General features: G+C 50.0%; 190 protein-coding genes, 1 tRNA gene and 5 pseudogenes (2 of these 196 running past the window's edge). 72 read left to right on the top strand and 124 right to left on the bottom strand.

Annotated elements, in window-relative coordinates:
- From ACJMNB_RS12905 to metG, 11 genes and pseudogenes are all read left to right on the top strand, one after another.
- On the top strand, positions 1-2,081 hold the 3' portion of the coding sequence (locus ACJMNB_RS12905) for a hypothetical protein (protein ID WP_405343133.1). 994 nt of this gene lie to the left of the window's left edge; 2,081 of the gene's 3,075 nt are visible here — the last part of the coding sequence; the start codon falls outside the window, past its left edge; it ends in the stop codon at positions 2,079-2,081.
- Complete coding sequence (locus ACJMNB_RS12900; RefSeq protein WP_405343131.1) at positions 2,074-2,859, top strand: hypothetical protein; 786 nt, start codon at positions 2,074-2,076, stop codon at positions 2,857-2,859. The genes ACJMNB_RS12905 and ACJMNB_RS12900 overlap by 8 nt, the downstream gene beginning before the upstream one ends.
- Positions 2,852-4,144, top strand: a complete 1,293-nt coding sequence (locus tag ACJMNB_RS12895) for a hypothetical protein (RefSeq protein WP_405343129.1) — start codon at positions 2,852-2,854, stop codon at positions 4,142-4,144. Before ACJMNB_RS12900 ends, ACJMNB_RS12895 begins: the two co-directional genes overlap by 8 nt.
- Positions 4,135-5,196: a contractile injection system tape measure protein gene (locus tag ACJMNB_RS12890; protein WP_405343127.1), complete on the top strand. Its 1,062-nt coding sequence runs from the start codon at positions 4,135-4,137 to the stop codon at positions 5,194-5,196. Before ACJMNB_RS12895 ends, ACJMNB_RS12890 begins: the two co-directional genes overlap by 10 nt.
- A gap of 8 nt (positions 5,197-5,204) precedes the next feature.
- Positions 5,205-6,539: an ATP-binding protein gene (locus tag ACJMNB_RS12885; RefSeq protein WP_405343125.1), complete on the top strand. Its 1,335-nt coding sequence runs from the start codon at positions 5,205-5,207 to the stop codon at positions 6,537-6,539.
- Positions 6,536-8,800, top strand: coding sequence for a hypothetical protein (locus ACJMNB_RS12880; RefSeq protein WP_405343123.1), 2,265 nt, complete (start codon positions 6,536-6,538; stop codon positions 8,798-8,800). Before ACJMNB_RS12885 ends, ACJMNB_RS12880 begins: the two co-directional genes overlap by 4 nt.
- A 10-nt stretch (positions 8,801-8,810) precedes the next feature.
- Positions 8,811-9,032 carry a hypothetical protein gene (locus ACJMNB_RS12875; RefSeq protein WP_405343121.1) on the top strand — a complete coding sequence of 74 codons (222 nt, stop codon included), beginning with the start codon at positions 8,811-8,813 and terminating at the stop codon, positions 9,030-9,032.
- Between the two features lie 37 nt (positions 9,033-9,069).
- A pseudogene (locus ACJMNB_RS12870) lies at positions 9,070-9,525 on the top strand (DUF4157 domain-containing protein); the annotation flags it as partial.
- A gap of 1,608 nt (positions 9,526-11,133) precedes the next feature.
- Positions 11,134-11,433, top strand: a pseudogene (locus tag ACJMNB_RS12865) (DUF4157 domain-containing protein); the annotation flags it as partial.
- A 1,185-nt stretch (positions 11,434-12,618) separates the two neighbouring features.
- Positions 12,619-13,350, top strand: coding sequence for a hypothetical protein (locus tag ACJMNB_RS12860; protein ID WP_405343119.1), 732 nt, complete (start codon positions 12,619-12,621; stop codon positions 13,348-13,350).
- 38 nt (positions 13,351-13,388) lie between these two features.
- Entirely contained in the window at positions 13,389-15,458 is a 2,070-nt protein-coding gene (gene metG / locus ACJMNB_RS12855; RefSeq protein ID WP_405343117.1) for a methionine--tRNA ligase, read from the top strand.
- Between the two features lie 91 nt (positions 15,459-15,549).
- On the opposite strand, the gene ACJMNB_RS12850 is transcribed toward metG, so the two are convergent.
- Positions 15,550-16,089 carry a hypothetical protein gene (locus ACJMNB_RS12850; RefSeq protein WP_405343115.1) on the bottom strand — a complete coding sequence of 180 codons (540 nt, stop codon included), beginning with the start codon at positions 16,087-16,089 and terminating at the stop codon, positions 15,550-15,552.
- A 32-nt stretch (positions 16,090-16,121) separates the two neighbouring features.
- Between ACJMNB_RS12850 and ACJMNB_RS12845 the strand changes: the two genes are divergently transcribed.
- Positions 16,122-16,475, top strand: a complete 354-nt coding sequence (locus tag ACJMNB_RS12845) for a hypothetical protein (protein ID WP_405343113.1) — start codon at positions 16,122-16,124, stop codon at positions 16,473-16,475.
- Between the two features lie 14 nt (positions 16,476-16,489).
- On the opposite strand, the gene ACJMNB_RS12840 is transcribed toward ACJMNB_RS12845, so the two are convergent.
- Together ACJMNB_RS12840 and ACJMNB_RS12835 are read right to left on the bottom strand one after the other, a co-directional pair.
- A complete protein-coding gene (locus ACJMNB_RS12840; protein ID WP_405343111.1) occupies positions 16,490-17,227 on the bottom strand; it encodes a thioredoxin-like domain-containing protein in 738 nt (245 codons plus the stop codon).
- Positions 17,228-17,313: 86 nt separating this feature from the next.
- Positions 17,314-18,501, bottom strand: coding sequence for a dihydroorotate oxidase (locus tag ACJMNB_RS12835; RefSeq protein ID WP_405343109.1), 1,188 nt, complete (start codon positions 18,499-18,501; stop codon positions 17,314-17,316).
- Between the two features lie 96 nt (positions 18,502-18,597).
- Between ACJMNB_RS12835 and ACJMNB_RS12830 the strand changes: the two genes are divergently transcribed.
- Genes ACJMNB_RS12830 through ACJMNB_RS12820 form a run of 3 tightly spaced genes read left to right on the top strand, consistent with a single transcriptional unit; the run spans position 18,598 to position 21,301 of the window.
- Entirely contained in the window at positions 18,598-19,983 is a 1,386-nt protein-coding gene (locus ACJMNB_RS12830) for a M20/M25/M40 family metallo-hydrolase (RefSeq protein WP_405343107.1), read from the top strand.
- Entirely contained in the window at positions 19,983-20,684 is a 702-nt protein-coding gene (locus ACJMNB_RS12825; protein ID WP_405343105.1) for an SIR2 family NAD-dependent protein deacylase, read from the top strand. The genes ACJMNB_RS12830 and ACJMNB_RS12825 overlap by 1 nt, the downstream gene beginning before the upstream one ends.
- A gap of 11 nt (positions 20,685-20,695) precedes the next feature.
- Entirely contained in the window at positions 20,696-21,301 is a 606-nt protein-coding gene (locus tag ACJMNB_RS12820; protein WP_405343103.1) for a hypothetical protein, read from the top strand.
- 21 nt (positions 21,302-21,322) lie between these two features.
- Here the strand turns inward: ACJMNB_RS12820 and ACJMNB_RS12815 are convergent, their stop codons facing one another.
- Genes ACJMNB_RS12815 through ACJMNB_RS12805 form a run of 3 tightly spaced genes read right to left on the bottom strand, consistent with a single transcriptional unit; the run spans position 21,323 to position 26,015 of the window.
- Positions 21,323-22,357, bottom strand: coding sequence for an ABC transporter ATP-binding protein (locus tag ACJMNB_RS12815; protein WP_405343101.1), 1,035 nt, complete (start codon positions 22,355-22,357; stop codon positions 21,323-21,325).
- Positions 22,350-23,429 (bottom strand): ABC transporter permease, encoded by a 1,080-nt coding sequence (locus ACJMNB_RS12810; protein WP_405343099.1) that lies wholly within the window; start codon positions 23,427-23,429, stop codon positions 22,350-22,352. Before ACJMNB_RS12810 ends, ACJMNB_RS12815 begins: the two co-directional genes overlap by 8 nt.
- A 9-nt stretch (positions 23,430-23,438) precedes the next feature.
- The gene (locus tag ACJMNB_RS12805; RefSeq protein WP_405343097.1) at positions 23,439-26,015 is read right to left on the bottom strand and encodes an ATP-binding protein; all 2,577 of its coding nucleotides are present in this window, start codon (positions 26,013-26,015) and stop codon (positions 23,439-23,441) included.
- A gap of 58 nt (positions 26,016-26,073) precedes the next feature.
- Here ACJMNB_RS12805 and hflX point away from each other — a divergent pair, with 58 nt between their 5' ends.
- The 10 genes from hflX to ACJMNB_RS12755 all read left to right on the top strand — a co-directional run bounded on the left by hflX (position 26,074) and on the right by ACJMNB_RS12755 (position 38,140).
- Positions 26,074-27,246 carry a GTPase HflX gene (gene hflX, locus ACJMNB_RS12800; protein WP_405343095.1) on the top strand — a complete coding sequence of 391 codons (1,173 nt, stop codon included), beginning with the start codon at positions 26,074-26,076 and terminating at the stop codon, positions 27,244-27,246.
- Positions 27,247-27,268: 22 nt separating this feature from the next.
- Positions 27,269-28,333: an ABC transporter permease gene (locus tag ACJMNB_RS12795; RefSeq protein WP_405343093.1), complete on the top strand. Its 1,065-nt coding sequence runs from the start codon at positions 27,269-27,271 to the stop codon at positions 28,331-28,333.
- Positions 28,334-28,341: 8 nt separating this feature from the next.
- Positions 28,342-29,127 (top strand): ABC transporter ATP-binding protein, encoded by a 786-nt coding sequence (locus ACJMNB_RS12790; RefSeq protein ID WP_405343091.1) that lies wholly within the window; start codon positions 28,342-28,344, stop codon positions 29,125-29,127.
- Positions 29,128-29,139: 12 nt separating this feature from the next.
- Positions 29,140-30,066, top strand: a complete 927-nt coding sequence (locus ACJMNB_RS12785) for an MlaD family protein (protein WP_405343089.1) — start codon at positions 29,140-29,142, stop codon at positions 30,064-30,066.
- Position 30,067: 1 nt separating this feature from the next.
- Positions 30,068-30,670 (top strand): ABC-type transport auxiliary lipoprotein family protein, encoded by a 603-nt coding sequence (locus ACJMNB_RS12780; protein WP_405343087.1) that lies wholly within the window; start codon positions 30,068-30,070, stop codon positions 30,668-30,670.
- Between the two features lie 122 nt (positions 30,671-30,792).
- Complete coding sequence (locus ACJMNB_RS12775) at positions 30,793-32,304, top strand: hypothetical protein (protein ID WP_405343085.1); 1,512 nt, start codon at positions 30,793-30,795, stop codon at positions 32,302-32,304.
- Between the two features lie 109 nt (positions 32,305-32,413).
- On the top strand, positions 32,414-34,960 hold the full coding sequence (locus ACJMNB_RS12770) for a DNA gyrase/topoisomerase IV subunit A (protein ID WP_405343083.1): 2,547 nt from the start codon (positions 32,414-32,416) through the stop codon (positions 34,958-34,960).
- Positions 34,961-35,215: 255 nt separating this feature from the next.
- Positions 35,216-36,049: a TIGR02147 family protein gene (locus ACJMNB_RS12765; protein ID WP_405343081.1), complete on the top strand. Its 834-nt coding sequence runs from the start codon at positions 35,216-35,218 to the stop codon at positions 36,047-36,049.
- Positions 36,042-36,698 (top strand): hypothetical protein, encoded by a 657-nt coding sequence (locus ACJMNB_RS12760; RefSeq protein WP_405343079.1) that lies wholly within the window; start codon positions 36,042-36,044, stop codon positions 36,696-36,698. The genes ACJMNB_RS12765 and ACJMNB_RS12760 overlap by 8 nt, the downstream gene beginning before the upstream one ends.
- 14 nt (positions 36,699-36,712) lie before the next feature.
- Positions 36,713-38,140 (top strand): hypothetical protein, encoded by a 1,428-nt coding sequence (locus ACJMNB_RS12755; RefSeq protein WP_405343077.1) that lies wholly within the window; start codon positions 36,713-36,715, stop codon positions 38,138-38,140.
- Between the two features lie 56 nt (positions 38,141-38,196).
- On the opposite strand, the gene ACJMNB_RS12750 is transcribed toward ACJMNB_RS12755, so the two are convergent.
- The 6 genes from ACJMNB_RS12750 to ACJMNB_RS12725 form a co-directional block, all read right to left on the bottom strand.
- Entirely contained in the window at positions 38,197-40,125 is a 1,929-nt protein-coding gene (locus tag ACJMNB_RS12750; protein WP_405343075.1) for an NAD(+) synthase, read from the bottom strand.
- 29 nt (positions 40,126-40,154) lie between these two features.
- On the bottom strand, positions 40,155-41,675 hold the full coding sequence (locus ACJMNB_RS12745; protein ID WP_405343073.1) for a sigma 54-interacting transcriptional regulator: 1,521 nt from the start codon (positions 41,673-41,675) through the stop codon (positions 40,155-40,157).
- A 19-nt stretch (positions 41,676-41,694) separates the two neighbouring features.
- Positions 41,695-42,903 (bottom strand): LL-diaminopimelate aminotransferase, encoded by a 1,209-nt coding sequence (locus ACJMNB_RS12740; RefSeq protein ID WP_405343071.1) that lies wholly within the window; start codon positions 42,901-42,903, stop codon positions 41,695-41,697.
- A 60-nt stretch (positions 42,904-42,963) separates the two neighbouring features.
- Complete coding sequence (gene dapF, locus ACJMNB_RS12735; RefSeq protein ID WP_405343069.1) at positions 42,964-43,842, bottom strand: diaminopimelate epimerase; 879 nt, start codon at positions 43,840-43,842, stop codon at positions 42,964-42,966.
- A 176-nt stretch (positions 43,843-44,018) separates the two neighbouring features.
- Positions 44,019-44,336, bottom strand: a complete 318-nt coding sequence (locus tag ACJMNB_RS12730; protein WP_405343067.1) for a type II toxin-antitoxin system RelE/ParE family toxin — start codon at positions 44,334-44,336, stop codon at positions 44,019-44,021.
- The gene (locus ACJMNB_RS12725) at positions 44,336-44,572 is read right to left on the bottom strand and encodes a hypothetical protein (RefSeq protein ID WP_405343065.1); all 237 of its coding nucleotides are present in this window, start codon (positions 44,570-44,572) and stop codon (positions 44,336-44,338) included. Before ACJMNB_RS12725 ends, ACJMNB_RS12730 begins: the two co-directional genes overlap by 1 nt.
- A 261-nt stretch (positions 44,573-44,833) precedes the next feature.
- Between ACJMNB_RS12725 and aspS the strand changes: the two genes are divergently transcribed.
- From aspS to ACJMNB_RS12710, 3 genes are all read left to right on the top strand, one after another.
- A complete protein-coding gene (gene aspS, locus ACJMNB_RS12720; RefSeq protein WP_405343063.1) occupies positions 44,834-46,627 on the top strand; it encodes an aspartate--tRNA ligase in 1,794 nt (597 codons plus the stop codon).
- A 191-nt stretch (positions 46,628-46,818) separates the two neighbouring features.
- Complete coding sequence (gene aqpZ / locus ACJMNB_RS12715) at positions 46,819-47,550, top strand: aquaporin Z (protein WP_405343061.1); 732 nt, start codon at positions 46,819-46,821, stop codon at positions 47,548-47,550.
- 321 nt (positions 47,551-47,871) lie between these two features.
- Positions 47,872-50,160, top strand: a complete 2,289-nt coding sequence (locus ACJMNB_RS12710) for a CotH kinase family protein (protein ID WP_405343059.1) — start codon at positions 47,872-47,874, stop codon at positions 50,158-50,160.
- 24 nt (positions 50,161-50,184) lie between these two features.
- Here the strand turns inward: ACJMNB_RS12710 and ACJMNB_RS12705 are convergent, their stop codons facing one another.
- The 17 genes from ACJMNB_RS12705 to ACJMNB_RS12625 all read right to left on the bottom strand — a co-directional run bounded on the left by ACJMNB_RS12705 (position 50,185) and on the right by ACJMNB_RS12625 (position 71,040).
- Entirely contained in the window at positions 50,185-51,249 is a 1,065-nt protein-coding gene (locus ACJMNB_RS12705) for a nucleotidyltransferase family protein (protein ID WP_405343057.1), read from the bottom strand.
- A gap of 46 nt (positions 51,250-51,295) precedes the next feature.
- A complete protein-coding gene (locus tag ACJMNB_RS12700) occupies positions 51,296-51,472 on the bottom strand; it encodes a hypothetical protein (RefSeq protein ID WP_405343055.1) in 177 nt (58 codons plus the stop codon).
- 9 nt (positions 51,473-51,481) lie between these two features.
- Positions 51,482-52,411, bottom strand: a complete 930-nt coding sequence (locus ACJMNB_RS12695; protein WP_405343053.1) for a hypothetical protein — start codon at positions 52,409-52,411, stop codon at positions 51,482-51,484.
- 129 nt (positions 52,412-52,540) lie between these two features.
- Positions 52,541-54,682, bottom strand: a complete 2,142-nt coding sequence (locus tag ACJMNB_RS12690) for a polysaccharide biosynthesis tyrosine autokinase (protein ID WP_405343051.1) — start codon at positions 54,680-54,682, stop codon at positions 52,541-52,543.
- Between the two features lie 48 nt (positions 54,683-54,730).
- Complete coding sequence (locus tag ACJMNB_RS12685; protein WP_405343049.1) at positions 54,731-56,245, bottom strand: lipopolysaccharide biosynthesis protein; 1,515 nt, start codon at positions 56,243-56,245, stop codon at positions 54,731-54,733.
- A 28-nt stretch (positions 56,246-56,273) separates the two neighbouring features.
- Complete coding sequence (locus ACJMNB_RS12680; protein WP_405343047.1) at positions 56,274-57,176, bottom strand: ATP-grasp fold amidoligase family protein; 903 nt, start codon at positions 57,174-57,176, stop codon at positions 56,274-56,276.
- Positions 57,177-57,180: 4 nt separating this feature from the next.
- Complete coding sequence (locus ACJMNB_RS12675) at positions 57,181-58,200, bottom strand: EpsG family protein (protein ID WP_405343045.1); 1,020 nt, start codon at positions 58,198-58,200, stop codon at positions 57,181-57,183.
- Between the two features lie 59 nt (positions 58,201-58,259).
- A complete protein-coding gene (locus ACJMNB_RS12670; protein WP_405343043.1) occupies positions 58,260-59,297 on the bottom strand; it encodes a glycosyltransferase in 1,038 nt (345 codons plus the stop codon).
- A 15-nt stretch (positions 59,298-59,312) separates the two neighbouring features.
- Positions 59,313-60,356 (bottom strand): glycosyltransferase, encoded by a 1,044-nt coding sequence (locus ACJMNB_RS12665; protein WP_405343041.1) that lies wholly within the window; start codon positions 60,354-60,356, stop codon positions 59,313-59,315.
- Complete coding sequence (locus ACJMNB_RS12660) at positions 60,353-61,459, bottom strand: glycosyltransferase family 4 protein (protein WP_405343039.1); 1,107 nt, start codon at positions 61,457-61,459, stop codon at positions 60,353-60,355. Before ACJMNB_RS12660 ends, ACJMNB_RS12665 begins: the two co-directional genes overlap by 4 nt.
- A gap of 3 nt (positions 61,460-61,462) precedes the next feature.
- Positions 61,463-62,053: a GNAT family N-acetyltransferase gene (locus ACJMNB_RS12655; protein WP_405343037.1), complete on the bottom strand. Its 591-nt coding sequence runs from the start codon at positions 62,051-62,053 to the stop codon at positions 61,463-61,465.
- Positions 62,053-62,739, bottom strand: coding sequence for a sugar transferase (locus ACJMNB_RS12650; RefSeq protein ID WP_405343035.1), 687 nt, complete (start codon positions 62,737-62,739; stop codon positions 62,053-62,055). The genes ACJMNB_RS12655 and ACJMNB_RS12650 overlap by 1 nt, the downstream gene beginning before the upstream one ends.
- Before the next feature lie 9 nt (positions 62,740-62,748).
- Positions 62,749-63,813 carry an ATP-binding protein gene (locus ACJMNB_RS12645; protein ID WP_405343033.1) on the bottom strand — a complete coding sequence of 355 codons (1,065 nt, stop codon included), beginning with the start codon at positions 63,811-63,813 and terminating at the stop codon, positions 62,749-62,751.
- A 160-nt stretch (positions 63,814-63,973) separates the two neighbouring features.
- On the bottom strand, positions 63,974-65,233 hold the full coding sequence (locus ACJMNB_RS12640) for a DegT/DnrJ/EryC1/StrS family aminotransferase (protein WP_405343031.1): 1,260 nt from the start codon (positions 65,231-65,233) through the stop codon (positions 63,974-63,976).
- A gap of 27 nt (positions 65,234-65,260) precedes the next feature.
- Positions 65,261-67,189 (bottom strand): OmpA family protein, encoded by a 1,929-nt coding sequence (locus ACJMNB_RS12635; protein ID WP_405343029.1) that lies wholly within the window; start codon positions 67,187-67,189, stop codon positions 65,261-65,263.
- 45 nt (positions 67,190-67,234) lie between these two features.
- Positions 67,235-69,172: a polysaccharide biosynthesis protein gene (locus tag ACJMNB_RS12630; protein WP_405343027.1), complete on the bottom strand. Its 1,938-nt coding sequence runs from the start codon at positions 69,170-69,172 to the stop codon at positions 67,235-67,237.
- A gap of 227 nt (positions 69,173-69,399) precedes the next feature.
- A complete protein-coding gene (locus ACJMNB_RS12625) occupies positions 69,400-71,040 on the bottom strand; it encodes an FISUMP domain-containing protein (RefSeq protein ID WP_405343025.1) in 1,641 nt (546 codons plus the stop codon).
- Positions 71,041-71,167: 127 nt separating this feature from the next.
- On the opposite strand from ACJMNB_RS12625, the gene ACJMNB_RS12620 reads away from it, so the two are divergent.
- A complete protein-coding gene (locus tag ACJMNB_RS12620) occupies positions 71,168-72,832 on the top strand; it encodes a diphosphate--fructose-6-phosphate 1-phosphotransferase (RefSeq protein WP_405343023.1) in 1,665 nt (554 codons plus the stop codon).
- 299 nt (positions 72,833-73,131) lie between these two features.
- Here ACJMNB_RS12620 and prfB read toward each other — a convergent pair.
- From prfB to ACJMNB_RS12595, 5 genes are all read right to left on the bottom strand, one after another.
- Positions 73,132-74,242 (bottom strand): peptide chain release factor 2 gene (gene prfB / locus ACJMNB_RS12615; protein ID WP_405343021.1). Its coding sequence is split into 2 segments (ribosomal slippage): positions 73,132-74,169 and positions 74,171-74,242, totalling 1,110 coding nucleotides; the frame shifts between segments, so codons are not numbered across the junction.
- A complete protein-coding gene (locus ACJMNB_RS12610) occupies positions 74,242-75,252 on the bottom strand; it encodes a peptidylprolyl isomerase (protein ID WP_405343019.1) in 1,011 nt (336 codons plus the stop codon). The genes prfB and ACJMNB_RS12610 overlap by 1 nt, the downstream gene beginning before the upstream one ends.
- A gap of 61 nt (positions 75,253-75,313) precedes the next feature.
- Positions 75,314-76,546, bottom strand: a complete 1,233-nt coding sequence (locus ACJMNB_RS12605) for a fibrobacter succinogenes major paralogous domain-containing protein (protein WP_405343017.1) — start codon at positions 76,544-76,546, stop codon at positions 75,314-75,316.
- Between the two features lie 67 nt (positions 76,547-76,613).
- On the bottom strand, positions 76,614-77,135 hold the full coding sequence (locus tag ACJMNB_RS12600; protein WP_405343015.1) for a nitroreductase family protein: 522 nt from the start codon (positions 77,133-77,135) through the stop codon (positions 76,614-76,616).
- Positions 77,136-77,192: 57 nt separating this feature from the next.
- Positions 77,193-77,459, bottom strand: a complete 267-nt coding sequence (locus ACJMNB_RS12595) for a hypothetical protein (RefSeq protein WP_405343013.1) — start codon at positions 77,457-77,459, stop codon at positions 77,193-77,195.
- Positions 77,460-77,780: 321 nt separating this feature from the next.
- Here ACJMNB_RS12595 and ACJMNB_RS12590 point away from each other — a divergent pair, with 321 nt between their 5' ends.
- Entirely contained in the window at positions 77,781-81,227 is a 3,447-nt protein-coding gene (locus ACJMNB_RS12590; protein ID WP_405343011.1) for a hypothetical protein, read from the top strand.
- 206 nt (positions 81,228-81,433) lie between these two features.
- On the opposite strand, the gene smc is transcribed toward ACJMNB_RS12590, so the two are convergent.
- Entirely contained in the window at positions 81,434-84,988 is a 3,555-nt protein-coding gene (smc, locus tag ACJMNB_RS12585; RefSeq protein WP_405343009.1) for a chromosome segregation protein SMC, read from the bottom strand.
- A gap of 235 nt (positions 84,989-85,223) precedes the next feature.
- Between smc and ACJMNB_RS12580 the strand changes: the two genes are divergently transcribed.
- Together ACJMNB_RS12580 and ACJMNB_RS12575 are read left to right on the top strand one after the other, a co-directional pair.
- Positions 85,224-87,464: an EAL domain-containing protein gene (locus ACJMNB_RS12580; RefSeq protein ID WP_405343007.1), complete on the top strand. Its 2,241-nt coding sequence runs from the start codon at positions 85,224-85,226 to the stop codon at positions 87,462-87,464.
- Between the two features lie 181 nt (positions 87,465-87,645).
- Complete coding sequence (locus ACJMNB_RS12575) at positions 87,646-89,022, top strand: putative bifunctional diguanylate cyclase/phosphodiesterase (RefSeq protein ID WP_405343005.1); 1,377 nt, start codon at positions 87,646-87,648, stop codon at positions 89,020-89,022.
- 12 nt (positions 89,023-89,034) lie between these two features.
- On the opposite strand, the gene ACJMNB_RS12570 is transcribed toward ACJMNB_RS12575, so the two are convergent.
- The gene (locus ACJMNB_RS12570; RefSeq protein WP_405343003.1) at positions 89,035-89,406 is read right to left on the bottom strand and encodes a hypothetical protein; all 372 of its coding nucleotides are present in this window, start codon (positions 89,404-89,406) and stop codon (positions 89,035-89,037) included.
- Positions 89,406-90,641 (bottom strand): hypothetical protein, encoded by a 1,236-nt coding sequence (locus tag ACJMNB_RS12565; protein ID WP_405343001.1) that lies wholly within the window; start codon positions 90,639-90,641, stop codon positions 89,406-89,408. Before ACJMNB_RS12565 ends, ACJMNB_RS12570 begins: the two co-directional genes overlap by 1 nt.
- A gap of 110 nt (positions 90,642-90,751) precedes the next feature.
- On the opposite strand from ACJMNB_RS12565, the gene ACJMNB_RS12560 reads away from it, so the two are divergent.
- A complete protein-coding gene (locus ACJMNB_RS12560; protein WP_405343000.1) occupies positions 90,752-91,627 on the top strand; it encodes a hypothetical protein in 876 nt (291 codons plus the stop codon).
- A 31-nt stretch (positions 91,628-91,658) separates the two neighbouring features.
- Here ACJMNB_RS12560 and ACJMNB_RS12555 read toward each other — a convergent pair whose 3' ends face one another.
- The gene (locus ACJMNB_RS12555; protein ID WP_405342998.1) at positions 91,659-92,249 is read right to left on the bottom strand and encodes an inorganic diphosphatase; all 591 of its coding nucleotides are present in this window, start codon (positions 92,247-92,249) and stop codon (positions 91,659-91,661) included.
- Between the two features lie 183 nt (positions 92,250-92,432).
- The gene (locus tag ACJMNB_RS12550; protein WP_405342996.1) at positions 92,433-93,641 is read right to left on the bottom strand and encodes a BamA/TamA family outer membrane protein; all 1,209 of its coding nucleotides are present in this window, start codon (positions 93,639-93,641) and stop codon (positions 92,433-92,435) included.
- Between the two features lie 200 nt (positions 93,642-93,841).
- Between ACJMNB_RS12550 and ACJMNB_RS12545 the strand changes: the two genes are divergently transcribed.
- Together ACJMNB_RS12545 and ACJMNB_RS12540 are read left to right on the top strand one after the other, a co-directional pair.
- Positions 93,842-94,306 carry a hypothetical protein gene (locus ACJMNB_RS12545; protein ID WP_405342994.1) on the top strand — a complete coding sequence of 155 codons (465 nt, stop codon included), beginning with the start codon at positions 93,842-93,844 and terminating at the stop codon, positions 94,304-94,306.
- A gap of 28 nt (positions 94,307-94,334) precedes the next feature.
- Complete coding sequence (locus tag ACJMNB_RS12540) at positions 94,335-96,860, top strand: ATP-dependent helicase C-terminal domain-containing protein (RefSeq protein ID WP_405342992.1); 2,526 nt, start codon at positions 94,335-94,337, stop codon at positions 96,858-96,860.
- Here ACJMNB_RS12540 and ACJMNB_RS12535 read toward each other — a convergent pair.
- From ACJMNB_RS12535 to ACJMNB_RS12450, 18 genes are all read right to left on the bottom strand, one after another.
- Positions 96,853-98,403 (bottom strand): choice-of-anchor I family protein, encoded by a 1,551-nt coding sequence (locus ACJMNB_RS12535; protein WP_405342990.1) that lies wholly within the window; start codon positions 98,401-98,403, stop codon positions 96,853-96,855. The two genes, ACJMNB_RS12540 and ACJMNB_RS12535, sit on opposite strands and share 8 nt — an antisense overlap.
- 22 nt (positions 98,404-98,425) lie before the next feature.
- Positions 98,426-98,812 (bottom strand): hypothetical protein, encoded by a 387-nt coding sequence (locus ACJMNB_RS12530; protein WP_405342988.1) that lies wholly within the window; start codon positions 98,810-98,812, stop codon positions 98,426-98,428.
- Positions 98,813-98,887: 75 nt separating this feature from the next.
- Positions 98,888-99,796 carry a hypothetical protein gene (locus ACJMNB_RS12525; RefSeq protein ID WP_405342986.1) on the bottom strand — a complete coding sequence of 303 codons (909 nt, stop codon included), beginning with the start codon at positions 99,794-99,796 and terminating at the stop codon, positions 98,888-98,890.
- Positions 99,797-99,915: 119 nt separating this feature from the next.
- The gene (locus tag ACJMNB_RS12520) at positions 99,916-100,878 is read right to left on the bottom strand and encodes an adenosine kinase (RefSeq protein WP_405342984.1); all 963 of its coding nucleotides are present in this window, start codon (positions 100,876-100,878) and stop codon (positions 99,916-99,918) included.
- A complete protein-coding gene (locus ACJMNB_RS12515; RefSeq protein ID WP_405342982.1) occupies positions 100,878-101,741 on the bottom strand; it encodes a rhomboid family intramembrane serine protease in 864 nt (287 codons plus the stop codon). Before ACJMNB_RS12515 ends, ACJMNB_RS12520 begins: the two co-directional genes overlap by 1 nt.
- 32 nt (positions 101,742-101,773) lie before the next feature.
- Complete coding sequence (gene coaD / locus ACJMNB_RS12510) at positions 101,774-102,265, bottom strand: pantetheine-phosphate adenylyltransferase (protein WP_405342980.1); 492 nt, start codon at positions 102,263-102,265, stop codon at positions 101,774-101,776.
- A 16-nt stretch (positions 102,266-102,281) separates the two neighbouring features.
- The gene (rsmD, locus tag ACJMNB_RS12505; protein WP_405342978.1) at positions 102,282-102,830 is read right to left on the bottom strand and encodes a 16S rRNA (guanine(966)-N(2))-methyltransferase RsmD; all 549 of its coding nucleotides are present in this window, start codon (positions 102,828-102,830) and stop codon (positions 102,282-102,284) included.
- 5 nt (positions 102,831-102,835) lie between these two features.
- On the bottom strand, positions 102,836-103,852 hold the full coding sequence (locus tag ACJMNB_RS12500) for a hypothetical protein (RefSeq protein ID WP_405342976.1): 1,017 nt from the start codon (positions 103,850-103,852) through the stop codon (positions 102,836-102,838).
- Positions 103,849-104,763, bottom strand: coding sequence for a hypothetical protein (locus ACJMNB_RS12495; protein ID WP_405342974.1), 915 nt, complete (start codon positions 104,761-104,763; stop codon positions 103,849-103,851). The genes ACJMNB_RS12500 and ACJMNB_RS12495 overlap by 4 nt, the downstream gene beginning before the upstream one ends.
- Positions 104,764-104,800: 37 nt before the next feature.
- Positions 104,801-105,250 carry a ComEA family DNA-binding protein gene (locus tag ACJMNB_RS12490; RefSeq protein ID WP_405342972.1) on the bottom strand — a complete coding sequence of 150 codons (450 nt, stop codon included), beginning with the start codon at positions 105,248-105,250 and terminating at the stop codon, positions 104,801-104,803.
- A gap of 17 nt (positions 105,251-105,267) precedes the next feature.
- On the bottom strand, positions 105,268-105,978 hold the full coding sequence (locus ACJMNB_RS12485; RefSeq protein ID WP_405342970.1) for a 3-deoxy-manno-octulosonate cytidylyltransferase: 711 nt from the start codon (positions 105,976-105,978) through the stop codon (positions 105,268-105,270).
- Positions 105,979-106,002: 24 nt separating this feature from the next.
- Positions 106,003-106,290 carry an Asp-tRNA(Asn)/Glu-tRNA(Gln) amidotransferase subunit GatC gene (gene gatC, locus ACJMNB_RS12480; protein ID WP_072797429.1) on the bottom strand — a complete coding sequence of 96 codons (288 nt, stop codon included), beginning with the start codon at positions 106,288-106,290 and terminating at the stop codon, positions 106,003-106,005.
- 75 nt (positions 106,291-106,365) lie between these two features.
- On the bottom strand, positions 106,366-108,849 hold the full coding sequence (locus ACJMNB_RS12475; protein WP_405342968.1) for an ATP-dependent helicase: 2,484 nt from the start codon (positions 108,847-108,849) through the stop codon (positions 106,366-106,368).
- Positions 108,850-108,925: 76 nt separating this feature from the next.
- Positions 108,926-109,975, bottom strand: coding sequence for an FISUMP domain-containing protein (locus tag ACJMNB_RS12470; RefSeq protein ID WP_405342966.1), 1,050 nt, complete (start codon positions 109,973-109,975; stop codon positions 108,926-108,928).
- A 47-nt stretch (positions 109,976-110,022) separates the two neighbouring features.
- A complete protein-coding gene (locus ACJMNB_RS12465; protein WP_405342964.1) occupies positions 110,023-111,957 on the bottom strand; it encodes an ATPase, T2SS/T4P/T4SS family in 1,935 nt (644 codons plus the stop codon).
- The gene (thiL, locus tag ACJMNB_RS12460; protein ID WP_405342962.1) at positions 111,954-112,943 is read right to left on the bottom strand and encodes a thiamine-phosphate kinase; all 990 of its coding nucleotides are present in this window, start codon (positions 112,941-112,943) and stop codon (positions 111,954-111,956) included. The genes ACJMNB_RS12465 and thiL overlap by 4 nt, the downstream gene beginning before the upstream one ends.
- A gap of 31 nt (positions 112,944-112,974) precedes the next feature.
- Positions 112,975-113,205 carry a hypothetical protein gene (locus ACJMNB_RS12455; protein WP_405342960.1) on the bottom strand — a complete coding sequence of 77 codons (231 nt, stop codon included), beginning with the start codon at positions 113,203-113,205 and terminating at the stop codon, positions 112,975-112,977.
- A gap of 22 nt (positions 113,206-113,227) precedes the next feature.
- A complete protein-coding gene (locus ACJMNB_RS12450; protein WP_405342958.1) occupies positions 113,228-113,695 on the bottom strand; it encodes a hypothetical protein in 468 nt (155 codons plus the stop codon).
- A gap of 222 nt (positions 113,696-113,917) precedes the next feature.
- Here ACJMNB_RS12450 and ACJMNB_RS12445 point away from each other — a divergent pair, with 222 nt between their 5' ends.
- Both ACJMNB_RS12445 and ACJMNB_RS12440 read left to right on the top strand, forming a co-directional pair.
- Complete coding sequence (locus ACJMNB_RS12445; protein WP_405342956.1) at positions 113,918-114,340, top strand: hypothetical protein; 423 nt, start codon at positions 113,918-113,920, stop codon at positions 114,338-114,340.
- A 42-nt stretch (positions 114,341-114,382) separates the two neighbouring features.
- Positions 114,383-115,360 (top strand): hypothetical protein, encoded by a 978-nt coding sequence (locus ACJMNB_RS12440; protein WP_405342954.1) that lies wholly within the window; start codon positions 114,383-114,385, stop codon positions 115,358-115,360.
- 6 nt (positions 115,361-115,366) lie between these two features.
- Here the strand turns inward: ACJMNB_RS12440 and ACJMNB_RS12435 are convergent, their stop codons facing one another.
- Complete coding sequence (locus tag ACJMNB_RS12435; RefSeq protein ID WP_405342952.1) at positions 115,367-116,377, bottom strand: radical SAM protein; 1,011 nt, start codon at positions 116,375-116,377, stop codon at positions 115,367-115,369.
- Between the two features lie 124 nt (positions 116,378-116,501).
- A complete protein-coding gene (efp, locus tag ACJMNB_RS12430; RefSeq protein ID WP_405342950.1) occupies positions 116,502-117,086 on the bottom strand; it encodes an elongation factor P in 585 nt (194 codons plus the stop codon).
- A 41-nt stretch (positions 117,087-117,127) separates the two neighbouring features.
- Here efp and ACJMNB_RS12425 point away from each other — a divergent pair, with 41 nt between their 5' ends.
- Entirely contained in the window at positions 117,128-118,090 is a 963-nt protein-coding gene (locus tag ACJMNB_RS12425; protein ID WP_405342948.1) for a KamA family radical SAM protein, read from the top strand.
- Here the strand turns inward: ACJMNB_RS12425 and ACJMNB_RS12420 are convergent.
- The 7 genes and pseudogenes from ACJMNB_RS12420 to rpsT all read right to left on the bottom strand — a co-directional run bounded on the left by ACJMNB_RS12420 (position 118,087) and on the right by rpsT (position 125,602).
- Positions 118,087-119,427, bottom strand: a complete 1,341-nt coding sequence (locus ACJMNB_RS12420; RefSeq protein ID WP_405342946.1) for a BamA/TamA family outer membrane protein — start codon at positions 119,425-119,427, stop codon at positions 118,087-118,089. The genes ACJMNB_RS12425 and ACJMNB_RS12420 overlap by 4 nt on opposite strands.
- Positions 119,428-119,519: 92 nt before the next feature.
- Complete coding sequence (locus tag ACJMNB_RS12415; protein ID WP_405342944.1) at positions 119,520-122,414, bottom strand: hypothetical protein; 2,895 nt, start codon at positions 122,412-122,414, stop codon at positions 119,520-119,522.
- Positions 122,415-122,419: 5 nt separating this feature from the next.
- Positions 122,420-122,881, bottom strand: coding sequence for a hypothetical protein (locus ACJMNB_RS12410; RefSeq protein ID WP_405342942.1), 462 nt, complete (start codon positions 122,879-122,881; stop codon positions 122,420-122,422).
- Positions 122,882-122,903: 22 nt separating this feature from the next.
- Positions 122,904-123,323, bottom strand: a complete 420-nt coding sequence (locus ACJMNB_RS12405) for a roadblock/LC7 domain-containing protein (protein WP_405342940.1) — start codon at positions 123,321-123,323, stop codon at positions 122,904-122,906.
- 428 nt (positions 123,324-123,751) lie between these two features.
- Positions 123,752-124,315: pseudogene (locus ACJMNB_RS12400) on the bottom strand (GTP-binding protein); the annotation flags it as partial.
- Positions 124,316-124,417: 102 nt separating this feature from the next.
- Entirely contained in the window at positions 124,418-125,251 is an 834-nt protein-coding gene (locus ACJMNB_RS12395; RefSeq protein ID WP_405342938.1) for a mechanosensitive ion channel family protein, read from the bottom strand.
- A gap of 90 nt (positions 125,252-125,341) precedes the next feature.
- The gene (gene rpsT / locus ACJMNB_RS12390) at positions 125,342-125,602 is read right to left on the bottom strand and encodes a 30S ribosomal protein S20 (RefSeq protein ID WP_072797405.1); all 261 of its coding nucleotides are present in this window, start codon (positions 125,600-125,602) and stop codon (positions 125,342-125,344) included.
- A gap of 102 nt (positions 125,603-125,704) precedes the next feature.
- Here rpsT and ACJMNB_RS12385 point away from each other — a divergent pair, with 102 nt between their 5' ends.
- Entirely contained in the window at positions 125,705-126,814 is a 1,110-nt protein-coding gene (locus tag ACJMNB_RS12385) for a DegT/DnrJ/EryC1/StrS family aminotransferase (protein WP_405342936.1), read from the top strand.
- On the opposite strand, the gene ACJMNB_RS12380 is transcribed toward ACJMNB_RS12385, so the two are convergent.
- The 4 genes from ACJMNB_RS12380 to ACJMNB_RS12365 form a co-directional block, all read right to left on the bottom strand.
- Positions 126,811-128,133 carry a pyridoxal phosphate-dependent aminotransferase gene (locus ACJMNB_RS12380; RefSeq protein WP_405342934.1) on the bottom strand — a complete coding sequence of 441 codons (1,323 nt, stop codon included), beginning with the start codon at positions 128,131-128,133 and terminating at the stop codon, positions 126,811-126,813. The two genes, ACJMNB_RS12385 and ACJMNB_RS12380, sit on opposite strands and share 4 nt — an antisense overlap.
- Positions 128,133-128,486, bottom strand: a complete 354-nt coding sequence (locus tag ACJMNB_RS12375; protein ID WP_405342932.1) for a hypothetical protein — start codon at positions 128,484-128,486, stop codon at positions 128,133-128,135. Before ACJMNB_RS12375 ends, ACJMNB_RS12380 begins: the two co-directional genes overlap by 1 nt.
- A gap of 44 nt (positions 128,487-128,530) precedes the next feature.
- Positions 128,531-130,087: a 2-isopropylmalate synthase LeuA2 gene (gene leuA2, locus ACJMNB_RS12370; protein ID WP_405342930.1), complete on the bottom strand. Its 1,557-nt coding sequence runs from the start codon at positions 130,085-130,087 to the stop codon at positions 128,531-128,533.
- A 648-nt stretch (positions 130,088-130,735) separates the two neighbouring features.
- Complete coding sequence (locus tag ACJMNB_RS12365; RefSeq protein ID WP_405342928.1) at positions 130,736-133,246, bottom strand: T9SS type A sorting domain-containing protein; 2,511 nt, start codon at positions 133,244-133,246, stop codon at positions 130,736-130,738.
- A 311-nt stretch (positions 133,247-133,557) separates the two neighbouring features.
- Between ACJMNB_RS12365 and ACJMNB_RS12360 the strand changes: the two genes are divergently transcribed.
- Positions 133,558-135,138 carry an NfeD family protein gene (locus tag ACJMNB_RS12360; RefSeq protein WP_405342926.1) on the top strand — a complete coding sequence of 527 codons (1,581 nt, stop codon included), beginning with the start codon at positions 133,558-133,560 and terminating at the stop codon, positions 135,136-135,138.
- 5 nt (positions 135,139-135,143) lie between these two features.
- Here ACJMNB_RS12360 and ACJMNB_RS12355 read toward each other — a convergent pair whose 3' ends face one another.
- Positions 135,144-136,445: a M43 family zinc metalloprotease gene (locus tag ACJMNB_RS12355; RefSeq protein ID WP_405342924.1), complete on the bottom strand. Its 1,302-nt coding sequence runs from the start codon at positions 136,443-136,445 to the stop codon at positions 135,144-135,146.
- 128 nt (positions 136,446-136,573) lie between these two features.
- Here ACJMNB_RS12355 and floA point away from each other — a divergent pair, with 128 nt between their 5' ends.
- Together floA and ACJMNB_RS12345 are read left to right on the top strand one after the other, a co-directional pair.
- Positions 136,574-137,545 carry a flotillin-like protein FloA gene (gene floA / locus ACJMNB_RS12350; protein WP_405342922.1) on the top strand — a complete coding sequence of 324 codons (972 nt, stop codon included), beginning with the start codon at positions 136,574-136,576 and terminating at the stop codon, positions 137,543-137,545.
- A 16-nt stretch (positions 137,546-137,561) separates the two neighbouring features.
- Positions 137,562-138,353 carry a hypothetical protein gene (locus tag ACJMNB_RS12345; protein ID WP_405342920.1) on the top strand — a complete coding sequence of 264 codons (792 nt, stop codon included), beginning with the start codon at positions 137,562-137,564 and terminating at the stop codon, positions 138,351-138,353.
- Here ACJMNB_RS12345 and ACJMNB_RS12340 read toward each other — a convergent pair whose 3' ends face one another.
- From ACJMNB_RS12340 to ACJMNB_RS12295, 10 genes are all read right to left on the bottom strand, one after another.
- Entirely contained in the window at positions 138,354-139,151 is a 798-nt protein-coding gene (locus tag ACJMNB_RS12340; protein WP_405342918.1) for a transporter substrate-binding domain-containing protein, read from the bottom strand.
- Positions 139,152-139,229: 78 nt separating this feature from the next.
- Positions 139,230-139,610 (bottom strand): hypothetical protein, encoded by a 381-nt coding sequence (locus ACJMNB_RS12335; RefSeq protein ID WP_405342917.1) that lies wholly within the window; start codon positions 139,608-139,610, stop codon positions 139,230-139,232.
- Between the two features lie 306 nt (positions 139,611-139,916).
- Entirely contained in the window at positions 139,917-140,693 is a 777-nt protein-coding gene (locus ACJMNB_RS12330; protein ID WP_405342915.1) for a succinate dehydrogenase/fumarate reductase iron-sulfur subunit, read from the bottom strand.
- Positions 140,693-142,606, bottom strand: coding sequence for a fumarate reductase/succinate dehydrogenase flavoprotein subunit (locus tag ACJMNB_RS12325; protein WP_405342913.1), 1,914 nt, complete (start codon positions 142,604-142,606; stop codon positions 140,693-140,695). Before ACJMNB_RS12325 ends, ACJMNB_RS12330 begins: the two co-directional genes overlap by 1 nt.
- 11 nt (positions 142,607-142,617) lie before the next feature.
- The gene (locus ACJMNB_RS12320) at positions 142,618-143,469 is read right to left on the bottom strand and encodes a succinate dehydrogenase cytochrome b subunit (protein WP_405342911.1); all 852 of its coding nucleotides are present in this window, start codon (positions 143,467-143,469) and stop codon (positions 142,618-142,620) included.
- A gap of 37 nt (positions 143,470-143,506) precedes the next feature.
- A complete protein-coding gene (ndk, locus tag ACJMNB_RS12315; RefSeq protein WP_405342909.1) occupies positions 143,507-143,959 on the bottom strand; it encodes a nucleoside-diphosphate kinase in 453 nt (150 codons plus the stop codon).
- A gap of 41 nt (positions 143,960-144,000) precedes the next feature.
- Positions 144,001-146,046: a peptidyl-prolyl cis-trans isomerase gene (locus tag ACJMNB_RS12310; protein WP_405342907.1), complete on the bottom strand. Its 2,046-nt coding sequence runs from the start codon at positions 146,044-146,046 to the stop codon at positions 144,001-144,003.
- A 98-nt stretch (positions 146,047-146,144) separates the two neighbouring features.
- Complete coding sequence (gene purL, locus ACJMNB_RS12305) at positions 146,145-150,020, bottom strand: phosphoribosylformylglycinamidine synthase (RefSeq protein WP_405342905.1); 3,876 nt, start codon at positions 150,018-150,020, stop codon at positions 146,145-146,147.
- Between the two features lie 149 nt (positions 150,021-150,169).
- Entirely contained in the window at positions 150,170-150,736 is a 567-nt protein-coding gene (locus tag ACJMNB_RS12300) for a hypothetical protein (RefSeq protein ID WP_405342903.1), read from the bottom strand.
- Between the two features lie 12 nt (positions 150,737-150,748).
- The gene (locus tag ACJMNB_RS12295; protein WP_405342901.1) at positions 150,749-151,306 is read right to left on the bottom strand and encodes a hypothetical protein; all 558 of its coding nucleotides are present in this window, start codon (positions 151,304-151,306) and stop codon (positions 150,749-150,751) included.
- A gap of 123 nt (positions 151,307-151,429) precedes the next feature.
- Between ACJMNB_RS12295 and ACJMNB_RS12290 the strand changes: the two genes are divergently transcribed.
- On the top strand, positions 151,430-151,933 hold the full coding sequence (locus ACJMNB_RS12290) for a hypothetical protein (RefSeq protein ID WP_405342899.1): 504 nt from the start codon (positions 151,430-151,432) through the stop codon (positions 151,931-151,933).
- On the opposite strand, the gene ACJMNB_RS12285 is transcribed toward ACJMNB_RS12290, so the two are convergent.
- The 4 genes from ACJMNB_RS12285 to ACJMNB_RS12270 are packed head-to-tail and all read right to left on the bottom strand — an operon-like array spanning position 151,926 to position 156,037.
- Positions 151,926-152,627: a glycosyltransferase family 2 protein gene (locus ACJMNB_RS12285; RefSeq protein WP_405342897.1), complete on the bottom strand. Its 702-nt coding sequence runs from the start codon at positions 152,625-152,627 to the stop codon at positions 151,926-151,928. The genes ACJMNB_RS12290 and ACJMNB_RS12285 overlap by 8 nt on opposite strands.
- A gap of 6 nt (positions 152,628-152,633) precedes the next feature.
- Positions 152,634-153,602: a glycosyltransferase family 2 protein gene (locus ACJMNB_RS12280; RefSeq protein ID WP_405342895.1), complete on the bottom strand. Its 969-nt coding sequence runs from the start codon at positions 153,600-153,602 to the stop codon at positions 152,634-152,636.
- Entirely contained in the window at positions 153,587-154,855 is a 1,269-nt protein-coding gene (locus ACJMNB_RS12275) for an O-antigen translocase (RefSeq protein ID WP_405342893.1), read from the bottom strand. The genes ACJMNB_RS12280 and ACJMNB_RS12275 overlap by 16 nt, the downstream gene beginning before the upstream one ends.
- 18 nt (positions 154,856-154,873) lie before the next feature.
- Complete coding sequence (locus tag ACJMNB_RS12270; protein WP_405343338.1) at positions 154,874-156,037, bottom strand: DegT/DnrJ/EryC1/StrS family aminotransferase; 1,164 nt, start codon at positions 156,035-156,037, stop codon at positions 154,874-154,876.
- Between the two features lie 84 nt (positions 156,038-156,121).
- Here ACJMNB_RS12270 and ACJMNB_RS12265 point away from each other — a divergent pair, with 84 nt between their 5' ends.
- Positions 156,122-157,084: a GNAT family N-acetyltransferase gene (locus ACJMNB_RS12265; protein WP_405342880.1), complete on the top strand. Its 963-nt coding sequence runs from the start codon at positions 156,122-156,124 to the stop codon at positions 157,082-157,084.
- Between the two features lie 2 nt (positions 157,085-157,086).
- On the opposite strand, the gene ACJMNB_RS12260 is transcribed toward ACJMNB_RS12265, so the two are convergent.
- Positions 157,087-157,512, bottom strand: a complete 426-nt coding sequence (locus tag ACJMNB_RS12260; RefSeq protein ID WP_405342859.1) for a sugar 3,4-ketoisomerase — start codon at positions 157,510-157,512, stop codon at positions 157,087-157,089.
- Between the two features lie 149 nt (positions 157,513-157,661).
- Here ACJMNB_RS12260 and rpsD point away from each other — a divergent pair, with 149 nt between their 5' ends.
- Positions 157,662-158,267: a 30S ribosomal protein S4 gene (gene rpsD / locus ACJMNB_RS12255; protein WP_405342856.1), complete on the top strand. Its 606-nt coding sequence runs from the start codon at positions 157,662-157,664 to the stop codon at positions 158,265-158,267.
- A gap of 108 nt (positions 158,268-158,375) precedes the next feature.
- On the opposite strand, the gene ACJMNB_RS12250 is transcribed toward rpsD, so the two are convergent.
- A complete protein-coding gene (locus ACJMNB_RS12250) occupies positions 158,376-159,311 on the bottom strand; it encodes a T9SS type A sorting domain-containing protein (protein WP_405342854.1) in 936 nt (311 codons plus the stop codon).
- 338 nt (positions 159,312-159,649) lie between these two features.
- On the opposite strand from ACJMNB_RS12250, the gene ACJMNB_RS12245 reads away from it, so the two are divergent.
- From ACJMNB_RS12245 to ACJMNB_RS12235, 3 genes are read left to right on the top strand one after another with little or no spacing between them, the layout of a single operon-like run.
- A complete protein-coding gene (locus tag ACJMNB_RS12245) occupies positions 159,650-161,308 on the top strand; it encodes an EAL domain-containing protein (RefSeq protein WP_405342852.1) in 1,659 nt (552 codons plus the stop codon).
- Positions 161,309-161,334: 26 nt separating this feature from the next.
- Positions 161,335-161,529, top strand: coding sequence for a hypothetical protein (locus ACJMNB_RS12240; protein WP_141225553.1), 195 nt, complete (start codon positions 161,335-161,337; stop codon positions 161,527-161,529).
- Positions 161,529-162,215 carry a MauE/DoxX family redox-associated membrane protein gene (locus tag ACJMNB_RS12235; RefSeq protein ID WP_405342850.1) on the top strand — a complete coding sequence of 229 codons (687 nt, stop codon included), beginning with the start codon at positions 161,529-161,531 and terminating at the stop codon, positions 162,213-162,215. The genes ACJMNB_RS12240 and ACJMNB_RS12235 overlap by 1 nt, the downstream gene beginning before the upstream one ends.
- On the opposite strand, the gene ACJMNB_RS12230 is transcribed toward ACJMNB_RS12235, so the two are convergent.
- On the bottom strand, positions 162,193-163,323 hold the full coding sequence (locus tag ACJMNB_RS12230; RefSeq protein WP_405342848.1) for a glycosyltransferase: 1,131 nt from the start codon (positions 163,321-163,323) through the stop codon (positions 162,193-162,195). The two genes, ACJMNB_RS12235 and ACJMNB_RS12230, sit on opposite strands and share 23 nt — an antisense overlap.
- Before the next feature lie 40 nt (positions 163,324-163,363).
- On the opposite strand from ACJMNB_RS12230, the gene ACJMNB_RS12225 reads away from it, so the two are divergent.
- The 4 genes from ACJMNB_RS12225 to ACJMNB_RS12210 are packed head-to-tail and all read left to right on the top strand — an operon-like array spanning position 163,364 to position 167,727.
- Positions 163,364-164,317: a glycosyltransferase gene (locus ACJMNB_RS12225; RefSeq protein WP_405342846.1), complete on the top strand. Its 954-nt coding sequence runs from the start codon at positions 163,364-163,366 to the stop codon at positions 164,315-164,317.
- Entirely contained in the window at positions 164,314-165,411 is a 1,098-nt protein-coding gene (locus ACJMNB_RS12220) for a glycoside hydrolase family 99-like domain-containing protein (RefSeq protein WP_405342844.1), read from the top strand. Before ACJMNB_RS12225 ends, ACJMNB_RS12220 begins: the two co-directional genes overlap by 4 nt.
- The gene (locus tag ACJMNB_RS12215; protein ID WP_405342842.1) at positions 165,408-166,307 is read left to right on the top strand and encodes a glycosyltransferase family 2 protein; all 900 of its coding nucleotides are present in this window, start codon (positions 165,408-165,410) and stop codon (positions 166,305-166,307) included. The genes ACJMNB_RS12220 and ACJMNB_RS12215 overlap by 4 nt, the downstream gene beginning before the upstream one ends.
- Positions 166,291-167,727 (top strand): hypothetical protein, encoded by a 1,437-nt coding sequence (locus ACJMNB_RS12210; RefSeq protein ID WP_405342840.1) that lies wholly within the window; start codon positions 166,291-166,293, stop codon positions 167,725-167,727. The genes ACJMNB_RS12215 and ACJMNB_RS12210 overlap by 17 nt, the downstream gene beginning before the upstream one ends.
- A gap of 22 nt (positions 167,728-167,749) precedes the next feature.
- Here ACJMNB_RS12210 and ACJMNB_RS12205 read toward each other — a convergent pair whose 3' ends face one another.
- The 16 genes and pseudogenes from ACJMNB_RS12205 to ACJMNB_RS12130 form a co-directional block, all read right to left on the bottom strand.
- Positions 167,750-168,124 (bottom strand): PTS sugar transporter subunit IIA, encoded by a 375-nt coding sequence (locus tag ACJMNB_RS12205; RefSeq protein ID WP_405342838.1) that lies wholly within the window; start codon positions 168,122-168,124, stop codon positions 167,750-167,752.
- A 54-nt stretch (positions 168,125-168,178) separates the two neighbouring features.
- Positions 168,179-169,192: an aminoglycoside phosphotransferase family protein gene (locus ACJMNB_RS12200; RefSeq protein WP_405342836.1), complete on the bottom strand. Its 1,014-nt coding sequence runs from the start codon at positions 169,190-169,192 to the stop codon at positions 168,179-168,181.
- Between the two features lie 18 nt (positions 169,193-169,210).
- Positions 169,211-170,227 carry an ABC transporter permease subunit gene (locus ACJMNB_RS12195; RefSeq protein WP_405342834.1) on the bottom strand — a complete coding sequence of 339 codons (1,017 nt, stop codon included), beginning with the start codon at positions 170,225-170,227 and terminating at the stop codon, positions 169,211-169,213.
- 32 nt (positions 170,228-170,259) lie between these two features.
- On the bottom strand, positions 170,260-171,090 hold the full coding sequence (gene dapB / locus ACJMNB_RS12190) for a dihydrodipicolinate reductase (RefSeq protein WP_405342832.1): 831 nt from the start codon (positions 171,088-171,090) through the stop codon (positions 170,260-170,262).
- A 42-nt stretch (positions 171,091-171,132) separates the two neighbouring features.
- Positions 171,133-173,181, bottom strand: coding sequence for a transglutaminase domain-containing protein (locus tag ACJMNB_RS12185; protein ID WP_405342830.1), 2,049 nt, complete (start codon positions 173,179-173,181; stop codon positions 171,133-171,135).
- Positions 173,178-174,311 carry a DUF58 domain-containing protein gene (locus ACJMNB_RS12180; protein WP_405342828.1) on the bottom strand — a complete coding sequence of 378 codons (1,134 nt, stop codon included), beginning with the start codon at positions 174,309-174,311 and terminating at the stop codon, positions 173,178-173,180. Before ACJMNB_RS12180 ends, ACJMNB_RS12185 begins: the two co-directional genes overlap by 4 nt.
- Positions 174,312-174,385: 74 nt before the next feature.
- Positions 174,386-175,297, bottom strand: coding sequence for an AAA family ATPase (locus tag ACJMNB_RS12175; protein WP_405342826.1), 912 nt, complete (start codon positions 175,295-175,297; stop codon positions 174,386-174,388).
- A 54-nt stretch (positions 175,298-175,351) separates the two neighbouring features.
- Positions 175,352-176,179 (bottom strand): deoxyribonuclease IV, encoded by an 828-nt coding sequence (locus ACJMNB_RS12170; protein ID WP_405342824.1) that lies wholly within the window; start codon positions 176,177-176,179, stop codon positions 175,352-175,354.
- 25 nt (positions 176,180-176,204) lie between these two features.
- Positions 176,205-176,897 carry a glycosyltransferase family 2 protein gene (locus tag ACJMNB_RS12165; protein ID WP_405342822.1) on the bottom strand — a complete coding sequence of 231 codons (693 nt, stop codon included), beginning with the start codon at positions 176,895-176,897 and terminating at the stop codon, positions 176,205-176,207.
- Positions 176,898-176,966: 69 nt separating this feature from the next.
- A complete protein-coding gene (locus tag ACJMNB_RS12160) occupies positions 176,967-178,019 on the bottom strand; it encodes an NAD-dependent epimerase/dehydratase family protein (protein WP_405342820.1) in 1,053 nt (350 codons plus the stop codon).
- Positions 178,019-178,462 (bottom strand): hypothetical protein, encoded by a 444-nt coding sequence (locus ACJMNB_RS12155; protein WP_405342818.1) that lies wholly within the window; start codon positions 178,460-178,462, stop codon positions 178,019-178,021. Before ACJMNB_RS12155 ends, ACJMNB_RS12160 begins: the two co-directional genes overlap by 1 nt.
- A gap of 35 nt (positions 178,463-178,497) precedes the next feature.
- Positions 178,498-180,369: a GDSL-type esterase/lipase family protein gene (locus tag ACJMNB_RS12150; RefSeq protein ID WP_405342816.1), complete on the bottom strand. Its 1,872-nt coding sequence runs from the start codon at positions 180,367-180,369 to the stop codon at positions 178,498-178,500.
- 3 nt (positions 180,370-180,372) lie between these two features.
- Complete coding sequence (locus ACJMNB_RS12145) at positions 180,373-182,199, bottom strand: carbohydrate-binding protein (RefSeq protein WP_405342814.1); 1,827 nt, start codon at positions 182,197-182,199, stop codon at positions 180,373-180,375.
- 66 nt (positions 182,200-182,265) lie between these two features.
- On the bottom strand, positions 182,266-182,592 hold the full coding sequence (locus tag ACJMNB_RS12140) for a T9SS type A sorting domain-containing protein (protein WP_405343336.1): 327 nt from the start codon (positions 182,590-182,592) through the stop codon (positions 182,266-182,268).
- Positions 182,593-182,832: pseudogene (locus ACJMNB_RS12135) on the bottom strand (carbohydrate-binding protein); the annotation flags it as partial.
- Between the two features lie 168 nt (positions 182,833-183,000).
- A pseudogene (locus ACJMNB_RS12130) lies at positions 183,001-184,863 on the bottom strand (rhamnogalacturonan lyase); the annotation flags it as partial.
- A gap of 540 nt (positions 184,864-185,403) precedes the next feature.
- Here ACJMNB_RS12130 and groES point away from each other — a divergent pair.
- The 3 genes from groES (at position 185,404) to ACJMNB_RS12115 (ending at position 187,569) form a co-directional block, all read left to right on the top strand.
- Entirely contained in the window at positions 185,404-185,685 is a 282-nt protein-coding gene (gene groES / locus ACJMNB_RS12125; protein ID WP_405342812.1) for a co-chaperone GroES, read from the top strand.
- A 42-nt stretch (positions 185,686-185,727) separates the two neighbouring features.
- Positions 185,728-187,359, top strand: coding sequence for a chaperonin GroEL (gene groL, locus ACJMNB_RS12120; protein ID WP_405342810.1), 1,632 nt, complete (start codon positions 185,728-185,730; stop codon positions 187,357-187,359).
- A gap of 136 nt (positions 187,360-187,495) precedes the next feature.
- Positions 187,496-187,569: transfer RNA gene (locus ACJMNB_RS12115), tRNA-Arg, on the top strand.
- A gap of 70 nt (positions 187,570-187,639) precedes the next feature.
- Here ACJMNB_RS12115 and ACJMNB_RS12110 read toward each other — a convergent pair.
- The gene (locus tag ACJMNB_RS12110) at positions 187,640-189,961 is read right to left on the bottom strand and encodes an RND family transporter (protein ID WP_405342808.1); all 2,322 of its coding nucleotides are present in this window, start codon (positions 189,959-189,961) and stop codon (positions 187,640-187,642) included.
- A 283-nt stretch (positions 189,962-190,244) separates the two neighbouring features.
- On the opposite strand from ACJMNB_RS12110, the gene ACJMNB_RS12105 reads away from it, so the two are divergent.
- From ACJMNB_RS12105 to ACJMNB_RS12075, 7 genes are all read left to right on the top strand, one after another.
- Positions 190,245-190,466, top strand: a complete 222-nt coding sequence (locus ACJMNB_RS12105) for a DUF1490 domain-containing protein (RefSeq protein ID WP_173379719.1) — start codon at positions 190,245-190,247, stop codon at positions 190,464-190,466.
- A gap of 6 nt (positions 190,467-190,472) precedes the next feature.
- Complete coding sequence (locus tag ACJMNB_RS12100) at positions 190,473-192,563, top strand: heavy metal translocating P-type ATPase (RefSeq protein ID WP_405342806.1); 2,091 nt, start codon at positions 190,473-190,475, stop codon at positions 192,561-192,563.
- 83 nt (positions 192,564-192,646) lie between these two features.
- A complete protein-coding gene (locus ACJMNB_RS12095) occupies positions 192,647-193,060 on the top strand; it encodes a metal-dependent transcriptional regulator (protein ID WP_405342804.1) in 414 nt (137 codons plus the stop codon).
- A gap of 184 nt (positions 193,061-193,244) precedes the next feature.
- Positions 193,245-193,643, top strand: coding sequence for a metal-dependent transcriptional regulator (locus ACJMNB_RS12090; protein WP_405342802.1), 399 nt, complete (start codon positions 193,245-193,247; stop codon positions 193,641-193,643).
- The gene (locus ACJMNB_RS12085) at positions 193,640-193,924 is read left to right on the top strand and encodes a ferrous iron transport protein A (RefSeq protein WP_405342799.1); all 285 of its coding nucleotides are present in this window, start codon (positions 193,640-193,642) and stop codon (positions 193,922-193,924) included. The genes ACJMNB_RS12090 and ACJMNB_RS12085 overlap by 4 nt, the downstream gene beginning before the upstream one ends.
- Positions 193,924-196,806 (top strand): ferrous iron transport protein B, encoded by a 2,883-nt coding sequence (gene feoB, locus ACJMNB_RS12080; RefSeq protein ID WP_405342796.1) that lies wholly within the window; start codon positions 193,924-193,926, stop codon positions 196,804-196,806. The genes ACJMNB_RS12085 and feoB (ACJMNB_RS12080) overlap by 1 nt, the downstream gene beginning before the upstream one ends.
- 233 nt (positions 196,807-197,039) lie before the next feature.
- Positions 197,040-198,197, top strand: coding sequence for a hypothetical protein (locus tag ACJMNB_RS12075; RefSeq protein ID WP_405342794.1), 1,158 nt, complete (start codon positions 197,040-197,042; stop codon positions 198,195-198,197).
- An 80-nt stretch (positions 198,198-198,277) separates the two neighbouring features.
- Here ACJMNB_RS12075 and ACJMNB_RS12070 read toward each other — a convergent pair whose 3' ends face one another.
- The gene (locus tag ACJMNB_RS12070) at positions 198,278-199,066 is read right to left on the bottom strand and encodes a ZIP family metal transporter (RefSeq protein WP_405342792.1); all 789 of its coding nucleotides are present in this window, start codon (positions 199,064-199,066) and stop codon (positions 198,278-198,280) included.
- A 114-nt stretch (positions 199,067-199,180) separates the two neighbouring features.
- Here ACJMNB_RS12070 and ACJMNB_RS12065 point away from each other — a divergent pair, with 114 nt between their 5' ends.
- A complete protein-coding gene (locus ACJMNB_RS12065) occupies positions 199,181-200,356 on the top strand; it encodes an alpha/beta hydrolase (RefSeq protein ID WP_405342790.1) in 1,176 nt (391 codons plus the stop codon).
- 11 nt (positions 200,357-200,367) lie between these two features.
- Positions 200,368-200,961, top strand: coding sequence for a class I SAM-dependent methyltransferase (locus tag ACJMNB_RS12060; RefSeq protein ID WP_405342788.1), 594 nt, complete (start codon positions 200,368-200,370; stop codon positions 200,959-200,961).
- Here ACJMNB_RS12060 and ACJMNB_RS12055 read toward each other — a convergent pair.
- From ACJMNB_RS12055 to ACJMNB_RS12035, 5 genes are read right to left on the bottom strand one after another with little or no spacing between them, the layout of a single operon-like run.
- Positions 200,958-201,707: a hypothetical protein gene (locus ACJMNB_RS12055; protein ID WP_405342786.1), complete on the bottom strand. Its 750-nt coding sequence runs from the start codon at positions 201,705-201,707 to the stop codon at positions 200,958-200,960. The genes ACJMNB_RS12060 and ACJMNB_RS12055 overlap by 4 nt on opposite strands.
- A 20-nt stretch (positions 201,708-201,727) precedes the next feature.
- On the bottom strand, positions 201,728-202,612 hold the full coding sequence (locus ACJMNB_RS12050; RefSeq protein WP_405342784.1) for a DMT family transporter: 885 nt from the start codon (positions 202,610-202,612) through the stop codon (positions 201,728-201,730).
- A 36-nt stretch (positions 202,613-202,648) separates the two neighbouring features.
- A complete protein-coding gene (locus tag ACJMNB_RS12045; protein WP_405342782.1) occupies positions 202,649-203,980 on the bottom strand; it encodes an MATE family efflux transporter in 1,332 nt (443 codons plus the stop codon).
- Positions 203,980-205,728, bottom strand: coding sequence for an ABC transporter ATP-binding protein (locus ACJMNB_RS12040; protein WP_405342780.1), 1,749 nt, complete (start codon positions 205,726-205,728; stop codon positions 203,980-203,982). The genes ACJMNB_RS12045 and ACJMNB_RS12040 overlap by 1 nt, the downstream gene beginning before the upstream one ends.
- Positions 205,729-207,495 (bottom strand): ABC transporter ATP-binding protein, encoded by a 1,767-nt coding sequence (locus tag ACJMNB_RS12035; RefSeq protein ID WP_405342778.1) that lies wholly within the window; start codon positions 207,493-207,495, stop codon positions 205,729-205,731.
- A 167-nt stretch (positions 207,496-207,662) separates the two neighbouring features.
- On the opposite strand from ACJMNB_RS12035, the gene ACJMNB_RS12030 reads away from it, so the two are divergent.
- Both ACJMNB_RS12030 and ACJMNB_RS12025 read left to right on the top strand, forming a co-directional pair.
- Positions 207,663-209,843 carry a TonB-dependent receptor plug domain-containing protein gene (locus ACJMNB_RS12030; RefSeq protein ID WP_405342777.1) on the top strand — a complete coding sequence of 727 codons (2,181 nt, stop codon included), beginning with the start codon at positions 207,663-207,665 and terminating at the stop codon, positions 209,841-209,843.
- A 17-nt stretch (positions 209,844-209,860) separates the two neighbouring features.
- Positions 209,861-211,090, top strand: coding sequence for a hypothetical protein (locus tag ACJMNB_RS12025; protein WP_405342775.1), 1,230 nt, complete (start codon positions 209,861-209,863; stop codon positions 211,088-211,090).
- A 78-nt stretch (positions 211,091-211,168) separates the two neighbouring features.
- On the opposite strand, the gene ACJMNB_RS12020 is transcribed toward ACJMNB_RS12025, so the two are convergent.
- From ACJMNB_RS12020 to ACJMNB_RS11970, 11 genes are read right to left on the bottom strand one after another with little or no spacing between them, the layout of a single operon-like run.
- The gene (locus tag ACJMNB_RS12020) at positions 211,169-212,578 is read right to left on the bottom strand and encodes an ABC transporter ATP-binding protein (protein WP_405342773.1); all 1,410 of its coding nucleotides are present in this window, start codon (positions 212,576-212,578) and stop codon (positions 211,169-211,171) included.
- A 40-nt stretch (positions 212,579-212,618) separates the two neighbouring features.
- On the bottom strand, positions 212,619-213,305 hold the full coding sequence (locus ACJMNB_RS12015) for an energy-coupling factor transporter transmembrane component T (RefSeq protein ID WP_405342771.1): 687 nt from the start codon (positions 213,303-213,305) through the stop codon (positions 212,619-212,621).
- On the bottom strand, positions 213,305-213,916 hold the full coding sequence (locus ACJMNB_RS12010) for an MptD family putative ECF transporter S component (protein ID WP_405342769.1): 612 nt from the start codon (positions 213,914-213,916) through the stop codon (positions 213,305-213,307). Before ACJMNB_RS12010 ends, ACJMNB_RS12015 begins: the two co-directional genes overlap by 1 nt.
- A gap of 12 nt (positions 213,917-213,928) precedes the next feature.
- A complete protein-coding gene (gene feoB / locus ACJMNB_RS12005) occupies positions 213,929-215,959 on the bottom strand; it encodes a ferrous iron transport protein B (protein WP_405342767.1) in 2,031 nt (676 codons plus the stop codon).
- A 1-nt stretch (position 215,960) separates the two neighbouring features.
- Positions 215,961-216,212, bottom strand: coding sequence for a ferrous iron transport protein A (locus tag ACJMNB_RS12000; RefSeq protein WP_405342765.1), 252 nt, complete (start codon positions 216,210-216,212; stop codon positions 215,961-215,963).
- A 4-nt stretch (positions 216,213-216,216) separates the two neighbouring features.
- Complete coding sequence (locus ACJMNB_RS11995; RefSeq protein ID WP_405342763.1) at positions 216,217-218,466, bottom strand: TonB-dependent receptor plug domain-containing protein; 2,250 nt, start codon at positions 218,464-218,466, stop codon at positions 216,217-216,219.
- Positions 218,467-218,472: 6 nt separating this feature from the next.
- Positions 218,473-218,868, bottom strand: coding sequence for an ExbD/TolR family protein (locus tag ACJMNB_RS11990; RefSeq protein ID WP_405342761.1), 396 nt, complete (start codon positions 218,866-218,868; stop codon positions 218,473-218,475).
- Complete coding sequence (locus ACJMNB_RS11985; RefSeq protein WP_405342759.1) at positions 218,869-219,444, bottom strand: MotA/TolQ/ExbB proton channel family protein; 576 nt, start codon at positions 219,442-219,444, stop codon at positions 218,869-218,871.
- Positions 219,445-219,482: 38 nt separating this feature from the next.
- Entirely contained in the window at positions 219,483-220,175 is a 693-nt protein-coding gene (locus tag ACJMNB_RS11980; protein WP_405342757.1) for an energy transducer TonB, read from the bottom strand.
- Positions 220,176-221,387: a DUF1302 family protein gene (locus ACJMNB_RS11975; protein WP_405342755.1), complete on the bottom strand. Its 1,212-nt coding sequence runs from the start codon at positions 221,385-221,387 to the stop codon at positions 220,176-220,178. It lies immediately after the preceding gene.
- The gene (locus ACJMNB_RS11970) at positions 221,387-222,169 is read right to left on the bottom strand and encodes an outer membrane lipoprotein-sorting protein (protein ID WP_405342754.1); all 783 of its coding nucleotides are present in this window, start codon (positions 222,167-222,169) and stop codon (positions 221,387-221,389) included. The genes ACJMNB_RS11975 and ACJMNB_RS11970 overlap by 1 nt, the downstream gene beginning before the upstream one ends.
- Positions 222,170-222,325: 156 nt before the next feature.
- On the opposite strand from ACJMNB_RS11970, the gene ACJMNB_RS11965 reads away from it, so the two are divergent.
- The gene (locus ACJMNB_RS11965) at positions 222,326-223,288 is read left to right on the top strand and encodes a nickel/cobalt transporter (RefSeq protein ID WP_405342752.1); all 963 of its coding nucleotides are present in this window, start codon (positions 222,326-222,328) and stop codon (positions 223,286-223,288) included.
- Positions 223,289-223,351: 63 nt separating this feature from the next.
- Here ACJMNB_RS11965 and ACJMNB_RS11960 read toward each other — a convergent pair whose 3' ends face one another.
- Entirely contained in the window at positions 223,352-224,560 is a 1,209-nt protein-coding gene (locus ACJMNB_RS11960) for a hypothetical protein (RefSeq protein ID WP_405342750.1), read from the bottom strand.
- A 305-nt stretch (positions 224,561-224,865) separates the two neighbouring features.
- Here ACJMNB_RS11960 and ACJMNB_RS11955 point away from each other — a divergent pair, with 305 nt between their 5' ends.
- Genes ACJMNB_RS11955 through ACJMNB_RS11935 form a run of 5 tightly spaced genes read left to right on the top strand, consistent with a single transcriptional unit; the run spans position 224,866 to position 230,251 of the window.
- Positions 224,866-225,702, top strand: a complete 837-nt coding sequence (locus tag ACJMNB_RS11955; RefSeq protein WP_405342748.1) for a helix-turn-helix domain-containing protein — start codon at positions 224,866-224,868, stop codon at positions 225,700-225,702.
- Positions 225,703-225,740: 38 nt separating this feature from the next.
- Positions 225,741-227,492, top strand: coding sequence for an ABC transporter ATP-binding protein (locus ACJMNB_RS11950; protein ID WP_405342746.1), 1,752 nt, complete (start codon positions 225,741-225,743; stop codon positions 227,490-227,492).
- A complete protein-coding gene (locus tag ACJMNB_RS11945) occupies positions 227,485-229,212 on the top strand; it encodes an ABC transporter ATP-binding protein (protein ID WP_405342740.1) in 1,728 nt (575 codons plus the stop codon). The genes ACJMNB_RS11950 and ACJMNB_RS11945 overlap by 8 nt, the downstream gene beginning before the upstream one ends.
- Before the next feature lie 10 nt (positions 229,213-229,222).
- Positions 229,223-229,792, top strand: a complete 570-nt coding sequence (locus ACJMNB_RS11940) for a DUF3793 family protein (protein ID WP_405342738.1) — start codon at positions 229,223-229,225, stop codon at positions 229,790-229,792.
- 30 nt (positions 229,793-229,822) lie between these two features.
- The gene (locus ACJMNB_RS11935; RefSeq protein WP_405342736.1) at positions 229,823-230,251 is read left to right on the top strand and encodes a flavodoxin; all 429 of its coding nucleotides are present in this window, start codon (positions 229,823-229,825) and stop codon (positions 230,249-230,251) included.
- A gap of 100 nt (positions 230,252-230,351) precedes the next feature.
- On the opposite strand, the gene ACJMNB_RS11930 is transcribed toward ACJMNB_RS11935, so the two are convergent.
- Positions 230,352-230,686 carry the 3' portion of an RND family transporter gene (locus ACJMNB_RS11930; protein WP_405342734.1) on the bottom strand. 2,044 nt of this gene lie beyond the right edge of the window, so the window shows 335 of its 2,379 coding nt (coding positions 2,045-2,379); its start codon lies beyond the right edge, outside the window; it ends in the stop codon at positions 230,352-230,354.

The raw sequence follows: 230,686 nt of genomic DNA, 5'->3' as shown, positions 1-230,686 counted from the left end.
AATACAACTTAAACGGTCCTGCGATGCGTATTATCGTCTTGCCACACGCATCCTACAACCCTTGGGAAACCTTAAAGAACCTGAAATTGCGCAAGGTCTTACTTCAGGTACGAGTGACAAACTGCAAGCGTCTCGCCCTCAGCAATGATATCGGCCCACTTTCAATGAACGCTCCAATACAACCATTCGGCCCATTACCGGCCGTAGGCAATTCACTTGTCGTTGGTTGCGAAGAAATTAGAGGCAAAAGACTTTCTTCATTTGAGATTCATGGCAACTGGAGAGGTCTCCCCCGTTCAAGGGATTTTAGCTACTGGTATAAACAATATCCTAACGCACCGTTAACCCGCGACTTTAAAGTTTCCGTATCGGCACTCCTTGGCGGATATTGGTCCCCGTTTAATACACAAACGCCACTTTTACAAGATCTTTTCCAATCAGAATCCGACGCAATCTCAAATAAACTCACCATCTCATGCGACAAGGCTCTTGGTGGAAGGACATTTGAACAGCAATACGACTCTGAGGATTTCGAATACACTCCGAATTCGCGCGACGGTTTTTTCAAGATAAAGCTGGTATCGCCCGAAAACGCCTTTATGCATCAAGAATATTCCAAGGTGCTCTGCGGGAATTTGATGCAGCAAGCTCTCAAAAAGAATCTCGGAAAGGAACTCGAGCTACCAAACCAACCCTATACACCGGAATTAGAAAATCTCTCTGTCAGCTACACCGCTGCGGCAGAAATCAACCTGAGAAGTTCTGACAACAGCGACGGCAAGATTTTATTCTTACGACCTTGGGGTGTAAGCGAAAAATCTCACTTACAACTGGAAGGCGGAGCGTTATTCTTAGGCCTTACGCCCACAGTAAACACCAATAGCGTCAATCTGTACTTCCATCTAAATAGAGATTCCGACAACATTCACGAAGATGGCGAAATCGGTTTCATCTGGGCATACCTCGGAGTAAACGGATGGACCCGCATTCCGTCTGAAAACATCTTATACAACACCACGGCAAATTTCACGACTTCAGGTATCGTATCCATTACGATTCCTAAGGATTTTACAACCGATTCTTCATTGATGCCAAAAGGTCTCTGCTGGATCCGATTAGAGCCTCAAGGAAACTGGAATCATTGCAGCCGCCTATTCTCAGTTTATGCGCAAGCAGTCGAAGTCGTACGCAGCAAGGGGTTTGGACAAAAAAACACCTTCAAGCATTGTAAACCAGGCTGCATCAACGAACTAGCACAAAGCATCAGCGGACTCTCTGCGGTATACCAGCTAGAAGAATCCTTTAGCGGGGAACCCGAAGAAGACCGCGAAGAAATGCAAACGCGCGTGGCCGAGTACCTATACCATCGCAACCGTATTTTAACTGCACGAGATTGCGAACGGATGATTCTCGAAGAATTTCCCGAAGTTCACTTGGTCAAGTGTTTCGCAGGACTTTCTCCCGAAAAGCCAAACCAAGCAAGTGCGGGGCATATTCTTGTCGTCCCCGTATCCCCTTTATACGAAGACGGCCGACACATTTGGGATCCCCGTCTCAGCGGGAAAACACTAGAAGATATCAAACAATTCGTAAAGCAAAAGTCTTCCCCATTCGCAAAAATCACCGTTATGAATCCGCAATTTGAAAGAATTCAGGTGCGCTGCAATGTGGACTTTATAAACGACAACAACGATGGCGAACACCTTCAAGACCTGAACAAGCAAATAAACAATTATCTCTCTCCATGGAATAGCGATAGTTCGTCACGTTTTTTTGGTTGGTCACTCAACAAAGAACACCTGCGGATGTTCATCCAGAATTTACCCTATGTCGAAGAAATCCAAGATTTTTCGGTACTCCGCATCAGTTCAAAAGACCGCTCCGAATACAGTATGGAAGAATCCGATAAAGCAAGCAACAACTACATTCACGGAACAACCCCATGGAGCATCCTTACGCCCATGAAAAGGCACTTCCTCAACGTTATCGAAAAAAATGAAGATTTCCGCGATATCACCGTTGGTTACGGAGATCTCGAAATAGGTTCGACTTTTATTATTCAAAGGAGAAACAATGGCTAAGTTAAACCGTACGCTTCTAAAAAACAGGTTCAAGGCAGGACAAATGCCCTGTGAAGAAGATTTTATCGACCTCATCGATTCCATGGTCAATGTGGAAGAAGAAGGAATCGAAAAGACCCGCGAAACAGGCCTCAAAATTTCACAGATTACAGATTCCGGCAAGTTGATGAGTTTCTATGAAAACTCCACCGAAGGGAGCCCACTCTGGCACAGCGAAATTCGTAAAGATGTAAACGGGAACCGCAGCGGATTGCACCTGAGCACCCCCGGTATCGATGATTCTTCGAGCGTACTTTCGCTTGTGGGGCCCATTCCCGATGGAGAACCCGCCCCCATTGGAGTCGGAATCGGGACACGCGAGCCAGAATGTTCCCTAGATGTTCGAGGCGTAATCGCTTCAGCAGGCCGCATCGGTAAAGAAAACTCCAAATTCAAGGTCCCTACCGACGGAAAGTGGCACGACATCACCGAAGAACTAACTGGATGCCAGGCTTTTGAAATCGTGGCTGGTGCTGGCGGCCAAGAAGACGAAGGACGGTTCGCCCTGACTCATGCGATTGCGGTAAATGTATTTCACGGACGCCCCAGAGTAAAAAAGATACAATCGTATTATGGCGGGCGCGGCTCTAGAATCGATGTTCGCTGGGTTACCGGATCTGAAAAATACCGATTCAAATTACAATTACGCGTACGTTGTGCCTACAAAAACGGTTCGTTTGTACGATTCCGCCTAACAAAACTTTGGTACGATAACTTCATGGAAACCACCCTTGATTAAGACCGTTTCCAAAAATACCGCCGCGCAAGGACTTGATTACGAGACGCTTCGCCTCGAAGGCATCCGTCTTGTTCAAAAGCTATGCGAAAACGTGTGGACAGATTTCAATCCGCATGATCCGGGTGTCACCATCCTGGAGCAGATTGTTTACGCCTTGACCGATTTGGGCTACAAGACAAGCTTTGACATCACAAGCTTTTTGACAGATCGAGAAGGCCATATTGACTACAAACGCCAAGCCCTTTACACGCAAGAAGAGGTCATGCGGCAGTTCCCTGTTACCACCGAAGATTACGAACGATTCTTTGAACGGGAACTCCATTGCGACAGAGTCGATTTCAAGGTTACCGAACCGGGGCTTTACTCGGTGCAGCTTTGGCCACATGAATCATCCACAGAATCCAAAGAATCTCTTATTAACCGATTTACGGCCCTTTGGCACGAATGGCGCTGCCTTGGTGAAAGGGTTTCTCAAATTTCTGTCGAAAAAAATAATGAAGATCTAATTCGTCATATATACGAAACACCCTTCGAAATAGATTGTTCCGATTCACAGAAGTTACCTACGGGAGCACCCTGTGACTTTTTAGACTTCATGCCTATCATCGAACAATTCCCTTCAATTTACCGCTACGGCACAGGAGCAGACGAACTCAAAAAATACCTAGAGCCTGTAGAACATCTATTTAAGCTCTTTTTGCAGGCAATGCAAGATTTCGCCGAAATGTTCTCGGTTTATTCGCTAAAAACCGATTTTCACAACTACAACCGTATTTTGAACCAGATGTTGGCCATATACGGAGTCAAATATCCCGATGCGCTTTTTTTACAAATGCGCGAAAATCGGCGCGATGACAACGAAAACGCAATCGCATTCCGAAGCCTATTGCGTTCCAAGGTAAATTACTTGCGCCACTTGCCCGAGCTCCATATGCACCGTTGCGGAAAATGGTGGAAGCAGCGAATCGAAATGATGCTTGGTCTTGCAGAGAAGAAGCATCTTTCTATGCACATGCACGTGATAGACGGCATATACCTCAAAAACAGTTTCGGCAAAATTTTTGTAGTATGGTCCACTGAGACCCCGTTCACCAACACCCAAGAAAAACGTGACAACATTGAACGATTTATACGCGACGAAATCCCTGCGCACCTCGTTCCGGTCTTTTACTGGGTTCCGCATAAGAGCATGCATACATTCGGTCTATTTACGCATAATCCGATGGCTTTAGAAAAATGGTTCAAGTTCCATGAGAAATTCATTTCGGAGGCTCTATGGCTATAACAGAAATAAACCGAATTGATGAACTCACATTAAATTTGACATGTTCCAACCGCATGCAGGCTACAGCCATTGAAAGCGAGCTTTACAATTTTGCCCGAAACGATTTAATAGAATCACTTGACAAGGTTTTAATGTCTCTAGCCACGGAAGAAGACATTGTTTTAGACAAACTTACCATCGACCTTGGAACCGTCCCCGCACAAGATCCACTCAAGCATATTCTTCAAAAAATACCTAAGGAACTAGAACACATATTGCGCACCCAATTACTCCAAAAGCAATGTGTACCTGTCGGCCAAATTTTACAAGAATCATGCGGGCGCATGCTCTCATTGCAAAAATCGACAATTCTCGAAAAAGAAATCAACGACCAGATTTCTGAATGGTGTCGCAACAATTCCGATTCCAAATTCGACCCTTTACGCGTTGCAGAATCAGTCCTAAAGCAAGTCCAGCTAAATAATCCAAAACTTGACATTCGCCAAATTGCATGCAATGTATTTGAAAAGCTCAAAAAACTTGAAAAGAAAGCTCCGGCCAAACAGGCAATCGTCCAATCCACAGCAAATGACTGCGGAATCGTTATACTCTTCCCTTATCTACAGCCACTTTTCGAAAAAGCCGGTTGTACCAAGGGCGGCAAATTTGAAAACGAGCAGAAAAAAGCCGAAGCCGTATCCTTGTTAAGCTATGCGACATTCGGCCGTTATGCGGCACCGGTCACCGAGCACTCCATCATCCAGCTACTCTGCGGTTTTGAATCCAACAAAGAAATCACTGATTTGCCGATACTTTCAAGCGAACAAAAATCCCTGACCGACAGCCTACTCGAAGGCATCATCCACAACTGGGGAGCACTCGGGCATACCTCTGCCGATGGATTGCGGACAACATTCCTTATTCGCTCAGGAGCATTGAAAAAAGAAGACGAACAACAGCAGCTCACGATAGGGCAGAAGACATTCGATATTCTGCTTGACAAATTACCATGGGGGTACTCCACCGTAAAACTCCCCTGGATGAAATCACCGTTGCATGTAAAATGGCGCTAGAGGTAAATATGGAAGATACTCTGAAAAATGAAATCGACTGGTGCCGTCAAATCATAGATTTACGATTCGAACAGTATTTCTGCGCCGAAGATGACGAGCGCAAAATGCTAGATGTACACCTCTGCACACCGCCAACGCCCGACACAGACACGCCCTATGGAGAAACCATTTTGCGCCTGCAACTCGGTTTTGACGAGCGTCTGGTTCTAACACTTGCGCTACTTCCCCACTTGTGCCCGCAGGCACTCGACTCCTTTTTCTTGAACAACAAGGTTCTTGGAAGGCCATACACGGAATTTGGCGGCTGGCACGGCAAAAGCCATTCGGGATTCTTGCCCACCTGCGAAACAGCGCTATTCTTGCTCGCCGGAGACAACTTGGCGCAAAGACTCCAAGTCATGCGACTTTTCGAAAACGACCAAAAACTTGTATCAAGCCGACTTTTGCAATTGGAATATGGCGAACCCGGAGAACCCAAGAATTCCGCGGCACTACGTCTGTCTTCGGAATACCTAGAATACTTGACAACCGGTGTACAGAATAAGCCCGACTATAGCCTACATTTTCCGGCAAAGCGCATCACATCTCGCCTGGAATGGGAAGACCTCGTTCTAGCCGACACAACAAGGCGCGAAATAAACCAGCTAATCACCTGGATAAACCACTCCGAAGAAATTCTAGACGGATTCGGACTCCGCAAGAACCTCAAAAACGGTTACCGCGTACTCTTTTATGGCCCACCGGGTACAGGCAAGACGTTGACAGCAACGCTTATCGGCAAAAAAATAGGCATGGATGTCTACCGCGTCGACCTTTCGCAGGTGGTATCCAAATATATCGGAGAAACAGAAAAGAACCTGTCCAATATTTTCGACCAGGCCGAAAGCCGCAACTGGATTTTATTCTTTGACGAAGCCGATTCACTCTTTGGAGCAAGAACTCAAGCCAACAATTCAAACGACCGCGCCGCAAACCAAGAAATTTCTTACCTGTTGCAACGAGTTGAAGACTTTCCGGGCATTGTCATATTGGCTAGCAACCTCAAATCAAATATCGACGAAGCTTTTTCACGAAGATTCCAAAGTTCGGTCTATTTTCCGATGCCAGAAGCGGACGAACGCTTGACACTATGGAAAAACATATTCGAAAAGACGCCTATCGAAAACCGCGAAGAAATTTTCGAACACTTTGCCGAAAAATACGAACTGGCAGGCGGAGCATTAACAAATGTTGCCCGATACGCCGCCATTTCAGCCATTATGGACAAACACGATGTTATAAACAAATTAGATTTACAACAAGCTATTTCTAGAGAATTGCTTAAAGAAGGGAAAATTGTATGACAAACGTGTTTCGAAACATCACACGCATTTTAGCATTTTTGCTATTTACGGCCATATGTGCATACACATGCGAACTTTGTACCTACGAAGTCACTCCTGAAAACATTAAAATCTATGAAACCGGTGGTAAGCTCAAAGACACCACGGAAGCGTTCAAGATTCTAGACAAATACATCAACTGGTATTTCAATTCACGCGATGACATGGCACTCCAGCTGTCGCAGGAGCTCCAGGACTATCCGCAATTTCTGAAGGTTGTCAACAACTATGTGCTAGAAACCTGGATGATGCGTGAAAAGATGATCAAGGAAGAAGCCTGGCCCGACCCCATTGTAGACAAGGTTTGGCTCAACAAGGCCGGGATGGATTCACTCAAGAAATACATGGTTTCGGAAATACGAGGAGATCTGTATTCTACAACCATACTTAGATTTTTAAAAGACCTGCAAGGCATCCGTTTTGCAGATTCGCTGCTTGCACGCCGATATGCCTTGAGCCTTCTGGCGGCATCACTTGCCATCTGTTCCGACACCACCAACGCCTTCGATATTTTTGATTCGGTGCTCTGGAATAAAGAAGAAATACAAGACCTTTTAAATCTAGTTGACAAGATTGAATCGCCGCAATTTTCAAAGCCACCAGTCTCATCTACGAAAAAGAAGTCGACAAAGAAATCAACACAGAAAACAGAATTACAATCTGAGCGTTTGTCAAAATTTTTCAAGTGGTACCGTGGTCACACCTGTAGCGATGAACATTGGTACCGCGTATTCACCAGACTCGATACGCTCTACTCGCACATATTCGAAAGCACCGTAAACGATGCCATGAACCAGGACAAAGTCTTCGATGATTCAAAGCCCATCGAATGGAACGGTGCCGGCTGTGGCTGCAGTCGCAAAGACCAACTTAACGGAGAAGTCATCGGCATATACCCCTATTGGTTTGCTGGCGACACAACAAAATGGGTCGACTTTAGCGCCATTACCCGCATATCATTCTATGGAATACACGCCGATACCGATGGTTCCCTCCTCATGCCCTCCGGAATGTCCACCCTGGCTTATCTGGGCAGAAAAGGTTTCTCAAAGTTTGTATCCGAGGCCCACAGGCACTATGTCAAAATGGACTGGATTATTGAAAAATCCAATTGGCAAGGAATCAAAAGCCACGAATTACTCGAAAAATTTTTCACAAAACTTTCAAAGGAAATCGATTCCCTGGTAAGCACTCCGAACAACACGCTATTCCAAAAAATGGTAAACAAGCTCAGCTTTTCGGGCGACGATTACGGGAACCGCGGCGACGGAGTAACGCTCTACTTCAAGAACTACCCCACCGATTCCCTTTCTACCGCCATGTTCAACAGTTTCTTCAAGAGATTGCACGAATTACTACTTTCGCGCAACCCGAATGTAAACTTGAACATGATGGTAAACCGTCTAGATCTTACCGAAGATATTTATTCATTCCGTATCGATTCCGGCGCAGTCAAGGGTCCCGAAGGAATCTACAGCTACGCAAACTTCCGCAGAATCATTACAGAGCCGAAGTCCAAAAACGCAATCAAGCCATCATCCGACCAAATCGTCGATAACTTGAAAAACCTGCTTTTGGTAATCAACGAAGAACCTCTTTCTCGCAGCAAGCGACTCATCCACAGTGACTTGAGCTTACACCTCAAGGGCGAAGACAGGCACATTGTATTGAAAGCACTCGCCCCCGTCATTTGGTTCGACAACCGTCAATGGGAGCAACTAAGCGATGACGCCACCTACTATAACGACTCCTACTACAGTTTGGGCATTGCCCCTTATGCCACCGATATCGGCGCAGCGGAAATTTGCGGCAACACGGGCAACATCGGAGTATGCTTGAACAAGTACTTTAAAAAAGACGACAAGGATATCACCTTTAGTTCCCAAATTCGTACAGAAATCCCGTTTTTCTGCATGTACCGTTGGGCTTTCCGCCTGCTGAACACCTTGGTATACATTTTCGCCCTGGCACTCCTGTTGGGTTACTTCGGTTCGTGCACCATCAGCGCATTCTTCGACAAACATTTGGCGTTGCTCGTCGGTCTGGTCGTTATCCCGCCCGCATTCACAACGACCATACTTGTACTATTCGACCCAGTGACCACATCGCTCGCCGGAACATTCCGATTCCTGCCCATCATCGTGCTAGTTCTTTCTGTAATCACCGCATCGCTTATAAAGGTATATCGCAACGCCGACTTCCCCAAAAGGAAAATCAAATAGGAGAAAAAAAATGAACACCTACACTCAAAAACAAGAAACCGCCCAGCGAGTTGCCAACAGCAACGCAGCAAGCCTCATGGACACCTCGCTGCAAAACGCAAGCCTGCAACGCAAAGCAAACCTTGTAGATAGCGCCATCCAACGCGCCTCCCTCGAAGAAGAGGAAGAACCCGTCCAAGGCAAGTCTATCCAACGAGAAGCCATTCCCGACGAAGAAGAGGAACTCGCATAACCCCTCTTGTCATCCCTAATAAAAAAATGAGAAAAACATGTCCACCACTTACGCACAAAAACAAGCCACAGCCCAAAAGAAGGACGCACCCACCGCAGCATCCATTCTTGACACATCTTCGCAAAGCGAATCCCTCCAGCGTAAAGCGGACATGGCAAACAACGCCGCCCAGCGCGAGGAAGCTCCTCGCCCCAATAACACGGGGATGCCTGATAATCTAAAATCCGGCATCGAAAGCCTTTCTGGTTTTTCGATGGATGATGTTCGCGTACATTACAACAGTAGCAAGCCCGCTACCGTACAAGCTCTGGCATACACACAGGGAACCGATATTCATGTTGCTCCCGGACAAGAAAAGCATCTCCCTCACGAAGCTTGGCATGTTGCCCAACAAATGGCCGGTCGAGTATCTCCCACAACAAATATCAACGGCATGCCGGTGAATGATAATGCCGCGTTAGAGCATGAAGCCGATGTGATGGGAGAGAAGGCGGCGGAAATAATGATAAAAAAAAAGACTATTGTTCCTAAAAGAGTTCCGTTGAAAACAAATAGTGTACAAAGACTTCCTAGAAGGACCGATGTACAACAATGTATAAGTAATAAATTTGACGTCACAATTTCTTATAATCAAGCAGAGATTCCTGCAGGTATGTCTGTTGGCCAAGAATATATTGGATGCCGAGAGATTGTTGAAATTAATTGTACAAAAGCAAAGCAAACTTTGTATAAAGGAAAAAAAGAAGCTGCAAACGACAATAAAATTAACGCTTTGAAAGACATGTCCCACATAGCATCAATATTGGGGGAATTGGTAAATAGTGAAAAGGGAAATATGGGAGATTGGGATGTTTTTTACGCCGATATTATTGTTCCTTACAATACAAGACGCAATAATGAGGTTAAATTAACGACGCGTATGGTTCTTTGTAAATATGGTTTATGTGGAGGTACAGAAGCTCCTGGATACATTACCAAAGTCATTAAATTATCTAAAAAATCAGAATTAACAGCAAACATTTCTCATTTGAAAAAAACAGGAATTGAGAAAAGTGGAAAAAATTTTTTCCCGAAACAACATATAGTAAAACCCCAAAAAACAATTTTTTATCGGACTTATAGAAATTCTACAGAAAAAAAACAAGGTAAATTTAGATATGATGTTCCCGAATCATACGCTAAATTGGTTGCCGAAGGAGCTCGCTTTCAATGTGTAAGAGAAAATATCGACAAAATCAAAGACAGCACTGTATTTTACATTACAATAGAAAATAAACAAAGACAAAAATCATACAAGGGCATTCGTTTTGATAAATTATGGCGAATATGGGGGAAAGTTTTTAAACAAAAATACAATATTCCAAATAAAGAAATTGCAGACAAAATATTTAATCGTAAAGACAACAAAATGAAGTTTACCCAAATTAACGAAAATTGTATTCTTCTAGATCAATCCACTTATATAGAAGAGGGCGGAAAAGGAGGAATGAAGAGGAGGGGAATGAAAATGGAAATGGAAGAAACAGAAAAGAAAAAGAAAAAAATGGAAGAGGTAGATAAGATGGAATACGAAGACGAATACGAAGATGAATACGAAGACGAAGACGAAGATGAATACGAAGACGAAGACGAAGAGGAATACGAAGACGAAGAGGAATACGAAGACGAAGAGGAATACGAAGAGGAATACGAAGACGAAGAGGAATACGAAGACGAAGAGGAATACGAAGACGAAGAAGAATACGAAGACGAAGAGGAATACGAAGACGAAGAGAAAAAGCCTCTTAGAAAATCTCCAAAAAAACCAAAAAAAAACTCCAAATGAGAGCTATTCATGGTCGTAAAAAATCCATATGATAAGAAACAGATTAAAGCATAAACAATGAACTAGAGTACATTCCAAAACTCTTATATGCACTCATTATAAAGTTAAAAGGATATACCCATGAGCACTACCTACGCACAAAAGCAAGCCCCCGCGCAAAAGAAGGAGGCCCCCACAGCCTCATCCGTTCTCGATTCCTCTTCACAAAGCGAAGGGTTACAAAGAAAGGCAGACATGACGAATAATGCAGCCCAGCGTGAAGAAACTCCGCGTCCAAATAACACGGGTATGCCGGACAATCTGAAATCGGGTATCGAAAGTCTATCTGGTTTTTCGATGGATGACGTACGCGTCCATTATAACAGTAACAAGCCCGCTACAGTACAGGCCCTCGCGTACACGCAAGGCACAGATATCCATGTTGCTCCCGGCCAAGAAAAGCACCTCCCGCATGAAGCTTGGCATGTTGCCCAGCAAATGGCCGGCCGAGTTTCACCCACTACGAATATTAACGGCATGCCCGTAAATGATAATGCTGGGCTAGAGCATGAAGCCGATGTCATGGGAGAAAAGGCTGTGCAGAGAAAAGAGTATTTGTTCCATACCCAAAATACTCCAATTTGCGCTTCCGCTCATCTAACAAATCATAATAAAATTGTTGCTCAACGAATGTGGTCTAAAAATGGACAACCAATTAAAGATTTGGCAACATTAAACACACATTTGTTAGCATTAAATCCATCTTTGTCAGGAATAGATTCTAGCATGTTGCATATGGAAATTAACCATTTGATAAAAGAATTTTGTAATCCTTTAGATCCTATTCAATTCATTAAAGAAAAACTTGACGATTTAAAAAACGAACTAATCAATACCTTAATAGAGAAGAATGATTTGTATATAGCAGATGGAATAAAAAGGAAAGATATATTAAAAACATTAAAAGAAACAATTGTCAATAAAAAAGCCGTTTTTTGGGACGTTATTCAACAATATACTCCATTCAAGCATGTTGGTAAAGACTTCCGACTTAATTTGCCAGGAGGTTTTAAAGTATCTGGACAAGGGGGGAAATACTATGGAAATACTGAAGGGTGGCATATACATGAATATACAACTTCCTATGGTGATGATGGACATGTAAAAGGATGGCATCTGGACGAAACTAATAAAAAATTTGTTAAAGACGGAGAAGGACGTGGGCAAATGTTTAGCCATCGTGAACCGGAAAAATTATTAGCCGCTATACAATACATCTGTTCGAATATGGACGATAATGCAAAAATATGCTTTGCTTATTTAAGATATTATTTCTGGATTAGCACTGGAAAGCGTTTTGATATATCAGACAGTATAAGTAGTAAGTTTTTGCCTTGAAAAACATCATCCATCTTAGGCCTATTGGCTTTTGAAGGCTTTAAGGAAAGTCCAAATTAGCGAATTGGATAATTTCTTGAAGTATTTTGAATAGGTGAAGGTTCCTTTCGGATAAAAAATTCAAACAGTTGATGGAGAGTTTGTATGTGTCTAAATATTCAACGGAAGATTTCAAGACCTATTGGAAAGTGTCTGCTACCCATTTTTAGGATAACGATTTTTGTAATCCCTTCAATGAGCCTTTCTCCCCACCCATTCCCCGAAGTTTTCGGGCGTAATGGTCTCGATTTCGGTGCAGACCATTTCAAAACAACTCCACCCTCCCCACCATTTTTTTTACTACTTTATCCATACCCCACACAAAATAAACTATAAGGAGAAAATATGACCGACAACAACAACAGCCAGGATAAAAAGAAATGGTTAGACACCTGCGGGCACTTGATAAGCCTGTTGCTCGCCATTTGCGGCACGGCCACAGCAATATTCGCCTACCACGCCTCGCTCAATGCAAACGATATTTCCAGGCGTTCCTTCGAAAATGCAGAGCTGAGCGCCCAGCCCATCATCTCGGGCTACCTCGACAAAGACTCCAGCCTAATTATAAACATTCAAAAAGAATACCGCGGCATCAACTTCGTGAACGCGACTCCGGTAATCACTCTTATGGAAGGGATTATCAACGACAAATCCCTCGAATCCATGAAAAAGTCCGTCTTCGCATACAAAAGCAAATGGATTGGTTCCTGCCACTCAGACGAAGCGAATAACATAAAGTGCGATAACCGAGAATTCAGATTTTTCATCAGAAAAATGGCTTTGCTTTTGAACAACAACAACGTCAATAGCGACACCACAGAGTATTCATTCAGAAACCTCTATTTCGCATATATCTTCACCATTTCTTACAACGATATTTACAACAAAAGGCAAACCCAGCATTTTATTGTAAGCCTGCACGGTCGCCAGCATCAAATCCCTGATTCGCTCTTTAAAGAAAAATTCACCGATACAGAATACTTGACCTTTGCAGACGCCAACGAAAAAGGCCTCAATAAGATTTTATCTAAATTGAGCCAGGCGGAAGACCAAACAATACCGCGCAAAAAAGATTAAAATTTGCCAACAACCAATATTTTACTAAATTTGGGGGCATGAAAAATTTTTACGTTACTACCCCCATCTATTACGTTAACGACGCCCCGCATATCGGGCACTCCTACACCACTGTTCTGGCGGATATTCTTACCCGTTTCCACAAGATCCTCGGCTACCAGACCTTCTTCTTGACCGGTACCGACGAACACGGCCAGAAGGTGCAGCGTGCCGCCGAAAAGCGCGGCGTGACTCCGCAGGAACACGTGGACGAATACTACCACCGTTTCGAAGACTTGTGGAAGAAGATGGGCATCGGCAACGACTTCTTTATCCGTACCACCATGCCCGAACACAAGGCCTTTGTGCAGGAATGCCTGCAGAAGCTCTGGGACAAGGGCGAAATCTATTCCAAGGAATACGAAGGTTGGTACTCCGTCGGCGAAGAACGTTTCTTCAGCGAAGACGAACTAGACGAAAACAAGTGCGACCCCATTAGCCACCGCCCGGTGGAATGGCTCAAGGAAAAGAACTACTTCTTCAAGATGGGTTCTTACCAGCAGAAGCTCATTGACTTCTTGGAAAGCCACAAGGACTGGATTGTGCCGGACTACCGCTGGAACGAAATCCGCGGATTCTTGCGCCAGCCGCTGAACGACCTCTGCATCAGCCGCCCGAAGGCCCGCCTGAGCTGGGGCATTCCGCTGCCGTTCGACACCGACTACGTGACCTACGTTTGGTTCGATGCTTTGCTCAACTACGTGAGCGCCTCTACCGCTTTCCACAAGACTTATGCCGACGGCACGCCGATTTGGCCCGCCACCTACCACCTGATCGGTAAGGACATCCTTACGACTCACAGCGTGTACTGGCCGACCATGCTCATGGCTCTCGACATTCCGCTGCCGCAGCACATTCTGGCCCATGGTTGGTGGCTCGTAAATGGCGGCGAAAAGATGAGTAAGTCCGCAGGCAACGTCGTGAAGCCCATGGACTACATGGAAAAGTACGGCATCGACGCCTTCCGTTACTTCCTCGCCCGCGAAATGGTCGTCGGTCAGGATGCAAACTTTACGCACGATGCCTTCGTGCGCCGCATCAACAGCGACCTTGCCAACGACCTCGGCAACGTGCTGAACCGCGTGCACCGCCTGGTGCTCAACAACTTTGAAGGCAAGCTCCCTGCCGCCACAGCCATTGGCGATGCAGAAAAGGAAGTCATCGACCTTGCAAACAAGGTGATTGCCGAAATCAAGGAAGGCCTGCCCCAGGCTCGCCTCTCCCAGTCTATCGAAACCATCATGCAGCTCGTGCGTAGCATCAACCGCTACCTCGAAGTCAAGGCTCCGTGGAAGCTCGCCAAGGACGAAACCAAGAAGGACGAACTCGCTACCGTTCTTTATGTTTCTGCCGAAGCCGTGCGTCTCTCCCTCTGCTTGCTGTGGCCGGTAATTCCGGGCAAGTCCGAAGAAGGCCTCGCCATGATTGGTTCCAAGTTCCAGAGCGCCGACGACCTCGCTTGGGGCATCCTCAAGGGTGGCGAAGCATTCGGCGAAGGCAAGCCGCTCTTCCCGCGTATCGAAGAAGAAGTCAAGAAGCAGGAACCGCAGCAGAAGCCCAAGCAGAACAAGCCGCTGATGGCCGCCGACGTGCCCGCCGCCATGGACCTCCGCGTGGCCCAGATTGTCGAAGTCGCAGACCACCCGGATGCAACCAGCCTCTACGTGCTCAAGGTTGACGCCGGCGAAGGCGAACTCCGCACCATCTGCAGCGGACTCAAGAGCAGCTACAAGGCCGAAGAACTGAAGGACCGCAAGATTCTGTTGTTTGCAAACCTGAAGCCCAGCGCCCTCCGCGGCATCATGAGCCAGGGCATGCTCTTTGCAGGCGATCTCGACAACGAAGCCCATACCTGCAGACTTGTCTCTGTGCCTGAAGACGCCAAGCCGGGTGACCGCGCCTTGTTCAAGGGTGTGGCTCCCAGCGAACCGCGCGAACTCAAGGTGAAGGACTTCGAAAAGATTGCCCTCTCCGTGAAGGGTGGTGCCGTGTTCTGCGACACGCTTGCTCTCGAAGTGAACGGCAAGGCCGTGACCTGCGACGTCGCCGACGGCAACGGTGTTCATTAAGAGACCGCTCGGCTCTATCGCATCGTCAAGAATGTGATATCGCCTCGCTCTCGCAACCGCCCCAGTTTAACAACTGGGGCTTTGTTGCTCACTAAGGTAATTCAACCAGTTCAAGGTGGAGATGTTCCATCTCCCCTTTTTCCCAAAGAACCTTGAAGCGATGGCCCAGTTTATCCTGGGCCATTTCTACAATTTTACGGCGTTTGTTCAGGGGAACATCTACAATACGGAAATCCATGGCCGCATTCTGGTAATGCTTTGACTCCCGCATGTGGTAGGGGTAATCGTTACCGCTGGTGATCACGGGCACGTAATCGTCGCCCATCACCACATGGTAGCAATGAATGATTTCAATCCCTGCCGTATCCATGGCCGGGAGCAGGCTTTCCAGATAAACTCCCGGTTTTTGACGAGTGCGCTTGAGCAACAGCTTGTGGACTTCGCCCTGGTTGAAGGGTTTCAGGTTCAAGTGGCGCACGTATTCTTCGGCAGACCAGGTTTCTTCGACCAGCTTGGGTTCGTACTTGGGAATGGGCCGATCGTTCGCTTTTATGAGCAAATAGACGCCGCCCAAGATGGCGATTGCAAAAACCGGTGCCAACAAGTACAAATGTTTAACAAAAAATTGCATTTTTTCGCCATCAAAAATACTATTTTAAAGATATGAAAAAAGCAATTCTTATCTCTGCCTCTCTTATTTCTTCGATGTTCCTTTTCGGCTGCGGCGACAACGCCAACTATACCGGCTGCTGGAAGGGCGAAGCCAATATGATTTTTGAAGTCCTGACCGAAAACAACCAGGATTACACGATCCGCAACGTGAACGGCGACCTGTCCGCCACCATTCAAGAAGGCAAGCTTTGCGGCAAGAATTCTCTGGACATGCCCTACTGCATGAGCGTCAAGGGCGACTCCGCCTACTATGAATTCGGCGGCATCACCACCGGTTACGCACGCATCAGCAAAGAAGAATACGAAGACATCTTCGCATCCCAGAAAAAAGCGGCAGTTGAATAACAACCGCCACCGCTTTAGTCAATTACATCTTTCAGGATCTGCTCGATCATGTATTCAGTCGGAGCACCGCTCCAGACTCGCTTGATGTAGCCATCCTTATCTAACAGCATAAGCGTCGGTACCGCACGAATTCCGTAGCGGCGCCAAAGGTCTTGCGAAGCGTCGCGGTACAACGGGTACGGCGACGCGTGCTGTTTTGCATAGAACGCATTGAGTTCCTGCAGACCTTCGCTGGAAATTCCAATGACTTCAACACCCTTGGAACTGTACTTGTTGTAGATGTTCGCCAGCACGGGGAGCGTCTTGCGGCAAGGACCGCACCAGGTGGCCCAGAAGTCCAGGAGAGTGGCCTTCGGTTTTTCCTTGCGCTTTTCACCATTCTTGTAGAAGTTCTCGCCGAATTTTGCAATCTTGCTGCCTATAGCGGAACCAGTCAGGCTGCTGATGTCATCGGGGCGTTCGGTCAAGGCCACATTCAAGGTCTGCTTCTTGCCATCGCGGGCAATTTCGATTTTCACCTTCTGCCCCGCCTTGTGGCTCGTAACCACAGACTGAATCTGGCTCATGTCCGTGAGCGGGCTCCCCTGCACACCAACAATCTGGTCACCGGCAACCATGCCTGCCGTAAAGCAGCCCGACTCCGGATGGACGCCGATAACGTTCAGGGCCAGGTGATTTTCGAAAGTGGTCTTTTTAAAGGTGACGCCCAACCAAGGGACGGCAAAAGAAGCGCCCGCCGTAAGGAGAAGCACAATAGCAATAAAACGAAAATTTTTAATGTATGACATAAAACAATGGAGATTCCGGCTCGGAGGCCGGAATGACGAATCAATCAGGATTACACGGCTTTGGTTTGCTTGGGGTTGTGGTCATCGTAATCCGAAAGCGTCGTGTACCCCGTTTCAAGGAGCGCCGCTTCCAGTTCCTTACGCATGGCATGTGCAGCCATCCAGCGGAAGGCCACCACCGAGTAGCATTCCACCGCGTCTACACCCAGCTTGATCAGGTCAAAAATCTTGAAACCGTGGTCAATGCCACCGCAAGCAATCACGCTAATCTGGGGGTAATGCTTGCGAATGTAGGTCACGTTCCACATCATGTTTTCATAGAGCGGGCGGCCCGACATGCCACCGCAATCGCCATCGGCACGAAGCGGAGTCAAGTCTTCGAACTTGGTTTCAACCGGGAGTTCGCTCATTTTCTTGGTGGGGTAAGTATTGCCCACCACCACGCCGTTCACGCCCGTACGCACGATCATGTCCATGACGTTCACCAAGTGGCGTTCCGACAAGTCCGGGCTAATCTTGGCATACACCGCCTTGCGAATAGCCTGGGCATTGCGGTACTTCATGATTTCGCCAAAGATGCGTTCCGTCAGCGACAAGTCCATGTCCACGCGGGATTCGCCGGTATTGGGGCAGCTCAAGTTGATTTCAATAAAGTCGCCGGCCTTGTAGGCAATGGCAAAACTTTCCAGCAAGTCCTTCAGCTTTTCTTCGTCGTCGGTGAGGCCCGGAGTCTCAGCCACAGAAACACCCACGCAAAGCCCCACCTTGTGGGCCTTGGTCAGCTGTTCGTCGGCACGGCGGGCAATGACTTCGACGCCTTCGTTGTTCAGACCCATGCTGTTATGAATGGCACGGTCGTTTTCCAGGAACCCGATACGGGGGCGGTGGGTATTGCCTTCGCGGAACTTGCGGGTCGCGGTACCTACGCTAATGCCGCCAAAACCCATGTTGGCATAGTCGCAAATGCGCTTGGCAGTCTTGTTGGCACCGGCGGCCAAAATGATGGGGCAACCCAGGTAAAGGGAATTGCTGTGATCGGGGAAAGTGATAACACGTTTGAGCGTCTTGCTCAGGTCAGGACGGCCACCCAAAAACGGAATGTAGGGGGCAAACCGGGCAACATGCTTAAAGGAATCGTGGCGAAATTCGGGATATTTGTGAAAAATGCGGCGAATCAGCGCTAACATGCGGTCGCCGAAATTCAGGTAATACTCGTGGTTTACACAATTAAAAGACATGGGTATTCCTTTTGCCTAAACTTATACCCTAAAAAATAGAAAATATACCCCACCTGGGACAATTTTACCATTCGTTTTCTATTTTGTTTAACGAATATGGAACAGAAAACAATCGATTTAGTCGTCAAGGCCATCCGCGAAAAGATGCCCGCCTATATCCAGACCCTAAGCGATCTGGTAAAAATTCCGTCTATCAGTTTCGACAATTTCGACCAGAAATACGTGCTGGAATCTGCCGAAAAGGTGAAGGAGCTCTTCTTGCAGGCCGGGCTCACCAACGTGCAGTTTTTGCTGCCCCCCAGCGGACGCCCCTCGGTATACGGCGAAAGCCTGACCAGCCCCGACAAGCCCACGGTACTTTTGTACGCCCACCACGACGTACAGCCACCCATGCGCGAAACCCTCTGGAACACCAAGCCTTTTGAAGCGAGCCTCCAGGGCGACCGACTCTATGGCCGTGGAACCGCCGACGACAAGGCCGGTATTGTAACCCACCTGGCAGCCTTGGAACAGGTGCGAGCCCTCAAGAAGAACGACGGTCCAAACCTCAAGTTCTTGATTGAAGGCGAAGAAGAATCCGGAAGCGCAGGTTTCGAAACCATCTTGAAAAAGAACGCCGAACTCTTGAAGTGCGACGCCGTAATCGTAGCAGACCTGGGCAACTTCGCCAAGGGTACGCCCTCCATCACTACCACGCTGCGCGGCATGAGCGCCGTGAACGTGGAACTGAAGGCCACCAAGGCTCCCCTCCATTCGGGCAGCTGGTCTGGCCCCATCCCTGACCCGGGCCAGGTGCTTTGCCGCATGATCTCTAGCCTTTCTGACGGCAAGGACAACATCCTGATTCCCCATTTCGAAGACACCCTGGTGCCCCCCACCGAAGCGGAACTGGCCTCTTACAAGAGCCTGGGCATGACCGAGAAGATTTTCCGCAATGACGGCGGCATCTTGGACAGCGTCAAGCTGAAAGTTCCCGAAGACGAAATCCTGCTTTCACTGTGGCGCAGACCCTCTATCGTAGTGACCGCCATGGAAGTGGGCAGCCGAGTGAACGCCGGCAACGTTCTGCAGAACTCCGCCTACGCACGCATCGGCATTCGCCTCGCCCCCGGCATGAACGCCGACATAGCCACCCAGCAACTGGTAGAATTCTTGCAGGCGCAAGTACCTTACGGTCTGCAATGCAGCATTGCCACCGAAGACGGAGCCAATCCCTTCGTGACAGACACCACTCACCCCTTCTTCCAGAAGATGAGCGAATCCATGGCGAAGGCATACGGAGCCGAGACCAAGTTTATCGGCTGCGGCGCAAGCATCCCTGGCGCAGAACTGTTCCGCAATACCTTCGGCGACATTCCCATTCTGCTCACGGGCCTCGAAGACCCCGAATGTAACGCCCACGGCGAAAACGAAAGCCTTTACCTGCCCGACTTCGAACACGGCATCGTGGCAGAAACCCTGTTCTTTGGAGAAATCTGCTAATGAGTACTACCAAGTTTCCTAGACTCGTCGTACTGACCGGTGCCGGTATCAGTGCAGAATCGGGGCTTCGCACATTCCGCGGCAATGACGGCATGTGGGAACACGAAAACATCGAGGACGTTTGCACGCCCGAAGGTTACTACCGCGACAAGAAGCGCGTAAAGGACTTCTACAACTTCTTGCGCAAGGGACTGAAGGAACACGAACCCAACGCCGCCCACTTCGCCCTCGCCGAACTGGAAAAGCGCCTAGGCGACGACTTCTTGCTGGTGACCCAGAACGTGGACAACCTCCACGAACGCGCTGGTTCCAAGCGGGTGCTGCACATGCACGGCGACTTGATGCGCCTGACCTGCGAACATAACCCGAAGCATGAATTCATGTTCGACGGCGAAGAAACCCTGGAAACCCGTTGCCCCTTCTGCGGAGCCATGAGCCGCCCGGACATCGTGTTCTTTGGCGAACAGCCGCTGTACATGGAAGAAATCCAGGACGCCCTGAGGCACTGCAAGGAATTCGTCTACATCGGCACCAGCAGCGTGGTGTACCCTGCCGCCGGCTTCAAGAGTTTTGCCAAGAGCTTCGGCGCGAAAGTCACCTGCCTGAATCTGGAAGTGCCTACCAGCGACCCCTACACCGACGTGTTCGTAGAAGGCAAGGCGACAGATATCGTGCCCAAGTGGTGCAAGGAATTTAAATGATAAGGAATACAATGAATAAAATTCTTCTCGCAGCACTCTGTGCAACATTCATTGTTGCATGTTCAGACGACAGTAGTTCGACATCTGCAACGAACAACGAAGTTACCAGTTGCAGCTACACGTTTGAATGCAATGCAAGCACCCATGTCAAGGACAATAAAATCTACATCGAAAACGACAGCATCGTTTTGAGCAATCTGTTTCTGAACTACGCACATTCCGACTCATGGACCATGGCCAACTACATGAAACGCTTAAACGAAACCTATTGGGATTCCTTCATTTTGAAAGACACCCTATTGACAGATTCCCAGGTATCAGAAAACGAACATCATGCAGCATTTGCTTCAACCACAGACGACGAAATCATATTTACAACGTATGGATCTCCAGAAGGAGCCGAACAATTTGTTGCCAATACATATCAAGAATGCAAAACTGACGACATCTGTTCTATGATGTTTCAGAACTCTATAACAGAAAAAGAAGATAGTCTTAAGGCTAATGATATAGAGAACTTCGTGAAACTCAGTAAATATTACTCCAAACTATCTGGAGAATCTACATGCAATCTTGCAAAAACAGAATGCAAGAAAGAACGTTATGTAACAGAGTAATTCAAGGAAAAGCACCAGCTTTTACAAGCAAAAACAATGAGCTTCGTGATTCGATGAATCCGGAGCTTTTTGTTTGGGCGGAACTTGCGCCGACAGGCATTTCTCGCGCATTTCGGCAGAGGCCTTGGCGCATTTTTCGCAGCGGTCCGCAAAGCGGCACCCCTGCACAAAATCCTTGGGGTGCGGCACGGAACCGGGAATAGATTTCATGGTGCGCATGTCGCTGTGATTCTCCGGAATAGCCGCCAGCAAGCCCTGGGTATAAGGATGCATGGGCCTATCGATGACATCCCGGACGCCACCCATTTCTACAATGCGGCCCGCATACATCACCGCCACGCGGTCTGCATATTGGGACACGATTCCCATGTTGTGGGTAATCAAGAGCACAGCCGTTCCCATGCGGCTAGCCATATCCTTCAACACCGCCAGCACCTGGGCCTGCACGGTTACGTCGAGGGCCGTCGTCGGTTCATCGGCGATAATGAGCTTGGGCTTTGAAAGCAGCGCCATCACGATGCACACGCGCTGCAGCATGCCGCCCGAAAGCTCGTGCGGGTAAGATTCCAGAACGCGGTTCACATCCTTAAAGCCAGCAAGGGCAAGCATATCGCGGATGACCGTCATAAAGCCGCCCTTGGAATACTTGCAGAACTTGAATACTTCCATCAACTGTTTCTTGATGGTCACCACCGGATTCAGGGCCTGCATGGGCTCCTGAAAAATGCAGGCGATTTCGGCGCCGCGGACCTTCTGCAAATCGGCCAGAGGCAGCTTCGCCAAATCAACGGGAGCTGCATCGTCGCTTTCCTTGTAAAGCACCGAGCCTTCTACAATCTGGGCACTGGGCTGGGGCAACAGCCTCAAGATGCTCATGGCGGTAACGCTCTTACCGCAGCCCGACTCCCCCACCAGCGCAAAGAATTCGCCGGGATGAATATCGAAGGAAACGCGGTCCGTCACCTGTAGCGGCTTGATACCGTCGCGGGGCTTGCCCTTCTTGTCGAAACCGAAAGCCACCGAGAGGTCGCGCACTTGCAAAACCGGGTTAGACATATCGATCTCCAGATTTGGGGTCCATGGCATCTCGCACGCCCTCGCCGACGAATGTGGTGAGAAGGAGCGTAATAAACAGCGCGGCCACCGTGCTTACAGAAATCCAAGGGGCGTAAAGGTTGTTGAGGCCCTGGCTCATGAGCTCGCCCCAGCTAGGAGTAGGCGGTTGCAGGCCAAAGCCCAAAAAGTCCAACGACGTGAGGCTACCGATTCCGCCAATCAGCGTAAAGGGGAATAGCGTCACCACCGGAGTCATGGCGTTGGGCAAAATCTCCTTGAAGAAAATATGGCGATGTCCCATGCCCAACACCTTGGCGGACTGCACGTAGGTCATGCCGCGCAGCTTCAGGAATTCCGCACGCATGTAGTAGCTCAGCGAAATCCAGTTGAAGGCCGCCATAATCAGAATCAAGAGCCAGAAGCTACGGCCATAAATACTGCCGATTAGAATCACCACGTAAAGCATGGGCAGCGACGACCAGATTTCAATAAAGCGCTGCATGCCCGTATCCCAGAACTTGCCCAGGTAACCCTGGATACCGCCAATCACGATGCCCAGGAAGGTTCCCAGCACCGTCAGCAAAAGGCTAAAGCTAATGCAAATTCTAAAACCGTGAATCAGGCGGGCCAGCACATCGCGGCCGTTGCTGTCTGTACCGAGCCAATGCCTTGCACTGGGCGCAAAAGGAGGCGTACCGTCTTCGCTCAGGTCTGCCTTCAAGGGATCATGCGCAATGAGCGGCATAATCGCCCAGATTTCGGGGCAGCCTCCGGCACGGGTAAAACCTTCGGCAGCATCTTCTTCGCATTCCTGCACCACGGCAAAGAGCTTGGCATAATCCTGTTCCGTCTGGTATTCTCCGCCAAAGTCCTTTTCGCTATAGCGCACAAACGCCGGGAAGTAGGACTTGCCTTCGTAACTTAGGTACAGCGGTTCATCGTTTACCGTCCAGGGGCTGGTAAGCGACAACAGATACGCCACCACAAGCACCACCAACGACCAGAACGCGCGCTTGTTCTTGCGGAAGCGTTTCAGGCGGTTCAAGGTTTCTTGTGTCAGGCGAATTTTCATGGAACAATACTATTTAAGCAGTTTCGAAATCAAATCTAGCAATTCGGTAAAATCAATGGGTTTAGCGATATGCCCATTAACTCCAGCATCAAAGGCAGCCTTCTTTTCTTCTTCGAAGGCGCTTGCCGACAAAGCCACAATAGGAATTCTAGACTTACGGGGGCTATCCAGCTTACGGATCAAGGCCGTCGTTTCAAAGCCGTCGCCTCGCGGCATTTTCAGATCCATCAAAATCAAGTCAAAGGACCCGGCCGGCGACATATCCACTCGACGGTAGCATTCATTGCCGTTTTCCACGCAAATGATATCGGCACCGAGACTCTTCAACATATTCGAAACGATTTCACATGTCTGGGGATCGTCATCGGCCATCAAGATACATTTGCCAGAAAGGTTCTTCTTAAAGGGCTGCACATCGGTCGGAGCCACCGCAAAATCTTCTTCGGCAACTCGATGCGGAGTCACGATAATTACACGAGTTCCTTCACCCACACGGCTAGTGATATTGATAGTACCGTGCATCAGGTCCACTAGTTTCTTTACGATACTGAGTCCAAGACCAGTACCTTCAATGCCGCGGGTAAGGGCAGTCTGTTCGCGTTCAAAGACATCGAACACCCTGGGCAGGAATTCTTCCGAAATGCCCACGCCCGTGTCTTCGACAACCATTTCGATATTGCACTTGTCCGGATTTTCATGAGGCAAATCGCGCAGAGAAATTCGCACAAGTCCACCACCACGAGTATACTTGATGGCGTTGCTCACCACGTTCATCAAGATCTGGTGATACTTCACCTTGTCCACATACACGCAACGGGTCTTGATGTTTCTTGAAATCTGCAACATGACATTCTTCTGTCTTGCAGATTGTTCAAAAGTCGTCACCAAGTCTTCGCTCAGGGCTGCGGTAAGCACCGCCGTTTCTTCAAGTTTTTCATACCCCGATTCAATGGAGGTAATACTCAAAACAGAATTGATTACGTTAAGCAGGAGCATTCCCGCAGACTGAATCCCGTTCAAGTAGTACTTCAGCAAAGAAGCTTCCGCGTCAGCCAGGTTCAGGTTCTGCAAATACTTTTGAGCCAGTTCATCGTAACCCAGAATGGCATTCATGGGAGTACGGACATCGTGACTGATGCTGAACAAGAAGTTGGACTTGGCCTTGTCGGCACGCTGGGCGCGGTCAAGGGCCTTCACAAGGGCTACACGCTGGTCGTTCAATTCCTTACGCTTGTCAAGCTCGGCATTCATGGATTCATCCACCAGCTTGATACCCATGACAATTTCGGGGCGGTCCTTGGAGGGCTTCACGTAGTGAATCTGCATGTAATGAATCGCGCCGCCCTTAGAAATTCGGTAAATGAATTCAAACCGGCTACGCTTCAGGAATTCCCGGTTCAACCGTTCCAAGGTCAGCACCTTATCAAAGAGCGGGCGGTCTTCGAGAAGTACCATGCGGTTCACGTACAAAGACGTAATCTGGTCGTAATGAGGAGCGTTGTCAAAGGCATCTTGCATAAAGCGCGAAGCCATGGGGTCAATGCTGTAGCTTTCGCTTAGGCCTGTCCTGGAATCGATTACAAAGGCACTGCCATAAGAATCCGTCAACGCGTTAATGACATTCAAGTGCTTGCCTACCATTTCGTTTCGCAGGCGACTGTTCGTACGGTAAATGGAATGGATATAAATCACAAAGAAAAGCACCACAAGGAACAGCGCCATCACCGCCTTGATGGCCACATGCCTAGTCACGTTAATTAACACATGGTACGGAACCATTTGCACCACGAACCAGCCCAATCCTTCGACGGACATGACACATGCAATAGAGGTTCCGACATCAGAAGTGACCCTAAAGGCCTTTAGATCATTGAGTATGGCATTTTTCTTAAACACGCTTACAATTTCTGGCGGGAAAAAGTCCTGGGCGCGCTGTTCAAAAGACTCCCCAAAATCGCTATCGATAAAGCTCGAAGCGACAATGTTCAATTCCCTGTCGCACAAAAGTCCGATGGTCTGTTCCCCGTTGACCGTATACTGGAGCATAGGAGTAATATCATTTTTGCCACCCAGGATTCCAGTAATTACGCCAACGACCTTATCACCATAATACAAGGGAGTATACACGTTAATTCGTGCTTCACCATACTTTTTTCCCGTATAGTCAATCCAGATACCGGACTTGCCGGCCATACCCTGTCGGAAAAAGGGACTCTCGGAAACATCTACCGGTTCTTCGTCGTAAGAAAGTTTCAAACCATCTTTACGAATATATTCGATCTTCGAAAAGGGCACGTCGTCCTTCATGGAAAGGAAAACGGCTTCGGCCCGGCGCAACTCGGGACCATCCATCTTTTTCGAAACCGATTGGGACACCAGCTTGATACTGCTTCTCCCGTAATTCACCGTCTTGGCTAAATCGGCCGACAGTCGCTGGGTTTCCTGAGCAACCGCCTCTTCAATCTGTTTAAAATACGATTCCCTTGCCCAAAGGGCATACACCACAACAAGCACCACAACCGCTGCTGCAACCCCGAAGATGGCGGGATTCAAAGGCATCCAACGTTTTAATTTAATCTTTTTCATAACTATTTAAAATGTATAGCGCAATAATAAAAAAAACATTTTCTAATATGTAGCTCGTATGAAAGATTTTGCTATTGAACACAAGCCAAAGAAGGAACGCTGCATTCTTGTGGGTATTTCGACACCCAAGGTGCGTCCCTGGCTTGCCAGCGAACAACTTGCTGAATTAGGAAGGCTTGCAGAAACCGCAGGCGCCGAAGTAGTACAGAGTTTTTTGCAGAGAGTACAGAACTTTAGCCCCGCCACCCTGATTGGCGAAGGAAAGGTAAACGAGGTCAAACGCGCCCTGGAAGAGCTGGATGCCAAAATGGTGGTTTTTGACGACGACCTTTCGGGTTCGCAGGTTCGAAACCTGGAACAGCGGCTCCCGGGAATCAAGGTGCTGGACCGTACGGGCCTTATCCTGGATATTTTTGCAAAGCATGCCGTTACCGCAGAAAGCCGCCTCATGGTCGAAGTGGCCCAGCTGCAGTACATGATGCCCCGCCTTACCGGCGCCTGGACCCACCTTTGCCGCCAGCACAACGGAGGTATCGGCACCAAGGGCCCCGGCGAAACCCAGCTGGAAACGGACCGCCGCATGATCCGCAAACGAATCCAGGAACTAAAAAAGAAGCTGGAAAAGATTGAAGACGCCCGAGAAAGCCAGGCCGAGAACCGAAACGACATCTTCCACATCGGTATCGTGGGCTATACCAACGCCGGCAAGTCCACGCTGACCAACCGCCTGACCGGTGCCGACGTGTACGTAGAAGACAAGCTCTTCGCAACGCTGGACAGCACCACCCGAAAGCTTTACCTGGACGGCGAAAACATCATCCTGTCCGACACCGTAGGCTTTATCCGCAAACTTCCGCACAACCTAATCGAGACCTTCAAGAGCACGCTGGGAGTGGCCGCCCACGCCGACTGCATTTTAGAGGTGGTAGACGGTTCCGCCCCCGACTACCGCGAGCACCTGGAAGTCACCCATAAAACCCTGGAAGGCATCATCAGCCCCGAAACGCCTAGAATCCGCGTTTTCAACAAGGCCGAAATCTGCGACGAGGCCCGCCGTACCGAGCTCCACGATAACTACCCCGAGGCAATCCAGGTAAGCGCCCGTGAAAACATCGGCATGGAACTTTTGCGCAAGACCTTTAAGGAACAACTTACCATCTGGCATGAAAAACGTGACATTCATCAGCAAAAAGTGAAAGAACTTGCCGAAGCTCCCTGGAAAGACCAATAGCTTTTCTAAATTTGACCCCAACATGGAAGGAAGAACAATCACACTCCCCGCCGCCCTTACGGCTACAGGCAGCAGAGAACTGCTGCGGGAATGTCGGCGCGCGCTCAGGAACGGGCCCCTTTGCCTGGACGGTTCTTCCCTCGAACGAATGGACTACAGCGGAGACGCATTTTTCGCTCTTTTGGCCGATTTAAGCGAAAAAACGGGAAACAAGCTCACCCTCGCCCATTTTAACGAAGAAATTAAGGCCCAGCTCAGGGCCCTGAAAAAAGAAAAAATACCGCCCAAGATACAGCACGGCTACAGCAACTTCCTTGAAGCCATCGGCGCAAAGACCATCGTCGTCGCAAAAGAAGTTGCAGAAGTGTTCATCCTTTTGAACATGTGCATTTACTGGATGATTTGCGGCCCCTTCGACAAGGGACGCAGCAAATTTGGCGGTACGGCCAAGCAAGTCTTTATGCTCGGTACCGAAGCTACCGGAATCTGCTTCCTGATGGTGGCCCTCATCTGCTTTACCATGGCCCTCCAGAGTTCCTTTATGCTCAAGGCCGTGGGCGGTGGCACTTACCTGGCCTCGGGCCTGGGCTACCTGATTTTCGCCGAAATCAGCCCCCTTTTGACGACCATTATTCTGGCGGGGCGTTCGGGAAGCTCCATCGCCGCAGAAATTGCGAACATGTCGGTCTGCGAAGAAATCAAGGCCATCAAGACCATGGCGATTTCCCCGGTACAGTACCTGGTGGTTCCCCGCTTTATCGCCATGACCATCTGCACGCCCATCCTCTCCTTCTGCGCCGGTATCGCCGGTTGCCTTGCCGGATTCCTGATTGGCTACTTCTTCTTTGACATTTCCTTTGCGAACTATTTCCAGTCTATCCGCGACGGCATTCCTCCCATTCTTTTCTTGAAGAGCACCGTAAAGTCTATCGCATTCGGTTGGCTGGTAACGCTGATTTCTTGCAACAAGGGCTTAAACGCCGAAGGCGGTGCCGAGGCTGTGGGCCTTGCCACTACCTCTAGCGTCGTGATTTCGATTTCGGCCATCATCGTCGCGGACTGCGCGTTCAGTTTCGCATTCTACTAGGAGCAACAATGGACGACATTACACTCAAAGTAGATCACCTGAAGGCCGGTTACGACGGAAAGACCGTATTGAACGATATTTCGTTCGATGTCAAAAAGGGCGAAATCCGCATGATTCTCGGAAGTTCGGGCTGCGGAAAGTCCACCCTGATGAACAACATCCTGAAGCTTTACAAATCCGAAAGCGGAACCATCACCTTCTTCGGAAAGCAATTCAGCGCCAAGGAGGGGCTGGATTTCGAGACCCGCCTCCGTACGGGAGTGCTCTTCCAGAACGGCGCCCTCCTTTCGGACTTGACCGTCGCCGAAAACGCCATGCTCCCGCTGATCCGCAGCATGCCCTACATGCCCAAGAGCCAGATGGAAGCTATCGTTGCGGACCGACTGGAAAAAGTCCACCTGCTGCACGCCTTCCACAAGTACCCCTCGGAACTTTCGGGCGGCATGAAGCGCCGCGCAGCCTTGGCCCGCGCCATCGCCCTGAAGCCGGAACTGCTGTTCTGCGACGAACCTTCGACAGGCCTTGACCCGGTGACCGCCCGTTCCCTGGACGAGCTATTGCTGGAGCTCCGTGACACGCTCGGAGTCTCGATGGTCATTGTGAGCCACGAACTGGAAAGCATCAAGATTGTCTGCGACCGCTTTATCTACCTTAAAGACGGATACGTGCTGATGGACGGCACGCTGAAGCAGGGCCTGGAGAGCGAAGACCCCAGTTTGAAACACTTCTTCAACAGGCAATGCCCTAAAGAAGAAGTCAACAAAGAATATTACCAATTCGACTTTATTGATTGATCTGGAGAAAATATGGAAACCACACGAGCCGAACGTATCAAGATAGGCGCATTCATGCTCCTTTGCGGGGTAATGATTTGCGTATTCTTGGGCTATGTGCTTTCGCGTTTTTTGAACAAGGAATACGACAACTATTACACGGTATTCAGCGAATCGGTCATCGGCCTTTACAACGATGCACAGGTCAAGCTGAACGGCATTGACGTGGGCAATGTGACCGGGATAGAAATCGATTCCTCGAACCTGAACCAGGTGATTGTTCGTTTTCGCGTTAACAAAGGCACTCCCATCAAGATCGGCACCCGCGCCGGCATGACCCACGGCATTTCGCTCACCGGCGAAAAGCAGATTGTTCTTTCGGGCGGACGCTTTGACGAACCCGACGTGCAAGAGGGCGGATTCGTGCCTGCCGAAAAGACGGCCTTCGACGCCATCGCCAACAAGGCTACGGACATCATCGGTCACGTGGATTCCCTCATGACCAACCTGAACCGCGTCTTCTCCGAAGAAAACGCCAACAGCATCAGCAATTCCCTCAAGAATTTCGAAAACGCTACAAACAACTTAAACAAGCTGACCCAGAACCTGAACAAGCCCATCGACAACATCTCTAACGCCGCCACCTCCATGAAGAACGTGCTGGCAGAAATCGAAGAGGCCAAGATTGCGGCCAAGGCCGGTGAAAACATGGACGTGCTCAAGGAAAAGCTAGAAGCCATCGACACGAAGGCCATGAACGAAAACTTGACCCAGGCCATGGAATCCATCAAGCAACTGACCCAGAGACTTGACCAAGTCATCTACAAGAACCAGGACCAGGTGGGCGAAGCCATTATGGAACTCAACGCCGTACTTGAAAACCTTGAAGAATTCTCGCAGAAGATCAAGAACAACCCGTCGGCGCTCATCCGCTCCGAAAACAAGAGCCGGAGGAAATAATATGTTTAAGAGAACAACGATTTTATTGTTTACTTTAGCACTGTCTTTTGCCCTTACGGCATGCCTTGGCGGCGGCACCACGGAACCGACCCGTTACTATACCATCGCCATCGAAAATATCCAGAACCCTTCGGCAAGCAGCTTCAAGGACAAGCGCCTGCAGGTACGCAAGTTCACCATCGAGCCGGCCTACCAGCGCACCAATATCGTTTACCGTGAATCGGCCTACGACTTCATGTTCTACGATCTGGACCTCTGGGCCAGCCGTCCCGAACACATGCTTGCCCAGGTGGCAGGCGAATACCTGACCAGGGCCGGCATTTTCAAGAGTGTCGAGACCAAGACCAACGGCAAGCCCGACTATGAACTTCTGGGAAACATCATCGCCATCGAAGAAATCGACGAAGGTAGTTCCCAATACGCCCGCCTGGCCATCCAGCTGACCTTCCGCAAAACCGAAAGCGACGAGGCACTTTGGGAAAAGACCTTCGACCAGAAGAAGAGCATGGATAACCGGGAACCTCGAACCACGGCAGAAACCCTATCCAAGCTATTCGGCGAATACATGGAAGAAGCCCTCAACGAGATTTCTTCCCGGAACTAATAACAAATTTTCGGAATATTTATAAAAAGTGCCCCCAAAAGGCACTTTTTTTCGTTTATTTTGTCAAAAAGCGTTTACTTTGTTAAATTATGTAAATAAAACATCCAGAAAAGGAGAAACAAATGAAATCCATGAAGCTATCTGCGATCGTGCTCGGCCTCGCCGCCGCCAGCGCCTTTGCCCAAGCAGCACCGGCCGCAGCCCCTGCAGCTCAGCCTGCCGAACAACCTGCCGCCGTAGCTGAACCGGCCGCAGAACCTGCAACTCCCCCCGCCGCCCAGCCCGCTGCCGAAGCTCCCGCCAAGGCAGAAGAAGCACAGCCGGCCGCCGCTCCGGCCGCCGACGCCGCTGTAGCCCCGAAGGCCGAAGAAGCCAAGGTCGCCGAAGAACCTAAGGCAGAAGAAAAGAAAGAAGAAGTTGCCAAGGTCGAAGAACCCAAGGTAGAAGAAAAGAAGGAAGAAGCCAAGCAGGAACCGACCTCCATTCCTTTGACAGAACGCCTGAACATCACCAAGGCCGACGCCGAACCCGAAGCCAAGAAGGCCAAGGAATTCAAGGTTTCCGGCCAGGCAGAATTCGATACCTACGCCGACTGGAGGAACGACAGTGAACAGGACCTCTATCATCATTTCCAGTCTACCTTTGACCTCGATTTCCAGGTAAACTTTAACGAAAACTGGTCTGCCCAGGTCGAAATCGAAGCCGATGGCGACGGTTCCTCGCCCAGCGTTTATTACAACGGTGCATTCGTACAATACCAGAAGAACGAAAATTTCGCCATCAAATTTGGTGACTTGACCTATGCAGAAGGTGCATTCAACTACTATGGCTATGATGATCCGGCCTACAACGCCGCCGGCATGGCCGAACACGATGTCCGCGGTATCGAGCTCGACCTCTACGGTCTGCAACTCGCCATCGGTTTGACCAGGAACTCTATGGACTTCGCCTGCAGCCGTCAGTATTACTATTCAACCGGAGAACCGGTACAACCTCAGGATGTCTGCAGAAGCTACGACATTCACGGTGCCTACCAGCTTGAATTCGCCGGTCAGACACTGCGTCCGTTCGTTCATTACCAGAACTGGCAGCATGGCGAACAAAACGAATTCCACACCGGTTTGGACGCCGCCCTTGAATTCGGCCCCATCGCCATTCACGCCGTCTATGGTTTGCATAAAGACGACATCTCCAAGAGCAGTCCTGAAATCACTCACGCCTTCTTGGCAGAGCCCTCCTTCAAGGTTGCTAACGTGACAGTCAAGGGCGGATTCTTCTACGCCAAAATTGAAGAAAGCAAAGACGATGCAACGATTCACACCCCCGAAATTCCTGAATACATGTTCGGTTACGGTGAAGGCATCATCAAGTTCTGCGACGCAATCGCCCTTGGCGCAGTTGGCGAATTGCACACGAACTCTCTTGACGTGAATACCGACCTCGGTTCCTTGAACTTCGGTCTGCGTTCTTACTTTACCCCGGTCGACGGTCTCGAAGTAACGGGATTCATCATGGCTATTCTCCCCATGGGCGACGACTGGGAAAAGGACTTCCACAGTTCTTACGTTTCTACGGTTGATTACGGCGAAGACTTGAACCTCAACTTCGGCGTTGAAGCCATCTTCAGCTTCTAATCGGCCATCTTTGCCCCTTTGTGCAGTAGTGTCAATTTTTTGACACTACTTTTTTTTATATTGTATGCCGTTAGTTGAATTTCACGATTTTTAAAGTATTTAACTGAATATGAGCGAAGAAATTAAAGATTCGACCCTTGGACTTTCGAACGTAAGCCATCTTGAAAAACTCTATGACGGATGGTTTTTGGACTACGCCAGCTATGTGATTCTGGACCGCGCCGTTCCTTACTACGAGGACGGACTTAAACCGGTACAGCGCCGCATTTTGCACTCCCTTTTTGAAAACCACGACGGCCGCTACCAGAAGGTGGCCACCATCGTCGGTCGAACCATGGCCTACCACCCCCACGGTGACGCCTCCATTGGCGATGCCCTCGTGGGCCTCGGTCAAAAGAACTTGCTGATTGACACCCAGGGTAACTGGGGCAACCCCTTCACGGGCGACCGCGCTGCCGCCCCCCGTTATATCGAAGGCCGCCTCACCCCGTTCGCTGTGGACGTGGTGTTCAATCCCGAAACTACTGAATGGATCCCGAGTTACGACGGCCGTAGCCAGGAACCGGTGACCCTCCCGGTCAAGTTCCCGCTGCTCCTCGCCCAAGGTGTGGATGGCATTGCCGTGGGTCTTTCCACCTCGATCCTCCCCCACAACTTCCGCGAACTCTGCGAAGCCAGCATCGCCATTCTCAAGGGCAAGAAATTTACGCTGTATCCGGATTTCTTTACCGGCGGCATTATCGACGTGAGCGACTACAACGACGGTCAGCGTGGCGGCAAGGTCCGCGTACGCGCCAAGATCGAAAAGGTCGACAACAAGACCCTCGCCATCCGCGAAATCCCCTACGGCACCACCACCGTTAGCCTTATCGAAAGCATCGTGAAGGCCAACGACAAGGGCAAAATCAAGATTAAGCACGTGGACGACAACACCAGTAAAGAAGTGGAAATCCTCGTGCACCTGCAGCCGGGTACCGATCCGCAGGTCGCTATCGACGCCCTCTACACCTTTACCGATTGCGAAAAGTCCATTTCCCCGTGCACTTGCGTCATCGTGGACAAGCACCCGAAATTCCTGGGCGTCTCCGACATTCTGCGCATGAACACGGAGCACACGGTCAAGCTCCTGGAATGGGAACTGGCCAACGAGCTCAAGCACTTGGAAGACAAGTGGCACATGACCACCCTCGAAAAGATCTTTATCGAGAAGGAAGTCTACGAAGTCATCAAGAAGGCCAAGGACCGCGAACAGATCATCAAGTTCGTGCGCGAAGGCCTTATGCCTTACATCAAGCGCCTGCACCGCAAGGAAATTACGGACGAAGAAATCGCCAAGCTCATTGAAATTCCGATCCGCCGCATCAGCCATTACGACCGCGAAAAGGCCGACCAGCTCCTGAAGGAATTGGAAGAAAGCATTGCCACCTGCAAGTACAACCAGGAACACATTACCGACTACACCATCGAGCACTTCAAGAACATTCTCAAGAAGTACGGCGAAGGCAAGGAACGCCGCACCCAGATTGCGGAATTCGGCAAGGTGGAAGCCGTGCACGTGGCTCTCGCCAACCAGAAGCTTTACGTGAACCGCAAGGAAGGCTTCCTCGGCACCGGCATGAAGAAGGAAGAATACCTCTTCGACGTGTCCGAATACGATGACTTGATCGTGTTCAAGGCCGACGGCAGCTTCAAGGTCGTTAAGGTCAGCGACAAGGACTTTGTGGGCAAGAACATCTTGCTCGTGGAAAAGTTCAAGAAGGACGACGACCGCCATATTTATAACGTGATTCACCAGGACGGCAAGGACGGCGCTTACTACATCAAGCGTTTCAATGTCGGCGGCGTTACCCGCGACAAGGATTACTTCATGGGTAAGGGCAAGCCGGGCAGCAAGATTCTGTACATGTCCAGCAACCTGAACGGCGAAGCCGAAGTCGTGGAAGTCACGCTGAAGCCCCGCCCGCGCACCAAGCTCAACTTCGAAGTGGACTTCAGCTCCATTGACGTGAAGGGCCGCGGCGCCATGGGTAACATTGTGACCAAGTATCCGGTCAAGAGCATCAAGCGCGTCCGCAAGGGCGTGAGCACCTTGGGCGCCCGCGTACTTTACTTTGACGCCCTCGCCGGCATTATCAGCACCCAGAAGAAGGGCGACCGCATCGGCGAATTCGGCGAAAAGGACAAGATCCTGATTGTCAAGGAAAACGGTACGGCTCGCGTGCACGACATGGCAGACCCGATTCTCGTGGGTACCGGCATCAAGTACGTTCACAAGTTCGATCCGGAACAGGTCTTTACGATTCTCTACTTCGAAGGCGGAAACTTCAACTACATGGTCAAGCGCTTCAACTTGGAAGGCTGCCCCATGACGACGGAATTCAGCCTGGTATCTGACCACAAGGATACCCAGATGATTGAATTCTTCGCCACCGAAGACGCCCGCGAACTCATGGAATACCAGGTAGGTCGCGAAGTCCAGAAGGAAGAACTGGACCTCACCGAAGTGGCAGAAGTCAAGGGCTACAAGGCCTTGGGCAGCAAGTTCACCGCCAAGAAGGTGAAACGCGCCACCCGCATTACACCGCCCGACAGCTTCGACGACGGCTCCAGTGACGACGAAGGCTCCGACGAATCCGACCCGGAACTGTTCGACTAATTTTACGTCATTGCGAGGGCCTTTCGGCCCGAAGCAATCCATTCATTATTGTCATCCCCGGCTCCGACCGGGGATCTTTTTTATCCCGTGAAAAAGCGTTCCATGATAGGCTTTTTCGCCATATTATACGCTTTGTATAATTCACGAAATTTTCTTTAATTTTAAAGCAAAATTTCTTTAATTTTATTCAATTTTCTTTATTTTTGTATAATTAAATATTTGACTCACGGTTAAAATTAAGATATATTCTTTAGTATGAAATCGGTACTTGAATACAAAGACTACCACCTCTTTATGCAGGACTATTACGACGAACGCAAGCGTCTCGGAGCGTTCACGTGGAGAGAGTTCTGCAAGAGCGCCGGCTTTTCTTCGCCGAACTTTTTAAAGCTGGTGTGCATGGGTCAGAGCAATTTGAGTCGCCCCAAAATCGCAGACGTGGCCAAGGCCATGGGCCTTGCCGATTTCGAAGCAGACTATTTCCGCGAGCTGGTCACCTTCTGTAACGCTGATAAAGATTCCGTCAAGAAGGCCGCCCTGCTGGAAATGCAAAAGATTGCGTTGGAGCACAAAATCCGCGTAGTCGACGGAGACGCCTTCCAGTATTATGAATCCTGGAAGTACCCGGTCCTCAGGGAACTGGCCCCCATGATGCCCGGCGCCAACCCACGGGACATGGCCGACGAATGCAAAGAATACGTGTCCGCCGAAGAAGTCCGCGACATATTGGCATTCCTGGTGAAGGCCGGGTTCCTCAAAAAAGACGGCGACAAGGTTTATTCCCAGACGGAGCAGACCGTCATCGGTTCCAAGGAAGCCTTGCCCATCGCCATTCGCGCCATGCATAAGGAAATGGCAAACATGGCCGCCCGCGCCGTAGACCGTTACTCCGCCAACGAGCGCCACTTTACCGGAGTCACGCTCAGCGTGTGCCAAGAGGCAAAAGACATCATTGCAAAAGAACTGGACGACTGTTGCAAAAAGGTTCTCGCCATCGCCAATGCGTACAAGAACTCGGATCAAGTTTGCAGAATCAATTTTCAATTTTTCCCGGTCACCGAAAAAATAAAGGAACCGCACCATGCTTAAGAAGTTTTCACTCTTTATCGGTTGTTTTTCGTTGATTGCAATGATTGCCTGTTCCAGCAACGACGTGGCCGGCGGTACCATCGACCCCAATACCCTCGCCATCGCCAGCAGTTCCTCGATTGACGAAAGCAGCAGCTCATCGCATGACACCAACCGCTCCGATGTGGATCCCGATATCAAGGCTGAATCAAGTTCCGACAGCGACATTTATCCAGACACCCCAATCACCAGCTCTTCTTCGAGCATTGAGGAATCCGTCATCGAGTCCAGGAATTTCGACATCGAATACATTGGCTTTAGTAAAGAAGACGGCTCATACCTCCAACCCGTCAATATCCCTAATGCATACAAATGGATTGAAGGAGACTCGGTAAATGTAACACTAGATGTACACATGAACATTCCCTGCGAAACCGACATGCTGGAATCATTTGTAGAGTTCGTTAATTCTAGAGGAATCGTCACCGCTTTAAGTGAAGACACGCTGTACGTGGACATTCCCCAAAGCCAGGAATTCTCTTACGACTGCACCTGCACGGCGATGATATCCTTCACGCTGGACAAGGAATACTCTGACTTTAACTTTGCGATATTCGATCATAAAGACAAAATGTCTGTGAAAGAAAAAATAAAAAAGGTGGATAATTAACAAGGAGAATAAATATGAATCAGTCAAAAGTTCTTAAAACCATCACAGCCGCATCGCTGGCCGCCGCCCTTTCCGTGGCGTTCACCGCTTGCGGCGACGAATCGTCATCCACAAGCCCGGATCCGACGGTTCAGGGAGAAGACAGTTCTTCTTCTGTCGAAGAAAAGTCGTCCTCTAGCAACGGGAAGATTGAAAATTCCTCGTCCAGCGAAGAGACCAACGCATCCTCTTCGTCCGAGGCGCTATCTTCCAGCGAGCAATCGGGCTCCTCTTCATCGACCGGGAAGTCTTACAAGCCTACGGAATTCAAGGCCGAATGTCAAAGCGACAAACTGGAGCTTTACGAGACCGAAACAAACTTGAGCAGACTGCCTTCCGCCACAAGGATTATCGGCGATGACGGTTCCCAGACTATCATCACCGACGAAATCACCACCAACTGCGGAGCCGTCTTCGAGACACCCGATCTTTTTGAATCCGGCGATACACTCTATGTCCATTCGGAAGTCAATTATCCCCACGGAATGGCTAATTGCATCTGCCCGACGCGTATTTCCTTCAAGATTGAGGACTCGCAGCGATTCTCAAAGGCAAAGACGTTGGTATTCAACAACGAAGATACCTTCACACTGGAAACCGCTTCAAGCTCCACATTGACCGCCAGTAGTGTTTCCGGCGTTTGCCTGAACAACGATTTTTACGACCCCGAAGTAGATGGTGCCGTTCCCCCGGTTGCCTACATGAAAGTCGATTCCGATTCTGCCACCTTGATTCTTGAACGAGTGCAGGCGTCCTGCGAATTCATCAATGGATTTACCGGCCCCATCGAACTCCCGATTACCTCGAGCATCGATATCACGGCTGTCGACGACACGCTCTATTTAAAGCCGAAGGTGAAACAGACCACCTCGCCCAAAGCCACGGATTGTGTCTGCCCATCACGACTCACATTCAAGGTCAAGGCAGATCCGTCCATCGCTAACGCCAAAGTGCTTGTCATGGATGACCAATTGAATACGGGCAATAAATTACGCATCATCATGGCCGAAGACTATATAAGGACAAATCCAATCAACCAGCTGGAACAATACGGACTGAGCCGCGGAGCCTGCATGGAAAAGATCGCTACTGAAAAATCTTCCGTTGACGGACTCCCGCAAGCCGACTTGACCGTCTACGAAAACGGCAGGGCTGTCTTGCAGATGAATTTTGTGGAAGATTATTGCGACATCACGGCAAAGGTCTCCCAGAAAGTGGTCAACGACACCTTGTTCCTGGACTACTATGACATCACCAGCGCAAGCAAATGCACATGCACAATCTACAACCACACCTTCGATCTGAAGCTAGAGAACACTGGCGCCCGTTACGTCAAATTCAAGGAGCAAGTCTTCTACCTAGTCCCCATCACCTACACAAAAATTCCTAACTGGGATCTCTAATTACACAAAAAAACTCCAGCCGCAAGCTGGAGTTTTTTTTTCAAAGGTTACGGCTACTAGAGCCAATCGCTGAAGCTTGAATCACTGGGCATGCGCCAATCGGCACGGGGCGACAGCGAAATCGTACCCACCTTCGGGCCGTCAGGAATACAGCTGCGCTTGAACTGCTGCGTAAAGAACCTGCGGACGAATACGGTCAAAGCCTTCTTCAACTCATCGTCGCTGAACTTGCCCGCAAAGGCATACTTCGCAAGGAACAGCAGCTTTTCAGGAGCGGCGCCGTACTTGGCAAAATGGTACAGGTAGAAGTCGTGAATCTCGTAGGCGCCCAAGATGCTTTCGGTCTTCTGGGCAATCTGTCCGTTCGCATCGGCAGGCAACAGTTCCGGCGACACCGGCGTATCCAAGATATCCTTGAGCACGGCCTTCAGTTCTGCGCCAGAATTATCGGCATACCAATCCACGATGTGGCGCACCAGCGTTTTCGGAATATCGCAGTTCACCGCATACATGGACATATGGTCGGCATTATAAGTGCTCCAGCCGAGAGCAATTTCAGAAAGGTCTCCGGTACCGATGACGATTCCGCCTTCGCTGTTGGCAATATCCATGAGAATCTGGGTGCGTTCGCGGGCCTGCACGTTTTCGTAAGTCACGTTGAGAGTCTCGGGATTGTGACCGATATCTGCAAAGTGCTGCATGCAAGCCTTCTGAATGTCAACGGTACGCAGTTCCACGCCCAAGAGTTCCGCCAGCGTCACCGCATTATTCTTGGTGCGCTTGGTAGTGCCAAAGCCCGGCATGGTAAGAGCCAAAATTTCAGTGGCCGGGCGTTTCAGCAGCTTGAAGGTTTCTGCAACCACAAGCAGCGCCAGCGTAGAATCCAGGCCGCCGCTAAGACCGATGACGGCGCGGGCAGAATGCGACGCTTCGAGTCGCTTCGCAAGTCCAGCGCACTGGATGCTGAAAATTTCCGTGCTGGACTTGTCGCGAGTTTCGATATTGCCCGGCACAAAGGGCGTGGGGCAAACAAAGCGGTACTTCAACGAATCGATGGAACGCAGGCCATCGAAACTCGCCGCCCGCGCATAGAAGCTGCGGCTGTCAAAGTCTTGGAAAGAGCCTTCGCTCAGGCGCTGCATATTCAGGCGATCCACGTCCACATCGGCGTAAATAATTTCGGATTCGCGATTGAACTGCTTATTTTCAGCAATCATGCTACCGTTCTCGGCAATCATCAAATGACCGCTGAACACCATGTCGGTAGTAGATTCATGAACGCCCGCAGAAGCGTACACATAAGCCGCCATGCAGCGTGCCGACTGATTAAGCACCAGGTTACGGCGGTAATCGCACTTGCCCACCAAGGCATCGCTTGCCGACAGGTTCAAAATCACGTTCGCACCGGCCAAAGCAAGTTCACCGCTGGGCGGCACCGCCGTCCACAAGTCTTCGCAAAGTTCAACGCCCACACGGATTTCAGAGCCGTTGCCCTTCACCGTAAAGAAGTTCGTCACCGGCACATCGCCAAAGCCTTCCACCGGGCAAACCGGCGCAGCCCCGTTCAACGCACCACGCAACAAATCGCGACCGCTGGAGAAATGGCGCTTCTCGTAGAATTCGCGCTGGTTCGGCAAATGGATCTTGGGCGTCACGGCCACAAGCTTTCCGCGCTGCACAAAGGCGGCGCAGTTATAAAGGCAACCGAACATACGGAGCGGCAAACCCACCGCAATCACCGCATCGCTATCTGCAAAAGCCCCTGCAATCTTCTGGAGCGATTCCACGCTCTTCTTGAGCAACAGCTCCTGATGGAACAAGTCGCTACAGGTATAACCCGTAATGCAAAGTTCCGGGAACACCACAAAGGCTGCCTCGTTCTTGACAGCCTCGGTGGCACAGCGGATAATTTCAGCCGTGTTATTGGCGGTATCGGCGACCTTCAAGGTCGGGGCGACAGATGCGAATCGGTAAAATCCAAACATAACCTAAATATAGATTAGTTCGGGCGCAGTCAATGGTTGGACTTGATTCCAAGCTTGTTCATGCGGTAATTCATCATGCGCGGAGACACACCCAAGTCGCGGCCCGCGGCAGAAAGGTTACCGTTATTGCGCTTGATAGCCTCGGTAATGATTTCTCGCTCGTAATTGTTCATCATTACATCCAGCGGGGCAATCTTTGCACCAGAAACATCCACCGAGCCCACGCTCAGGCTTGTCTGCAGCGAAGGCGGCAAGTTGTAACTGTGAACGCAGTCGTCCGTGGCGGTAAGCACTGCACGTTCGATGCAGTTTTCCAGTTCACGCACGTTACCCGGCCAGTGGTAGCTCATGAGCAAGTTGATGGCGGTCGTCGAAAGGCGTGCCACCTTCTTGTTGTAGCGCAGGTTCATCTTTTCGATGAAGTGCTCTGCCAGCAAGATAATGTCGGACTTGCGCTTTGCCAAATCGGGCATGGTAATCGGGAAAATGTTCAAGCGGTAGAACAAGTCTTCGCGGAACTTACCCTGAGAAATCAACTCTTCCAAATTGCGGCTCGTAGCAGCCAAGAAGCGCACGTCGGAATGCAATTCTTCGTTACTGCCCACGCGGCTAAAGGTGCGTTCCTGCAAGAAGCGCAAAAGCTTCACCTGAGTCTGCATGGTAAGGTCGCCAATTTCATCCAAGAAAAGCGTACCACCGTCAGCAGCCTCTGCACGGCCAACGCGGCGATTCACCGCACCCGTAAAGGCGCCCTTCTCGTGACCGAACAATTCGCTTTCCACCAAGTTTTCCGGGAGGGCGGCGCAGTTCAGCGTAATGAACGGCTTATCCTTTCTTGCAGACAAATTCACAATCGCACGGGCAATCATTTCCTTACCCGTACCGCTACCGCCACGAATCAAGACCGTAGCATCGCTGGGGGCCACCTGGCGCACCTGTTCGTAAATCATCTGCATTTCGCGGCAGTTACCCACCAGGTCGCCGGGATTGTTCGAAAGCATATCGCGAAGCCTGCGGTTTTCTTCGAGCATGGTTTCACGCTCGTTGTGCAACTCGATGCATTCGTTGGCGGCATCACCCGTAATGTTCGCGATAATTTCAAGCAGGGCAACGTCGCGATCCAAATCCGTAGAGCCATCGACCGGGCGGTCAATGGACAAGGTACCGATTACTTCGCCGTCATGAATCAGCGGCACGCAAATAAAGGCCACCTGGGTTTCGTAATGACGGCTACCCGTGCGGTTCAAGAAGCGGGAATCCTTGCGCAGGTCAGGAATCACATGGCTAATGCCGCGTTCAGCCACATGGCCCGTAATGCCTTCGCCCATGCGGTAAGAGCCGCGCTGTTTTTCAGATTCATCAAGACCGCGGGAAGCTTCGATTTTAAGAGTATCACCGAACAGGAGCGCGAAAGTACCGCGCAGCATTCCAAGTTCAGCTTCCAAGATGCCGAGTACGTTTTCCAGCAATTTCTCCACATTGCGTTCGTGAATAATCGCGACGCTAATCTTCTGGATGACAGAAATTTCTGGACCTATTGGAGAGGGCATGGTCATAAGATAGTAATTCCTACAGTTTTTCCTTGATTCTCTGCAGTGCAACTTTAGTGCGTTCGTGGTCACCAAAGGCGGTCAAGCGGAAATATCCTTCGCCGCAGGGGCCAAAGCCGCTACCCGGGGTACCCACCACCTGGCAAGTGGCAAGGAGCCTGTCGAAGAAATCGAAGGATTTTTCACCTTCGGGGAGCTTCCACCAAATATAGGGAGCGTGTTCGCCACCAAAGACCGTGTAACCGGCAGCCGTCAGTTCCTTGCGGATGAGCTTGGCGGTATCCATATAGCCCTTGATGACTTCCGTGGTTTCTTTCCAGCCCTGGGGGGTATAAATGGCTTCGGCAGCTCGCTGGGTCACGTAGTTCACGCCGTTGAACTTGGTGCACTGGCGACGGTTCCACATGGCATGGAGCTTGGAAAGTTCGTGCGGGATCACCGTGTAGGCGCAACGCACGCCCGTAAAGCCGGCCGTCTTACTGAAGCTGCGGAATTCAATGGCGCAAGTGCGGGCACCCGGAATCTCGAAAATAGAGTGCGGGAGCGATTCGTCCTGAATATAGCAGTTGTAGGCACCATCAAACAGAATCAAAGAACCCGTTTCGTTGGCATAATTCACGAATTTCTGCAAAGTTTCGCGACTAAGAACCGTACCCGTGGGGTTGTTCGGACTGCAAAGGTAGATCAGCTGCACCGGATTCTTGGGCAAATCCGGCTGGAAATTGTTTTCGGCGGTAGAAGCCAGGTAAGTGACTTCAGAGAAATGACCATCGGCCTGAAGGGTTCCGGTACGGCCAGCCATCACGTTGGAGTCCAAATAGACCGGATAAACAGGGTCCGGGATGGCAATCTTTACATTTTCTGAAAAGAGTTCCTGGATATTAGCCACATCGCACTTGGAACCATCGCTCACGAAGATGTCGCCCGGGTCCATTTCGATGCCGCGGGCGGTGTATTCCCCACGGACGATTGCTTCGCGCAAAAAGTCGTAGCCCTGTTCGGGGCCGTAGCCGCGGAAGGTGTCCTTCACAGCCATTTCGTCCACAGCCTTGTGCATGGCCTTGATAACTTCGGGAATGAGCGGCGTGGTCACGTCACCGATACCCAGGCGGATAATGTCTGCATCGGCGTGTTCGCCCTGGTATTCCTTGATTTTACGGGCGATGGTAGAGAAAAGGTAAGAGCCAGGAAGGCGGTCGTAGTTGGAATTTATATAGGATTCGTTCATAATTTATTTGTTTTCTTTAAGTTAAACGTCATTGCGAGCCAAAGGCGAAGCAATCTTTTTTTAGTCGATCGTCCCCCTGAAGACTTCCTCCGCAGGGCCGGTCATGAGGACCGGGCCGCCTTCTTCGTGCTTGATATGCAAAACGCCGCCATCCAATACGATGTCGGCTTCGACGCCCACGCGGCCAGTGCGCTGGGCCGCAACGAGGGTTGCGCAGCTGCCGGTACCGCAGGCCATGGTGACTCCGCAACCCCGTTCCCAAACCCGCATGCGGATTTGGGTGGGCGTGGAACCAGTCGCAGGAATTACCTGCGCAAATTCAATGTTGCAACGATCGGGGAACTGAGAATCTACTTCCAAGATGCTTCCCCACTTTTCAAGCTGAATCTTTTCAATGTCATCCACAAAGATTACTGCATGCGGATTTCCCATGGAAACCGTTTCGGCTGTAAAGTCGAAGCTGTCGGCCGTGAGCTTGATGGAGCCCAAGAAGTTTCTCGGAAGGCCCATGTCCACGCACACGCGGCCATCGTCCAAAAGGGCAGGCTTTACCAGGCCACTCTTGGTGTGCAAATTAAACACTTTAGTATTGGCATCTTTTGCAAGACCACGGCTGCGAATGTACTTTGCCACGCAACGAGTGGCGTTACCGCACATGGCGGCCTCGGAGCCATCGGCGTTAAAGATGCGCATTTCGAAATCCACGCCGTTTGCCATTGCCTTTGCAACAGGACCATCGCTGATACCGTCAAGCACCAAGCAACCATCCTTATCCATCGGAGTCACGATGACCACGCCATCGGCACCGATGCCAAAGCGGCGATCGCAAAGCTTAATGACACGTTCTGTAAAAGCAGCGCCATATTCCGGCGTCTGACCCGGTTCATAAAGCACGAAATCGTTGCCCAACCCGGTCCATTTTGAAAAACTTAAAGACATAGTTCGATTCTCTTTATTTTAAACCGTGCCTTTAATGCAAAAAATGTGCCAACTTTACAAAAATTGTTAAAGTTGGTCAAAATCAGCGATTTTGAGAAAATTTAAGCAAATTCAAAAATTTGAATATTTACATTTTATGTAAATCAAAGAAACTCGCTTTACATTTTATGTAAATATTATTTCGACAGAACCTGCGGCAGATTTCTTTTAGAATAAACCACATGGACAATGAAAACACTTCGCGAGTTTTCATCCACGGTATAAAATACTGAAAAATTGCGGACTGAAAAATAACGCACACCCTCAGAATACCAAGGCTCTTCCATATAGCGGTGATATCTACTAGGCATAATAGACAAACCACTCATCGCACGCTGCAAAGAATCAATCACATCGTCCGCCGTCCTGACAGACTGCAATTCTGTAGAAATATAGGAGTATATTCCAGCAAGGTCGGACTTTGCCCGTTCAGTTACTAAGATCTTGTATTCCATTACGCGTGGCTATGCTTAATGTCCGCGAAAGCCTCTTGCAACGAGGTATAACGACCTTCTTTCACATCATCCAGACCCATTCTCATTTTAGTCCGGAATTCCTCTTCAGATTCCGCAAGCGGAGCCATACGTTCCTGCTCATACTGGAAAAGCAAAAACTGGATGTATTTGGATACATCTTCAAGATAGGATTCCGGCAATAGCCGGAGTTCTTTTTCCAGAACATCGTAGGACATAATCAATCTCCTCTTCTAAATATACACAAATGTTCAAAAAAATACAACCCCCGACCAAGGTCCAACATAGAGCACCCAAACGCATCAAAAGTGCTAAACAGGAATCATACTGGCGCACCCCCTCCCCCTTTGGCATAAATATTGACGCCTTCGGCGTCCGTGGCTGCGGCTCGGATATGCAAAAACAAGTTTTTGCGCATCACTCACCTTGCACACTTTTGCTATATTTTGCCCCGAAAAATTATCTTCAAGGATACAACTATGAAACGTACTCATAACTGCGGCCAGCTGCGCAAGGCAGATGTTGGCCAGACCGTAACACTCGCCGGTTGGGTGGATCGTCGCCGCGACCATGGTGGTGTGATTTTTGTGGACCTCCGCGACAAGTATGGCAAGACCCAGATCGTCTTCAACCCGGACTACAATGTCGACGTGATGAAGACCGCCGAACAGCTCCGCAACGAATACGTGATCACCGTTACCGGTAAGGTCTACGCCCGCGAAGAAGGCAACACCAACGAAAAGCTCGCCACGGGTGAAATCGAAGTCAAGATCGAACAGATCGAAATCTTGAACGCCGCCCTCACCTCTCCGCTCGCCATTAACGACCCGAACGAAGAATGCAAGGAAAACGACGACCTGCGCCTGCAGTACCGTTACCTCGACCTTCGCCGTCCGTGGATCCAGAAGAAGCTCCTCCTCAAGAGCCGCTTCCTCAAGGCCGTGTACGACTTCTTCTACTCTAACGGTTTCGAAAACATTGAAACTCCGGTGCTCTGCAAGTCCACTCCGGAAGGCGCTCGCGACTACCTGGTGCCGTCCCGCGTGAACCCGGGCAAGTTCTACGCCCTCCCGCAGTCTCCGCAGCAGTACAAGCAGCTTTTGATGATCGCCGGCATGGACCGCTACTTCCAGATTGCGAAGTGCTTCCGCGACGAAGACCTCCGCGCCGACCGTCAGCCTGAATTTACGCAGATCGACGTCGAAATGTCCTTCGTGGACCAGGACGACGTGATGGCCATGTTCGACAAGTTCGTGACCGAAGTTCTCGGCAAGGTCTGGGACTTCGAACCGCCCAAGAAGATCCGCCGCATGAAGTGGCACGAAGCCATGCTCAAGTATGGTTCCGACAAGCCGGACCTCCGCTTCGACCTCGAAATCCACGATGTGTCTGAAATCGGTGCCAAGTCCGAATTCGGCGTGTTCAAGAACTGCGTTGCCGCCGGTGGCAAGATCCGCGGTATCGCCGCCAAGGGCTGCGTGGACTTCACCCGCAAGCAGATCGACGAACTCACCGCTTACGTTGCCAAGTACGGTTCTAAGGGCCTCGTGTGGATGCGCGTCAAGGAAAACGACGAAGTGGAAACCCAGGTCGGCAAGTTCTTCACCACTGAACAGCTCAACGAACTCCGCGACGCTGTCGGTGCCAAGTGCGGCGACATGATGTTCTTCATCGCCGGTCCGGAAAAGGTTGCTGCAACCGCTATGGGTCAGCTCCGCTTGGAAGTCGCCCGCATCAAGGGTCTCCGCGATCCGAAGAAGCGCGAATTTGTCTGGATTACCGAATTCCCGATGTTCGAATACAGCGACACCGAAGGCCGCTACATGGCCATGCACCACCCGTTCACCAACCCGTTGCCTGAACACCTCGACATGATGCTCGGTGGCAACCTGAAGGATTGCAACGCCGAAGCTTACGACCTCGTGCTTAACGGTGTTGAAATCGGTGGCGGTTCTATCCGTATTCACAACCCGGAAGTCCAGGAAAAGGTGTTCCGCCTGCTCGGCCTCTCCGAAGAACAGGTGAAGGAAAAGTTCGGCTTCTTCGTCGACGCCTTCAAGTACGGCGCTCCTCCGCACGGTGGTTTGGCATTCGGTCTCGACCGCGTTGTGGCTACCATGGAAGGCGAAGAATCCATCCGTGACTTCATCGCATTCCCAAAGAACACCAGCGCTTCTAGCCCGATGGACCAGTGCCCGAGCGAAGTGGATCTGCAGCAGCTGCAGGACATCCACATCTCCGTGCAGATGCCCAAGACTGCCGAGAAAAAGTAGTCCGTAAAGTCGACCGACTAAATCGGACTTCTAGAAAGACCCCGCGAAAGCGGGGTTTTCTTTTTTTTACCCAGAGTGTGTGTTTACTCACGAAAACTTTTTTTCACACCCCAAAACCCTATTTCAAAAAACTCTTTTACTAAATTGAAAACAGACTCTTAACCCCCAACCCTCAATATGGAGAAAATCAAATGAAACTTTCTACTCGCGCCATTGCCGAAGCTATCGGCACGTTCTGGCTTGTGTTTGGCGGCTGCGGTGCAGCTGTTCTCGCCTGCGGCGTCCCGACTACTGGTATCGGCTACGTGGGCGTGTCCCTCGCCTTCGGCCTTACCGTGCTCACCATGGCTTATGCGATTGGCCACATTTCCGGTTGCCACTTGAACCCGGCTGTTACGCTCGGTCAGGTTGCAGGCGGCCGCTTCCCGGCTAAGGAAGCTCCGGCCTACATCGCCGCCCAGGTGATTGGCGGTATCATTGCAGCAGCCCTGCTTTACGCAATAGCATGCCCCGACCTCACCAACGCTGGCATCGGCGCCTTCGCTACCAACGGCTGGTCCGATTCCCTCAAGGACGGCCTGAACGCCTTTGGCGGCAAGACCTCTGGCATGCTCTCCGCATTCCTCATCGAAACCGTGCTCACAGCTATCTTCCTGTTCGTGATCATGGGCGCTACCGATGGCCGCGCTCCGGCAGGCTTTGCTCCAATCGCAATCGGTCTCTGCCTCACGCTCATTCACCTCATCTCTATCCCGGTGACCAACACCTCCGTGAACCCGGCCCGCTCTACTGCCATGGCCGTGTTCGTTGGCGGCGCTGCCATCAAGCAGCTCTGGCTCTTCTGGGTAGCCCCGATTCTCGGTGGCGTGATCGGCGGTGTCGCATACAAGTGCATCGCCGAATGCAAGTGCTGCAAAAAGTAAGAACATTTTCGGGCTAATTCGCCCGTTTTGGCGAGCATATTTCGCCATCTCTCCCCGCCCTCAAAGCGGGGATTTTTGATGCCTACGGCATCCATGGCATCATGGACTCACCTCGCACATTTTTTACACAAAATCCTGCGAAATTTTCAAGAATTAAAGATTTCGGAACTTTTTACCCCACAAAAATCTTAAACAGATGTGATATGCATCAACTCAAAAGAAAAAGCTGTAAATAATACATTAACAATACACTTTTCAAAAAAAATCTTGTTACTTTAAGAATCGGTGTTGAGAGAAATGGCCAAAAGCCAGGGGCTTGTTATGCAAAAAAAATCAGTTCTTTTACCTATTATCGTTGCCGGTACATTATTCATTGGTTGCTCCGACAAATCTGACGATTCGACCTCCGTCGTCGATCCGGGCACCAGCACGCTAGAGCCAGAATCCCCCTATATCGACCCGAATACGGGTGAATACGTAAACCCTGAAACGGGAGAAACCAAACCTACCGTTCCTTACGTGGATCCCGAAACCGGCGAGACAGTCCCGGGCATCGAGGTGACCGATCCCAACACCGGCAAGATCGACACGATTCCGGTAAACATCCCCAACCAGGGCGGTACCACGCCTACATCGTCTTCGGCAAACAACGGCACCGACCCCCAGAACCCCAATTTGAACCCGTCTACCCAGAGTTCTTCTTCGGGAGACATTCTCTACCTGTCTTCCAGTAGCCTGAAGGAATACGAAGACAACCACAAGGCCAAGGAAACCTTCTTGCCGAAGGCCGGTTTCTATTCCAGCCTGACCATTGAACCGCCGACTCCGCAAAAGGGTGGCGAAATCCGTTGCACCTTCGACGGCTCCTTCCCCACTCAGGCCTCCGAACAGCTTACGCAGGCCAAGCAGATTACCGAGAACACCGTTATCCGCTGCTCTGAATTCGTGAACGGCCAGGCGGCCGATACCACCACCCAGACCTACTTTATCGGCGAAAACGTGTCGATGCCCGTGGTGGCCCTTACCGTGAATCACCACGACATGTTCGACTCTACCGACGGTCTGTACGCCACGGGCGACTTGACCAATAATCCTGGCATGGGCAACTGGGGCGGAGTCGGTGGCGATGACACCAACAACCCCAAATGTACAGAACCCTGCAAGCAGGCAAACTTCTGGAGAGACGACGAATTCCCCGTACACGTGGAATACTTCGAAAACGGAAGCTCTACCACCGAAAAGACCTGGGAAATCGACGCAGGCATCTCGATTATCGGTAACTACAGCCGCTACAAGCCCAAGAAGAGCGTCGCCATCAAGATGGACAACGACGACTACGGCGACAAGGTTCTCAAGTATTCTTTCTTCAAGACCCGCCCCGAAGCCAAGAAGATGAAGAGCTTCAACCTGCGCAACAACGGCAACCGTTTCTGGACCGACTACTTTGGCGACCCCATGCTGGTGAGCCTGATGGAAGGCACCGACGTGGATTACCAGCGTAGCCTCCAGGTAGTGGTGTTCTACAACGGCGAATACTTCGGCATTCACGACCTGCGCGAACGCCTGAACAGAAGCTTTGTCGAAACCAACTACGGTATCGATTCCAAGAGCATCAACGTGGTCAAGAACTGCGCCAATGGCGACCAGGGCTGCGTCAACGGATGGGCCCCCAGCGGTACCAACGGGGCCTCCAGCACCGAATTCGGCCAGGTGGTAAATTCCATTACCGGCGGCAACTTCGCCGGCGAGAACAACCAGTCTTACGCCCAGCTCAAGGAAAAGCTGAACGTCAACAGTTTCGCCCAGTACATGGTCGCCGAAATGTACATCCACAACGGCGACTGGCCCAACAACAACATTCGCGCCTGGGGCAGCCCGCAGAACGGATACCCCTTCAAGTTCATGATCTTCGACGTGGACCACGGTTACGGCTTTACCCCGGGCATCATGGGCTTCGACACCGAAAGCCAGAACATGTTCCAGTGGGTACTGGGTAGCGCCACCGAAAATAACAATGGCGGCAACCAGACCACCCCGGGCCAAGGCGGCATCGGCGGCGGCATGGGCTTTGGCATGGGCGGCAATACCACCATCGGCAACATGCTCAAGAAGCTCCTGGAAAACCCCGATTTCAGGCACCTGTTCATCAACCAGGCTTGCATCCTCTTGAACGACTACCTGACCTACGAAAAGGTCCAGCAGGCCATCAAGAAGCAACTGGAAATGCTCCCCAGCTCCGAACAGTCCCGCGACGAACAGCGCTGGCCCCGCAACCAGGCAAAGTACAACTGGTCTCCTTCCGGCGCCGACATCCTGAGATTCGCCCAGAACCGCACCGAAACCTTCAGGCAGGAACTTGCCACCTATTTCAACCTCCAGAGCGAAGCTACCGTGACCATCGCAGCTAGCGGCAGCGGCACCGTCCTGGTCGACGGAATGCGCCTCCCCAGCTCCAACTACCAGGGTAAATTCTTTGCCGACGTAGACATGGTTCTCACGGCCGTTCCCGAAGCCGGAAGAATTTTCGACGGCTGGACCGACGGCAATACCGAAAACCCGAGAAAGGTGCAAGTCACCAACGGAGCAAATTTCTCCGCCAAGTTCAAGTAACCGCCAACAAAAACTTTAAGCAAATTAACGCTTGTACTTGTACAACAAGTACAGGCGTTTTGGTATATAGTACAGGAACACGCCCCAATAGCGGAGCAAGAACCAAGAAACCTCGGGAAAATCGAAAGACAGCATGCGCACCAGGCGCAGCCTGTTCCTCACCCACCACATAAATACGCCGCCGCGCTTGCGCTTGGCATTCTTGCCGAAGTTCCCGTCATCGGACATTTCTGCAAGCAGAACACGCCCGCGCGAAGCATCCGGAGCACAGAGCAGGTATTCGTCTTTTAGCCCGAGACATTCCGAAAGCACCCACATGAGCGCCCCCGCCATGGGCCTAAGCCCCGTCTTGGCCAGCGCCTCGCTGACCTCGGCACGTTCCGACTCCTTGGACGCCTGCAGCAGCACCGCATAGTCCATAATCTGGCGGAAACCCACCCCCTGCCCCAGCAAATGCTTGCGAATATGCGAAAGCTGCATCAGCAGCGAGAATTTATTCGAAGCCACGTTGAACCCCTCGCCCACCGCCACCGGATTCTCAATTTCGTACGAAAGAATCTGTTTTAAGCGTTTGTTCGCAAAGGGGTTCCGACAATCGTAGATGTAGTTAAAGTGTACCTCTACATCGACCCCGAAAACATCCCTGGGGAGAGTCACCTCATGTGCAGAGAACTTCCCCTTCTCTAGCAACCCCATCTGAGAAAGCAACGAGACCACCCTGTCGCGGCCACCTGCCACCCAAATATCGATATCGCCAGTCTGCCGAATAAACTTGTCCGGGTAGATCCGCGAATTGGACTGTCCCTTAAGAATAACGGACTTCGCGTCCTGCTCAGCAAAAAGCGACGTCAACTTTTTTGAAAGTTCGTAATGGGTCTGGTTCAGCCCGCGAATGGCCTCGGCCTGGTAAAACCACTTAAGGTACAGGTCCTTGGGCATCCGGCTTTCTATATCGGGGTACACCCGCTGCAGCCCATAAAAAACAACGCCGAGGAGTGACTGACGGGCAACCTGCTTATACAGCCCGTTCCACTCTTCGGCATTCAATTCGACCAATTCACCCGGCGCATCGCCTAAGGCCGTCCGCAACAGGTCGAAAAATACAGCGGACAAACGGTTATCGCGTACAGCGCTACTACGCGTGGCGGTCCGTCCCTTTATTAAGGTTAAAGCCGAATTCGTCATCGTACTCGTCGGCATCGGAACCATCGTCAAAAGGACCAGAACCTGCAAGCAGGCTCATTTCGCCGCGCATATCCAGGATGGTCATCTTGGGCGCCACGTATTCTTTTTTCCAAAACTCAGTCTTCATTGCCGCCCCCTACTTGATGGTCACTTTCTTGCCGTTATAGAAGTAATTACCCTTAACGGTCGGCTTCTTATTGAGCTTGCGGCCCTTCATGTCGTACCAACCCGTAGAGCTATTGGTGAACTCACCGGTATAGGTATTCAAGGAATGGATTGCCGTAGTTTGGCCATTTTCATCCAAGAAAATCACATCAATTGTTGCAGGCAATTCATCGGGAGTCAAAGCGGCCACCGATTCACCATCGGCATCCTTAGAGAGAGCCTTTTTCTTGGGATTGTACTTCATATAGGCTCGCAAGGGACGGACATAGGCCCCCGCCTTACCCTTAACAAATTGACCTTGATGAATCATCTTTCCGTCAACTTCTTTTTCTTTAGCGGCAAAACCATAAACGTAGCCCAGTTCCGGATCGCCCGTTTCCCAAGCCTTGTAAGTATAGGTTCCCGTAAACTCCCACGGACCAAAGGCATATGCTTTGTTACCACCAGTCGTGGTATTCAAAGTAATCGGGTAACAGTGATCATTAGCTAAAGATATATGATCTTTACTCACACGTAAAAAATAAGGCGTATTCGCTTCAGTATCTTGGACGGGACTTGCATAAATAGCCCATGTTTGAGCATTTACGATATTATCAATCTTAGAAATACTAGCCCATTCACTCATGCAACCATTTTGGATAACAAATGGGAACATAATTGTCGCCGGCTTTCCCCATTCCCCAGAGAAATTGCGACTATAGTAGAAAGAGTCAGCCACCACATCTTCGGTGATTTCGACTGTTTCTTTAGAATCGGCATCGAAAATGGCAGTCCTTTTACCATTCAAGTATTTGATGGTCACGGCACCGTATTTGCCAAGAACCTCACCCTCTTCGGCAGCGAAAGAACAGGCCAAACCAGCGACCAGGCCCAAAACAGCGATTTTCGTGAAAATACTCATATATTCAACCAACCTAATTTTTTTTTACAAATATATATTTTTCCGCACCCCTCGTAAAGTGCGGACGCTCACAAAAACAGGCTTTTACGCCTATTTTTTAATCCAAAGTAGAATATTCCACAAAAAATTTTACTTTCCGTAGCGTCCCTTGCCATAATCCCCGTAGCCATAACGGCCCGGTTCGCGCTCGCAATGGTTCATTACGATTGCACCCGGCTTATCGGAATAACGCTTCACTCGTTCGACGGTTTCCTTGATTTCTTCCATACTGTGGCGACCATAATGTAGCACATACAAGGAGTAATCCACCAGAGGGCAAATCAGTTCCGTATCGGTCACCAAATTCAGCGGCGGAGTATCCACAATCACCAAATCATATTTTTGGCGGGCTTCTTTCAGCAGTTTATCCATGGCATCGCCACGCAACAATTCGCAGGCGGCAAGTTTTGTCTTGCCCGCGTTCATCACAAACAAATTATCTTCGTATTTAGAAACAGCTGCAGTATCCAGCGTCGCCAAGCCAAGCAGCACATCTGCCAAGCCGAACTTACACCCACTGTGAATAACACCGCGGCGCATGTCGGCATCAATCAATAAAATCTTTTTGCCACTAGCGGCCATGGTTGCGGCTAAATTCAAAGAAACAAAGCTCTTGCCCGCACCCGGAATAAGGCCCATGACCAAAATCACCGAATGCTCCGGATTGGGCATCAAGAAAGCCAAGGCAGTCTGTAAAGCGCGGAACGCCTCACAAACACTATCATCACATTCTTGCAATACAAAGGGGCGCCCATGGTGCAGATGCCGGTGTCCACGCAATATTTTATTAGCAGATTGAGGAATCTTTGCAAATACGCTCAAGCCCGTTTCACGCTCAATTTCAGAGGAACTACGCACACCATTTTTGAGCATATGCATTAGAAATACAAATAAAACGCCTAATAAAAAACCTACTGCTGCAGACGTCATTAATATACGAGTTTTATTAGGCTTACTTTGAACCTGCTCTATTTGAGCAAAATCCACAATGCGTACATTCCCCACTTCACCGGCACGGACTACACGCAACTGCTGAATATTGTTCAGCATATTGGTATAGACTTCATTGTTCACCGCCACTTCTTCTTGTAAGCGGTTCACTTCTTGCTGAGTCAAAGGCATCTTTTCGGCATTCTTCTTGAGTTGAGCCAGTTCGGCTCGTAGCTTATTTTGCTGTTTTATAATAGTCTGAACATTCGGGTGCTCCGCCTTAAATAAACGCATGGCAGCTTGTCGTTCTTGCTCCAATTGCATAATCTGGCGCTGCAGCTGGCTTTCTTTATCCAAGTGGGCTTTTGTTTCGCCACCAATATCCACAGAACCTATGCTGTAACGATAATCGGCTAGAATCTTTTCTGCACTATCCAATTTAGCCTTAACACCAGGCAACTGACTTTCGAGGAACTCCAATGTTTTTTCAGCTTCGGCACTGCGCATCTCTACATTTTGTCGCAAATAAGTCTTTGCTATGGTATTCAAAATAGAGGCTGCACGATCAGGATAGCGATGGCTAAAACGAATTGAGATGATTCCCGTTTGTTTTCCCTTTTCAGTAACATTCAGAACCCTCTCCAAAGTTCGTTCTGCCTTCAACCGAGAACCTTGAATGAGCTTAAATTTTTGATTAATGTTTGCATCCATATAATTCACTCGAATCGAAAGTGTATCATTTGCATGCTTAATGGTATAAAGTTTTCCTACTTTACCTTCAAGAATTGACTTACCTTCAGGATTGATTAAAGAATAGGAATTGCTGTCTTTCACAATAGCAGTCCATGTTTTCGCACGAAGCTTCAAAGGAATGTTTAATGAATCAATATCCATTCGTCCTTCTTTATGCGTAAGCCTATCCCAAAAACCAATAGGGACCGCCTTTATGTGCATATGCTCAGCTGCTACAACATAACTAAGTACCATTCGGCTTTTGATGAGTTGAATTTCTGCATCAGCAGGACTAGCCATTTCAAGAACAGCCCCCATTTCACCAAAAGCTTTTGTTGCTTTACTGCTTCCTCCCTTAACATTCACCTGTAAAAGAACATCGCTTGTGTACTGTGGACGAACCCACATGGCGTAGCCAGCACCAATAATTATTGCGGCAAGCGAGAACAAAAAAACAACAAACTTCTTCAACCAAATTAAGGAAAGAGCCTCAAAAAGAGTTGATGAATTGCTCAACTGAGCTAAAGGAACGTGTAAATTGTTGTTTGCGATATTTTTTTCTTCAGACATAAAAACCTGCATATCTAAAAAATAAAAGTAGTATAATCCCTATCAATATCAACTTTTATTCAATATTTTTTTTACCAATTCTGATGTTTTTTCATAATAAAACACACAATTAACCCCCGTTATTGACAAAATTCCGATTATCGAAACTTTAGCCGCATGCAAGAACCACTCATTATAAGAATTTGGCGAAATCTCATTAACAACACCATAAACTAAAAAAAGAATGCCGAAAAATACCGCAACCGAAATGATGTCCACACAAATATGTTTTACAAAAAAGAATAAACTTCGTTGAACAACATTTCTAGAAACATACCATGCAAGATAACATGTTCTATACACCATTGCAACAAAAGTTGCAACAGCCACACCAACAATCCCCCATTGTATGACTAGCAATACGGAAACGAATAAATTTAAAATGACTTCAATAATGGCACTTAATTGGGTTTGCCTGTAATGACCGACAGCAAGAACAACAATATTGTAAGGTAAACGAATGCAATACATTCCCCAGGCTAAAGTTAATATCATACCAAATAAAGGAACAATGTAATTTACATCAGTTATTCCTTTGGTATAAACCTTAACAAACGGAACAATTAAAACAGCTGTTATCGAAAATACAATAGAAACAACAAAATGCAAAAGCCATTCAAATGAATCAAATTTTTTCCTAAAAAGACTCAAATCACCTTTTGCAAAAATATTTCCTAAGAATGCCTGCATTCCACTAGTAAAAGACATCGTCAAAGAACGAACTCCCACAATAACTAAATTATAAATTGTATAAACAGATACATTCTCAAGTGTTGATAAAAAAGTCAAAACAACAACTCCAGAGCTTTGCAAAACAACAGAAGAAATGTGCTGTGCCAAACCATTCCATTTTTGAGGTATAGCGGTTTTATCAGGTTTACAAGATCTATCAATTCGATACCATCTATTAGCTATAAAGGAAATTGTTAATGGCTGAAGAAGAAAAACGAATGAGGACGCGAATTTAACAACATGCACTGAAAAGCCCAATTTCATCAAAATAACATTCAGTACAAGATTTAAAGATAACGCGATAATTTGCACACATATAGGAACAAATCCAAATTGATCCGAATTAAGCAGCAGGCGATATGTTATACCAAAATAATACTGTGCAAAAGAAGATATTGAAATTATGAGAATCAAACTACCTGTATAAATAAAATCAAATTGCTCATTAATTATACTAGGAAAAAGAACTGTCAAAACAATCGTATAACATAACAAAAGTTTGGCAATATTTCTAAAAAAATGTTCTGCAGAAATAACAATCCGTGATATTTCAGAAGTATCTTTTTGTGCCAAAGGTTTATAAAGAGCAGACTGGACAACTGCCCCTACGCCACATTCTGCAAGTGTAATAAAGCCTAGGAAGTGTGTTATAGAAGAAACCAACCCATTTACAGCACTGCCGTAATATTCTAGAAATAATCTTGGCAAAACGAAACCATACACCATCGTAAAGATTTGCATAAACAAGGCAAATCCAGATGTTAAATGAAGTTTTCGTTTTTGCGAAAGCATAATAACGTCCTATTATTTTAAAGTTTTTTTATAAATTAATCCACGACCCAAATGTATAATCCCATTCTTCCGGCTCAAACGGCACGAAGCCCCCACCACTAAAAAAAGTCATTTCTCCAAAATATATATCCATTCCAATTTCATAAAAATCAACCCGAACATGTGGTATTCCTTTTGACATTTTTTCTGCCAACTCAATCATTTTTTCAAACATTAGCGGTTTATCTGGAACTTTTTTTGCATTTGGATGACCTTTTGTAAATGGCAGATGATTAAAATCTCTATCAAAAAAATCAAATTTTGTTTCGTCAGTCTCATTTTGTCGATCCGACGCAATAAAAAGTGCTTTAACTTCTCCGTTAAAACAAAAAAATTTGTAGTCCTTCAGTTCCCCAAATTCATCCTCCATATACGGTTCCGCAATAATTCTAGGAACTACATTTTTATACGGCCATTCACGACTTGAATAATAATATTCTTGTTTTAAACATGTCCCTATTTTTTTTCTAGCAGAAGCCACATCAAAATTATGTTTGTCTTTTACAATAATTAGACCTCCTGAATCATGTGTACATTTCAAAACAAATTGATTTGGTAATTTTTCAAAATCAATTTCATCAAATTGATTCCACACCCCGATCGTCGGAATAAGATATTGCTTTCCAATTTTATCAGCCACCCATTTTTTTACAGCATATTTATCAACCAACACTGAATAAAGTGGGTTTCTATCATGCAATTTCAGCCATTGCAGTTTTTCATTATATGTTTTAGGATTTTTTAAATTAAGTTTTTCCCCTATTTCAATATAAAACATTAGGTTCAAATACAATTTGTCTGGCAAAAAGAAACCATATTTTCGCAATAAAATTGCAAAAAAAGTTCGCCGATCATTTTTTAAAAAATGAACAATTTTAGTCAATTTACTCATATTATTACTCAAAAATAGACCTATAAGGAATTATATGAAGGTTTGAAGAACTAGACACAAATAAATAATAACCAAAGAAAAGTAAAAAACACATAAACGAAAAAAAGAAAACACGCTCCTTTTTTTCTTTTGCAATCATATTAGATATTAATATAGAAGACATTGGCAAAAAAATACCTATAGCAGCTCTAGAGAAAATAGGAATAAAAAATCCAAAAGCTTGCACAGGGACAGACAACAAAGCTCCCCAAAACAGGGTTGTTTCTATTTTATTAAACACCATTTCTTTTCCATAAAAGAAAAAAATAACAATACATATTAAAGACATAAAAACAAACATATTGTTATACGTCATTCCCGATCCAAGCTCATATGGTTTTCCAAATACAGCAAAAACATTTGAAAAAAAGAAATTATAAATAAATGAATTTGCAACACAGATAAAAATAGAGGCACCAAATATAGCTAAAACTCTTTTATAATTAACAGTCATATTAGACAACCAAAATAAAGGAAGAAAGAACCAAGAGACAACATGAAACTGAGATGCTAAAAAAACCATTCCTAAAAACTTCAAAAATTTTCGTTGTACAATAAAAGGTATTGATAAATAGAGTATTGACACTGCAAGAGATTGTCGCAAAATACAGAACATTAAATTATGCATTCCCAAAGCAATGACAATAGCTAAACTTAGCCATGGAATCCGAGAATATTTAAAAACAAAGTAACAGACAGATGACACGCATACAGCAGCATGAAAAACCAAAAATGCATGAAAACTTAATCCACTAAATCCAAAAAGCCAATTTAGCAAAACAAACCCTGATTCGGCCCCAGCAAGCATTTGCGCATTCGAAAAAGGTCGTAACGATAATAATATTTCCTTAAACGAAAAAGTTTGTAAATAAGAATATTCCCAATCATAGTTATCTAGATCAACGCCTAAGGAATCAGAACGAAATGCAAGAATGGCAAATAATTGAATTCCAATGAGAATTACTGTATATCGGCAATTCTTCAAACACCCCCAAACTAAAACAAATAAATAGTTAAGAATATACACCAACATTAGAAATTCCACTAATCTAACACATTAATCCATTTCTCATATATATTGCTTAGCCTAAAGGATTCAACTTCAACTTTATAATTTTTTTCAAAAAAGGATGCTTTTCTGGTTTTAGATAACATCTTTGCCAATCCATGTATATCGCCTTTAGCAAATAAATATTCTTCATTAAGAAGAGCTTTGGGTCCGCCGCAAGGACAATCAGTAGACAAACATGGTATTCCCAAAGCCATTGCCTCCATTAAAGAATTTGGCAACCCTTCATAATCAGATGATAAAATAAAAATGCGAGCGGATTTGATTTCATCTGCAACATTTTTTGTTGCACCTGGAAGAAAAACTCTATCTTGCAAGTTAAGATCATGAACCAACTTAATCAAATGTTCCTTTAGTGGACCATCACCATATATATATAAATCATCATCTAGCTCATTCACGACCTTAGCAAATGCTCTAATCAATAGTTCATGATTTTTTTGAGGAACAAGTCTTCCTGTCGTAACAAGATTTCTTCTAAAACCATCATATTTCATTTGGAAAAACGTTTCTCCAACAGGATTAAAAATAATACTGGATTTTTTTTGAATTCTTTCAGGAAACCATTTTTTTGCATCTTCAGTTTGAAAGACTACATGATCTGCCATTGGAAAAAGAATTTTCGCCAAAAAACGATACAGTTTGCGGGAATACTCTTTAGAAGGATCATTTCTTACAGATATAATTTTTCTACAGGAGATTCCAATTGATGCTATAAGCATTCTAAAATTAGGTTCCCCCATAAAAGAGACTACAGTGTGAGGCTCTTCTTTTTTCAAAATTTTTCTTAAGCCCCATAACTGTTTAATATTATCTTTCAGGAAATTGCGCTTATTACCTTCAACAAGAACAATTCGTTTAACGCCTTCATCTAGCCGATATTCATTTTCAGCCTTATACGATGTTACGACAATGCATGAATAGCCTTCTTTATTCAACATATTAGCTAAGGTAGAAATGACTCGTTCTGCGCCACCTCTTGCCAGCCACCCTATATAGAACACTATTTTCATCACTGCTCCTTTTTTTTATTTACTCTTGCTTTTTTTATACACCTCTAGGATCTTTTTTTTGTACAGATCATTATCATTATGTTTTAAAGCATTCTCAATGCAGTTGTCATGCATTTGGTTATATAGAATGTTATTACTAAGAATTTTTTTCAAATTAAGAATTATTTCATCATCATTTTCACAAATATATCCATTATTTTCGTTCTTTATAACAGAACTTATACCATCGGTAGGCGTCGAAACAACGGGAACACCTAATGCCAATGCTTCTAGAACACACATAGGAAGGCCTTCCCATCTAGAAACAAGTAACATCACTTTTGAGTCTTTAAGTATTTTATATGGGTTTTCTTGAAAACCCAGTAAAAAAACATTGTTTTCTAAATTATTTTCTTTAATCAGTTTTTCCATTTCACCTTTTAAAGGGCCATCCCCAATAATCGCCGCCTTGAAAGACGGTAAAACTTTAAGCAATTTTTTTGCAACTTCTATCAATCGTTCTGGATTCTTTTGATATGTTAGTCGTCCAATAAAAGTGATGTCATATGAATAAGAATTCACATCGCATTTCATTTTTTCATAAACTTTTTCAACATTTATGACATTCAGAAGAATTGAGCTCTTCGAGGATAGAAATGAATGAAAACAATAACCAGAAAAAGATGTGTCGGAAACCCAAAAGATATGCTTTGCTTTTAAGGCTGCGTAAAAGAAAAGAATACTTTTTAAGTTGATTCTTCTTGAATCGTATGCGTTGTTATGAATGTGGCAAATTAGGGGTATAGATCCGCATGCTAACGCAGCATAAAAAGACGCTCGCATATCATGTGCATGAATTACATCCGGTTTAACCTTGTTTATAACACGTTTGATTTCCCGAACACACATGCTCGAAATGGGCTCAAATATGACATTTCGTTTTTCTAAGACATTCCTTATGTTTCCGTCAAGACTGCAATAGACGCATTCAACATCAGGCCTCATCAAATCAATGATTTGGCAAGCGACATTTTCGGCTCCAGAAAACTTTCCTGTATTTAACAGATGTATTATTTTCATAGTAGTATATCCTTCATATTTGCCAAGACATTTTTTATTCCAAAGTTTTCAATAGCAGCACCATTCCATAAGCCGAACTCTTTTCTTAAATCAGGTGATTCGGTTATTTTTTCAAGAACTTCTTGGACAGCATTTAAATTATCGGGTTTAAAATAAAAACCACCTTTTCCATTTTGAACCAAATCAACATTACCTCTAATTTCAGAGCAAACAATCGGCAAGCCACAGGCCATCGCCTCCATCATAGAAACAGATAGGCCTTCTCGGAACGACGGGAAAACAAACACATCCGCAGCTTTATACAGCTTTAGAGCATCAGTCCTATAACCAAGCAAATGGAATCTATCCCCAACACCTAACGACTTAGCCAATTTCAAGAGTTCATCATGCTGATTACCAACACCGGCAACAGCATAGTGAACATTAGAATTTTTTAGATTCGCTAAAGCTCGTACAACAATTTGGTGGTTTTTATTACAATTTAGTTCACCAATCGAAAGTAACAAAATACAATCCTTGGGAACACCCATTGAAGACCGCATTTCGTCACGATTGCTCTGGATTTCTCTAATTTTTTGCAAATCCACACCAACACCAGGAACATAATATACTTTTGACGCATGCATTTTCTTTTGCGCCAATGCATAATCTTCCTTATTTATAGTAATCAGAACATCAGTATATTTTGCACAAATTTTTTCAACAGGATAGAATAACAGCCAATTCTTTATTGGCGCACCCTTAAAAAAATGAAAGCCATGAGCCGTATAGAACACCTTTGTACCTTGTTTACGCACCTTACGGCAAGCCAATCTCGTAAGCATTGATGCATTCGGCGTATGTGTATGAACTATATCATAATGCCCAGTCTCGATAAGATGCTTAAGCATCCTATATGCAGTCAAATTTTTCCTACTCAACGGAGATCTTGAAAAAGGAATATCATAAATATTACAGCCAATTTCTTTATATACAGGATTTACGGGCTTTAACGCACTAGAACAAGCCAAATCAACAGTATGCCCTTCCTTCATAAGCATTTTTATATGCTCAACAAAAAAAGTCATTGTATTGGAAATTGTTGTTACATACAGGATTTTCATTATTTATTCCTTTGGCAAATATTCAACATAATAATATCCATTATCCAATACTTTTATAACATGAATGTCGTTCACAGCTTTTGTTGACTCAAGCGAAGCATAGTTATCCGGAGAAATCGAACCAAACAAGCGTACATTTAGCAAAGCAATAAGTTTATTCATCACCAGTCCCATCAACTTAGCTATCCCTCTATTTCTCCATCGATAATCAACAATACGACCTCTAAAGCTCTTTCCATTCACAAAGCAGCGTAAAAAGAAATAGCCTACAATCTTTTCGCCATCTAAAACCAAGAAAGTCAAAAAAGCTTTATTGCGAATGATTTTTGCCAGAGTCTTTTCGTCGAATGCATGGGGCTTAAAGAACTCAAAAGATTCTTCGGGTTGTTCCGAAAAGAATTCCGCCAAGGGGGCTGCATCGGCACATTCTGCCATGCGGAGCGTATACTGTCCAGAACATTCCTTCAATATTGCAGGAATTTTATTCAGTGCCGATTTATGGGTCAACGCAAAGACAAAGGCGTTGCCCCATTCTATCAAATTCCAAAGAAATCCGAATCTATCTCGAAGAATGTGAGCTAATTTGTAAAGCATTACCCCGCCTCCTGTATCAGCCGCATGGCTTCGGCCTGGCCCCGGTCATACTCTTCGCGGGTAATCTTGCCAGAAGCAAGCAGGTAGTCGCCAAGATCGGTGGCGGTATCGCAATTTTCTTCGGTAATGTCCGAGCGCTTAATGAACGCCTTGTTCAGCGTAGTGAGGATAATCTTCACGTCCCCCCAGAAGGTAATGTTCTGGATATACTGCAAGTCAAAGGCGATTTTGGTTTCCCAAGTCACGGCGTTACGACCATTGATTTGCGCGAGGCCACTAAGCCCCTGCCGTACGGTATGGCGTTTGCGCTGTTCCGGGGTCATAAAGACCATGTCGCGCACCAGCTGCGGGCGCGGGCCAATTACAGCCATGTCGCCCTTAAGAATGTTGAACAGTTCCGGGAGTTCATCCAGGCTGGTGCTGCGCAGGAACTTGCCGTAAGCGTTCAGGCGAACGTCATCGGGTAGCAACTTGCCCGTAGCATCGCGTTCGTTGGTCATAGAACGGAACTTGACCAGCTTGAAGATCTTTTCGTCTTTACCGGGGCGCGGTTGCGTAAAAAAGGGATTGCCCTTCATTTTAACGGCACCGACAGCAGTGAGCAACACAAGCAACGGGCTCAACACGCATATTGCCGCGAGCGCACAGAAGAAATCGATAGGACGCTTAAAAAAACGAGAATACATCAGTTTTACTTAATTTCCCAAAATCCATTCACCAAAGAACGGATCTTCAAGTTCATAGCCAGTAGTCTTAATCACATATCCCTGTTTCAACAAGCGCTTAATAGAACTGAACGCCGTGCTGGATGGTACAGATCTGTCGGTTAAGGGGTTGTTCCCGTTTGCAAGAGTCAACATTACCTTTCGATCGGTGCGATTCATATTCATCCATAGACGTTCGTAGTCCAAAGAATGTTCCTCCACCTGCCTCTTTATTGCATAAACGACGACATTTTCCGTTATCTTGCCATACACGATGGCATTATAGACTGCTGCCGCAAGTTGCTGCGTATAATAGGGGTGAACATTTGTAAATTTCAATATTTCCTCGGTAATGGAGGCCTTCTGCGAGGCGGGCATCCTGGGCAGGCGACATTCGACATAGCTATAGAAATCGTCGTACGGGATTTTTTTCAGGTTCATGCGTTCGCCAAAATGGAAGAACGGAGACTTTTTCTTTTCGAATATTTCCTCCATCATGGATTCCTGACTCCCCATGAATATGTAGTTCAGCCCTTTCTGCCGTTGCATAATAGCACGCAATTGTTTCGAAAGAGTCTTGTCGATAGAGTTTACCTCCTGAAACTCATCGAACACCACAATGAGGCGATCCTTTGCAGAAGACACCTTTTCCAACAAATCAAGGGAATCTTCCAACATCACAGAAGCTTTTCCCACCGAAGGCACAAAACTCACGTCCATGCCGTCAGTCACCGGATTGTACGAAAGCGTAGGCACGACTCGAAAATGTTTCATGAAGTGTTTTATCTTCTCGAACTTATGCAGTCGAAACACCTGACGCAAAATTTGAGCAGCCAGGTCTTCCACATTCAAGACCTTCATAAAATCTACAGTAATAGACGGGCGACCAATTTGTTGCAACGCCTTAGCCACCAAACTACTTTTACCAAACCTGCGCGGAGATATCAGGACAAGGTGATTCTCGCTATCCAGCATCTGCTTAATCTGTTCCAACTCATTCACGCGGTCCGTGAAGAATTCATCTTCTACGATTGTGCCGAATTTAAAAGGATTCATTGACTCTCCAGCGCAAAACATCCATTGCGAAAATTTTCGTTGCGAAAAAATTCGCATCATAATGTAATATAATTTATTTACTCCCTTTTCGCAACATGGTCATATAAAATTTTGACAAAAAGGACGAAGATCCCCGCCTGTGCGGGGAAAACAATGCAGGTTACTTGAAGCAATCCCGAATCGTCTGGATAATGGCGTCCTGTTGTTCGGGAGTCATCTTGTTGTCGCTGGGCAAGCAAAGGCCACGGGCAAAGATGTCCGCCCCCACATCTGTAGATTCGCCAGCAATATAGGCGTTGGTACGGGCACGGCCGTTCCCCTGAGCCGTAATAAAGGCATGGCTACGGTAAATGGGCTGCATGTGCATGGGTTTCCAAACAGGGCGGCCTTCGGCGTTCATGGCGAACAGCTTATCCAGAATTTCCATGGGGCAGCTCTTGCCCGCTTCGTGCACATAGAGGGAATCCGTTTCGCCACGGACCTGCTTGCACATGGCCTCTTTATCTATAATCAGGCAGCTCAGCCAGAAGTTCGGTTCGCTGTTCTGGGCATCGTAGGGGTTCATGGCCACCGGGAGGCCCTTCAAGCCTTCCTTGTAGCGCATGTAAATGGCCTTTTTCTGGGCAATATGTTCTTCCAGGTACGGCATCTGTCCACGGACCACGCCCGCAATCACATTGCTCATGCGGTAATTGTAGCCAATTTCTTCGTGCTGGTACCAGGCGGCAGCTTCGCGGCTCTGGGTGCTCCATTTACGCACCTTTTCGGCATCTTCTTTGCTGTCGGTCAAGAACATGCCGCCGCTAGAACCGGTAATAATCTTGTTGCCGTTAAAACTGATGGCGTTAAAGTCGCCCAAGTCGCCCGTCTGCTTGCCCTTGTAGCTTGCTCCAAAGCTTTCGGCAGCATCTTCGATAATCAAGGCGTTGTGCTTTTTGCAAATGGCGCGGATCTCATCCACCTTGGCAGGGGTTCCATACAAGTGGACCAACACCACCAACCTGACATCGGGGTAAATTTCGAAAGCCTTCTCCAGCGCCACCGGGTCCATGTTCCAGGTGTCATATTCGGTATCGATGAACACGGCTTCGCCGTTTTCGTAGGCCACGGGGTTCACGGTAGCGTCAAAGGTCATGTCGCTGCAGAACACCTTGTGGCCACGCAGGGCCCCCTCGCCCACCTTGGGCATGCCATAAAGGGCTTCGCCGGCAAGCTTGGTACAAAGGTGCAAGGCCGCCGTTCCGGCAGAAAGGGCCACCGCGTACTTGCAGCCCACCTTGGCTGCAACCAGGCTTTCGAGTTCATTGATGTTTGCACCTACCGTGCTCATCCAGTTTGTCTCGTAAGCCTCGGTCACGAACTTGATTTCGTCACCGTGCATCGTGGGGCTTGAAAGCCAGACCTTTTTTTTGAATCGCATTGTTTACCCCATCCTTCAGCCGTGTCTTTATTCGTCTTTGTAGAACGGAACCAGTTCTACGCGGCGGTTCTTGGCACGACCTTTCTTGGTACTGTTGTCGGCAATGGGCTTGTGCGGTCCATATCCCACGGCGCGGACTCGGTCTACCTTGATGTTCTTTCGAATCAGGTAGTCCACCACGGCCTGGGCACGACCCTGCGACAAGTTTTCGTTGTATTCCACATCGCCCACATTGTCGGTATGGCCTTGAATTTCAAGGTTCACATCGTCAAAGCTTACCATCAAATATACGATATCGTCTAGGGTCTTGTAACTGGACTTGGTCAAAATCGTGGAACCATTCTTGAAGTTGATCCCCGTTTTGAGCTTATCCAGGTCCTGTTTCTTGTTAACGGGGCAACCATCCTTGTTCACCTTTACGCCGCGCACCGAGTTCGGGCACTTATCCAGGTAATCCGGAATGCTGTCCCTATCGAAATCCAAGGGGCAACCCGTGGTATCGACAGTCGCATTTGCAGGGGTCAACGGGCAAAGGTCACGATTGTCGGCAACGCCGTCGCCATCTTCGTCCTTGTCACAACCCACGGAATCCACACCCGTATTCGGGCGGGTATTGGGACACTGGTCCATGTAGTTCGGCACGCCATCCTTGTCAAAGTCAAGGGGGCAACCGTCGCGGCCCACAGGAGCGCCGGCAGGAGTATCGGGGCACTTATCCTGCAGATCGGTCACGCCGTCATTGTCAAAGTCCTTGGCGCAACCCACAGAATCCACTTCGATACCCTTTTCGGTACCGGGGCAAACATCCAGCGAATCAATAACGCCATCGCCATCGGCATCCCTAATGGTGTCGGTCACCACCACCGTGTCTACCCTAAACAGGGTATCGGTCTTGAACAGGGTGTCGACCTTCGTCATTTCCGAGGTGCAATCGAGTTCTTCCACCTTGTCGAAGAATCCAAATTTCCAGGTCAGCACCCCCGTCAGGGCGTAGGTAACCGTAGGCGTATAACCATACTTCCTGTGCACACCCTTTTCGTCGGTGTAACCGATGGTATAGGCGTCGATATTCGACATTTCCTTGTCGCGGTCGTAACGGTTCCTGAGCATACGCACAGAAAAATCTATACCACCAGAAAGTTCAATGTTCCAGGGCAAGTGCAGCCTTAAACCGGGGGTCAAGAGCATCGGGTCTTCCATGATGTCAATGGGCATGCCGTTGTCTTCTACACGGAACTCACCACTGAATTCAACAAAGGGGGTCGCCCAAGAAAACACATCCCAGTCCAGACCGGTGGCATACACCATGGTATTGGCACCTTCGTTGGCATAAACGAATCCGGCACTGGCGTTCCAACGCAGGGGAACGTTCACGCGGTTAAAGTCAAAGGTCATAATTGCGGTCATGCCGACCACCACTTCATGGGCCGTATAGGGGTTGGTTTCGCCTCTGCCATGGATATACCATGCATGGCGGGGGCGGGCACCCATAGAGCGTACGCCAATGGGCAAGTACAAATTGAACTGGCCGGCCAAATTGAACACGCTGGAATCACCAAAGGGGACGCGGGTTTTCATCCACAAATCCAAGTCGCCCTGTCTGATTTTGCTGGCCGCATCCCAATGGTCATGGGCATAGGCCATGTCGTAGTTGATATTTACAACCGCACCGATGTCTACATAGTCCGTAAGGCCTATAGCCGCAAAGACATTTCCCGTTGCAGAAATCTTGCGGTGTTTAAAATGCTTGCTTTGACCGTCATCGTAATATACACCGCCACGGGTAAGGGCCCAGGGGTCAAGCGTAATGTTACCACCGGTACCGGCCACCACTTGCCATTGACCCACGGTCTTCGTGTTAATCTGGTGAATACCGTCGCTTCCGCCCGCAAGGCCCGACTGAGCAAACGCTACAGCGGCGAATAACAAGACATAAGCCAAGACAATTTTTTTCATAAAAAGACCCTAAAAGTGTTTAGCCAAATTTAGAAAAACGCCCCTCTAGTTCCTAGGTAGTATTTTTGAATTAAACTCTTCGGGCGTGGTAAAGGTGGGCACAATTTCACGCAAGGTATTAACAGCCAATTCCACATCGTTCTGCCGTGCGGCATCGCGCAAGTGGGCCAACTGGGCAATAAACTTGTTGCCATCGATCTCAATCTGGCGACCGATAAAAATAAGCTTGTTTTGCGTCTTTTGCAAACCTTCCTCGTCCATCAAGAGTTCTTCCTTGATTTTTTCGCCAGGTCTCAGGCCCGTAAACTTGATGGGGATTTCTTTGTACGGAACCTTGCCGTACATGCGAATCAGGTTCTCGGCCAAGGTCACAATCTTCACCGGTTCACCCATATCCAGCACAAATATCTCGCCACCGTGGGCAATACTGGCTGCTTCCATCACCAGGCTCACCGCTTCGGGAATCGTCATAAAGTAACGGATAATGTCGGGGTGGGTCACCGTCACGGCACGGCCCTGCTCAATCTGTCTTTTGAACAAAGGAATCACGCTACCGTTACTGCCTAGCACGTTGCCAAAGCGGGTGCATACAAATTCAGTTTCGCTCTTTTTCTGCTGGGCAAGGTACTGCACAATCATTTCGCAGCAGCGCTTAGAGGCACCCATAACATTGGTGGGGTGCACAGCCTTGTCGGTACTGATCATCACGAACTTGTGCACCTTATGGAACATCGAGAGGAAGGCCACATTGAAAGTTCCCATCACGTTGTTCTTGATAGCCTCCATGGGGCTATGCTCCATCAGGGGAACATGCTTGTGGGCGGCCGCATGGAACACCACATCGGGCTGGTAGGTCTTGAAAATGTGGTTCATGCGCTGGTAATCGCGGACGCTGGCAATCAGGGTCACCAAATTCAGGTTTGCGCCATGTTCCATGACCATTTCTTGCTGAATTTCATAGGCGTTGTTCTCGTAGATATCGACAATAATCACCTGCTTGGGGCTGTATTTTGCAATCTGGCGGACCAGTTCGCTACCGATACTTCCGCCGCCGCCCGTAACCATGCAGACTTTGCCTTCGATAAAGTTGCGCACATCGCTATTGTCGAACTTGACCGGTTCGCGGCCCAACAAGTCTTCTACGTTAATATCGCGGATCTGGCCAATAAAGTTGGTAGAGCCATCCCCCACGCTAGAGGCATCCAAAAGCGAGCCGATAAAGGGAATCACCTTGACCGGGAGCCCCGTCTTGTTACAGATATTCAAAATGAAATGGCGATCCTTGGGCGGGCAGCTAGGAATGGCAAAGATAATCAGGTCGATTTTTTCTTGTGCGGCAATGCTGGGAATATCTTCGGAAGAACCGACAACGGGGATGCCACTATAAACCTTTCCGATTTTACGACGGTCGTCGTCAATCAGGCACACCGGCAAAAGCGCAATGGCTTCGTTCTTTTTCGTTTTGTAATCCAGGCGGTGTTCCTTGATTTCGCGAAGCAAGATTCTGCAGGCGTTTCCGGCACCGACGATCATGACGCGCTTTCCGGGGCCGTTTTTACGGGTCTTTGCAATGAGTGCGTCAAGCATGTTCTTGAACAGGTAACGGAACAGGCAGATACCCACCATTGCGACAAAGCCATGCAAAATGGAAAATTCCCACGGGGCATGGCCGCTGGCCAAGTACATAAAGATGTCGCTGACCAAGATACCAAAGACAACGCCCTTAATGCAGCACCAATAATCTACGCCTTTAAAGTAGCGCCAAAGCTTATTATAAACCCCGAAATACAGAAGGCTACCAAAACAGCAACCCACACTGAGCACGATCGTCACCAAGAGATCAGGTCTCGCGATTCGATCGGCAAACAGGGGCAACGGGAAGTTCGCGATAAGAGCAGCCATAGCGACGATAAAACCATCGGTAATGGCTAGCACGCGTTTCCGCGCCCTGAAATTAATGAACAACCTTCTTATAACTTTCATTTTTTCATTTGGGGGTTGTAAATGTAATAAATGCTCCTATAAATTTTATATTTTTTTTACAATAAGGAAAAAAAACAGCTTTTTACAACATTCCACATTGGAATAAGTGATACTAATTACTACAGTTTATTACAAATAACATACATTTAGACAAAGGAAAAGGCGGAAACAGACAAGTTTCCACCTTTTTTTGCTCTGAATTTTACCGATTAACTAAAAAATTAGGCTTAATAGTCCATGACGCAGCGGATATTGGACGAATTGTGATAGTCGCCGGAGTCTGCAGAAACGACTTGGAATCCATAGAAAAGGGTTGGGGAGAAGGTACGCTTCACGATAAATTCATAATGGCTCGTGCTGTAAACCGTGTCCAAAGTGAACGTCCTTTCGGGAACTTCTACAACCAGCGAATCTGCCATTTCGAGGGAATCTGTATTGATTACAACCGAATCCGAAACGGCTAGCAGAGAATCTACAGGCACCTCGGTAGAATCCTCTACATAGATCGTATCTATCCTGACACTATCAACCGTCAACTCGTTGCTCGACCAGAACTGAGCCGTACTGCCGGAACCCGCTTTCTGGTATCCGTCGTAATCCTTGTCGGTCGCCACCACCGTGAAACCGGTCGCATTGGTGGGGCTCATTATCGTGGGGTTCCAAACTCCGTCCTGAGCCAACAAATCGCCCGTCGACGCCGCAGTGGCAAGCAGGTCATTCCATTCATCGTTGGAGGGCAGGTGCCAACCATCGGGACATGCGCTGTTCTTTTGTGCGCTGCTATACGTCAGCCCCACCTTATAATAATAGACCGTGTCCTGTTGCTTGTTGAGGAACGTGTTACAAGAAAGGTAGGAATCGCAATAGGAATAGGTATTGAAGTAGTATCTCAAGTTTTCGGTCATCCAGGTGTAGGTACCGATTTTCAGGTATCCGTAGACGTTGCCGTCGCGTTCATCGGTAAAGTAGCCATAGTCAAGAGCTTCGTTGAAGTACACCTTGGCACCCTTTTCAATATATTTCTTGACAGAATCGGCACGACGTTCAGCTTCTTCCTGAGCCTTGACCTCTTCCAAATGAGCTTCATACTTTTCCAAATACGATTCATAGGCCTTCACGGAATCAGCATGGGCTCCCTGAACGCAACGAACAAACCTCAGGTTCGATTTTCCGGCAAAGTCAGCCTCTACCGGCTTGCTGGCGCTGAAATCGATCTTATAACAGACAGCCGATTTGGAGTTGGATTCATACTTGTAACCATGATCCGTATTGATGCGGATTCCGTTGGCAGGCGTACTTGTCCAGTAGTATTTCGCCTCCTGGCTCCACATTTTTTCGCCCAGGGAACAGTAACTGACCGAATCGCACATCGTCGACACAAAGCCCCAGAATACATCGTATTCTTCCATGGTGGGCAGATGCCAACCCGGCGGGCACATTCCGTCGTTATAAGTGCTATCCATGAACGTATTGTAGTCCATCGCCTGGTCGTAGGTATAACCGAGCGCCGGATCAACATTTTGCGTTTGCGCGGCACTGACGAGCCCTGCGAGCGCAGGATACGCAACCACGTCTAAGGACGACCAGTTCGAATAACCGGTCTCGTATTGGGCATATTTTTTCCAGAGTGGGTTTACGAATTCCAGGTCTTCGGCCATCCACAACTGGTCTCCCACCCGGATTGTCTTGTAGGTCTTGTCGTTACGGGGGTCCACCATGGAACCCATCGTCAAGAAGCCCTCTGTCTTTTTTTCGTAATCGTAGCCGTTGTCATCGGAATTGCCGTTGGTGCCGCTGTCGCCGCCGCATGCAACAAACAGAGTCGCCAGGCAAATGCCCAGCCCGAGAGAAAGAACTTTTTTATTCATCGTTTCCTAGCCTATTTTTTTGTATACGGTTATAATATAGCAAAGAAATTACTATATTATGGGCGAATTTTTTAACCCAAGCCCGGCTCGTCTTTTCGACAGCGGGAAAAATCAAAAGGAAGAAACAATGGCTGACAATCTGTCCGTCCTCGGCAAGGCTCGCAAGGCCTACCAGCCGAAACTCCCCGCCGCTCTCCGCGACGGTGCTCTCAAGGTCTCTCTCAACAAGGGTAAGGCTACCGAATCCGTCCGCGACCAGGCCAAGATCAAGGCTCTGTTCCCGAACACCTACGGTGCACCCTACATTTCCATGAAGAAGGCTACCAAGGCTGCTGCCGGTAAGGCCCTCAACGTGGGCGTTGTTCTTTCCGGTGGCCAGGCTCCTGGTGGACACAACGTGATCGCAGGTATCTTCGACGGTATCAAGAGCATCAGCAAGAATTCCAAGCTCCTCGGCTTCCTCGGCGGTCCGTCCGGCCTCGAAAACGGCAAGTTCATCGTGATCAACGAAAAGATCATGGACTCATACCGCAACACTGGTGGTTTCGACATCATCCAGTCCGGCCGTACCAAGCTCGAAACTGAAGAACAGTTCAAGAAGTGCATGGCTGTTGCCAAGGCTCAGAAGCTCGACGCTATCGTGATCATCGGTGGTGACGACTCCAACACCAACGCTGCTGTTCTCGGTGAATACTTCCAGGCCAACGGCGCTAGCTGCGTGGTTTGCGGCTGCCCGAAGACCATCGACGGCGACCTCAAGAACGAATACATCGAAACCTCCTTCGGTTTCGACACCGCTGTCAAGACCTATTCCGAACTCATCGGCAACATCATGCGCGATGCCAACTCCGCTCAGAAGTACTGGCACTTCATCAAGCTCATGGGCCGTTCTGCTTCTCACATCGCTCTCGAAGCCGCTCTCCAGACTCATCCGAACATCTGCTTGATCTCTGAAGAAGTCAAGGCCAAGAAGATGAAGCTCAAGCAGGTCATCAAGTACGTTGCAGACATCGTTGCTGCCCGTGCTGCTGACGGCAAGAACTTCGGCGTCTGCCTCATTCCGGAAGGCCTCCTCGAATTCATCCCGGATGTTGGCGTGCTCATTTCTGAACTCTCTGAAGCCCTCGCCCACCACGAAAAGGAAGTCGAAGGCCTCGACACCGCTGCTAAGGTTGAAAAGCTTTGCAACTGGATCTCCAAGGCTTCTGCTGAAGTCCTCAAGAGCCTCCCCTCCACCACTCAGGGCCAGCTGATGCTCGACCGCGACAGCCACGGCAACGTGCAGGTTTCCCTCATCGAAACCGAAAAGCTCGTTATCGAAATGGTGAAGAAGGAACTCAAGAGCCGCAAGAACTTCAAGGGTAAGTTCTCCGCTCTCAACCACTTCTTCGGTTACGAAGGCCGTTGCGCAGCTCCGTCCAACTTCGACGCTGACTACTGCTACAGCCTCGGCTACACCGCTTCTGTGCTCGCCTTCAACAAGATGAACGGCTACATGAGCTCTGTGCGTGACCTGACCAAGGGTATCGAAAAGTGGACTGCCGGTGGCATTCCTATCACCATGATGATGAACATCGAACGTCGTCACGGTGCCGACAAGCCGGTGATCCAGAAGGCTCTCGTGGAACTCGACGGTGCTCCGTTCAAGTTCTTCGCCAAGAACCGCGAAGTTTGGGCCAAGACTGAATCCTACACCTATCCGGGTCCGATCCAGTACTGGGGTCCGAGCGAAGTTTGCGACGTCACGAACTTCACTATCAAGCTCGAACGCGGTGCTATCAAGGTGAAGTAATTTGTTTTTTAGGGGCATCTACTTCGTTGCCAAAGTCCTCACGTACGACTTGTACGCTACGGACTTTGAGCGCCTCGTATCTGCTCCCTAAAATTCCAAATTCCTAAACTCTTTTTCCCTGCAATCTTTGCAGGGATTTTTTTATTTGCGACAAAGCGTCGGCCAAGGAAAGGGAGGGTGCAGGGAGGGAACCGTGCGGCCTTCGCAACTCCGAGCTGGGTTCCCTCCCGCATAAAAAAATGCCCTGAAGAATTTCCAGAGCATTATCATATTTTGCGAAGCTTTTAAAAGCTTTATTTTTACTTCTGTTGCGTTTCGCTTGTACTTAAAAGGTAGGCATTGATGAACGGCTTGATTTTGCCGTCGAGCACGCCTGCGGTATCCGAGGTTTCCACGCCGGTGCGCAAGTCCTTCACCAACTGATAAGGCTGCAACACGTAGCTACGGATCTGGCTACCCCATTCCACCTTCTTCTTTTCGGCCATGCGGGCGTCGCGCTTGGCTTCTTCTTCCAAGCGGTAATGTTCGGCCACCATGGTCTTGAGCATCTTGTAACAGGTTTCGCGGTTCTGAATCTGGCTACGTTCCGTCTGGCAGCTGGCCATGATGCCTGTCGGCAAGTGGGTCATACGCACGGCGGAGTCCGTCTTGTTGATGTACTGACCGCCTGCGCCCGAAGAACGGTAGGTGTCCACGCGCACGTCGGCCATATCCAAATCGAATTCAATGTCTTCGTGTTCAGGATACAGGTACACGGCGGTAAAGCTCGTGTGGCGGCGGGCGTTGGCATCGAAGGGGCTAATGCGCACCAGGCGATGCACGCCTATTTCAGAACGCAACAAGCCGTAGGCGTTTTCGCAAGTGACTTCAATCGTCGCACTTTTGAGGCCAGCATCTTCCGCTTCCTGGAAGTCCACCACCTTGAAGTCCATGTTTTCGCGTTCAAAGAAATGCGTATACATGCGGAACAGCATCAGCGCCCAGTCCTGCGACTCGGTGCCACCTGCGCCCGGATGAATCGAAAGCAAGCATGCGCAAGCGTCGTCCGGACCGTTCAGCATCTTCTTGAATTCCATCGCTTCAATCTTTGACTTCAATTCAGCGATGTCAGAATCGATGGATGCCGTAAGGTCAGCGGATTCTTCCGCCTTGCTCATTTCGTAAAGTTCGGCCAAGTCGTCGCAGCTCTGCGAGACTTCTTTCCATGAGTCCAGCAGGGCGCGCAGATTGCCGATTTTCTTCATCATGGACTGCGCCTTTTCCTGGTCATTCCACAGGTTCGGGTCGGCGGAGTCCTTTTCCAAAACGTAGAGTTCTTCGGTCTTGGCTTCTAAGTCAAAGATACCCCCAGAGCTTATCGATGCGCGTACGCAAGTCGATCAGCCCGGTGTGCGTCGTCTGAAAAGCCATTACTTAGCAGCTCCGATAGCCTGAGGCGGAGTGTACTTGGCATCCAGGTACTGCACCTTGTAGGTCTTTCCAAGACCATCGAGGTAAGCTTTCAGCTGAGCCTGACGATCCTGTTCAGCCTGCACACGCAGAATGTAGTCGATCTGGTGCTTGTAGCTTTCGTACTTGCCATCGTTCTTTTCGGTCAGCATAAAGATGGCAACGCCGTCCTTATCGGTATAAACTTCGGTGATTTCGCCCACCTTGATCTTGTTCACGGCCTTCACAAAGGCATCGCCCTTGGACTTGGCAACGAACTTGCTCATGACACCGCCAGTCTTCTTGGCAGTCTGGTCATCGCTATACATGGCGGCGAGCTGGGCAAAGGTAGCCTTCTTGCTACGCACCTGGGCGGCAAGGCCCTTCAGCATGTCCTTGGCATCTTCGATTTCCTGCTTGGACTTGCCCTTGGTGCTAATCACGATGCGAGCACCGCTAATGGAGTCGTTGATCTGGACCTTGGACTTGTTGAGTTCCCAGAAAGCTTCCTTCTGCTTTTCGGTCGGATCCTTCGGATACGGAACCTTCTTTTCGAGAATGGCTTCGCTCTTCAGCTGGTCTTCGATCTTTTCCTTGAACTGGGCCATGGTGGTGTTAGACTTCTTGAGTTCCTTCTGGAAGGCGTCTTCGCTGGGGAACTGGGCCTTGAAGAGCTTGGTCAAGCTGTCCACCTTACCCTGAGAGACCTTGATACCCATCTTCTTGGCTTCGAGCTTGATGAGTTCCTGGCCAACAAGGTTGTCAATCACGGCATAACGGAGCTGAGTCATGGTCTGATCGTCAATCTTCTTGCCACGGAGCTGCTGTTCGCCGAGCATCTTGGCGAGACTATCGATTTTACCAGCAGAAATACCGACCTTTTCGACACGGATCACATCCATGCTCTTGGTGTTCATCAACTGTGCAGAAGCGAGACCTGCAGTCACCAAAACGGCAGCGAGGCCACGAGAAACAAATTTAAAAGAACGCATTTTTTATCCTTTTTAAAAATTCCGTACCAAATATAGAAAAAAACAACCCAGAAAACCCCGACTAATCCTTTACGCAACGGATAGAGAAGGCATTACTTTTATCAAAATTAGCCCCCATGTATGCACTTAGACCCGTTCGATGTATTTGCACTTGATAAGCCATATCATCCAAGCCCTCCGTGGCCGTCCAGAACATGGTGAAACTTCCCTCGCCGTCAAAATAGCCGTTACAAACACCATCAACCGAAGTTGTTCCTAAAAGAGCAGAAATCGCGTCCTTACAGTTCCACATTCCAGCAGGCAACGCTGTAAATCCGTAGATATCCCTTAATTCCCTAAATGCCCAATCGCTTCTTTGCCAGTAGGGTATTGATTTCAACACTTCTCCCGCAAGATCCTTTCCAGCAACGGCATAAAAGAGTTCATTCCATTCCGTAGTGTCAGGTAAATGCCAACCAGCAGGGCAAGCATTTTGGGCATCGATCCATTTGTACAGGCGACCATATTCATCGCAGTATTCCGGTTTATTCTGGTAGCACATGCTAGAATCCGTGGCGTAGTTCAAATTCTCGGCCATCCAAGTTTGCGTTCCAATGACAACCGTTTTATAAATCTGTCCGTCACGCTCATCCGTCAACGAGCCTTCTCTCAACTCCGCATCAGAAGGATCCTGTAGGCAACGCACCGTGAAAGCGTCTAGCTTATTAGCGCTATCTAGGCCTGGCCCATAATTATAGCCCACATAAAAGAAAAATGCATTTGCCTCGTTAGCATAATCTTCCGAAGCCGACCAAAAAACAGCAGTGGATTGATTATCAAAAATATAACCTTCATTCACATGCTTATAGCCCGTAGGGAGGATAGAAAAGCCATAGCTATCTGTCGCCACAGCACTTGTATCAGGAAATTTATACCATACCGAAGTTGATCTCAACGTATGCTTAGCTTCTCCTCTACCGCCCGCATTTACGATGAGAGTCCACCATTCCGCACGATTAGGCAAATGCCATCCTGCGGGGCAAACATCCTGAGCATCATTCCACGTATAAAGACGACCGAATTTCTTACAATATTCAGGGTCATCTCCATAACAAAAGCTAGCATCCGATGCGTAATTGAGATTTTCAGCCATCCAGACCTGATTACCGATAGGTACCGTTCTATAGGTCTGGCCATCGCGAGCATCTGTCAATGCACCGTATTCTATATCCGTATTATAAGAACTGGAGCTATCACTATCGCCACAGGCAGAAAGGAAAACAGCAAGTACAAGAGCAATAAAAAACAAACGCATAAAAAATTTTTCAAAGGGAGAGGAGATTCCCGCCTTCGCGGGAATGACACTTTCAAAAAAAACGACCCTACAGTTCTTCGGCGAATTCACTCATGGGTTTGCGTACAGGGTGTCTCGGCGAAGGGCCACCTTCGGCAGGATCAGCGTAGCCTACATCCAAGAAGCAAGCAAGCTTCAGGTTTGCCGGGAAGTCAAAGGCACGCTCGATTTCAGAGGCGTTGAAGCCACGGGCCCACAAAGTAGCAAGGCCAAGGTCTGTCGCCTGCATCATCATGGAAGTCGTCACGATGCTCGAATCCATGTCGCCACTCACAAAATCATCGTGATAGGTCACGGGAGAATAGCACTTGTCCTTGTCGTAGCAGACCATGAGCACCACGGGAGCGTTATAGGCCATTCGGGTAATACCGCGAAGCTTGGCAAGAGCGGCCTCCGATTTGAGCACTTTCACCGTCACCGGCTGGCCGTTCACGGCAGTAGGTGCTATACGGCCCGCTTCGAGGACCGTAGAAAGTTTTTCAGGTTCAACAGCCTTGTCGCTGAACTTGCGGCAGCTGTAACGATTTTGGGCGAGCTTCAGGAATTCCATAAAAACCTCTTTTTACAAAATGGATTGCTTCGTCGTTTCACTCCTCGCAATGACGTGCTACAGGACAAACAACCCAAGAACAACGATCAGCGCAATAAACGGAATCGCAAATAGGGCTAGAAAACGGGCGCAGTACAGGGCGACTTTCAAGTTCCAGAAGAACAGGCGCCAACTCCCCTTCTTTGTAGAAGCGATTTCTGCCTGGCATTCGGGGCAAATGTTCCCCACCTTATTGCGGTAGCGAATGGCAAGGTTGCTTTGCATCGGGGACATCCCCACCTTGTCGTTGAATTCTTTTCCGCATATAGAGCACTTACACAGCATATTTTGAATATAGTAAAAAGATTGGATGCGAGCGGTCTTTCCTTAAAAAGCAACAGAAACGCCCCGCATCGAGGTAACCTGAATGATGCGAGGCGCTGCTGTTCCCAAAGAGACACAAGAGGGAATTGGATTTTTACTCAACCAGACTCGTCGAACCCGAATGGCAATCAAAGTTAGACTCGTCTAATACATAAGTTAGATAAATCTAACTTAAAATGCAAGGGGTCAATTGAATTTTTTTTAAATAATCATAATGTAATAAACATTTGTAAACAAATTTTTTATTTTTGGCGCCAAAAAAACGCAAAAAAGGAGAACACGGTGAATATCAAGCACCTGTCAACAGTTGCATTGTGTGCAGCATTCGCTATTAGCTTCACATCATGTAGCAACGAAGAAATCGCTTCCAACGAAAGCCTCAACCTCGTAACAGAACTGAACCCCGAGGACTGTGACGACTCTACCGAAGGAACCATGAGCTTCGTCAAACCCGAAGCCACCATGTACGTATGTTCCGATGGCGAATGGGTTGCCATGAACGCCCAGGAAGCAATCAAGTACCGCTGCGAATCCAAGGAACTCAAGGATAAATCCGGCTTTGCAATTGTTTGCGATGGCGATACCATCGGAATTATCAACAACGGCAAAGACGGTGCAGACGGCAAAGATGGCGTCAACGGCAAAGACGGTACCGACGGTAAGAATGGTGCCGATGGTAAGAATGGCTCCAACGGAACAAACGGCACCGATGGAACGAATGGTAGCAGCGGAACTAACGGTACCAACGGATCGAATGGTAAGTCCGCCTACGACATTGCAAAGGATAACGGTTTCAAGGGTACCGAACAGGAATGGCTCGAATCCTTGAAGGGTGAAAATGGTAAGAACGGTAAGAACGGTGAAAACGGCAAGGACGCCGATATGGATGCCATCAATAAGAATATTGATAGCAAGTTCAGCAGCGATTCTGCCAAGAACCAGAAGGACATTAATGACGCTCTCAATAGCCTGAGCAGTGCCTCCGCCAAGAACCAGAAGGATGTTGAAGACGCTCTCAATAATCTGAGCAGCGCCTCTAGCAAACTGAACGAAGAAATCAACAACAAGTTCAGCAATGCCTATGACAGCCTGAGCGCGGAATTCGAAGACAAGGCTTGCGCTATCGCCGATACGGTCCGCGACTACGACAAGGCAATCATCACCGTGACAATCCGTTGCGGCGAAGCTGTTACCAAGATGGATATTCCGTTCACTGTCGTGAACGAAAATCTCGCCAAGGTTTACGGCAAGCACGTGATAGTGCGCTTCCCGGTGCAGGCCACTAAGGAAACGAATTCTAAAGAAATCTACGAAGAAATCTGGGCAAACTTCAAGGGCGGCGACAACGCCCAACTCACCGTGACAGACCTCGACGACAAGCTCGTTCCGAACGGCAAGGTGTTCATGCAGGACCTGTTTACCTCAGCCAACCAAAGCTTTGTGACGATTGAAGAAACCAACGAAAAGACGGTTGAATACAAGATTGCCCGCCTCGAAGGCGACCTCGACATCACGAACTTGAGCACTCCGATTGTCAAGCTCCGTGTAAAGCTGAACTTCACCGATAACACATTCAGCGCCTATAGCGAAGCCGGTTCCAACGCCGCAGACATTATCTACAATGCCTACGCAGACTTGTCCGACAAATCTGATACCATTGTCATCGACTTTTTGACCGACTACAAGGCTGCCCGCGTAAAGAACCTGGTCGACGGAGACGCCAAGAATTTCGCGAACGCAAACGCACAGGCCAACAAGGAACTTGCCGACGCCCTTTACCTGGAACATCCGGGTAGCAAAGAATATCCGGCTTTCGAACATTTTGTACCGAATCAGATTGGCATGGCCGAAAACTTCAACAGCATCGTCTGGGTGATGGCACTCCTCAATCAGAAAGACAAAACTCCGGGATTCAATTCGATCTATAACGCATTCCGCAACGTCTTTGCCGAAAATGGCAACTTCAACACCGCCGTCAATACGACTTATGCGGGCAAGAACCGCAGCATGTACTTTGTGGACTACCTCGCCCTGCTTATGGATGCATACTTCTATAAGAGGGATATGGATTTAACTGCAGAATCGGATATATGGAATTGTACGGACGCAATCAATTACACGATTGTGCAGAAAGGCTTTATCGATGTCTATAAGCTTGATGAATCCTCGCTTGTCGATTTCACAGATGAAAATGGTTATACAGCCAAGGTGTTTAAGTCTGAAGTGCAAAATGGATATTTCCGTTACTTTGAATTCGTAGAAGACAATAAAGTTTGGTATCCTATAGCGCATTGGGCATCCGCCGTTGCAGCGATAGAAAAAGGCGCTTGCAGTGCAAAAATTGAAAACACGACCTTCTTCTATAGTTTTGAAAACATCGATGAAAATGTCATTTGCAAGTGCGAAAATGGTAAATGCTACTGGCTTGACACCAACGTATGCCTGGGCCGTAATGAACGCGATGCCGGCTATCGCTATGACCAAGACGACGGCATCGTCCCCTATGTGTGCGTAGAAACAGAGGTTTGCAGTGACAACACTGACACTACAGCTTGCACAACAACGCTTATCTCTAAGACCCCTGAGGCCGGCACACCGGCATCTTCGAGCTCGTCCAATGAAATAGATCTGGACGAAGCGTTTAACAATCAATCATCTATTTTTCACCTCGGTGCATGCAACGAGAATAATATCGGCGACAAGGTACTCGTTGACGAAAAAAACATTCAACGTTCCACAACGACCGAAAAAGCCTATTGGGTGTGTAACGGACAAAAATGGGGCAGGCTCAGCGATGAGATCGAAGCTGTGCAGGATGAACTTGCACGTTTATATCAAAAAAATGTATTTCATACTGAACTGTATTTTATCGATGGGACTAGTGATGTTCAGAAACAGGCAAAAAAACTTATCAATCTTTTATGCAACTTGAGCGATTACAAACGGGCAGAAGGATTGGCCGACACCAATGCCTTTGTTGTCGAAGCGTCTCTCTTTGAAGGCGAAGCTCCGAGGACGTTTGTCGCAAGCGAAACGAGAACGGATTGGCATGAAATTTCAGTGAACGATACCCTTGGCAATTGCGATAAGAGCTTGATGATCAACCAAGATGACGTTAGGACACTTGGTGAGAAGAAATACAAGTGTAACTACATTACCGGCGGCAGCGAGTACTACGCTTGGATTTTAGCGGGCAGCCGTGATGAAAACGAGGAACTTGGAATCTGCACGACAAATCGCCTTGGCGAAGTTGTTATAGTCGATGAAACATTCTATAAATGTGACGGAAATATATTGGATGAAGCTTGCCGTGACAACCCGAATGCAGATGGATGTGATGAGGGGCACTTCCTGGAATTCCTTAACCACGAACCGACTAGTTCTACATCCACGGACTGGATAATGGTCGATAAGAGTCAATACGTGAACGAAAACGCAGAAAAGATGTTTGGTAGCTGCGAGAAGGGCGATGAAAAGAAACCTGGCAACGAAACTACAGCTATCGCTGACCTCAAGGAACTCGACGACGGAACGATACTCAAGTGCGCTGTACCACTAGACGGTTTTGCATGGGATGGCGCGTGGGTTGATGCCTCCATAGATTTTATGCTCGGCGAGGTTTGCAATACAAAAGTATTGGATGATAAACTAGAAAAGCAGGGCAAAAATTACCTTTGCACGCTGAACGAAAAATCCAAATTGCCAGAATGGGTTGAAGTGACGGAGTAATATCACTTATACTAGAATATGAAAAATCCCCGCGATTGCGGGGATTTTTTTTATAAAAAGAGATGCCCGGTCGAGCCGGGCATGACATAGTGGCAGTCAGTGATGACATTAGGACTGTGAGCCAAAAGCGGCTCGGCGTAAGCGAGCCGTGTTGGCGAGAGCGAGGCGACATCACATTTTCATTTATGCGATAGAGCCGAGCGGTCTTATATCGCGAATTTGGTAGCGTCGGCGAGCTGCACGCTAGCGATGCGGGAAATACCCTTGATTTCCTGGGTCACACCGTAGAGCATGTCTGCTTCGGCCATGGTACGCTTGTTATGGGTCACCACGATGAACAAGGTCTGCTTGCTGAATTCGCGGAGCAAGGCCATAAAGCGGCCCACGTTAGCGTCATCCAACGGGCCATCCACTTCGTCCAGCACGCAGTACGGCGACGGCTTTTCCATGTAGATTGCGAACAGCAGTGCCGTTGCGGTCAGAGCATGTTCACCGCCGGAAAGCGCCTTGATACCGCGCATCTTCTTGCCGGTCGGACGCACGTTGATTTCGATGTCTGCATCCAAGATATCCATGGGCTTGCCCATTTCGTCCACCTTTTCCACAAGGCTCATCTTGGTTTCACCGTTCAGGAACAGCTTGCTGAACACGAACTGGAAGTTCTTCTGAATGCGGGCAAATGTATCGAGATAACGGGTGCGGGCAATATCGTCGAGCTTGGTAATGGTGCGGTCCAGCGAGGCGCGGGCGCGGTCCAGGTCATCGAACTGGGCTTCCACTTCCAAAAGGCGCTTCTTTTCGTCTTCGTAGTCTTCCATCACGTTCACGTTGATGGGGCCCAGCTCCTTGATCTTTCCGCGGAGTTCGCGAATTTCGCGGTCGGCTTCGGGCTGAGAGTACTCTACCCTTTCCACATCTTCGGGGTTCGAGAGATCGACACTGTATTCGTTGGTAATACGTTCGGTAAGGCGATCGATGTTAGCCTGCAAGGCCTCTTGCCTGCGGCCCACTTCGTTCAATTCCTTCATCTTCTCGATCATGTCGTCGCGGAGGCGGTTCACCTCGTTGCGCCATTCTTCGAGGTCGCCCGATACAAGTTCATACTTTTCGCGGGCCAAATCGCGCTGGTTTTCGAGTTCACGGAGAGCGGAATCCTTGGACTGCACCTGGTCGGCAACGCCCCTGGCGTCTTCTTCGTTCTTCTCGATGGTTACGCGGTTCTTTTCAATTTCTTCGCCACGGCTGCGAACAGAATTTTCGAGGAAGTCCACCTGTTCGGCAATGGAGGCCAGGCGGTTCGTATTCTGCGTCAGCTTGGCATTCTTGTCTTGAGCGGAACGTTCCAATTCGCGGACTTCTTCTTCCTTTTCGCGGAACATGGTATCCTGTTCCGAAAGTTCGTCATTCACGCGGGCGTATTCGTCTTCGGTACGTTCCAAGGTAGCAAGGGCGTCATTCAGTTCCTGGTCACTATTCTTGGATTCCTGGGCCGCACGAATCTTGTTTTCGGCGTTCTGAACTTCAGTCTGCAACTGTGCCAGGCGGCGGTCGCAACCGGCAACAATATTGTTCTGAATGGCAATACCGGCACTGGCGCCACGCTTCATATCCTGCTTTTCGCGAATTTCATCGTCAATGGACGAAAGCATCTGGGCGTCTTCATCAACCAGGGACTGGAGGCGAGAAATTTCTTCTTCGGCCTGGGCCGCTTCGGCGACCACGCCTTCCAAGAGGCTGTTGGCTTCGGCAATTTCGTTCTTGCGGCTAAGAGTGCCCGATGTCGCGGTACCGCTGCTTACAAGACCGCTGGTACGCACAATAGCTTCCGGAGCCACAAAGCACAGGTCGTCGCCGCGCATGGCGCGAGCCAGGCGCACCGCCGCCGTAAGGCTATCCACCAGGTAATAGCGGGAAAGAATCGCCTTGAGCCATTCCGAGACAGCGCCCTCGGCCTTCACATAATCATTCAGGCAGCCGACGACGCCTTCGCCCATGACAGAGCCGGCGTATGCCGTGGATGCCTCGCCCACCAAGGCCAAAATCGCCTTTCCGACGTTTTCGCCCTTCATGGACTCAATCGCTTCGATGGCAGCATCGTCCGAGGACACCACCACGGCATCCATCAAGTCTCCGAGGGCGGCCTCCACCTGGGCGGCGTATTCGGGAGCGGCTTCGATACTTTCGGCAAGGAGCCCGCCCACCAGGTTCGCCTTGTGCTCCATGAGCCAGCGGCTAGCGTCGGTTCCTTCGTTGGCCACGCTTTCGAGCACGTCAATTCTCGACTGCAAGCGGGCTTCTTCGTTCTTCAAGTCCTGGAACTTCTTCTGGGCATCCAGAAGCTCGGCGCGTTCACCGTCCAAGCGTTCTTCGCGGGTGGCGCGCTGCTCCGTGAGGCGTTCCAAATCGCTGTCGGCAGATTCAACGCCGGCATTAATTTCGTCAAGAGTCGTCTGGGCCGATTCCTTCTGGCCGCGGACAGAATCCATTTCGTTCTGCCACTTTTCCAGGTTGGCCTGCAAAAGGGTGGATTCCGCATCCATGCGTTCAAAGCGGCTCTTCAGAGAGTTGGCGCGGTTGGTGGCCTGCAAGCGTTCGTTCGAGAGCTCTCTCGACCTGCTCCGCAAGTCGTCCAGCTTGTCGCGCATGACCTGCAAGATTTCGCGTTCACGCTCCAGAAGGGCGTTCATCTCGTCCACATCGTTGTCGGAGCTGAGCACCGCATTTTCTTCTTCGAGGCGTTCCCGTTCCTGCAACAGTTCCTGGACCTTGCCCTGGTTGCGGTCGATTTCTTCCTGGGCCTTTTCATTGGCAGCTTCCAAGTTCGAAATCACGTCGCGGAGGCGGCCCATGCTGTTGTTCAAGTCGTTGAGCTCGATGGTCGCCTTCTGCACATCACGTTCCAAGTCGCGGTAGGCGTTTTCGTCTTCGGCAATCAGGAGCTTCTTTTCATCGATTTTCGTCTGGAGGACCGTGGCATTGGTCTTGGAATTTTCCACATCGTGGTTCAGACGGCGGGTCGCGGTATCGAGGGTCGTCAGGCCCTCTTTCATATCTTCGTACTTGTCGATACTTACCGACAGGTCCAGTTCACGCAGGCGCTTGGAGAGGCGCTTGAACTCATTGACCTTTTCGGCCTGGGTTTCGTAAAGCTTTACGGAACGGCGCACGCTGCGCAGGTTGTCTTCCACGCGTTCCATGTCCATCTGCACGCGTTCCAGCTGGCGGCGGGTTTCCTTGCGCTGCTGCTTGTACTTGCTCACGCCGGCGGCTTCTTCGAACAGCACACGGCGGTCGTCAGCCTTGTCAGAGAGAACCGCCTTGATCATGTCGGCGTTCATCTGGGAATAGGTGCTGGAACCGAGGCCCGAGTCAAAAAGCAGGGCATGCACGTCGCGGAGGCGGCATTCCTGGTTGTTGATCAGGTATTCGCCGGAACCGTCACGATGCACGCGGCGGGTCACGATTACTTCGGAATATTCAGAATTCAGGGTTCCGTCGCTGTTATCGATAACAATGGAGACTTCAGCGAGGCTCATGGCGGCACGTTCTTCGGTACCGCTAAAAATCACGTCCTGCATCTTGCTCATACGGAGCGATGCAGCTTTCTGTTCGCCTAACACCCAGCGGATAGCATCGGTAATGTTGGACTTACCGCAACCGTTGGGCCCCACCACGGCCGTAAGACCCTTCGTGGGGAAGTTAATTTCGGTCCTCTGGGCAAAGGACTTAAATCCAAAAATCTTTAGCTTTGTAATCTGCACTTCAAGGCGAAAGATAAAAATGATTTTCCATTAAAAAATGGGCAAAACGCTCAAAAAAGCCCAAAAATGACATTCATTTAACAAAGTATTCCAATTTGGAGTAAGATTTCAGTAAAAAAATGAAAATATTCACTTATAATGAATATATTATGAGAGAGAGAAGGATTCCATATTCATGAGATTAACGTTTGCAATTATCTATTCCGTAGCCATAATCCTTTTGGGGCTATTTGGAATGATGTCACGACGTTCGAACAAGACCGTCGCATTGTCTGTTTCATATCTTGAATACACATTTATTGTGCCAATCGTCGGGAACCTGATTATTGTTCTTTCCCAAAACGAACTTCTTTCCACCATCGGTAGCTACACCTACTTTATCGGAATGGACCTGATGGCATTTAGCCTCTTTGACTTCACGCTGTCCTATTGTAACATCCCGTGGCGGACACACCGCAAGAAGTGCTATATCATATACGCAATTCTTACCCTGGACATCATCCAGTACTTCTTTAACCCCTTCTTCGGGCACGCCTTCGGCATGGAAGCCATCATGGTCGACGGCTCCCCCTACTACAGACTCGTTCCCTATGTCGGTCAAACCCTGCACCGCATTGCCGTCTATATAGCCTTCTTCACATCATTGGGCATTTTCTTGATAAAGACCATACGAGTCCCCCGTATTTACGCCGAAAAATACTACGTCATCCTCTTTACCATGATCTTGGCCGGTCTTTGGCAGTCCTACTATATCTTCTCCAGGACACCCATAGACCGTTCTATGCTGGCCCTTGCCGTTTGCGCCATTCTCATCTTCTATTTCTCCCTGTATTACAGGCCCTTCAAGCTTCTGGACCGGATGCTTGCAAATATTGCATCTAAAATTCCAGAATCAGTCCTGTTTTTCGACGCCAGCGACCGCTGCATCTGGGTGAACAACAACGCCAGCCTGCTTTTACAAATCAACTCCGACAAGCTCGAAAGCGTCAAGCACCGCCTTGCCGCCATGTTTGACGATCTAGGAGAAGGCCAATACAACTGGTCTTCAAAGCAAGTCGTGGGTTCAGGCAAAGGGGCCCGCTACTTCGACCTCAAAAGGCACTATGTGGCCGACGCCAACAACAAGAAAATCGGTTCATTCCTGACCATCCTGGACAACACCCAGGAAATCCATCGGCAACAGCAGGAAATCTACGAAGCCACCCACGACAAGCTCACGGGACTGTTCACCAAGGAACACCTTTTCAATGTCATCAAGAACAAGATTCACAACGAAAAGGATACAGCCTACGCCATTGCCTATTTCGATATCAAGGACTTCAAAATGGTCAACGATATCTTCGGCAGCACCGTTGGCGACAACGTTCTTATAAGAGTCGCAAACTGGATCAAGGAAAACTCCCGTGACAACTGGACTTACGGACGTATTGGAGGAGACGCCTTCGGCATATGCTTCCCCACAGATGGAGTCCGCCTGCCGATAGTCGAACAAAGGCTTGCCGCCTTCGCCATTTCTAACGGAACCTTCAATCAGCGAATCTTGATGCATGTGGGCATTTACCATATAACCGACCCAAGCATCGACATATCCATCATGTTCGACCGCGCCCACCTGGCCCAAAAAAGCATCAAGAACGAATACAACACCCATATCGCCATTTACGACGACAAGATGCGCGACCAGGTGCTCTGGGGTCAAAAAATTTCCGCAGAACTGGATACGGCCCTTAAACAGCGCCAGATTGTCCCCTACCTGCAGCCCATCGTTAACAACAATGGAAAAATCATCGGTGCCGAAGCACTGGTACGCTGGATTCACCCCACAGAAGGATTCCTCCCCCCCTTCACCTTTATTCCCGTATTCGAGAAGAACGGCATGATTGCCGAAGTGGACAAGTACATTTGGCGCAGTGCCTGCGAAATTCTTGCCTCTTGGACCGACGAAAAATCAAAGCTCTTTATTTCGGTGAACATTTCGCCCAAGGACTTCTACTTCATGGACGTCTACGCCGAAATCAAGAACCTGGTAGACGAATACAAGATAGAGCCTTCTCGCCTGCGTATCGAAATCACCGAAACCGTGATGATGACTGAAGCCGAAAGCCGTATGGCAATTCTCAGCAAGTTCCGCGACTCCGGATTCATTGTAGAAATGGACGACTTCGGAAGCGGCTATTCTTCGCTGAACCAACTCAAGGACATGCCTCTCGACGTCCTGAAAATCGACATGAAGTTCTTGAGCAAGGCCCAGGACAACGCCAAGGCCGAAACCATTCTGCGCAACGTGCTCAGACTTTCCAGCGACCTTGGGCTATTCTCCCTTACCGAAGGTGTAGAAACCGAAGACCAGTACAATATGCTAAACGACATGGGCTGCAATCTGTTCCAAGGTTATTACTTCGCGAAGCCCATGTCTGTTACAGATTATGAAAAACTCTGCAACGAACAGTTTTCAGGCAAAAAAAGCTCCAATTGAGCCAAAATCAAGGAAAATAATCTTTTGAACAGAAATTTGTAACAAACGATGTAAGTTAATTTGGATATATTCAACTCATAGAACAAAGTAAAAATCTATGAGTAAAGCCTTATCGTTTGCATTTCTTTTCGTGGCCACCGGGCTTCTGGTTCTCCAGCTTTTTGTGGGGAACTATATTATAATGGACCTTACAGCCGCAATCCTGATTATCATAGCTATTTTGCGGATCGAAAAGCTCCAGAAAGAAGCTTCTATCGCCAAAGAAAAGGTAATCAAGCGTCAGCGAGAGATTTACAATGTCACACACGACAAGTTAACGGGATTGTATACAAAGGAAATCCTGTTCCATAAGATTAAGGATACCATTTCCCAGAACACCGACAAGCAATACTGGGTCGCCTATTTCGACATCAAGGACTTCAAGATCGTCAACGATATTTTCGGAAACGACATGGGCGACAGCGTCTTGCTGAAGGTAGCCTCCTGGCTTCGGGAAAATTCCACCAGGGAATGGGTGTACGGACGCCTGGGCGGCGACGATTTCGGCATCTGCCTGCCCGCAGGAGACGCCAACCTGAAGCAACTGGAACGCAGGTTTTCCCGATACGTCATTTCTAACGGGTCCATCGAGCACCGCATCTTAATGCACATGGGCATTTACAAGATTACCGAGCCCGATATCGATGTTTCGCTCATGTTCGACCGCGCCCAGCTGGCCCTGACCTCCGTCAAGAACGAATACAACAAGCACATCGCCTTCTACGATGACAAGATGCGCGACCAGGTGATGTGGGACCAGATGATTTCGGCCCAGATCGAAAAAGCCATCGAAGAAAAACAGGTGCGCCCCTACCTGCAACCCATTGTAGACAACAACGGACAAATTATCGGGGCCGAGGCGCTTATCCGCTGGGATCACCCCAAAGAGGGCTTCTTGCAGCCCGAAACCTTTATCCCCACTTTCGAAAAGAACGGCATGATTGCCGACCTGGACAAGTTCATTTGGCGCAGCGCCTGCGAAATTCTTTCTACCTGGACTGGCGACAAGGCAAACCTCTTCATTTCTATCAATATTTCTCCCAAAGACTTCCTGTTCATGGATGTATTTGCCGAAATCAACGCCCTGATTGACGAATTCAACATCGAACCCTCCCGTTTGCGTATCGAAATCACCGAAACGGTGATGATGACCGAAGTCGAAAACCGCATGGCCATTCTGAACCGATTCCGGGAATCGGGATTCATCGTCGAAATGGATGACTTCGGAAGCGGATATTCTTCGCTGAATCAGCTGAAGGACATGCCCCTGGACGTGCTGAAAATCGACATGAAGTTCTTGAGCAGTTCCAAGAACAGCCAGAAGGCAGAAATCATCTTGCGCAACGTTCTAAAGCTTTCGGGAGACCTGGGACTTTCTGCCCTTACCGAAGGCGTAGAAACGGAAGACCAGTACAACATGCTCAGCCAGATGGGCTGCAACCTGTTCCAAGGCTACTTCTTTGCAAAGCCCATGACCGTGGGCGAATTTGAAAAGGTCTGCGAATCTAAAGTCGCCTAGCAAAAATCCAGATTAACGGAATCTGTAGCTCAGGCCCTTGGTGCTGTCAGAGACTACCATGTATTCGCTTCCGCCGTCCAGTTCCAGATGCTTGAACTTGTATTCGGCTTCCGTAGTCCTGATCCGCATGCGGAATGTTCCCACGAAGTCTTCTTCGTACACGCGGCTCTTTTCGCCGGTGCGGATCGTATCTTGAATCCACACCTTGTAACCAGCGCCATCATCTGCAAGGATATCGATCGCCACAATGGTCTGGGAAGACCTGTTTTCGACCTGGAGCCTTGTGGTAGAATCTTCAAACCAATGGGTAAGGCAGCCCGAAAGCATGGCACAGCAAGAAACCATTCCTGCAAGCATAGACACTTTTTTCATTGCCGCTTTCATTAGTTACCTCCTTCTGCAGAGCCCGAATTGCCAGCCTTTTCGTAACGGATTCCCTTGGCCTCGATGGTCTTGGGAGCACCGCTGCTAGAATTCAGCGGAGTAATTTCACCGGGTTTCGACTTCTTGTCGTACTGCTTGATGATATCGGTTTCCATGGGAGCGCTACGGGAGGCACCACGGTTAAAGAGCCAGCCATCGACAGTGGCCAAGTTGAACTTGAATTCCACAAGGAAGGTTCCCTTGGCTCCAAAGAAGTTGTCGTAATCGTAGGCGGCGTTATAAGCAATGCGGGCAAAGAGCAGGTCGATTGCACCACCCCACAGCCAGTCATCGGATTCATGAACGTTATCGCCAGAGACACGCTTTCTGATACGGCGAACACCGGTAGCCTCAAAACCAATCATACGGGAAGGGTCCGGATAGAACTTCAGGGCCACGCTGTGGAGGCCAGCATCGGGCAAGTCATAGGAAACTTCGCCGTACAGCTGCTGGGCATACAGGTTCTGTTCCCAGGTGATTCGCATAGAATCTACATCGCTTTCGTCATCGTCATTGTACATGGCAAGCGAAACGTTCGGCAAGTAGGTCAGGGGGCCCGACTTTCTGCCGCCATAGATAGCACGGCTTTCCAGGTCCAGGGAGAATCGGAACAGGCGCCAGTCCTTGCGGAAGAAATTGGCCTGGGCGCTCAATTTGCTAAAGCGCAAGTGTGCCCAGCTATAGGCCAGGGAGTCATCTTCGTAGGGGTAAAGCTTGCCGCGGTGCTCCAGATTCTGGTGCTGCATACCGGCCGCAAGCGTCCAATCCATTTTAGCATCGGTCAGGGTCAAGCCCCAGGTGACCACGGAACGCTGGATACCGAAATCGCCATACTGCGGAAAAAGAATGAAGTCTTCGCCATCCCAGCCGGAACGATCAAACCAGAGGAGCGCACCCATATGGCGGTTCCTGGCCACTTCGCCAGCCCCGAAAGCCGCAAAATGGTGGTTGAAGGCATAGCCCTTATGCTCGCCATACTGACTTTCTAAAGGCAGCTGATCTCGGGTCGGCGTATAGTAGAAACCGAAATCGATATAGCCGCCGCGGCCGCCGCGCATAATGTCGCGGATCTCGGTCAAGTGACGGTCTCTCGTGACAGCGCCATCTTTAGACAAATCGTCAGGTTTGATGCCATCGGCGATAGCAAAGCCGACAAGCACCAACGAAAGCAAAGCGGACTTCAATACAAATTGCATAGCTGAAATGTAGTAAAATGTGAGATGAGGAAATCTCACATTGAACATCTCACATTACACATTACTAGTTATAGTTCTAGCTTATAGCGCTTATTGCTATATTTGGGCCCATGAATGAACAAGAAAAGGCATTAATTGCAGCGTGGAGTGATCATTCCCGCATGTGGGAAAACAATACCTGGGTGTACCCGGTTATTAGCCGCCGTGCAGGCGGGCTTTCTCTCGGTATCAACTTGAATCCCGACCATCACTGCTCCTTTTCTTGCGCCTACTGCCAGAGCGGCCCTCAAGAAGGCCACAAGAGAATCCCCGTAGACATCGAAGCCGTAGAAAGGGAACTGCGGGAATTCCTCGCCGTTTACGAATCCGGCGAATTTGCCAAGTGCAAGACCTACGAGAACGTTCCTGCAGAAAACAAGCTTCTGAAAGACATCTGCCTTTCGGGCGACGGTGAATCCACCATCGTCAAGGAATTCCCCGAAGTTTGCCGCCGTATGCGCGAAATTCAAAAGGAATTCACTCCCAGACTGGGCAATTTCAAACTGCGCCTCATTACCAACGCCAGCCACCTCGAAGCGCCCGCCACACAGCAGGGACTTTCGCAGCTGCTGGAAAGTGATGGCGAAATCTGGGCAAAACTGGACGCCGGCACCGAAGAATGGTTCAAGAAAGTGAACCGCTCTCCCCTGCATCTCGAAAAGATTCTAGACAACCTAACCAAGGCCATCAAGCTTTACCCGCTCTGTATACAGACCATGGTCTGCAACGTGCAGGGCGAAATTCCTAGCGAACAGGAAATCGATCGATATATCGAAAACCTGGCGGCCATCCATTCCGCAAATCCCGCCAACCTGGTAGAAATCCAGCTCTACACCGTCATCCGCCAGACCTTACTGGAAGGCGTAGAACCCCTGCCCAAGGAATTCCTGGAAGGCGTCAAAACAAAAATCACCGACGCACTGCCGGTGAAAGTAAGAGTGTTCTAAACGAAAACCGCCGCTTAAAAGCGGCTTTTTTTTAAATCAGTTCATCAGGCGGAAGGTGGTCGAGGCTTTCCGGTTCCTGGTAGCAAGTTTCGGGAACCTGCACCTGCATCTGGAAGTAAGCCTTGTGGGCGGCAATCACCTTTTCGCGGGCAAATTCGGCATTCTGCCATTCACCGATCTGCACATCCTTGCCTTCCAGTTCCTTGTAGTTCTGGAAGAAGTTGCGGGTAATGCGGAGGAACATCTGGTCCACGTCGGTAATGTCCCTGATGGGGCGCGGGTTGAACACGGGCACGCCAAGCACCTTGTAGTCCTTGCGGCCACCGTCGGTCATGTCCAGGGCACCAATCACGCGGCAGGTGCAGACCGTACCCGTCATCATGGAGGCGGGGCTGTAAATCAACATATCGATAGCGTCGCCGTCGTCTGCCTTGGTGCTGGGAATAAAGCCGTAGGTACAGGGATAGCTCATGGAGCTGAGCAAGCAGCGGTCCAGGCGGAACACGTGCAGGCGTTCGTCATATTCATACTTGAGGTTGGTGTCCTTGCCGATTTCGACGACACAATCCACTTCGTAAGGGTACTTGCGACCAATCGGAAGATCCAGATAATTAATTGCCATTTATACTCCAAAGGCCACCTTTGGCCTAAATCTTTGTTATCCAATATGTTAAGATAAATTTAACATTTATTTACCAATCGTCAAGGGTCTCCGTGAGCAACAAAGCCCCCGGGTGTTAACCGAGGGCGGTTGCGAGAGCGAGGCGATATCACATTCTTGTTGAAGCGATAGAGCCGAGCGGTCTTATCTACTACGCCAACGTGAAGTTGACACCTTTTCAATCATCCCGAAGAAATACTTGGGCTCCCCCTTGTCGGGGCTATAACCCACTTCAAAACGCAAACGGTCCACCGCAGGTACCACCAAATGCAAGCCACCATAAACGGCGCCTTCGTAATTGTCCCAACCGGGGCGGCCTGAATTCCAGATAAGGCTTCCGTCAAAGCCTGCCACCAGCTGCACACCGTAGAAGAAGTTCACGCCCGCGATACTCGCCGGCTGACGGTCCAGCAGCACAAATCGTTCTTCAAGGTTAAGCAAAGCCTCATGCACGCCCAGGCGTTCGCCATCTGCATAACGGCCGCGGTAGCTGTTCACGCCACCATGCGAGAAATAATCGTAAAATTCAACATCGCCCGGGCGGTAACGTACCAGCGCCGTCGCCCCCGTTACAAAGCGGCTGACGGTATAGTAGGCGCGGGCATCGGTCAAGAGTTCCCAGAAGTTTTCGCCACCCATACCCTTGCAGCTAGAACCATCTTCAACAAAGCAATCGGAATCGCTATCGTCGCCCTCGCCTACGTGAGTAAGCATGTATTCAAAATAAACACCCTTACGAGTATCCAACTTAGAATCTCGATAATCAAAGGCAAAGCCCATCCCTAGTTCCGGCAAGAATGCGGCATTTTGCAAGTCGCGGCCAGCCACAGTCCACAAAAGCGACAAGTGCGGTAGAATCTTGTAGTCCAAATCAAGGTCAACCAAGATGCTCTTTTCATCAAACTCGTGGACATCGTCGTAACTGTCTGTCACAAGGAACTCAAAATTCCAACCGAGAGGGAGGCCAAACAAATAAGGCGAGCTCACATAAACGGCATATTCATTCTTGTCGAAAAGCGGATCAAGGGCCGTGCGGTATTGGACTTCGGCACGAATATCTTCGCCAAGCACATTCAGGTTCGCAAGCGCAACGCCAAGCATCAGACCATCGCGGTCAGTGGTTTTTCCTGCCGGAGCGGGAATCCAGCGGAAGATTTCCACGAAGGAATACTTCAGGTTTCCGCCTTCGCACCTAGCCGAGACACTCGTAAACAAGTCCAAATCTTGCAGGCGACGTTTTTCAAGTTCGAACTTTTCGGTAGAGAACGGCTCCCCCACCTTATTCAGCAGTTCGCGGTCCACCACACGGTTCTTGGTATGTTCAAGGCCTTCGTACGAAATCGACGAAATCACCGTCCCTTCAGGACAAGCGGCAACATCAGCAAATGCGAATCCCGAAAAAAACGCAGTTACAACACATGTAAAAAAACTTCTTTTCAAAAGACTTAACACAAATACGAATATAGAAAAGCTTGTTGCCAAAAAAAACGTTGGCCAACGTAGAGGCGTCATTTATTTTTCTATATTTTCTTTCGTAAAGAAAAGAGGTTTTTATGTTAGATTTTCTCGCCAGCTATTGGCCGTACCTTGTAGCCTTGTTTGTCATCGTTATGGGTGTATTTGCGTTCCGTGGAGTCCGCAAGGCACTAAAAGAAGGCGGTGGCGCATTCAGCCTTGAAACCATCAAGAAGAACACCGAACCCAACTTCGCCGCCCTCAAGCAGAAGTCTCACGCCCTGCTTGCCGATGCAGACATGATCTGCGAAGTCAAGGAAGGTTCTCACCTCGTGGTTCCCAAGAAAGAAGACCTGAAGTTCTTCCGTCGCGCAGTTTCCCAGAAGTACAAGCTGGCCATGTTCCTGGTGCCGGGCACCAACAAGGTTGCCTACTTCTTCTGCAAGACCGAACAGGGTCTCCGTCGCCGTATCGACAACCTGGTCATCAACCAGAAGTTCCGCGAAGGCAAGAAGCCTTACAACGATATCGCTACTGGCGAAAAGCTGAGATTCCCTCGCTAATTTTCAGTCATTGGTCAATAGACGTTCAATGACCTACAACGACCTTGCCTTAGCCGAAGAAGAAGGTAAACTGGAAGCCGCGATAGCGGCTTCTCGCAATTTATTGATCGAAGCACCCACGGGTTCGGGCAAGTCGCTGTTCATCCCCTACTTTTTAAGCAAGCATTGCAAAGGCCGCGTGGTGGTTCTGCAGCCTCGCCGTATTGCAGCTTTGGCGCTGGCACAGTTTTCTGCCAAACTTCACGGCGAAAGCTGCGGCAAGACCGTCGGTTACCAGTTCAGGCAAGACAGCTGCAAGAGCGCCGACACGAAAATTTTATTCCAGACTTACGGTAACTTTCTGCAAGAGCTCTTGCACGGCAAGCTGGACGCCGACTGGGTGGTATTCGACGAATACCACGAACGCAAAGCCGACATGGACCTGTTGTTCGGGTACTTTCTTAGCTGCGGGACGAATAGAGCCGAACGGCCTCGTATCGCCGTAATGTCGGCGGCGTTGAACCGTTCCGAACTCGAAACGGTTCTCGGCGTCAAGTGCCTGAGTCTCGGTCACCCGCTCTACCCCGTCCAGATTATCAACCAGACGCCTGCCACGGGGACATCCCTTGTTTCGGGCGTTGGACTTGACGCCGAAGTGGTGCGGGCGCTCCGCACGCTCTACCGCAACAACATCTGGCAAACCACGCTGGTATTCCTGCCGGGTAAAGCAGAAATCGCCCGCTGCCACACCGCCGCCTCCGAAGCCCTCGGCGAAAACTGCGCCGAATTTCTGGAACTCTACGGCGGCCAGGACCGCGAAACCCAAGACCGCATTTTCGAAGTCACGGAACGTCCGCGCGTCATCTTCACCACGAATATCGCAGAAACGTCCATCACCGTCCCGAACGTTACAGGCGTCGTGGACAGCGGCATTGAACGCGTCAGTATTTACGACGACAGCGAGAAGGTGAATGTCCTGCGCACGCTCCCCATTTCTATGCAAAATGCCATTCAGCGCAGCGGCCGTAGCGGCCGTACGCAGAATGGTTGTGCCATACGCCTCTGGAGCGACGAAAGCGAAAAGCGTATGCCCCAAGGGATCGTCCCCGAAGTATTGCAGATTGAACCTTCGGAATTGATTCTGCAGAAGGCCGCGCTTGAATTAGATCAAAGCGTCATTCAATTGCCCACGGCCATTCCAGAAGCACGCGAAAAGACGGCGACAGCACTCCTCGAAAAATTCGGCATGCTTCAAGACGGCGCCATCACCGAGCTCGGGCTCAAAGCCATCCGCACACCCATTTCAAGCATTCCGCTCGCACTGCTGCTGGCTTCCGCACAAAGTAAAGAAGACCTTCCCGACTTGCTGCTGGCCGCCCTCGCCTGGATTCACTCCGGCACGGAATTCCTGCAGAAGTCCAAAGTCGCCTACGACATTCTGACACTTGCAAGCGATACGTTGTCTAAGGCCGTAAACGCCCCGCGCGAAGTCACATTCACCCTGAGGCAATTGCGGGATTACAGGGACGCACTCGGAAATTCAAACAAAAACCGTATGGATTCCGTCGACCGCATCGCGGTCTCCAGGATGACTTCTCAGAGTCTCCTCAAGGCTTTCCCCGACAGACTCGCCACCCCAAGCGGTAACGCCTACAAGCTGGCCAACCAGAACGTGATTCGCCTGCAAATTACAGCACCGCCTTACGCGATTCTTGCCCTGAGCATGCTCCGCACCGGCACTACCAAGTCGGAACTCAAGGTGAACCTTTACGCGCCCATTTCGCAAGACATGCTCGGCGGCAGTTCTGCCAAAACCCGTTACGAGCTTCTGTGGCGCAGCGGTCAAGAACGATTCATCGGTGTAGAAATCAGCGAATCCGAAAATGCCGACGGTAGCACTACGGAACTTTCCCGCAAAGAAATTCTCACGCAAGAGGCCTCGCCTAAAGTTCTCGAAGAACTGAAGAAGCTTACCGTGGACGCCTGGCGCGAGAAAATCGAAAAGGAAAACTGGAGCGGAAAATTCCTGACCGAAGCCGTCCAGACGCAGCTCATCAAGATGCGCCTCGCCGCCAAGCTCTACCCGGAATACGGCCTCCCCGAATTCAACGACGAAGACATGGAACTCATCTTCGACGAATTCGCCAACGGCAAGTTCCTGCTCCGCGACATCAACGAAGACCGTTATCGCAGTATCGTTGAAGACTATTTCGGCAAGTCCATGCTACAATGGCTCGGGAAGACATTCCCCGACCATTACATGCTCCCTAACGGCAAGCGAGCCCGCTACAGCTATCAAGAAGTCGCTACCACCGACGACGGCAAATCCGTCCACAGCATCGAAGGCGTTCTGGTAGAAATCTCGGCCCGCATCGAAGACTTGATGCAACTCCGGGGCGAACACAAGATTGCCGACGGCAAATTAAAAGTCCGGTACGACATTCTGGCACCGAACTTCCGCACAATTCAAAAGACTTGGGACTTGACTGGATTCTGGCAGAACACTTATGCCGAGGTGCGCAAGGAATTGCGTGGCCGCTATCCCAAGCACCCGTGGCCCGAATCCGTTATTTAATGGTATAAATCGTCAGCGTCTTGCTGTACTCATAGCCGACAACGAGCAACGCCTGGCCGGCCATGGGGCTCTTTTCGGCAGGAATGAACAGAATGCCTTCGGGCCCACGATCCAGGGGATCCAAGTAGAAATCCACCAGCTTCGGAGCCACCGGTTCCGTAATATCGAAAACGGCAATGCCACTGGTACGTTCCAGGCCCACAAAGGCATAGCGGCGGTTGCCCACCTCGCCCACGGTCACATTTTCGGGTTCGCAACCCTTGTCACCGCTGCGCTTGTCCATTTTCACCTTGCCTTTCTTGGAATTCCAGTTAAAGTATTCCGGGGCAATCTTTGCCAGCACCCGTTCAAACATTTCACCGGAATCCCAAACCACCTTGCCGGTTTCGCCATCAAAAACACTCATGGAACGGGAACCAAACGTATAGGCGTAGGGGCACTTTCCATTATTGGTGCGGTACTTGCCCTCATCGCAACGTTCCAGCGAACTGACAGACAAGTCCTTCAGTTCCTTCAAGATAGGTTCCCTAAATACGGTTTCATCTAGGCGGCCCTGCTCCATAAGGGTAGCCAGATTCGTCACATCGGTCCAAACCTTGTAATCGTTTACAGGGGCACCCTCGTTGGCAGTCAACACAAAATGCCTGTCACCGGCCTTGAAGGTGGCAATACCGTCGGGCTGACGCAAACCGCGCAAGGGGTAATAATTCTTGATATTGATTTCGCCGTCACTGACCGCATCCAGCGAGAAACCGTTCCTGGAATGGTCCACAAAGCCCAGCGGGAACACCTTCTTGATTTTCTTGGCGGGCACATCGATAATAGCCATGGCGTTATTTTCTTGCAGGCTCACCCACGCCAGCTTGGAATCGTCGGACACCGTAATGTATTCCGGTTCCAAAGACCTCAAAAAGCCCTGGTTTCCAGGAGAACGAACGCCAGCCTTTTTGAGCGCATTTGAATCAAGCTTGTCAAATCCAGCCACCGTGAGTTCGGCATTTTTCCACGATTCGGCGTCAGCTTTGCCAACCGACAAAAAAGCAATGCCGCCCTCGGGATCTACCGCAAAATCCTGGCTAGGCGAACCTTCGCAAGCCACCAGCAAGTTCTTGCCATCGGGCGTAAACTTGATCATGTCCGGCTGGCTACAGACCTTGTACAGTCCAAGCACTTCCAGGCTGTCGGTGTAACGCATCACCTGCACCTGGCCATCGCGCCATTCTTCAATTTCAAGCATGCTGACCGCCACCAAGTCACCATGGACAGTCACGCTAGAGGCATTGCCCGGAATAGACGTTTCTGAAATTTTCTTGGCAACACCAGGATTGCTCAAGTCCACCACTTCGACAATGTTCGCATCGCCCACGACAAACAACTTGTTCTTGGCAGGCATAAAGGCCGATATTTCGGCGGTTTTCATGGACAAGGTAGAAAGCGGTTGCAATGTATGGCCCCATTGGAAGGGACCTGCAGGCACAACATTCTTCGCAAAACAAAAGCCTGCGCACATAAGCAGGCTTGCACTCAATACAGCTTTATTCATTCACTCCTCAACACGAGCCAAATTATTTCATAATGAGCCACATAATCAAAAGACCGATACCCACACCGCCCAAGAACGAAGAAGACGTAGCCATGGCCGCGGCACGGCGGTCATTTTCTTCTTTTTCTTTCTTGTTTTCATTCACGCTAATCGACGTGCTTAACATCTGGGCGCAGGTTTCATTGTCCTTTTTGATGGTATTGTAGCTCTTTTCCCAATTTTCGCTTTTTGCCTTCTCTGTTTCAATCACGGAACGCAAGGAATCCTTTTCAAGCGTACAGGCATCGCCCTGCACCTGCATCACGCTGTCGCGCACTGCAATTTCCTGCTTCAATTCAGCCTCATCGGCAAAGGCCAAGGAGCCGCAAAGGGCCAAAGACAAGACAAAGACTTTCAAAAATTGAATCATGCCCGCTAATATACAAAAAAAATCCCCGATTATATCGGGGACAGGGATTTAAATTAAAGTTACAATCCAACAGAATCAACGCATCTGGACGCTCTTTTTCCAGCGGCCATCGCTGCCCTTCACATAGTAAACGCCAGGCTCGAGAGATTCTCCCTGCTTGACGACGGAGCCGTCTAGCCTGCGGACTTCGCGGGCGCCATTGAATACACGCGGAGTTCTTTCCATACGTCCCAAAGCAGTCGTTCCTTCCGAAGAACTGGAGATTTCTTGTTCAGAAGAAGAAGACTCCGGCAGATTCTTGTTCGGATCCACCAGCACCCCATGGAGAACCTGCAACTGGACCTTCGAAATTGAATCCGGAACATCTAAGCCTCCCATTGATTTTTCCACCGCAGTCAAGGAGTCCAAGGCTACAACAGACGCATAAAAGTACCGAGTCCCTACATAATAAAGGGCGATTGAATACCACCAGTCAAAACTGAATTCAAACGTTTTCGAAACCATCAGTTCATTGGTGGAATAAGAACCGTTTTCAGGAAGTGCCCCCTTTTTAATGGCAAGAATATTGTAGGAATTCGTCGCATCGTAACCCTGGTAGCTGTATTGGTTGACATCCATGATCATGGTTGCGTAATCATCGTCATCATCGACCAGCGACCAATGGGAATTTGACCATGTCGCATAGCGGAATAAGTTGTAGCGACTTTCTACACAGCTCGCCGTTACAGATACCGGAAGCACAGCATCCTCAAATTTACCCTTAAGCGGATTCACATCCTGATAGTCCTTGTAAACAGTCTTCTTGACGGAATCGGACTTGGACAGATTTTTCGAGCCATACCACATGGTTTCTTCAATCTGTTGCAATTGCAACTCCACTTTCTTTCCACCCAGCGTATCACAGATGTTGCGGATAAAGATTTCTTCCTGAGCGAAAGAGAACGCCATTGCAACCATTATCAAGCAAAGAATGCGTTTCATCATATTAGACCTCCACTTTCACTTAAATATAATTTTTCTTTACAATTATGCAAAGTGAAAAATGAAAAACAGGCCAAAAAGATCTTTTTAGCCTGTTTCACTGTTCAAAATGGGGACTTAAACTAGCCGCGAGCAGCCATAATACGCTTCCAGCCGTCTTCCGGAATCTGGGCGCCCATGACCTGCACCACTTCGTTACTCACGACGCTACCCAGGTTACCGCTGCGTTCCATATCCCAGCCGTTCATGTAGCCATACAGGAATCCCGATGCCCACAAGTCGCCTGCACCGGTAGTATCGATAGCCTTTGCGGGGCCCGCTTCCACATGCACCGTCTTGCCGTCCTTGGCAATCAGGGCGCCGCGCTTGCCGATCTTCACCACGGCAACCTTGGCCTTCTTGGCGAGCACATCCAGGGCGGCTTCTTCCTTGACGCCGGCGTATGCATAAGCTTCGTCTTCGTTAGCGATGATGATATCAATCATACTCTCAGCAAAGAGTTCGTCAAAGAGCTTGCGGCAGGCTTCCACCACGCCAAAGCTGCTGAAGTCGAGAGCGGTTTCTACACCCAGGCTGCGGGCCAGAGTAAAGGACTTCTTGAAGCAATCTGCATTAAAGGCACGGTAGCCCTCGGCGTACAAGAGACCCACGCCATCGTAAAGGGCAGGAATAAAGTCGTCGCTGCCGAGGAAATCAGAGGCGCCCAGGTAAGTCCACATAGAACGCTGGGCATCAGGCGTCACGGCGCTGAAAACGCAACCCGTAGCGGCATCGCTCAGACCCAGCTTCGATTCCACGCCATTGTTTTCCAAATGCTTCTTGAAAATGTTACCCAGTTCGTCGTTGCCAATCTTCGAGATAAAGGCTGCCTTGCCGCCCAAACGGGAAAGCCCCACCATGGTATTGCAGGTAGAGCCACCCGGCACGCGCAGCGGATTCTTGAGGGCGCCCAGGAACTTTTCCATCTGGGGCCAATCCACCATGTTCATGCCGCCCTTCTGCACGCCCTGAGATTCGATCCAAGCATCATCCACATTGGCCAAAATATCAACCAGGGCTGCGCCCATACCTAAAACTTTCTTCATTAGAAGCCTCCTCTGCGACGGCGCAGCTTTTCGCTCGCCTGTAGTAAAAATTGACGTTCCGAATCACTCAACGAATTGATTCCCTCGCGATTGACTTTCTTCAGGATTTCATCCATTCGCTTGTTTTCGTCCACATAAAAAACTTCACCTTCCAGCGGAGCCTTGCCACGGGGCTCTTCGCTGGACTCTTCACGGGCAGCACTTTCAGTACGGCCACCCTGATGCACCTTGAACTTGGGGCCACGCATCTTTTCGAAGGCCCTGCCGAGTCCGCCAAAGCCCCGTTCGTAGAAATGCATGTAGAGGAATCCGCCAACTACACCGCCCAAGTGAGCGAGGTGGGCCACACCGTCGCCGGAGTGGGCCATGAACACGTCCACCGCCACCATGAACCACATGGCATACTTGATTCGCATCGGGAAAAAGAAGAACATCAAAAGCATGCGGTTCGGGAAGAACTTGTAGTAGGCCACAAAGATTCCCATGAGGGCACCGGATGCACCGATAATCGGGGCATTCGTCATGCCAAGCAGGTACATGGCCAAGCTAAAGACAGCCGCGAAAATCCCGCAGAAGAAATACATCCCCGTAAAGTGCTTGGAGCCCATCATGTCGGCCACATCGCTACCGAACATCCAGAGCATCAGCATGTTGAACAGAAAATGCCAGAAGTCCACATGCACGAACATGTAAGACACAAAGCGCCAAGCCTGTTCCGGAGCGAAAGGCCAGAAGGCGCCAAAGTAGGCAATGTATTCGGCAAGGCTACCATAGCCGACGCCAGGCAGGTTCAAATGCAAACCAAGAATCTTGCCGCCGATAAATGCAAGTCCAAACACCACCGCATTTGCAATCAGCAGCACACGCAAAATTTTAGGTAAAAATCTGAACGGTCTCATAGTAAATCTTCAACAATGTTTTCGGGAACGAACTTCGCAAGCTTTGCGCGGCCCTGCTCCGTTTTGCCAATTCCCACCTTCAAGAGTTCACGCACCACGGTACTGCTTACCTGCAAGTGCTCCGGAGCGCTGGACAAGAAAACCGTTTCGCATTCGGGGTACAGCACCCTGTTGTTCCAATCAATGGTCTGCTCGTATTCCACATCGGCACTTCCGCGGATACCCCGCACCAGGAACTTCGCTCCCACACGCTGCATGAAATCTACGGTCAAGCCGTCAAAGCAGTCCACCTTTACGTTCGGGATATCCTTGACTGCCTTCTTGACAATTTCGACTCTGGTCGATTCCGGCAGCAAGTATTTCTTGGAAGCATTCACCGCCAAGAGCACCCACAGTTCGTCAAACAACGCAGAGGCGCGCTTCACGATATCGAGATGCCCTAAGGTAAACGGATCAAAGGATCCTGCGAAAACGGCAATTTTCTTCATGCCGTAAATATAGAAATTATGCCCTGTAGATAACCAGCGAAGATTCACCGTAACGGCGGACTTGCACCAATCCCGCTTCGTCGGCTTCTTTTACCCATGCAGGCAAGTTGCGGCTCGGGACCTCGAACACGGCGACACCACCCGGATTCAGCCATTGCCAATAGGGGCGCAAGTCCGGATAATCCATGTCCTTGAAGGGAGGATCCGCATAAATCAGGTCAAAGCCTTCGCTGGCGCAAAGAGATTCTTTATCCAGCGCAAGCGCGTTCTTTTCTAACAAATTAAGCTTCGATTCCAGAGACAACGCCTTGTAGGCCTGCAGTACCAGTCTCGCCTGGGCGTGGGCCATTTCGACAGCCACCACACTTGCAGCACCACGGCTCAAGGCCTCGATACCCATAATGCCGGTGCCCGCGAACAAGTCCAGTACGCGGAAATTTTCCACACCCTGCAAGATGTTGAAGAGAGCTTCTCTTGTACGAGAAGCTGTAGGCCTAGTCTTAGAGGTATCCGGGGAAGGCACGTTCCTCCCCCGCATCAGTCCGCCAGTAATGCGAATGGGCATCGGGACTATTGCTTATTGACAAACATTTCAAAAAGGATCGTGGTGAACATATCCTTCTTGGCAAGTTTCATTTCGATGTTGCGAACGCCAATGCGAGAGGGCGATGCGACAAAGGCTGCGATAAAGGCATTCAGCTCGGCAAAGTCAGCCGTCGTGGTAGCCTTGATCGTGTAGCGCTTGTAGACACCGAATTCTTCCACCAGCGGCTTTTCAAGACCGGAGAACTGCACCTTCTGGGCAACAGCCAAAGCCTTCATGGACTTGATTTCGCTGTTCACTTCGGAGACCGGAACAAAGGACGACACGGCACCCAGGTTCACGTTAGACACGTTGTACATACCGAAAGCGGTAATGTCGGTAGCCGGAGCGTTTTCGGGCAGCGGCGGAGTCCTGAAGTCAGAGCTGACCGCACGAATGCGATCAAGGAAGGCCTTCTGGGAGTTGGGGTTACCGGCCACGCCACGCACGTAGTAGTAGTTCGGAGCCTGGAAGATACAATCCGAGAAGCCCACATCATCCGGCGTTGCCGTATTCAAGAAGGCAAGGAACTGGCCAACGGAAGCCTTCTGGTAAGAAAGCTTTTCCAGCGGCAAGTAGCTGTTGTAGTCCGAGCGCTTGTTGTTGAACAAGGCCTGGGGATTGATTTCGCCCACCACCTGCTTTACGGTCACGTTCTCGCGCTGACGGATCATGGCAGCGGCAGCAGCGGCTTCCGCTTCCAGCGAACCACCGGCAGAGGTCTTTTGGCCCATGCCGATCGCCAAGGCAGAACGGGTCGGGTCTTCGGCACCGATCAATTCCAGATACGGCGGCGGCAGCAAGCCCTGCAAAGGCTGAGGAACACCGGCCACGCTCAGGAAGCAGCTGAAGGCAACAAACACAAACAAAGCCGCCACAAGAACCGTCATGGCCTTCTTGCGGGACTTGCTCTGCAATTCCTTGACGCTGGTGACATTCACCGGAGCCACGTTTTCAACTTCGACCAAACGTTCGGCGGCGTCAATCAAGTTCAAATGAATCATACACCCTCCATCACATTCAAGGCAGCACCGATAGCGCCAGCGCAAGAGAGCACGGCAGCAGAATCTTCTTCTTCGGTCGGGAGCCTCAAGTTAGAGAAAGAATCCATCAAAGACAACTGGCATTCGGGCAACTTCGCACGGACACCATCCACAAACTGCATATCGCCAGCCATTTCGCCACACAGACGAACCGTCTTGGTCACCACCGAGGCGTTTTCCTGTTGGGCAATGGCAATCTGTTCGGCAATTTCCTTAGCCAAGATCTGATAAGCTTCTTCCTTGGTGTTGTTCACCAAAGAAAGGGTGGACACGCAGCGGAGCGCATGCAGGTTGTCCTTGGTAAGCCAAAGCAAGGTCACACCGGCATAGTCAGCCTTGACTATGCATGTCAGTTCGGACACATTTTCGGCAAAATCCATCAAGTTCATGAGCGAAAGCACATCCACATCCATGGCCTTCGGTGCGAGCATCTTGTTGCGGAAACCCTTACGCAGGTTGTCGACCCACTGCTCGCGGACGGCAATCAGCATGATGGTGTAACCCAGGGAGGAATCGCCGCTCATGATTTTGTAATCAATTATATACGCATTGGCGTCGGCGTTGGTAATCAGCGAAACGTACCACTTTACATAGTCGTCCACGTTCTTTGCGGCCTCTGCCGGGACAAAGATCTGGCGGACAATGGACCTAAATGCGGGAATTGCCACAGAAACGGCCTCGACCGATTCAATCTGGTTGAATTCCATCCACCCCTGGAGGGCGGTTTCAAAAGCATAGACATCATCGAGGGGGGCGGTTTCCGTATCGAGAACAGCCGTCTTCAAAACACGGCGTTCGGTTGCGTCCAGAAGGGCAACTTTCAGAGAAGCATCCCCCGCTTCTATACCCATGTAAATCTTCGTATCACTCATATTATCAACGACTTATGAAAAAAACTACACCATAAAACTAATCAAAAATTACCCCCAAAAGGAGCTTTTCCAATTTTTTCTTGCCGATTCCTGGCACTTTTTGCAAATCTTCCCCCGTTTTGAAGGGTCCGAGGGCATTTCTGGTGGCCAAAATCTTCTCGGCGAGCTTGGGACCGACCCCATTCAGGGCACAAAGTTCCTCCAAGGAAGCCGAATTGATATGTACCGGAAGATTCACTTTTTTAGCACTTTTTCGCTCTTTTTTTGTCCGACCATCCGATTTCGCGTCAGATTTTGACACTAAATTATCAGAAGGGGCTAACAAGGGCCCTTCCACCGGCAAAGGGACGGTGTTTTCAACCACAAGGGCCTCGCCCACCTCAAAACTCTCGATGGACGGGAGTCCCCAGGGCAAAAACCGGACGACGACTCCAAGGACCAACAGGCATAGAGCCAATCGGACCACGTTTCTTTCAGGTGCATTCATAGGATAACCTCCGTTGGTTATCCTCGACCAAAGGGCTTCTTAAGCGCCTCCTCCACCGCATTCACGTCTGAAGGGACATCTACCGAAATCGAAGGATACTTACTCTGGACAATGCGAATGGGGCGTTTGCCCAGAATGCGCATCTGCTCCAGGGAGCGTTCCTTTTCAATTTCGTTCTGGGGCAAAGACGAAAATTCGTCGCGACACACCCTGGAATAAGCGTAGATTCCCTGATGCTGGAACCAGCGGGAAGCGTCCTCATTCGCCACCCACCGGGTAAAGTCCTCCGCGTAATCGTCTTTCACCAAAACCTTGACTACCGTCTTGAGTTCAGCCTCTGCAGGGTTCAGGGGGCATGCCACCGTTACCCATTCATCGGGGTGCTGTTCAAGGGCAGAAGCCACATCGCACAGCACGGATGGCTCCACCAGGGGTTCGTCACCCTGCAAGTTCACCACCAGGTCCAAATTGAGGGCCCGGGCCGCAAAGGCGACGCGGTCAGAACCGGTCGCTGCATCCTGCGTCAAGATAAACTCAAAACCCGCCCGAGAAACCACGTCTGCAATTTCTTCGGAATCGGTAGCGCAAACAATGCGCTCAAAACATTCGGCCAAAAGCGCACGCTCCAAGGTGCGCACAATCATTTCTTTGCCTGCGATCTTGACCAGGGGCTTTCCCGGAAAGCGGGACGAACCCATACGGGCAGGCACAATGCAATGTACTGCCATGGGCTAATTTTTCAAGCCGAGAAATTAGCCGCCGATGACCTTCGGAATGGCGAAGTGGTCGTTTTCCACTGCCGGAGCGTTCATGAAGGCCTTTTCGAGAGAGAAGCCCTGCACGGGCACGTCTTCGCGAAGAATCGTGGCGCCGTTTTCGACAGCGGTCATGGGTTCCACATCGGAAAGGTTCAAGGCCTTGAGAGCTTCAAGGTGGTTGAGCATCTTGTCCAAATGACCCTTCACGGATTCAATATCTTCTTCGGCAACTTCGAGCCTAGAAAGCTTCGCGAGTTTCAAAACTTCTTCACGTTCGAGCATAAAACCTCTTTTCTTACGGCAACAAAATAGCAAATAATTTGAGCGAAAAAGCAACCCAGAGTTGCTAAATGCACCCTAGCCCACTATTTGCAGTGCCGCATACTTCAAAATAATCGTACGGACCGTCGGATCGCTACCGAATCGCACGTCCACGCGGGCATTGTCGCCCGTACCGTAGCACTTGACCACGGTACCCACGCCATACTTCATGTGGCGCACGCGGACTCCCGGATGGTACGGATTCTCGCTGTATTCGTCGTAAACCACGCGGGGGCCCGAAGGTTCAGCAGGCTTTACAGGAGCGGCAACCTTCACCGGATTGCGATAAACGATGTGCTTGTCATTCTTCTTGACAGAATTCGGAATCGAAGGACGGCTAAATCCGTGGGAGCCAAAATTACTCGGGCGAGACGAACTGCCACCGAAACCACCCGAAGGTCTACGCGGATAAGACGGAATGTTCGGACGCGGCGGACGCGAGAATCCCGACGAGCCGCCAAAATCCTGATTAAAGTCGCTACCGCCAAAACCGAAATCGGTGCAAGGCGTAAAGTCAACTACCGACGGGTCCAATTCCTTAAGGAAACGAGACGGGGCGAAGGGACGAATGTTCCCCTGGAAGAATCGACGTTCCGCATGGTACAGGTACAGCTTCTTTTCGGCGCGGGTACAGCCCACGTAGAACAGGCGGCGTTCTTCTTCCATCTGTTCGTTCATCTCGGCGCCCGACATGGTTGCCGACGCACGAATCAACGGGAAAATTTCTTCGTCGCAACCGGCAATGTGCACAGTGTTGAATTCCAGGCCCTTCGCCATGTGAATGGTCATGAGGGTTACCTGGCCCTTGGAATTGTCCACCTTCTTGTCGGCATCGGTCAAGAGCGAAATATCCTGCAAGAAGGCATCAAGCGTTGCACCCGGATGTTCTTCGTCGAATTCACGGATGGCGTTCACCATTTCGTCCAAGTTACCGATGCGTTCATCAGCAGTGAGTTCGTCTTCCTTGCGCAAGAATTCCTTGTAGCCCACATCATTAATAATCTTTTCCGCCAAAATCGGGAGCGGAGTTTCCCCTGCGGCAAGCAAGGCCTTCCAACTCTGCACCAAGTCGGTAAAGCCCTTGAGCTTGATGGCCGAACGGCTTCCGCTGTTGACTTCGGCAAGCAAGTTATCCCAGAAGGAGCCTTCGCCGTTGCGTTCTCTTTCGAGAATGTTTTCGACAGTTGTCTTACCGATGGCGCGAGGCGGAATGTTGATTACGCGCAGGTAGGCGGCATCGTCTTTTTCGTTAGCCAGCAGGCGCAGGTACGCGAGCACATCCTTGATTTCCTTGCGGTCCCAGAAACGCATGCCGCCAAAAATGACCGACGGAATACGGCGGTCATTTAGCGCCTTTTCCAAGGCGCGGGACTGCGCGTTGGTGCGGTAGAACACCGCCGTCTTGGCATAAAAATCTTCGCCCGCTTTTGCAATGTTGTCCGCAATGGTCGAGGCTTCGGAGCGGTCATCCATAAAGTGGCGCACATGGATGAGTTCGCCCGCATCTTCCTTGGAGAACACGTTCTTCTGCATTTCTTGCGGACGGATGTTATGAGCAATCACGGAGCCCGCACCCTTCACGATGTTTGCTGTAGAGCGGTAGTTGCGTTCCAGCTTTACAATCGTCACCGGAGCAAAGTCGCGGTGGAAGTTACGGATAATCTTGATGTTGGCGCCGCGCCAGCCATAAATACTCTGGTCATCATCACCCACCACCGTCACATTCTTGTTTTCGTTGATGAGTAACTTCAAAAGTTCATACTGGACGTCGTTGGTGTCCTGGTATTCGTCCACCACCACATAGCGGAAACGTTGCGCCAGCTGAGATGCCAAATTGGGAATCTTTTGCAGCATGTAGACCGTGTTGAACAACAGGTCGTCAAAGTCCATGGCGTTAGATTCCTTAAGGCGCTTCTGGTATTCCGCATAAATCTTTGCGCGCAATTCTTCGTCAGGAAAATTCGCCAATTCCTGCGCCACATCGGGAGTCTGCAACTGAGCCACTTTTCCGCGGTACAGAATCGTATTCTTGTACTTCGAAATGGCGCCATGCATTTTCTTGACTTCGGAGGGTTCAAAGTTATCGCCCACCTGCTCCTTCATGATTTCTTTCAGGAGCCTTTTCTGGTCGTCGTCATCGTAAATGGAGAAGTTTCCATCGTACCATGTACCGCCCAAGGCGTCAAGCACAGACTGCTTAGAAAGGCAAAGCTTCAAAAGGCGCAAACACACGGAATGGAACGTTCCCATCCAGGCGAAATTCATGTTGCAATCCAGCAACTTCTGGATACGGGACTTCATTTCGCGGGCAGCCTTGTTCGTAAAAGTCACCGCCAGAATGCGGTCCGGTTCCACGTTATACTGCGAAACAAGGTGAGCAATCTTATAGGTAATGCAACGAGTCTTTCCCGAACCTGCACCAGCCAAAATCAGCATGGGGCCGTCAATCTTTTTTGCAGCGGCGGCCTGCTCCGGGTTCAGTTCTTTATCTAAAACAGCATTATCTACAATGTTCGCCATCAAAAGCTCCTATTCTACACAAATGTGCAATATAGTAAAAAAAGGCGTCCCCGAACAGGAACACCGCTTTTTTTATTTACTTATCTTGCACACAACGAACGGCCATGCCAAGCCTTTTCACATTATCCAGTTTATACGCCCTGTCATCATCATAGCGGATTTCTACACTATACGCCAAATTATTATCAGCATCCGTAGATGACCACAAAGCACTTTCAAACTTTGGGAATTGCACTATTTCTCGTCCAGGGTGCCACAATCCCGCAGGAACAGCAGAAAAGCCATAGACATCTTCGTTTCCATTATCTTTTTCCCAAGCGTCTTTTGCTCTCAGCATTTTTGAAGCCGTATTCGGATCTTCTCCACCTACATAATAAATCAAACGATACCATTCCGCATACGTAGGCAAATGCCAACCCGTTGGACAAATCCCACGCACACCATCAATTCCGCAAGTTACGCCATAACCACACGTTTTAGGATTGTCGGGATCATTGGCAAGCGTCACCGAATCAATCGCCGCCGCCCACGTATACAAACGACCATACATAACACAACTATCGGCATGATCAAGTACATTAGCGCTATCCCCAACGCAATGCGTTTCATACCGTACATCGTCATATTTCAGATTTTCAGCCATCCATACTCGGTCGTTAATTTTAATTGTCTTGTAGACTTGACCATCTCGTTCATCAATTAACTCGCCATATTCCTTTTCAGGATTCAAGAACTTCCAGCATTCCTTACTGCTACTCGATTCTTCAACAACCTCTTCAGAAGACGAAGAAACGACAACAGAAGATGACGACAGAACCGACGAAGAACTTGAACTTTCCGCAACAGATTCTAGCGAAGAAGACGATAAAAGAACAGGCAACAACGAAGATGAGGAGGAGGATATCGTAGATGAATAAAGCGAAGACGACGACATTCTTTCAGAACTGCTGGACTTCACTTTAGCCGATGAACTAGAACTAGTCTTCTTCGGAGAAACACTTGAAGAACAATAGTTTTCATCGCCAGCATTTTCACCGGGCGATAGAACACTGCTAGAATCATCGCCACAACCTGCCAACATCAAGAAGCTCGCCAAAGCAAGCAAGCCTATACGATTCAAGCGCATAAAACTCCCCTTTTTAAAAGCGCCTATTTTCTATTTAAAACAAACTACTAGTCGTCCGACGTAGAAGCGCCGATGGCCTGTTCGAGCGTGGTATGTCCGTCGAGAGCCTTCTGGATACCATCCATACGCAGCGTAATCATGCCGCATTCCTGCATGGCAGCGCGCTTGATGACGTCGCCCGAAGAACGCTTGATGATCAGGTTACGCACGGTTTCGTTGGGCACCAGGAATTCGTAAATACCGCAACGGCCCTTGTAGCCCGAACCATCGCACTTATCGCAACCCTTACCATGGTAGAACTGCATGTCGGGGCTCAAGTGGAATTCGTCGCGCATGGCCTGGGAAATTTCCACAGGTTCCTTACAGTACTTACAAATGCGGCGCACAAGACGCTGTGCCAACACGCCCTTGATAGCGGTAGACACAAGGAAGGGTTCCAGACCCATTTCCAGCAAACGCGGGAATGCACCGGCAGCATCGTTGGTATGGAGCGTACTGAAGACCAAGTGACCCGTCAAAGCAGCTTCGATAGCCATAGACGAAGTTTCCTGGTCACGCATTTCACCGATCATAATCACGTCCGGGTCCTGACGCAAGAGGGCGCGGATGCCCGCCGCAAAGGTAAAGCCTGCGGCGTTGTTGATCTGACCTTGGTTCACACCATCAATATTCAATTCCACCGGGTCTTCCATCGTAGAGATGTTGATCGTGGAATCCAAAATTTCTCGAATGGAAGCATAAAGCGTGGTAGACTTACCGGAACCGGTAGGACCGGTCACCAGCACAATACCGTTAGGAGCATTAATCGCATCAATAAACTGCTTGAGCACGCGGGGGTCGAAACCCATATCCTTCAGCGGGAACTGACCGGAGTTCGGGTTCAAGATACGCATAACGATCTTTTCGCAAACGCCGCGCTTACGCAGAGAAATCGGGAAGGAGCTCACACGAAGGTCAACTTCGGAACCCTTGTAACGCACGGTAAAACGGCCGTCCAAGGGTTTACGCTTTTCAGCGATGTCCATCTTCGAAAGGAGCTTAATACGCGAAAGAATCTGGGGCATCAAACGAGCCGGAATCGGGGACATCACCTGCAGGTCACCGTCAATACGGTAACGCAGCTTCAAGAATGTTTCCTGCGGTTCCAGGTGAATATCGGAGGCCTTACGGGCAATGGCTTCGTGAATCAGCGTGGTCACGATCTTCACCACCTGACGACCTTCTTCGTCAGAAAGTTCCGGTTCGTCGTTACCGCCCTGACCGCGTTCCACGGTCTCCAGTTCTTCGCCGTCCTTAGATTCACTAATCAATTCGGCCAAGGATTCTTCGGTAGGACCATGACCGGCAAACACACGTTCAATGGCCTTCATCACGTCCGCTTCGGAGGCCATCACAATATCAACATCCATACGGACCTTGAACTTCACGATGCTAATCGTGCGCATGTTCGTGGGGTCCGTCATGGCGAGAGTCATCACAGAACGCACCTGACGTCGTTCATCTTCACCCTTCTGTACAAACAGCGGAACCACCTTGTACTGCTTACACATGTCTTCGGGCAAGAAGGTATAAGCATTGGGATCGATATTGAAGTTGTCAAGCTTTACATAAGGAACTTCGAACTGTCTCGAAAGAATTTCGATCAAGCGTTCTTCGGGCATGTAACCCAAATCCACCAGGGTGCGACCTAAACGCTTGCCCGATGTTTTCTGGGTTTCGAGAGCCTTGTCCAACTGCTCCTGGGTAATATACCCCTGAGCAAGGAGCATCTCACCGATACGCATCTTGGTGGAAGACTGCATTTGCGAACCAAGGATGTTCGTCAAAGTTTCTTCGCTCACCATTCCCAAGCGCACCAGGATCTTACTGAGCATAAGTCCGGTACGTTTGTGTTCGGCCATGGCATGAGCCAACTGGTCTTCGTCCAAAACGCCTTGGCGAAGAAGCAACTGGCCCAAGTTCATCTTACTGTTGTTCATCATAAATGCGACCACGCCCGCGGGGATACGGGCAATTTTTCTCCATTTTTGCAAAGCATGCTGACCGGGTCGCCCGCAGTTTTTTCTACGGCAAATCCAATTTCACACACTCCGCCCAATTGGGTATTTTCTTTAAATATACTTTTTGGGCTAGAATTTGCAAATAGCAGGTGATATTCCTCACCCCCATTTAATGCAAAATTTAGGGGATTTTGGCCAAATTTTGCACATAAGCGCAAAACTTCGGGGTCAATGGGGAGTTTGTTTTCAATAATTTGCAAATTCACACTGGAAGAAAGGGCCAAATGGTTCAGTTCCGACGACAAACCGTCACTAATATCCATGCAGGCTCCATAGGCACCCAGGCGCAAAAGTTCCGCCCCCGCCGATTCACAAATTTTAGGGGCCAGGTGGTATTCCACCAGCGTCGGGAACTCGTCAACGGCCTCGGGGTGATTCAGCAGCAGCCATAAACCGGCTCCCGACTTGCCCAAAGTTCCGTTCACGTACAAGGTATCCCCCGGCTTTACCGCCGAGCGCAATAGCGGGCGCTCCCCTGCCAGGGTTCCCAAAAGGGTCGTGGAGAACATGCCCACATCGCCAGCCACCGTATCGCCACCGATCAGCGCAATGCCCCGTTTGGCAAAGCCTTGCGAAAGCGCCGCCTGCACACGGGTGCGGGTTTCTTCGGACCAGTTCTTGTTGATGCAAAGTCCGAGAACAGCCAGGCGCGGCGTACCGCCCATCGAATTAATGTCAGACACATTGGAGACAATATGCTTTTCCACAGCCTGTTCGGGAGTGGACCAGTCAAGCCTGAAATGCGTACCTTCGACCGACAAATCCTTAGTCACGAGCCAACCATCGAACATGGCGCAGTCATCGCCCACACCGAGCCAGCCACGATGCTGCGGAGCCTCGTGCTTAAATTCGGCGGCATTTTTCAACAAAGAATCGATGAATTTGAATTCAGGTACGTCGGGGAACATACTCTAAAAATAGGAATATTTTGTCAAGACGCTACAAGGCTTCGACTTCTGCAGCAGTAAGCCCAGAAACGGCAACGATTTTTTCCGTAGAATCTCCCATGGCCTTAAGCGCCCGAGCAATCTCCCGCTTTTCAGCTTCGCGCCCTTTTTCGAGGGCTTCGGCCTCACGCTTGCGACTAACATCCCCAGCGCTAACAAAACCATACTTCTGTCCAACGCTTACAAATGCCATGTCGAGCTCCTTGAGAAAATCTTCATTCAAATACTCTCTTAAATATAAGAGATTACTCTTTTGTTATTGTGAATATATTCCCATTTATCTGAATTTTATTAAAAGTCACATCCCCCCTTATTAGAACATCAGCCCAATACATACAAGAACAAGTGACATCTGTTAAGCGATCCTTTTTATCAATATTTAGAGAAAGCGTATCGCCCTTAAATGAATATTCAAGATAATCCGGTTTTTCTGCAGGCGGACATTGAGTATTTCCAAGAACCCGAACCGTATAACAACTGTCTTCAGTCCGTTTAACAACAAAGGATTCAACACTCATTGTCGGATTTTCATAGTCAAAATGAGCAAAACATGTATCTACCGACAAGAGTTCAACAGAAATATCTTTTTGGCGCATTTCCTGCTCATTATTTTCGTCATTAACGGATAGCACCGCATCCTTTTGGCTGTCGGACGAGGAACAGGCGAAAAAGAGGACTGACAGGGCGGCAATACAAGCAAGACGCTTCATCATATTGATCTCCTCTATTAATAAGTTGGCGTTCCTAGAGTAATCCATCTAAAACCAATACCACTACAAATATATATACTTTTTTTACATGTCACCCCTAGAAAAAAAAACAAACTGGCGGTAAAATGTTGATAAGTTGAACACATCTGTTGGACAGAAAATAATTTTTAAAAATCACCTAGAAAATCTATCCACAATTTGGGAGAATTACCTATCTTTTAGGTCATGGGACACATTTTCTTCATCGCTCCGTCCTCCCCCGGTAGCTTAGACCGACTCAGTCAATGGACTTTCCGTTGGCTTTTGGAGCACGGCGATTTGGCAGAAGATTCCACCATGTACACCTGCAATTCTATCGAAGACGCAACGAACCTTCTGGAATCGGCCCTGATCATTGGACAGTCCCCCGCACTCATCATTCTCGACCACGCAGATCGCCCGCACGAACAGAACCTCAAGTTCAGCAAGCTCCTACACGACGGTATTCCTGAATCGTGGATCGTGGAACTGGTGCCCGACAACATGCCGCTCCCCCAGTGCGACGAAAATTACTACTGGGTCCGCAAGCCTGTCAGCGAAGAAGAATGGTACAGCACCCTGGAACAGGTTTTGCTCAAAAGCGGATCGCCCCAATGGGCAAATAATTAGTTCGAATTTTAAATAGGAATCTATAATTCCTATTTTTTTTTCATGATTACCGGAGTTAGCTATTTTGGCGTGCGCTCGCCCAAGCATGTTCTTGCCGATATGCAAGACATCAAGGCAGCGGGTTTTAATGCAGTGCTCCACACCTGGAGCGAAGAAGACCAGCAGTATTACTATGGCACCATGAAAGAAATCGTGGACCAATCCGCAGACTTAGGTCTGAAGGTCTACGTGAACCCGTGGGGTGTCGGCCGCGTGTTTGGCGGCGAAGCCTATTCGGAACTCACCGCCCGCAATCACGATATGTGCCAGGTCGCGCTGGACGGCAAGCCCAAGGTTGCCGCTTGCCCGAACCATCCGGATTTCCGCGCCTACATGTACAAGTGGATTGAATCCGTATGCGCAACGAAAGTCGATACCGTTTTCTGGGACGAGCCCCATTTCTACTTCGAGAAGGGCGGTCTTAGCAACTGGAGTTGCCGCTGCGAAAAATGCCGCATGCTTTTTAAGCAGCGTTTCGGCTACGAGATGCCCACAGAACTCACCGACGACGTGAAGAAATTCCGCGAAGACAGTCTGATTGATTTTCTGAAAGAAATGACCGAAGAAGTACACGCCCGCGGCAAGCGCAACTGCGTATGCATGCTGCCACCCTGGTTCCCTGCAGGCCTGGATGACTGGGGCCGCGTGGCAAAGCTGGAAAGCGTCGACGAAGTGGCCAGTGACCCCTACTGGGAACGCGGCGCCACCGAAGAATGGGTCCGCGAAAAGTACGCCGAAACAGCAAAGAAGCTGACCGATGTAGCCAAGCAATACGGCAAGGCCGTGCAGATGTGGATCAAGGCCTACCAGATTGAAGCGGGCCGCGAAAATGATCTCGCCATCGCCGTCGAAGAAAGCCGCAAGGCGGGCATCGACAACATTTTTGCCTGGAGTTACCGCGGCACCGAGACGCTCAGCTGGCTAAAAAGCGAAGACCCCGACGAAGTCGCCCGGGTCTACCGCAAAGCCGTCGGACTTTAACCGAAATTACTCAACCCTGTAAAGGCAATCCTTGCAGCGGGGCATTTTCCCTTCTGCAATTTGGCGGCGTACCAAATTCATTTCGGATTCCAGGGTATGGTTTCCGTCAAACAAATTTCCCGTATCAAAACCGTCCGAGGGGCAACCCTTCAGGTGTCCGTCAGGCCACAGGTAAAAAGTGTTGGTCGCAAAGCGGCAAGGCATTCCGCGACGGGCAGCCACCAACTTCAAGAAAACATCCTTGAAATAGGCAAGGCGGTTGCGCCAAAGCTTGCGGTTATTCCACACCGAAATAAGCTTTTCCTTGTTCACGGTTCTCGGATAATCGAGAATAACCCCGCTTCCCTTTAAAATGGAGCGGACTTCGTCCAGCACCTTGTTGACCCTTGACGCCACCTGGGGGTCAGACATATCCAGCTGTTCCTTGCGCAGGTAGTCGTGATCCATGGAATTGAGCCACTGGATATTGTAAGCCGATACATGCAAATCCTTGAGCCAGCGGGCAATTTCGGGCAAACCTTCCAGGGTATCCTTCATGGCAATGGAAGTTACGATCAAGTGCGGACGTTTCTTTTGCTGCAGACGCTCGCGAGCAAAGCTTTCGATATGATTAATGACATTCTGGAACTGAACCACATTGACGCCACACCACTTGGTAAAGACTTCGGGAGAAAGGCTATCCATCGAAATGAACAGACGGTCGATGGAAGAATCCAGGATGATACGCCGGTTGCGTTCATTCAACAGGAGAGCGTTGGTGACCATGGAAACATCGGGTGTTTTCACCGTTTCCGAAAGGAGCTTCATCAATTCAGGGAACCGGGGATTGACCAACGGCTCGCCGGCACAGCTCAAGAATAGAGACCAGCAGTTCTTTTCGGCACTCTTGAAAACAGGCTCGATTTTGTCCAACGGAAGCGAAACCTTGGTCGCCGGATCCAAATCCGCATTGTCACAATAGTGACAGCGAAAGTTGCACCGCGTATCCAAGTCTATCCGAAGGTCTTTCTTGCTCATAAACATGGTGGTGAAAATAGAAAAAGGAACACTCAACAAAAAAGCCCTCGGGTGTTAACCGAGGGCGTTTGCGAGAGCAAGGCGATATCACATTTTTATGAACGTGATAGAGCCGAGCGGTCTATTACTTAGCACGTTCCAGGTAGGAACCGTCGCGGGTATCCACGCGGATCTTGGTGTTGTTTTCGATGAAGAGCGGAATCATCACCTTGGCGCCGGTTTCGACGGTGCATTCACGCATCACGTTACCGCTGGTGTTGCCCTGGACTGCCGGAGGAGCGTCGATGATCATGAGGTCAACGAAGGTCGGCGGAATCACTTCAATCGGGAGCGTTGCCATGGTCTTCGGGTCCTTCCACCAAGTCACTTCGACAGTAGCGCCATCGAGGAGCCAAACTTCGCAACCATTGAGAGCTTCCTTGGAGATTTCTTCAGTTTCCTGAGTTTCGTTGTTCAGGAAGTACCAAGTAGAACCGTCGTTGTAGAGGTAAGTCATTTCGGTGAAGGTCACGTCGGCTTCTTCAACCGTATCGCCACTCTTCCAAGTACGTTCGAGGGTGCGGCCGGTCACCAGGTTCTTGATGCGAACACGGTTAAAGGCCTGGCCCTTACCCGGCTTCACAAACTGGTTTTCGATGATTTCGTACGGCTGACCATCAACCATGATTTTAAGTTTCTTGCGGAATTCGTTGGTGCTTACAGTACCCATATTATCCTCTTGTTGATTTTGATTCTAAATTTAGCAATATAATGGACGCACCTGTTAAAGTTTTCACGCGAATTTCGGACTTTTTGGAGTATTTGGGCCCCGATTTGGCTTCTACAATCGCCGCCAACGAACTTGACCTAAACCCGAAGTTTCCCTTTCTTTGTTCTAGACACTACGCCGACTTGATCAAGAAATCAAGCGCCCCCGCCGCACTCTTGCGCGAGGTTTTGCCGCTGAACGACGAACAGAAATGCGTTCCCGGTTTTGTCGACGACCCCGTGGGTGACTTGCCCGCCGGAAAAAACGACTGCGTTATCCAGAAATACGACCAGCGCGCCCTGATTGTTTCGACCGCCACCTGTGGTGTGCGTTGCAGGTTCTGTTTCCGCAAGAACTACCCTTTCCAGAATATTCCCGATGTGGCAAGCCAGGTCGGCAATTGGCTGGATACCCATAGCGACATTTGGGAGGTGATTCTTTCGGGAGGCGACCCCCTGATGCTTGGGCCCGGCGAATTCCGCGACTTGATTGAAGCCATCGCCATGCACGCATCCGTGACCACGCTCCGCATTCATACGCGCTTGCCGGTGATGCGCCCTGACTTGGTGATGCAGCACTTTGAGCTGCTGCGGGAACTCCCCGCCCGATTCAACTGCGTGCTGGTTTCCCATGTGGACCACCCCGACGAACTGGACGAAGAATCTCAAATGGTTTTGGGACAGTTGCGCTTTAGCGGCTGGATACTTTTGAATCAGAGCGTTCTTTTGAAGGGCGTCAACGACAGCGCCGAGACTCTTACGGCACTTTGCAAGAAACTGTTTTCGCAGGGAGTTCTCCCCTACTACTTGCACCAGCTGGACCATGCCAACGGAGTTGCCCACTTTGAAGTGAGCGACACCCGAGCCCGCGAACTGATTGCAGAAATCCGCACAAAATTGCCCGGCTACTTGGTGCCGAAACTCGTCCGCGAAATCGCCGGCGAAAAAAGCAAGACTCCGGTCTAGAACAACGTTTTTAGTCCAAATCCTATAATGCCGTCGAGGTAATTCTCGCCGTTCCTTAGGGCGTAATACAGATTCACGCTCCAGTTGCCGCGGTACTGCGTGAAGGCCACGCCATAATCCTGTTCACGCTTCCAGCCATGTTCCGGCTTGAAGGCTCGATAAAGTCCCGGCTGGTAGAAGGCTTCGATGCTTAAGTCATAGCCATCTTGCCAGAGGATTGCAAATTCGGAATAGCCGTAAGCGCGAGTCCGCATAAAGCGAACATCCATACCCCTGAAGCTATCCATGCCTCCCAGCGCGAAATAATCGAAGCGGTCCAGAGCAGCATCCGTCGGGAAGATTCCGCCAGCAGCCCCGCTAAAGCGAGTAATCCAGTTGCCATATATGGGAATGTAGCGAGACAGTTTTGCAGAAGCCTTCAGGTAATTGTCCAGCGAATCGGGGCGGTCCATGTTCCACACAATAGACCCGCTAAATCTTGTGCCCGAGCGGGGCAACACAAAGCGGTCCAGAGACACGTATGAAAGTTCCAGCGAAGAAGTCTTGCGGTTACTTCCCACACCCAGGAACACGCCTACGGTAAAGTCAAAGCCGATATCGCGAGAAATTCCCAGTTCGCCATAGGCATCGCGAGTCGAAGAATCTTCGTCAAAGTAGCCGCGGGCAATCAAGTTCCAATCGGTCCCCAAAATCCAAGGTTCCTTGTAGGAGCCTTCCAAACGGCGGGCGTCGTCGGCCGTATAACCTTCCAGTAGCAAGTCACGGGCGGTTCCGAGAATGTTATAGAGAGAAACATTCACGTTGCCTTCCCATACATCGGTTTCGCTAGAATAAGTCAGCAAGGCGTAAGCCTCCGAAACGGCAGCCGCCTGCATGTGATACAGAGGTATAATGCGATTGCGATTGGGGTCGCGGAACATCTGCACCGGAGCCACGGGATTGTAATAGCCCAACCGGGCAAGTTTCATATCGGAACGTTCCAAATCCTGGGGCGATACCAGATCGCCTGCGACAATGCCCGTCTGCTTACGGAACACCTCGGGTTTGCTACCCGAAGAATCCATATTTTCAGGATTCGCCCACACCCAGGCGGAGCCCCGTTCCATTTCAACTGTCAAGACGCCCGAAGAATCTACGTTACCCTTCATTTGGGCGGCCAGGAATCCACGGTTTTCGTAGTAACTTAGAATACGTTCACGGGTAAGGGGCCAGCTTTCGCAGGACTTGCCCACCAACGCCTGTACCTGAGATTCTTCATAGGCCTCGTGTTCGCCTTGCCATAGGACAGACGTAATGCGGCAGGGGTCTACAGCACTTGCATCTGTTGCAAATGTCAAAGCAACAAATAATAAAACAAGATGTATGGATCCCGTCGCACTTCGTGCTCCAAGATGACAATCAAACAAAGCCCTTAAGAATTGCATCAGCATCAGAAGTACGCCCTCGCTTCGGTGCTAAGCTTCTGGAAGATATTCTCTTCGGCGTCGCCAAACCGCAAAATGTAACTACATCCCATCGAAATAAAATCGTTGATATCCACCGAGAGCGAAAATTCAAAACGGTACGTGCGGCCATCATTGTAGCCCGTCATGACCTGGTACGGAATAATTTCACCATCGCTATCCACCTGCACCACCGAGAAATTGGCAAAGGAATTCACCTTTTTTTGCTTATGGTAACCTACACGAAGAGCCCCTTCCCAAAGATTCGCCTCGAACTCGCCTTCTTCGCGACCGGAGCCATCGGCACCTTCGCCGATACGGTAGCGTCCCAAGGGCTGTACATAAAAGCCCTGCGAGAAATCAAAGCGATAACGGAGGGATCCATCGTAAATATCCCAGTTCCATTCCTGCATGGCCGAAAGTTCATTTTCCTGAATCAACAAGGTGGCGCCCACGAAATGATCCAGATTAATGCGGTAGCCCGCCTCGAAATGATTGGAGTAAGAGGTCTCGTAGTATGAAATAGAAGACAGCTTCTTATCAAAGGAGGCTCCCGGCTTATAAGCCAGCGAAACACCCGAAGGATGTTGCCAGTCCACCAAGCCTTCCACAGCCATACGGCCCGAAGTCATGCGATGCAACTGCGATGTGTTCACCGGCGGGAAATAAATCTTCTTGCCCGTGGTATCGCTACCTTCGCCTTCGTAAGAACCGCCCAAGGTCACATCCCGCAAGAAACCGTCCCGTACGCCAAAGACAAGGCCCGGATTAAAGCGTAGTTCAATACCGAAAGCAGCATCAGACGAAAGTACGGCCCCTACGGAATCGTTTCGGCCCATACCCTCGTAAACGAAGTCGCCATTGTCCACGCCCTCGATATAGCTAGATGTCAAGCTGTCGTAGCGCACGTCGCCCGTTCCCGGCGCCACCGCCTTGTAGACTGCCGTATAAATCTGCTCTTCGGTAAGGCCTAATTTATACGAGACATTTCCCTGCCAGCCCAGTTCCTCGCCGCCAAAGCGAGAATTCAAGTTACCCAGCCAGCTGTTTTCGCTTTCCGAAGAATCCCTGCGCATCCGTTCGTATTGCAGCAAATGAGCCAAGGTAAAATAGCGACTATTGTAATTGGCTTCTTGCACCCAGGTAGACGCCCACAGGGAATCCGCCCATTCATCGCCATAGGAATCGCCACGACGCTTGGCCATTCGCCCGCCCACGCTTTCGCGGATTTCACCACGTTCAAAATAAATACCCAGGCCGCTGGAGGACTTGCCGTAAAGCACTTCGTCTTGAACATCGGAATCCAAAGCATCAATCTTCGTGTATCGCAAATCGCCAGCACCAAAGGGACGCACCATTCCCTGCAAGTATTCGCCATCCAGCGTTCCCTGGTAACGTTCCATTTCTTGCTCCTGCACGCTGGCGACACGAATCAAGGCCAGATTACCAACGGCATTGCGATTCCTATGTTGCAGACCCATTTCTACGCGAGAAGAATTCCAGTCTTCGTCTGCATTGCGGCGGTAACCCCACTGCGCACTCCCGAACCATTCCTTTGCAAAACGAGTCCGCATGGTAAATTCATCATGCAACAGGTCATCATTCAAAAAAGACGTATCCGTATAGGCCAAGTCCCAACGATCCCGCAGGCCATAGAGATTCCAATCCAGGTCGCTCCCCGGATATTTCAGGATGTCAAAGCCCTGTTCCACGCGGTTTCCGTAAACGGACATGGCCAAGGGGAAATGCACCAGGTCTCGGGTAGAATCTGTTGTCACGAACCAGCGGAAAGCCTTGCCCGACGAGCCATCTACATGGCTCGACACAATGTTTGTGTCCGTACGGTTAACGGCCATCTCAAAATCAGTATAGAACTGCCGGTTATACTGGGTACGGATACGGGCATTCATACGCTCCGTACGGTCGGGCCTATGCAGCGGCGGCAACGTGTCGTCACGCACAAATTCATCGCCGCGGTCTGCCTTGAGCATGGCATAATCTTCATCGGTCCATACGCCGCGTTTCAAGCGGTCCACGTCATTTTCAAGCCTGAATCCCGAGACATCCAAATACAGGTTCGGATGCCTGTAACTGGCCGCCGCCCCTTTTAACATATAGATGTTGTCGTTCTCGTAGGCGTCATATTCCACGCGAATTTCATCGTCAAAACTCGGGAGAACGGCACCCTTGAAATCCAGCATACCGCCGGCGTAGTTCACCAAGTAATCCCGTCCCCGCGTAAGGCGCACGCCGTTCAGCCACACCGTTTCGGACTGCGGCACCACCGCAATAAAGCTGCCGTAACCATCCAGGGAATACCCAAGCTGCTGACCGCTGACCCCATTAAAAGTCCGCGTATAATGCTGAACCTCGTCGGTACCGATGACTCCGCGAACCTGGGCGTAACCACCACCGAAGTCACCCCGCACACCGCCCATGGCACCGAGAGAAGCTCGGGACATTCCGGTAAAGCCCATGGAAGAATCCACCCAGGTCAAGTCACCCAGATGCAAAAAGTAATGGGGCGATTCCACGCGAAAATAAATCTGGTCCACCTCGCGCAAAGTTGCCGTGGTCTGGTCGCCCGCCCGGCGGCCCACATCAGAAAGCAAGGCGTCAATGTAGACGCTGTCGGTGAGTTTTCCCGTAATAGAAAGGCGGAGTTCCTGATCCACCTGGGTTCCCCCATCGCCCACCGTAATCTGCACGGTCTTGTAGCCATGGGTTTCAAGGGAATCTTTGCGGGTCACCGTATCCGCATTTTGAACAAAGGAATTTTCCCGGACCAGAATAGAGGGATCCCACACCGGCAAGGAATCCATATCCATGCCGAAAGCGCATACCGCAAGCAACAGGAGTCCCAACCAGAACTGCCGGGACATTCCAACTACCTTTCGTTAGGTTCTACGATAAACTGACGGGTCGAAAGCAACTTGCGCCCGGCCACCAGGTCCACGCTCCATTCACCCGGTTTCAAGAGTGCGGGCACAATGGTCGTAAGGCAAACATCCTGGGTCATATTGCAGGCCAGCTTTTGCACCGTGTCTGCACCATTAAACCAGATATGCTTCAGGGTATCGTCCCCCAGCTGCAAAGCCGACGAAACCGTGGAGTAATAGTAAAGGCGCATGCCCTCTTCGAACACGCTATCTACACCGAAGGGGGAACCATTCACGATATGGCTACAGACAACGCTCTGCGCCATGGAAAGTTCCGTATCGGCTGAATTCCAGATGGTTTCGGCACCGTGCAAGGCCACCACAATACGGTGAACCAAGAATCCAAGAAAGACCACCAGAACGACAATCGTCGTTTTCCGCAAGTTGCGAAGCGGAGGAAACTTTGTCACGAGGCGGTCCTAAGTCAAAGGTTTAACGAACCAGACTGCTGGTATTCTGCGTAAAGGCAGGCACAGCATCGACCAGCTTTTCGACCAACAGACGGTTGAAATCTTCGATGCGGTTCGGGAGCTTGGGGCTCGGGAAAATCTGCACCAACAAGAGAGCCTGGTCCACCGGAGCAATGTAGATGGAACGGTTCTCGCCAGTGAAGGACACTGCCTGGAAATTTTCACCAGCCAGCATCATGCCAACCTGACGGGCAGAGTCAAAGGAAGCCGTGCTAAGCACTGCAAGCGGAGTTGCATCAATTCCCAAAGAACCAACTTCTGCAATAATAGATCCATCACGATGGCAAAGAACAATATATTCGGCTTTGACGCTGGCCTGGTAGGCGGACATTAAACGCTGGACTTTGGCGGCATCATCAGAATAAATGGTAAAATCGCTCATAATGCACCTTCGTAAAACTACTTCTTCTTAGGCACGTACGGACGCAATTCAATTTCGTCGTCGGCATCGGCTGCGGGTTTAGCCACATCGCGGCCGAAGGTCGGCATACGCGGTACAGTTGTGGCGGCACGGGGGCGACCAAAGGGCGAAGAGGTAGCACCTTTCTGGAACAGACCGGCGCCGGCAGTCGAAGGCTGAGCCGGGGCCGCTGAAGGCGGTTTTGCTGCAAACGACGGCATGCGGAACGGGGAGGCCGGCTGGGCAGGAGCAGCGGCAGGTGCGGCTGCGGGCTGCGGAGCGGCAGGTGCGGCAGGCTGGGAAGCCTTGACCGAAACCCCTTCCTTAGTGAGAGATACATCGTGCACACCGGTGTTGCCGACATTGGCGGCAGCCTGGCGGAGGAATCCCTGCTTCACGTTAAACTTTTCAATCACGAGCATGGCAATGGTCTTAAGCGTCGTCACCACACCCTTACCGTTGTGGGCCGTGGCCGGGAAGAAAGGCACATTGCGCGGGTTCAGTTCGGCATTCAGTTCGTCAAGGGTGAACACATTGTCCATATCGCGCTTGTTGTACTGAAGCACAAAAGGCATATCGTCCAGATCCATGCCGTAATCCTGCAGGTTCTGGCGCAAGTTCTGCAAACTTTCCAGGTTTTCGGCCTGACGGGACCTCTGGGAGTCGGCCACAAAAACAATGCCGTCTACACCACGAAGCACAAGCTTACGGGTACTGTTATAGTAGACCTGACCAGGAACCGTATAAAGCTGGAACCTTGTTTTGAACCCCTTGATATCCCCTAAATTAAGCGGCAAAAAGTCAAAAAAGAGCGTACGGTCACCTTCAGTCGCAAGGGACACCATATCGGTACGCTTGTCCTGGGGCATCTTCTGGTGAATCACCTGCAAATTGGTGGTCTTACCGCTAAGGCCCGGTCCATAGTAAACGACTTTACAACTAATCTCTCGTGTAGCAAAATTTATCGAAGACATTACACATCCTTGATATATCTGTCTCAAATCTAATAAAAAAATAATATCACAGACCACAAAAACTGCGATTTGGGCACTCTAAATGGGAATATCGGCAAAAAACTAAATTTGGGGCGTATTTGCCCAGTGAACCACACGCTGCGGGAAGGGAATCGTGATATTTTCCTCGGCAAAGCGCTTCTTGATCTCGGCTGTATACTTCCAGCGCAAGTTAAAGTAATCCTGGGTACGGGCCCAGGCCCTGAAAGTCACGTTCACGGCGCTGTCTTCGAGCCCCGAAACAAAGAACTGGGGTTCGGGCTTGCGCATAAACAAGGGCTCCCCCGCTACAACGTCCCGCATAATATCGAGGGCCTTTTCCGGAGAATCCCCGTAGTCGATGCCCACCGTAATTTCCAGCCTGCGCAGCGGATTCTTGCTAAAATTCACAATGGGCTGGCCCCACAGAGCGCTATTCGGAGAAGAAACATACAGGCCGTCTATGGTACGGAGCGTGGTATTGAAAAGCCCGATTCCCACGATGTTCCCCTTGATATTACCGCATTCGATGTAATCGCCGGCCTTAAAAGGGCGCAGGAACAAAAGCAACAGACCCGAGGCTATGTTTGCAAGGGCATCCTTCAAGGCCAGGCCCACAGCCAAGCTCGCCGCACCCACCAGGGCCACGATGCCCGCGGTATTGACCCCCAGCACATGGAGCACTAACAACAAAGTAACAATATAGATGCAGTAAGAAAAGAGCGAATAGACCAGGGGCTTGGCCGAAGAATCCAACCCACGGTTTTCAGCATGGTTGAGAACGTACTTCAAGAAAATCAGCAGAAGACGCGCCACCACCAGAAGCAACAAAGCTATAAACAGGCGTTGAATTACGGAATGGTCAAAAACTCCGCCAAAACGCGTTTCAAGAAAAAAATTAATAGAATCAATCATCATAGGGGCAATATAGAAATACACGCGAACAGCCGACACACTCTGTGTATCGGCTTATTCAAATTCGCTCTAAAATCGACTTAGCGATTAAAATTAGGCGAGACCGTTAACGACCTTAGCGGCCTTGGCCTTGTAGTTAGCGACGCGGTTAGCGCAGAAACCGGCACGACCCTTGGCAGCAGCCTTGTCGAGCATGCTGAACAGAGCCGGCATGGCCTTGAGGGCTTCTTCCTTAGAAGTTGCGCTACGGACAGCCTTGAGGGCGGTACGGATAGCGGAACGGGTAGAACGGTTCATGGCATTGGCCTTTTCGGCCTGAAGCAGACGCTTTTTGCAAGATTTATGTTGAGGCACCTTATTATCTCCGGGTGAAAACCTACTTAAAAATGTTGGTTCAAAGTTAGTAAATATTGGAAAGATTTCAAGGGGTGACTAAAAATTTATATCTTTGGGCCCATGATTTCCTTTGTAAATTTAACTGCACAGCGCGAAAAATACCGTTTTGAACTGGAAAAAGCCGAACGAGAGGTGTTGGATAGCGGTTGTTACATAGGAGGCCCCCAGGTCCAGGCTCTGGAAAAGGAACTTTCGGAGTATTTGGGCGAAAAAATCCACGCCATTACCTGTGCCAGCGGCACAGACGCCCTCACCATCGCCCTGATGGCCATGGGTTTATGCCCCGGCGACGAGGTCATAGTCCCCGACTTTACCTTTATCGCCCCTGCAGAATGCGTTTCTATTCTGGGAAGCACCCCGAAATTTGCCGACATTGACCGGGAAACCTTGCAAATCGCCCCCGAAAGCGTAAAAAAGCTGATCGGACCGCGCACCAAGGGCATTATCGCAGTGAACCTGTTCGGCCAGAGCGCCCCCTTCAAGGAACTGCGCAAAATCGCAACGGAGCACAAGCTCTGGATTATTGAGGACAGCGCCCAGGCTTTCGGCGCAAAAGTAAGTTCGAACGGCGACATCCAAAAGGCCTGTTCTTTCGGCGACATCGCCATCACCAGCTTTTACCCCAGCAAGCCCCTGGGCTGTTACGGGGACGGCGGAGCCCTCTTTACCGCCAACGAAGACTTGGCCCAAAAGATCCGCATGATCGCAAACCACGGCAGCGCCGGGCGTTACCAGCATGAAATCGTAGGCATGAACAGCCGACTAGACGCACTGCAGGCCGCCGTCCTGCGCGTGAAGCTGAAGCACCTGAACGAAGAACTTCCCGTACGGCGCCAGAATGCCGCCAAGTACGACGCCTTTTTCGCAGAATACAACCGCACTGCGGCTGCCGGCGAAAAAATCGTTCCGCAAAAAATTGCCGAAGGCAACGACAGCACTTACGCCCAGTACACCGTATTGGCCGAGAATCGAGAAAGCTTTATCCAGAAGCTGACGGCTGCAGGCATCCCCCACTGCATTCACTACCCTGCCCCGCTACACGAGCAACCCTGCTTTGGTTCTAGCGAAGTCCGCAATGCAAACGCCAAGTGGGCGTCGGAGCATGCCGTAAGCTTGCCCGTATGTGCCTTCACCAATGTGGCAGAAATTATTGAAAAGCTAAAAGTTTAAAGCGACTGCATTCGCTGCACCGCTTCTTTGAATTGCGCAGGTTCCTGCAGCAAGCTAATGACCACCCAGCCATCTTCATCGAAATCGAAGAAGAATCCGGGCTGCACCAGCACATGCTTTTCTTGCAACAAACGAAGCGTGAGTTCTTCATCGTCTTCGCCAAGGCGAACCACAGCATACCAGCCACCCAGAACCTCGGGGCAGTATTTAGCAGGGAATGCTTCGCGGAGCGTTTGCCAGTTGGCAAGCAAGCGCTCGCGAACCTGCGTCTCGTAAGCCGCGGCCATGGGCAAGAGGGACATGCCCAGCGCTTGGGCCGGGGCGGACACACTCAAGTAGGCGTCTTCTACGAATTCCAGCGCCGCGCGAATTTCTTCGAACTTTTCGCGGGGCGCGTAGAAAGCCATCCAGCCCAGCTTGAGCTGCGGAGAACCCACTGCCTTACTTAAGCCGTTCAGCCAGAAGATCGGGCACTTGGGGCCGTCTTCCGGGAGATTGATTAAGTCGCCCTCGCCGGCATCAAAGAAATCGCAAGAGCATCTAGAAATGTATGGATCCCCACCCGCGCTACGCTTGGTCGAGGAAGACTCGCCCAAAACATATTCCCAGGAACGACGGACCTTATTCGAAAAGCCGTAATCACCGAAGACCTCGTCCACCACCAGAATCAAATTGTTTTCTTCGCAGAAGCGAACGGCCTCGTTCCATTCTTCGCGGGAGACGCAATGACCCGTGGGATTATGGGGCGAAACCAGCAGCAAAATCTTTGCTTTTTCGGGAGCAGCCAACAGGCTGTCGGAATCCAAGACGAAACGAAAACTGGATTGCTTCGCACTCTGTGCTCGCAATGACGTGTTTTTCATCTTAGCGAACTTCAAGAAATACGGGGCGCATTCCAAGTGTTCCAACTGGGCTAACGTATCCAAGAGCGGGTAGCCGGGCATGGGCGTCAGAATCACATCGCCCGGATCGCAGAAGGTCTTAAACAAAACAGAATATGCTTCGCTGGTGCTGGCGGTCAAAAGAATCTGGCCCGCCGTAAAGTTTCCGCCACGCTCGCGGTAGTACTCCACCACCGTTTCTCGCGCCGACATCCAGCCCGAGGCATCCGGATTCCAGCAACCGAAATCCTTGCGCGCAGTCTCTACAGCATCATCCAAATCAATAGGCAGCCCCGCCTTCACCGGGCTGCTCACCGTCATATCGATAAACGAAAGCCCACCCTCGGCGGCATCCTTTTTCGCACTCGCCTTCACACGCTCCAGTTCAGCGAAGAACGGAGACGGAGAAAGATCTTTAGGCAAGCGGGAAGAAAGCATTACTTCTTTCTGTTAAAGAATCCGAGAAGAGCCACCGAGATAAACATCCCTGCGGGGAGCACGACAGCAATGGTCAAGAGCAGCAACTTCTGAAAATCGGTAAGTCCCTTGAGGGATTTCTTGAAATCCTTGAACTTTGCGATAAAGCCTTTGATACCGGAAGGTTTCTCGCCACCTTCGGCAGGAACGACTTCGCCTTCGGCCAGTTCCTCGGAGCCAGCGAAAGCATCCATTTTCGGGAGCATGGCCATGAGCTTGGTCACCGAATCCTTCACAGGCCCGACATATTGGGCCGCATACTCGCGAACCTTGTCGTAGCGTTTTTTGAAAGGACGTTTCAGTTGGTCAAGCATAGTCATTCTCCCATGGATTGCTTCGCTTCGCTCGCAATGACGTTCTACACCTTCTTGTACAGGAGGTTCACGCCGCCGAAGAGGGCCCGCATGTTTGCCTTGAGCGTATCGCTACTGACACCGCGGCCTTCGACTTCAACGCCGTTTGCCTTCAGCACGATACGGCTTAAGCCACGGCCCGCCCACAGCTTGTCCTTTTCAGGAACCACCAGCTGGCGGTACTTCACCAGTTCCACCGGCATGCTGATTTCGCGCATGAGCATGAGGGCAGCCTCAATGGGGCCTTCTGCCGTAACAGACTTCACCAATGCTTCGCCGTCCTTCTTGAAGTGGAAGATAAAGCGGTTTTCATCGGGGATAACCTCGATGTTGTTGAAGATCAGGCGACCGTTCACATTCACGAAATGTTCGCGGAACACATCCAGCACACGTTCGGCAGACAGTTCGCCTTCCTTTTCGCTGTAGGACTTCAAAATCGGCTGCAGTTCAGCAGCTTCGGCCAGAGACATCTTGTAACCGAACTTCGTGATGATTTCGTACACGGCGGTACGGCCACTCTGGCTTGTAAAGCTGAGGGAATCGTTCTGGTGACGACCGATGATAGAGTAGTCGATGGGGCGATAAGCCCCCTTCTTCATGTCCTTCGTCTTGGAGGCGCCATCCTGGTGGATGCCGCTACGGTGCACGATAGCTTCGGCGCCGATCAACGGAGCACGGCTATAGATGCTGATACCCGACCACTGGGAAATCAAGATGGCAGTTTCATAAATGCGTTCCATGTGCAGACCGGTATCGACACCGGAGTTATGCAGGCCCACGGCAACTTCGTAGAAGTTCGTGTTGCCGCAACGTTCGCCGAGGCCGTTCAGGGCAACTTCCAGCTGGGTGGCTCCCACAAAGAAGCTTTCGACGGTTGCAGCCGTTGCCATGCCCAAGTCATTGTGGCAGTGCACCGAGATCGTGATATTCTTCGGCAGGGCTTCGTACACCTGCTTGATCTGGTTCACGTACAGCAAGGGGCGATAGCGTTCCACCGTATTCGGCAGGTTGATGGTGGTTGCACCGGCTTCCACCACGGCCTTCAGCACGTCAATCACAAAATCCATGTTTTCGAGGCAGTCGCCGAAATGTTCGGCGCTGAATTCCACCGTACCCTTGTCACCCACCAGGGACTTTGCGAACTTCACGCAATGCACGGCCTTTTCCTTGACCTGTTCGGGGGTCAGGTGCAGCACATGTTCCATGGAGAGGGGGCTTGTGGCGAGGAAGGTATGAATACGCGGATTCGGGGCATACTGAACCGCTTCCCAGCAGCGCTGGATATCGCTTTCCACGCAGCGGGCCAGGCCGGACACCACGATGCGCTTCGCAACTTCGTCACCTTCTTCGGCCATCTTGGCGGTGAGCTGAGCAAGTTCCTTACAAGATTCGAAATCCATTTCAGAAGAGGCGGGGAAACCGACTTCGGCTCCCTGCACCCCCAGCTTCAACAGCTGCAGATAAACATCTTTTTTCTGCGCATTATTCCAGGGTTTCGGAAGGGCCTGGTTACCGTCGCGCAGTGTGACGTCATAGAAGAAAGGTTTTCTTTCGTTGCTCATCTGATTCTCTTTCATTTTGTTGTCCTTGCCTCTCCAATAAGGCGGCAAGCTCATTTTTCAAGCAAAAAATAGAAATTTGACTTAAAAAGAAAGCCCGCATCCTTACCGGAGCGGGCCATTTATGGTTTAAAATCCTTGGTTTAAAACTCTAAAATCGTCTTGAACCTATGCTTAAAAACCGGCACGCGCTCCGAGAGCACATCCTAGTAGGTTAATAAGTCGTAGATTCTTAATCATCATATCCATAATGTAATAAAAAACAAGAGAAACGGCAAGGGGCTGTGCTAGAGAGTTATGTGTAATGGATCGACACATCGTGTCCTTGAGTTGCCTGTTGCTAACGGTCAGGACTATTCGGAGGCCGGGATGACAAAGTTGCACACCGGGAATACAAAGACGGAGAAAAAAATCCACTGTCGGGGTGACAGTGGAATTTGGCAGCGCTCGGCCCGAGGCCCCTACGCTGTTATCCAGAATATAGCACAATTTGTTCTTGAACGCAACAGTATTATTGCAAAAAAATTTTTTATCTTCCAGCACCTTATTTCAACAAAGACTCCCGGGCAAATGCCCGGGAGTCACTCCACACAAAGTTCCAGCGCGGATTCAAACACCATTACCACATCCGCATCTAGAACCCATGCATTTTTATCGACGAACAATCTTCTGTTGGTAAGCCCCTCCGCCAGCAACTAGACGCACCAGGTAAACGCCCGGCTTAAGGTGGCCCAAATTCACTCTGGCGCAAGATGCGGCATCCACCGCCACATTCACGACATGTCCGTTCATATCGAAGATATTCAGGCTACGCACATCCGCTGCCGAGATTTCTAGGCGAGCTTCGCTAGCAATATAGCGCATCGGGGAAACCACCTGAATCTTGGATGCAAGCGAACGCGTCGTTCCTTCGGAACTGCTCGAAGATTCAGAGCTGCTCGAGGACCCATTTTCGTCTGCGGAACTGCTAGATACAGCCGATGCATCCACCTTCACCTTAATCAAGTAAAGATTCGCAACATCGCCCTTGGTCAAGACATGAGTTCCGGCATCAAGTTCAATCGTCACGATGCCAGCCGTCGCGGCCACCTTGTTTCCGTCGACTTTGACATTCTTCGCAAAATCCTCGTTGAACACCAGCGTGATCGTTGCCTTTTTCGCTAAAGCAAACGTAACGGATGTCGAAGATTCCATCTTAAGGCAGCGGGTCAAAGCCAAACCTTCATAAGAGACCGTTCCCTTAGAAGTCGACAGCGATCCGACAAATTCGATATAGTCGCTCGAAGTCGCATCTTCGGTGAAATTGTGCACGAGATCTTCGCCAATCGGGAGCAGTCCATCGTCAACATCCACCGGATCCTCGTGAGGTTGCACGGAACTGGACGATTTCGCAGAGCTGCTTGACGACTTGGCAGAACTGCTGGAGGTCGGATTCCCCGCACTCGAGGAACTTGAATTCACCGCAGAGCTGCTCGAAATCGGAGCTACCACCGGCAAATTGCCTTCGCCCTGAATCGAGGCGACAGTTCCCTTATAGACGACAAGCGCATTCTTGAGCGGTTGGTTCACCGCATAGGCGGCATCGTCCACCGAGTTGTTGAAAGTCCACTTGAAATCACCACCATTCACGCGCCCCGCATACTTCATCACGTTCGCCTTGGCAGCAGCGGGTTCATCGGCGGTATACTTGTACATCACCGAACTGTTCAGGTCGAAATTGTTGTAGGTATTTCCACCAGACAGGGACTTCACCGAGCTGGGCATTTCCTGGCTGCGGCTCGTAATCACATAGGCGTCAAAATCCGCAGTCGTGTTGATGGAGCCCACCGACGTTTCCGTTCCCTTCAAAATATACTTGCTTGCGCCATATGGAATAAAGGTGCCGCCTTCGATGTAGTTGTTGAAGGCCTTGATGGAGCCACCCGCTTCCTTGCTGAAGGTGGCGTTGTCGTTCGACTTGCTCGTCGTTCCGGCGTAAAGGTCGCTTCCCTGCATCGAGGTGAGCATCGGGAACTTGCAGTTGCGGAAATAGTTGCCTTCTGCAAACACCGAGGAGCCGAGTGTAGAACCGATTCCGTACTTGGCATTGCCATCGTAGTAGTTGTTGTACACGTGGGCGCTGTAGTAACGCACGCGCGGGTGGCGGCTATCGGAATGGTCGTACCAGTTGTGGTGATACGTGATGTAGTAGCCATCGGTCGCGCCTTCGGAAAGTCCCAGAAGGTTCGACTTGCCGTTATCCCAGAAATGGTTGTAGCTGAAAGTGATATAGGTAGACTTCTTGCAATCCAGCGCACCGTCGCCCTTCACCTGGTCGGCATCGGAGCCCGCATCGCCATAGAAGAAATCATTGTTGTGAATCCACACGTACTGGTCGTTCTGCTGCAGGCCAATGTTGTCGCCTTCGGAACTGTTCACGTTCATGATGCCCAAGTTGCGGACTTCCACGTTCTGCGCGTTCTTGATGCGGATGCCCCAACCGTTCGCCACCGCATCTTCACCGACACCTTCCACCGTCACGTAGGTATTTTCGGAACTGCCGAGGTCAATCAGCATATCGCCTGCGACCAGGGAATCGGAATCCGTCACGTTACCGATAAAGCGCAAGTCGAGCGGAGTCGTCTCGTAGCCCTTCTTGTAGCAGTTCAGAATTCCCTGGAAACTCTTGCAGGCCGTCTTTGTACCCTTGGCATTTGTCGTCACATTCATCGTGACCGTATTCTTGGTATTTTCAGAAATGTAGAGGACCGCAGCGCCGCTCTTGAGCGTACCGTCGGCATTATAGGCACCCGGCACACGGCCGTTGCTGAAGGCGAATCCAGTGCGATCGTGAGCAAGCACCGTCACCGTCTTAGTCACCGCAGTCCCTTCGGAGCCACCCACCACCGGGGCAATTTTCAGCGTATGAGACCCAGCCTTGAGGCCAAGCACATCCACGCGAATGCGGTTTGCATAAGTACGGACGAGCTGATTGTCCACCTTGTTGCCGTCACAGTACACATTGTAGCTGGAGGCCCCCGAAACCGGGGACCATTCCGCATAGGCCGATTCCAGCCATCCTTCGGCCTTGTTCACGGTCACCTGCGCATTTGCCACAGAGACCATTCCAAGCATCGCTACACCCACGGCGACACTGGAAAGAGAATCCATCTTCAACACCATAATTACATCCCATTTTTAGCGAGAAAATCGGCTGTCCAACCCTGGATCACAGAATGTTCTCAAATTTCTTCTCAAAATATACAATCATTTTTTGTATTCAGCAATAGAAATTTCATTATTTTTCTGATATTTTGCAAACTTTTTACATTAAAATTGTTCTCAAAATTTTGACAACCAACGTTATTTTTCCTGCGTTTTTTCTCTTTTTAACACAAAATCAGCCTCTTAGAGGGCGGGGAAATCTCCATTTTTCGCAAATTTGAACAAACTTTTTCACCCCTTTCGAGCAAAAAACTTGATATATTGAGGTTATGAAGTTGTTTACAAGAGTTCTTTCTATCCTCATGGTGCTGGTGGCGACGGGGTTCGCCGACACCACGCAAGTCACTAACGACACCATTCTCCAGAAAGAGATCCCCGGTGACACATTAAGCGCCGAGGGCAACAAGTCCGACGTTGAAAACGCCAAGAAACACGCCGTGTGGATCAAGTTGGAAGGTGACGTGGAACCGTCCATGTTCGATTTCTGCGCCCGCGCCATCGACGATGCCCTCAAAGAAAACCCGGACTACATCGTCTTTGAAATCAACACCTTCGGCGGTCGCCTCGACGCCGCATTCGACATCGTCGACACCATTATGGCCGTCAAGGGGCCCACCACCATTGCCCTGGTAAAAAAGAAAGCCATTAGCGCAGGCAGCCTCATCGCCCTCGCCTGCCAGAAGCTCTACATGCTTGAAGCTACCACCATCGGCGACTGCGCGCCAATCGTTCAGGGCGGCGACGGTACTCCGCAAATCGTGGGCGAAAAGATTCAGTCGCCCTTGCGAGCCAAGTTCAGGAACCTGGCCCAGCGCAACGGCTACCCCGAACTGCTCAGCTCTTCTTTCGTGACGCCAGAACTGGAAGTACTCGAACTCACCGCAAAACTCGATAAGGGCAAAAAGACCGAACGCGACACCATGCTCATTATCGAAGGCGACAAGTACAGTGTTCTCGACAGTGCCTCCAAGGCCTTCTGGGGCGCCCCCAAGATTCTCGTGAAAGAAGGCGAACTCTTGACCATGACCGACCAGGAAGCCCAGGAACTGGGATTCTCGCAGGGAACCTTCAAGAGCCGCGAAGATTTTGAAACCAAGCTCGCCATCGAAAGCAGGAGCGAAGTGGAAACCACCTTGGGTGAAGACATCGCCTCGGCCATTGCCGCCATTTCTGGCATCTTGCTGATTCTCGGTTTCGGCGCACTCTATATTGAATTCAAGACGCCCGGCTTCGGCTTGTTCGGAATCATCGGCATCATTTTAATCGGCATCGTATTCCTCGGCCAGTTTGCCCCGCAGCTGGACGGCTACATTCCCGCCATCTTGCTGGTGGCCGGCGTGGTACTGTTCCTTGTAGAAATCTTCGTGATGCCGGGAACCTTCCTGTTTGGAATCGGCGGCATCGTGTGTATGATTCTGGCACTCGCGCTTTCGTTCGAGCCCACGGAAATGCCCGAATATGTGCCAGAAGCCATCGAGACCACCTTCGATGCAACGCCTTGGCTCTTGGGGCTTTTGTACATGCTCTGTTGCGCGGCCATAGCGCTGGTATTCCCCATCGCGGCAAGCAAGTACTTGATTCCGCTTTTGCCCGAAGGCTGGACGCCCATGCTCAAGACGGATTTGGAAACGGCAGCCTCCCCCACGGAAGCCGTTCAAGAAGTTTCCGTCGGTGACGAAGGTATCGCCAAGACGTTCTTACGTCCGGTGGGTCAGGCCCTCATTAACGGAAAGCTTTTTGACGTGCAAACCCACGGCGAGATCATCGAAGCCAGCACCCGCATCCAGGTGACCGCCGTACAAGAAGGCCACATCTGGGTAACGGTTTCTAAATCAGAAATCGAAGGCTAACCGCCCTATTTGTGTGGCGTCGTCGACAAATATAAGCGAATAACATCCATCTGCTGGGGCGTGAAAGTCGTGTACGACACGCTATTTTCCTGCGGGAACATTATATACCGCGCATCGGGACAACGATCATTATTCGCATAAACGTTCTTCATAAACGGGCATTCAGGCGTATCGTCAATATTGTCGAAGGTCTTACCACCATATTCCGTCGTATGGGTAAGTCCAAAGAAATGTCCCAGTTCGTGCAAAGCCACATCAGCAATCCTTTGAGAAGTCTGTTTGCGACTACCCAATTTCCAATGAGTCCCTAAAGATATATAGTCCACCCAAGATTGCGATTCGTCATAATAGATTTTCCCAAAACATGGCGATTCACCAAGAGACATGCCATCATCGCCATCGAGATAATAACCGAGTACAAAAGTTATTTCGCCCTCATGCCCAGGCCATCGAATTAATCGGTCCATCAATTCGCTCTCTTCCTGGTCATACTTAGCCAGCACAAAAGGCTCCTTTTCCGAAAAGGATTCCCCAACAACAGGATGATCTTTTGCATACAGAATATTTATATGACGAACATGCACTCCACCTGGATTGAGAGCCTGATTCAAGCGGCCAGATATTCGTTCGGCAAGTTCATCTACGGAAGCCTTGTCGTCTGTTCCCATGTATTTTCCGGCAACAATCAAATTCACACTAAATTCAAGCGGATATACAGTATCATTATCAAAAACAGACAAGTTTTCCACTTTTCTAGAAAAAGCGGTGCCATCACCGTTATATAAGCCAACAAAAATCAATCCGGCCTCCTCGGGATAGATTTCATTCATGTCTATCGGGAAGTACCAGCGGCCATCCTTTTCTACGGCATCAACATTGCATTTTATATACTCACCCTCAATATACAACAGCACGTAAACTTTAAGCAAGGGAGGAGTTCCCTCATCTTTATCCATTCTAAAAACATAACGTTTCGAGCTTGTGCTCTGAAATACAAAGTTGACGCTATCGACTGTCGGATAATTGGTATTGAGATTAAGGTATTTACCCGTCGGATAATAACCCAATTTATTTTTTTGGGGTTCATATGTTACAGAATCAAACATTTCAGGGGAAAAGTCGGGGGTATAATTCCATTCCTTAAAAGTCCACCCAGCATCCACATAAGTTGTCGTATAGACAAATTCTCTTTCTCCATCAGAAAAATCGTCCCCAGATGCAACCTGCGAACAGCCCAACAAATTAAAAACCGCCATTAAAGCGAAAACAAAGCTAGCCCCAAGCAAAGTTCTTGTAAATCGTTTCATTCCTGTTCCTCTCCAATGATTTACAGACGCATCCCTTAATATAATCTTTTTTTCAAAAGAAAAGTCCGAACGTTATTTGTCCAAATTATGTATATTACAAAAGAAATCAATAAACCGGAGAAAATCAAATGGATACTCTTCTCATTGTAGGAATCATTTTCGCGGCAATTGCCGTCATCGTCTTGCTTACCTTTATAGGCAAGTTCTTTAGCCTTTGGCTGCAGGCATTGTTCTCAAAGGCAAATGTGAGCATTTTCCAGCTCATCGGTATGCGCCTGCGTAAGGTGCCGCCCCAGGTGATCGTGGAAGCCCGAATCCTCAGCTGCAAGGCAGGACTCCCGGTAGACACCAACCTGCTCGAAGCCCACTACCTTAGCCGCGGTAACGTGCTCCGCGTGATTCAGGCTTTGATTGCCGCCAACAAGGCAAACATCAAGCTGGACTTTAAGGAAGCCGCCGCTATTGACCTTGCCGGCCGTAACGTGCTGGAAGCCGTGCAGATGTCCGTGAACCCGAAGGTGATTGAAACCCCGAAGGTTTCTGCCGTAGCTCTCGACGGTATTCAGCTGCATGCCGTGACCCGTATTACCGTGCGCGCCAGCATCCAGAAATTGGTGGGTGGCGCAGGCGAAGACACCGTAGTCGCTCGCGTGGGCGAAGGCATCGTTTCTTCTATCGGTTCTGCCAAGAGCCACAAGGACGTGCTTGAAAATCCGAACATGATTTCCAAGAAGGTGCTTGCTTCTGGTCTCGACGCCGGTACCGCTTTCGAAATTCTCTCTATCGACATCGCCGACGTGGACGTGGGCCAGAACATCGGTGCCATCCTTGAAACCGACCGTGCCGAAGCCGACAAGAAGATTGCACAGGCCAAGGCAGAAGAACGCCGCGCCATGGCATACGCCGCCGAACAGGAAATGAAGGCGAAGGTCATGGAAATGAAGGCGAAGCTCGTGGAAGCCGAAGCCCAGATTCCGATGGCTATGGCATCGGCCCTTCGCGACGGCAAGCTCGGCGTAATGGACTATTACAACCTCAAGAATATCGAAGCCGACACGCAGATGCGCAAGGAAATCGGCAGCGCACCCGAAGCGAAGTAGGTTCGAGTAAAGCACTATGGAAACCCTTATTTTCATAGCCATCGCGGTTGTCATCACCATCATCCAAAAGAAGATGGAAAAGGCGAAGGAGCAGCAAAACAGGCTGCCCCCGCGTCAGCAGTCTCGCGACGACAAATCGGTAGAGGAATCCGAACAGGAACCGCAGGATTATCACCCTCCGCGGTCATTGCAGGATTTAATCCGCCAGTTCGAAAATGCCCAGCGTCAAGCGACGCAGGGCAATATCGAACCGCCCACTCCCCCGGTAGAACATCGGCGCGCCGCCGAGCAATTAACGCTCCGCGACATCGCCGAAGTCGTAATCGGCGTGGATTTTATCGACCTGGAATTCTTGATGGAAGAATTTGAGGTTGACGAAAACACCGCCGCCGAAATGCTCATGGCCTTGCAAGCCCACCGCATCGTGGGCCACGACATGGGCGAAGGCACCTGCGACGTGCTGGTACACGATTTGGAAGAACTGGACAATCTGCTCAGTCACGAAAAGCGCACCGAAACTCAGCCTGACGATAGCGAAATCGACGAAGCCGACAGCGCCCGCCAACGCGAACTGGAAAGACAACGCGAATTGAACGCCCTGGAAGAACGTGCGAAATCGGCCCGCGAATCGGCCACCGCCATTACAGAAATGGGCACCTCCGCAGAGTCTAACGCAGAATCCGCTGCGGCCCCCAAGCGCCCCCGCGTGTCTACCAAGGACATTGCCGACGTGCGCAAGGGATTCATTTGGGCAAAAGTTTTGGACGAGCCCCGCTTCAAGCGTCGCTGGAGCACCCAATACCGGTAACTATTTACCGAACCACTTACTCGTAATTTCAACAAACCTGCCGTCTTTCTTCATCGAAGTAAGGACGGCATTTATTGTATCCCGGAGAGTCTTGTCTGTCTTGCGGAAGCCAACTGCATAAAATTCATTGTGCAAGCCATCCTCCAAAACGACATAATCCTTGTTGTGGGATACATTCCAATACTTGGCGGCAACTTCATCCATGTACACGGCATCAAGAGAATCCTTTTCCAAGGCTTCCAGTGCAAGGCTCATGGATTCATACAGACCTATTTCCTTGAGGTCCTTTTTCACGTCGGACTGTTCGAGCATCGACCAAGCCGTCGAAGCTTTCTGCACGCCGACCTTTTTACCCTTCAAGGAATCCAGGCTATTATAAGACTTGTTCTTTACCGTGAAAACCAGTCTGTTGGTAAGATACGGATCGGTCAAGTTCATGGCCGAAGCACGGTTTTCATCGACACTCATGCCATTCCATACGCAGTCGATATTTCCGGAATACAGGTCCTTTTCCTTGTCGGCCCAGTTAATCAGCTGCAACTTAAGCTTTATACCCAAACGAGAGCAAACTTCAGTCGCCAAGTCCACATCAAACCCCACGACATCACCATCCTTATCCGTAAAGACCATGGGCGGGAAATCTCCCATGTGGCCCATGACCAGGGTTCCCGCATTTTTCACATTTTCAAAAGACGGATCCTGGTTCAGCGGCACATCTTTCTTTTCACTACAGCCAGAAATTACAACAGTAATGGCAATAGCGGCAACGGATGCCGCAGATGCAAAAAACTTATTCATATCTGCTCCTTTTCGGCCTAAAAAATAAGAAAAAAAAGCACAATATGCAATTTTAGGGCAAAATGACCCACAAAAAAGCTACAAATCCGCAAGGCACTCGCCAAATTCACGGGCGCCCTTTGTAAACATGACCGTCCCCCGAAGATATAGAGAATCCTGGAAATCGCGGTCTTCGTCATAGTTGCGCAATCCGTCCGTGGTCAAGTCCTTGCAATTATCCTTCGTGACATTCACCTGCCGTTCTTCGTAAGAACATTCCCTGCCTTCAGAAGCCACACTGACCGCAATCGTATAGGCATCCGAGCTGACAGTAATCGTATGCTTGTCTTTATCGACAGTCACATGTTCGTATCCGGCATCATCGGAAATTCCTGCGCTATCGTTGGCGCTAGACCCATCGTCGCTAGAACATGCATAAAAAACGGCAGCAGAAGCCAATAAAAAACTAAAGAATCTCATTTTCTCCTCCTTTAGATATCTTTGAGTTCTTTCAGGGAACACATTATAATTTGTTAAAAATACCATTGCAAACAAAAAAAAGGCCGCATTTCTGCGGTCCTTTTTAAGATTTTGAAAAGAACTATTAATTAATCGTTGCGCTTGCGCCCTACGGGCTTAAGCGCAGACTCGCGGCGCCTCGGTCATGGCGAAATGCAAGCACATCGCCGCGACGCTCGGCTCGTTAGGGGACTCCTTCGGAGTCCCTCGCCACTCGGCTCACCAATACGAAAATGCAAGCATTTTCGTGCTGGATTCGCCTCATTGCTAGTCTTTTCCGTACACCTTTTCGGCGTAGGTGACTGTTGCGCCGAGGTATTCGCGGTTCATCTTGGCGATGTAATCCACGGTGATACCCTTCGGGCATGCAGCCTGGCATTCGTAAAGGTTCGTGCAGTTGCCGAATCCTTCCTTGTCCATCTGGGCGACCATGGCGAGCACGCGCTTCTTGGCTTCGACCTTGCCCTGGGGCAAGAAGCTGAGGTGAGAAACCTTGGCAGAGACGAAGAGCATTGCAGAAGCGTTCTTACAGGCGGCCACGCAGGCACCGCAACCGATACAGGCGGCAGCGTCGAAGGCGCGGTCGGCATCAGCCTTGGGCACGGGAATCACGGAAGCTTCAGGAGCAGCACCGGTGTTGACGGAAACGAAGCCGCCAGCCTGGATGATGCGGTCGAAAGCGGTACGGTCAACGGCGCAGTCACGGATAACCGGGAATGCGGCAGCGCGCCACGGTTCGATCACGATGGTGTCGCCATCCTTGAACTTGCGCATGTGCAGCTGGCAAGTGGTAGTGGCATGGTCAGGACCGTGCGGCATACCGTTGATGACCAGAGAGCACATACCGCAAATACCTTCGCGGCAGTCGTGGTCGAAAGCAAAGCCTTCCTTGCCCTGCTTCATCTGTTCTTCGTTGACGATGTCCAACATTTCGAGGAAGGACATGTCGGGAGAAACGTCGTTGATCTTTACAGTTTCGAACTGTCCCTTGGTCTTGGCATCCTTCTGACGCCAAATCTTCAAAGTCAAATTGAGTCCGCTCATTATTTGTAGCTCCTGGTAACAAGGTGGACGTTATCAAAGGTAAGAGGTTCCTTGGAGAGTTCCGGCTTCACGCCGTCGCCCTTATATTCCCAGGCACCCACGTAGCAGAAGTGCTCGTCATCGCGCTTTGCTTCGCCTTCTTCGGTCTGGCTTTCTTCACGGAAGTGGCCACCGCAAGATTCTTCACGATGGAGGGCATCCAAGGTGAGGACTTCGGCGAATTCGAGGAAGTCGGCGACGCGGCCGGCACGTTCCAGGTTCTGGTTGAAGGAACCTTCGGAACCGAGCACGTTGACGTTCTGCCAGAATTCTTCGCGGAGAGCCGGAATCTTTTCGAGAGCAGTTTCCAGACCCTTCTTGTTACGAGCCATGCCCACGTATTCCCACATGATGTTACCGAGTTCACGATGGATATCGTTAACAGTGCGGTGACCCTTGATGGAGAGGAGCTTGTGGATGCGTTCTGCGGTCTGCTTCTTGCAGTCTTCGAACGCAGCATCGGTTTCGGAAACCTTTTCCAGCTTGGTGCCGGCAAAGTAACCACCAATGGTGAACGGGATCACGAAGTAACCGTCGGAGAGGCCCTGCATAAGAGCAGATGCACCGAGGCGGTTTGCACCGTGGTCAGAGAAGTTTGCTTCACCGAGGACGAAGCAACCCGGGATGGTAGACATCAGATCGTAGTCAACCCAGAGACCGCCCATGGTATAGTGGATGGCCGGGAAGATGCGCATCGGGACCTTGTACGGGTCTTCGTCGGTGATCTTTTCGTACATCTGGAAGAGGTTGCCGTACTTGGCAGAAACGCCAGCAACGCCCATGCGTTCGATAGCGTCTGCGAAGTCGAGGTACACAGCCTGCTTGGTGTTGCCCACGCCGAGACCTGCGTCGCAGACCTGCTTGGCGTTACGGGAAGCCACGTCACGGGGAACGAGGTTACCGAAGCTGGGGTACTTTTCTTCGAGGTAGTAGTAACGTTCAGATTCAGGAATCTGATCCGGAGAACGGGTATCGCCCGCCTTGCGCGGAACCCAAATACGACCGTCGTTACGGAGAGATTCGCTCATCAAGGTGAGCTTGGACTGCAGGTCGCCGTGGCGAGGAATGCAAGTCGGGTGAATCTGAGTGTAGCAGGGGTTGGCGAACAGAGCGCCGCGCTTGTAAGCACGGAAAGCTGCAGTCACGTTGGAACCCTGAGCGTTGGTAGAAAGGTAATAGACGTTACCATAACCGCCGGTGCAAAGGCAGACAGCGTCAGCCACGTGGCTTTCGAGTTCGCCAGTGATGAGGTTACGGACGATGATACCGCGAGCCTTGCCGTCGATCACGACGAGGTCCATCATTTCGCGGCGGGGGAACATCTTCACCTTACCGGCGGCAACCTGGCGCATGAGAGCCTGGTAGGCACCGAGCAAGAGCTGCTGACCCGTCTGACCGCGAGCGTAGAAGGTACGAGAAACCTGGGTACCACCGAAGGAACGGTTGTCCAGAAGTCCACCGTATTCACGACCGAACGGAACGCCCTGGGCGACGCACTGGTCGATGATGAGGTTGGAGTTTTCGGCCAAGCGGTGCACGTTGGCTTCGCGAGCGCGGAAGTCACCGCCCTTCACGGTATCGTAGAACAAACGGTAAACGGAGTCGCCATCGTTCTTGTAGTTCTTGGCAGCGTTGATACCACCCTGTGCAGCAATGGAGTGTGCACGGCGAGCGCTATCCTGGATGCAGAAGGACTTAACATTGTAGCCAAGTTCAGCGAGAGATGCGGCAGCGGAAGAACCGGCAAGGCCAGTACCCACGACGATCACGGTGAACTTACGCTTGTTGGCGGGGTTCACGAGCTTGAGTTCAAACTTGTGCTTGGTCCACTTTTCTTCGATGGAACCACCGGGGATTTTAGAATCAAGAATCATTAGTGGTCTCCTTAAATTTCAGCGTTAAAAGAAACTTCGACTTCGCCAACAGAGGGAATCACGAAGGCAGCCTTCTGGGCAGCCTTTTCCTGCTTCTGCTGTTCGTACTGCGGCTGGAGGCTGCGAGACTTTTCAATCAGAGCCTGAGTTTCGGGCTGGTTGCCGAGGTAGAAGGCGGCAACAGCGGTAATGCCAAAGCCGAGAGCAACGACGACACTGTAAACGATACCAGCGATGTCGATAATCGGAGTCCACTTCTGGTGAGCGATACCCATGGTCTGGAAGGCAGAAGAAATGGCGTGGAACAGGTGCATACCGATGACGAACATGCTAATCACGTAGAAGGCAGCCCATGCCGGGTTTGCAAACATCTGGATGGTGGTGAGCCACATGTCGCGGACGATTTCGCCCTTGTCATTCATGTAGAGGTAGTGTTCACCGAACTTGAGCATCATGAGGTGCTGCACGAGGAAGCCGAGAATGAAGATACCGGACCAGATCATGGTGAAGGTTGCGAAAGTCTTCTTACCCTTGCGAGCGTTGACTTCGTAATCGATGCCACCACGAGCGACCTTATTTTCAATCTTGAGCTTAACAGCGAGGAAAATGTGGAGCGCAAAAGCAGCCACCAGCACCAGTTCGACGAGGTAAATCATCTTCACCGGGAAGTGGAGCGGATTGAATCCGGTCAGGAATTCAGTGTAGGCGTTGTAGGAAGCCTGCGCTGCAGCCTGGTCGAAGTTCAAGAGCTGGAAGTTACCACACATGTGGCCGAAGATGAACAGGGCCAAAAAGGCACCCGTGCATCCCATGATCTGCTTCTTACCAATAGAGGAGGTAAGATACTTGACGATCCATTGCATTGAGTTGTGTCTCCTTGAGGGGGGTTATTTTTGAAACTTAGAGAACGCAGCAAGCCTTGAGGGAAGGCATTTCGTAGGCATAACGTTCTTCGGCCTTGAACCAGAAGTCGAGTTCACGGGCAGCGGACTCGGGGCTGTCGGAGCTGTGAACGACGTTTTCGGTCATGGACGGAGCAAAATCGTAGCGGAGGGTACCGGGTTCTGCCTTGGCAGGATTAGTGGCACCGTTGATGGCGCGAACCTTGGCAATGGCATTTTCGCCACCGAGGGCGAGCATCACGGACGGGCCCTTGGTCATGTAGGCTTCCAGTTCCGGGAAGAAGGGCTTCTCGACGTGTTCAGCATAGAAGCCGCGAGCGTCGGCAGAAGTCATCTGGTGCATCTTCACGGCGCAAACCGAGAGACCGGCACTGATGTAACGGTCAATAATACGACCCACTAAGCCGGATTTCACGGCATTGGGCTTGATCATAGCGAATGTCATTTCCATAGGATTACCTTTTTATAAAAAGTTGTGTGAAATATAGATAATTACTCTTCCGCCTCGATCTTTTTCATGAGATCTTCGGCGAGTTTTCCGTCGCTCTTGATATTATCGATGAGCCACTGGGCTGATTCCTTAAGTTCGCTGTTGGGGTACTTCTGGAGGAATTCCTCCAACACCCCCTGGGCACGGGTATTCATGCTCAAGTTTTCATTAAGGATAAAACCACGACTGAACATCGCCTTTTCGGCATTGGGACTTTCAGGCCACATCATGTAGTAGGCATAGTAAATCGCTTCGGCGGCCTTAAATTCACCATTTTCGTTCTGGATAACAGCCATCTCGTAAGTAGCCTTTTCGAACAGAGAATCGACATCCGCATAGGCCAGTTGCAAATCGCGGTACTTTTCATAGGCTTCGGAGAACTTGCCTGCCTTGAAAAGGGAATCTGCCTTGGCCAGAAGATTTTCGGACAACATATCCGGCTTATATTCGGGAACGCTGGTGTCATACAGATGGACTGTCTTCGCAGCATATGCTTCAGCCGATTTTCTAGCCATCAGCTTCTTGCTGTATTCCAAATGCATACGAGTATAAACTTCAGGGACAATCTGTTCCAAGGACTTTTCAAAGGACAACAGACGGTAGCCGTTATAGTATTCGAACTTGTAAAGGTTCTGCGGAAAAAAAGCAATACCCTTCAGTTTGTCGACGGCAAGCCCACCGTACAAGGCACGGAGGCTATCTTCAGAGATAGTAACCGCCTGTTCATGAAGCTTGGTGGGATAATACTTCAGGATATAATCCAGGCGAGTATCACGCACAATCGCCCTGTATTCCCAGCTATGATTCAGGTGCGCTTCTGTAGCAAGTTCTGCAAAGCTGAATACTTCAGCCCACATGGAAACCAACCTGTCATGAACCGTCTTCGAAAGATGCTGTTTGCTGTATTCGGCATTGAAGCGAAGCAAGTCTTCTTCGGTAAACAGAGGCTTTCCATCCTTCGTAATCAGTACAAAGGAGGAATCCACTTCAAAGACGCTACCTGACTGGATACGAGCGTTAATGCCAGCCTCTACGCGGTCAAAGGGCTTCAACTTGGACGGAACCAAGGAAGACAGATAGAAACGGTGATAAACACTGTCTCTTTCGGCCTTCAGCACATCCGTCACGAAGCCAACCTGCTTGCCCTCAAGAGCAGCGGAAAGCTGGGGAACCACCCCGATACCGTAAGGCAAGGCGTAATCCTGCTTGACAAATCCGATATAGCCACCGTCTTTTGCCGTAAGTTTGTTCTGGCTGAAAGACTGGGCCTTATGCTTGAACTGATCCAAGGTGGGCTGTTCCTTGAAAGCGTTTGCAAGAGCCGCAGAATCAGAAGACTGGACATGATAAAGGACGTATCCAGGAACAGTCATAAACTGATCCTTGTGACGTTCATAGAAGTTCTTCGCGTTTACCGGAGGCACTTCGTGGACATCGACACGCTTCGAATTCTTGAATTCGTTAGACAGCGAATCGCGCAGATGCTGGCGGTACTCTTCCACAAAACGGTTTCTAGCGACAACCGTATCGGCGGCAGAGGGCTCGCTACTCTTTATGCTTTCGCTTAAGAAAGCGTTCCATTTCTCTTGATTTTTAGAGATGTAGTAATATTCGGCCACATGGTTACGAACGTCGTAATAATCAGAAACAGTATCACTTACAAACAGCGACTTGTTCGCATCATAATACTTACGGAGTTCGCCATCGCCGTACATCAAGCATTCCATGACAAAGAAACGCTGATACACCATCGTCAGGATTCGGGGATCCAGATCCTTGAAGGCAGTCTGCCAATCCTGTTTCAAATCCGGGAATTCAGAAAGCGCTCTTGATGCCAAGGCCACCCTGGAGTAGAGATTATCGTACAGATATTTACCCTTATCTCCATCAGGTTTACCCGAATTTTTCACCAGCAAACGAAAATCTTCTTGATAGACCTTTTCGTCGCCGATTCGAGCAAGAAGAGTATCCTTGTCGCCGATGCCATTACAGCCATTCATCACGAACAGCGAAGCCAATGAAACAAGAGCTAGAAGTTTTGCCTTCATATATCCTCTAATACGTTTTTCAACACATATCGCCATGGCGTACAGATGGCGGATCAAGTCCGCCATGACAACGTCGTTTGGCATTAACCTACAAATTTTTAGCCTACGAAAATACGACCGTTGCGGAACAACTGCATCCACGGGCCATCTTCGCCCCATTCTGCCGGGTGCCAGGAGTACTGGCAGGTGCGGAACACGCGTTCCGGGTGCGGCATCATCACAAGGGCGCGGCCGTCTTCGGAGCAGAGGCCGTTGATGCCGAACGGAGAACCGTTGGGGTTCAGCGGGTAGCGTTCGGTGTATTCGTGCTTGCCGTCCACATAGCGCAGCGCCACGAGACCGGTCTTGAGGCAGGCTTCAGCAGCATCGCGGCTAGCGAATTCTGCGCGGCCTTCGCCGTGTGCGACCGCAATGGGGAGCACGGAGCCTGCCATGCCCTTCAGGAGCACAGCCGGAGTGTTTTCCACCTTGAGGCTAGCAAAGCGTGCTTCGAAGCGTTCAGAAAGGTTCTGAACGAAGCGCGGCCAGTGCTTGGCGCCCGGAATCAAATCCTTGAGGTTAGAGACCATCTGGCAGCCGTTGCAGACGCCGAGAGTGAAGGTGTCCTTGCGGTTGAAATAAGCCTCGAATTCGGCACGAGCCTTCGGGTTGAACAAGATGCTCTTGGCCCAGCCTTCGCCAGCGCCGAGCACGTCACCGTAGCTAAAGCCACCGCAAGCAACGAGGCCGTTGAAGTCCTTCAGAGAAATGCGGCCTTCGAGAATATCGGTCATGTGGACGTCAATGGATTCAAAGCCAGCATTCTGGAAGGCGGCAGCCATTTCGAGTTCGCCATTCACGCCCTGTTCGCGGAGGATGGCCATCTTCGGACGGCTTGCGTAGTCCTTGATAATCTTTGCGGACGCCGCCACGTCGAAGGTCACCTTCGGCGTGATACCCGGATCGTCCTGTTCCAGCTTGAGCTTGTATTCGCTTTCGGCACAATCCGGGTTATCGCGGAGAGCCGCGATGCGGCGGGTCGTGTCGCTCCAGATGGCGCGAAGATCAGAAAGGCCTTCGGCGTAGTCGCCGATGATCAAGTTGTAAGTATCGTTGAGCGTACCAATTTCAGAAACGGTATCGCCGAGGCCGACAGCTGCGAAGGCTTCGAACACGGCCTTAAGATCAGCAGACTTCACCTGAAGCACGGCACCCAGTTCTTCGTTGAAGAGGGCGTCGATGAGGTTACCCTTGAGGGCGCCAGTATTGAGCGTGACACCCACGTGGCCTGCGAATGCCATTTCGGCAACCGTGGTGTAAAGGCCGCCATCGCTCTTGTCGTGGTAGGCAAGAATCTTGCCGGCGGCATTGAGCTTCTGGATAGTTTCGAAGAAGGCGCGGAGTTCCTGAGCGCTGTCCACATCCGGAGCCTTGTCGCCGAGGTTGTTGTAAACCTGGGCAGCGATAGAGGCGCCCATGCGATTCTGGCCGCGAGCGAGGTCCACGAGCACAAGGGTCGTGTCCTTCTGCTGCAACAGCTGCGGAGTGAGAGTCTTGCGAACGTCGGCGCAGGGAGCAAAGGCGCTGATGACCAAGGAAATCGGAGCGGTCACGCGGTGGTTGCCCTTGTCGTCAGACCACACGGTGCTCATGCTCATGGAGTCCTTACCCACCGGAATCGTAATGCCGAGATCCGGGCAGAGTTCCATACCGATGGACTTCACGGCTTCGTACAAGTCGGCGCCGTCGCCTTCGTAGTTCGGCGTAGCCATCCAGTTTGCGGACAAGTTCACGCGGCCCATATCGGGCACGCAAGCGGCAGCCATATTGGTGAGAGATTCAGCCACCGTCATGCGGGCAGCGGCAGCCGGAGAAATCAAGGCAATCGGGGCGCGTTCGCCCATGCTCATGACTTCACCTTCATAGGTATCGAGAGTGGCGCTGGTCACGGCGCAGTCAGCCACCGGCACCTGCCACGGGCCAACCATCTGGTCGCGGCAAATCATACCCGTCACGGAACGGTCACCGATAGAAATCAAGAAGGTCTTATCGGCAACAGTCGGGTTAGCGAGCACGCGGTGAGCCACATCCTTGATGGATGCATCAGAGGGAACCACCGTAGAGTTCAGCGGGCGCTTCTGGCTCTTTTCGTTACGGATCATGCGGGGCGGCTTACCGAGGAGCACGCCGAGCGGCATGTCAATGGGAGTCGTACCGAAGTGCTTGTCGGTCAGAGTCAAGTGCTTTTCAGGAATGGCCTCGCCCACCACAGCGTAGGGGCAACGTTCACGCTTACAGATAGCGTCGAACACATCCAGCTTGTCACCAGCGATTGCAATCACGTAGCGTTCCTGGGATTCGTTACTCCAGATTTCGAAGGGGCTCATGCCCGGTTCGTCGTTGGGCACGTTGCGGAGTTCAAACTTACCGCCGAGACCGCCATCGTTCACGAGTTCCGGGAAGGCATTGGAAAGTCCACCTGCACCCACGTCGTGAATAAAGGTAATCGGGTTTTCTTCGTCCATCGCCCAGCAGCGGTCGATGACTTCCTGGCAGCGGCGTTCCATTTCCGGGTTTTCGCGCTGCACAGAAGCAAAGTCCAGAGATTCGTTACCGGCACCGTTAGCCACAGAGCTAGCTGCACCACCACCAAGACCGATCAACATGGCCGGGCCACCGAGAACAATCAGGTGGTCACCCGGGTCGATGTGGCCCTTTTCGATGTGCTGGTTCTTAATGTTACCGAGACCGCCTGCCAACATAATCGGCTTGTGGTAGCCACGGACTTCCTTACCGTTCTGGGCATCGACTTCCTGTTCGAAAGTACGGAAGTAACCGAGGATGTTCGGACGGCCATATTCGTTGTTGAATGCGGCACCACCCAGCGGGCCGTCAATCATAATGTCGAGAGCAGAAGCAATGCGGGACGGGCTGCCAAAATCCTTTTCCCAAGGTTGGACTGCACCCGGCAGTTTCAAGTTCGAAACGCTGAAGCCCGTAAGACCGGCCTTCGGCTTGGAACCCTTACCCGTTGCACCTTCATCACGGATTTCACCGCCACTACCGGTAGCAGCACCCGGGAACGGAGAAATAGCCGTCGGGTGGTTGTGGGTTTCCACCTTCATCAAGATGTCCACTTCTTCCTTGTGGTAGTCGTACTTGCCCGTGCGCGGGTCAGCGTAGTAACGACCGGCAACGGCGCCCTTCATCACGGCGGCGTTGTCCTTATAGGCGCTGAAAATGTTGGAGCTATGGAGCTGGTAGGTGTTCTTGATCATCTGGAACAAGGACTTGTCCTGCTTCACGCCATCAATAGTCCATTCGGCACCGAACACCTTGTGGCGGCAGTGTTCCGAGTTGGCCTGTGCGAACATGTAGAGTTCCACGTCGGTCGGATTACGCTTGAGTTCGGTGAAGTTCTTCACCAAGTAATCAATTTCGTCAGAAGAAAGGGCGAGGCCCATTTCCTTGTCGGCCTTCACCAGGGCGTCGCGGCCTTCGGTAAGAACCGGAATCACGTTCAGCGGACGGGGTTCTTCCTTGCTGAACAAGACTTCGAGAGAAGCGGTGTCGGCAAACACGGCCTGGGTCATGCGGTCGTGAATCTTGGCAGAAATCTTTTCGCGGGCGCCAGCCGGCACAGCACCGTCAAACTTCACGTAGTATGCGATAGCGCGTTCAATGCGCTTGATAGCCGGAAGACCGCAAATGTGGGCAATATCGGTAGCCTTGGAGCTCCAGGGGCTAATGGTACCCGGACGGGGGCAGACCACAAAAAGTTCGCCTTCGAGAGCCTTGGGTTCGCGGGCCGGACCGTAATGCAGCACCTTCTTGAGAGTATCAGTTTCAGCATCGGTCAGGTCGGCGGACAGATCCACCACATGCAGGAATTCGGCATAGACCGTAGCCACAGAAAGACCTGCAGCCTTGAAATCAGAAGAAAGTTTTTGAAGACGGAAATCCGACAGAGCCGGCGTACCACGAAGAATGAGCATTATTTAACCTCAGATTAAATTTTTACGAGGGTAAATTTAGAAATTAGAACTTATAAATTAGAGCTTAAAATTGAGAAGATACACAAAAAGAAACGGCCCGCCGAGCGGGTCGTTTCTTACAATTTTCTAACTCGTTGAGAGTCAAGCGATTAGCGCTTCTTGCCCTTCTTACCTTTTTTACCCTTGGCAGGCTTTGCAGCCTTCTTCGGGGCCGGAGCTTCTTCCACAGCTTCTTCAGCGCCTTCTTCGCCTTCTTCCTCTTCGCCGATTTCTTCGCCCGGATTACCGACGAGAGCGTTTACGTTCACGGAGACGAGACCAGCAAGAGACTTGACTTCAGTCTTCTTGTCGACTTCGACCTTGGCGAACTTGGAGACGATGTAGTAGGCACCCGTAGCTTCAAAGCGGCGAGTCATGTTGGCAATGCTCATGGAGCCCTTGGTAGACGGGAAATACTTGGATTCCAGGCGAGCCTGGTCCTGAGAAGTCTTTACAGTCTGCACGGCTTCGCAAGCCAAGGACCACACGCCCTTGTTCACATCGATAGAGTTGTTCACGTATTCGATGATCTTGGAGGCACCCTTGTAGGAGTTGGTGGTGGTCTTGGTGTAGTGTTCCGTAGCCTGAGACACGTAACTACCCTTCTGCATCAAAAGCGTAGCGAGGAGAGCGATAACCAGAACGGTGAGTGCAATAGAAATATTCTTTACGTTCATTTTCACAACTCCTTATTCGAAATGGTAGGCCGCAGGGGCTTCGAGCTTAAATTGGTCGGCCATGTTGTAGTTGGCAAGAGCGCTATAGTCGCTGGACTTCAGCTTGCCCTTCGCAAACGTGAACGAAATGACGCAGTTCTTACCGCATGCCACTTCCTTGACGCCACCTTCGTTCTTCAGGAGGAACTTGTCGGCAAGGCCGGCCTTTTCGTAAATGGAATTCTGGGCCTGAGGAGGAATGCCAGCGGCTTCGTACATGTAAGAAAGCTGCTTGAAACGAGCATCCTTGTCGCCTTCGATAGCCTTGACGGCGGCATCAAATGCGGCTTCGGTCTTTGCAGTGGTCAGAGATGCATAAACCAAGCGCCAAGCCATGCCGTACTGGTCCACGGCCTTCCACTGTTCCTGAACGGCACCGTTGGAAAGTTCAAGATAGGCATCCACCTGTTCCTTCACAGTCTTCTGGGCCTGGTCGTTGTACTGTCCCTTGAGAACCATCATCAGGGCGAACAACCCGATAACGAGCACAATATCGACAATCATCAAAATTTTGAATTTCTTTTTGTCCATAAGTATCCTTTTGCAAGTTTTTGCATATAGAATTTACTTCCAAAATAAAAAAAAACAAGCAAACTTTCGGAAAAATAAGGCAATTTTACAGAAAACACCCCCTTTTTTAGTATATTGCAGCCCATGAGCGATCAAGAAAACAAAGAAATGCTCCCGTCCCAGGTGATTTTCGAAAACCTGAAAGAGTTGATACGCGCCAAAAATACAGCGCATGAATCCATGTTCAAATTCCACTGGAAAAAGATGTGGCCCTTCAGCCTTTTCTGGCCGCAGGTAGACTTTGAGCGCATCGTACGCCTGATGAGCGAAATCCGCAAGAACGCCATCAACCAGAAGAACTTAGTCCTACAGGCACAGTCCAAGGCAAAGCCTTTCGAAAAGACCTTCCTGGAAGCCGTGCCCGCCTACCTGACCGCTCTCGACATTTCTTGCCAGAAGCTTTCTGCTGCCGCCCAATGGAAGCAGGATATGCTGATGAAGAAAATCCACAAGGATGTCAAGTTCCGCCGCGATGTTTCGGAATGGAGCCGCATTCTGAAGGAATACGAAGAAGCCCAGGGCAACTTGGTTCGCGCAGGCGCCATTGTGCAAATGGGCTGGGGCGAAGTTGTTCAAGCCATCAAATAACTGCTTTTAGCAAGTCTAAGCGCCACTTGATTTTTTGAAGAATCCCCGCCGGGGATTTTTCTATATGGGTCGCATTGGTAGAATGTTGGCGGTATTCCACCAGCTGTTCTTCCATTGACTTCACCTTGAAATTCTTTTCGGCCACAAGGCCAAGCCACTGGTCATGCATGGGTAAATTCTTGGGAAACGGAAGCGCCTTGTCCAAGATACTCCGACGGAATGCCATGCAGCAACCCGTAAAGGCATTCTTCCACCAGTTGGCGACTACCCCGCTCCTGTAAGCGCGAACATCGCTCAACTTGCCGGAACGAGTCCATGAAGATTCTTGCGAATCGGAGGGACGAAGCATCCAGGCATCATGAATCACCAGGTCGGCGTCATTCAAAGCCGCAAGAACCTTCTCCACTTTTCCGGGCAACCAGATATCATCTTGGTCAGCCAGGAAAATGATTTCGCCTTTGGACGCCTGCAAGGCACGTTCATAATTGTAGATGACGCCCAGATGCTTTTCGGCACGCAGCACACGAATCCGGGCATCTCCGAGAGATTCCACTACAGCGAGAGTATCGTCGGTAGAGCCGTCATCGGCAATCACGATTTCAGCACCAGCCAAGGGCAACTGCGAAAGAATGCTTTCCAGCTGTTCGCGGATAAATTTGCCGCCGTTGTATGTCGCCATGCAGACTGAAATCATTTGGACTTACCGCTTCAGGAATATTCTCGGAATAAACAACTTGGGCAAACGCTTCAAGAACACCGGGCTCAAGGATGCAAGCTGGGGAAGGCGTTTCAGGGCCTCCCCCTTCTGGGCATAGGCAAGAGCCGAGAACCATTTGGCCTTCCAATTTTTCAAGGCCTTCTGATACAGGCGATGCTCCTTGTACAGTCCGATAATCCGCAGGAACTCGGTGTACATACGGCTGTGATTGGAATGCATGTTGTCGCCGTGTTCTCGGTAATAGCAACACACGATATCGGCAGATACCGGCTGCGGTCCGAATTCGTAAAGCACCCTTAAATACAAGGGAAAGTCCTCGAAAAAGAAACGAGTATCGTAACCACCCAACTGGCGTACTTTTTCGGTCACGAACATTTCTGCGCAACCGTGGAGGGCCTTTTCTCCCAGGAAAATTTCCTCGAAATGAATTTCGGGAACCGCCTGCATGTAGACGGCATCGACATGGTCTTCGACCACGCCAGCTTCGCTCATGGGTTTCACCTGCCCAAAGCAGGCTACCGCATTCGGGTGGGAAAGCATATAGTCAGACTGCTTTTTAAGACGATCCGGCGGCATGATATCGTCGGACGAAAAGGTGCAGAAGTATTTTCCACGAGCCAATTCAAGCATTTCGTTCAAGGTCGCAATGACGCCCTTGTTTTCGCGGTGAATGTAGCGGAACTTGAATTCGGCAGATAGCTTTTCCAAGATTTCGGGAGAAGAATCCTTGCTGCCATCGTCGAGAACAATGAGTTCAAAAGGGACACCCTTTTGCTCCATTACAGAACGAACTGCCGCTTCGACATACTTTTCATGATTGTAACTGGCCAGCAGCACCGAAACCACCGGCGGAAATTCACGCTGTTCGGTTTCTTCGCCCTGCGCAAAGGCTTTCACGTAAACGTTTTCCGTCATTTTTTCGGCAAACATGTTTGTTACGGAGTATTCCATTTAAGCCTCCACACAAGTACATAAAGAACGATAAAGTATGCAAGATTTTCGAAGGCGTAGGCCAGCATGGGCGCATTAAATTCAACAAAACGAATACCGACAAAAGTGCCCACCGCCAGGAGAATTTCGGCCCCGATTTCAGTAGCAAGGAAGGCAACGGTTTCGCGACGGGCAATAAGCACCAAAGCAAGCGCAAAGCCGCCGGCCCTAAAGAAATCGCCCACCAGCTGAATCGGCAAATAATCTACCGCACCCATATAAGCCTGCGAAAACAGTACCTGCACCAAGATGCTACGGCCCAAGTACAAGACCGCAATCATCACAAGGGCAATTCCCATAATGCGGAGCAAGAGCGGATGGAACATCTTGAAGAAATCGGAACGGCTCATTTGGGGTGAAACCCGGGGCAAAAGAATCACCGTCAAGATGGCGGACATGGCCATGAACAGAAAGTCAGAAACTTTCCACACGCTTTGCCAAATGCCCGCCGCATCACAGCCAAAATGGTTTGCGATAGTCGTACGCATAAAGGTGAGAACAACCGGAGATGCCACCATGGGAATGATTCCCATAAGGGCATAAGACATCCAGGGGCCACGCGTATCAAGAGCCGTTTTCCAAATACGTTTGACGCTAAAGCCCGCGCGTCTTGCTATTTGAATTGCAAAGAAGGCCGCCACCACCGACTGGGTGGCAATAATCGAAAGCACCGAGAGCTGTCGCGTGTACAAAAAGAAGGCAACCCACACGACTTGCCACATCGATGTCACGATATTGATTAACGCCCACTTGCGATTTTCGCCGAGACCGTTCATCACTGCCGCCGCAATGGTAATCACGTTGGTGGCAAAGATTCCAGGAAGTGCGAACAAGATTGCCGCCTGGGCAAGTCTAGTCGGCACCCCCGGCAACAAGGTTTGCAAAGGCGCCATGAAGCAAAACAAAAGTGCTACAATAAAGGTGAACAGGCTTGCAAACGTGGTAAGTCGAAGACCGCCGCGCCACACGCCAAGCAACTTATCCGTGGAATTCTTGTTCTGGGCAGTAAGAGCGGTCCAGCCATTCTGCAGCGCCAAAGAAGAAGTTGCCTGCCCAATGCTCATGAGATTCAGGAACTGTCCCACGCAAGCAAACATGGCCGGCGGCAAAAAAACAGCCAACAACTTGTTTATGGCAAACGCACGGAGGGCGTTAAACAAGGTGACTGCACCGGAGCCCGCAAAAAGTTTTGAAAATTTCAGATCAGTAGACATGGGATGTGAGATCCCCGGTCAAGCCGGGGATGACAAAGAGGATGCCGGGGATGACAATGACGGCGTAAAAGCGTTGATGGTTTCGATGACGTAGGCGACTTGTTCATCAGTCATGGACGGGCCCATAGGAATGCTGAGCTCCGTAAGGGCCAATTCTTCGGCAATCGGAAGCGGTCCGTAGCGCAATTCGCCTCGAGAGTCAGCCCCCGCAAAAGCTTCTTGCTTATGGGGCGGAATCGGGTAATGGATCAGAGTTTCGACTCCGCGGGCCTTCAAGAACTTTTGCAGTTCGTCGCGGCGTTCGCTGAAAACCGGGAACACGTGCCACACATGCGACTGCGGATTCTGCGGAATGGGCGTCACTCGCACCAAAGGATTCTTGATTTCGGCATTGTAACGGGCCGCGATTTCTTGACGGCGGGAATTCCAGGCATCAAGATGCGGAAGTTTCGCGAGCAGGATGGCCGCCTGAATTTCGTCAAGGCGGGAGTTCACCCCCACATACTTGTTCACATATTTTTCGTAAGAGCCGTAGTTGCCAAGGGACTTTACCACCTGGGCAAGTTCCAAGTCATCGGTCACCACCGCTCCCCCGTCGCCCATGGCGCCGAGGTTCTTGGTGGGGTAAAAACTGTAGGCAGCCGCATTGGATTTACACCCTGTCGAGGCAACCAATTTTGCGCCGTGAGCCTGGGCAGCATCTTCGAATACGAGCAGACCGCGAGCCTTCGCAAAATCACAAATGGCGAGCATGTCAGCCAGGCGACCGTACAAATGCACCACCAAAATGGCGCGGGTTCTTTCGGAACAGGCTTCTGCCAAACGGGAAACATCCAGGACACAAGTGTCCCGATTCGGTTCCACCAGCACAGGAACAAGGCCTGCCGCGCGAACCGCCAGAACAGTCGCCACAAAGGTATTCGCAGGAACAATGATTTCGTCACCTTCGGCCAGACGACCGAGAATGATTTCGGCACGGAGCATCAAGGTAAGGGCATCGAGACCATTGCCTACGCCCACAGTAGCCTTCGCACCACAATAGGCGGCAAATGCTTCTTCAAAAGCGGCACAGCGGCTACCACGAATAAACCAATTTGACTTGAGAACATCGTCAACGGATTTCCCTAAAGACGATCCCAAATCACGCTCCACGTAATCTAGCGAATAAAAAGGAACCTGCATCATTACTTGTGAAAATAGCAAAAAAGTGGTTCGAGGTTATTACCCCTTGGTTATATAAAAACAAGTTTTGCTATTTTAAGGAACATGTACGATTTTTTGCCATACAGCCCGGATTTGGATAAGCGGCTAGACCATTTTGTGGAGCACGAATCTGTCAACGGAACCTTTTTACAGACCAGACGATTCTTGAACTACCACCCGGCAGACCGCTTTACCGACGCCAGTTTCGCGCTTGAAAAGAGCGGAACCATCGTGGCCTATTTCCCGGGCGTGGCAAAAGAGCAAACTTTTATCTCTCATGCGGGGACCACTTTTGGCGGGCCCATTATCGCAAAATCGTTTTACAGCGGTTCCAGGCTTCTTGAAATTCTGAAAGAAGCGGACCAGTTCCTCGCCGATCGATTCAAGAATATTCGCTTCAAGATTACTCCGGCAATTTTTGCCGAAGAAAGCCCGGACCTTCTTGAATACACGCTGGAACACATGGGATACACCCGCCATACGGAACTGAGTTCCTATTCTACGCTACAGACCGGTATTGACCCTCTTGAAAACTGCGACAAGGAATGCCGCCGTATTTTCAAGAAGTCCGAAATAGCAGACATTACCTTTGGCAACGTCGAAAAAAACACGGACTTCGAAACCTTCTACCGTTTCTTGGAAATTTCGAAATCAAAGCACAACGTGCATCCGGTTCACACCCTGCAGGAACTCTATGACCTGAAGAATAACCGTATTCCTGAAAACATCCGTTTCCGCGGAATCTGGGACGGGAACACGCTGGTTGCTGCTATGATGCTATTCTTGTTTAAAAAGACAAAGACCATTCACGCCCAATACATTGCCCCCCACCCAGACTACGAGAAATTCCAGCCAACCATAGCCCTGTATGTGCGCGTCATGCGTGAAGCAGCCCTCGAAGGCTACGAGAAAATTTCATGGGGCATTTCTACCGAAAACGGTGGAGAATATTTGAACGAGAGCCTGCACCGATTCAAGGAATCCCTGGGTGCAAAGGCTTGCGTCAACGCGTTTTATACAAAGTAAAGCTAATGGACGGAAGCTTCTTTCACAAAGGCTTCGTAGTCGTAGATGTAGTCCGATTCATCGTAATGTTCGGACGCAAGAACCATGCACACCGCACCCGACGAAAAGTTTTCGATTTCGCGCCAATGCATGGTGGGAATATAGAGACCGTGATAGGAACGGTTTAGCGAATACTTGGTACGGGTCTTTCCATCGTCCAGAACCACATCGAAACTGCCACTGGCGGCAATAATCAGCTGACGAAGGTTCCTATGGGCGTGACCGCCGCGGGTCGTGCCACCGGGAACGTCGTACAGGTAGTACACGCGCTTGATATCGAAGGGCACCAGTTCGCCACCCTCCACCACGCTCAGGTTACCACGTTGGTCATGGGCAATGGGAATGTCAATCAAACGGGGTTCTTTCAGCTGTTTTTCGTTCCAATCCATGCCCCTAATATAACAAAACCGACCTCGGAAGGCAGTCCGGGTTGAAAAAACTCCAAAAATTGCTATATATGGGACTCCAATGAGTGCATGTCGCGCCAAGCTCTGCCAACATGCATGTAAACCAAAGAGCTTCCTTTAACGAGGTAAACATGTCCTCTTTCCGTGGACCAAAAGGTAAGGTAGCCCGTTCTCTCGGACTCGCCGTTTCTCAGAAGACTCAGAAGGCTCTCGATCGCCGTAACTTTGCACCCGGCCAGCATGGCCAGACCCGCAAGAAGTCTTCTTCCGTGTACAAGCAGCAGCTCGTTGAAAAGCAGCGTCTGCGTTTCACCTACAACATTTCCGAAGCTCAGTTGGCCAAGGCTTATGACGAAGCCAACCGTCGCGCCGGTTCTGCTGGTGACAACCTGATGATCTTGCTCGAAACCCGTCTGGACGCCCTCGTCTACCGCATGGGCTTTGCTCGCACGATTTTCGCTGCTCGTCAGTATGTCGCTCACGGCCACTTCACCGTGAACGGTGTTCGCAGCTACTCTCCGTCTCGCCAGATCAAGGCCGGTGACGTGATTGCAGTTCGCGAAGGTTCTAAGGAACACGTGCAGATCAAGGAAGCCATTGCTAACGCTCCGGCTGCCCCTGAATACGTGACTGTTGACGCTGGCAAGATGGAAGGCTCTCTCGTGAAGCTCCCGCTCCGCGATCAGATCCCGGTCAAGCTCGAAGAACAGCTCGTCGTGGAATACTACTCCAGGTAGTAAGCACGCAAACAATAGTTTGGACACCCTGCTTCGGCAGGGTGTTTTTTTATATTTAAAAAGGCCCCGCATTTAAAGCGGGGCCCAAAAGTTTACCTCAAGAAAAAATTACTTGACGAGAATCTTCTGAGTGAGGTTTGCACCGGCAACGCGGACCATGTACACACCGGCGTCTAGGCCAGCGAGATTCATGGCAGCAGCTGTGGAACCGCTCATAACAACCTGTCCCTGGAGGTTCAGCACTTCAGCCTTGGCCGCCTTAACGCCAGAGAAGGAGAGGGTACGGCCAGAGAGCATCGCCTTGACAGAAGAAGCCTTAGCAATGCTACCGACAGCATCCATGCCAAAGCCACCACATTCACCAGACCAACCCAATTGCTTAATGGTCAGGGTTCCCTTGACTTCGTCGGCCTTAGAGTTCTTCAGACGAATCTTCAGAGATACAGACTGTTCCTTGGCAACTGAAATCGGCTTCTTGGCCTCGTCCCAGCCGTCCTGCTTGAACTTTTCCCATGGAAGGTCGAGCAAGGAATCCTTGGCAGGAAGTTCGGCATACCAAGTGTCGTAACCGTTGGCATCTTCGTCCCAGCCGAGTTCCATCTGCAGGGGAATGGAACCATCCCAGGAATAGCCGATACAGTAACCAGTATGGGCCGAAATATCTATTGCGGTCTTTTTCTTTGTCCAATCAAAACCCAAACCGGCAATAGCCGGGGCCTCGTCAGAGCCGCCTGCGGCAGACATCGTCACCCGAAGCCCAACTTCTTCTACAAGGTTTCCGTTGGGAATGATGTTCCCGTCTTCCTCATTGGCCATAATCAGCTTGTAGGAGCCGTCATCATTCTTTATAATAGGTTCAAACGAAACCGTCTGACCATTCTTGCTGTCACCGGCATAGGCATACCACCAACCGATATCTTCACAGAAGCCAACGCAAGGAATCTGGACCTGGTAAGCATCGACATCCATATTCCAAAGGGAGCCGGCCGCCATGCTCATGGTTGATGCCAAAAATACAAAAGCGGGGAAAATACTGTTTTTCATAGAAACCTCCTTAACCAAAACAGTTTATTATCGTCGTTCACACTTATAAATTAAAATTAAAAAAAACACGATGCAATACCTTTTACAACCCCAAAATTGAAAAATTCACCCCAATCAAACAGTTTTAAATTTTTTCTGATTTTTTTTATGAAAACATGCTACAACGCGTATTATATAGCAAAGAACGACATTCATCTTATAAGGGTTTTTATAAACCGAAAGGATACAAATTCCGCCTCAAACAGCTCCCCGACTTACCTCGGGAAGCTCTTTTTACATATATTTATCTTACGAAGCGAGAAAAAGAGATGTCAACGTTTAGGTCTAGACTAAATATCATGGTGATTGAAGACGATCCGGATTGCCAGGAAATTTTGCAAAATGTTCTGGAAGAGTCTTATAACATCACCGTTGTCGGAAATACCCAAGAAGCCCTGCTTCTGTTGATGGATTCTCACATTACCTATTCCCTTATTTTCTTGGAATTGAGCCTCCCTGACAACGCCTGTATTGAATTTTTAAAACAGAGAAGAGAGCAGAATGCCCTGCAAGAAATTCCAGTCATCGTCATTACCGGAGAAGGAACCGACAATGGGTGCTTCAAGCTAGGGGCAGACGAATTCATCCGAAAGCCCCTGAACACCCCCGACATCATTCTTGCCCGTTGCGAACGCATTCTATCGCTGTACGAAAACAAGAACCTGATTTCGCAAACCGAAAGGGACAAGCTCTCGGGACTTTATACCATTGACTACTTCTTTGAATACCTGAAGCAGATTATCCCGTTGGACATGGGCTCGGACCGCGACGCCATTGTCATTGACATCGAACATTTCCGCCTGATCAACGAGATTTACGGCCGAGGTGTCGGCGATCAGGTTTTGGCAGAAATCGGCGCCTATCTACAACAGATTTTGACCAACCTGAATGCCATTGCCTGCCGTGCAGGCGCAGACATATTCTTTGTCTACTGCATTCACCAAGATGACTACCAGGAACTTCAGGCAGCACTCCAAGCTATCCTTGCCCACAATATCAAGGTCAGCAATATCCGAGTCCGAGTGGGTGTATGGCATTACGTAGAACGAGGAATGATAGACCCCGAAACCTGGTTTGACCGGGCCAAGAGCGCATGCGTCCGCATTGGCGGCAACTATACAACCTCGGTTGCAGTCTATAACAGTGGATTACACAGCAAGCACCTTCGCGAAGAGCGCCTGATCAGGGACGTTTACGAAGCCATTGAACACAAGGACTTGAAGGTTTTCTACCAACCCAAATATGCCATCCAAGGGGACAAGCCCCATTTGCGCAGCGCCGAAGCCCTAATCCGCTGGATTCACCCCACACTGGGTTTTATCAATCCGGGCGATTTTATCCCGCTGTTCGAATCCAACGGCCTGATTCAGATGGTAGACTACTACGTGTGGAAAGAGGCTGCCGCCCAAATCCGCCGCTGGAAAGATGAATACGACTTTACGGTTCCGGTTTCGGTAAACGTCTCACGCATTGATATTTACGACCCGGATCTTGAAAACAAGTTCTGCAATATTTTGAAAGAGAACAACCTTTCGCCTAGCGAGTACCTGATTGAAATTACCGAAAGCGCCTATTCCGAAAACGCCCAGGGTTTAATCGAAGTTCTTGAAAGCATGCGCAAAAAAGGCTTCAAGATCGAAATGGACGACTTTGGCACCGGATATTCCTCCCTGGGCATGCTGACCGAAATTCCTATCGATATTCTCAAAATCGACATGTCTTTCGTCCGCAACATGGAAAAACATGAAAAGAACAAGAGGATGGTGGAACTGATTATCGACATCGCCAAGTTCTTGAAGGTTCCCTGCGTTGCCGAAGGCGTCGAGACGGAGGCCCAGTTGCGAACCCTTAGGAAAATGGGATGCGATGTCATTCAGGGTTATTTCTTCTCCAAGCCGGTAGCTCCCGAAGATTTCGCGAAGTTTATTGAAAAAGAAAAGAGCCTGTGGACTAAATAAGACCGAAGATTTTGTATCTTATGGATATGAAATCAATTGCACTTAAAGTATTCGATTACCTCAAGAATTACTTAAAATCCCTGAACTGGATTGTTTTGCTCGGAATTGCAGCTTTCTGCATCGCCCTTGCCGTCATCAACAACATTCGCGTTGAAGATTCCAAGTCTGTCGATTGGATTGGCAGCCAGGAAATTCTCGCCAAGCCGGACGAGGTGCTGTAATGAAGAAGACCATTATCTCTGCAGCACTCCTTGTGGTAGCCTCGATTCTCGTGGCCATCGGTGTCGCCGAAATTTCGTTCCCGGAATCCTTCTTGACTTTTACCGACCAAGATTGGCTGATTGACATTTGGCCCAAGGCTTACCGCTACAATATTCAAGTGGGTCTCGGCGCCATCATCATCGCCACGGGTATTTGCGTTCCGGCTTACCGCCTGCAAAAGGACTTCGCTGTCCGCGCACTGGAAACCCTGTTCCGCGTGGGCATTGGCGGCATGTTCATTTTCGCCAGCATCTACAAGATTCAGGACCCGCACCAGTTTGCAGTTCTGGTGGCCCAGTACCAGTTCTTCCCCGCTTTGCACCTGGAAAGCGTGAACAACTTCTTTGCGCTGGTGTACCCCCAGTTTGAATTCTGGTTTGGCCTCGCCATGATTGTAACGCCCTTCGTGCGAGAATCGGCCTTCGCCATTTTCTGGATGTTCGTAAGCTTTATCATCGCCCTCACTTGGGCCCTGGGCAACGACCTAGGAATTACCTGCGGTTGCTTCGAGCTGGAAGACGGCGATGCCCACGATAAGGCCGAAGCTTGGACCAGCCTGATTCGCGACTTGATTCTGATTTGGCCGACGCTCTGGCTAGCCACCCGCCAGAACCACAGCCTGATTAAAGTGTGGAAAAGAAAGTAAGAACGCGCTGACTGAACGATTTCATGGAGCAGTGGTCCAGAAGGGCCGCTGCTTTTTCGTTATCCAGCACGCTTTCGCCAGCGAGCACGCGGTCAAGGACGCGGGCATAGGCCTCCGCATCCGTCGGCGGATCGATAAGCGGACATACGCCTTCAAGATTTTCTTTGACAGCAGAGGTCGCCGCCCCTACCGACGGTGTTCCGCAAGCAATCGCTTCGATTGGCGGAAGTCCAAAGCCTTCTAAAAGGGAGGGATACACCATCAAGTCTGCATGGCGATAAAAGTCTCGCAATTCCTGGGCCTGGAACTGACTAAAATGATAAACGTTATAGAGTTTCTTGACATTCACAATTTCACGCAGGCGTTCCGAGAACTTACCTACGCGAACAAAGGCCACTTGCGGCCTGAGGCTTGCCATTTCAAAGAACGTCTCGATATTCTTGCGGGGTTCATCAAGGCTCACGTTCAGGCACATGCCGTCAAAATTCTTGATTCCGTACTTGCGAAGGAACATTTTTTTCTCTTCAAAAGTAGGTACTTTTTCGGGTTTGTTAAACAGGGCGCTATCGATAGGGCAACCGATGACGGCACCGGGTTTCTGGGACATTTGCGGGCCGAAATGGCCAGCGGCTTCGCTGCGAGTCCAGCCCGAATTATAGACAAATGAATCAGCCTTGACGGTGGGGCGAATATAGAACAGGTTCAGCAACTTGAACTTCATGCTGTTCGGGTACAAAGTCTCGGCAAATGTGTCATGGACGAACATCACCGTCTTTGCGCGCCCCTTAACCACCGGCACAAGGAATCCCAATTCAGGACGGATAAAGAAGACAATTTCCGGCTGGATTTTCTTGACCAGTTTTTTCAGCGGAGAACGGAAGCTAAGATAGCCTGTATAAAGGGATTTCGCCCAGACTTCGTGAGAAACGAATGCCGGATTATCTGAAGGAGTGGCCTTCGACTGGGCCGCCGTCCCAAAGAACTTCGGCGTCTTCAGCCAAAGCACATGGGGTTCAAATTCCCCGGCAACCGCCTTGACCAGATTCAAGGTCAATCGTCCAAAACTCGTACACTCGTTTTTGTCGCAAACAAATAAAATCTTCCGCATCAACTCAAAAATAGAATATTCGATTTGCTATATTCATTGTATGGCTAAAATAGGCATTGTTCTTGCAACTTACAACGGAGAAAAGTATCTGGCACAGATGCTGGATTCGTTGATGGCACAGACAAGGCAAGCCGATTTTATTGTAGCCGTAGACGACGGGTCCAAAGACAGCACCCCTGGCATTTTAGAAAGTTACCGGGAGCGTTTGCCCCTCCAAGTGACCCGTCTCGAAAAAAATTCAGGACACCGAGCCGCCTTTTCAAAAGCCCTGGAACTGGCAAAGCCCCAACTGGAAGATAACGACCTGATAGCCCTGGCCGACCAGGACGATGTCTGGTTGCCGCAAAAGTTGGAAATTCTTGAAAAGGCCATGGAAACGGGAAATGGCGAAAAACCAGCTCTCGTTTTCGGAGACGCCCAGGTAATCAATGCCAGCGGCAAAACGATAGCCGAATCCTGGAGAAACATTTCGAACATTCCTACAGAGCTCACGACCGAAGCAAGGATTGCCGGAACAAACAATGTGACGGGCTGTCTTTCCCTTTTTAGGGCAAGCCTACTCAAATACGTTTTGCCCATTCCCCCTGCCGTCGGTGTTCATGATGCCTGGATTGGACTACTAGCCGCCCAGCATGGGAAGGTAACCGCTCTCAAGGAACCCGTCATCTTATACCGGCTGCACGACGAGAACTCTGTGGGCCTAGGGACCCCCTTCAGTTTTGATGAAACCTGCCGTCGCCAAATCGCCTGGACCGACATGCTGCTTGAAAAAAGTGGCTTACTGAACTTAAGTTCTGCTCAGCTAAAGTTCCTGAAAAAACTAAACCATTATTGGCACCGCCGATCGAAATTCCCCATTTTGCTGACTTCGACCGTTTTCTTAATCCGTTCAAGGAAACACCTGTTCTCCCATTCCGAACGCCGATTCAAGAAAGTTCTCTTTTCGATATTGGGCTCGCCCGCCGTACACCTTCTCTTTGGAAAAGATAAATGAAGACCATCGCATTCTACTTACCGCAATATCATCCGATACCGGAAAACAACCGCTGGTGGGGCGACGGTTTTACTGAATGGCATAACGTGAGCCGCGCCAAGCCTCTTTTCAAAGGACACCGCCAACCCCAGGTTCCGGCGGAGTTGGGATTCTACGACTTGCGCTGTGACGAAACCCGTCACGAGCAGGCCGCTCTGGCGAAACAGTTCGGCATCGACGCCTTCTGCTATTACCACTACTGGTTCAACGGCAAGCAGCTCCTGGAAACTCCCCTGAAAAAGCTCCTTGCGGACAAGGCATGCGACATGCCCTTTTGCCTTTGCTGGGCAAACGAGACCTGGTCCAGGGCATGGGACGGCAAAGACCGCGAAATCCTGATGGAACAGGTTTACAGCGACGAAGATTCCAAGCGCCATGCCGATTACCTGTGCGAGATTTTCAAGGATTCCCGCTACCTGAAATCCCAGGGAAAGCCGGTATTCATCATTTACCGTGTCGGCAAGATGGACAACCCGGCAAAGTTTGTCCAAGTCCTGAATGAATCTGCCCAGAAAGCGGGATTCGAAGGAGTCCGTGTTTTTGCGGTACGCAATTTTGCCTGCGATGTTCCTGACGACAAGCTGGCCTCTTATGGCATCAACGACATTGTGGATTTTCAGCCCAACAACACCGAGTACCCGCCACGCTCCGCTTTGGGCAAGGGCATTCGCCTGTTGCAGCGCCAATGGAACAGCCTCGCCAAGAAAATCGGCCTCCCAGAGGTTTACTCCGTACTTCGCCTCCGCTACACCGACGTCGCCAAGAATGTCCTGAAGCTTTACGAGACCTTCAGCGAGCATCACTACCCCACGGTTTTCCCCAACTGGGACAATTCTCCCAGAAGAAAAGCAGCCACCATTATCCAGAATGACAACCCATCCGATTTTGCCAACTGGGTACGAGATGCAGCAAATATTGTACGCAAGAGAAGCGAAGACAACCAGTTCCTCTTTGTGAACGCATGGAACGAATGGGCAGAAAGCGCCCACCTGGAACCGGAACAGAAAATGGGCAGAGCATTCTTGGAAGCGTTCAAGAAGGGTATTTCTGAATGAGTTCATCTGTCTGCGTCATCCTCGTCAATTTCAAGAACGAACAAAAGACCGTAGATTGCCTACGCGCCCTTGAAAAGAGTACGATTCAGCCCGCATGCGTCTGCGTTGTGGACAACGCCTGCACCGAGGAATCAAAACAATTTTTCTTGAGCCAAACCTTCGGCGTTCAGGTCCGCTGGATATGGAACACTGAAAACAGGGGCTTTGCCGCCGCCTGCAACCAGGGAATCCGAGCCCTTCGAGAAGAATTCGCCAACACCTACATTTGGCTGTTGAACAACGACACCCTTCCCGAAGCAGACGCCCTCCAAAAATTGCTGGAAAAAGCCATCGCCACCCAGGCAGGCATTACCGGTTCCCAGATCAAAAAAGCCAACGGGGAATTTTCGGGCGGAGTATGCTTTATTCACCCGAAACTGGCAACCGTGCGTAGGCCCAGTTCTCCCGATGACACGGGGTTCGACTACGTGGAAGGATCATCCTTCCTGATTTCTCCGGATTGTCTGAAAAAGACGGGACTTTTAAGCGAAGAATATTTCTTGTACTTTGAAGAAAGCGACTACTGTTGGAAGGCCAAGCGAAAAGGATTTACTTTGGCCTGGGAAACAGACAGCGTCATCTGGCATGACATCGGTTCTTCTACCGGAAGCGAAATCGCAAAGGGCGCCGTTCCCTTTTTTATTGACTGCCTGATGATTCGAAACCGAATCCACTTCGCCTTGAAAAACGGATTCCCTACAGCAAGCGTATTGGTTGGATTTGTCATCAGTCTCCTTTTGCGACTGAAGCGACTCCAGTTTTCTAGAGTTACAACAATCATCGCTATCACCCTTTCCAAAAAGCTTTTCAAGAAATTTGTTGAACGTAACGGGGGTTATTATGAAATTCAGGATTAGCATTACTGCAGGCATCGTACTGGGACTGATGCATTTTTCATTCGCCCAGGGGTCCCATATTAGCTTCGCTGATTCCGCCCGTCACCATCAAGTCAACATCGGCGCGCAGTTGGTGGATTCCCTTGCCATTACGAACCTGACCAACGCCCCGACTCACTATGACAACTCAGCATCGGTACGCCTGTTTTTGAACGGACACTTTACGGAACGATTCCTGTTCAACGCCAGCGTCAAGGTGAGCACGGACCACACGAACAAAGAAATCTACGACAACTTTTACAACCCCAGCGAAGGCGTCCCCTACAACAAGCAAAGCGAAAACAAGCGCACCTGGGACATTTTTACCGCCAGTGCCCGCTACGACCTGGATGCCGTGAAACTCCTCGCCGGTTTCGACTATTTGAGCATGGGCCCCGCCCGCAGAAACCATGTGATCTTGCGGGGTGAGCAGAACAATTACCGCCCGTGGCAAGACAGCACCAGCCGCATTTATGAACCGGCACCCACGCCCTATTTCGGCTACCAGTTTGAATTAGGTCCCATAGTTTATTCCCAGTACGCCATGAAGCTTTTCGAAAAGAAAAACTTCGGCAAGTACATGCACGTCCACCGCTTGGACCTGAGCCTTCCAAAAAACATTACACTTGGTCTTTCTGAAACGGCCCTCTACGGAAGCACCACCGAAGACTACCCGAACCCCAACGAAGACGCCGACAGTACCGGTCGCGAATTCGAATGGGCCTACGTGATTCCCTTTATCCCTTACGTTTTCCAGGAACACCTGCAGGGCGACCAGGACAACATTTCGCTGGCCTTCGACTTGAGCGTAAAAACTATTCCGAACTGGGAATTCTACGGAGAACTCTTGTGGGACGATATGAAGTCCCCCACATCCATGTTCGATGACGGCTGGTGGGGCAACAAGTGGGCCACCTCCGTTGGCGTTGCCCGCGACAGCCTGAAACTCGGCAGCACCCTTTGGAACTGGTACCTAGAATACACCCGCGTCGAACCTTGGGTCTACACCCACCACAAGGGTGGCGGCTACACTTACCGCAGCTACTCCCAAAGCCTCGGCACCGATCTCGGCCCGAACAGCCAGGAAGTCTACAGCGAAGTCAGTGGTCTTTACAAGGTGGAAAGCGGATTCCTGAAAGACGCCCTGTTCAAGGGAACGCTCCATGCAAGCGCCGTCGCAAAAGACACGGCCTTCGGTGGAAACATCACCGACATGCACACGCCCGAAAGCGCCACCGACAAGAAATTCTTGGACGACAAAACCACCTTGCACTACGTGGAGCTCGGCGGTAAAATCGAAATCAAGCCCTGGGATTGGATGACCTTCCGCGCAAGCTACGACCGTTACTTCGGTGATTACGAAGGCTTCCGCGCCATGGTGGGCGGAAGCTTCCAGTACTAATTGAATAAAATGACAACGGGAATTAATCCTCGAACAGAGCATTCAGCTGTTCGGGGGTTTTTGCTTCTAAGGCCTGAGTTCGCCACTGCGGGTTCAACAGCTTACGCGCAATATTTGCGATAAACTGTGTATGACAAGTGGCAGACTCCGCCGGTGAGAGCAGCAGGCAAATGTACTGCGGCACCTGTCCCGCCTTTACGGCAATGTCGGTAAAGCCCTTGGGGCAAACGGCAAAAGCAAACAGGGGCTGCGGAAGGCCCGGTACACGGGTATGCGGCAAAAGCAAGCCCTCGCCCATGTAGATTCCCTGGGAAACACGTTCCGACAGGGACTTCCATGTAGCCATGGCATCGAACTTGACCGGGCCATGTACAAGGGCATCGTAAGCGAAACCCAAAGCCCTTGCAAAAGACTCGGGTTCCGAGTAGTGTTTTACGTATATAGGTTGCATTTATACCAACGCATTTTCCATGAAGTCGAACACCTTCGGAGAAGTTGCCTTGGCAATCTTCTTGAATTCATCGAACACAACGCGAAGCTGACGCTTACCCGGTTCAATGTACTGTTCGAACTTCTGGATCCCCTTCACCTTGCTGAGGAAGCAGTAAGCACCCATGGCCTGCATCACGCGCTGCAAGCTGGCATGAATAAAGGCTTCCCAGGCATCTTCCTTGGTGTAAGTCTTGGTTTCGCGATAAGAAACGCGCCAGTATTCAAAGAAGTCCTTGATTTCGGTCAGGGAAAGTTCTACGTAGGGATCCCACAGGAGAGAGGCCAAGTCATAGAACATGGCACCGCGACGAGCGCCCTGGAAATCCACGAATGCAATTTCGGAATTGGGCTTTACCATGATATTCTGGCTCTGGAAATCGCGATGCATCAGGACCTTGTGCTGGGCTTCCACAGAAACAGCGATCAAGGAATAGAACTGACGCACATATTCGGGAAGTTCCTGAATGCCCTTGAAATTCTTCAAGTAGTTTTCGGTAAAGTAGTCCGTTTCCCACTTGAGAGCAGCGAAATCAAAGCGACGGAGCCAGAGGTCAGAGCGAGAACTAAAAAGCGAGCGGGAAATGTTCTGCCACTTGATCAGGGAATCGATGACTTCGGGGTAAAGAATACGAACGTTGCCCGTCTTCTTTTCGGAACCCGGCGTCACAATGTTGTCGAGCAAGTTATGGGCGCCCAGGTCTTCTTGAAGCACCGAGCAGGAGGCTTCATCTACGCAGTAAATGCGCGGTACAGGGAGACCAAAAGAATTGAAAGCTTCGGCATAATCCACAAAGCGCTTAAAATCTTCATCGACCGAGGCAGAAACCTGCAGAACAGAACTCTGCTTATCCGAGGCAATTCGGTAGTACTTGCGACCCGAACCGGCACCGGCAATAGGGGTTATTTCGTAATCGGCATAGCCGCGGGACTTCAAAAACTTTTCAATAACAGGCGAAACAATTTCGTTACTCATGCTATCTAATATAGCAAATCAAGAAAATTTGATGCGCGGGTCCACAAGAGTGTACAGGATATCGCTAAACAGGCGCCCAATCATAGCCATCAAGCTACTCAGGAAGATGACGCCCATGACCACGTTATAGTCGCGGTTCACCATGGAGTTGTAATAAAGCAGGCCCATGCCGTCAATATCGAAGACCTTTTCGATGAGGAGCGCGCCCGCAAACATCAAGGTGCAAATCTCGGAAAGACGGGTGGCAATGGGAATCAGGGCGTTGCGCAGCGCATGGCGCACCAGCGCCTGGTTAAAGCTCATGCCCTTGGCAAGGGCAGTACGCATGTAGTCCTTGCCCAACTCTTCCAGCGCAGAATTCTTCATCAGGAACGTGAGGAAGGCGAATTCGCTAATCATGTAGCAGAAGATGGGCAGAATCAAATGATGTCCCAGGTCTACAATCTTTTCGAAAAAGCTAAAGTCCTCGAAGTCATCGCTGGTGAGGCCGCCCAACGGGAAAATATCCAGATATGAACCGCCCGCGAGGAAGATAATCAGCAAGATACCGAGAGCGTAACCCGGCATCACGTAGCCCGAGAAAATCACGCCCGAGCTGAAGGAATCCAGCTTACTGCCGTGATGCACCGCCTTCCAGAGGCCCAGCGGAATACAGACAAGGTAACTCAGGAAGAACGAAGTCACGCCAAAGAAGAGCGAAATCGGGAACCGGCTCACAATAACGTCCCACACGGGGAGGCCATAAGTGTAGCTGGAGCCCAAATCTAAATGCAGAACATTCCAGAGCCAAGTCAGGTAGCGTTTCCAAGCGGGCTGGTCAAAACCGAAGTACGCCTGGATTTGTGCAATCTGGTCGGGAGAGAGCGCCTTGGAGGCATCAACCCCGCCCTTCATGGCCGCGGCCTGCTGGGCACGGGAAATCATTTCTTCCACCGGACCGCCTGGCAACAGCTGGATGAGTATAAAACACACCAGCGAAATCCCGATGAGCGTCGGGATCATGAGCAGCAGGCGTCGGAGGATATACGAACGCATCTAAGGTGTCATCCTGAGCGCAGTCGAAGGATCTAGCGCATCTTGCCGGAGCGCAGCACGTCCATCATGTTGAAGGGCCTGGCGGTTCCGTTTGCAATGTGGCAAGCGAGGAAGTTCACAGCGTCCACAGTGCCTTCGGCATAAATCTTGCGGCCGCAGACATTGTGCTGGAATTCGAAGTGAACCGTACCGTCGGCGCTATCGAGGCTGTAGGTGTGGAAGGCATGGCCGCCGAGGTATTCTTCGGGCACATGCATGCGTTCCATCTGTTCCTTTTCGTTGCGGACCTTTTCGATGTCATCGACAGAGAAGTCAAAGCCCATCTTCTGGAAGTCACCCACCACAGCGCGGGCGGTACCGCTCGTATCGGCCTTGGTCTTCTGGTGGCTTTCAACCACAGAAAGCTTGTAGCCGCTGAATGCCGTCGGGAATTCCTTGGCCAAGAATTCAATCATGGTCTGGAAAGCCACAATCTGCTTTGCCATATTCGGGGCGATGACGCTGGGGTGATTGGCGTCGGCAACGAGCTTGGCGAGAGCTTCGCGGTCACCACCGGTAGTGCCCATCACAAACGGAATCTTGTGCTTCACGTAGAAGGCGGCGTTGTCGTTCACTGCCGTCGGGTGCGTATAGTCAATGCAAATCACATTCGGGTACTTTTCAAGAACTTCAGCAATGCGAGCTTCACGATTGCTCGGCTTCAAGAGTTGAATGGTCTTGCCGGCGACTTCGGCTTCGTTTTCTACGATAATTTCACCCGTCAGAGAATACGGGACGAGTTCCAAGCCGCGAGCCACGCAGGTTTCGGCCACGATGCGGCCCATGCTACCCGGGATACCATTAACCATCACTTGAACAGACATATAATCTCCTGATTTTTTTTGAAATACAAGATAGTAAAATATTTATTTAACCCAGCGGTTGGCTTCGTAGTCGTCAAGAATTCCCAAGGCCTGGCGTGCCTTCTGCATTTTTTTGAGAGAGGTTTGGTCCTCGGCGAGGTGTGAAAGCGCAATCCGAACGCGAGCGGCAAATTTGCCGACCGTTTCGCCGGGCTCCCGCCTAAATCCAGCGCGGGCTAAATCCCGCTCGGCGCGGTTAAGCTTGCTTGTCCATTCTAGAGACCGCGCCGAGACATAGGCGCGATTCTTGGAGCTTAATTTATACGCAATATAAATCTTGCGGCCAGCAAAGCCCGCAACAAGAATGGCAAGCACCGCATAAAGAATCGGGCTTTCCAAGAGTGCGGTTGATTGATTCTGCCAATTGTCTACGACGCGACGCCATTCGCCTTCCTTAAGGGCATGCATCACGCGGGCGAAACGCCCGCGCACGCCCTCCCATTTGACGCTCCACCAGCTAGGCGATTGCGCAAACTGCGGCAAAATGGGAGGCGTCGGGTCGAAGATTACCCAGCGACCATCTACAAGGGCTTCGACCCATGCATGCGAATGCTTGCGGCGGAAAATGGAATAGGGTCGTCCTTCCGCCACTTCGGGATTCGCAAAGCCCGTCACATACCTTGCCGGAATATTCAAACGGCGCAGCACCAGCGTCGCCAAAGTCGCATAATATTCGCAGAAACCCTGCTTTTCGCGCCAGAAAATTGACAAGGGATCTTTTTCCACATTGCCCCCGCCACCTTCCCAGCGGGAAATTCCCGGCACCGTCAGGGAATAGGTAAAGTTCGCAAGATAATAGGCTAGGATTTTCTGGAGCACCTCGGAATCCGAGGATTCCCCGGCCGAGTCCGCTAAGGCTGAGTCGCGCAGCCCCATCGCGGCAATGACCGTATCGATCAGCGGCCAGTAGCGTTTGCCCACCATCAAGTCGCCCGCACTCGGCATAAGCAAGGTATCCGGCAAGGAGCAAGCCCGCGGAGCCTTCTCTTCCGAAACAGGCCTGCACTTAAAATAATGCCAGTCCGAACGTTTTCCGTTCCCGTTCAGGCCCTGCACCATGCCGCCCGCATAATAAGTAAGCGAATCCACATCCTTCGCGGCATAGCCCACGGCTCCATAAGGCGCAAAGGCAAAGCCGAAATTATCCAATGTGGACTGTACCCAAACCTGCTCCACTTCGCGCAGGGAATCTGTCTTGGTCAACGAATCCACCGTTTCGAACACGGCATAGTCCACCTGGTAATAAGCAGGGTAAAGCCTTTTCGCAAAGGACGTCGGCAATTTCCAGATGCCTGCCACATACTTTTCGTAACTGGCCGCCTTAAGGTAGCGAGAAGGATTTTTATCCCACACACGCAACACCACCTGGCTATTGTAACGGGAATTATAATTGCTCCCAAAGCTACCCAGAGCAGCCACCGGATCAAAGCCCATCATGCGATTGCGCTGGTAATACTCTTCGGCCATTTTGGCACCGTAACGGTATCGCTGATTCTTCCAGTGAAGCCAGCCACCATAAGAAATACCGCCGAGACCGGCAATCACAAGCAAAAAGAGCACATACTTATAAGGCGCAGTTCCGCGACGGCTGTAAGCGCACAACGCCAACAAGAATCCCACGAGCCCCACAGGCGCCCAACCGCGAGGCACCATGTACATTCCCATCAACAAGGCAGCCACGCCATCGAAGGCCACAAAGGCCTCAAAGCCACCATTTCCGCGGCTTCGCTCCTGCAATGCCGCCAAATACAGCAGGTAAATTCCCGGCAAGAAAATCAGATAAGGAGACACGCCATTTTCTACAGAAGGCGTCATCACCCAAAAGAGCGCAAGAGGTACAATCGCGCCGTAAGCCAGAATCTTGTTGTAACGGGGGCGCTTGGCAAATTCGCGGCGGCGCGTAGCATTCAACACGCCAATGACAATAAAATAAACCGCAAATAAAATCCCGAGCCACAAAAAGTCAAAGGTATTGCCCAGATTCACCGAGGCAACGCAAAGGAACAGCACCTTGAAGGCGTAGCGGATGTCGACTTTCTCGCGAACCATCATAGCGTCACCCTCTCGCCGTCCAAATCTTCAGGCGAAACCACCAGCAGTTTATCTTCGGTGGAAGCCGGATAATTCCCCACCACGAGATGCTTGTTGACGAAGGAATCTTCGTTGGCGTAAAGCCCCACTCGAAGCACGGGATCCATGGGCCTTGCCGCAGGCGTCCAAGGGCTAGGCTGTTTTCCGTACGCCAGCGATGCCGCCGGAATTCGCGCCAGAGCATCCAGCAAATTCTTGCGGCTTTCGCTGCCGCCGTCCAAAGCAATCTCTTCGCTATCGATAAAGAATCGTCCGAGAATTTCGCGGTCCAAGAGCCACTCGCCCACAGCCGCCGTCATGCGAATGGCCTGCTCCAAGTACTGCCGCGACTTGAAATTCGGAGTTGCGGTATCCAGGAGCAGAATCACACCTGCGCCGCGTTCCACTTCAAATTCCTTCGTGAAAGGCTTTCCGTAGCGGGCAAAGGCCTTGTGGTGCAAATCTCGCAAGGAATCGCCTTCGCGGTAGGGGCGCACGCCTATAAAATTCATGCCGCGAGTCAGGCTCGGCATCAAGAAGGGCGCAAACACCATGCCCGAAGCGCCCTGCGTCAGAAACGGGAAATCTTGCACTTTGAGCACACGCGGGTAAACCAGCAATTCCACCGAGCCGTTAAAGCCGTAAGGCCAGCGTAAAAGTCCCATGATTTCGGGAACATTTGCCGACACCTTCGTAAGCATAAAGGAGCCGCGGCGCGTTGTAAGCACTTGGCATTCCATCTTGCGCGGCGGCTCGCCCTTCTTAATCTTCTCGCGGTCCGATTCAACGCCTGTGAGCGAGGGCGGCAAACGGTTCGCCCCCAAAGTCACGCAATCAATCGTAGAACGCACTGCCACATAAGCGGTCACCGTAGCCGTTTCGCCTTCGCGAACCCGATTCACCGAGACGCTTTCAATCCAAATCTTGCTCCGCTTCGCCGTTCCGAACAGGCTAAAGACAAGCCCCAAGAAAAGCAGAAAGTCAACGCCCGCAAAAATCCAGGCCGCCCAGAATCCGGGCACCACCCCAGCAAACATGGCCAGCAAGAACAAGGCGGCAAGGGCGCGGCCCGCCGGGGTAAAGTAATCCAGCCACCAAAAGTAAACAGCCATCAAAACTCCCGATTTTTTCGGGGCCCGCGGAATCGCGTTCAACAGCCATTTAAAGAAGGAAGGCATTTGCGTCCTTATTTCGGAATCGCCACCTGTTTCAGGATTCCCTGCAGAATCTTCTTGCTGGCTTCAGGGTCGCCGCTATCCTTGGCAAACACGCGATGTTCCATCACCGGGAAGAACACTCGCTGAATATCATCGGGATTCACGAAGTCGCGGCCATTCACATAGGCACAAGCCTGCGCCATGCGCACCAGGTTCATGCCCGCACGAGGGCTCGCCGCCAAACGCACGCCGCCATCATTGCGCGTGGTCTGCACCAGGCTCACAATATAGCGTTCCAGAGATTCATCAATATGGATCCGTTGCACTTGGCCGCGTGCCGTCAAGACTTCTCCGGGAACCGTCACCGCACGCACAGAATCCAGCGGACGACTCGTGCGGTGAGCACGCAAAATATCAAGTTCCGTTTCTGCCGTCGGATACCCCACCGAAATGCGTACCATAAAGCGGTCCATCTGAGCTTCGGGCAGCGGGAACACCCCGTGGAATTCCACCGGGTTCTCGGTCGCCAGTACCATAAAGAGTTCCGGCAACTTATAGCGCTCTCCTTCCAACGAAACCTGGCGTTCTTCCATGGCTTCGAGCAAGGCGCTCTGCGTACGCGGCGAGGCACGGTTAATTTCATCTGCCAAGAGCACCTGGGTAAAGACAGGTCCCTTCTTGATTTCAAAGTCACCGGTATTCGCCTTGAAAACCGCACCGCCCGTCACATCGGCGGGCAACAAATCCGGCGTAAACTGGATTCGCGCAAAGTCTGCACCAATCGCAGCCGCAAGCGCTTTTGAAAGCGTGGTCTTTCCCGTGCCGGGAACATCTTCCACCAGCACGTGACCGTCGGCCAACAGCGCCATGACCAAAAGTTCTACCGTCTCGGATTTTCCGAGCAGCACCCCATTTAAAGAATCTATCAGCTCTTTTACCATACTTTAAATATATATAAAAGCGGCTGATAATCAACAATTATTTACAATTAAGGCCTATTTCGCCCGTTCGCGCATCAGGGCGATTTCTTTTGCGTAACCGGGCAATTCATTCGGCGTTTCCAAGTAGAACGGCAAATTTTTGAGCGCCGCATGGTTCACCACCCGCGTGAGCGCTTCCAAGCCGATAAATCCAGCCCCTAAAACCTCGTGACGGTCCTTATGGCTGCCCATGGGGTTCTTGCTATCGTTCAGGTGAATCGCCTTCAAACGCATTAGGCCAATCACCTTGTCAAAATTTTCAAGAACGCCATCCAGGTCGTCAACAATATTATAGCCGCCATCAAACACATGGCAGGTATCCAGACAAACGCCCAGTTTATCGCTCAGTTCAACGCGGTCTATAATCGCACGAAGTTCTTCAAAAGTACGCCCTACTTCGGAGCCCTTGCCCGCCATGGATTCAAGCAGCACAAGAGTCTTTTGTTCCGGCTTCAAAATCTGATTCAGCGCACGTGAAATCAAGTCCACGCCCACTTCCACACCCTGCTTCACATGACTACCGGGGTGAAAATTATACATCGCGCCCGGAAAATGATCCATACGCCAAATATCATCGGTCATTACATTGACCGCATATTCACGCAAGCCTTCGTCAGCAGCGCAAGCGTTCAGCGTATAAAGGGCATGCGCCAGAATCGGAGCAAAATGATTGTCATTCAGCAGCTTGACAAGCGCCTGGGCGTCAGCGGCATCAAAGGGTTTTGCCGACCCGCCGCGAGGGTTACGGGTAAAGAACTGAAAGGTATCAGCGCCAATCGAAAGCGCCGTTTGTCCCATGGCCAAAAAGCCGGCCGAAGATGATAAATGACAACCGATATGCATAGATGTTCTAAATATAAATACGGAATTAAGCGCCAAGGCGGCGCAAAACCTGTCTCAAAACCCGCAAGCCGTAAGGAACAACCCTCAAATTGGATTTTTCGCCAGCATAACGGGTGGGAATAGGGAGTTCAGCCAGTTTCAAGCCCCGCGCATCGGCAATGGAAATGAGTTCCAAATCGATATCAAAAGAGGGGCTCAACTTTTCAAGATTCACCTTTTTCAAGAAATCCGCAGAATAGACAATGAAGCCGCTGTGTCGATCCGTGAGTTTCTGCCTGAATGCCACATTTTCAATCGACGTCAAGAAGGTGCCTCCAAGACGCTTGTACAAGGGCATATTTCCCGCTTTTGCTCCGCCACGGGTCAAACGGCGAGAGCCCTGCACCAAGACAGCCTCGTTGGACTTCAAATGGTCAAAAAAGTCCTGCAATTTTTCAGCCGGGTACTGTCCGTCGCCATGCAGGCAGGCAACGTAGGCCGCTCCGGACTTTATCCCTTCAGAAACGCCCTTCTTTACAACAGATCCGTAGCCGTGATTTTGTTCAAAACGCATGTAACGCAAGCGGCTCTTTTTCAAGTTGCCTGCGGGATCCTTGTCCAAGCCTTCCACATAATTTTCAAAAGCGCCGCGAGTATCGTCTACAGAGCCGTCGTCAATCACAAGGGCTATGGCACGATTCCATACGCTATCGGGAATTTTGCGCAATACATCAGCCAATGTACTTGCGACATTATACGCGGGAACGAAGATAAAATATTCTGAATTCATCGCAATGGATTGCTTCGCCTACGGCTCGCAATGACGTAAGTCATAATGTCCAACAAACCAGCGGAGCGATTCTTCAAGGGCTGTTCGGAGCGGAATTTTCGCCTTGAAGCCCAACAAGTTTTCGGCCTTCGCTACCAACGGAAGCCTGCGCAAGGAATCATCGTAACCCTTGCCGTAATAGTCTTCGCCCGAAACCACTTCTACACCGGGGACATCGCTTTCAGGCACGTCCTTGACCGAAGCAAATACCGAGCGCATCAGGGCCGCCAATTCAGCAATGGACACCTCGTTGTCCCCATTGCCCACATTGAATGCCTGACCGACGCCCGCATCGGCATGGGTAAGCAGGCTGAAGATAAAATCAACGGCATCGTGAACCGAAGTAAAGCAGCGCTTGGCCGCTCCCCCATTCACAAGCTTAAGGGTTTCGCCACGGACCAAGGCCGTCGAGAAATTCGCCAGCACACGGGGAATTCCTTCGCCATCGATGCCTGGCATAAAGTCCATGAAGGGGCCCACAAAATTGAAGGGGCGAACCACGGTCCAATTCAAGCCCGCAAGACCGGCCATGTAGCGTTCGGTCAAAAGCTTGGCCGTGGCATAGCTCCAGCGGCTTGCCGCCACAGGACCCAGCACAATTTCTGAAAAATCTTCTTCAAGTGCGGGAGAATCTGCAGCCGTCTTGCCGTAAATTTCGGAGGTAGAAAAATGAATGAGCCAACTGCCGCTCTTGGCGCAGGCATCCGCCAGCGCCCGCGGATGATCGTAATTACTGCGAATCACTTCGGCGGCTTCCGCCATATAACGCCCGGGCGTGCATATGGCAGCCAGATTCACCACCACCGGGTACTGGGCAATCCGCGCTACCACAGCCGAATCCGCAAGATCTGCGCACAAGAATTCAAACCGGTCATTGGCCAAGTGTTCCTGAATGCGATAGGATTCCAGGTCCACGCCAAAGACACGCCAACTGGTGCGTTCAAAGATTGCCTTCAGCAGATGGCAACCAATAAAACCACCGCAACCCACGATGGCTACGGTGATACTACGATCGCTGAATTGGAGGTTCATTACTCCGTGACCTTGAAGGTGCCGGACTTGCCAGCCTTGGCCTGATTGGAGTACGGGTAGATATAGATGTAGGCGTCATCTGCGGCTTCGATGCCAAGCTTGGAATCAAGAACAGCAGTGTATTCGTTACAGGTCTTTCCGTCGATCACGGCATCGTCGATGCTTTCTTCGAACAGGTTGATCTTCTTTTCGCCATCGTTGAAGCGGATTTCCACGCCAAAGCCGCCGAAGTCCATGTCAGAACCGAAAACGATCTTGACGGATTCACCCAGCTTAAAGGATTCGCCACCGGCCGGAGAAACGACCTTCACGCCACCCTTGACAGTACAATCGTAAGCGACCTTGCCGTCATCGGAGCTTGTAGACGAAGAATCGCCGCAAGCAGTAAAAGCAACCGCTGCAAGAACAGCACAAGAAGAAGCTGCAAACTTAAAGAAATTCATATAAACTCCTTTTCGCGAAAAATAACGCGTTTTCTTTAATATACAAAAGGTTGCTGTAAAGAAACTCGGCCATTCAGGCGAATTTGCAAGAAATAGCGGCCTTTAGGGAGTTTTGCCCCATTCGAAAGCACAGAAACCGTGCCCGCCGGGACATTTCGGACTTCACGCTTCAAGTTTTTGCCCATGACATCCATCAACTGGACTTCCATCAGGCCACCCGGAGTCGAAACGGTCAAATGACGGGCATCGAAGGAAACCCCTTCGGAAGACGCCGTTGCCAGAATCGCGGTGGTGCTGCTGGAGGATTCCACATCGTTTTCCACCTTCGTCGGCTTGCAACCGGTGCGGTACACGCCCTTGATGTCAAAGGCAATCATGTCAATATTGGGACCGCCATCGCTTGTGGTCGAGGCTATCTTCATCTTGAAATCCAGTGCATCCACCCAGACGTCTTCGATGTAGGCGGTATCCCACTTGTCCCAGCTACCCGTAGAGGGGAACGCCACATCGTAAGTACCGTTATCAATGGTGAACTTCATGTCGCGATTGGAATTACCCTGGAAGGAATAGCGGATCATGACGCGGGCATTGGAGGCCGACTGGTCAGAAGTCAACTTATAAGTTGCGGTACTGTAGGCGCTGTTTTCAATATTGAAGAAGCCCTGGCCCGTATAGCCTTCATGATTCGTTTCTGTCAGACCATCTGCAACTTCGGGGCTAGCCATCTCGACAGGAGAAGGCCAGGTTGCGTCAGCGGTGCCATCAAAGCAAAGTTTCGGATCAATGGAGCTAGAGGATTCCGGGCCTTCGGAACTAGAAGAAGTCGGATTGTCGCTACCGGAATCTTCGTCATCGTGCGCAATTTTCTTGCATTCAGAACCGCCCTTGAACATGGCCGTATAAGTAATGTTGCGGGCCTTGGTCTTGAAACCGTAATAGATAGCACTCTTCGAAAGTTCATTGCAGTCGTCATCCACCCACTTTTCGAAAGTCTGGCCGTTGGGCGTCACGCGAAGCGTCATCGGGGAACCCGCCGGGAAGTACTGGGTCTGCGTAATGAGGCCGTTGTAGTTCGAAAGGTTGGTCTGGACCTTGATGGTATAGCGCTTCTTGATGGCGGAAACCAGAGTGGTCAAGGCGGCCTTGGCGTCAGCAGAAAGATTCGAATTGCTCTTGAGGTTTTCTTCGAGTTCTTCGCAAATCATCTGGGCGTGGCCCATGGAGCCCATTTCCTGGAAGTGCGTGGTTCCGTCGTTTACGCCATCAGGATAATTCGGGTATTCACCCTTTTGCAACGACTTGTACAGGTAACGCGTCACGTAATCAGGAATGTTCTTGTAAGTCGTATTGTAGGTATTGTACGACTTCATGTTCAAATCTACAAAGGGAACCTTGTTGTTCTTGGCCACCGTCTGCATCATGCCTCGGGCATCGTAGTTCTTGTCGCCCGTAGAGAACACGTTACGGCTACCGTTCAGGTTCATGGGAGAAATCAAGACGGCATTAGCGCCCTTCGCCTGAGCGGCATCCACGTACTTCTGGATATAACCGGGAAAGTCCGCAGGGGGTACATAACGGGCCTCTTTACTATAGTCGCGGTCGTTATGGCCGAACTGCACGAAAAGATAATCGCCCTTCTGGAGCTTGCCCTTGACTTCGTCCAAGCGGCCTTCTTCAATGAAGGTTCTCGAACTGCGGCCACCGATGGCATAGTTGTTCACCTTCACGCGAGACGCGTCGAAGAAATAACCGAGAACCTGGCCCCAACCCGTTTGCGGGTAAACGTTATCCTTATAAGTTTGCACTGTCGAATCGCCCACCACATAGATAGCGAAACTGGTGGAATCGCTAACGGCGACACCCGCAAATACAGCGGCAGCGATGAGGAACCTAAACATCCCTTTCATAATTTACCTCACCTTTGCGTAGTTGGCGACAAACTTTGCGCTACCCTGACGAACCACAATGCGGTAGAGTCCAGCAGATTTCACCATGGTCGCAAGGGAAACTTCAGAAACATTTTCCACAATCCGCTTGGCCACCAGGCGACCGCCCATATCAAAAACGTTCACATGGGCACGTTCCGTACCGGCAAGGTGCAGCATTTCACCCTGCAAGCCAAAACCCATGTTGCCCTTCACACCGGCAAGAATCGTTGTCAAGGAATCTTCATCGGGGCAACCTTCGCTCACGCGGCAGACATCGTCAATGCTAAAACCGAAAGCATCGATATTTGGGCCACCATCGCTAGTGAGCGAAATAAAGCGCAAGTCCGCTTCGCCCATGGGAGCGTCCATCACCACATAGGCGGTATCCCACTTATCCCAGCTACCGGTAGGCGGAGCACTCACGTAATAGTCATGATCCAGATAAGCGTTGAACAGACGGTCGCTGGTACCGCCGTTGGAATAGCGCACGGCAAGCGTCACATAGCCCGCACCCGGGAACTTCATGCGGTAAGAGCCGAAGGAATTCTTTTCGTTGGCAACATTCCAGAAGCCTTCGCCCGTAAAGTCATCATGGTTACTTTCGGAGAAACCGTTGCCGGAATCCGGCTTGTAGGCGTCAAAGAACTTCTTGATGTTCTTGTCCACTTTAACGCTGTCTTCGGTGCTGCCGTCAATCGGTGTGAAGGGCACGAATGTCACATCGTCGAGGCTCTTGGGAGTCGTCGTCGGGAATGCGGTCAAAGCCTTGCCATCGCCTTCGTACTTCTGCGCCGTACCGCCTTCATAGACAGCCGTATATTGCGTTGCCTTATCACCCATCACGAAGGTATAGATATACTGGGACTTCACCGTCGAAACCGCCTGGTCGCTCACCTTGTTACCGTTGCCATCGTACCAGCCCAAGAACTTTTTGCCGGACTTCGGAATGGTCTTGAGCATCACAGTCATGCCCTTCGGATAGTAAGCGTTAATAGAAGTCGCCTCAGCAGAGCCTTCGGGCGAGACCTTCACGCTCACCTGATACATAGGCGCCATGTAATCGCCGAGCTTCTTGGTCATGACATCTTTATGGGCGCGCATCTGTTCGGTAATGATTCGGCCAAAGGCGTTGGCACCGTTCATCTGCAAGTGCACCTGGTCGGCCTGGTCGCTCTTGAGGTTGGAATATTCACCGCTAGTCGCATAGTTGAAAATGAATTGCTGGGCGTAAGACTCGCCCACCGAAATCATGTAGTTTGCAACCATCTCGCTCATGTCAATGAACGGAATTCCCAAGGAATCGGCAATGGCCTGGGCACGGGCCGGGTAGCCACGGTAGCTGTTATGAATCTGCGTCGGAGAATCGTAGTAGCAGCGACGAATGGGGCTCATGATAATCGGATATGCGCCCTTCGCCAAAGCTTCTTTAGCCATAGTACTCATGGCCACCGTAAACTTGGCTTCGTCACTCTTGCCCACATCGTTAATACCGAACTGGATGACCGCATAGTCACCGACCTGCAGCTTGTCCACAATGCAGTTTCCTGCAGAGCAACCATGCTTCCAGAACATATCGTAATAACCGTCGGCAGCCATGCCGCCCTGGCCGCGGTTCACCACCGCTGCCTTGGTCGCATCGAACCAGTAATGGAAATCTTGACCTTGGCCTTGTTTGGGGCAATAGCCAGCAGCCCAGTCTTGCATGGTAGAGTCACCGCACATGTAGATAGTCACCTGCGCCAATGCAATAGGAGCAGCGACCATGGAAGCCATCACGGCAGTTTGCCAAATCTTGCTAAACATCTTCATATCAAAACTCAAAAGCGCCTAGCCCCAATCCATCGTTCGGTGGACCAGGACTAGGCAGTGAGGTGTTTATTGTTCCGCAAATTTCTTTGCGAAAACAGCCTTTCCGTCGAGTTTGACTTTCACGACGTACATTCCTTTAGCGAGCAGTCCCCGTTCAAGCGCCATGGTTGTAGAACCAGCGTTTACGTTCTTCGAAATACCCACCCTTAAATTTCCAGACATATCGTAGAAGTAGACTTCTGCAAAGCCCGCCTTGGGAGTGAACAGCACGCCCGTAGAAGGATTGAAAACCACACCGTTCTTGAAGGATGCCACCGGCAGCACCGGGGTCGGATTCTCAATCTTCTGGGTACCGTCATAGAGTTCCACGCCATCGATACCGAAGGTGAACATGTCAAAATTCGGGCCGCCATCACTCGTGAGGGACTTGAAGGTCAAGGTATTCACGCCCTGCACCAGCTTCACGTCAACCGTGGCTTCGGAATAAGTCGTCCAATTCGAAGTCGAGGGGAACGAAACCGTGCCAACAGAAGTACCATTCACGCTCAGGGACATGCTGCGGGATGTCGAGCCGCCATTGGTAAAGCGGACGGTGAGCGTGGTCTTTGCTTCGGTCTGGGAGAAGATTTCCCAAGTGCCGTAGCTCGAAAGAGAATTGGTAAAGTTGTAATAGCCGTTCTTGAGGAAGCCGTCGTTAGACGTTTCCGCAACGCCATCGCCATCCTTCGGCGTAGAAGCATCCATTTCGGACTTGCCGTTGTTCACCACCGGTGTCGTATCGGTAGGAGCCGGCTCGTCGCCAGCCATGAACACGTTCGGCTGCTTAAGAGACTTCACCATGTCGGGCAGGTAGTAGCCCAAATGCGGAGGCTGGTTGTAAGCCGTATTTTCAGAAGCCACAGCAGTGCGGTAGGTGGCATCGTGCATCAGCGTATACACACGGTGTTCGCTGGTAACCGGAGTCGAAACTATGTATATCGTCGTCGGATCCTTCTCGGAACGCACTACCAGTTCTTCGCGCCAGTCGCCAAACAAGTCAGCAACTAAACTCGGAGTATTCTTGGTACCATTGCAGCCAGCAGCGCCAAGAGCCGACGGGCCATCAAAGTAAACATTGGACTTCTTGTTCTTGGAATCAAACTTGGTCAGGTAAGCGCCATCCAAGAGTTCGTCATATTCATCACCATCAAAGTAAATGCGGAAGTTCGTAGAGACAGAGGGTGTTCCAATAAGCTTGCCCTTCGCCGTCTTCATGCCGCCGCCCTTGCTGGACCACATTTCGAAACCGCGGTATTCGGAATCAATGTCAGCAGCCATGCCGCGACCATTGTCCACGCCGCCAGAACTCGGTTGCGGAGTACCCCAAATAATCTTGCCGTCATGGGCACGCATTTCTTCGGTGTACTGGGCATCCTTATGTTCATGCACATCCCAAAGTTCAAGGCCCGGGAGGTCCGGATCCAAGTCAGAAATATGATGAGCGTCGCCATGGCCAAGTCCAGTGCGGTAACGCAGCGAACCATCGTGATTCAAGGCCGCAGCACCGAAGAAAATTTCATCGTAGCCGTCACCATCGAGGTCCACCGCCTGAAGGCTGTGGTTTCCTTCGCCATATAGGCCCTGGCCTGGATATTCGGACTTATGGAGCCAACGAAGTTTCAAATCCTTTCCGTCAAAATCGTAGGCCGCTACATAAGAGGAGCTGTAATAGCCGCGAACAAAGATTGCGCTCGGATGGACACCGTCCAGATAGCCCGTTGCAGCCAGGTAGCGTTCGCAACGGTTACCGTAGTTGTCTCCCCAGTAGCCATGAGCATCCTTGCCCTTCACATGCTGGTTGATATCGCGACTCGGCTGGTATTCCACCGTCGCGATGGCAGCGCCGTCAACGCCGCGAAACACCGTCAGGTATTCAGGACCCTTGAGCACAAGGCCGTTGGCATCGCGGTAATCCTTGGACTTGTCGCCAATCGCCTTGCCCGTACCGTCAATCGTACCGTCGGCAGTCTTCACAATCATTTCGGCCTTGCCGTCGCCATCGTAGTCATAAACCTGGAACTGCGTGTAGTGCGCACCCGCGCGGATGTTCTTGCCCAGGTCGATGCGCCAAAGGCGCGTGCCGTCGAGCTTGTAGGCATCGATAAACACCGTGCCCGTGTAGCCCGTCTGCGAGTTGTCATGGGCGTTAGACGGATCCCACTTCAAAATCAATTCGTATTCGCCGTCGCCATCGAGGTCGGCTGCACTCATATCGTTCGGAGTGTAAGAACAAATTTCTCCATTAGGCATCGTCTGATTCGCCGGAACTTCAAGCTTGAGAGTCTTATACGGGAAGGACTTTCCGCTATTGGACACTGTCTTGTCGAGCACCACGGAAACACCTTGCTTCGCCTGTTCCTTGCCGCCCACCACAGCGGCTACCGTGTACTTGGAAGTGGTCTTGCCGTTCTTGTCGAGATAGTTGGTACCTGCCGACTTGGAAATAGACGCAATCTTTTCGCCATCGCGATACAGGTTGAACTCCGTATCCGGAGAATCCGTACCGAGCAAACGCCAGCTCACGAGAACGCCAGAACCGACGTTGCTAACCAGAACGCCTCGCGTAAGCCTTTCCATTTGGCGATCTGCGGCAGAAGCCTGCGACAAACCAAACGCAAGCACCATTCCCGCGACAACCGACGTCGTTTTTAATCCGAATCCCATATGCACTCCGTTCTGCGCTCCGACCAAGGAGCAATTTCAAACATCCTATAAGTAATCTAATTCGGAATACTCCAAAATGCACCCTATAAATTACTTATCTTAAATATAATCAAATTTTCTATAAAAAGTCTACATTATTTTTTACTTTTTACAGACATTTAAGCACATTTTACGAATTGTAATAAAAATAAAAAGTCTACATTTAGCCACTAAAAACATCAAAAATGTGGACCGACCTGAACAATGCCCCGCACACCCCTCCCCCAGCGTCCAAAACGTTTTATTTTGAAACATCGCCGTCGGTAGCCGAGCCAGCGTTTCAAAAAGATACTTGTAGTCCATAAAAACAGGCCCATTTCAGCAGAAAAAGCCAATTTTCCCAACAAAAACGGTTTGGCACAGATATTGCTTACTATAGGGCGAAACAAAATAAATAGTCCAACTTGGACTAAGAAGTTCAATCAATGGGTGCGAAACCACCCGCAAAAAAGGAAAAAGAAAATGATCAAGCCGCTTGCAGATCGAATCGTCGTTAAACCGGCAGAAGCCGAACAGAAGACCTCTTCGGGTCTCTTCATTCCGGATAACGCCAAGGAAAAGCCGATGCAGGGTAAGGTCGTGGCCGTGGGCCCGGGCCGCAAGAACGAAAAGGGCGACCTCGTTGCCATGGAAGTCAAGGTCGGCGACGTGGTGCTTTACGGCAAGTACAGCGGAACTGAAGTTTCCGTCGATGGCGAAAACTACCTGATTGTCAAGGAATCCGACATTTTCGCAACGCTCTAATCGCGTAACACAAAGGTTTTAAATAAAAAAAGGAAAATCAAAATGGCAAAGCAACTTAAGTTTGATGTAGCAGCTCGCGAATCCCTGATGAAGGGCGTGGACAAACTCGCCAACGCAGTTAAGGTTACCCTCGGTCCTAAGGGCCGCAACGTGATGATCGCAAAGGCCTTCGGTGCCCCGAACGTCACTAAGGACGGCGTGTCCGTCGCTAAGGAAGTGGAACTGGAAGACGCTTACGAAAACCTCGGCGCTCAGATGGCCAAGGAAGTCGCCAACAAGACTTCTGACGCTGCTGGTGATGGTACCACCACCGCTACCGTGCTCGCTCAGGCTATCACTCGCGAAGGCCTCAAGAACGTGGCCGCCGGTGCAAACCCGATGGACATCAAGCGCGGTATGGACGCCGCAGTTGACGCCGTCATCACCGAAATCGGCAAGATGGCCGTGAAGATCAACGGCAAGGAACACATTGCCCAGGTCGCAACGATTTCTGCTAACAACGACCCCGAAATTGGCGAACTCCTCGCCAACGCTATGGAAAAGGTCGGCAACGACGGTGTGATCACCATCGAAGAATCCAAGACTGCCGAAACCATCCTCGACGTTGTCGAAGGTATGCAGTTCGACCGCGGCTACCTCTCTCCGTACTTCGTCACCAACACTGACAGCATGGAAGTGGCCCTCGAAAATCCGTACATTCTCCTGTACGACAAGAAGATTTCTACCATGAAGGACTTGCTGCCGATGCTCGAACACGTTGCTAAGCAGGGCAAGTCTCTCCTCATCATCGCCGAAGACGTCGATGGCGAAGCTCTCGCAACGCTCGTTGTGAACAAGATGCGCGGCACCCTGAAGGTCGCAGCCGTTAAGGCTCCGGGCTTCGGCGACCGTCGTAAGGCAATGCTCGAAGACATCGCTATCCTCACTGGCGGTATGCTGGTTTCCGAAGACACTGGCGCCAAGCTCGAAGACGCTCCGGTGACCGTGCTCGGCCAGGCCAAGTCTATCACCATTACCAAGGACAACACCACCATCGTTGAAGGTGCCGGTGACGCCGCTTCTATCAAGGGCCGTATCGCTCAGATCAAGAAGCAGATCGAAGCTACCACCAGCGATTATGACCGTGAAAAGCTCCAGGAACGCCTCGCCAAGCTCGCTGGCGGTGTGGCCGTGATCAAGGTCGGAGCTGCTACTGAAGTTGAAATGAAGGAAAAGAAGGACCGCGTCGACGACGCTATGCACGCTACCCGCGCTGCCGTCGAAGAAGGTATCGTTCCGGGTGGTGGCGTTGCCCTCATCCGCGCCGAAAAGGCCATCGATTCCCTCAAGTTTGATAACGCCGACCAGAAGACTGGTGCCGCTATCATCCGCCGCGCTATTGAAGAACCTCTCCGTCAGATTGTCACCAACGCCGGCCTCGAAGGCTCTGTGATTGTGAACAAGGTGAAGGAAGGCAAGGATAGCTTCGGTTACAATGCCAAGACCGATTCTTACGAAGACCTCATCAAGGCTGGCGTGATTGACCCGGCCAAGGTGACTCGTACGGCCCTCAAGAACGCCGCTTCTATCGCTTCGATGATCCTCACCACTGACTGCGTGATCACCGAAAAGAAGGAACCGAAGCCGGCAGCTCCTGCCATGGATCCGTCCATGGGCATGGGCGGCATGATGTAATCTAAAGCCGCAAGATTCTACTCCTTATGGAACGTTCGGTTCATTAGAACCGAACGTTTTTTATTTTAAAGGATGTCGTTGAGCAAGCTCATTTGACGAAATCCCGGGCTTTTTGCTATATTTGCAGTCCACAAACGCTCGCGTAGCTCAGTTGGATAGAGCAACTGCCTTCTAAGCAGTGGGTCGTGGGTTCGAATCCCGCCGTGAGTATGAAAAGAGGTCCCCGTTTGGGGGCCTCTTTTCATACTCTACTGGAGCAAACCCGAAGGATTCGCATTTATTACAAATGTTTTTCTTTTCCGTACGGTTTGCACAGGTAGACCAACGCCGTGGTAAGCGTATAGTCGGCCAGGAGTGCGCCTCCGAGACCCAAGATGGAAAGGATCCCCACATTGTGGAGCGCACCCATGGGGCTGAAAATGAATACGAAGAACATGGCGCACAGAATGAAGGTGGTCATGCCCATGGTCTTGCCGATTTCGCGATAAGAGAGCAGCAGCGCCTGCCGGTAACTGCCCGTCTTTTCATAGCCATACTTGATGTGGTTATTCATGTGGATGGTGTCATCGACGGCGATGCCCAAAACCATCGGCATAATGATCATCGTAATCATGTCAAGCGGCATATTCAAATAGCCCATGAACCCGCCAATCAAGAGCACCGGCGCCACATTCGGAATCATGCCGATAAGCCCCGCACGGATACTCCCGAAAGCAAGAATCATCATGATGGCGATAATCACGAAAGAGCCTCCGAAAGAGCGGAGCAACCCGCCTACCAGTTTCCCGTTCATTTCGGCGTAGTTGATGACATCGCCCACCACTGAAGTTTTTGCATCCGGGAAAATGCGCGTCATATAACTCTTGGCGCTATCCAGATCCTCAATGACTTTATTCGCATCATAGCCCGAAAGTTCCACGTGGATGTACGTCGTCTTGTAATCTTCGTCCATCCAGCTGAAGATAGCATCAGGGTCGGAGATTTCGTAGAGGAACAGCACCTGCGCAAGCATATCATGTTCTGCGGGGACTGCGTAATAGGCGGTATCGTCGCTATTTAGCGTGCGGTTCATTTCTTTCACGAGGCTCGTGACCGACTGTACGCGCGGCTTTCCGCCCGAAATCTTGGTGAGCTGGAGCGTCCCGAGTTTTTCTTCCAATTCCTCGATGCGTTTCATGTTTGCAGGGTCCTTCAAGGCATCAGGATTGTCAAATTCCACCATCACGTTAAAGTCGTAGAGACTTCCGAGTTTTCCGCTAAGCATATCCAAGAGGCGCACCACGTAGGGAATCTTTTGCCCCATGGTCTTGGTGTAGTCCATGTTCACGTCGATATGCGTAATTCCCGGAATCTGGAAGAGCATAATGGCACCTGCGACAATTGCGACGATGACGCTGTGCCTGCAAACCTTGCGACCGAAGAATTCAAAGAGGATGTCCGTCTTGGTAGCACCCGCAGACTTCACCTGCTCGGATTTTGGTTCTGTATCGCGCCCGAAACTCATGAGAATCGGAATCAGCACCATCACATAGAGGCAAACCATGGAGACAATTCCCGCCGAAATACCGCCAATCCAGCGGATGGGACGAATGCCCGCAAACAAGAAAGAAAGGAGCGAGGCCACCGTAGTAATGACCGTAAAGAAGATAGGCCAGCCTGTTTCTTGGATGGCAAAAACCACCGATTCCTTGCGCTTGCCGGAACGGCGGAACTGCATGCGGAATGCGTTAATATAGTGAATGGAATAGCCCACCGAAAGCGCCATGCCCAAAAGCACCGGGAGCGCCACCATCGAGGAATCCCCCGTAATGCCTAACCAAGCGTTGATTCCCAAGACAGACGCAATGCCGCAAACCGTCGCGATGGCAGGCACCACTACCCCACGGAGCGAGCGCACAAAGAGAACCAGGCAAAAGAGCATCACCACAAAGCCGCAACCGATGCGGATTGCGCATTCGCGGGTAATGACTTCTTCCTCTTCCATTTCGGTGTAGCTCATGCCCGTCTGCAAAAGTTCGTAACGGTCGCTCTTGAATTCTTCGGATTCAACCACCTGGCGGGCGAAAGGCGCGATGCTGTCCTTGCCGAATTCCACACCGCCTTCGTACTTTTTCAGCGAAAGAATCACCCAAGTTTCCTTGCTGTCATCCGAGACGATTCCATTCACCAATGATTGGCGGCTCATCACCAGCGCTTTTTTAGCGGCAATGTCCTGCGGGTCGGTCGGAATACCGTCTTCAAACGGGTCGATGACTTCGAAGCCTTCGTCGTTCGCCTTGGGAATAGACAGATTGCGCGTCAAGGAAACTACGCGTTCGGCATACGGGACTTCATTTTCGAGCCTTCTCGAAAGCCTGTCAATGGCCGAAAGAACTTCGGGCGCAAAGACATCATCGGCGCGGACCAGCACCATGAAGGAATCGTCGCTACCGAAGATATCGTAAAAATGTTCCTGATTCAGCTTGATTTGATCATGGTCATCGAACCATTCGTCATCACTGCTGGACATGGAAAGGTGCGGTAGCCCGAGACACGCCGCTATAGTTAAAATCAGGGTCGCCGCGAGGATTTGCCAGCGGTATTTTACCTGAAAACGCCCCATTCGGGCAAAAAATTGGTTGACACGAGAAACTTGCATACACTTTTTTCCGTTTTTTGGGCCAGAAAATATGTATGCCGCAAAAAAAATTCTACTCCAAATAGACTTTTATGAATCTAATAAAGTTTTAACAGCAGAACAAAATTCACAAAACGCTAATAATGTTAGTCAAATGAGCGCTAGAGAGGACTGCCGCCTCCAGCTTCAAGTTAGTTTGTTTGTAATAAACAGAGGCTTTGGAAATAGGTAGATTTTAAACATCAACCAAACAACCAAGGAGTAAACCATGTCTATTTGGAAAAATGAAAAGTTCTGGTGCGTCGTGGGCGGTGCCGTCGGTTCCGCCATCGCCAAGAAAATTCTGAAGGCCCCGAAGACCCGCGAATACGCCGTCAAAGGGCTTGCTCATGGCATGAAATTTACCGCCGACGCCAAGGCCACCTTCCAGGATATGAAGGACGAAGCCGCCGACATCTGCAACGACGCAAAGAAAGAAGCAGGCAAGTAATCCGCTATGCGAACAAAAATTGTTTACGACAAGCCGGGGCGTATCCGCTTTCGTGCGGGGGCGTACGCTTTTGAACCGGAACATGAGCCGCGCATCCACAAGGCCTGCGTGGCGCATCCTTATGTAAAACGCGCCGTCGTCCATTCCGAAAACGGTGGTATTCTTATTGAATACGAAACCGGTACTCGTGAACAGTTTTACCGCGAGCAGTTGATTGAGTTTATCCAAAAACTCAACCTTGCAACGCTCCCCGAAGGCGACCCCGACACCGCCTACCAGTTGCAGGCACTGGATTCCAAGTTCAAGAACAAGCTCACATTCATGCTGGCGCGCCGTTACTTGTTCAAATGGTTCGTGCCGCTGCCCATACGGACTGCAGTCCATATTTACAAGGGGCTGAAATACGTCGTTAAAGGGCTGGACATTCTTTCGCAGGGAAAGCTCACCGTCGAAGTTTTAGACGGGGCTGCCATCGGTGCAAGCATTCTGCAGAGGAACTACAGTTCCGCCGGGACAATCATGTTCCTGTTGAACGTCAGCAGCCTTCTGGAAGAATACACCAAGGCGCGCACGCGTACGGCGCTTACCGCAAGTTTAGCCGTCAAGGTGGACTTGGTTTGGGTCGTCAAGGACGGCGTCGATGTGCAAATGCACCTGCAAGACGTGAAGGATGGCGACCTGGTGCGAATCCGCTCGGGAGCAATGATTCCGGTAGACGGAACCGTTGTCGAGGGCGACGCTTTCGTAAACGAAGCGACCATGACAGGCGAATCGCAGGCGGTGCATAAATCCACCGGAAAGTCCGTATTTGCAGGGACCATTCTCGACGAAGGTTCCATTGTCGTCTCGGTGCGGGCAGTAAACGGCAATACCAAAATTCAAAAGATTATCGAACTGATCGACCAGTCCGAAGACCTCAAGGCATCCATCCAGAGCAAGGCCGAAAGGCTCGCCGACGGAATTGTGCCTTACAGCTTCTTGGGATTCGGATTGACGCTGTTGTTCACCCGCAACGTCACCAAGGCCGTTTCGATCCTGATGGTGGATTATTCCTGCGCCATCAAGCTCTCGACCCCGATCTCGGTCATCTCGGCACTCCGCGAAGCGGCCGACCGTAACATGACCGTAAAAGGCGGCAAATATCTAGAAGAATTCGCCCTCGCAGATACCATCGTCTTTGACAAGACAGGAACACTCACCAAGGCGGAACCGAAGCTCGAGCGCATCATTCCCTTTGAAGGCCGCAGCGAAGAAGAGGTGCTTCGCATCGCAGCCTGTATCGAGGAGCATTTCCCGCACAGCATGGCGCGCGCCATTGTGCGCGGGGCCCTTGACAGGGGCATTGACCACGAAGAAGAACACGCCGATGTGAAATACATCGTGGCCCACGGCATCGCCACGACCTTGAACGGGGAACGCGCCGTTATCGGAAGCAAGCATTTCGTGGTAGAAGACGAACATGTAACCGTAAGCGATACCGAACAGAAGCGCATTGACGAACTCGCCGGGGCGGCTTCTGTGATTTACCTTGGCATCGGCGGAAAGCTGGCTAGTGTTCTTTGCATCAGCGACCCACCCCGCGACGAGGCTGCCGAAGCCATTCACATGCTGCGGGAACGCGGAATCAAGCATGTGGCAATGATTACCGGCGACAGCCAAAAGGCCGCCGAACGCACCGCCCAGTTGCTCGGCATCGACACATTTTACGCGCAGGTTCTGCCCGAAGACAAGCACCGCTATGTCGAAAAGATGAAGGCAGAAGGACACCGCGTGATTATGGTCGGTGACGGAATCAACGACGCCCCGGCTCTTGCCGCTGCAAATGTCTCGGTTGCCTTGAGCGACGCAAGCGACATTGCCCGCGAAACCGCCGACGTAACGCTCCGCAGCGAAGACCTGCGCGACCTCGCCGAACTGAAGGACCTGAGCGCACAACTCATGGACAAAATCCAGGCGAACTACCGCTTTATCGTGACCTTCAACACTGCCCTACTGGCTGCCGGGTTCTTCGGAATACTAGCCCCCTCGACATCGGCACTGCTGCACAACCTGTCGACCATGGGAATTTGCGCCAAGAGCATGATGCCGATAAAATAACATGCTCCCGTCAAAAGAAGTTGACCGAATATTCGAGCCTTCCTATATTGATTAAGTCGGTTTAGCCCCAAAAGAGGACTCGAATGGAAAACGCAAAGCTTAGCCAAAGTCTTGAAGACTACCTGGAAATGGTGCACATGCTGCGCCTCGCCCACGGAATCGCCCGAGTCAAAGACATAGCTTCTTCTCTTTCGGTCAAAATGCCGTCTGTGGCGAAAGCCATGATCGAGCTCAAGAAACTGGGCCTTGTGACGCAGGAACCCTACAGCGGCGTGGAACTCACCGAAGAAGGAAAGCGCGTTGCCACCGCCATTTTGAACAGACATCTTCTGCTCAAAAGCTTCTTGATTCGCCTGGGAGTCTCCGAAGCCATCGCCGATAAAGACGCCTGCTGCATGGAACACATCCTTTCTGGTGAAACATTAGGCAAAATCGAAGACTTCATGGGTCCCTCCGACGACAAGAAGGTGAAAACCTTAAAAAACACGAAAAAATAAGCGTTTTTATAATTAACATATATATGGACGAAACTAGCGTTTCGCCCATTCTTTTTATTTTGATACAATTTTAGCCATATCTAAACAAATTTCCCGAAGTAAACAAATTTAGCCTTGACAAACTATCCCAATTTTCCTACATTAGCCGCGTCTAATTAGACTAGGTAAACATTTTAGGCAAAGAATGAGACGATCAAAGCTAACACAGAGTCTTGAAGATTATTTGGAAGTGATTCACGTTTTGCTCCAGACCAACAAAATCGCCCGAATCAGGGATATCGCGGCGGCGCTTACGGTCAAGATGCCCTCGGTAGCCCGCGCGGTGGCGGAGCTCAAGAAACAGGGGCTCGTGTCGCAGGAGCCTTACAGCGGCGTGGAACTCACCGAAGAAGGGAAAAAAGTCGCTGTCACCATTTTAAGCCGACATCTTTTACTGAGGCAGTTCCTGCAACATTTGGGAGTGTCCGACGATAACGCCAATACAGACGCCTGCAACATGGAGCATATCCTTTCGGCAGAGACGCTCGCCAAAATTGAAGAATTTATGAAATCAGTGGAAAATCTCAACAAGAGGAAGAAATGAGCTGTAACTGTGGATGCGGAGGCAAATCCCCTGCAAAGAAATGGGTCATGGAACCCAAATTTTCTGATTTGAAACGTGGCGACAAGGTGGAAATTGTCGGTTATAATGAAGGCGATTCCGCTTACAAGTCCAAGTTGCTTTCGATGGGGCTTGTGCGTGGCGTCGTTCTCGAAATTTTGCAGGTGGCACCCCTCGGCGACCCGATCGAGGTGGGCGTGCTGTCTTACAGGCTTTCGCTCCGTAAGGAAGAAGCCAACGTGCTCAAGTTGAGGAGGGTATAATGGCTGCTAGAAAACTTTTGACGATTGCGATTGCCGGTAACCCGAACTGCGGTAAGACGGCCCTTTTCAACGCCCTTACGGGTGCTCGCCAGCATGTGGGTAACTGGCCCGGCGTAACGGTCGAGAAGAAGGAAGGTTATTTTGAACTGGGCGACCGCCAGATTCGCCTGGTGGACTTGCCGGGTACTTACGCCTTGTTCGCCAATGCCGAAGACGAACGCGCCGCTGTCGATTATCTGCTTAGCCGCGAAGCAAGCTTGATCATCAACATTGTCGATGCGACGAACCTGGAACGCAACCTGTTCCTTACGAGCCAGCTTGCCGACATGAACATCCCGATGGTGATTGCCGTCAACATGATGGATATCGCCGAAAATCGCGGAATCCAGTTGGATTTAGATGAGCTTTCCGACGTTTACGGCGTGCCGTGCATTCCGCTTTCTGCCGTGAACGAAAAGAGCGTCACTAACTTTATCAGCCAGATGGGCCACGTGCTTGCATCCCCGATGCCGCTCCCGAAGCAGATTACATACGGCGAAAAGATTGAAGAAGCCGTGAAGGTGCTGGAACCGAAGGTGGCGACCGTTGCAAAACTTTTGGCGACGGATGCGCGCTGGGTGGCACTCATGTATTTGGGCAACCAGAAGAGCTATGCGGACAAGTTTGCCGAAGCGGGCGTGAAGCTCGACAAGGCCGAAATCGTGAAGATTCTGGGCGAAGAGCCGGAATTTGCCATGGCTGAAAACCGCTATTCCATTTCGCACAATGTGGCTGGCAAGGCGGCCGTTTCTACCCGCACCAAGAAGACCTTCTCTGACAAGCTTGATGCCGTACTTTTGAACCGCTGGGCGGCTCTCCCGATATTCCTTGTCATCATGTATCTGGTGTTCTGGATTGCGGTGACGATAGGTTCCGCATTTATTGATTTCTTTGACGTGCTGTTCGGCGCGATTTTCGTGGACGGCTTCGGCTACGTGCTCACGGATGTTCTCCATGCGCCGGGCTTTGTGTCCGCCATTCTCGCCGACGGTATCGGTGCCGGTATCCAGACGGTTTCGACCTTCATCCCGGTTATTTTCTTCATGTTCCTGTGCCTTTCGTTCTTGGAAGACTCGGGTTACATGGCCCGTGCCGCCTTTGTGGCAGACCGCTTTATGCGATTCCTCGGGCTCCCCGGTCGCGCCTTCGTGCCGATGATGGTGGGCTTTGGCTGCGGTGTCCCGGGTATCATGGGGTCTCGCGTGCTGGAATCGAAGCGCGAACGCTTCCTCACCATTTTCTTGGTGCCGTTCATGAGCTGTGGCGCTCGCCTGCCGGTGTATGCGCTGTTTGCCGCGGCGTTCTTCGGCAAGATGGCGGGCACGGTCGTGTTCCTGCTCTACCTCGCCGGTGTGCTGTTCGCTATCGCTTACGGTTTGTTCCTCAAGAAGTCACTCTTCCAAGGACAGGCCAGCAACTTCGTGATGGAACTTCCGCCGTATCATTTGCCCAAGTTCAAGTCCCTGATGATCCACTGCTGGCAGAGGCTACGCGACTATATCTGGCGCGCCGGTAAGGTGATTACGATTGCTGTTGCCATTCTCGGATTCTTGAACAGTTTCGGCATCGTGGAAAAGGCTGTGGACGAAAATGCTCCAGCCGATGAACCGGCAGGTTTTGAATTTACCGCCGGTAACGGTGACTCCGAAAACAGCCTGCTTTCTACCATCGGTAAGGCGATTACGCCGGTGTTCGAACCGTTCGGCGTCGAGAAGGAAAACTGGCCCGCATCCGTGTCGCTGTTTACGGGCTTGCTCGCCAAGGAAGCCGTTATCGGTACCATGAACTCGCTGTATTCGATGGCCGGGGAAAATGCCGAGGCTGAAGCCGCAGATGGCAAGGCCACGGAACCTGTTGAAGAAAATAAGGCCGCAGAAGAAAATGCTGCCGAAGCAGCCGCGGAACCCGCTCCTGAAACAGAACAAGTTGCTGTTGCTGACAGCACCGCTGCAACCGCAGACAGCACTGTTGTCGACTCTGTGGTGGCTGTTGCAGACAGTGCCGCTCCTGCCGTGGATAGCGCCGCCGCAACGGATAGCGCCACAACTGAAGAAGCTGTCGCAGAAGCTGTAGCCGAAACACCCGCTGCAGAACCTGCTGAAGAAGAAAAAGTGTTGATCGCCGGTGTGGACGAATGCCCCGCCGAAGAAGAGGAAGAAGGTGGCGCTCCGGATATTAAGGGCGCAGTGCTTGAAGCCCTCGGTTCTATTCCTGCAAACCTAGCCGAAGTATTCGGTTCGCTCACCGACCCGCTCGGAACCTCCGGCGAATTGGAAGGCCAGGAAGCTGCCGAACTCAAGAAAGAAACACTCGACAAGATTGAAGGCGCAAAGGTTCTGACTTGCGAAGAATTCGCTGCCATCGAAACCTTCGGCGAAGAAGAAGAGGATGAAAAGACCCGTGAGGCCGTGTTCGAAAAACTGGCCGCCGCAGGCCTTGAACTCTCCGAAGACGAAATGGGCGCTCTCGAAGAAGGCGACCTTTCTGAAACGGCAGACATCTACGCCAATCTCCGTTCTTACTTCCACAACCCCGACAAGAACGGGAACCCGGTGGATGGGTTCAACTGGCAAGTGTTCGCATTCCTGATCTTCATCTTGCTCTATGTTCCTTGCCTTGCTGCCATGGGCGTGGTTGCTCGCGAAATCGGCCTCGGCCTTGCTATCCTGATGGCTACGGTGCAGACGCTCCTTGCCTGGGCTGTGGCGGTGCTGCTTTATCAGGTGCCCGTTGGCGGAAACACGACCTGGATTGTCGCCGCTATCGCAGTATTGGTTGGAACAGGAATCTTCCTCAAGGTCTTCGGAATGAAGGCCAACAAGGAAAAACGCTTCGAAGACTAAACCTTTAGGATCAAGAAGCATTAAGGGCTGGTAGGCCCAAAACCTGCCAGCCCTTAATTAAACGACCTAACTTAGACTTATCTAACAAATTGAAATAAACAAAAACATCTTGGCACAGTCTTTGCAACATAGGCGTATGAAAGGCATTTGCCAAGCATTTTTGTAGCACTAATTGTAAAACAATTGACGGAGTGTTACAAAAAGAGAAAATAAAACCGTCATAGGAGCTAATTATGAAAAATCGTCTGTCGTCCAATCTTTTATTCGGCCTTGCCGCCGCCTCTGTTTTCGCTATTCCGGCTTTTGCTCAGGAAGCTCCGGCAGAAGCTGCCGCAAAGGAAGCCGCTGCAGCAGAGGAAACTAAAGGGCCCGAAGTCAAGTTCTCCGGTGAAGTCGAATTCGACGCCTACACCGGCGATGTCATTAACGAAGACATCAAGAGCCATTCCTACGCCTCTACCTTCGACCTGAATGTAGATGTCAAATTCAATGAGAAGTGGTCTGCATCTGTGCAGCTTGAAGCCGATGGCGAGTCCACCGATCCGGCAGCGATTTACAACGGAGCATTCGTACAGTACACGCATAGTGACAATTTTAACGTGAAGCTCGGCGACCTTACCTTCTCGGAAGGCGCATTCTTGAACTACTACGGATACGATGACCCTGCCGACAATGCAGCCGGCATGGCAGAACACGACATCCGTGGCGTCGAAATTGACTTTAGCGGTATCATCTTTGGCCTCGGCTACGGTCGCGGCGACAACGACAACCTGGTTTGCGTTGAAGAAGATGGCGAAGAATCCTGCATAGGTGTAGCCTACGATGCACACTTGGCTTATGAACTGGGCCTTGGCGAAAGCACTTTGCGCCCGTTCGTGGATTACAAGTCTTACCAGGAAGCAAAGCATAACGAGCTGCATGCCGGTATCGATGCAAACCTGAAGTTCGGCGCAATCGGTTTGCACGCCGTTTATGGTTTGCACGCTGACTACCTCGGCGAAGACGAACCGAAGCCGACTCACGCCTTCTTGGCAGAACCGTCTCTTGCCGTGGGTAACGTAAACGTCAAGGGTTCCGTGTTCTACGCCTACTTTGACGAAGACGCTCCGACTGTACACGGCGAAGAAATTCCCGAATACTTCTTTGCCTATGCAGAACCGAGCGTGAGCATTTTGGAAGCTCTCACCTTGGGCATTCCGGTGGAATACCATACGAATACACTCGACAAGAATGACGATGTTTCGACATTCGATGTGGGTCTCCGCGCTTACCTGACTCCGGTTGACGGTCTTGAAATCACGGGCTTTGCCATGTTCGACATCCCCGTCGGCGACGACGCCGGTGACGACACGGGCCTCACCCTTGGTCTCGAAACTGTATTCAGCTTCTAATTCCAAGCGAACTTTTTTGCCATAATAAAATCCACGCCACGGCGAATGCCGTGGCGTTTTTTGATTATATGTTTTGACAATCAAAGAGCGCTGTCGAGTACCATCATCAGCGTAAAGCCGAAAGCAAAGAGAATCGTTCCGCCGTCAAAATGTTCGCCCTCACTGACTTCGGGGAGCATTTCTTCGACCACGACATAAATCATGGCACCGGCCGCCAGCGAAAGCAAATAGGGCATGAAAGGCGAAAGGGCCTCGGCGGCAAGCAGCGTAATCAAGGCACCCACAGGCTCCACCGCTCCAGAAAGCGCACCCAGGGCAAAAGCCTTCTTGCGGGATGCTCCTTCGGCGCGAAGCGGGAGCGAAACCACCGCCCCTTCAGGGAAATTCTGAATAGCAATACCGATGGCAAGCGCAAATGCGCCCGAAAGCGTGATGGTCGTATTTCCGGATAGCCAGCCTGCAAATACAATGCCAACGGCCATGCCCTCGGGAAAGTTATGGAGCGTTACCGCAAGCGTAAGCATAGTCGTGCGTTTGAGTTTCGCCTTGGGGCCTTCAGGCGTATCGCTATCCATGTGCAAATGCGGCACAATCTTGTCTAACAGGAACAAAAACAGAATGCCCGCCCAGAAACCGACCGTCGCCGGGATAAACGCCAACTTCCCCATCGGTTCGCTCGCCTCAATGGCCGGCAAAAGTAGGCTCCACACCGAAGCAGCCACCATGACGCCCGCCGCAAACGAAAGCAAGCCGCGCTTAAGGTTTATGCCCATCGGCTTGCGCATAAAGAACACGCAAGCGGCTCCAAGAACTGTTCCCAAGAACGGAATGGCTAAGCCTTGGGCAATCTGTAAAACCGGTTCATTCATACTATAAAGATAGTATTACAGCTCTAACAATTTCAACTCCTAATATAATCTCGGTGGATTTTTGAAAGTCTAAACGGAGTAGCGAGCAAGCGGTCCATTTTTTATTGTGTAGGCATGAACAAAGTAAAAACAACCATCATCTCGACTTTAGCAATTTTAATTTCCGCCACATCCGCTAATGCTTGCCTTGCTGCCTGCAAAGAAAAGAAACGCGACGAGGCGTACAGCAAACCGCTCCCGGCTGCGACCCTGCAAACGATTGTCAGCAATTCCTTGGCACAAAAAACTGTAGACCCGGAACTGGGACTTCCCTACCAGATTTACCCGATAGAAACGAATCCGTACGACAAGGTTTTTCGTTCTACGCTTATTGAATACCCTGCAGGTAGTTCGCCGCGCTCGATAGCACCGAATTCTAATCCGCGAGGGATAATCTTGTATGTTCACGGCTACAACGATTACTTTTTCCAAGAAGAACTCGCTGAAAAGTCTGATTCTGCCGGATTTGCCTTTTTCGCCATCGACTTGCATTACAACGGGCGTTCGTATCGTGATGGAGATCCTCGTTCCGACATGCGTAGCGTCAAGGAATACTATGCTGAATTGGATGCCGCCGTAGCTCTCAGCAAAAAAATCGCAGGCAATTTGCCGTTTGTCATTATAGGGCACTCGCAAGGAGGCCTGATTACGCCCAATTATCTGAACGAACGCAATAGCGAAGATTTTGCGGCGCTGGTCTTGAACAGTCCCTTCCTTGATTATAAAAACAGCTGGTTCGTTCGTACTGTGGCATTCCCCGTACTTTCGGATGTCGCGCTATTGATGCCCGACGCACCAGCGCCTAAGCAGGAATCACCCAAGTACAACAAGTCTCTTTTGAAGACCGAAAGAGGCGAATGGGAATTCAATACGGAATTGAAAAGTGATGACTGGCCACAACAGTACTTCGGTTATCTTCGCGCCACCACAAGAGGCATCAAGTGGATTCACGCGGGTATGCAGATAAAGGCTCCCGTACTCATGATGCGTAGCGGCTGTACGGTCGACAACGTCAAATGGGACGAAGATTACATGCGCTGCGACTGCATGCTGGATGTGAACCTTCTTGAAAAATGGGCTCCCAAGTTGGGTCCCGATGTCACGACGGTGACCGTTGAAGACGGCATGCACGATTTATTCCTTTCTCGCAAGGAAGTTCGCGACTATGCCTACCGAACCATGTTCGAATTCCTCGACGATGCTGTAGCACGCAAAAACGCAGTCGTTGCATATAACTATATTGCTCCCTAGTGGGGTCTATTATGAATGTATGGAACGTTTTTGCGCCGGTTTACGAACTTTCGATGCGGTCGCAGAAGAACATTTACGATTATCTGTATGCGCGAATCGCCGAAGTCGCAAAGGATAAGGACGTCCTTGAACTTGCGACCGGCCCCGGGATGATTGCCCGGCATATCGCGCCGTCGGCAAAGTCCGTAGTAGCGACTGATTTTGCTCCGAGGATGATCGAAACAGCGCTCAAGGCGAAAAATCCTGAAAATTTGAGCTTTGAAGTGGCTGACGCAACATCGCTCCGGTTCGAAGATAATTCCTTTGATGTCGTCGTCATCGCAAATGCGCTCCATATTATTCCGAATCCAGAAAAGGCGCTTGCGGAAATCCGTCGCGTTCTAAAGGATGACGGCCTGCTGATTGCCCCGAACTTCTTTTTTCGTGAAGGCGGCAAGAAAAATCTTTGGCAAAAATTCCTGAGCCTTGTCGGTATCCGTTTTGCTCACGAATGGACTGAAAAAGAATATAAGGCCTTCTTGGAATCTAACGGCTGGTCCATTAAAATGAACCGCGTTATCGAAGGCCGAATCGATTTGGTCTATGTAGAGTGCGTTAAAAATTAAAACTCTCGATTGTCACCGCCGCATGGTTTAAACGTGTCGGTGAAGTCGCCGAAGTAGCCTTCTTCGTCAGCAAAGCGGCAAACGATAGGCAAAGTCCTTATCTTGCCCGCATCTTCTTCATCCGTGCCACATCCATCTTCGATAAGGGTCTCGCCATCCGACTTGTAAACCCGCATGCAGTCCATTTCTTGACAGGGGCGATATGCAGCACCAATGGAGGAATGGTGATATTCGTAGACTTTTCCGTCGTATGTAAAGCGGAATCGGTCGCTATGATGATTTCCGCCCCATTCGTATGTCAAGTCGGTTAAGGGGACATACTTTTTGTTGACGTATAAGATAGCAGTATCCGCTGTAATGACCGGGTATGGCCACCAAACACCTTCGCAATCAGTCGGAGAGCCCTGCACATAGACAAAACCACTTTTATCGGCATAGTGGAAGGAACAAATCCAGTCATGTTGATCGAAAGAATGTTCTGTTTCAAGACCGTCTTGCGATGTACATAAATGGACTTCCTTTTGCGGGACGCGCGTCTCGAAAAGTGTCGTCGGATCTATTTGATCTCCGCTAGAAGACGAGAGAGTCTTGTTGGGGCATGATTCCTTGAGACTGCTTGACGACATTTCATCGTCAGAATCAGAGGAACTCGAAATGATTTCTTCGTTGCTTGCGCTAGAAGATTCGTCGCCGCAGGCGGCAAGGAACAGCATCGCGCTGGCAAGCAGTATTCTGTATTTTTTCATATTTACTTTACCTTTGTAGTTTATGTAATGTGCGAACGGACAAGTGTGTCGTAAATGACGAAAGTAGTTCCGACAACCATGACTAGGAATGCGACGGCGTTCTGTAGCGTAAATTTCTCGTCTAAAAGTACAAAGGAAAACAGGACGCCAATAAACGGCGCTATGGCGTAAAAAGCGCTCGTCTTTGCTGCCCCCAAATATTTTTGTGCCCGGATGTACGTGAATATACTCAGGCCGTATGCGACGAAGCCAAGTAACAGCGCGATTGGTATGTATTTTGCTGCAAAGCTGATTTCGCTTGTTGTGATGGAGACGATGATTGAACCAAATCCTGAGCAAAGACCTTTTATGGTTACAATCTGGTAAGTGCTTTTGTCTGAGATTCTACGGGTGCAGTTGTTTTCTAGCCCCCAGCAGATTGTCGCTCCGAGAACGAAGATGGAACCAATTGAAAAATTGAAATCATTGGTACTTTCAAATGAGAGAATAAAACTGGATATCGTTATAAATAAAATGGCAAGCCATAAACGTAAGGAGACTCTTTCTTTGAAAATGAAAAGCGCAATCAGTGTTGTCGCGACGATTTCGAAGTTTCCGAGCAACGATGCGTTGCTAGATGTTCCGTACTTTACGCCGAACATGAGCAAAATGGGTGCGATGATGTCGAGTAAGACCATGCCCAAAGTATAGGGCAAATCTTTTTTACCAAGCCGTTCTGTTTGTGGCTCGTGCTTGATGTGAAACAAATAGAGGATGCCGATGCCAAGTCCTGCGCCGATGTAAAGTAAGCCAGCCATAAAAACAGGTGAAATTTGGGCAAGCAGCATTTTGGAACAAGGAACATTCAATGCATAAAATGCTGCCGCTGCTATAGCGTAAATAATTGCAATGAAATTCTTGTTCATGGCTTAAACGATCTGTTTCGCAAGTACGAAATATAATCAATAGTAACCGTATTTTTTGCGGAGTGCCACGATACAGACTACCGTGACTGCAAACGAGGCAATTTCTGCGACAACTCCCGAAGCCCAGATACCGTCAAGTCTAAACAAAATGGGCAGGGTGAGCACCGCAATGATTTCAAAGGCGAATGTTCGCAAGAATGAAATGATTGCTGAAATAAGCCCGTTATTTAAAGCTGTAAAGAACGATGACCCTGCGTAGTTTATTCCCATCAGTAAATAGGCGAAAGAATAAATGTATATGCCGCGATGTATCATTTCAAACAAATTGGGGTCGTAGCTTGCAAAAATGTGCGCAATTGGGTATGCTAAAATTTCGGAGATTGCAGTCAGTAATATGCCTGCGAAGATGACGATGACCAAATCTTTCTTGAACAAATTTTTGAGCTCGTCTGTATTGTCTGCACCATAATGATAACTTACAATAGGGGCTCTACCGAATGAATATCCCATATAAAAGGTCGAGAATATATAGCTTGTATACATGATGGTGCCATAAGCGGCAACACCTGTATCGCCAGCGAATTTGATGAGCTGGTAATTGTAGAGCATGCTTACAACAGACATGGCGATATTTGATACCAGTTCAGAAATTCCGTTTGTCGATGTTTTTAATAGAGCTGAACCATCAAGGCAAGGCTTTACAAGCCGCAAAGAAGTCTTGTTGGGCAAAAGGAAAAATACGAGGGGAACAAATCCACCGACCATTTGGCCGATTACTGTTGCAAATGCAGCCCCGGAGATACCCCATTTCAAAATGACGATAAAAATAATGTCTAACAAAACATTGGTGATTCCCGCCGTAACCGTGATGATAAAGCTTAATTTGGGTTTTTCCGCCACGATTAAAAAGCAGTAGAAAATGTGCTGGAATATAAACGCAGTTCCGCCGAGAACAGCTATACGCCCATAACGGGTTGCTTGAGTAAGCAATTCGCCATCCGCTCCCAAAAAAGAAACGATATTTTCCATGAAAAACGAGATGGTAATGCTTGCGATAATGCCAAACATGAACATTGTATAGACAATCATCGAAAAGACTTGATTTGCCTTGATCTTGTTCTGTTCGCCCAAAAGTTTTGCAACGAGAGCGCTGCCACCGGAACCCATCATTACACCGAACGAAGCAAGAACCATAAGAATCGGCATGATGAAATTGACTGCGGCAAACGCCGTTTTACCGACGAAATTCGAGACGAATACGCCGTCAACAATGCTATAGATTGTGGTGAAAAATAAAGTCAAAATGGACGGCAATACAAAACGTAATAGCCGTCCATAAGTAAAATGATCTGAAAGCTGGATTTGCATTACAATTTCCAGCTCACGGCTTCGCGGCGGGAATCGATGAAGCGGGCGTAAATTCCGCCGTTCTTCACGAGTTCCTCGTGCTTGCCTTGCTCCACGATGCGGCCCTTATCCAAGACAACAATCTGGTCGGCGTGGCGCACTGTTTTTAAGCGGTGAGCGATCATGATGACTGTCTTTTCCTTGGTCAGTTCCTGGATAGCGTCCATCAAGTCGCGTTCGTTTTCAGGGTCCACGTTTGCGGTGGCTTCGTCCAGAATGATAACCGGAGAATCCTTCATGATGGCACGGGCAATGGAGATGCGCTGGCGTTCTCCCCCACTGAGGCTTGCGCCGCCTTCGCCGATTACCGTATTGTAGCCGTCGGGCAGCTTTTCGATAAAGTCGTGGCAGCAGGCCTTCTTGGCGGCATCTACAACCTGTTCGTGCGTAGCCCCCGGATTGCCGAACTTAATGTTGTTTTCAATCGTATCATGGAACAGATACACATTCTGGAACACGAAGCTGAAGTTCTTCATCAGGCTGTCCATGCTGTAATCTTGTACGCGGCGGCCTCCCAAAGTCACCGAGCCGGCATTTACATCCCAGAAGCGTGAAAGCAGATGGCAAAGAGTCGTTTTTCCGGAACCGCTCGGACCCACGATAGCCGTGGTCGTCTTTTCTGGAATGCTAAGTGTCACGTTGTCAATAATCTTACGCTTGTCGTAGGCGAAATCAACGCTTTCTGCCTTGATATCGTGATTGGCAGGGGCAATTTCTTCGCCTTCAATATCCATGGTAGGCTTATTCAAGATATCATTTGCGCGGTTGACCGAGATATCGACAGCACGGAGAAGTGCCGCGTAGCTGCCACCCAGTTCAAGGGCCGCAAACAGCATGAAAGAGCACACAAGCATAATTGCGCAATCTGCAAGTTCCATGGAGCCGTTCAAGTAGAAATGAATCGAGAACATCATGATGGCGACACCGGTAATTTTCGCGACAAAGGTCTGCAAATTCGAAAGCGGGACACACTTGAGTTCCATGGAGATATTGGCACCGGTATTCTTGTCGATGACTTCGTTCAACTCCTTGGAACGCTTGCCAGTCATGTTGTAGGCCTTAACTTCGGCGATTCCCTGGATGTATTCGAGGACCTTTTCGACCACCTTGCCGTCGGATTCCACTTTTTCATGCGATACGGCGCGAACATTCATGCGCATGAGCGTATTGATGAACAGGAACGCCACGAAACCTACAGTTGCAATAATCGCGATTCGCCAATCAAAGAAGGCGATCATCACGATAATAAGGATCGTATCGAGAATGCCCTGCGTAACCATCATGACCACACGAGTAGCCACGTCACCGAGCTGTTCCATGGTATTCGTCGTAACAGATGTAATGTATCCGAGGCTATTCTTGTTGAAATAGCCCATGGGCAGGTAGCGCAGGTGTTCAGCAATTTCTATACGCTTGCGGGCGCAGGTGCGATAGCCACCTTCGCATTGCCACATACTCATGTATCGCTTGGTGACTGTTGCTCCGATAAGGCTTGCGATCATGATTCCAAGCGAAAGCCAAACCGTATCCATGGTAAACGGGGCTACACCTTGTACATGGCGGATAACGCCTTGTAACATGACTGCCATGGCTCCAATGCGGAGCGCCATGAAGAAGGAATTGAAAATGCCGAGGATAATGGAGCCATAGAATTTGCGGCGGTTCTCGACATCGCAGAAATTAAAGAACTTGATGAGAGTATCGAACATTTATGCATCCTCCTCGGAATCCTTGGCACTAATGTGGGCCTGCCACATGGACTTGTAGAGACCACCCTTTTCGAGCAGTTCCTGATGCGTACCACAGCTGTCGATGTTGCCATCCTTGATGACATAGAGTTTGTCGGCATCCTTGACGGTAGAAAGACGATGCGCAATCACGATGAGAGTCTTGCCTTGTACGAGTTTTGCCACGGATTTCTGGATGATGGCCTCGTTTTCGGGGTCGGTGTAGGCGGTTGCCTCGTCGAGAATGACAATCGGTGCATTTTTCATCATCGCGCGGGCGATGGCGATGCGCTGGCGCTCGCCACCGGAGAGGTGGGCGCCCGAACCGCCGACAATCGTATCGAAGCCGTTTTCGAGACTCATAATGAAATCGTAACAGCCGCTTTGGCGCGCCACCTCTTCGACCTCGGCATCTGTTGCCGAGGGACGCCCGAGCCGGATATTTTCACGAACAGACAAATCGAACAAGAAGTTGTCCTGAGAAACGTAAGCGACACGACGGTTATATTCTTCAAGCGAAAGATCCCTAATGTTCACGCCGCCGATCTCGATATCGCCGCTATCGGCATCCCAAAGCGATGCTATAAGACGTGCAATCGTCGATTTTCCCGAACCGCTCGGGCCCACGAACGCGGTAAAGCTTCCTTCGGGGAGCTGCATATTAATGCCATGAAGAATTTCCTTCTTTTCTTCACCTTCGATGCCCTTGTGGTAGCTAAACCGGACATTTTTCAATGTAATCGAATTGTCTGCGGGCTTCTGCTTGTCGGTCGCGGGACGTGCGAGTTCTTTCATTTCCAAAACGGAGCCGACTTCTCCAAAAATGACTCCCGCCTTGCTGATATCGTCACTGTAGCTCATGATGGTAAGGAGAGGAAACATGATACCCACCGAGACAATGATGACAGTAATCAAATCAACTGCGGTAATAGAACCTTGGAAGTAGAAATAACCGCCAATCGGAAGAATCGTCAACAGCGTGGCCGGAACGACCATAATAGCGACCGCATGCGGCCAAATGCAATTGCGCATCCAATCTACAAAGCATTCACTGCCGTCGTGAGCAGCCACGACGAACTTTTCGTAAGAAGATTTGGACTTGCCGAACGCCTTGATGACCTCTATACCGTTAATGTATTCTACGGCGGTATCGTTCAAGATCTTTGTTTTTTCGACGGTGTTATTGAACCATTTTTGCGCTCCGACCAACATAAACGCCACGGAAATAATGCCAATGGGGAGCGTCCCAAGCGAAGCAAGTCCCATGCGCCAATCGATATGGAATAGATAGACAAACATGAGTACGGGTAGAACTAAATTCGAGGTAAATTCAGGAACCACATGGGCAAGCGTCGTTTCCATGCTATCGATGCGTTCGACCAAGATATTTTTTAAGGCCCCCGAAGGCATGTCAAGAACGGAGCCAAGCGGCACACGTGAGAGCTTATCGCAAAGATCCTTGCGAATATTTCCGAGCACATTGAATGTCGCCACGTGCGAAAGCGTCGTGGAAATGCTATGGAACAGGACATTTCCAAACCAGAATGCAGCAATAATCAAGCATTCATTAAAGTAAACATCCCAATCACGTACACCCGAAAGCAGTTCGCGCACGATGTTAGCGATAATGATGTAAGGGACAATTCCGCAAGTGACGCGCAAAAGCGCAAAGAAAATGCTTGCGATGTAGTATTTTTTCTTGTTTTTGGCAAACAGGAAAATCCAAGAGAGCAGAGATTTCTTTTTCATTGTTTTTCCTCCCCAAAAGGGCTGAACCAAATTTTGGAAAAAAACACTCTCGTTTCTACTCCAAACGGATTTTTACAAAACTTTTTGGAGTAGATGTTTTTCGTTCCATTTTCTCAATTTGGGCGGCTATGAAATTTGGGGCATTTATTTCAATTACTTTATTCACTTTGGCAACCTCCATCTACGCCGAAGACGACATCACGAATTTCGACGATATTTTTGCCGAGGAATCAGCAGCAAGCGAAAGCACCCCAGCAAGTGCGCCAGAAAAGAAGTCTGACGTGACCCTACTTGACGAAATGGGTATCGAAGGCGAAGGAATCAACGAAGCCGCTCCGGTTGACAAGAAAACCAAGGCCGAATCCGTCAAGGTGATGGATGCCACGGAACTTCAGGGCTCCAGCGCCACTATCGCCGACGCCACGAACCGTTCTTCGGGTGTAAAAATCCGCCAATCTGGCGGCATGGGCAGCGAAAGCAAAATCAACATCCGCGGCATGGAAGGCAAGAACGTGAAGGTTCTCGTTGATGGAGTTCCCGTCGATAACGGCAACGGAAATTTCTCTGTCAACGATATTCCAATCGACAAAATTGACCGCATCGAAATTTACAAGGGCTACGTGCCTGAACGTTTTGCAACCGACGGCATGGGCGGCGTGATCAACATCGTGACGCATGATTTGCCCAAGAGTTCCGTGACGGGCTCTTACAGCTTCGGAAGCTTCAATACACACAAGGCCTCGCTCGATGCAAAATACGTGTGGGTAACCGATTCACTCAAGAGCCGCTCTGTCGCGACGGGAATTTCAGCTTACTACAACTATTCCGACAACGATTACGAATTCACCACACCTTACATGGACACGACCGTAACGCGCGAACACGACCGTTATTACAGCTACAACGTATTGCCATATGTGTCGCTTGAAAGGTTCTTTTTTGACAAAATGACTTTGGGTGTGATTTACAATGCGATGGATAAAGAAATCCAGTCGAACGCCCACCGTATCGAAGAGGCTACCGCAAACGCTCAGTCCTACGGAGTGAACTTATCCCTCGAAAAAGCAAACTTGTTTGTCAAGGGACTTTCCATGGGCCTTTCGCTAAGCTACGCTTACGGCAAGGAGAGCGTTGTCGACACTAGCCATACCTATTATTATGGCTGGGACAAAGATAATGTTCGCGAAAGCAAGTCGGCCTTTGGAGAAATATCTCTCGGCGGTGCATCGCATATAGAACGCGAAAATCAGACGATTGTAGCCCCTTGGAACTTTGATTATGCATTCACCCAGAACCACATTCTCACCTGGAGTGGCCTGTACCGTTATGAATCGCAAGATCCGACCGACAAGCGCTCGATTAACGCACAAACTCTTAACAGCGCCGGTTTTCCAGGCCATAGTCATTCGGTGGTGTCGGGACTTTCGCTCGAAAATAATTTCTGGAACGAACGCATCCAGAATGTGGCAGGCGTCAAGGGCTATTATTATGCAGTCAAAGCCAAAGATGACGGCGAAAAACGTATACAGCAGTTGACTGATGACTATGCCGACAATAAGGATTATGGTTACAGCGAAAATCTGCGTATAAAGCTGCTAAACCAGGTAGCCGTTATTGATCAGTTTGCCGTGAAAGGAGGCTATCAGCACAGTCTGCGATTCCCAACTCGCGAAGAAATCTTTGGCGATGGTCTGTATGTATTGAGCGCTCCGAACCTGAAACCTGAAAAATCGGACAACTTTACTGCAGGGGCCGAACTTGACTTACAGCAAATTCCGCTGCTGTTGAAAATGCATTTGGAATTCAACTGGTTCTATATGCTCATGGATGACCGTATTTATTGGAATAATTACGTCTCGATCCCGCGTCCGTATTACAATAGCGTTGGCACCAAGACAACAGGGTTTGAAATCGATGCCGCAGTCGATGTCAACGAATACATCTCGCTCACATACAACATGACTAAGCAGGATGCAGAAAGCCGCGAGGCGGATATGGCTTTCGGTATCGCGAAGGGACTGACCGTGCCAAATATCCCCACGTTCTATATGAACTTCGGCGCAGAATTCCATATGGGCGATTTGCTCTTCCGTGATGACTTCTTCAAGCTTTACTGGCTCGCCAACTACACCGACGAATATTACTACTCGTGGAAAGTCTCCAAAAAACAGGACCGCACCATTCCTAGTTCCTTCTCGCAAGATTTAGGTGTCGAATACTCGATTCTTGCAAACAAGCTCTCGTGGAATTTCGAGGTACACAACTTTATGGATGAACTCGTCTACGACAAGTATGGTGAATCTAAGCCTGGACGCGCCTTTGCGACTAAAGTCAAGTTTACACTATAAACAAAAAGGAAAACCAAATGAACCTCTTCAAAAATAAATTAACTGCTGCCGCACTCGCATCCACAATGATGCTCGCAGCCTGCGGCGACGATTCCAGTTCCAATGCGTCTAGCGATGAACCGTCCAAGGAATCCGGCGATCTCTACCTGCTTTCCTTCATGATGGAAACTTCGCAGTTCTTTGGCCTGGGAGCACTTTCCGACAATCAAGGCAAAATGGTCGAAGATTTTAATGAAGCTCCGAATACGGGCGCTGTTGCTTATTTCGACGGTTCCGTCTATACGCTCGTTGCCGACGATGGCGGAAACAGCACGCTCTCTCGTTACGAAGTCAAGGATGGCAAGATGGCCGAAAAGGCCGCCGCTACGGCCAAGTTTACGGGAACGAACGCCATCATGATGAAGTTCGTTGACAAGAAAAAAATGTATGTGGAAGAGGCCCTGGGCGACGCCATTACGGCAGTTGACCCGAAGACCCTCAAGACCAAGAAAACCATCGACCTTTCTAGCTACATTGACGAAGAAAGCGGTGCATTGACCTCGGTTCCGGGTTCTGCCGTGATTCGCGATGACAAGATGTTCGTGTCTCTGAATCAGTTTGTCGATTTCGACCATGCGATTGCCGGCCCCCGCGCTAGCGTGGCCATTATCGACGTGAAGAGCGACAAGGTAGACAAGGTCATTTATAGCGACAAAGTTGCTGCAGTCGGTGGCATGGATGACATGAACAATACAGCCTCCTTTGTTGACGAAAAAGGCGACATCTACTTCTACTCCAATGCATCCTACAGCTTTATTGAAGGCTATCAGGAAGGCTGGGTGCGCATCAAGAGCGGCAAGACCGAATTTGACAAGGACTGGGTATTCCATATGCACGATGCCGCCTACGACGGCAAGAAGAGCAACAATAACAGTCTGATGGTCGGCGGCACCTATATCGGTAATGGCAAGTTCTTCGGCTTCTTCGGTACATTCTCCGATCCGAATAACTGGTACAATTACGAATGGCAATATGTAATTGTCAATATCTATAAGAAGACTGTTGAAAAAATCAAGGGGCTCTCCCCGACCATCTCCTGGTTCGCCCCCTCAATCCATCTCGATGCTGACGGCAAGAGCGTCCTCGTGGGCCATGCAGACAAGAAGGGCGGTTCCATCTACCGCTATGAAATTGAAAGCGGTAAGGTCACCAAGGAAATGGATGTGACCACTGGAAACGCCTACTACATCGTTCCGCTCGCAGACTAACTTAGAGTGCTCCTCCTGGAACAAGGCAGTCATCCTGATTATTCAGGGTGGCTGTTTTTTTTCAAGGCAAGTATTTTTTTACAGGGAATATTCTTCTACAATGCGGCCATGATCCATACGGATTACATGGTTGCAACAATTCAAGACTAGTTCTGGATCATGAGTAATCACGAAAAGAGTCTTGCCGCGATTTGCAAGAGCCTTTAAAGTGGCAGAAACAGCAAGCATCTGGCGGTAATCGAGACCACTGGTCGGTTCATCAAATACGATCAGGTTGCGGTTCGAGCTGACGCCGCTGGCGATAGCGACTCGCTGCTTTTGACCGCCAGAAAGAGCCATAGGATGCTTTTCGGCATAGTTTTTTAGATTGAGGCTTTCGAGAATTTCAAGTGCGGCGGTTTCATCTTTCGGATGCATACCCAGCAAAACTTCATCCAGCACGCTTTCGGTAAAAAGCTGATGGTTCACATCTTGCATAATCAAGTAGGTTCCCAGCTTGCGGGCAGCGCGTTTTTGGCTCCAGGAGCCGCGAAGGCCGCATATCAGCTGCGCGAGAGTCGATTTTCCGGCACCGTTATGGCCAAGAAGGGCGGTAATTTTACCCTTGGGGAGTGAAAGCTCGGGAATATCGAGAATCGGGAACTTTTTTTGGTAGGAAAATTTCAAATTACGGAAGGTAATTGTTTCCGCGGCAGATTGCTTCGCTTCGCTCGCAATGACGTTTTGCGCACCGCCCAACTGCACCAACTTTATGCTACGCAACCCAAGACTAGCCGCATATTCAGGCCCCTTCGCTTCTAATTCCGCCGGAGTCCATTCACACTCAATGCGTCCCTCTTTCACATAGATAATGCGGTCAGCAACGTCTCGCAAATAATGCAGGCGATGTTCCACCACCACAACAGTCTTGCCGCGAAATTTCCACAATTTGATGATTTCGGCAAGGTCATCAACTGTTTTCAAGTCAAGATTAGCAGAAGGTTCGTCGAGTACAAAAATATCGGGATCAGTCGCATTCACCGAAGCGCACGCAATCTTTTGCTTTTCGCCACCCGAAAGGTGGAATATGTTACGTCCCAGTAACGATTCCAGATGAAAATCCTTGACCGTTTTATCAATGCGACGGCGAATTTCTTCCGGTTCTACGCCCAAGTTTTCGCAGCCGAACGCGATCTCGCTATCCGTATCCACATTAAAGAACTGCGAACGGGGATTCTGAAAAACCGAACCCACATACTTCGATATTTCGGCGAGCGTCATATCGGCGGTATTCTTGTCGCCCAAGAGCACATCACCAGCCATGGTGCCCGACTGGTACAGCGGAATAAGCCCGTTAATCAGCTTGGAAATTGTAGTCTTTCCGGAGCCCGACTCCCCCGCCAACACAACGCACTCCCCCGATTCAATTTGAAGGTTGATGTCTTTGATAATAGCATCGTCAATGCTATCGGTGTATGAGAAGGACACGTTTTTGAAAGAGATTTTCATAAGCAGGAAAGGAGATTCCCGATCTAGCCGGGAATGACAATTAAGGGACTGGCCGCAAAAGGAATAAGACTACAACTGCAATACAATAAGCAAACACAACAAAGTCTTGCACATGGAAGCCTATCGGCACAATGCAGGTACGCTTGGCTTCAGGAGTAAGGGCACGTGTCGACGCAGCAACAGAAAGTTCATCGCCGATTTTTGTAATAGAAACAAGAAGCGGAATCAGCCTATATTCCAGAATTGTCAACGGATTCTTGAGGGTATGCAAACTGAACAAGCGAATGCCGCGCATTTTCATCGCATTGCTGATAGCGCGCGATTCATCGAATACCGTCGGGAAAAAGCGAATCATCACTGTCAAGGGAATGGTCGCCTTATTCGGCACATGCATTTTCGACATGCCCGCCATAAATTCATTCGCCCTGGTAGTCGCCATGATGTAATAGAAGACCACACCAACAGGCATCATGCGGCAAATCAAGAGAACAGTAGCCGCGATCAAAGTGCCAATCATTCCAACATCTAACTGTTTCAAATAGTCAAAACAGAGTGCAGCCATCACATAAATCGGGAAAAATACACTCATGAATTTCCACTTCTTTTCAAGCAGCAGCAAGACTAGGATTGCTGCCACCATCGGCATGCTATAAGCATACGGAGCCGAGAAAATCATGGTATTCGCAGCGACAACCAGAAACAGTTTTGTCCGAGGATCCAATTTCACTAGGCAAGTCCAATCCGTTCAAAATGTTTTTTCATCACGCGACGGGCGATAAATGCGCCCACAACCGCACCCAAAATACCAAATGCAAATATGGCCACCAAAGGCCAATAACTATTTGCAAGTTCGGCCATCTGAGCAACATAGCCTTCATCGCTCATGCTGCTCGCATAAGCCAAGTATTCTTCGGTAGAAAGCCACAACGGAAGCATCATCGAAGAGGACAAAAGGCTCATGGAGACATTTGCCGAAAACAAACCCCAAAAAGACTTGTGCGAAATTTTCAAGCAAAAGCCAGTCAAAACACCAACAGCCACAAAAATCGGGAGCATCAACAAGCTCTGCCCCATCATCAGCATAACACAGCCGAAGAAGCCGCTGAACAACAAGCAGCAAAAAATCGGCCTATCAATTTTCAAGAAGAACAGAAACAGCGGAATACTTGTTACAAGGCTGATGCTTCCTGTTGAAAAAATAATCAGCGCCGGAATATAGCCGATACTTGACGAAGCAAAAGCAAGCACGAAGTAGAGTGCCGCAAAGATGCCGACATTCACCAGGTCGCGCACCAAGGTATTCGAGGATTTCTTACCAGTCGTTTTCACATTAGGCATAAACAGTCTCCTTTAGAAAATTAACAGTCCGATATGGTAGCCGATAAAGGCCAAACCCAACGACAGCGCAATGTAGTAGCCCATAATCGTCGCGAGCCACTTGATTGTACCCACCTCGCGGTAAGTCGTACCCATGGCAAGTACACAGGGCACGTTGAACATGGATGCAAAAAGGAACGCCAAGGCTTCGGGTTTCGAAATCGTTTTAGCCAGCGCCTCGCCCAAGTTATCGCTCGCCGCCACGCGGGTCACCAGCGAGAACGCCTCTCCGGTATGGTTAAAGAGCGTACTCATGATGCCTAGGGAAGCTTCCTTGCTGAACATTCCACCCAAATAAGAGATAAACAGTTCCCAACGCATGCCAAAGAACATGGTCACGGGCTCAATAGCATTGCCAATCTTGTACAAGATTGTATTTTCGACATTGCCGTCACTGGCATAAGAAAGCGCCCAAAACAGAGCCGCAACCATAAGGATCATCTTGAGCGCCTTCTTAAATATGCCCCAAGTACTACGGCCCACCATAGCAGCAATCATCTTCCAATGAGGCTTATGATACGGAGGCAATTCCATAATCATGCCCACGCGCTCGTTTTCGGGAACGAGCTTCTTGCCGAACAAGAAGGACGAAAGCCAGAATGACAGGAATATCAATGCCACGTAACCGATGGCAAAGAACGGAGCAGCAGAGCCGAAGAACGTCGACGCAAGGAACAGCACCACGGCAACCTTAGAACCACAAGGAATCGCCCACAAAAGCACCAAAGCAAGCAAACGTTGACCACGAGTATCAAGCACTCGCGTACCGCAAACAGCACCTGCCGTGCAACCGATTCCAGAGAACAGCGGCATAATCGCCTTGCCATGCAAACCCAAGCGAGAAAGCCAATTGTCAAATGCATAAGAGAATCGAGCCATGTAGCCGATTTCTTCGAGAATGCGGAAAACGAAAATAATCGAGAAAATAAAGCTCGTCATGCAGATCGTAATGCAAGTACCGCCCACCAAGACATTGTTGATGAACGAAGCAACCACAGGCCACAATCCAAGCGAGCCACAAACTCGCCCCACCAAGGACTGCAAAACCGGTTGCAAGCCAAAACCGATTCCCATACCAGGGAACGCAAGAATCATGCAGCAAATCAGCGACACAACCATTATCACAAAGGAGAAAATTTTACCCTTGACACGATGCGTCGCGATGCGATCCCATTTACCGAAAACCTTTTCGGGCGTTTTTTCGCTACAAGTCTCATTCACTATTTTTGAAATCCAACGGTACTTCGCCTCACCCGTCGCAATTCCACCATCACGCCCTTCGACGCTATTCAATATCGATTCTACCGCATTACGCCTTGCGAACGGAAGGCAATCCTTTACAGCCTTGCGAACCAACTTATCATTTTCAAGAAGCTTTACAGCAAGCCACAAGTTCTCGGAATTGCCAATTTTCAAATCACCCAAAATTTCTTCAATCATGTGAAGCGGAGTTTCACCACCCGCATTCAATTCTTCACGAAGGTCTGCAGAATCAAGGCAAGTCGGATGCTTAATCGCAGCTTCCATTTTCTTGAAAAATTCAGGATAGCGCGAAGTTTCTGCGGCACTGAATCCAAGAACAGGAATTCCCAATTTCTTTTCAATCGCCTTCACATCAATCTTCTTGCCAGACACTTCGGCCACATCCATCATGTTGAGCACCAGCATGACCGGCGACCTGACCCCCACAAAATCGGCCAGCATGTAGAGGCTTCGTTCCAACTGCGAAGCGTCTACCAAAATACATGTCAAGTCCGCGACCCCATTCCAGATAAAGTTACGCGTCACGACTTCTTCTTCGGAATTCGCCGAAAGGCCGTAACTGCCCGGCAAATCCACCACCTTGTATTCTATGCCATTATAACTGAAAAAGCCCTCTGCGCGTTCCACTGTTTTTCCGGGCCAGTTACCCACATGCTGATGCAAACCGGTAAGGTTATTGAAAAGAGTCGATTTACCAGAATTGGGTTGCCCCAGGAGCGCGATAGTTTTCGTTTCGGCCATGCTACGCCTCTACCTTGACATAAATTTGCGAACATTCTCTACGGTTTACGGCAATGACCGTATCACGACAAAAAATAAGCACCGGAGAGCGGCCATCATTTTTCAAAAGCGTAAAGGAAGAACCAGGAGTCAATCCGATGGAGATGATTCTAGAGATAAAGCGGGAATCGCCTTCAATTTTGGCAATATTCCCAGTAGAGTTTTCACCCATTTCGCTAAGTGAAATAGCACGGATGTTTTCTTGTTGCATCATCTTTCTACCTAAAGCTGTACTTTATCTTTGTCGCATACGAACGGCCTGGTTTACTTTCACCGTAGTTGTCATAAACGACGCCGTCGGTCAAGTTTTCTACCTCGAAACTCCAAGCGAGCTTATTATCCCACACCGAGTATTCAATACCAATATCTTGCGAGAATGACGACGGAATCATACGATCCTGGCGGGAACTGATTTTCCAGCCGTAATAGTATTCAGCGGTATAATTAGCAGACCACCAGAGTTTCAGGAAATCTTCTTTATTAATTAAGTCGCCTATATGGAATTCTGCAAGATAATTCATATAATACCGCGGAATATTCGGCACAATAGCATCTTCGGGGATTCCTTGCCTTGCGATGTAATCAATGTTGCGCAAGTCCTGGAACGTCCAATTCGTTCCAAGCATCACATATTCATTCACATCGAGTTTCACATCGCCTTCGTAACCCCAACCACGAATCGGATCAAGGTTTGAATAAGGCGTTGCTATCTGCGCTATCGTTATATATTGAATTTTATTCTCATAATACGAGTAGAAGAAGTCTCCATCAAAACGGAATCGCGCCACCAAAGGGAGTTCCATCAAATCGAGGGAAATACCCACATTAAAATTATCGACAGTCTCAGGTTTCAAGCCAACTGCAGCGCTAACTTTAGCTCCATCGCCAAAAAGTTCTTCGGAAGTCGGAAGACGAACCGCATGCTGGTACGATCCCTTTATCGCAAAAGGCTTGACGATTTGGAATCGGACACTTTCGTCATAACTAAATTCTTTATAGTCGTCAGATTGCAATTCGGGTTCATTGAGCGTAGAATAGACCGGTTTCGAAATATCTGCCTTAAGGTAATGGAACTTGAAGCCAATCAAATTTTGGATATGCTCATTCCAAATTTGGTCTTCTACAGAAAGCCCAGTCGTCATCGAATACGTTTTGCCGGGATACCCAGCCATATTGAAGCCAACCATTTCGGAGCCCACATCATCTTCTGGATTCTCCTTGCGGTATCTGAACAAGGTATTCCAATAGACTGTCTGATTCTTGTAGAATTCGTAATCCAGGTTCAACAAATCATTAAAGTCGAACGACTCTACCGTACGCAATTTCGGGAGACCCATCATCGAAAGTTCGCCAACATTTTTCGCTGCAGTATCGCAAGAAAACCAGTTACGGCAATGCACACGCGACGTATCCGTCACCGTACTTTTACCATAAGCAAAAGCGAAATAATTGCCAAAGCCAAGACCCTTCACAAACAGATTTCTCTTATCTAGGCCAAATGTCGCGCCCCAATTGTAACCGTCCATCATCGTTTCTGTAATGCGGGATTCTTCTCCTTGAATTTCGTGTTCACTCGCCCCATAGCTTGCACCAAGCGAAACATTATCGAACCAGGCCCCCATCAAATTCGCAAACACTTGAGCATTATACGAAGTATAATGGTCATGATCACGAATGACAGAAGTATCCTTTCCCGTAGAACTTTTCATCTTCGGGGATGTAAACTCATAATCGTTGTCGGAATGGTTAAAGTAGCCAGACACGCCGACTTCAAGGGCTGCCGCACCTATAATGCTATCAATGGTATGGCTAGCCGTAAGCGAGGCCTTATGGGTATTGTAACTGGCAAAGCTGTAAGAAGCGTCTACCGAATTAGCAGGGCGTTTCTTGGTCACAATATTAATTGCACCGCCTGCACCGTCAGTCGCGAATCGAGCAGGAATGTATCCCTTATACACTTCGATATCGGCAATCTGATCGATGGGAATATCGTCTAGCCCCATATTGCCCTGGGTTTCAACAGGAACACCATTGACAAGCACCTTGATATTCTTGCCTTCCATGCCGCGGATATTGATTTTGCCTTCGCTGCCCATACCGCCAGACTTGCGCACCTTAACGCCCGAAGATGTATTGACCGCTTTCGAAATACTCTTGCTGGTATTCTGCAGTTCCGTAGCGTCGATGGTCGAAGCCGATTCCACCTTTTTCGCCTGCTTAGCCTGTTCTGCTTCGGCATCCGTATCCACCGAAAGTTCGTCCAACTGCGTCACGCCTGCTGTCGGCGCACTATTCGTTTTTTCTTCGCTAGCAACATTTGCAGATGTATTATCATTGGTTTCTTCCAAGAAATCATCAATAGATGTCACATCGTCTTCTTGGGCACGTGCCGAAACCGCAGCCATCAAAGTCATCGAGGCAATGGTCAAGGCCAGCGTGACGAACTTAAATTCAAATTTTTTTTTCATTGAGGATTACTCCCCTGCTTCGAGTTCATTGATCAGTTGAATATTGTAAAGCTTTTCGACTTGCAAAATATCAAGCACAACGGCAATACGTTCGTAAGTCGTTCCCTTGTCAATCTTAATGGCGATTGGTGATTTCTTGTTCTGAACGGCAGCAGCCTTAGCACGCAAATCATCGGGCGTTCCGCGTTCCCCGTTAAAGGCGAGTTCCGTTTCCGAAAGTTCGATATACAAGCCTTCGGGAGTATCACGTTTGACTTCACTCTGGGTTTCGGGCAAAATCAACTTGAGCACCGATTCATCTTGCTTAAAGACCGATGTCACCAAGAAAAACACCAACAGCAAGAAGACGCAGTCAATGAGCGGCGTCATGTCAGGTCTTATGCGGCGAGTTCGTTTAGCCATTTATGCATCCTCATTTGCAGAATCAGCAGCGCGCCTGTGGTCCTTTTCCTTGAGAATGCGGCCGAGCTGCAAAAGCACATCGTTTTCCACATTATCCTGTTCCGATTCCATGCTTGCATTCAGGTAGTTGAAGGCAATCACATGCGGAATGGCAACCACCAAGCCAATCACCGTCGTAATAAGGGCAAGCTTAATGCCCGTGGCAAACGCACCGGCGTCAGAAAGGCCCGAAACGGCGATGACGCTGAAGGCGTTGAAAATGCCAAACACCGTACCCAAAAGGCCCAGCAACGGCGAGATACTTGCGATATTTTCAATCGTAGTCATGCCCTTTTGCAGCGGCGAAAAGGCAAGTGCAATTTCGGTACGGATGCTTTCCATAATAATATGGTGATCGGTATTGTGAGTCACCACGCGATGCAAAATCTTGGACGGGAGTCGCTTGCGGATGCTTCTGTTAAAAAGAATCAGCGAAATAATCTTCCAGATAATGATGGCGTAACCCACAAAATTCATGGTCACGAGCACATAGGCAATTACGCCACCCTGTTGAATAAAGTCTAAGATGTAGTTCATGGTTATGTCATTCCGGTCTCCGAGCCGGAATCTCCTTTTTATTGGTGAAGGTTATACTTAATCGGAATCTCCATTTTCCATTCGTTCTTTCCAAGAACTGCAGGAATCGGGTCAAATTTTGATACAGCCAAAACAGCTGCGAGCGCACTTTCGTTCAGCGAAGAATAGGGGCAAGGTTTCGCCACAACCGCACCGCTAATAGCGCCATCGCGGGCCACCGTAAACTGCACACGCACAGTACCCTCTTGCTTTAGGCGGCGGGCTGTCGCAGGGTAATCCTTGCGTTTTTCGAATTCTTTGCTAAGCCCCATCAGGTAAGCGCGCGTCACCTTCATCAGAGAATCCTTCGAAGGTTTCGGCGGAGGTGGCGGTGGCGGTGGTGCCACAGGTTCTTCGACAACCGGGGCGGCTTCGACAACTTCGGCGTCCGTAACCATAATCGGCTCCGGTTCTGGCTCGGGTTCCGGCTCAGGAACCGTATCTTGCACAATATTCGGGATAATTTTAGCGCGGACCACTTTTTTTACGACTTTTTTGACTTCTGGAGGCGGCTCCGGCGGAGTAAGCAACAGGCGTTCCACACGGATCACTTCCACATCTTCACGAGTCGTAACCACTTGCGTGCTCCTCAAAAATCCCCATGCGTAAAAACTGACATGCAATACGATTGCAATGCAGACGCCCAACCCAAAGGCGTTTTTCATGAGGAACGATGCGTAAGGATTCTTCATTTAGAAATAGTACTTGGCTTTTGCCCAAATTTCACGGTTTTTCTTGTACTTTGCGAGTTGTCCACGCTTGCCACCAAAATGGTCATAGCCAGCCGATAATGTCACCTGGTCCGTAAGGGCATAATCGCCCGAGGCGCGACCATAATAGGCAAGATTATCGATGTCGAACATCCCGTAAAGCGAAAGCTTGAGCGTATTGTTTAAAAGTTCCTTCGAAATGCGGAATGTCATTTCGGAGCTATTCTTTTCAGCTGCGAGTTCGTGAGAATAATCGGCGATGTACTTATGCAAATACTGAACCATCAAAGTCCAATTATCGCCAGCATACCAGTCAACACCTCCGAGAGCGTTGAAGGTATTTTTGCGGGCGTAATCAAGGCTGTTGGCATAGCCGAGCGCTTCGCTGAAGTATTCCGCCACTTCGGCGCGAATCACGAATTCACCTAACGGCATCGACATATCGCCACCAATCATCGTCATCGGTTCATGAATGCCGTAAATCACGATGGAATCCTTTTCGAAATCGTAGCCCGCCACCGTCACCGGCGACTGGTTATGCGTATGGAGCGCAGACACCGAGAAATCGACATTCGAAAGGAAGAACGACAAGCGCGTTCCGAAATCACCGTTCTTGAAGCGAGTATCGGGGCCATCAGGAAAATCGAGAATCGCATTTTCCGGCATATCCGGACGCCACGGGTTTTCTTCTTCAAGAGGCATCTGGAAATAGCGAGGTGCAGGCACATAAACAATTTCTGCATTCACGCGTTCTCCAGGATACTTGACGCGAAAACCATCCACAGCCATACGCAAGTCATCGTAGTCACTCGACATGAATTCCGTATAGTCCACAGGCGAAATCAAGTCCGTCACACGAAGTCCATCGGCAACGCCCCATACCACAATCTGCCTACCCGCACGAATTTCAACTACATCATTTTGGTAGTTGAAATAGGCTTCTTGCAGCTGCACGCCGGTACGATCTTCCAAGATACTATTGTGCACGGCATTCAAGCTCGCAAACAAATAGGCGTTATCGTAATCCACGCGCATTTCGGTACGAAGACGCGTCCGAGAAGACGTCAAGTCGTGAGGCCATTTCGTCTGCACGGCATGATACGTATCCACGAAGCCGTTAAATTGAAACGGGGACTCTTGGGCAGCTGCCGCCACCGCAAGGATTCCCGCAAAGAACCAAATCCAACGAATCACTACAATCCTCTTTCCAAGCGCGGCACAGTGAACGTTTTAGCATCCAGCGGAATGTTGAACTTAAGATCGCTAAATTCCAGGATAGTCTTGTGATTCGTCTGCACGTTTTCCATGGTCATCAAGCCAATGGCCCAGAATCCATCTACCTGAACCACTTTTTCCACCTTCAAGAAACGGTGCAGTTTACCGAGTTTGTCATAGTATTCCACCTTAGCGGCAATCAGGCAGTCCTTACGAATCCACGAGATTTTCTTCGAAAAGATTTCATCACCCTTCTTGGGAACAGATTCAATTACCCAGCAGTCCACACCATCGACCTTTTCTTCGCGCACGAGCGTGTGAGTATCTTCGTCAATGTTGCGCTGACCCACATCATCGTAGGTAAAGTCAGAACCCATGAAGTAATCCGTCTTGGAACTCTTACCACTAATGCGGCGAGTCTTTTTCATGGCGGGCAAATAAAGCCACTTGTCGTCATCCTTATTGATGTCGTCGTAATCTACCGTCAAGAAACCCGTTCCCTTTACATCGTTAGGGTAACGGAAGAACATAATCTGCTTGGTATCTTTACCCACATCCATGGCAAACGAGGTAATCTTACGTTCACGCTTATTGCCGGTCTTATTCACAAGCGTCATAGAGAGTTCTGAGCTACGCGTATCGCCATCGGGACGATCATGTACCTTCTGGACAACATCTCGGCCGGTCAGGTTTTCTGCAGCCACCATGGCAGCAAATGCCATCACCAAAACAGCAGCTTTTTTCAACATTTTCTTATTCATATATCCTCCCGCCGTATCAACGGCTAAAAATTTCGACTCCAAAGTTAGACTAAACTTATTTTTTATACTACTCCAAATAGGCGTGTAAAAACCCAAACGGATTCGTCACTTTCGATTTTTTTAACTATTTTAAGAATACATCCCGAGGATATCGTTTTGAAAAGGTCTATCGTTTTTTTCCTAATTCTTATTCTTTCGTTCACCGCATCTGCAGCCGTCAAAAAGAAGCGCTTCGATGTAGGCACAACAGACTCTCCGACAGCAAATGTCGAAGCCGTTGTAGACACAGCCTCTGCAGAACAGGCTGTAAGCTCGGTGCAACCGACATCGACGCAGACATCGTTCGTCGCAATCATTTCTCAAGCGCAAAAAACACTCCGCGAAAAAATCACAGCCGCCATTTCGGCCATGAAAAGCGGAGATTGGGGTGCCATCTGGAAATTTCTCGCCATATGCCTCATCTACGGAATGCTGCACGCTCTGGGCCCTGGGCACGGGAAATCCATCGTTGTAGGCTATTTTATCGCACGCCGTGGCAGGTGGCGGCAAGGAGTCGCTTTAGGAGCTGGGATTACAGTCGTCCACACGCTGAGTGCCGTCCTTTTACTTCTTATTTTGTATGCAATTTTCAAGACAACCGTCTTCCCAGCCTTTGAAACAGGCCGCATGGGCGTCGAAAAGGCAAGCTACATCCTGATTATGATTACAGGTCTCTTGCTCGTCGTACTCGCCATCCGCGACCTTTTAAAGCGAAATAAAATTGAATCAGAACATTCCGAAATCATGCCCCCCATCGCAAAATGGCGCGAAATCATCGGAGTGGCAGCCATTACGGGAATCGTCCCCTGCCCCGCCGTCGCACTCATCGTCTTGTTCTGCCTGCTAAATTCCATGGTAGCCCTTTCACTCCTTGGAGCACTCGTCATTTGCATTGGCATGACCATTACCAACGTGGCCTTCGGAATTGCCGCCGTAGCTTTCCGCAAAGGAATCGACGCAGGCAGCAAGCACAGCCGTTTCGCTACCACCATCTACACCGTGGCAACACTGGCCGGCGGCATCCTGATATTTGTATCCGGTCTGCTACTGTTCAGTAATCTATTTGCAGGAAGGGTTTAATAAAAAAAGCGACTTCCTGGACAAACCAGGAAGTCAATGGAGAATAAAGGCTGATTGTAGCGGTTACTTCAGCGGAACAATCCACATCGGAATCGCTTCTACGTCAGCAATCTTTTCGGCCTTGTCTTTCTTGGGATCGTAGCGGTAATAGGCATTGCCATCTTTTTCGGTAGAAACGGCAAACAGCACATTACCATCTTCTTCGACATACTTGCCATAGCTAGCATAAGCAGAAGTGTAAGGAATGGGAAGAGCATCCATCTTCTTCTTAGCAAGGTCAATCTTAACGGCCTTGCAAGTGGCATTATAGTAGTCCTGCTGCGTATCCCAGCTCTTATTCAAGTCATTCATTACGTTAAGGTAAGCATAAACCGTAGAACCTTCAGCCTTGGCAAAAGGAGAAAGATACTTGAACACGCCCTTCTTCGTCACATCCTTGATGGACACTTCATCCGAAACATTCCACACATAGTCCTTATCGAATTCCTTTTCACCAACCTTGATGCGAAGGAAGCCATCCTTTTGACCCGGTGCATAGCTCCAGGAAGCATTACTGTACACATAGATATAGCCCTCAGCTTCGACAAAAGCTTCATTCTGGCTGTCATCAAGCGAACCGACCGCAGCGACACGCTTATCCTTGGCAACGCCGAGAACCTTGTCTTTCTTCACGTCGATAATGGCCACTTCGGCAACATCGCCCGTCGCATAATCGCTCACGTTCTGCAAGAGACCTACATAAAGACGACCGTCAACAATGATACCAGTTCCCGGGCTCACCGCATAGGCAGTGGGATCCTTATACTTGGAAAGATCAATGGAGCCGGTCACCTTCATTGTCTTGGGATTGAAGATAATCAGGGAATCCACCATACCGGCCAAATAAGCCTTCTCATCGTTCACAAAGAAAATGTGGTTTGCCCAAACACCAGACATTGTAATTTCACCTTGCTTTGCACCAATCTTGTTATTTTCGTCAAGCGCATAGCGGGCTACAGAGCCGATGTCCAAATCAGTAATAAAGAGCGATCCATCGTGATAAATCACGCCAGAACGGGTACCGACTTCAACATAATCTTCCCCGATATCTTCGGTATGATCAATCGACATGGTGCCGATAAACATGGTATTGCCAGAGGCAATAGCCGTTGCATATTCACGCTTGTAGTCACCGTCATTTGCGGCAGAAGAAGAGGAATCGTCGCTACAAGCAACGAACAGGGCGGTAGAGATCAAAGCCACAGCAAGTGTAGCCAAGAATTTAGATTTCATAAATAACTCCTAAGGAAATTGCGGACAAGCCGCGTTGTTAATTTTGCGGTGCATTTTAGAAAAGCACTTTTCGGACATCTACTCCAAATGGCGATATAAAAATCCAATCAGTTTTTCAGCCCAACAAGCTCATTTTGGCTCCAATCAGACAAAAACGCTAAAATCGTAAGTAAAATAATGCAAAAAAGGCTCGTTTTACCCCAAAAAACGCCATTAAGTTAGCCTTGACAAAGTTTTAAATTAAAGTTAGATTTGACTCACTTTTTGAGATGTGGCTAACATCAAGACTTTGGAAGGAAACAAAAATGCTAAACATCGCCGGAATCGAGTGGCGGCAAAACATCAACAAGTGCGTCAATGTCCCTACAAAAGCCCCCATTTTCGCACTGGAATTCTGCCGTCAAGGAAGAATTGAATGGGCTAGCGGAATTTTACCTTGCAACCACCTTGAATCGGGTGAAATGCTTATCTGCAATCCCTGGGCACTGAGTTCCCTCAAGCGTTCGCAAGACTACAAAGGCGAACTCATCTTGTTCTACGAAGAAGCAAAAGATTCCATTCGCACCATATTTGCCGGCTTCGATCTGAATCTAGACGCTTTTAAGACGAAATTCAAAATCAACGAAAAGCCCTTTATCGTACACACCCGCGAAGAAATTCAAGCCGTATTCGGAAAGCTCTCCCGTATCAAGGAGAACATGCATCAAGAATATGCACGCCTCGGCCTCCTTGAAATTCTCCTCACCCTCAAGAACATGGACGCAAGCCGCGAATCGATTTGCCGCGACTGCAACATTTCCATGCTACAAGTAGAAAAAGTCTACGGCATCCGCTCCTTTATTTGCGACAACATCGATTCTCATTACACAATCGAAGAACTCGCCGAAAAATTCGACATGCCGCCTACCGCAATGAAGCTTTGCTTCAAGAACGTATTCGGGCTGCCCGTATTCACCTACGCCCGCCGCGAACGCATGAAGCATGCTGCAAAGCAACTCCGCGAATGTGACCGAGGAATCCTCGAAATCGCAGGCACCGTCGGTTACAATAACGGAAGCAAGTTCGCTCACGCCTTCCAAGACGTGATGGGCATGACCCCGAAGGAATACCGTAAAAAATACAGAATGGAAAACGTCGCATAGCCATTATGAAAAAAACTTTCTCTAAACTCTACGCATACATGGGATCACGAAAACCGCTGTTCCCGCTGGCACTTTTTCTTTCGGCACTGAGCGCCCTCGCCGGGCTCGTGCCTTTTTTACTGATGTGGCTGATTGTCCGCGAAATCCTTACGGGTGGCGACATGACGGACATCAAGATTTTCGATTACTCCATTGGCGCAGTTCTCGCCTCTGTTGCAAGCGTATTGCTTTACTTTGCAGCCCTCGCCTGTTCGCACCTAGTGGCATTCAGGCTTGAAGGCGATTTACGCCGATTCGCCATGAAAAAGTTGATGTCGGCTCCGCTCGGATTCTTCGACAAGAACCCGACGGGCAAACTCCGCAAAATCATCGACGACAACGCCGCAATTACACATACATTCATCGCCCACCAGATGCCCGACATTTCAAGCACCATTCTCATTCCGATTGTGGCGATTGTCATGATGTTCGTTTTTGATTGGCGACTTGGTCTTGCGGCACTTGTTCCCATTGGATACGCCATCTTTATTTTGGGGACCCTAGGCCGCAAGGGCACTAAGTTCATGGAACGCTACATGAAGTCGCTGGAAGAAATGAACAGCGAAGCCGTCGAATATGTACGCGGCATCCCTGTAGTCAAGGTTTTCCAGCAGACCATTTATTCGTTCAAGAGTTTCTACAAGACCATAGAAACTTACCACGACATGATAATGGCTTATTCTGCCAGCTGGAAGGTTCCCTACTGCATTTACACCACGCTCGTAAACGGATTCGTACTGTTCCTTGTGCCTGTCGCAATTCTGATTATCGGACATGGTGACGACGTAAAACTCACCATTGTGAACATGATGATTTATGTGCTGGTGACACCGCTGTTCACACAGTGCGTAATGCGCAGCATGTATCTGAGCAACGCAACGAACCAAGCGGGCCTTGCAGTTGACCGCATCAACGATATCGCTCGTACCAAGGATTTGGAAGTTTGCGCAAATCCCATTCCCATGGGAAAATATGACGTGGAATTTCAAAACGTGAATTTCACCTACCCCGATACCGACAAGCAGGTCCTGAGCGACATTTCTCTCTCGGTGCCGGCAGGCCACACAGTTGCACTTGTCGGGCCATCGGGCGGTGGCAAGAGCACGATAGCAAAGCTTCTGCCCAGATTCTTCGATGTCGACAGCGGCGAAATCACCATTGGCGGGATTTCCGTAAAAAAGATTGACCCGAAGGAACTGATGAAGAACGTCTCGTTCGTATTCCAGAATACGAGACTTTTCAAGATGAGCATTCTGGACAACGTGCGCTACGGCATGCCCGATGCAACTCTTGAGCAGGTCAACAAGGCGCTCGACCTCGCTCAATGCCGTGAAATCATCGAAAAATTACCCAACGGAATCAACACCGTTATCGGAAGCAAGGGAACCTACCTGTCTGGCGGCGAGCAGCAGCGCGTGGTGCTTGCACGTGCCATTTTGAAGAACGCTCCCATCGTGGTTCTCGACGAAGCAACCGCTTTCGCCGACCCCGAAAACGAGCGACTGATTCAGGAAGCCCTGCACAAGCTAGCCGCAGGCAAGACCGTGCTAATGATTGCACACAGGCTTACAAGCGTGGTGAACGCCGATCAGATTATTGTGGTCGAAGAAGGCGAAATCGCCGAACGCGGAACACACAAGGAATTACTTGAAAAGAACGGCATTTACGCCAAGATGTGGGCCGAATACCAGCAGTCCGTCACATGGACCCTCGACAATTCCAAGGATAATGAAGGAGGCGAAAATGTATAAGTGGGTTCAGAATACTTTTGCTCTTTCGGAAGAAGGCTCTCACACGTTCGTCCGCGGCGTTGTGTGGACATTCCTACACTTTGTTTCGCTCATGTTCCCGATGATGTTGCTGTTTTTCTTCTTGATGGAACACATGGGTGTCGGCGAATTTGCAGTCAAAACTCCGCACGGAATCTGGTTCTACATCGGATTTTCCGCCGTGTTATTCGTAGTGATCCTCGTGATTTATGGATTCTCGTATACCGCTACCTACGATAGCGTCTACGACGAAAGTATGCGCCGCCGTGTCTCGATCGCAGAAAGGCTCCGCAAGTTGCCGCTCTCTTTCTTTGGCAAGAAGGATCTTTCGGACTTGACATCGACCATCATGGACGACTGCAATGCGCTCGAAATGATTTTCTCGCATGCCGTGCCGGAACTATTCGCTGCCATTGGAAGCGTCACTATTATCGGAATCATGCTGTTCCACTACAACTGGAAAATGTCCATTGCGCTTTTCTGGGTAGTTCCCGCAGCAGCCCTGGTGATTGCCCTTTCCAAGAAAATTCAGGACCACTGGTTTACTAATTCGTACAACATGCGTCGTGTCGTCATAGAAGACATCCAGGAAGGCCTTGAAAACGTACAGGAAATTCGTTCCTATTCGGGCGAAGCCGCCTATCTCGAGCATTTTGACAAGGATTGCATCAATTATGAAAAAACGCAGCTGGATTCCGACGTGAAGGTTGGCATGTTCCTGAATTCGGCGCAGGGCATCCTCAAGATGGGACTAGCCACAGTGCTGATTACGGGTGCACGACTCTGGACCAAGGGCGAAATTGATGTATTCACTTACCTCGTGTTCATCGTGTGCGCCGCGACCGTCTACAATCCGATTTTCCTGGTGTTCAACAACCTTGCCGAACTATTTTTTGTGAATGTACGTCTGCGCCGCTTCCGCGAAATGGACCAGATGAAGCTCCAAGAAGGGGTAACCGTATTTGCCCCCCAGAATTTCGACATCGAATTCAAGGATGTCGACTTTAACTACAACGAAAACAAGCAAGTTCTGAAAAAGGTTTCGTTCACGGCAAAACAGGGCGAAATCACCGCCCTCGTGGGACCGAGCGGTAGCGGAAAAACGACCGCCGCCAAACTGGCATCCCGTTTCTGGGACATTCAAAGCGGCAAGATAACCCTCGGCGGCGAAGACATCAGCCTGATTGATCCGGAAACGCTTCTGACAAACTTCTCCATCGTCTTCCAAGATGTGGTTCTGTTCAACACCAGCATCAAGGACAACATCCGCATCGGCAAGCGCAACGCCACCGACGAAGAAATCATGCGAGTCGCAAAACTCGCCGGCTGTGACGAATTCGTACAAAAAATGCCGCAAGGTTACGACACCGTTATCGGTGAAAACGGAGACACGCTTTCGGGTGGCGAACGCCAGCGAATCTCTATCGCCCGCGCCCTCTTGAAAGATGCCCCCATCGTACTCCTGGACGAAGCGACCGCAAGCCTCGATGTCGAAAACGAATCGAAGATTCAGAAGGGCATTTCGCAGCTCGTCAAGGGAAAGACCGTGATCATTATTGCCCACCGCATGCGCACCATCGCCAACGCCGACAAGGTTGTGGTTCTGCAAAATGGCCAGGTTGTAGAAACAGGCTCCCCCGCCGAACTCAAGGCGAAGGGCGGACTTTTCAGCCACATGTTGAAATTACAGGAAGTCGAATAGGAAATAAACCGTGACCGCAGAACGTTTGATGGATTACAGGCTTGTACGCCAATGCGCTCCGACTCTTGCCGCCCGCAAAGTCGGAAGCCTCTTCTGTCTCGAAAAAGACATGGACAATCGCGAACCCATGTGCGCCATACTCGCCCGCTGGAATCGCGACTTGAATCCGTCAGGCATATTCGTGCGAGTTGTCGCCGAACGCTGCGGGCGCAGTTTCGTGTACGTTTACCGACGCAACCTCTTAAAGCAATTGGTTGAATCGGCAGAAAATCGCCACTTTCTGAAGCAATACGAATACGAGCATTTCGAAGAAGAAGCCTTGATCGCAAACCTCACCCACCGTATCAGCAAATGCCATTGCTTCCCCCATGAAATCGGACTTTTTCTGGGCTACCCGCTAGAAGATGTCAAAGGATTCATCGTGAATGCAGGCAAGAATAGCAAAAGTACGGGCTACTGGAAGGTTTACGGCAACGTTGCCGAATCGGAGAAACTCTTCAAATGTTTCCGGAAATGTTTTACGGTCATGAGCTCACTTTTTGAACGCGGCTACTCGCTACCCATGCTCGCCGTAGGATAAATATTACAACTAAAAAACAGGAGAAACACAATGGATAAAGTTGCAGTCATTTACTGGAGCGGAACAGGAAACACCGAAATGATGGCCAAGTACATCGCCGATGGCGTCAAGGCAGCCGGCGGACAGGCCGATGTATTCAGCGTTTCTGACTTTTCGCAGAATCAACTGGCCGAATACGGCCGCTACGCTCTCGGATGCCCCGCCATGGGCGCCGAAGAACTGGAAGATTCTGAATTCCAGCCCTTCTACGAAGCCGTTAAGCCCAGCCTTTCCGGCAAGAAAGTCGCCCTTTTCGGCTCTTACGGCTGGGGTGGCGGCGAATGGATGAATCCGTGGAAGGCCGATGCAGAAGCCGCAGGCCTTGTGCTTGTGGCAGAACCGCTTGCCATCGAAAACGCCCCCGACGCAACAGGCAAAACCGCCTGCGAAGAACTCGGCAAGACCTTGCTGCAGGCCTAATCATCTGTTCTAGAAAGTTATCCAAATCACCTCAAAACAAAGAAGCATCGGTAAAATTACCGATGCTTTTTGCTATTTCACTCAATCAATTTAGATTTGGCTACTCTTTTCCGAAGATCTTGAATTTCTTGATCAGAAGCGGTGTCACGAACAGGTCGGCGAGCAATGCCGAGACAAGGCCGATAAACACCACGAAACCGAAGTTGAACATCTGTGTTGCCTTCGAGGTGGTAAAGCCAGCGAAGGTTGCCACCATGATGAGGGTCGTCATCACGAGTGCAGGGCCTGCCGTGCGGAATACGCAGAGAATGGACTCGCGGTAATCCTTGTTGCGGTCAAATTCCACATGCCCGTGGTTGATGAAGTGAATCGTATCGTCCACCGAGAGGCCGATAATCATCGGGATAAGTGTCGCGGTCATCATGTCAAGCGGAA

It is taken from the genome of Fibrobacter sp., from assembly GCF_045131395.1.
In the GTDB taxonomy this organism is placed as follows: Bacteria; Fibrobacterota; Fibrobacteria; order Fibrobacterales; family Fibrobacteraceae; genus Fibrobacter.
The sequence above is the reverse complement of the archived record's forward strand: the minus strand, read 5'-3'. Positions and strand labels throughout refer to the sequence as shown.

What these genes read in the sequence shown, in the direction of transcription:
- ACJMNB_RS12900 (WP_405343131.1), top strand. Translation starts at nt 2,074, where the DNA reads ATGGCTAAGTTAAACCGTACGCTTCTAAAAAACAGGTTCAAGGCAGGA.
- ACJMNB_RS12890 (WP_405343127.1), top strand. Translation starts at nt 4,135, where the DNA reads ATGGCTATAACAGAAATAAACCGAATTGATGAACTCACATTAAATTTG.
- ACJMNB_RS12885 (WP_405343125.1), top strand. Translation starts at nt 5,205, where the DNA reads ATGGAAGATACTCTGAAAAATGAAATCGACTGGTGCCGTCAAATCATA.
- ACJMNB_RS12880 (WP_405343123.1), top strand. Translation starts at nt 6,536, where the DNA reads ATGACAAACGTGTTTCGAAACATCACACGCATTTTAGCATTTTTGCTA.
- ACJMNB_RS12875 (WP_405343121.1), top strand. Translation starts at nt 8,811, where the DNA reads ATGAACACCTACACTCAAAAACAAGAAACCGCCCAGCGAGTTGCCAAC.
- ACJMNB_RS12860 (WP_405343119.1), top strand. Translation starts at nt 12,619, where the DNA reads ATGACCGACAACAACAACAGCCAGGATAAAAAGAAATGGTTAGACACC.
- metG (WP_405343117.1), top strand. Translation starts at nt 13,389, where the DNA reads ATGAAAAATTTTTACGTTACTACCCCCATCTATTACGTTAACGACGCC.
- ACJMNB_RS12850 (WP_405343115.1), bottom strand. Translation starts at nt 16,089, where the DNA reads ATGCAATTTTTTGTTAAACATTTGTACTTGTTGGCACCGGTTTTTGCA.
- ACJMNB_RS12845 (WP_405343113.1), top strand. Translation starts at nt 16,122, where the DNA reads ATGAAAAAAGCAATTCTTATCTCTGCCTCTCTTATTTCTTCGATGTTC.
- ACJMNB_RS12835 (WP_405343109.1), bottom strand. Translation starts at nt 18,501, where the DNA reads ATGTCTTTTAATTGTGTAAACCACGAGTATTACCTGAATTTCGGCGAC.
- ACJMNB_RS12830 (WP_405343107.1), top strand. Translation starts at nt 18,598, where the DNA reads ATGGAACAGAAAACAATCGATTTAGTCGTCAAGGCCATCCGCGAAAAG.
- ACJMNB_RS12825 (WP_405343105.1), top strand. Translation starts at nt 19,983, where the DNA reads ATGAGTACTACCAAGTTTCCTAGACTCGTCGTACTGACCGGTGCCGGT.
- ACJMNB_RS12820 (WP_405343103.1), top strand. Translation starts at nt 20,696, where the DNA reads ATGAATAAAATTCTTCTCGCAGCACTCTGTGCAACATTCATTGTTGCA.
- ACJMNB_RS12815 (WP_405343101.1), bottom strand. Translation starts at nt 22,357, where the DNA reads ATGTCTAACCCGGTTTTGCAAGTGCGCGACCTCTCGGTGGCTTTCGGT.
- ACJMNB_RS12810 (WP_405343099.1), bottom strand. Translation starts at nt 23,429, where the DNA reads ATGAAAATTCGCCTGACACAAGAAACCTTGAACCGCCTGAAACGCTTC.
- ACJMNB_RS12805 (WP_405343097.1), bottom strand. Translation starts at nt 26,015, where the DNA reads ATGAAAAAGATTAAATTAAAACGTTGGATGCCTTTGAATCCCGCCATC.
- hflX (WP_405343095.1), top strand. Translation starts at nt 26,074, where the DNA reads ATGAAAGATTTTGCTATTGAACACAAGCCAAAGAAGGAACGCTGCATT.
- ACJMNB_RS12795 (WP_405343093.1), top strand. Translation starts at nt 27,269, where the DNA reads ATGGAAGGAAGAACAATCACACTCCCCGCCGCCCTTACGGCTACAGGC.
- ACJMNB_RS12790 (WP_405343091.1), top strand. Translation starts at nt 28,342, where the DNA reads ATGGACGACATTACACTCAAAGTAGATCACCTGAAGGCCGGTTACGAC.
- ACJMNB_RS12785 (WP_405343089.1), top strand. Translation starts at nt 29,140, where the DNA reads ATGGAAACCACACGAGCCGAACGTATCAAGATAGGCGCATTCATGCTC.
- ACJMNB_RS12780 (WP_405343087.1), top strand. Translation starts at nt 30,068, where the DNA reads ATGTTTAAGAGAACAACGATTTTATTGTTTACTTTAGCACTGTCTTTT.
- ACJMNB_RS12775 (WP_405343085.1), top strand. Translation starts at nt 30,793, where the DNA reads ATGAAATCCATGAAGCTATCTGCGATCGTGCTCGGCCTCGCCGCCGCC.
- ACJMNB_RS12770 (WP_405343083.1), top strand. Translation starts at nt 32,414, where the DNA reads ATGAGCGAAGAAATTAAAGATTCGACCCTTGGACTTTCGAACGTAAGC.
- ACJMNB_RS12765 (WP_405343081.1), top strand. Translation starts at nt 35,216, where the DNA reads ATGAAATCGGTACTTGAATACAAAGACTACCACCTCTTTATGCAGGAC.
- ACJMNB_RS12760 (WP_405343079.1), top strand. Translation starts at nt 36,042, where the DNA reads ATGCTTAAGAAGTTTTCACTCTTTATCGGTTGTTTTTCGTTGATTGCA.
- ACJMNB_RS12755 (WP_405343077.1), top strand. Translation starts at nt 36,713, where the DNA reads ATGAATCAGTCAAAAGTTCTTAAAACCATCACAGCCGCATCGCTGGCC.
- ACJMNB_RS12750 (WP_405343075.1), bottom strand. Translation starts at nt 40,125, where the DNA reads ATGTTTGGATTTTACCGATTCGCATCTGTCGCCCCGACCTTGAAGGTC.
- ACJMNB_RS12745 (WP_405343073.1), bottom strand. Translation starts at nt 41,675, where the DNA reads ATGCCCTCTCCAATAGGTCCAGAAATTTCTGTCATCCAGAAGATTAGC.
- ACJMNB_RS12740 (WP_405343071.1), bottom strand. Translation starts at nt 42,903, where the DNA reads ATGAACGAATCCTATATAAATTCCAACTACGACCGCCTTCCTGGCTCT.
- dapF (WP_405343069.1), bottom strand. Translation starts at nt 43,842, where the DNA reads ATGTCTTTAAGTTTTTCAAAATGGACCGGGTTGGGCAACGATTTCGTG.
- ACJMNB_RS12730 (WP_405343067.1), bottom strand. Translation starts at nt 44,336, where the DNA reads ATGGAATACAAGATCTTAGTAACTGAACGGGCAAAGTCCGACCTTGCT.
- ACJMNB_RS12725 (WP_405343065.1), bottom strand. Translation starts at nt 44,572, where the DNA reads ATGTCCTACGATGTTCTGGAAAAAGAACTCCGGCTATTGCCGGAATCC.
- aspS (WP_405343063.1), top strand. Translation starts at nt 44,834, where the DNA reads ATGAAACGTACTCATAACTGCGGCCAGCTGCGCAAGGCAGATGTTGGC.
- aqpZ (WP_405343061.1), top strand. Translation starts at nt 46,819, where the DNA reads ATGAAACTTTCTACTCGCGCCATTGCCGAAGCTATCGGCACGTTCTGG.
- ACJMNB_RS12710 (WP_405343059.1), top strand. Translation starts at nt 47,872, where the DNA reads ATGCAAAAAAAATCAGTTCTTTTACCTATTATCGTTGCCGGTACATTA.
- ACJMNB_RS12700 (WP_405343055.1), bottom strand. Translation starts at nt 51,472, where the DNA reads ATGAAGACTGAGTTTTGGAAAAAAGAATACGTGGCGCCCAAGATGACC.
- ACJMNB_RS12695 (WP_405343053.1), bottom strand. Translation starts at nt 52,411, where the DNA reads ATGAGTATTTTCACGAAAATCGCTGTTTTGGGCCTGGTCGCTGGTTTG.
- ACJMNB_RS12690 (WP_405343051.1), bottom strand. Translation starts at nt 54,682, where the DNA reads ATGTCTGAAGAAAAAAATATCGCAAACAACAATTTACACGTTCCTTTA.
- ACJMNB_RS12685 (WP_405343049.1), bottom strand. Translation starts at nt 56,245, where the DNA reads ATGCTTTCGCAAAAACGAAAACTTCATTTAACATCTGGATTTGCCTTG.
- ACJMNB_RS12680 (WP_405343047.1), bottom strand. Translation starts at nt 57,176, where the DNA reads ATGAGTAAATTGACTAAAATTGTTCATTTTTTAAAAAATGATCGGCGA.
- ACJMNB_RS12670 (WP_405343043.1), bottom strand. Translation starts at nt 59,297, where the DNA reads ATGAAAATAGTGTTCTATATAGGGTGGCTGGCAAGAGGTGGCGCAGAA.
- ACJMNB_RS12665 (WP_405343041.1), bottom strand. Translation starts at nt 60,356, where the DNA reads ATGAAAATAATACATCTGTTAAATACAGGAAAGTTTTCTGGAGCCGAA.
- ACJMNB_RS12660 (WP_405343039.1), bottom strand. Translation starts at nt 61,459, where the DNA reads ATGAAAATCCTGTATGTAACAACAATTTCCAATACAATGACTTTTTTT.
- ACJMNB_RS12655 (WP_405343037.1), bottom strand. Translation starts at nt 62,053, where the DNA reads ATGCTTTACAAATTAGCTCACATTCTTCGAGATAGATTCGGATTTCTT.
- ACJMNB_RS12650 (WP_405343035.1), bottom strand. Translation starts at nt 62,739, where the DNA reads ATGTATTCTCGTTTTTTTAAGCGTCCTATCGATTTCTTCTGTGCGCTC.
- ACJMNB_RS12645 (WP_405343033.1), bottom strand. Translation starts at nt 63,813, where the DNA reads ATGAATCCTTTTAAATTCGGCACAATCGTAGAAGATGAATTCTTCACG.
- ACJMNB_RS12640 (WP_405343031.1), bottom strand. Translation starts at nt 65,233, where the DNA reads ATGCGATTCAAAAAAAAGGTCTGGCTTTCAAGCCCCACGATGCACGGT.
- ACJMNB_RS12635 (WP_405343029.1), bottom strand. Translation starts at nt 67,189, where the DNA reads ATGAAAAAAATTGTCTTGGCTTATGTCTTGTTATTCGCCGCTGTAGCG.
- ACJMNB_RS12630 (WP_405343027.1), bottom strand. Translation starts at nt 69,172, where the DNA reads ATGAAAGTTATAAGAAGGTTGTTCATTAATTTCAGGGCGCGGAAACGC.
- ACJMNB_RS12625 (WP_405343025.1), bottom strand. Translation starts at nt 71,040, where the DNA reads ATGAATAAAAAAGTTCTTTCTCTCGGGCTGGGCATTTGCCTGGCGACT.
- ACJMNB_RS12620 (WP_405343023.1), top strand. Translation starts at nt 71,168, where the DNA reads ATGGCTGACAATCTGTCCGTCCTCGGCAAGGCTCGCAAGGCCTACCAG.
- ACJMNB_RS12610 (WP_405343019.1), bottom strand. Translation starts at nt 75,252, where the DNA reads ATGCGTTCTTTTAAATTTGTTTCTCGTGGCCTCGCTGCCGTTTTGGTG.
- ACJMNB_RS12605 (WP_405343017.1), bottom strand. Translation starts at nt 76,546, where the DNA reads ATGCGTTTGTTTTTTATTGCTCTTGTACTTGCTGTTTTCCTTTCTGCC.
- ACJMNB_RS12600 (WP_405343015.1), bottom strand. Translation starts at nt 77,135, where the DNA reads ATGGAATTCCTGAAGCTCGCCCAAAATCGTTACAGCTGCCGCAAGTTC.
- ACJMNB_RS12595 (WP_405343013.1), bottom strand. Translation starts at nt 77,459, where the DNA reads ATGCTGTGTAAGTGCTCTATATGCGGAAAAGAATTCAACGACAAGGTG.
- ACJMNB_RS12580 (WP_405343007.1), top strand. Translation starts at nt 85,224, where the DNA reads ATGATGTCACGACGTTCGAACAAGACCGTCGCATTGTCTGTTTCATAT.
- ACJMNB_RS12575 (WP_405343005.1), top strand. Translation starts at nt 87,646, where the DNA reads ATGGACCTTACAGCCGCAATCCTGATTATCATAGCTATTTTGCGGATC.
- ACJMNB_RS12570 (WP_405343003.1), bottom strand. Translation starts at nt 89,406, where the DNA reads ATGAAAGCGGCAATGAAAAAAGTGTCTATGCTTGCAGGAATGGTTTCT.
- ACJMNB_RS12565 (WP_405343001.1), bottom strand. Translation starts at nt 90,641, where the DNA reads ATGCAATTTGTATTGAAGTCCGCTTTGCTTTCGTTGGTGCTTGTCGGC.
- ACJMNB_RS12560 (WP_405343000.1), top strand. Translation starts at nt 90,752, where the DNA reads ATGAATGAACAAGAAAAGGCATTAATTGCAGCGTGGAGTGATCATTCC.
- ACJMNB_RS12555 (WP_405342998.1), bottom strand. Translation starts at nt 92,249, where the DNA reads ATGGCAATTAATTATCTGGATCTTCCGATTGGTCGCAAGTACCCTTAC.
- ACJMNB_RS12545 (WP_405342994.1), top strand. Translation starts at nt 93,842, where the DNA reads ATGTTAGATTTTCTCGCCAGCTATTGGCCGTACCTTGTAGCCTTGTTT.
- ACJMNB_RS12540 (WP_405342992.1), top strand. Translation starts at nt 94,335, where the DNA reads ATGACCTACAACGACCTTGCCTTAGCCGAAGAAGAAGGTAAACTGGAA.
- ACJMNB_RS12535 (WP_405342990.1), bottom strand. Translation starts at nt 98,403, where the DNA reads ATGAATAAAGCTGTATTGAGTGCAAGCCTGCTTATGTGCGCAGGCTTT.
- ACJMNB_RS12530 (WP_405342988.1), bottom strand. Translation starts at nt 98,812, where the DNA reads ATGATTCAATTTTTGAAAGTCTTTGTCTTGTCTTTGGCCCTTTGCGGC.
- ACJMNB_RS12525 (WP_405342986.1), bottom strand. Translation starts at nt 99,796, where the DNA reads ATGATGAAACGCATTCTTTGCTTGATAATGGTTGCAATGGCGTTCTCT.
- ACJMNB_RS12520 (WP_405342984.1), bottom strand. Translation starts at nt 100,878, where the DNA reads ATGAAGAAAGTTTTAGGTATGGGCGCAGCCCTGGTTGATATTTTGGCC.
- coaD (WP_405342980.1), bottom strand. Translation starts at nt 102,265, where the DNA reads ATGAAGAAAATTGCCGTTTTCGCAGGATCCTTTGATCCGTTTACCTTA.
- rsmD (WP_405342978.1), bottom strand. Translation starts at nt 102,830, where the DNA reads ATGCCCATTCGCATTACTGGCGGACTGATGCGGGGGAGGAACGTGCCT.
- ACJMNB_RS12500 (WP_405342976.1), bottom strand. Translation starts at nt 103,852, where the DNA reads ATGATTCATTTGAACTTGATTGACGCCGCCGAACGTTTGGTCGAAGTT.
- ACJMNB_RS12495 (WP_405342974.1), bottom strand. Translation starts at nt 104,763, where the DNA reads ATGAGTGATACGAAGATTTACATGGGTATAGAAGCGGGGGATGCTTCT.
- ACJMNB_RS12490 (WP_405342972.1), bottom strand. Translation starts at nt 105,250, where the DNA reads ATGAATGCACCTGAAAGAAACGTGGTCCGATTGGCTCTATGCCTGTTG.
- ACJMNB_RS12485 (WP_405342970.1), bottom strand. Translation starts at nt 105,978, where the DNA reads ATGGCAGTACATTGCATTGTGCCTGCCCGTATGGGTTCGTCCCGCTTT.
- gatC (WP_072797429.1), bottom strand. Translation starts at nt 106,290, where the DNA reads ATGCTCGAACGTGAAGAAGTTTTGAAACTCGCGAAGCTTTCTAGGCTC.
- ACJMNB_RS12475 (WP_405342968.1), bottom strand. Translation starts at nt 108,849, where the DNA reads ATGGCGAACATTGTAGATAATGCTGTTTTAGATAAAGAACTGAACCCG.
- ACJMNB_RS12470 (WP_405342966.1), bottom strand. Translation starts at nt 109,975, where the DNA reads ATGCGCTTGAATCGTATAGGCTTGCTTGCTTTGGCGAGCTTCTTGATG.
- ACJMNB_RS12465 (WP_405342964.1), bottom strand. Translation starts at nt 111,957, where the DNA reads ATGATGAACAACAGTAAGATGAACTTGGGCCAGTTGCTTCTTCGCCAA.
- thiL (WP_405342962.1), bottom strand. Translation starts at nt 112,943, where the DNA reads ATGTTCCCCGACGTACCTGAATTCAAATTCATCGATTCTTTGTTGAAA.
- ACJMNB_RS12450 (WP_405342958.1), bottom strand. Translation starts at nt 113,695, where the DNA reads ATGATGAAGCGTCTTGCTTGTATTGCCGCCCTGTCAGTCCTCTTTTTC.
- ACJMNB_RS12445 (WP_405342956.1), top strand. Translation starts at nt 113,918, where the DNA reads ATGGGACACATTTTCTTCATCGCTCCGTCCTCCCCCGGTAGCTTAGAC.
- ACJMNB_RS12440 (WP_405342954.1), top strand. Translation starts at nt 114,383, where the DNA reads ATGATTACCGGAGTTAGCTATTTTGGCGTGCGCTCGCCCAAGCATGTT.
- ACJMNB_RS12435 (WP_405342952.1), bottom strand. Translation starts at nt 116,377, where the DNA reads ATGAGCAAGAAAGACCTTCGGATAGACTTGGATACGCGGTGCAACTTT.
- efp (WP_405342950.1), bottom strand. Translation starts at nt 117,086, where the DNA reads ATGGGTACTGTAAGCACCAACGAATTCCGCAAGAAACTTAAAATCATG.
- ACJMNB_RS12425 (WP_405342948.1), top strand. Translation starts at nt 117,128, where the DNA reads ATGGACGCACCTGTTAAAGTTTTCACGCGAATTTCGGACTTTTTGGAG.
- ACJMNB_RS12415 (WP_405342944.1), bottom strand. Translation starts at nt 122,414, where the DNA reads ATGTCCCGGCAGTTCTGGTTGGGACTCCTGTTGCTTGCGGTATGCGCT.
- ACJMNB_RS12405 (WP_405342940.1), bottom strand. Translation starts at nt 123,323, where the DNA reads ATGAGCGATTTTACCATTTATTCTGATGATGCCGCCAAAGTCCAGCGT.
- ACJMNB_RS12395 (WP_405342938.1), bottom strand. Translation starts at nt 125,251, where the DNA reads ATGATGATTGATTCTATTAATTTTTTTCTTGAAACGCGTTTTGGCGGA.
- ACJMNB_RS12385 (WP_405342936.1), top strand. Translation starts at nt 125,705, where the DNA reads ATGATTTCCTTTGTAAATTTAACTGCACAGCGCGAAAAATACCGTTTT.
- ACJMNB_RS12380 (WP_405342934.1), bottom strand. Translation starts at nt 128,133, where the DNA reads ATGCTTTCTTCCCGCTTGCCTAAAGATCTTTCTCCGTCTCCGTTCTTC.
- ACJMNB_RS12375 (WP_405342932.1), bottom strand. Translation starts at nt 128,486, where the DNA reads ATGCTTGACCAACTGAAACGTCCTTTCAAAAAACGCTACGACAAGGTT.
- leuA2 (WP_405342930.1), bottom strand. Translation starts at nt 130,087, where the DNA reads ATGAGCAACGAAAGAAAACCTTTCTTCTATGACGTCACACTGCGCGAC.
- ACJMNB_RS12365 (WP_405342928.1), bottom strand. Translation starts at nt 133,246, where the DNA reads ATGGTGTTGAAGATGGATTCTCTTTCCAGTGTCGCCGTGGGTGTAGCG.
- ACJMNB_RS12360 (WP_405342926.1), top strand. Translation starts at nt 133,558, where the DNA reads ATGAAGTTGTTTACAAGAGTTCTTTCTATCCTCATGGTGCTGGTGGCG.
- ACJMNB_RS12355 (WP_405342924.1), bottom strand. Translation starts at nt 136,445, where the DNA reads ATGAAACGATTTACAAGAACTTTGCTTGGGGCTAGCTTTGTTTTCGCT.
- floA (WP_405342922.1), top strand. Translation starts at nt 136,574, where the DNA reads ATGGATACTCTTCTCATTGTAGGAATCATTTTCGCGGCAATTGCCGTC.
- ACJMNB_RS12345 (WP_405342920.1), top strand. Translation starts at nt 137,562, where the DNA reads ATGGAAACCCTTATTTTCATAGCCATCGCGGTTGTCATCACCATCATC.
- ACJMNB_RS12340 (WP_405342918.1), bottom strand. Translation starts at nt 139,151, where the DNA reads ATGAATAAGTTTTTTGCATCTGCGGCATCCGTTGCCGCTATTGCCATT.
- ACJMNB_RS12335 (WP_405342917.1), bottom strand. Translation starts at nt 139,610, where the DNA reads ATGAGATTCTTTAGTTTTTTATTGGCTTCTGCTGCCGTTTTTTATGCA.
- ACJMNB_RS12330 (WP_405342915.1), bottom strand. Translation starts at nt 140,693, where the DNA reads ATGAGCGGACTCAATTTGACTTTGAAGATTTGGCGTCAGAAGGATGCC.
- ACJMNB_RS12325 (WP_405342913.1), bottom strand. Translation starts at nt 142,606, where the DNA reads ATGATTCTTGATTCTAAAATCCCCGGTGGTTCCATCGAAGAAAAGTGG.
- ACJMNB_RS12320 (WP_405342911.1), bottom strand. Translation starts at nt 143,469, where the DNA reads ATGCAATGGATCGTCAAGTATCTTACCTCCTCTATTGGTAAGAAGCAG.
- ndk (WP_405342909.1), bottom strand. Translation starts at nt 143,959, where the DNA reads ATGGAAATGACATTCGCTATGATCAAGCCCAATGCCGTGAAATCCGGC.
- ACJMNB_RS12310 (WP_405342907.1), bottom strand. Translation starts at nt 146,046, where the DNA reads ATGAAGGCAAAACTTCTAGCTCTTGTTTCATTGGCTTCGCTGTTCGTG.
- purL (WP_405342905.1), bottom strand. Translation starts at nt 150,020, where the DNA reads ATGCTCATTCTTCGTGGTACGCCGGCTCTGTCGGATTTCCGTCTTCAA.
- ACJMNB_RS12300 (WP_405342903.1), bottom strand. Translation starts at nt 150,736, where the DNA reads ATGAACGTAAAGAATATTTCTATTGCACTCACCGTTCTGGTTATCGCT.
- ACJMNB_RS12295 (WP_405342901.1), bottom strand. Translation starts at nt 151,306, where the DNA reads ATGGACAAAAAGAAATTCAAAATTTTGATGATTGTCGATATTGTGCTC.
- ACJMNB_RS12290 (WP_405342899.1), top strand. Translation starts at nt 151,430, where the DNA reads ATGAGCGATCAAGAAAACAAAGAAATGCTCCCGTCCCAGGTGATTTTC.
- ACJMNB_RS12285 (WP_405342897.1), bottom strand. Translation starts at nt 152,627, where the DNA reads ATGATTTCAGTCTGCATGGCGACATACAACGGCGGCAAATTTATCCGC.
- ACJMNB_RS12280 (WP_405342895.1), bottom strand. Translation starts at nt 153,602, where the DNA reads ATGGAATACTCCGTAACAAACATGTTTGCCGAAAAAATGACGGAAAAC.
- ACJMNB_RS12275 (WP_405342893.1), bottom strand. Translation starts at nt 154,855, where the DNA reads ATGTCTACTGATCTGAAATTTTCAAAACTTTTTGCGGGCTCCGGTGCA.
- ACJMNB_RS12270 (WP_405343338.1), bottom strand. Translation starts at nt 156,037, where the DNA reads ATGCAGGTTCCTTTTTATTCGCTAGATTACGTGGAGCGTGATTTGGGA.
- ACJMNB_RS12265 (WP_405342880.1), top strand. Translation starts at nt 156,122, where the DNA reads ATGTACGATTTTTTGCCATACAGCCCGGATTTGGATAAGCGGCTAGAC.
- ACJMNB_RS12260 (WP_405342859.1), bottom strand. Translation starts at nt 157,512, where the DNA reads ATGGATTGGAACGAAAAACAGCTGAAAGAACCCCGTTTGATTGACATT.
- rpsD (WP_405342856.1), top strand. Translation starts at nt 157,662, where the DNA reads ATGTCCTCTTTCCGTGGACCAAAAGGTAAGGTAGCCCGTTCTCTCGGA.
- ACJMNB_RS12250 (WP_405342854.1), bottom strand. Translation starts at nt 159,311, where the DNA reads ATGAAAAACAGTATTTTCCCCGCTTTTGTATTTTTGGCATCAACCATG.
- ACJMNB_RS12245 (WP_405342852.1), top strand. Translation starts at nt 159,650, where the DNA reads ATGGTGATTGAAGACGATCCGGATTGCCAGGAAATTTTGCAAAATGTT.
- ACJMNB_RS12240 (WP_141225553.1), top strand. Translation starts at nt 161,335, where the DNA reads ATGAAATCAATTGCACTTAAAGTATTCGATTACCTCAAGAATTACTTA.
- ACJMNB_RS12235 (WP_405342850.1), top strand. Translation starts at nt 161,529, where the DNA reads ATGAAGAAGACCATTATCTCTGCAGCACTCCTTGTGGTAGCCTCGATT.
- ACJMNB_RS12230 (WP_405342848.1), bottom strand. Translation starts at nt 163,323, where the DNA reads ATGCGGAAGATTTTATTTGTTTGCGACAAAAACGAGTGTACGAGTTTT.
- ACJMNB_RS12225 (WP_405342846.1), top strand. Translation starts at nt 163,364, where the DNA reads ATGGCTAAAATAGGCATTGTTCTTGCAACTTACAACGGAGAAAAGTAT.
- ACJMNB_RS12220 (WP_405342844.1), top strand. Translation starts at nt 164,314, where the DNA reads ATGAAGACCATCGCATTCTACTTACCGCAATATCATCCGATACCGGAA.
- ACJMNB_RS12215 (WP_405342842.1), top strand. Translation starts at nt 165,408, where the DNA reads ATGAGTTCATCTGTCTGCGTCATCCTCGTCAATTTCAAGAACGAACAA.
- ACJMNB_RS12210 (WP_405342840.1), top strand. Translation starts at nt 166,291, where the DNA reads ATGAAATTCAGGATTAGCATTACTGCAGGCATCGTACTGGGACTGATG.
- ACJMNB_RS12200 (WP_405342836.1), bottom strand. Translation starts at nt 169,192, where the DNA reads ATGAGTAACGAAATTGTTTCGCCTGTTATTGAAAAGTTTTTGAAGTCC.
- ACJMNB_RS12195 (WP_405342834.1), bottom strand. Translation starts at nt 170,227, where the DNA reads ATGCGTTCGTATATCCTCCGACGCCTGCTGCTCATGATCCCGACGCTC.
- dapB (WP_405342832.1), bottom strand. Translation starts at nt 171,090, where the DNA reads ATGTCTGTTCAAGTGATGGTTAATGGTATCCCGGGTAGCATGGGCCGC.
- ACJMNB_RS12185 (WP_405342830.1), bottom strand. Translation starts at nt 173,181, where the DNA reads ATGATGGTTCGCGAGAAAGTCGACATCCGCTACGCCTTCAAGGTGCTG.
- ACJMNB_RS12180 (WP_405342828.1), bottom strand. Translation starts at nt 174,311, where the DNA reads ATGGCTGTTTACTTTTGGTGGCTGGATTACTTTACCCCGGCGGGCCGC.
- ACJMNB_RS12175 (WP_405342826.1), bottom strand. Translation starts at nt 175,297, where the DNA reads ATGGTAAAAGAGCTGATAGATTCTTTAAATGGGGTGCTGCTCGGAAAA.
- ACJMNB_RS12170 (WP_405342824.1), bottom strand. Translation starts at nt 176,179, where the DNA reads ATGCATATCGGTTGTCATTTATCATCTTCGGCCGGCTTTTTGGCCATG.
- ACJMNB_RS12160 (WP_405342820.1), bottom strand. Translation starts at nt 178,019, where the DNA reads ATGAACCTCCAATTCAGCGATCGTAGTATCACCGTAGCCATCGTGGGT.
- ACJMNB_RS12155 (WP_405342818.1), bottom strand. Translation starts at nt 178,462, where the DNA reads ATGAATTTCTTTAAGTTTGCAGCTTCTTCTTGTGCTGTTCTTGCAGCG.
- ACJMNB_RS12150 (WP_405342816.1), bottom strand. Translation starts at nt 180,369, where the DNA reads ATGAAAGGGATGTTTAGGTTCCTCATCGCTGCCGCTGTATTTGCGGGT.
- ACJMNB_RS12145 (WP_405342814.1), bottom strand. Translation starts at nt 182,199, where the DNA reads ATGAAGATGTTTAGCAAGATTTGGCAAACTGCCGTGATGGCTTCCATG.
- ACJMNB_RS12140 (WP_405343336.1), bottom strand. Translation starts at nt 182,592, where the DNA reads ATGTTCACCTTCGGTATCGATGGCGTGGAACTCTATGACGGTACCCAG.
- groES (WP_405342812.1), top strand. Translation starts at nt 185,404, where the DNA reads ATGATCAAGCCGCTTGCAGATCGAATCGTCGTTAAACCGGCAGAAGCC.
- groL (WP_405342810.1), top strand. Translation starts at nt 185,728, where the DNA reads ATGGCAAAGCAACTTAAGTTTGATGTAGCAGCTCGCGAATCCCTGATG.
- ACJMNB_RS12110 (WP_405342808.1), bottom strand. Translation starts at nt 189,961, where the DNA reads ATGGGGCGTTTTCAGGTAAAATACCGCTGGCAAATCCTCGCGGCGACC.
- ACJMNB_RS12105 (WP_173379719.1), top strand. Translation starts at nt 190,245, where the DNA reads ATGTCTATTTGGAAAAATGAAAAGTTCTGGTGCGTCGTGGGCGGTGCC.
- ACJMNB_RS12100 (WP_405342806.1), top strand. Translation starts at nt 190,473, where the DNA reads ATGCGAACAAAAATTGTTTACGACAAGCCGGGGCGTATCCGCTTTCGT.
- ACJMNB_RS12095 (WP_405342804.1), top strand. Translation starts at nt 192,647, where the DNA reads ATGGAAAACGCAAAGCTTAGCCAAAGTCTTGAAGACTACCTGGAAATG.
- ACJMNB_RS12090 (WP_405342802.1), top strand. Translation starts at nt 193,245, where the DNA reads ATGAGACGATCAAAGCTAACACAGAGTCTTGAAGATTATTTGGAAGTG.
- ACJMNB_RS12085 (WP_405342799.1), top strand. Translation starts at nt 193,640, where the DNA reads ATGAGCTGTAACTGTGGATGCGGAGGCAAATCCCCTGCAAAGAAATGG.
- feoB (WP_405342796.1), top strand. Translation starts at nt 193,924, where the DNA reads ATGGCTGCTAGAAAACTTTTGACGATTGCGATTGCCGGTAACCCGAAC.
- ACJMNB_RS12075 (WP_405342794.1), top strand. Translation starts at nt 197,040, where the DNA reads ATGAAAAATCGTCTGTCGTCCAATCTTTTATTCGGCCTTGCCGCCGCC.
- ACJMNB_RS12070 (WP_405342792.1), bottom strand. Translation starts at nt 199,066, where the DNA reads ATGAATGAACCGGTTTTACAGATTGCCCAAGGCTTAGCCATTCCGTTC.
- ACJMNB_RS12065 (WP_405342790.1), top strand. Translation starts at nt 199,181, where the DNA reads ATGAACAAAGTAAAAACAACCATCATCTCGACTTTAGCAATTTTAATT.
- ACJMNB_RS12060 (WP_405342788.1), top strand. Translation starts at nt 200,368, where the DNA reads ATGAATGTATGGAACGTTTTTGCGCCGGTTTACGAACTTTCGATGCGG.
- ACJMNB_RS12055 (WP_405342786.1), bottom strand. Translation starts at nt 201,707, where the DNA reads ATGAAAAAATACAGAATACTGCTTGCCAGCGCGATGCTGTTCCTTGCC.
- ACJMNB_RS12050 (WP_405342784.1), bottom strand. Translation starts at nt 202,612, where the DNA reads ATGAACAAGAATTTCATTGCAATTATTTACGCTATAGCAGCGGCAGCA.
- ACJMNB_RS12045 (WP_405342782.1), bottom strand. Translation starts at nt 203,980, where the DNA reads ATGCAAATCCAGCTTTCAGATCATTTTACTTATGGACGGCTATTACGT.
- ACJMNB_RS12040 (WP_405342780.1), bottom strand. Translation starts at nt 205,728, where the DNA reads ATGTTCGATACTCTCATCAAGTTCTTTAATTTCTGCGATGTCGAGAAC.
- ACJMNB_RS12035 (WP_405342778.1), bottom strand. Translation starts at nt 207,495, where the DNA reads ATGAAAAAGAAATCTCTGCTCTCTTGGATTTTCCTGTTTGCCAAAAAC.
- ACJMNB_RS12025 (WP_405342775.1), top strand. Translation starts at nt 209,861, where the DNA reads ATGAACCTCTTCAAAAATAAATTAACTGCTGCCGCACTCGCATCCACA.
- ACJMNB_RS12020 (WP_405342773.1), bottom strand. Translation starts at nt 212,578, where the DNA reads ATGAAAATCTCTTTCAAAAACGTGTCCTTCTCATACACCGATAGCATT.
- ACJMNB_RS12010 (WP_405342769.1), bottom strand. Translation starts at nt 213,916, where the DNA reads ATGCCTAATGTGAAAACGACTGGTAAGAAATCCTCGAATACCTTGGTG.
- feoB (WP_405342767.1), bottom strand. Translation starts at nt 215,959, where the DNA reads ATGGCCGAAACGAAAACTATCGCGCTCCTGGGGCAACCCAATTCTGGT.
- ACJMNB_RS12000 (WP_405342765.1), bottom strand. Translation starts at nt 216,212, where the DNA reads ATGATGCAACAAGAAAACATCCGTGCTATTTCACTTAGCGAAATGGGT.
- ACJMNB_RS11995 (WP_405342763.1), bottom strand. Translation starts at nt 218,466, where the DNA reads ATGAAAAAAAAATTTGAATTTAAGTTCGTCACGCTGGCCTTGACCATT.
- ACJMNB_RS11990 (WP_405342761.1), bottom strand. Translation starts at nt 218,868, where the DNA reads ATGGCTAAACGAACTCGCCGCATAAGACCTGACATGACGCCGCTCATT.
- ACJMNB_RS11985 (WP_405342759.1), bottom strand. Translation starts at nt 219,444, where the DNA reads ATGAACTACATCTTAGACTTTATTCAACAGGGTGGCGTAATTGCCTAT.
- ACJMNB_RS11980 (WP_405342757.1), bottom strand. Translation starts at nt 220,175, where the DNA reads ATGAAGAATCCTTACGCATCGTTCCTCATGAAAAACGCCTTTGGGTTG.
- ACJMNB_RS11970 (WP_405342754.1), bottom strand. Translation starts at nt 222,169, where the DNA reads ATGAATAAGAAAATGTTGAAAAAAGCTGCTGTTTTGGTGATGGCATTT.
- ACJMNB_RS11960 (WP_405342750.1), bottom strand. Translation starts at nt 224,560, where the DNA reads ATGAAATCTAAATTCTTGGCTACACTTGCTGTGGCTTTGATCTCTACC.
- ACJMNB_RS11955 (WP_405342748.1), top strand. Translation starts at nt 224,866, where the DNA reads ATGCTAAACATCGCCGGAATCGAGTGGCGGCAAAACATCAACAAGTGC.
- ACJMNB_RS11950 (WP_405342746.1), top strand. Translation starts at nt 225,741, where the DNA reads ATGGGATCACGAAAACCGCTGTTCCCGCTGGCACTTTTTCTTTCGGCA.
- ACJMNB_RS11945 (WP_405342740.1), top strand. Translation starts at nt 227,485, where the DNA reads ATGTATAAGTGGGTTCAGAATACTTTTGCTCTTTCGGAAGAAGGCTCT.
- ACJMNB_RS11935 (WP_405342736.1), top strand. Translation starts at nt 229,823, where the DNA reads ATGGATAAAGTTGCAGTCATTTACTGGAGCGGAACAGGAAACACCGAA.